Origin of the sequence: Propionigenium maris DSM 9537 (assembly GCF_027925155.1) — a bacterium.
Classification (GTDB): Bacteria; Fusobacteriota; Fusobacteriia; order Fusobacteriales; family Fusobacteriaceae; genus Propionigenium; species Propionigenium maris.
Genome location: NZ_BSDY01000005.1, coordinates 57,672 through 267,847, shown reverse-complemented (window position 1 = coordinate 267,847; position 210,176 = coordinate 57,672). Strand labels below are relative to the sequence as shown.

Below are 210,176 nucleotides of genomic sequence, written 5' to 3'. Positions count from 1 at the left end.
CGTATCCCTCAATACGGTATTTTGTAATGCTTAAATATATGCATCAGATCTATTTTATACTATATCTGAAGTTTTTTCCAATCCTAAGCCTAAAAAATCTAGGTTTTTAATTCTATACTTTCCTTAAGAATAAAAAAAGCCCCTCCACCGAGGGACCTTTGCCTACTTTGTAAACTTATCTGTGTGAAGGAAGTCTGCAACCTCTCTTCTCTTTGGTGCTGGAGTTTCCCCTGCAGGCTCTCCCACTGGCATAATAGCAGCGATCTCATAGTCTCCGCCAATCCCTAGGATCTCCTTAGCCTTTCCATTGTCATAAGCTCCTACAACTACACTTCCAAGACCCATCTCGTGAAGCTTCAGCGAAAGAGTCTGACATGCCATTCCCAGGTCAAACATTCCCCAAGTTCCTATATTGTTAAAGGAAAACTCCTTATAGAAACCTGATTTTTTGGTGTTGTAGCAAGCTACCAGGATAAGAGATGCATCTAGAGAACAGCTAGTTGCCGGATTCTTAGGATATGACTCCTCTACTAACCTCTTTATAACTTCCTTGTCTCTTAGGGCGATAAACTCCCAGCACTGGGTATTAGCCCAAGAAGGGGTCATCCTTACTGCTTCCATAGCCTCACTTAGCTGCTCATCTGTCACATAGTGATCTGTAAACTTTCTTACACTTCTTCTCTCTGCCACTACTTTGTTAAAATCCATCTCTGCCTCCATCTATAAAAGTTTAATTTTAAGTACGAAATCGTACTTAATTATATCAAAACAATCAAAGATTTTCAATATTAAAAAGTACTAGAAGATTCCAACTTTCTAACCTTTAATATCCAGAAGTCGATCTTCAACTGTCTCCCCATACAAGGTCTCTGCACTATTCTTTTTAAGCTTATTTCAACACCTGAACACTTACATCTATTGTTCCAAGCTTTTTATCTGCTATCCTGCCAAAGGCTCTTTCTGTAAGATCTATGATTCTTCCCCCTATATAGGGCCCCCTGTCATTTATCCTGACCTCTATACTCCTTCCATTGGCAAGGTTAGTTACTCTGACTATCGTCCCCATGGGAAGTGTCTTGTGAGCTGCCGTCAGCTTCCTATTGCTGAATATCTCTCCATTAAATGTTATCCTGCCTTCAAAGTCCTTACTGTAGTAGGAAGCCTTTCCCCTTTCAACCTCCCCCATCTCTCTTCCACAAGCCAGGTTTAATAAGGATATCAAAAGTAATATTAGCATAAATGGTCTCTTCATCTCCCACCTCTTTTTTTGAAGTTCTGCATAGGTATCTTCTCATACATACTAAAAATGGAGCCCTGGGGCTCCATTGTATTTTAATGCATAGAATTATTTTTATGTGGTTAAATAGTATTTCATACTCTTTAGTTCTTCATAGTGGATGCTTGTGCTCTTCAACATTCTGATATATTTCAATTCCTGAATACGTTTACCCAATCTTTTTGCCTCTAAGATCTTAAAATCGATCTTACGTATCCTCTTTAAACAGATATCCAATTGTCTCTCTACGGAACATTTTCTCTCTGAAGTTACATCACCACATACCCACATAATAATTCCTCCTTTTTCACATATGAGATATTGAAGTCTACCCTAATTTTGGCAGATTTTCAAGTATGTCTCACTTTTTAAGGAAGTATTTAGAGAACCTGGACACTTACCCTGACCACTCCCAGTTTCCTGTCTGCTATCTCATCAAAGGCCCTTTCAGTTAGGTCTATAATCCTCCCCCTTATAAAGGGACCCCTGTCATTTATCCTGACCACAACACTTCTTCCGTTCTCAAGGTTGGTTACCCTTACCTTAGTTCCCAGGGGAAGTTCCTTGTGGGCTGCTGTAAGTTCACTGTTGCTGAATATCTCTCCATTCGCTGTCTTTCTTCCCTCAAACATCTTGGCGTAGTAGGAAGCCTTTCCAAGCTCCTTATCTCCCCCTTCAACTCCAAACACTAAAACAGACATACATACCAACAATACTACCATCATTAACTTACAGCTTTTCTTCATCTTCTACCTCTTAACTCTTTTCCAACACTTTTACAGTTCTACAATAAAATAATTTCTACCCTTATAGTTATAGTTTAATACCTTCTTTTCCTTGGCCTTCCTGAACTTTATGTGTGTATACCTCTTGGCGTCCTTCTTATTAAAGTCCTCACTTCTTGCAGCAGACATCTTCCAGAGAATATCTATCATCTCAGGTTTTGAATCTGTAATAAGGTAGTCCTCCCTCATATATGTAAAGAGGATCCCCCTGTAGTATGAGTCTGCCTTTATAGTTTTAAAGTTTATCTTCTTTCCGCTCTTATCATTCAGGTAGTTTCCAATTGCTGCTAATCTTTCCTTCATCTTCTCTCCTTTAACTATCTTTATTATTATGTAAAAAGCCGACAGGCTTTTTTAGGTGTCTGTCGGCAATGTAAGTTCAGCTATTTATTCTTAGTCATTTAGCTTCAGTACTGATACGAATGCTTCCTGCGGTATCTCTACGTTACCGATCTGCTTCATTCTCTTCTTACCAGCCTTCTGCTTTTCCAGAAGTTTCTTCTTTCTGGATACGTCTCCACCATAACACTTGGCGATTACGTTCTTTCTGTAGGCTCTTATAGTTTCTCTGGCAATGATCTTTGCTCCCAGAGCTGCCTGGATAGGTATCTCAAACTGCTGTCTTGGAATTAGTTCCTTCAGCTTCTCACAGATCATTCTTCCTCTTGTCTGAGCGTGATCCTTGTGAGCGATGAATGAGAAGGCATCTACAGGGTTACCAGATACAAGTATGTCAACCTTTACAAGGTCAGATTCTCTGTATCCTATCATCTCATACTCAAATGATGCATATCCCTTAGTTCTCGACTTTAGCTTATCATAGAAATCGATTACGATCTCAGCTAGAGGAAGCTCATAGCTTACCATGGCTCTATTCTCATCTATATAGTTCATATCGATGAATGTTCCTCTCTTCTCCTGACAAAGCTCCATTATATTTCCAACAAAGTCCTTAGGTACAATTATATTACCCTTTACATATGGCTCCTCTACAGCCTTTCTTCCCTGACCTGGATCTGGGAACTCACAAGGGTTGTCTATTACATAGTTCTTCCCTGTCTGCATGTGGATTCTGTACTCAACCGATGGTGCAGTTGAGATAAGGTCGATATTGTACTCTCTTCTAAGTCTCTCTACGATAATCTCCATGTGTAGAAGTCCTAGGAATCCACATCTGAATCCAAATCCTAGAGCTACCGATGTTTCTGGTGTAAATGATAGGGAAGCATCGTTAAGCTGTAGCTTTTCAAGAGCTTCTCTTAGATCTACATAGTCATCTGTAGATATAGGATAGATTCCTGCATATACCATTGATTGGGCTGCTCTGTATCCTTCCAGTGGTTCAGCACAAGGGTTCTTTGCATGAGTAATTGTATCTCCTACCTGGGAGTCCTTGATTGACTTTACTCCGGTAATTACGTATCCTACTCCTCCTGCTTCCAGTATATTCGTAGCCTTCATTGTAGGGGAGAAGATTCCGCACTCAAGTACTTCAAACTCCTTACCTGTAGACATGATCTTAATCTTGTCACCCTTCTTCATAGTTCCATCTAGAACTCTCAGGTATGTGATTACCCCTCTGTAGTCATCAAAGTGTGAGTCAAAGATAAGAGCTTTCAGCGGACCATTTTCATCGTAGTCTGGCGCCGGTACCTTCTCTACGATAGCTTCAAGAAGATCCTCAATTCCTATACCTGATTTTGCAGATGTAAGCACTGCATCATCTGCTGGTAGACCTATTACATCCTCTATCTCATTTTTTACTCTCTCTACATCTGCTGCTGGCAGATCGATCTTGTTGATTACAGGTACTACCTCTAGGTCATTCTCTAATGCCAGGTATACGTTAGCCAGAGTCTGAGCCTCTACTCCCTGAGCTGCATCTACTACCAGTAGTGCTCCCTCACATGCTGCAAGGGATCTCGATACCTCATAGATGAAGTCAACGTGTCCCGGTGTATCGATCATATTCAGCTCATATCTGTTTCCGTCCTTGGCATCGTAATACAGTGTTACTGCCTGAGCCTTTATTGTTATTCCTTTTTCCCTTTCCAGATCCATTGAATCCAGAAGTTGAGCCTTCATATCTCTTTCAGATACAGTTCCAGTTACCTGTAGCAGTCTATCTGCAATTGTAGATTTTCCATGATCTATATGGGCAATTATTGAGAAGTTTCTCTTTAATTTCTGCGACAATTTAATTCCTCCCATTTTATTTAATTTTTTACAATATATTATAAAGGAAATGCTAAAAAATTGCAAATAAATTGGGCTTTATACTTTAACTACCTCCACTGCAGTCAGCTTTGTTCTTCTATACATAGCCACTGCTATTCCGGTACCCAGAAAGTTGCTTACCACCATGGCATACCATATACTCTTCTCCCCCCATACAGAAACCATGGTAAAGAGTATTATCATAGGGATCCTCAGTCCCCATAACCTTATCATGTTAAGGGCCATGGCCTTCTTACTCTGGCTGATCCCCTGAAATATACCCACTACAATCTGAAAGGTCCCCATACATATTATTGTAAGGGAGATCAGCTTCAAGTAGTACTCCCCCATCTCCATAATCTGAGTATCCTGTACAAAAAACTTCACAAACCTGTGGGCATTTATCCACATAAAGATAGTACCTGGAATGGAGATGAGAGTCACTATCCTTATACTCTTCTGGAAAGCCTCCCTTATTCTATGTACCCTTCCGCCTCCAAGATTCTGCCCTGCCACAGTGGAAACAGCTCCCCCTATTCCCATTGCAGGCATAAATATTATAGAGGTTATCCTGTTACCTATACCGAAGGCCGCCATAACTCCGTCTCCATACTTCACCACAAAGGCATTGAGCACCATAAATCCAAAGGCAGTGGTGGAGCTCCCTATGGAGAGGGGGATCCCCCTCCTTACTATCTCTTTAAGCATAGGTCTTCTGGGGATGAGATTTCTCAGCCTGAGCCTCATAAAGTCCCTCTTTACAAAGAGGAGGTAGAAGGCTATGACACACAGGATAGCCCTTGAGAGAAGAGTTGCTATAGCTGCTCCCCTTACCCCCATTCCCAGCACAAAGATGAAGATGGGATCTAAGATAATGTTTATTCCCACCGAGATCACACTGAGGATCATGGGAGTTGTAGTATCTCCCTGCCCCTGCCTAATAGAGGTAAAGGCAAGGGAGAAGCTGGTAAGGGGGGTTCCCAGGGAGATCAGCTTAAAGTAAGCCACCGCTTCCTCAAGGAGTCTCCCCCTCCCTCCCATGGCATATACCAGGGGCTCTGCACTGAGGTAACCTGCAAGACCTATAAGGACCGAAAAGGTCAGGGCAAACCAAACCAGCTGCCCCCCTAGCATCCTACTCTTCCTATACTTTCCCCCTCCAAAGTACTGGGAGATTATTGCTCCCCCCGCCATATTTATTCCTGTGTTTAGGGAGATAAGGAGAAATATAGCAGGCCACACAAGACTTATGGCAGCTACTTCAGTCCCCCCAAGCTTACTCACAAAGTAGGTATCTGTAACATTGTACACCGTCTGTATAAAGTTATTAAACATAATGGGGAGAGCCAGGGTGAGTATAACCCTGTAGATCCCCCCCTCCAAGATAAATGTTCGCCTGTCGTTCTTCATATTTTTTCACCTAAAAATCCTCTCTTTTTTAATACTATGCCACTAATCCCTCTACAATACAAGGAGATATTAAAGTACTCTATAATAAAGTGAACGCCACATACAGGAAACCATTGTTATTCCATTAATAGGTCTGAAATATAAAACTCTCTTTTCAAACTGAAAATTTACCACACTAAAAAAGGAGGTGTTACCCACCTCCCTTTAGTCTCTATATCTCCTTCTTAGTCACTCCGATTATACCACCTGCTACTACAGATCCTACAACTATAGCTGCCATATACATAGCTGCATTCTTTACCAGGGGAATTACAAAGATTCCACCATGAGGTGCTGGCAGTTCACAACCAAACATCATCGCCAGTCCTCCAGCTATTGCAGATCCTATTATACAAGCTGGAATAACTCTTCCAGGGTCTGCTGCTGCAAATGGAATTGCTCCCTCTGTGATAAAGGATGCTCCCATAATGTAGTTAGTTAACCCAGATTCCTTCTCCTCTAAAGTAAACTTTTTCTTAAACACAGTTGTAGCAAGGGCTATTGCAAGGGGAGGTACCATCCCTCCAGCCATTACAGCTGCATGGGGAGCCAGGTTTCCAGACTCTATAGCTGCAATACCAAAGGTAAAGGCAGCCTTATTTACAGGTCCTCCCATATCCACAGCCATCATTCCCCCAAGGATAATTCCAAGTACCACAAGGTTTCCAGTTCCCATATTGTTCAGGAAGTTAGCCATTGCAGTATTTATAGATACCACCGGGATCAGTATGAAGTGCATAGCTACTCCAGTTAACAGAAGCCCGAATAACGGGAAGATAAGCACAGGCTTGATCCCTTCAAGGGACTGGGGCATACCCTTAGTTGCGTTCTTTACAGCTACTACAGCATATCCACCTACAAAACCAGCAATCAGACCTCCCAGGAATCCTCCCCCCTGGTTAGCTGCCATAAATCCTCCAACCATAGCCGGCATAAATCCAGGTCTATCAGCTATGGACATCCCTATAAATCCTGCCAGTATAGGGATCATAAGAGCAAAGGCTCCCCCTCCACCTATATCCATTAGGAACTTAGCTACAGGATTAAAGCTTGGATCCGCCGGATCAAAGGCCTTTATTCCAAACATAAATGAGATAGCTATAAGGATTCCTCCCCCTACAACAAAGGGAAGCATATTGGATACACCATTCATCAGGTGCTTATAGAACCCCTTTCTCTCTCCTGTGGTAGAACCCTTCTTCTCACCACTTGATCTGTAGATCTCTCCATTGCCAGACATCGCTTTCTCTATAAGTCCCTGTGGGTTCTTGATCCCCTCCTTTACAGGTACGGAGATAACCGGTTTTCCGTCAAATCTGTCCATCTCCACGGCTTTATCTGCAGCTACTATAACTCCAGCAGCTCCATCTATCTCACCCTGGGCAAGCATATTCTTTACCCCTGTGGAACCATTGGTCTCTACCTTTATCTCCACTCCCAGCTCCTTAGCCTTCTTCTTCAGAGCATCTGCTGCCATATAAGTATGAGCTATTCCCGTAGGGCAAGCTGTTACAGCAACAACATAGTTTTTAGCCTCTATCTTCTCCTCTATTACCTCTTCCTCTGTATCGTTAGCCTCTTTTCTTTCAATAATATTAACTACTTCATCCTTGGACTCTGCCTTAAGAAGAGCTTCCCTGAAGTCATCATCCAGTAGGTATGTAGTCAGCTTTGATAGAGTCTCTATGTGGGAATCACTTGCTCCTTCAGATGCTGCTATCATAAAGAAGAGGTTTGAAGGTTCCTCATCCAAGGACTGATAGTCCACTCCACTTCTGTGAAGACCAAAAGCAAGAGCCGGTGTTCGTACAGCTTTTGTTTTGGCGTGGGGAATAGCTATTCCCTCCTCAAGCCCTGTAGATGACTGAGCCTCCCTTGCTAAGATCGCTGCTCTATATTCATCTTTATCGTTAAGTTTCCCTGCACCATCAAGTAGGTCTACAAGTTCATCTATTACAGCTTTCTTTGTACCTCCCGTCAGGTTCATAACCATTGTTTCTCTGCTAAGTAAATCTAATATCTTCATCTTGCCCCCTTTTCATCTCTCATCTTTAAACATCTCTCTCTACCTGTCCTATAACTTCTCTACTCTTACCTGTTCCATCAGCTCCTCTACTTCCATCTTTGTACAAAGGTTTTCAGAGAAGGCCGACGCACTTCCAGAGGCTATTCCCCTTCTGAAGCATTCAGTTATGGAAAGTCCCTCTGCCATTCCCGAGGCGAATCCTCCCACAAGGGAATCTCCAGCTCCTACGGAGTTTACTACCTCTCCCTTTGGAACACTTCCAAAGTATGTCCCCTGGTGATTTATAAGAAGGGCTCCGTCTCCAGCCATGGAAACTACCACATTTTCAGCTCCCATCTCCAGAAGCTTTCTTCCGTATCTCACTATCTCCTCCTGGGTTTCTATCCTTACACCAAAGATATCTTCCAGCTCATGGTTGTTGGGCTTTACAAGGTATGGCTTACCCTTGAGGGCTTCCTCAAGAGCCGCTCCCTTGGTGTCTATTACTACCCTTATATCATTATCTATTCCCTCTAATATCTGTCTGTAGATATCAGCTGGAAGAGTTTTTGGCACGCTTCCTGACATAATAAGAAGATCATCTTTCTTCAACTCCCTTAACTTTCTGAGAAGCTCCTCTAACCTCTCCTGGGGTATAGCTGGAGAGTTTCCGTTTACCTCAGACTCAAACCTCTGGTCCTTCATCTTGATGTTGATCCTTGTATCTCCCTCTACCTCTACAAAATCTGTCTCTACCTCTCTCCTATCCAGTTCATCGGTGATAAACCTTCCGGTAAATCCTCCTACAAACCCCAGAGCTCTTGACTCATGTCCCAGGTTTTTCAGCACCTGGCTTACATTTATCCCCTTTCCTCCAGGAAGCTTATACTCGCTCTCACTCAGGTTAACCCTTCCCTCTACAAACCTCTCTAGACTAACTATAAGATCCACCGAGGGATTCAATGTCAGTGTATATATCATCTGTCACACTCCTTTACAACTGTGAGCTCTCTAAATCTCTCATCCTTTAGCTGCTCTGTAATTATCACGCATTCCTCTATATCTCCAAATCCAACAAAGCTCACCCTTCCAAACTTCTTTGAATCTGCAAGGATATAAGCTCTTCTGGAGTTTTTTATTGCTCTCCTCTTTATATCCGCTTCCTCTGCATCTGGAGTGGTATATCCCCTCTCAGAGTGGACACCATTGGCCCCTATAAAGCACCTGTCAAAGTTGTACTTGAGAAGGGACTGGATGGCTTCACTTCCCACAATGGCTCCAGTTTTATGCTTTATCCGCCCCTCTAGAATATAGGTCTTTATACCGGCCCTTCCAAGGACAGGTATGTGGGTAGTTCCATTGGTTACCACAGTTATATCCCTTCCCTTGAGGTATGGGATAATAGCTTCAGTGGTTGTACCTGCATCTAAGAAGATGCACTCCCCCTCCTCTACCAGCTTTCCTGCCAGCTCTCCTATCCTTCTCTTTTCTGACTGGTTTTGAACGTTTTTACTTTCAAAATCCTCCTCAAACCTTCCGTCTGGAAGCCTTGCTCCTCCGTGAACCCTCTCTAACCTACCCTTCTTTTCTAGGTAGTTGAGGTCTCTTCTGGCTGTGGATTCAGATATTCCCAGCTCATCTACTATATTTTGCAATTTAACAACATCTTTTCTTTTCAATAAGTTCAATATTAGTTCATATCTTTCGTGACTCAACATCATACCACCTCGCTTAAAGTAATTCTACAACACCCTTCACCAAAAAGCAATCATTTTCTTCCAAAAACATTTATTTTCTTCCATTATATCATTCAGAATCCTTCAGATACTAAATTTTTATCACTATATAAAGTTTTTTCTAGATTTATTTCTCAAAAGTGTTGATTTTTAGATCAATTCGTACTATACTTCTACTGTAGTAAACAGCTATCTTATTTAAACGACTTGGACTATTCACTCTTTACCATTTCCCTGTGTTTTTGTTTGTAGCCAAGTCTAAAGAAAGCTTTACCCCAAAAAGAGTCTTGCCAGGACTCTTTTTTTGTTTTCCTTGCACTCTCCCATACTCTATGCTAATATCCTAAAAATATTTTTGTGTTTTTTAATGAAATATCAGGAGGTTGCCTATGAACAACATTATCAGCTACTACAATAGATACACCGAGGAGGCCCCCCTATGAAGAGAAGCCAAGAGGAGTGGGATGCCCTCTTTAAAAAGCGTATAGAACTCCTTCCACCAGAGGATTTTTTAGTGGAGTATCAGAGTCTATTGAAGAGGCCTAGGGTGTTAGATCTAGCCTGCGGCGATGGAAGAAATGCATTTTATCTGGCTGAACTGGGATTCCAGATATCTGCAGTTGATTTTTCAGAGGTCGCCCTAAATAAGATCAATGCTAGGAGTAACTCCAATATCAGAACTATACTGGGAGATCTGTCAAAACCAGAAATCATAGAGACCTTGGATAGCTTCGATTCCATCATTATCAACCACTTTATTCCACCAAGGGAGATCTTCCTACATCTTCTCACTAAGCTCAATAGGGGAGGGCACCTCCTTTTTACAGCTTTTAGGGAAGATTTAGAGATGAGCGACCTTCTATCCTCCTGTAAAGGTAACATATCTTTTTTGGAAGCAGAGGCAGTTGTAGATAAGCTCTACTCCAACAGCTGGGGAGAGTTTAGGGGATTAATCTTTAAAAAGAGGTAGTTCTACTACTTTTTTTACAAAATTTATTGATAAACTTTTAAAGGATAGGTATGATATTCCTATATCATTTTAAGAGAGGTTAGAGATGCTTGAGGAAAAGTTATTGTCTGTATTGACCAAGATAGAAAGAGATATATTTAAGGAAAGAACCCTGAGAAGGGAGGTCCTTCCCAAAGAGGATATTGATATCTCATCCTGCCCGGGGCTGGTTGTAGTAAGGGAGGGGAGGCTTAGGGTATACCTGACCACTGAATCTGGAAGGGAAATCACCCTCTTTAATATTCCTCCAGGGGAGATATGTATCATGTCCTCTCCGTGTATTCTGTGGGATTCCCCCTTTAATATATTTATAGAGGCTTCCACCCAGTCCATTGTGGAGATCATTCCCAAGGACCTTGTGGAGACTACAAAACATAAAAATTCCCTCTTCTCTGCTGCTCTCCTGAGCTTAGTTGGAGAGAAGATGGGACTAATCCTGAAGATAGTTGATGATCTCCTTGTTAAGAGGGTGGATGCCAGGATCGCTGACCTTCTCATGGAGAGCGGGGATATACACAATATGTCCCACGAGGATATAGCCAATCACATTGGCAGTTCCCGGGAGGTGGTATCCAGGACCCTAAAGCATATGCAGGCAGATGGTGTAGTGGACCTCAGGAGAAAAACCGTTCTCATAATGGATAGAGAACAGCTCCAGGAATTAATTTTATCCAGTTAATGTGACATAGTTACAGAACTTTCCCTTCCTACGGTGTATAATATAAAAAAAGAAGGGGAGGAATTTTATGAATATCTGGCAGAAGATCAAAAGTGGAAACTGACCCCTGCTAAAGGCCTTAAGGGTAAGGTTTGGAAAGCAGGTAACAAAGTATGACGTGGAGAAGGAAAAAGCCATGGAACTCATTGGAGAGACCGATATAGTTGTATTGGATGTAAGAACTCCCGACGAGATTGCCAAGGTAGAATCCCTTGTGGAGGATGCAGTTAATATCAACTTCTATGAGAATTTCGAGGAAGAAGTTGATAAACTTAACAGAGAGGATGATTATTTAGTTGTCTGCAGCGGTGGAATCAGAAGCCGTAAAGCCTGCTCCATAATGGAGGAGAAGGGATTTAAAACTTTGTACAGTTTAAAGGGAGGTATGGATTCCTTCAAGGAGTGCAATACCTGAGGATAGTAGAGGAGTCTTAGATTAAGACCGTAAAAAGCAACGTGACGTTGCATCCTGATAATCAGTCGAAATACTGATTGGTTTCAAGTAAATTTTTTATAAATTCTATACTTTTCTCAACAATAAAAAAACTCCAGAGAGTGTTCTGGAGTTTTTTTTTATTGTTCTTTTATCTTTCTTTATTTCTCTACTGCTTACTTCTTTTTATTCTGACCGTGGTTGTCCCTTGCATTTTTAGAGTTCCCAGGGCCGTCCTTATGCTTATCGTTATCATCATCATCTGCCAGTATATCCAGGATATCCGAAGCCTTTTTTAAATTATCACTTGTATCGTCTGCATAGACCTCTGCGCTAAATAAAGTCGCCGAAAATACCACTCCTGCCATCAACATAAACATTCTCTTCATACTTCATCTCCTTTTAATTAACGATACCTCTCCATTCCTCTTATGCATCTATTATATCCTGATTTCCTCAAAGAAGCTGTTGTATCTGCAACACTTTTAATCTATTGTTTTTTTAACAATAAATCTCTTTTTAGACTTTTAATACTTGTACTACTAGCTCAAAGTTTAACTTTATGCATTAAAACTTTGGTGTAGAAGACTCTCCATTCAATCGTATTTCTCTAAATTATATAAAGCATAAATTTATTTCTTGTCTCGTGAAAAGTAAGTAATTATAATTGCTATACTTTTCCGCAACGTTAAATTTTTTAACGTTGTTTAATTCCTAAAAACGTCCGAAGTAGTCGATTTTACTTTATAGCCCAAATTTCTACTAAGCCGTTCAACGGCTTAAGTTTATCATAACGTTTTCCACAATTCTTTTCTTACAGAGTTATGATTGTAGCTCTCAAAGGTCGTATATTAATATCTTACTTATAAGACATTACGCAGGACTAGATCTTCTTTGGGAACTTTCTTGCATCATGGTAAGAAAGTTCCTCGCTCTCTGTCGAGAGTGAAACAAAAACTTTTTTAATTGTTCCAAGGTTTTTAAAACCTGTATTTCACCTAATAATAAAAAAAGAGAACCCCAAAGGGCTCTCCAATCTATTAATTATTTTCCAAAGTGAATAGCATTGAATCTGTTGATCTCTGCCTTAACTTCCTCAGCAGTATCCATATCCATTACTCTCTCAACAAGAGCTTCACATTCCTTCTTATCTAGAGACATGATGTTCTTCTTGATTCTAGGTACTGATATTGCTGACATTGAGAAGTTGTCCAGTCCCATACCAAATAGTATAGCTGTCGCCATCTCGTCTCCTGCAAACTCTCCACACATAGAGATAGGGATTCCTCCCTCGTGAGCACCATCTATTGAAAGCTTTATAGCTGCAAGTACTCCAGGGTTGTATGTATCATAAAGGTTCGAAATATTTTCATTTCCTCTGTCTACTGCTAGAGTATACTGAGTAAGGTCGTTAGTTCCTATTGAGAAGAAGTCAACTTCCTTAGCAAATGATCTTGCTCTCATAGCTACAGCTGGAGTCTCTACCATGATTCCAAACTGTATGTCCTCATCAAAAGCAACTCCTGCTGCTCTTAGCTCTGCCTTACACTCCTCAAGGATCTCTCTAGCCTTTCTAACTTCCTCAACTGAAATTATCATAGGAAGCATGATCTTGATCTGTCCATAGTTAGAAGCTCTAAGTAGTGCTCTAAACTGTGTCTTAAGGATCTCAGGTCTGTCAAGACAAACTCTAAGGGCTCTCCATCCTAGGAATGGATTCTCCTCCTCTGGAAGCTCCATGTATGATAGTGCCTTATCTCCACCGATATCCATAGTTCTTATTGTTACTGGCTTCCCTTCAAGGGATTCAGCAACTGACTTATAAGCTTCAAACTGCTCATCCTCAGTTGGGAATCTGTCGTTGTTCATGAATAGAAATTCAGTTCTGTATAGTCCTATTCCCTGAGCTCCATTTCTAAGAAGTCCTGGTACATCGTTAGGACTACCAATGTTAGCCCATGCTCCTACCTGTACTCCATCCTTAGAGATAGCGTCCATATCCTTAAGCTTTCTCAGCTCATCCTTCTCAGCAAGGTAAGCGTCTCTCTTAGCTTTATACTCCTCTAGCTCCTTATCTGTAGGGTTTACAATTACATCTCCAGTAAGAGCGTCTACGATTACAGTTTCTCCCCCCTCTACCTGGCTACATACATCTCCAGTTCCAACAACTGCTGGAAGCTCTAACGATCTCGCCATGATAGATGAGTGTGCTGTCTTTCCACCGATCTCAGTTACAAATGCAAGTACATTATCTACATTTACCTGAGCTGTATCCGATGGAGTCAGATCCTTTGCCACGATTACAGTGTTTGCCTCTAGGCTTCCAAGGTCTGCCACCTCTATACCAGCTATATTATAAAGCCATCTCTTAGCGATATCTCTAAGATCTGTAGCCCTCTCTCTCAGATACTCGTCCTCTAAGTTTGCAAGCATCTCGCAGTACTCCTCTATTCCCTGCTCTAGAGCGTTTTCAGCTGTGATCTGATCGTCCTCGATAAGCTCCTCTACCTCTTCAAATAGATCCTCATCCTCTAGAAGAGTTATGTGACCGTCAAAGATTGCAGCCTTGTCCTCTCCAAGCTTCTTAGCAGTAGTTTCTCTTATTACAAGTAACTGCTCCTTAGTTTTTTCTCTACCCTCAAGTAGTCTCTTCTTCTGAGCATCTGTATCCTCGACATTGCCCTTGTCGATTACAAGCTCCTTCTCCTCATATAGGAATATCTTTCCTATAGCTACTCCTGGAGAAGCATCTATACCTTTAATGAATTTTCTCATGACCTAATCTCCTTTGCTTCCTTCATCTTTTAATCAGAATTTTTCTAAAAAAATTAGAAGGCACCGCTGTACCTTCTAACTATTGTGCAACTGCTTTAAAAAATTAGTCTCTTAAGTTAGCTAAAAGGTCTGCTAGTTTCTCAACTGCGTCATCAGCATCTGAACCATCTGCGTGTACAGTTACTTTAGCTCCCTTTTTGATCCCTAGAGAAAGAAGCTTTAATAGAGATGTTCCCTTTACTTTCTTTCCAGATTCATTTTCAACTTCAACCTTTGCTTCGAAAGTTTTTGCCATAGTTACAAACTCGTTTCCTGGTCTTGTGTGAAGTCCTGTTTCATTTGTGATTTCTACTGTTCTGCTTGCCATATTATAATTCACTCCCTACTATTATAATTAGATTAGATTGTCTAAAAACATATAATAATTAATACCAACTGTGACTTCAGATTACTAGATTTATCATAATTTGTCAATAACTTTTTCCCCCTCTCTTTTACAGTTTCCGAACATATCATCTAGTATATTTCAACTATATTAAACGTTAGAACACTCCTATTTAATGTGTATTTTACTACTATTCATTATTTGCACTTTTTTTGAGCTTTTTTGTTCTATATAAGTTTATTTTTTCATCTTAATAACATCTTAGTTGACTTTAGGAGTAGTTTACTATAATATTTTTTTTGAACACTTTTTTTACAATAAATTTTGATTTTTTATTGATATCTATATTAATTTTACGGAGGTTGTCGTTTTGGATTTAAAGGATGTTAAAAAAGTCGCTAGAGAAAAGATGAAGGGATTTTGTAATGTTTGCAGGGAGTGTAACGGGGTATGGTGTGCAGGAATGGTCCCGGGAATGGGAGGTGCCGGTAGTGCCCACTCATTTAAACATGCCTATGAGGAGCTCAAAAGGGTAAAGCTTGTAATGAAAACTATCCACTCAGCTACAGATCCCAATACAGAGTTCCCTATATTTGGTGAATCTTTATCCATGCCTGTAATCACCGCTCCAATTACCGGTACAAAGTTCAATATGGGAGGGGGAGTTAGCGAGGAGGAGTATGCTTCAGATGTGGTACACGGATCTATAGAAGCAGGAACTATAGCCATGATTGGTGATACTGGAGACGCCACGTGTTTCGAATACGGCCTTAAGGCTGTAAGGGAGGCCAAGGGCCGTGGTATAGCCATTATTAAGCCTAGGGAGAACTCCGAGGTAATCAAGAGAATAAGGATGGCAGAAGAAGCTGGATGTATAGCTGTGGGGATGGATATCGACGGTGCAGGTCTTGTTACCATGAAGTTATTTGGTCAGCCAGTAGGTCCTAAGTCCATAGAGGATATAAAAGAACTGGTAGCCTCTACAGAGCTTCCCTTTATAGTTAAGGGGATCCTTTCGGTAGATGAAGCCAGAGCCTGTGTAGAGGCAGGTGTCAGTGCCATTGTAGTGTCCAACCACGGGGGAAGGGTACTGAACAACACCTTAGCTCCTGTAGAGGTCTTAGAGGAGATCGTAGAGGCTGTGGGAGACAAGATTACAGTCCTTTCTGACGGATGTATCAGAGAGGGTGGAGATGTCCTTAAATACCTCGCTCTTGGGGCAAGGGGAGTTCTTGTGGGAAGACCTGTTATCTGGGGATCTATAGGTGGAAGACAGGAGGGGGTGAAGCTTACCCTGGAAACCCTTAAAAACCAGCTGTATCAAAATATGATCCTTACAGGGTGCTCAGATGCTTCAAGCATTTCCAGAGATAGAGTAAAGTATTAAATATCATAGAACACTAAAAAAGTAGAGGCTTCCAACAGGCGGCCTCTACTTACTTTTTCTTTACCACTATATCTCTAATCTTCCCAGCTCCTCATCCTCAGGAAATATCTTCTTCAGTGCCTCCAATATCTCCATATTTTTTTCATTTCTCTCTAGATATATACTATACTCCTCTTCATACACATAATCATCAAACTTCTCCTTGTACTCCTTGAGATCCTCCTGCTCCCTCTTGAGCTCCCTCTTAAACTTATCCTTGAGAACTTCCAGCTTTCTCTTAGGTAACTTCTCACACAGGTACATCTCTATATGATGTACTGTAACATGACCCTTCTTAGACATAGGTATCACCTCTTTCAAGTTATTCTACTACTATCTAATTTATACTTTTTTTCATTCCCTATCCTTTATTCAACAAAAAGAAAAAGCAGTGAACTCTATTCACTACTTTCCTCTTATTAATTAATAGTGGGGCTTGATCTCCTCTTCCTCATCGTATCTCAGGTCGATAAGGTCGTTGTCCTCTGCCGCCACGCTTCCCTCCTGGAAGTAATCCTTCCCAGATGGAACTGTACAGAATACTGCATCCCCCGGCTGTATCAGTCTGGCATCCTGGATATAGGCTGCTCCGCTGACAAAGTCAAGAGTTCTCTGTCTGTCCTTGGTATCCATCTTGGATATGTTTATGTGTACTATCCTGTCCTTTTTTATGTGCTCTACTATCTTTCTTGTATCTTCAAATTTTTCAGGTTTTAGAAAAACAATGTCAAAGTCCATTCTTCAGCTCCTTTTGCATTTTATTTTGTAGCCCCTTAAAAAAGGATAATTCCTCCCTCGGTCACTTCCTCCTCTACTCTCTCCCTCTCCTCTATCTTCTCTGGAGCTATCTTGTCTCCATCTTCTACCCTTTCACGAAGCTCTGTCAGTTCGCCCTCTACCTTGTTTACATACCCCTCATCCTCACAGGCTCCCCTTGGAAGGGATTTTAAGAGGTCGTTGGCTGCCATATACATCTCTGGTTTCAGCTCGTGATCAGCTATTCCCGCCGTCACAAATCTCACTCCCTGACCAATAGCCATCCCTGCAAGGGCCCTGTTCATCCCCTCACCGGGGTCATCCAGGGTTTTCAGTATTCCGTGTATATCCACAAAACGATTAACAACGACAACAGGCTTTTCCTGAAGAAGTTTTCCCATGTTATAGAGGCTGTAGGTCAGATCCACCCTCCTCACATGATAGAAGGGGAGGGTAAGGAGTTCCAGTTCCGACAACTTGAGGTAGAGGATTCCATCCACTCCAAGAATCTCATTTAGTTCCAGGGGGTGGAATACATTCAGCTGTCCTCCGTCGGTTATCCCTACATTTCGCAGAAGCTCATCGGTTTCCTCTAAGCTCTGAACCTCATAACCTTTATAGTTTTCTGCCAGAGTGGACTGGATCACCTGACGAAGAATCTGGGATCCAGCCACATCATTGGTTAAATTATCTACAGGAAGAACGGCCAGTTTAGCCGGTACTTCATTGGTTTCGCTCTTTAAAAGGGTTCTTGTGCTACTGCATCCTGTAAAAAGAAGAATGAGAAGAAGCCAGAGAATCCAGCTCCTTTTCATGACCCTACTTTCTTAGTTTTACTACAGCTGGAGTAGTAAATGATTCACCGTCATATTCAGCAATAGCAGCGTCCTCTCCCAAGTAGTCCACTACCCTTGCTTCTCCTACCTTGTTTTCAACAAATCCAAGGAACTTTCCTTCAAACTCGATCTTCTCTCCCTGCTTATATACATCAAGCTTCGTTCCTACCTTTAGGTTACTCTGATTTCCAGCATTGATATAGATTCTATTTGTGTCTGCTCTTACAACCTTAGCAGTCCAAGGAGTAGAGTCTATTCTCTTTATGATATTCTCCATAGCATTGATAGTTGCTGCTCTGAAGGCTTCTTGCTCAAGACTCTCATCATATCCTCCAGTTGTACCTACACCTAGAGTAGTTCCATACTTAACTGTAGAATATCCCTCTCCAAGCTCAGCCCATACATCTCCAGTAAGTACATTGATGATCTTTACATCAAGAGCTACTTCCGCTCTCTGCTCCTTAGATTTAGAGATAAGCTTGCTCTTACCAGTTGTATTTACAGCATACTTAGTTATGGCTCCCACAATTACATATTCAGCATCTAGGAACTGCTGCTGACCAGCTATCTTTCCCTGTCCCAGTGTGTTGGAAAATTCAGTTTCCTCTATAATAGTATCCAGATCTGCTCTCTCAAGAACAACGAATCTGTTTGACTTGGAAAACTCAGACTGCATTACATCTGTAGCTATATTTCCCAGTCTTTCATTTCCGAATCTTGTCTCATTCTTTACCTTGCTTACAACGATTCTTCTCTTAGGTCCTACAGTTACATCCTGCTCATATCTTCTAAGATCCTGGATCTTATCGTCCTTTCTTACCTTGCTTGTAGTTCCTCCACATCCCACAAGAACTAACCCAAGCATTAAACAAGTTAATAGTTTCTTCATGCTACACCACTCCTTATAATTTATTCAAAACTTTTTCCACTACCTCTTCAGGTGTCATATCCCACGCTGTAAATCCAGCTGCCTTCACATGGCCGCCACCGCCAAACATACCGGCGATCTTATTTACATCTACATTGTGTTTGCTTCTCATACTTCCCTTGATGCTTCCGTCCTTCTCCTCCCTCATAAAGAGAGATACCTCAGATTCATTGTAGGAGTTGATGAGGTTTACGATCCCCTCTGCATCCTCCTTGAGGCCCTGAATTCCCTCTAGGGCTTCACTGCTCAGGTAAAAGTATGTAAACTTCTTTTCAGAATTATATACCATCTCCTGAAGAGCCATCCCCATAAGCTTTAAACTTGGAAGGTTTTTATTATGGAAGAACTCCCTCACTATCTTGGAGTTATCCACTCCCCTCTCCATAAGGTCTGCTGCCATGGCAAAGGTCTTAGGGGTTACATTGGAGTGGGCAAAGTTTCCAGTGTCATTTACAAGACCAGTATAGAGGGCTTCCCCTATCTCCCTTGTAATCTCGATCCCCATCTCATTTATAAGCTTATAGATTATCTCTGAGGATGAGGATATATCCTCCACATGGTTTATATCTCCAAACATGGTATTACTCGTGTGGTGATCTATGTTTATAACAAACTTACTTCTCTCCAGGTGTCTGTGAGTAGTTCCTAGCCTCTCATCGGTAGCTGCATCCACACAGATAGCCAGATCAAAGTCATACTTAGACTCCACATACTGATCCCTTTCTATCATCTCGCTTCCCTCTAGGAACCTTAGATTTCTCGGGATATTGTCCTCTAGGACAAACCTTACTACCTTTTCCATATAGTCTTCATCTGCTGCTTTAAGCTCCTCATTGAGCTTATTTAGGGTTAAGAATAGTCCAAGACCTGCTCCCACTGCATCTCCGTCTGGATTCACATGGGAGAGTATAACTATCCTGTTGGATTCCCTTATTCTATCAATTATTTTTTCAAAAGACAAAATAACCTCCTTATAGTGCTATTACCTTTATATTGTTTTTCTCAAGAAGTTCTACCGTCACTCCCTGGCCCTCTACAAGCTTTCTGCTGAAGGTCCCGTCATAGATGAGGTCCTTTCCGCAGGAGGGACTCTTGGCCTTCATTATAGCCACGCTGCAATTGTTGGCTTGAGCTCTTTCAAGGGCTATCTGGGCACCTCTTACAAACTGAGCTGTTACATCCTCCCCATTTGCTGTCACCACTCTCCCTCCCTGCCTTTCAGCTGGAGTTCTGGGAGTGGTAAGTCCACCATCTACCTCTGGACATACCTTTATATATTCTACCTTACCTATTACATCCAGTATATCCTTTTTGTTGCTTCCTCCCCTGTAGGTACACATCTCCCCTAGAAGGCATGAGCTAACAAGGATCCTCGGAGTTATCTTTTTTATCTCGCTTTTATCCCTTCTCAGATACTTCAGAAGTTCAGCCTTATTATTGTATACCTCATAGAGGGGGGCTAACACAAATTTTCTCTCCTGATATCTTGGATGGGGAAGGGTAAGTTCCTCTATATGGAGGGTGAGGTTATCATAAAATATAATGTCTATATCTATGGTTCTAGGCCCCCATCTCAACTCTCTCCTTCTGTGAAGTTTTGTCTCTACCTCCTGAAGTTTCCTCAGGAGCTCAAAGGGAAGAAGGGTTGTCTTTACCTCTACAGCTATATTGTAGAAGCTGTCCTGCTCCGTGTATCCCCATGGTTCCGTTTCATAGAAGGAGGACACCTGGGTTAACTTTACTCCCTCAAGGGCATCTATCATAAGAAGCCCCTCCATAAGGTAGTAGAGTTTATTTCCTATATTGGAACCCATACTCAGATAGGCCCTTACCTCTCTACTCATAGTCCCCTCTGGACCTCTCTATCTCCACAGCTACATAGTCAAACTGCCCAGGAATAGGTGCCTGAGGTTTTCTTACTGTTACCTTAACACTCTCTACTGGAAACTCCTCCACTACAAGTTTTGCTGTTCTCTCAGCAAGGGTCTCTATTAACTTAAAGGTATTTTCCTTAGCTAGCTTCTCCACCCTTTCATATACTTCTGCATAGCTTACACCCTTTGTAAGGTCGTCTGTCATCCCTGCTTCCTTTAGAGGCAACATCATCTCAAGACTTATAAAGAAGTTCTGCCCAAGGACATTTTCCTCGGGAAGAGCCCCGTGATAGGCATATACCTGCATATCCTTTATTATAACTTTATCCATCTCTTCACCTGCTTTGTCTGCTTATTTTTACTTCCCTGTCATTGGGGAGAATCCCTCTCCCAATACCTCATATACTTCCGATATGATGACAAAGGCTTTCTTATCCACTTCCTTGATAAGTTCAGTCAGTACGTGGATATCCTTGTTTCCGACTACAGTCATTACCATCTTTCTTTCCTGGTTGGTGTATAGGCCGTCTACCTTAAGGCCGTTACCTCCCCTTCCGATATCGTGGATAACTATATTCCTTATCTCCTCATACTGATCACTTATTATATATACCATCTTACTGTGGCTGACCCCTTCAAGGATCTTATTGATCACCACTCCCAGGGCATACAGTGCCACCAGGGCATACAGTGCTTTTTCGAAACCAAAGATCATGGCCGCTGATGAAAGAACCATAAAGTCCACTCCCATCATTGCGTGCCCCACTGGAATCTTGGTATATTTATGAACTACCTGAGCCACAATATCTGTTCCCCCAGTACTTCCTCCAAACTTCATAATAAGACCTATCCCGCCTCCTACAAGGAGACCTCCGTAGATAGGTGCAAGGAGGTAGTTGGCTCCCTTATGAAAGTCAATAAGGGTGTTGACATCTGGTATCAGCCACCCAATTAAATCTACATACACGGAAAGCATCACAGTTCCAAAAAAAGTTTTAAAACCATAGGCCTTTCCAAACACCTTTAGTCCCAGTAGAAATATAGGTATATTTATAGCAAGCATTATCATCCCTATTGGAAACCCAGTCAAATAGTTGATGATAATAGATATACCAGATACCCCTCCAGAAGCTATCTTGGCAGGTGCCAGAAATAGTGCTATCCCCGCTGCAGTGATAATTGTTCCCAGATTGACCATAAAATAGTCCATTAATATATTCTTTAAACGTCTTTTCATTTTTCCCCCAATTATTTATCTAACCCAAGTATTCTCTTTTCCTCCTGTGAAAATCTAGTCACTCCCTCTCTGTAAGCCTTTTCAGGGTCGTGACCCAGCTTTTTAGCCATGAGGTTCATAGTTGCTATCTCTACCATGGCTGCTGCATTTCTTCCAGAGGAGATGTAAAGTTCTGCCTTATATATGGAGTCGCCCAATATCTCCATAGTTCCTCCTGAGAACTTTGCAGAGGACAGATAGTCCTCACTCTTCTGCTCCCTCAGCTCAAGGATAGCATCCAGCCTTTTATTCAGCCTTACTGCTCCCAGTCCATAGAGGGTTTTTATATCTATAATTCCCAGTCCCCTTATCTCCATAAAGTGAGGAAGTCTTGCTGCCCTTCCTACTATATCGCCGCTGGGATGTTTTATAAACTTTACCATGTCGTCTGCTACCAGTCTGTGTCCCCTGTGGATCAGCTCAAGAGCAGTTTCACTCTTACCTATTCCACTCTTACCAGTAAGAAGGACTCCAAAACCATACATCTCCACAAATACCCCGTGAAGAGTTATTGCTGGAGCAAAGTAAGCCTCCAGGAAGCTGTTGAAGTCAGCAATTATCTGGCTGGTCTTCCTCTTATTGGACATAAGAAGAACTAGTCCTGCCTCCTCCACTGCCTCTATAAAGTATTCCGGTACATTCTTTACCCCTGCAAGAACTATTGCCGGGAAGTTATACTCCAGGTACTTCTTTAGATTATCCACCTTTACATCCTCTGATAGGCTTTCAAGGTATCCAAACTCACCCTCTGAAAAAACCTGTATCCTGTCTGGTCCATCCTCTTCCAGGGTATCGTAGTAACCTGAAAGGGCCAGTGCCGGCCTGTGAATACTAGTTTTATATATATAGGTATTTTCCAGTTTCTCCTCTCCGCATATTACTTCAAGGTCAAACCTTTCCTTTAACTCCCTTACAGATAGAGACACATGATTTTTCATAGCATTTTCTCCCTGGTTTCTTTTCTTGTTTTCCATTATGAGTTTTTTAGTTTCATTTAAAAAGTACTCAGCTGAGTTGGTACCACTCACCTTAAGCCTCTCATTTATAGCTGCTGTTTCTATTATTACTGCCAGATTTCTTCCCTTCCTTACTGGGAGATCTATAGTGGGAATATTAACCCCTAAAAGGTTTTCATATACCCTGTCTACCCCAAGCCTGTCATAGAACTTCTTTTCATCCCACTTCTCCAGGTTTATTATAAGGTTTACCTGCTTCTCCTTACGGGTAGCCCCCACTCCAAAACTGTCTGTAATATCTATCTTACTTCCATCCTTGTTTACCAGGAAGAAGTGCTTATCTGGATCGGACTTATCGAAGCCATTTACCCCTAATAACTGGTTGTCTCCTGTTCTCTGGAGGACTAGGTACTCATCTGTGATATACTTGTGTCCCCTTTCGATAAGCTCAATGGTAGCACCTATCTTAGCTTCGTGATATCCAGTAATCATTATCCCCATACCGAAGATCTCCAGAAGTATGTGATCCTCTATGACCATCTCTGGAGCCAGTCTCCTCTGAAGGTAGTACTTCATATCCCTGATTAAGTTGCTTGTACTCATCATAGAGGCTAGAACAGCTTTTCCCCTTCCTACAATTACTTCCAGGGAATCATCATCCAGCTCCGCTCCGTAGGTAAGGATAATACCTGGGAACCCATAGCTGAAGTACCTTTCCAGTATATCCCTTCTTTTTTTTCTGCAGAGGCTCTCAAGATAAGCTACCTCTTCCTTTCCAAATATATGTATGTGATCCTCCAATACCTGGGAGTCCTCATCAAAGTAACCTGTGAGCTCCGGGCCGCTTCTGTATATGTTAGGCCCGCTCAGTTTATAATCCAGGTTTTCCCCCGGACTTATAACCTCAAGGTTAAACTCCTTTATCATCTCCCTTATACTGAAGGATTTTTCCGTTACTTCCTTTTTAGTCGCCACCTGAACTTCCCCCTTGAAAAAGACTATTTTTTCTCCTGAAGTTTTTTAAATTCCTTCTGATAACTTCTATCCTTGTAGAAGTCCTCCCTTCTCACAAGAAAGCTATCCCTGAACTCCTCTGTAAGTTTATCCCGCCTTTCAATATCAACTCTTCTTGTATCCCTGTACTGGTTTATCAGTATATGAAGCTGATATATGGGAAAGGCAAGCATAAATATTATCATGATTAGCCTTATTAAGATTCTTCCCTTTTTCAAAGGTTACCTCCCCTTAAACTTACTCAAGAGATAGAAGGATCCGCATACAACTACAGCCCCCTTACCTAAGCTTAGAGCTTCTTTGTATGCCTCATCTATATCCTCTCTGACAACTGCCCTCTGAAAGCTGTCTGTATACTTTAGGAGATCCTCTCCCTTGAGGCCCCTCTTAAAATCAGCTAGAGATGTGAGGATGATAGTATCTGTAAACCCTCTGATCTCCTCCATCACTCCCTGGATATCCTTGTCCTCTAACACAGAGACTATGGCAACTACCTCATCCTCCCTGTAGGAGAGGTTTATATTTTCCCTGAGCCTTTTGGCAGCATCCACATTGTGTGCTCCATCCAGGATGAGAAGGGGTGCCCTTCCTGCAACCTCAAACCTTCCCGGCCAGGAAACTTTGGTAGCTGCTCTCTCAATAACATCCTCGGATATATTTAGAGTTTTAAGGACCTCATAGGCACAGAGGAAGTTGTTTACCTGATAGTTCCCAAAGAGGGAGAAGCTGTATTTTCTTCCCTGAAGCTCTATCTCTGTAGTATAGTTTTTGGTGTCCAGTCTGTAGCTAACATCCCTATACTTCTTCAGTACATCTGTATAATCATCCTTTTCATCCTCTATGGCCCTTGCAACATCCTCCTGGCTGTCCCCAACCACTACCTTGGATCCGGCTTTTATTATCCCTGCCTTCTCCTTGGCTATGGTGTAGATATCATCTCCCAGGAAGCCTGTGTGATCCAGACTTATATTGGTTATGACAGCGATCTCGGAATCCACGATATTGGTGGCATCGAAACGCCCTCCCATTCCGGTCTCCAGAACCAGAAAGTCTATATTTTCATCCTTAAAGTAGAGAAACATCATGGCTGTGGTTACCTCAAAGAAGGTCCCCCTTATCTCTCTCTCCTCAAGAACTTCCTTTACCCTGAGGAAGTATTCACAGATCTTCTCATCGGATATCTCCACACCGTTTAACTGGATCCTTTCATTGAATCTCACTATGTGGGGAGAGGTAAACTTTCCTACCTTATACCCCGCCTCTATAAGGCCTCTTTCAATTGTTGTAGCTGTAGATCCCTTTCCATTGGTTCCGGCAATATGGATCACTCTGTAGGACCTCTGAGGCTCTCCCAGAGCCTCACAGATATTTTTTATATTTTCAAGTCCCAGCTTTATTCCAAACATAGAGTAGTTATAGAGTTCCTCTAAAACCTTCTCTACTCCAACCTTCTCATCTATCACACAACTCACCTCTATATTCTGTCTAGCATTCCCTCTACTATTTCCTTTGAGTTCTTAGCTGCAAGTACTGTAAATTCCGCAAAGTCCATATCTGCATCGTGGTTCGCATTGTCCGAGATAGCTCTAAGCACCACAAATGGTGTATTAAATAGATAGCATACGTGGGCTACTGCTGCTCCCTCCATCTCTGTACACTGTGCATTAAATGTGTCGTTTAGCCACTTTACCTTCTCCACTGAAGCTATAAACTGATCTCCACTCAGGATCCTTCCTACCCATACCTTCTCAGCTTCAAACTTCTCAAGAGCCACTTCCTTAGCTATCTCCACAAGTCTCTCATCTGCCTTAAATGTCGATGTTTCCATTCTTGGGATCTCTCCGTGGGCACTTCCAAAGGCTGTACAGTCGAAGTCGTGCTCTATAAGGTCTGTTGAAACTACAATATCCCCTACCTTGATCTCTGGATTTACTCCCCCTGCTACTCCTGTAAAGATAACCTGGTCAACCTTAAAGTGATCTATAAGAAGTGTTGTACACACGCTGGCATTTACCTTTCCTATTCCTCCCTCTACAAGAACTACATCCTTTCCTCTCAGCTGTCCCTTATAGAAAGTAAGGTTTATTATCTTCTCCTCTGTAAGGTTCTCCATTACAGATTTTAACTCTACTATCTCCTCGTGCATTGCTCCAATTATTCCTATTAACATTTTTACCTCCGTCTATATCTCTAACATTGTTATTTTTTGGCATAATTCCACTGAAAATTATAACATAAAGAAACTCTCTTAGGCAATTATTATGGGGATTTTATTGACTTTACTTCGAGAATTTAAGTATAATTCAAAATAAAAAGAAAGGGGTTTAAGTGGATATGAAAAAAATAATACTTATGTTTATCACCCTGATATTAGTCACAGCTTGTTCCAAGGTGGACTACACTCAGACTGAAAAGTACCCTGACTGGGTTACCTCTCCTACCTATGAAGGAGGAATTGCAGGTGTTGGATCTGCCAAGATAACGGAGCTTGGCTTTGACTTTGCCAGAAAGGAAGCCATGGCCAATGCCAGAGCCGACCTTGCAAGACAGATCGGAATAAAGGTTAACTCTACTATTAAATCCTATGTGGCAAAGAGCGGAATAGATCAAAATGCCGCTGTGGATAAAGTGGTAGAAGAGGTCTACCAGGATGTTGTCTCCGAGGATATTACAGGTTCCAGGCTTGAAAAGACCTGGGAGAGTCCAGAGGGAGAGCTCTTCGTTCTCATGGTAGTTGATAATGAAAACATTATTAACGGTACTGTGGAAGCTATGGAGGAGATGGACGATGAGGACCTTGAGGAACTCAAGTCTGAGAAGTCCCAGGATGAGCTACGTCAGGAGCTGGAAAACTTTTTTAACTAGAATCTTTTTACTAAGGAGTTGAGTAATATGAAGAAAATATTGACACTTTTACTATTAGTTGCAGTTACAGTGGTTTCCATGGCCAAGGGGCTTGAGGGAACAGGCTATGGAAAAACCTCTGAAGAGGCCAGAAACAGTGCCTTAAACGACCTATCCCAGCAGATAAGGGTTCGTGTAGAGAGTACATATACAAGTGAAAAGGCCCTTACCAATGGAGAGACCAAGGAGGATATCATAAGCAGTATCAACCTTGTTTCCAAAACCGACCTTCTGGGAGTGGAGTATAAGACAAAGAAGTACTTCCTCAGAAAGAAGTACAGAGTTATCGCCCAGATCGACGAGGATAAGCTAGGTCTATATGAAGACAGAGCTGAGAAGCATAAAAACTACGTTAATCTTAACGTAAGGAAGTCGGAGTCCACTGAAACCCTTCAGGGTAAGAAGGAGCTTCTCCAGAAGAGTCTAAACGATCTGGATTACTTTGAGGGATACAGCAGCATCGCTATGATCCTAGGAAGTGAGAAGAACTTCTCAGTTAACTACACAAGGGGAGATATAGAGGGAAGGATAGCAAGGATCGACAATATCCTCAATGCACCTAAGGTTATGCTGGTTACCCTTACTGGTGACTATCCTAGCGAAGCCTATGACTACATTAAAAACAAGGTGGATAACCTTATAAGCACCCTTTCCAAGAACTCCTCAACAAGGCTGGTTATAGCTAAGGAGATGAACGAGGATGTAAATACCCTCTTCAATGTAAATGTAAACTCCTACTATATCGACCTTACAGATCCGGTAACCTACAACAACAAGGAGATTATCGGAGAGAAGTATGAGGCTTCCATCAATGTTACAATAACTGCCAAAGACAAGAATATAGAGGGGTACCTCATAAACAAGACTTCAGATGCCAAGGCATATGACTTTAATTCAAGAAAGAGCGCTATGTATAAGGCTGTAAATAACCTTTTCACAAGAGAGGAAGAGGAGCTTAAGGACAGCTTTTCATTTTAAATAAAGGAGCAACGTTACGTTGCATCCTGATAATCAGTTGTAACACTGATTTGTTCAGGTAAATATTTTATAAATTCTATACTTTCTTTAACAATAAAAAAGGGGCACACCAACTAGGTGTGCTCCTTTTAATTTAAAGTTGTGTAAGGATCTGTGGTCCGTCCTCTGTTATGGCAATGGTATGCTCATACTGTACGCATATACTTCCGTCTGTAGTTCTAGCTGTCCATCCGTCAGCCTCTATCTTAGACTTCCACGTCCCCAGGGTTATCATAGGTTCGATGGCTATGGTCATTCCATTTTTCAGCTTAGGCCCTGTACCAGGTCTTCCCTTGTGAACTATCTCTGGCGCTTCCCATAGGTTTCTTCCTACCCCGTGTCCTGCAAATTCAACAACAATTCCATATCCCTTAGGCTTGATATACTCCTCTATGGCATGTCCCAGATCTCCAACTGTATTTCCCTCTACAGCTACAGATATTGCCCTCATAAGGGATTCCAGGGTATCCTCCATAAGGGTCTTTATCTCCTGAGACACCTCTCCCACAGCATAGGTCCATGCTGAATCTCCGTGGTATCCTCCCTTGTAGGCTCCTATATCTATTGTAATTACATCCCCATCTTTAAGGGGCTTGTCGTCTGGCATCCCGTGGCATATAACGTCGTTTGGCGAAGAACATATAGATGACGGGAACCCGTGGTACCCCTTAAAGCTTGGAGTTGCTCCCCTGCTTCTTATGTGCTTCTCCACCAGCATATCCAGCTCCATAGTTGTTACCCCGGGCTTCACTGCATCCTTCAGGAGGTCATGGCACTCTGCCACTATCCTTCCTGCTTCTCTCATTACCTCTATCTCTTTTTTACTCTTAGTTATAATCAACTTTATCCTCCTATTTCTTTCTTTACTTTACAAGTATACAATTATTTGGATTTTATTTCAACTATGATAAAGGATATATTGTCCCTTGCCTCTATATTTGCCCTCTCCAGAAGCCTTCTGGCTCCCTTTAAACCCTCCATTTCCAGACACTCCTCTATGAAGGAGTACTCCATCTCCTCCCACAGTCCGTCGGAACAAATGAGGAATCTGTCCCCTACCTCTGCCTCCATCCTCTTCTCTGCAAGGTTATACCTTCCCCGCTCACCAGTAAGAGCTGAGGTCACGATATTCTTTTTATAGTGGTGTCTTATCTCCTCGTGAAGCTCCCCTGGAGACAGTCCCTTCCCTGCAAGAAGCTCCCATACATAGGAGTCATCCTCGGTCATCTGCTTCAGGGAATCCCTGTAGAGGTAGGTCCTGCTGTCTCCCACATTGAATATCTTCACCGTCTTATCCTCTAGGAATATTCCAGACACTACGCTGCCCATATGAGAGAGAACCTTATTTTCAAGGCCTATCTCCCTCATCCTCATCCTGGCTCTTTCCAGGGCTCTTCCTATAGAGTCCTTCTCCCTTCTCAGCTCATTAACTATTACTCCGCTGGCAACCTCTCCTCCGGGGTAGCCTCCCATACCGTCGGCCACTGCAAAGATGAGTCCCTCTCCCTCCAGAATCCTGCTCCTTACCTCTTCTAGCTCGCCCCTGTTGAAGATTATATCCCCCACAACAAGGCTGTCCTCATTTTTCTCCCTTATCCTTCCCCTTCCTGTATAGTAAAGTGCCTCTACCATCATAATATCACCCCTTAAAAACACTTACTCTAAAAGTTGGGGGCTTCCTTTTATATAGAAAAACTGCCCCTAAAGGCAGTTTTCATTTGGTTTAGATATTTTTTCCTTTACTGTACCATTTCTATAGGCAGCCAGAAGAGATCTGAGGTCCTGTATCTGATCCTTGAGCTCCCTTCCAATATCTGTATCTGCTACAGTTTTTCTGTTGGTCTTCTCCAATACTCTCATACTGGATTTTATCTCTACCCCTTCCCTAACTGCTTTTTCAATTGAGGTGAAGGGCTTGTGGGATACAAGTCTCAGTCCCCACGAGTTGTAGATAAGGGTGTAACCTGCAATTCCGGTCTTTGGCTGGTATGCTCTGGAGAATCCTCCGTCGATTACTAGAAGTCTTCCCCCTGCCTTTATAGGACTTTCCCCGTTTTTTTCCTCTACAGGGGTGTGACCGTTGATTATATGACCTGTTTCTGGGTCAAGGTCGAAGTCCTTGAGGATCTTCTGGCATATATCCTCCCTGTCTCTCAGGTAGAAGTAAGGGTTCAGTGCCTCCTTGTGAAGTGCCTTCTCCTTGAGGAAGTATCTTTCAAAGGTAGCCATCTTACTCTTTGCAAACATAGGAGACTTCTTTCCAGCCCACAGATACCATAACCAGTCTACTGAGTAGATATCCTTTGTAAAGTAAGCCTTTCTCACAAGCTGCTCAAATTTATCCAGAAGCTCCCTTCCCATATACTTCTTCCCGTCTATCTCAAAGGGCTTGTACTCCCCCATCTCATCTAGCACAAGGCAACCATGGTAGAGAAGGTTTCCGTTGTAGTTCAGATAGAGGGAACCATTTGTGTAGAAGAAGTGCATATGCTTTTGAAGCTTCTCGCTGTTTTTAAAGTAGAAGGTCAGCTTTTTAACTACCTCCTCCTCCTCCTTGGTCAGCTTATATGGATCCTTGGGATCTACTGTAGGAAAGCTGTTGCTGGTAAGCTTATAGTCCTTCCCCTCTATATTGATAGTTCCCTTCTCATAGTCGATCTTGTGAAGGAGCATCCTGTCATCCATCCCAAACTCTTTTCTCTTGGGAATAGCTCCCCCTTCAAGCTTAAACTGTATGATGGCTATGGCCTTATGCATCTTTGCAATAAGCTCCTTGTCCTTCTCGCTGTAGAACTGCTCCTGACTCAGCTTAGGTATAAACTCCTTGCAGGAATCGCTCCCATACTCTCTCATGGCAAGGGATCCAAGGGGAAGCATGTTTATTCCATACCCCTCCTCCAGACTCTCCAGGTTACCATATCTCAGGGAGATTCTGATAGCTGTAGCTACCATTATAGGATGCCCAAGGGCAGCTCCCATCCACAGGATATCGTGGTTCCCCCACTGAATATCCACATTGTGATGCTTCATGAGTTCATCCATTACCAGGTGAGCTCCATAACCTCTATCGTAGACATCCCCTATGATGTGTAGCTTGTCCACAGCCAGTCTCTGAATAACCTTGGATATAGCCACTATAAACTCATCGGATCTTTCAAGTTCAATTATCGTGTTTATTATCTGGTGGTAGTAGTCTTCCTTATTTAACTGTGTAGATTCCAGGTTTAGAAGCTCCTCAAGGATGTAGGAAAAATCCTTAGGCAGAGCCTTTCTTACCTTAGATCTCGTATACTTTGAGGAAACAACCTTACATATAGAGATAAGCCTGTACATATTTACCCTGTACCAGTCCTTCATATTCTCCTCTATTTCCTTTACCTGCTTTATCTTTTCCTCTGGATAGAAGATAAGTGTTGTAAAGTTTATCTTGTCCTCCTGTGACATGGAGAATCCAAAAATATCATCCACTTTAAACTTCAATACCCCTGAGGCTGTCCTCAGGTGATGGGTGAAAGCTTCATACTCCCCGTGTATATCCGTCAAAAAGTGTTCAGTCCCCTTTGGAAGGTTAAGTATCGCCTTAAGATTTATTATCTCTGTAGTGACATCTCCAATAGTCTGATACTGCTTTCCCAGGAGCCTTAAGTAATCCAAATCTCTCATTAACTATCCCGCCCTTTCCTCTGTTTTCTATTTAATATACGTTTATTACCAAACCTTGTCAAATTATTTTTAATTTGTTTAAGTACAAGTGTACACAATATCATTTTCTTGTAGATGGTAGGTTATTGTGTTAAAATATACTCTGATGATTTTTTATTTTATTCCATAATATAATGGTACGGAGGATCTTTTCATATGAAACATAAATTTGAATTTTTTATCACCATGGTTTTACTTAAAATATTGATGTTGTTCCCTGAAAGGTCTCGTTTTAAGTTTGCTGAATTTTTAGCTGTAGTAGGTTATAAGCTTATTAAAAAGAGAAGGCTCATAGCCCTTGCCAACTTAAAGCTAGCTTTTCCTGAAAAAACAGATAAACAGAGGGAAAAAATCGCTCTTAACTCATATAAGATTATGTCAAAGGCTTTTCTTTCCTCCATGTGGTTCAGGGAGTATTTAAAGAAAGAGGGGAATGTTAAATTAGTAGGAATGGAAGAAGTTGAAAAACTCTATACCGAAGGAAAGGGAATTATGGTTGCTACCATGCACATGGGAAATATGGAAGCCTCCCTTAAAGCTGCTGAAAAGTTTCACTTCACAACTGTAGCCAAGGCTCAGAGAAACCCCTACCTGGATGAATATATTACAAAGAACAGAGAGGAAGCAAACGTTACTCTCCTAAAAAAATCTAAAACCACCTCTAGAGAGCTTATGAAGCATATTCAAGAGGGAGATATAATTGCTCTGTTTTCAGACCACAGGGATAAGGGAGCCGTTGTTGACTTCTTTGGTGAGGAGACTGTTGCCCCTACAGGTGCTGTATCCCTCGCTCTCAAGTATGACATGCCCTTTGCCTGGTGCTACAATGTGATGCACAAGGATAATACCTGTACCACAAAAATCATGGTAATGGAGCTTGAAAAAACCGGTAACTTCAAGGCAGATGTGCTTCACAACACTCAGAAACTCATCAATGCCATGGAAAAAGCTATAAGAGAAAACCCAAGCCAGTGGATGTGGTTCCACGACAGATGGAAACTATATAAAAAACTATATAAAAGTTAAAGAGACCCTAGGGTCTCTTATTTTTTTGTATCCTGTAGATAATGCCTCTCTGGATCTTTCTGGGTATAAACCTTCCCACAAAGCTGGCTAGCCTGTTTATCCTCCCTGGAATAACTATCTCTCTTCCCTCTAAATATCCCCTGTAGCACTCTGAGGCCACCTCCTCTGGAGTTGTTATGGCAATGGATTTCTTTCCTCCCTCCATTCCTACAAATTCAGTGGAGGTAGGTCCCGGGCAGAGGGTCATGATCCTCACCTTGTTCCCTGAAATCTTGGAAAGCTCTCCCCTTATACCCTCATCTAGGGTAAGGGTATAGGACTTAGTTCCATAGTAAGCTGCCATGAGAGGCCCCCCCTCTGAAAAGCTGCAGTGGAGGCCACATTTATTATACCACCACTATTTCTCTCCCTCATCCTCTTCAGATAAACCTTGGTAAGGTAGGTGGCAGCTGTAATATTTATATCTATCATCTGAAGGTCCTTCTCTATCTCTTCCTCTACAAATTCTCCATAGTTCCCCATACCTGCATTGTTTATAAGGAGATCTATCTCCACTCCCTCATCCTCTATCCTCTCTACCAGGCCCCCGAGCTTATCTACCTGCCCGAGATCCCACCTTATATAGGAGAAGTTCTCCCCATGCTCCTCCCTTAGCGCCCTTAACCTCTCCTCCCTTCTTGCCACTCCGATTACTCTGTGTCCCTCCTCTATATACCTTATAGTGAGGGCTCTTCCTATCCCGCTGGTTACCCCTGTTATCAATATATTCACAGATCTTCTCCCTATAAAAGAAGACCCGGGATCTTCTCCCAGGTCTCATCCTACTTGTAATTATTTCTTTAAGATAACTTCGATTCTTCTGTTCTTGTCTCTTCCCTCTTGAGTTGCATTGGATGCCACTGGCTTGGAGAAGCTGAATCCTTCAGTTTCCACTCTCTTAGTGTCTACACCCTTAGACACAAGATAGTTCTTTGCACTTTCCGCTCTCTTCTTGGAAAGGCTCATATTGTAGTTATACTCCCCTACATTATCTGTATGTCCGTCGATCTTTACTTGAAGTGCAGTATAGATGTTTAATGCTTCTGCTACAGTGTCAAGCATTGGCTTAAACTCATTTTTGATAGTTGCCTTATTGAAGTCAAATACTACATCTGTAGGCATGATAAGAGTCAGTGTGTCTCTCTCCTGCTTGATTATTACTCCGTCCTTGTCGAAGACAGTCTCTGGATTTACAAATGCATCTATAGCATTTATGTCGCTCTCTAGAGAAGAGATTGTCGCCTTAGCTGACTGGATATCCGACTTGTATCCCTCTAGCATCTCCTGAACATCTGCGTTCTCTTGCTCTACCCTTGCAAGGGATGTTTCCATATTATTTAATGTATCCGCCTTTTTTGCAGAACTACACCCTACTAGTAGAGTTACTGCAGCTAAAGATATTAATATTTTTTTCATCTACAACTCCCTCCTACTCAGATAGTGCTTCTTTTATTGCGTCTACTTTAGAGTTTAACATATCTACTTTTTTGTTTAGAGACATAGCCTCATTCTTAAGGCTTACTGCTTCATCTCTTAATTCAGCTGTATTTGCCTCTACTGTTGTCACCTGTGATTGGAGATCTGTAATCTGTGAATCCATTGATTTTTCATCTGCAGATGAGCATCCCACTAAAAGTAACATTGTTGCACTTACTATCAATAATTTCTTCATAACTTAATTCCTCCTTATTTATTGGTACCTACCCTGGTATTTTACCCTATATCAAATAGAGAAATCAACACTTTTTCCACAACTTCTTCTAAAACTCTCCAAAAGGATTTTTTAATTTAATGGGTATATTTCTAGTAAATAAAGTAAAGAAAGGAGTGTTTCTATGTCTATCTTTGATATATTCTCAGGAAATGACACCACCATAAATTGTTGTCACTGTGATCACAGATATACAACCAAGAGACCCAAGCCCCTTAAGAAGAAGGTTCATGAGAAGGCCCAGTGGCACCTTGAAAACCTGGATGAGGAGTTAAACAATGTCTATATCTATGAGTTTTCAGAGGTGGCCAGCTCTACATGTCCCAACTGCAAGAATATCAACTACCTCTTCCTAGACAGCAACCACAAGCTAATCGTCTCTAAGGAGAGACCATCGGATACATACCTTACAAAGATCCTTTTAGAGCACTGGATTGAAAAAAGCTGAGATTAACTCAGCTTTTTTATTTACCTGCCTATATTCAGTTGCTTCCTGTCCTAGATGACGATTACCACTACATTCTCCTCTATCCCCTGAAAGTTCCCCTCTCTCCTCTCCTCTCCAACTACCCAGTCAAAGAGAAACTCGGCATGTTCCAGGGTATTTCTTACACACTTCCTTGTTCCGGGGTAGCTTCCGAGGAGGGATTCCTTTATCCTTCTATACTTCTCCAACTCCTCCTCCTCTGTGAGGTTAAATGGTGTCCCATGAATATAGCCTCCCCCTGAAAATCTTATTGCATACTGGGCGTATCCCTCCTTCTCACCGTAGGCGTCGTTATATATCATAAAGTTTTTAGCCGTGGGAACTATGAAGGCCCCCCTTGGAGTCTTGAATCCCAGCCTGCTCTCTATCCCCGTCTTGCTGTAGGTATAGGAGATGAGCTTCCACGTGTCCTCCTCCCTTTCATATACTCCTAAGTTCTGATTTTTTATATCTATTACTATGGCCTTTCTGGGCATACTGTCTATAACAAGTCTTTTGTCGATCCTTCTCATGGATATATCCAGATAGGGCTCCTCTCCCCCCTGCTTAATTATTCGATACCTTTTTCCTACCTCACCCTCTATGGCAACTATGGTCCTGTCTGCTACAAATACTTTGGTTCCCTTATAGTATCCCACAGCACTCTGATCCTCTACATTGCCATACTTATCTGTGTCCCTCATAAGACCTTCATTGTTCGGGTTGGGTATATAGGCATTCACTGAAGCTACCTCCATGCCGCTGGCAATGCTTCCCTCTATAAAACCTTCCAGCTCCCCTATCTTCTCCTCCATCTTGGCAAAACGGAACTCTCTGAAGAGCACTATCTTTTTATAGACAAAGACCTCCCCCTCAGGGGTATCTATCCTATACCACTCCTCTCCCATGTCATTTTCCACAAGCTCCAGCACCTTATATCTTTTTCCCTCGTAGGCTTTGGCCACTATCTCACTCTCTGTGGTAGGCTTCTCTCGAAGGTTTATCCTGGGTCTTGCTATTATTATATAGCTTAGATTTTCCGGAAGGGTTCCCTGGTACTTTAAATCCACTGGATACTCTCCCTCTATCTCATTACTAAATTTTCGTACTACCTGCCACTCCTGTAGCTCCTCATTCACTGCTCCTTCCTCTATCTTTTCATCTTCTTCAGCTGAAGTTCCCAGGGCAATGACCTTCTCAATATTTAAACCCCTCTTTGCATCTATATGTGGCCTCTCTATATTCTCTGCTACTACACCTACAGACATTATTAGTAGTGCAAGGAATAAAATTACTTTTTTCATAATTTTCCCCCTCTCTGTAAATATACTTAGATACCTTATATATCCCACATTTAAAGTTCTCTTCCTTCTTAATTATTAAATTTTAATCTTCCCCAGCTAAAAAGGAGCGTAACGCTCCACCCCTGATAACCTTATGGAATTGTTTTTTACAATGGAATTAATCTATGACCCTATACTTTTCTTAAATAATAAAAAAGGAGCAGCCTCAGCCACTCCCCCTCTACTTTTAATTTAGCTGCTTCTCCTCCATGAAAAGATTAGTTTTCAAACAAAAGCTCCAGCTTCCCCAAGACAATAAAAGGCAATAGTAATACTAATTCTAGACTCTTCAAAACTCTCATCTTTCTCCCCCTAAAAAATTGTTACAACTTTTTGACTACACCAATACACTAAAAGTTTATTTTTTTTAAAATTTTTTATTATTTTCTTAATCTTCCTCTAATATTGGGGCTCCCCACACCAAAGTTTGATGGCTGTAGCTACAGACCTGTTCATCTCAGCCATGAAATCAGAGGTCACCTTCCTCTTATAGTAGTGCTGGCCTATATTGTTGCACCCCTCGAGGTACTTCCCCTTAAATACTCTCTCATCCATCTCACTGTACATCCTGTGGAACTCCTTCCTGTCGAGCCTCCTGTACCTATCCTTAAAGACAACACTTTCCCTGGGAAACCTTGTAGTCAGAGGCCTTCTCAGCTGACTTTCAGTAGGATATCCAAAGCACAGCAGCCCCACTGGGAAGGTGTAGTCTGGAAGATCAAAGAGTTCCCTGTGGATCTCATAGTTCTCCATTATATCCCCGATATAGCAGGAGCCAACTCCCATGGATTCTGCAGCTACCACTGCATTTTGAGCAGCAATAAGGGCATCGCTGACACAGAGCATAAAATCCCCTGCTCCAGGCTTGTAGCCCTCTATCCCCTTCATCTCATTTATAACCCTCACATCACAAACTTCAAAGTAGTCCATCCACTTTCTAAAATCTGCTAAAAATATAAGGACAAGGGGTGCCCTGGCTATCATTGGCTGATTATCACATGTTTCTACCAGTCTATCCTTTATTCCCTGATCCTCTACCTCCAGTATGGAGTAGAGAACCATATTTCCTGCAGTGGGAGCTCTTATGGCTGACTCCAGTATCCTTTCCCTTATCTCCTGAGGTATCTCTCTTTCCTCATAGGCTCTTATACTTTTCCTTTCCATAAGCAGTTCAATCACTTCATTCATTCTACTCCCTCCATGTCACTAATATACTTTATTTAATAGGATTACTCCACTTAGATATTACTTCACTTTTCATTAAATAAGTCTAAATTATTTTGAAGATCTTGCCTCACCTTCCCCAGGACTTCCCCTCCTATTATTAAAAATAATTATATTACTTTTTAAAATAAATTTATTTTGAAGGACCATTATATAGTGTATCAGTTAGTTTAGACCTTAATCTAATTAAACAATAGAGTAGGAAGGGAGGTATACCATGAAGAAACTATTAATATTAACCATATTGATCAGTGGTTTAACCTATGCCCAAGGTGGCGGAGGTTCAGGAGGAATGCAGGGCTTCAACCAGTATATCACCTCTGAGTTTGAAGATGTCAGGCAGGAGATTAAAGAGGTAGACGAGAGAGAGATGGAATACACTGAAAGAATGAGTAGGGGATTAGCTGAGGATGCAGCCCTAGGTGCAGATCAGGAAGCTATAGAGAAGGAGAACCAGGAACTTAAGGAAGAAAAAGCTAAGATTATGATACTAAAGAGCATAGAGTAATAAAAGCAACGTGACGTTGCACCCCAATAATCAAAAGGAGCACCGGCTACTTCAAGAAACTTTTTATAAATTCTATGCTTTCCTTAACAATAAAAAAAAGATGGATTTCTCCATCTTTTTTATTTTATCTATTCGTAGTCCTTTGTCTTCTCTCCGGGATTTACAAAGTAAAATCCTGCAGTATACTTTCTTGGAGCTGCCTCTTGTAGTTCCTTCAGCCACTCCTCCTTATACTCATAGTTACCAGAGTAGTAGCTCTCTAAAGCTTCCCTGTAAACTCTCACTGAGGTTTCCAGATAATCTTCCTCCATCATCCTTCCCTCTATATTTAAAGAATCTACTTCTAGTTCTAATATTCTATCTAGGTACTCTATAGTACATAAATCTCTAGAATGGAAGATATGAGTACCATGCTCATCCTCATATACAGGCATATACTCTCCAGGTCTTGTCTGTTCCTCTATAGAAAACTTCCAGTTTTCATCCGCTGATTTTGTTACTTCCTTTGTAGACATGTAGCTGCTCAACAGGCTTCTACCTGAACTAGCCATACACATTGCTCCGTGGGTATGGATCTCTATCTCCATTTCAGGCACTCTTTCTCTTATCTCAGCTACATTCTTTATTGAGATCTCTCTGGCTAAGACTACTCTTCTTGCTCCTAGTCCATACCACATCTTTACTGATCTCCAGTTGGTATTACTAGACTGGGTTGACACACTGATCTTTAGGTCCGAGTAATCTCTTACTACCTGAAATACTCCTAGATCAGATATGAGTACTCCATCTATTCCTATCTCATCTAAGAACTTCACATAGGTATCCAACCCTTCTAGCTCTTTATTTGTAGGAATCATATCCAGGGTTACCCATAGTTCCTTACCTAAAGAGTGAGTGTAGTCCACTGCTTCCTTTAGTTCATCCCTTGTAAAACTATGTGAAGTAGTCTTTATATTATACCCTTCTCCACCTACTAGGACACTGTCTGCTCCAGCTTTTAACGCTATCTTCAATTTATTCATATCCCCAGCTGGGGCATTTATTCTTGCTCTTTTCATTTTGCATCTCCTTAAAAGTTACACAAATTACTTGCACCTTTATGCTACACATTTTTTCATTCAAATTATAAAGTCTAAATACTTTTACAACAGATTAACTACTCTTTCTCTTCAGGAAGTACTCTTCTTACCATATCTAACTCACTTATATCGGTATTTAGAGTTATTCTTACAGTAGTATTTGGATGAGATACCTCTACCTCTTCTTCGAAGTTACCCTTTATCTGAGTCATTGTAGGTAGAGTTATTATCTTAGGTTCCCCTGTATTACTAATTACCTCCAGTTCCTCCCCAGAGAATATTCTGTTTCTTACAGCTAGGATATATGTGTTTTCATCTACTTTTTCTACAACCTTAGCCACTAGCTGATGACTCTGACTATATGAGTTTCTGTTATTATAGTTTTGAGCATCTGAATCTGGCTGACCAAAATAAAATCCTGTAGTATATTTTCTATGTGAGATAGTTTCTAGCTCTCTTAGCCACTTCTCATCATACTTATAGCTACCACTATAGTAGCTGTCCAATGCTTCTCTATAAGACCTTACTACATTGGATACATAGTAGATCCCCTTCATCCTTCCCTCTATCTTAAGTGAGTCAACTCCAAGATCTAGTATCTTATCTATTATTTCTATTGTACAAAGGTCCTTTGAGCTAAAAATATGAGTAGGTTCATCACCATCTAATACCTCTTTATAGTCACCTTCATTGTCCTTACCACCCTCTACTATAGAGTACTTCCATCTACATGACTGGGCACAGTCTCCTCTGTTGGCATCTCTGGCTGTCATATAGTTACTTAGCAGACACCTTCCAGATACCGACATACACATTGCCCCGTGGATAAATACCTCTATCTCAATACCAGGTACCTTTTCTCTAATTAGAGCTATATTTTCCAGAGTATTTTCTCTGGCAAGTACCACTCTCTTTGCTCCCATCTCATGCCACATCTTTACTGATCTCCAGTTGGTGTTACTGGACTGAGTAGACACACTAATAGCCAGGTTTGAGTTTTCCTGTACTATCTGAAATACTCCTAGGTCTGCTACAATTACACCGTCTACACCTATCTCATCTAAGAATTTTACATATTCAGCCAGACCTGCTGTTTCGTGATCATGTGGGATTATATTTAATGTTACCCATACAGTTTTATCTCTATCATGGGCATACCTTACTGCTTCCCTTAGCTCTTCCTCTGTAAAGTTATGTGAACCGGCTCTTAGGTTAAACACCTTGCCCCCCAGATACACAGCGTCAGCACCGTAGTGGAATGCCATCTTCATCTTTTCCATGTTACCAGCTGGAGCTAGTAGTTCTGCTCTCTTCATTGATTAAATCATCTCCTTAAAAAATCCTATGAATTACTTGCACCTTCATAATTTCATCGTTTTTACAGACTAGTTTAAAGTCTAATTATAGGGTTTCTTAATGTCAAATTAGGATAAAGACTTTTGATTAAAATCTTTCTACCTTCAATTTGCTTTATCCTTATAAGTGATAAAGGCTTAAGTTAATCATCCTTTTATCACTTAAAGGAAGTATTAAACTTGAATACTTCCCTTAAGCAATAAAAAGGGAGCTGTTAGCTCCAATTTTATTATTGATTAAATTTTAAACTCCACAATGGATACAACATCACGTTGCTTTATTAATCTATTTGTCCTGTATAATTTGTAAACTTAGTCTGCTCGTGAAGGAAGTTAAGTTTAACTGTTCCCACGGGACCATTTCTCTGCTTACCTATAATAACCTCGGATATTCCTTTAAATTCACTATCTTCATTGTAGTAATCATCTCTATATAGGAATACTACCATATCCGCATCCTGCTCGATGGCACCTGAGTCTCTCAGGTCGGATAGCATTGGTCTTCTGTCTGCTCTTTGTTCAGTAGCACGGGACAGCTGTGAAAGGGCAATTACAGGAACATTCAGCTCCCTTGCTATCCCCTTAAGAGCTCTTGAGATATCAGATATCTCCTGCTGTCTACTCTCATTTTTACCTGCACCACTGATAAGCTGCAGATAGTCGATAAGTATCATATCCAGCTTTCCAGCTGCCTTCAGTCTACGAGCCATGGCTCTTATCTCCAGTACCGTTACATTGGGAACATCTGCTATATTTATCTCTGAGTTGGACAGCTTTCCACTTGCTATACCTATCCTTCCCCACTCATCCTCAGCTAGGAATCCGTTTCTTAGCTTCTGCAGACCTATACCTGCCTGTATAGCAAGAAGTCTCTGCAGCAGCTGTGCACTGGACATCTCCAGACTGAACACAAGAACTCCCTGGTTTTCGTTCATAGCAGCATTCAGGGCCAGGTTCAGCGCAAAGGCTGTCTTACCCATAGATGGTCTTGCAGCCAGTATTACAAGGTCTGAAGGGTGGAATCCACTGGTCATATCATCAAAGTGAGTAAACCCAGAAGATATTCCTGTGGCCACTCCCTTGTTCTGATAAACCGTCTCCAGTCTCTCAAACTCCTCACTCATAATGTCCTTCAGATTAACTACATCCTTGCTCTCCTTGCTTTCAGAGATCTTGAATATCATTCCCTCTGCCTTGTCCAGGATACTGTCTACTTCCTCATATCCCTCATAGGACATCTCAACTATCTTTGTACCTATATCCCCTAACCTTCTTAGGGTAGCTTTTTCCTTTACTATCTTTGCATAGCTGATCAGGTTGGCTGCTGTTGGGACTGCTTCAGCAATCTCATAGATTACCTGCTCCCTTCCGCTTTCCTCGTACTTCTCCATCTTTTTTAGCTTCTCAATTAAAACAATGGGGTCGATAACTTCCCCATTGTTGTAACACTCTATCATGGCCTCATATATATTTCTATGGGCTGCTTTATAGAATTCAGAAGGAGTAAGTACCTCAACCACATCACCAAGTGCATCGGGCTTTAGAAGGATTCCTCCCAATACGGATTTTTCTGCTTCCAAACTGCTTGGTACCTTCTTTAAATTTTCTAAATTCTGCATATTTTTCTCCTTAACCTTTGGCAATAAGCTTTAACTCAGCTTTTACATCTGTGTGAAGCTTTAAAGTAACCTTGTGCTCCCCAGTTGTCTTGATGTTTGCCTCTATCTTCTTCTTATCAATCTTATATCCAAATTCCTTCTCAAGAGCTGCTGAGATCTCCTTAGTTGTTACAGATCCAAATATCTTCCCATTTGCTCCTGCCTTTACGTCCATAGTAAGAGTCTTCTTCTCTATCTCTTCCTTAAGAGCTACAGCCTTTACTCTCTCCTCTTCCTTCTTAGCCTCAGCTTTCTGCTTCTTCTTATCAAGTTTTTTTAATTCTTCATCGGTAGCGATGATTCCCTTGTTTAATTTTAGGATGAAGTTCTTTGCATAACCCTCAGAAACGTTTACGATCTCTCCTTTTCTTCCTTGTCCTGCTACATCTTGTGTCAGTATTACTTTTACTTTTGCCATATCATCATCCCCCAAATCTATTTTTTTTGTATACTTAGTTTTATATTAAAACTCTTTAATGCTCCCAGAAGGAATACCACTGTTGGAAAGGTTGCCGCTGTAAGTACTGCTGTCATCTTAGCAAGCCCTCTGAATCTGTTAGCTCTTCCCCTCAGGATAGTATAGATTACCTTAACTCCAAATACTACATATATAAGTTTACTTATATTGAAGATATTATCCACATAGAAGTTATCTATCTTACCTACAGTTGTGGCAAAGAATGTAACTATGTATAGGAGTATCCATTTATAGGACATATCCCAACCTCTGTAAGTTTTAGACTCCAGTGTAAAGTATGTAAGATAGTTACATATAAAGGAGTAGATAAATACTATAAAGATAGAGTTTTCCTTCAGTAACTGAAATATCTCATTGGCTTCTCTGGTATCTAGATCCATAACCTTCATATACATAGCCTTATTTACTTCAAGCATCTCCGTTACATTGCCTACTAAAAGTAGGGTCAGACCTATGGTAAATACCGTTACAATACTTGTGGATATCATAATCCTGTCAAATATAGCAACCTCTGGTTTAACCTTTTTAAAGTAGTAGTAGAGAGTCTCGATTACTAAGAATATTCCTATATAAAATGGAAGTAACCTCAGATCCACAATAGATATTATTCCCATGGCAGCTAAGTTTGCAATGAGCTTCCTTCTTCCGTCCAGCCTCTCCATCTTTTTTATCTTATATACTGGTAGTAAAAAGGACAGGAATGGTACCATAAAAGCCAAGATAAACAAACTTATTATACCTGCTATTGCTAATATCATATATTTCTCCTTTCATATAACTGTGCTTATACTTGTGATATTATATCATATTTCTCACATTTTGTTAACACAGCTTCCCCCTAATAAAATAGAGGTGTCCGCTAACTACACCTCTATCCCTCAAAGGAACTAGATAAGCTCCCCGTCAAAGAACTCCACTACCTTGTCGGCAAAACTTACATTTTCCTCTCTCTTCTCTACCCTTCTCTCTCCGATGATCTCATACTTCACTTCTATAGACGGATGTACAAGTCCTCTCAGGGCATTTTGAAGGTATTTGTTGTTCTCTGCTTCCTCCATCTTATCCTTGTGGAAGGCGTTTTCTGGAGAAAATCCTACAAAGATAATATTCTTTTCAACCCTCACTGGTCTGGCCTCAGCTAGGAAAGCTGCCATAGTTATCTTTCCCCTTCTGGCCATGGTCACAGCCTCAGGCCATACCCTCTTTATCTCCTCGATGGTTACCCCTATCTCCACTGGAGCTGCTGCCTCCTTAGGTGCTTCCCCTGGGGCACCTTCTGTTTCCACAGGTTTACTTACCTCCCTATAGACAACCTCGGTAGTTACTACAGGTCTTCCCTCGATAAGGTTTTTATTGAGGATTACATATCCAAGAAGCCTCTTATCCTCTTCAAACTTAAACTTAGTAAGGGTGTCGAATATGTCCCCTATTAATTTTAGCCCCTTCTCTCCCTCTATCTCCTGGGCAATAAGCTTTGTCTTTACATAGCCTGCCAGGTCCTTAAAGAAGGTCTCCACGTTGAGAGATTCCTCCCAAAGGGTATCCAAGAACTCCATTCCCCTCTGCAGATCCCTCTCATCCAGTATCTTCATAAAGTCTATCATAAGATCCTCTGGTATTACTCCCAGAGCCTCCTGGGCTTTCTCAAGGCTTATATCCTCCCCGTAGCAGCTGGAGATAAGCTTCTCCAGGATAGAGATGGCGTCTCTCATACTTCCCCCGGATTTTTCATAGACAAGCTTCAGGCTGGCCTCATCTATCATTACCTCCTCAGCCTTGGCTATCTTCTTCAGGTGATCCACTGAATCCTTATAAGAAAGCGGCTTAAAGTCGTATCTTTGACACCTGGAAATAATTGTAGGAAGGATCTTCTCTGGCTCAGTTGTTGCTAGGATAAAGATTACATGTGATGGCGGCTCCTCTAGGGTTTTCAGTATAGCATTGAAGGCCTCCCTTGTAAGCATGTGTACCTCATCTATTATATATACCTTTTTTCTTCCCTTGGCAGGTCTGTAGTTTATCTTATCCTTCAGTCCTCTGATCTCATCGATACCTCTGTTGGAAGCTGCATCGATCTCTATCATATCTATAAATGTTCCCTCGCTTATCGCCACACAGTTTTCACAGGTATTGCATGGTTCATCTGTAATACCATTTGTAAGACAGTTCAGCCCCTTGGCTATAAGTCTTGCTGTTGTAGTCTTACCCACTCCTCTTGGACCAGTAAAGAGGTAGGCATGGGACATCTTATTGTCCTTCAGGGAGTTTTTTATTGTTTTAATTATACTTTGCTCTCCTGCCACTTCACTAAAGTCAGCAGGTCTGTATTTTCTATATAAAGTCTGATGCATCTTATCCTCCTAGTTGATGGGGTCTATGACATAATTAAAGGATCAATCATTGATCTCTTAATTATGCCTAGAACATTATTTTACCACGAAATGCTACAAAATATAAGACTGTAACACTCCGTGGTAATTAAATTTTCTATCTTATTTTGATGGATTACTCCAGGTTGTAGTTGTTCATCTTAGTTCTCAGGGTGTTTCTTGTGATCCCCAGGATCTCAGCTGCCTCTACCTTCTTTCCATTGGTAATCTCAAGAACCTGTCTTATTAGCTCCCTCTCTACCCTTGCCACTATATTTCCATAGTAGTCCTTCTGGCTGTTCCCCTTGAGGATAGCTATCTCTCCCTCGATCCAGTCGGCCAGGATCCAGTCCTGGATATCTCCCCTTCTCTTGGTGATCTTAGCTCCTATTACATTGCTTGGAAGGTCCTCTATAAGGATTGAACTTCCCCTGCAAAGGGCTATGGCTGACCTTATGGCATTCTTTAGTTCCCTTACATTTCCGGGCCAGTCATATCTCATGATCTTCTTCATAGCCGGCTTGGATACTCCCCTTACCGACTTACTGAACTCCTCATTATACTTACTTATATTGTGGTCTATAATAAATGGGATATCCGCTTTTCTCTCTCTTATTGGCGGAATCTCTATCTCAAGAATCTTAAGTCTGTCGTATAGCTCCTCTATGAACTTATCGTTGGCTATGAGTTCATCCAGATTCTCACTTGTAGTAACAATAAGACGAACATCTATCTTTATAAGCTTAGATCCTCCCAGTCTTACAAGCTCCCCCTCCTGTAAAAACCCAAGAAGCTTTGCCTGCATATCAAGACTCAGAGACTCTATATTTCCTAGGTGAAGGGTTCCCCCGTCTGCCTTTTCAAACTCCCCCACATGGTCGTAGAGGGCACCGGGAAAGGCTCCCTTCTCATAACCAAAAAGCTTTCTCTCAAGAAGTTCATCCTGGAAGGCTGTACAGTTTACACTTACAAAGGGCTTATCGCTGAAGTCACTGAACCTGTGGATAGCATTGGCCACACTGTTTTTTCCAGTTCCCTTCTCTCCCTTAACAAGAACTGGTACCCTGCTGCTGGCCACCTTACCGATCCTCTTATATACCTCTACGATTTCCCTGGTGTGACCAATAAGTCTCGATCCCATACTTCTGTTCTTGTCCACCTTTTCAGCCTTAAGCTTCTGGTCCCTTATGGCCTTCTCTATGGTTTTAACCACTGTTTCAGGTTCCACAGGCTTTAGCATATAGTCATAGGCTCCTGCCTTGATACTCTTTGCCACTACGCTGAGGTTGGAGTTCTCACTTATCACAAGAAGGATTACCCTCTTTTGGATATCCACTACCTTTTTAACTATATCCACGATAGTTTCATCCTGAAGACTGTCTCCCTCTATAATAACAGCATCAAACTTGCTCTCCTTCATCTCCTCAAAGGACTTTGCTATACTCTGAAGAAACTTTATCTCACCGTCAAAGGTCTCATTTATCTTTTCCTGGAGTTTTTCATCCAACATTATTCCCAATACATTTAAAAACATCCTATTCACCCCTTAAAAGTCTGAATGGTATCTCCAGGGTCACATCACCGTAAACTCTCTGACCATTTCTGCTCAGGTATATCTTCCATGATCTGGCTACCTGTTCGATGGCGCTGTTTAGTTCCGGTACTCCGCTTCCCTGCATCTCTACCCTTTCAACTTTTCCTTCCTCTGTAACATACACTTTTAGTACTACGGTTCCGCTCTTACCCCTGAGCTCAGCAGATTCTGGGTATCTAGGCAGGTTATTATTAGCATCCCACTTTCCAGTAAGGCTGCCGTCTGGAGAACCTATATCCTTATACCCCTTGGGAAGTCCCTCTAGCTTATCAGTACCGTTAGCTAGAGCCATAAACTCCTTCCCCTCTTCCTTGCTTTCAGGACCCTCTCCAGCTATCTTACCCATATCTGTCTGGCTTATAATCGGAGTCGCTTCTACTTTGGAAACCTCTCTTCTTTCAAGTTCAGCTCCTACTATCTCTCTCTTTTCCTCTGTCTTTGTATCTTCAAAGACCCTCTCCTGCCTCGGTGTCTGGCTTTTTTCAGCTGGCTTTCTCCTGTCTGTAACAGGCGCCTTGGATACCAACACCTCTATATCCGGCATGGGAGCTATCTCTGGAAGTGGCTTTTTCACAGCTTTCTTTTCCTCTGCTGCCACCTCCTTCTTAGATTCTTCAGCAGGTTTCTCCTCCACTGTCTCCGTTGGAGTCTTGGCAGGTTCTGCAGGTTTTTCCACCTTCTTCTCCTGCTTTTTAGGAGTAACCTTCCTGTTCTCGTCCCTCAGTTCTATAAGCCCCACACTTATCTTCCCCTCATCCCTTACAGGAACCTTCATTCCCGGGAGGAGAAGTATAACCAATATATTGATGACAAGGGAGAGGCCCAGGCTTCGCAGATCATTTTTTTCCATAAGCTTGTCCCTCCTAGTCGGCACTTGCTGTATCTATATCCAGGGAGCTTGCCCCTGCTTCCTTAGCCAGAGTCATTACCTTAACAATAAAACCATAGTCCAGATTTTTATCTGCAGTTATGATTACGTTTCTCTCCTTGCTGTTCAGTATCTTACCTGCCAGCTCCTCCTTGAGCTGCTCGATATTGACCTGACTCTTCTCGGCATCGCCGCTTCCTTCCTTTACACTTAGGTATATTCTGCTGTCAGCATCTATTACTACCTGTATCTCCTTTACCTCACTGACCTCCTGAATAGTCGATTCCGGGAGCTCTATCTTTATCCCGCTACTTACATCTTCAAAGGTTGTAGCTACCATGAAGAATATCAGAAGAAGGAACACCACATCTATAAGAGGGGTAAGCTCTAATATCAGGTTAGTTCTATTTCTACGCTTTATCTTTTGCACTCTCATCTACATCCCCTACCTTCTGAAGAAGTTGATAAGCTCTACACTTGCTTTTTCCATCTCATTTACCACTACATCTATCTTTTTATTAAAGAAGTTGTAGAAGATAAGTGCTGGTATAGCCACTGTAAGTCCTCCGGCTGTTGTTACCAGTGCCTTAGAGATACCCTCTGCAAGTACTGCAGGGTCCCCTGTACCATATACTGAGATCGCCTTAAAGGCCTGGATCATTCCAGTTACCGTACCAAGAAGTCCGATTAAAGGCGTAGTATGAGCAACGATTCCTAGAAGCCACATTCCCTTTTCCAGCTTAGGTAGCTTTGCAAGTCCTGCTTCCCTTGCCTTCTCCTCAAGAAGTATGATGTCCACTTCCTTGCTCTCATCCCACTCCATTACAAGCTCCTTCAATACTGAGAAGGTAGACCCCTGATATCTGTCAAGATATGAGATTGCTCCCTTGGCATCCTTAGCTACAATATAGTCCTTTAAACCTAACTTTATATCCTCGAAGTTCCCCTTTTCCTGGGTAACAAAGTATATTCCTCTTTCAATTATTACAGCAACTCCCAGTACCGACATCGCCATAATAAAGTACATTAACAGTCCACCACTTGCCATCCATTCCATCTGTAAATTCCTCCTGTTTTATTAAAATGCTGCTATTCCTGCTACTAGTAATACCGCTCCTAATATATATCTTAACCATGATTTATCCGATGACATTCCTCTAGAAAGCTCCTTCTCCAGATCATCGCTCGACTTCTCCTGCTCCACAACTAGGGTTTCCTTCTCCCCTCTAAGGTCGTTGCTTCTAAGGTTCACATCTACGTCCTTTAGTTCCAGCTGCTGCATAGACTCTACACTTTCAACACCTTCAGACTCCTCCAGGATCTGTCTGTCCACTCCCGTTACCTCTTTTTGTATCTCGATACTCTCATCTCCAAAGGCCATCATGGATATTAGAAATAAAAATATTACTGCTATCTTCTTCTGCATCTTACCTACTCTCCTTTATTGAAATACTCATCATATTTTTTTGACTTTTCAGGAGATCTCTCCCCTAGCTTTACATAGTAAACCTTTGCCTCATTAGCATCTTCGTTTTTAAGGTTTAGTGATATGAGCTTCTCATAGGCAAAGTCTGTATATTGCGATGAGTTAAACTCCCCTACAAACTCCCTATATGTATTCATAGCCTCAGCTTCATCTCCTAGCTTCTCATAGGTTGAAGCGGTTTTAATGATTGCTCCCTCTCTCAGAGGACTGTCCTTATAGAGAAGAGATACCTTTGTATAGTTTCTAAGGGCTGCGTTGTTATCTCCATTCTTTTCAGCAATTACTCCCAGTTGGAAAACTGCTGTATCCTTGTAGAAGCTGTCTCCGCTTGCCTCTACCATCCTGTAATACTTCTGAGCTTCCTCCAGGTTCTCCTGTCCATAGTAGTAGGTTGCCAGGTTGTAGGCTGCTCTGTCTCCATACCCCTCCGATTCCAGAAGTTTTTCATACTCCTGGTGGGCCAGGTTCACCTCTCCGTTCTTTTCATGGATGAGAGCGCTCCAGTATACCTTAGCCTCATCATCAGCAAGCTTTTCACTCCACCCTCTAGAATCCTCTAGAAGTCCCTCATCATAGCTTAGCTTTACAAGGTTTTCAAGGGCTCTCTCCTTCACCTGAGCATCCTCACTCTCCTCATAGAGCTTCTTATATGAATCCAGAGCTTCCCTGCTGCTTCCAGACTGGGCATAGATCTCAGCATTAAAGAGCAGGAGGTTGTTTCTGTATCCACTCTTAGGATACTCTGTAAGGAATCCTCCTATCTTTTCCAGTGTTTCTTCATCCTTACCCTGGGCTTTTAGGGCGTTTATCTCCCAGTACCTTGAGTCCTCTGCGTATTCTCCCTTAGGATTTGCCATGTAGGCTGCTCCGTAGGCAGTCACAGCTTCATCGTAGGACCTCTCATTGAAGTATGTCTCTCCCACCTGGAAGAGAGCATATTCCTTAAAGGATTCTATAGCTGACAGTTCCTCATAGATCTTTCTGCTCTTCTCATACTCACCCATTCTGAAGTATGCAAGGGCTTTTCTGTCTACCACATTCCCTTTATTGGCTGTGTATCCTGCTGCTATATACTCGTCTGCTGCCTCTACAGTCTTATCATTTTCCTCTATCCTGCTGTAGGTTCTTACAAGATTGTATGCACCTTTTTCCGCTATCTCCTTGTCGCTGCTTGCTGCTGCACTCTTAAAGTACCCCTCTGCTGCAGAGTAATCCTGCTTTCCAAAGGCTGCTATTCCCAGAAGGTAGGTATTTTCAGGGGATCTGTCCTGCATCTTAAGGTACCTTTCCATTCCCTCGTAGTCCCTCTCATTTAAGAGAATTCCCACCATATTTTCCGATATCTCCGTATCTCTGTTGCTCTTCAGGTACTCAGCATAGGCTGCTTTAGCCTTCTCCACCTGACCGCCATTGTAGTATGCTGCTCCTGCTGCCAGATAGATATCCCTTCTATACTGCTGATCCTTAACAAAGGTCTTCTTATACTCTGTAAAACGTATATCCAGATCCTCTAAGTCTCCCAGCTTACTGTCTGCAATGATTACCCTGTAGAGCTCATCCTTCTGATATGTCTTCTTATATACCTTGAGGTAGTACTCCCTTGCAGTGGTATAGTCCTCTATCTCATAGGCTGAGTTGGCTATGATGGAATTAATATTCTCCCTGTAGGAGGATTTAAGCTCCGCCTTCTCAACTTCAGGCTTCAGTGTCAGTACATCCCCGTATCTCTTCGCCTCATAGTTTATAAGGGCTGTGTAGTAGAGGTACTCACTTTCAAACTCCGTCCCTTTTAGCTCACCAAAGGATTTAAGAGCTCCCTCCTTGTCTCCCTTTCTATAGAGGGAGAAAGAGTATCCGTACTTGGAGTGATCATCCCTGCTTTCAGCTGGTATCTTACTGTAGTACTCAGCTGCCCCAGCATAATCACCCTTATTGGCGCTGTATTCCGCCATTATCTTATACCCTGCTGCTGCTCCGCTGGTTCCCTCAAGGGCTGTAAGGGTCTCTACCATAGCTGCCTCATTTCTCTGCTCCCTGTAGATAGAGAGAAGGCTCAGCTGGCTTCGGGTAGCATATATATTATCTGGATACTTCTCCACAACTTCCTTAAAGTATCCTTCGGCCTTACTCATATCATCCATCTTAAAGTAGCATGAACCATAGATATAGTTCATTAGGGGATAGTTCTTATCCTTCTCATTCCCGTTGTAGTACTCATCCAGGTACACTATACTCCTTACATACTGGCTGTTGTTGTAGCTTGAAAGTGCCAGATACAGAATAGCCTGGGAATACTTGTCCCCCTTACTTGTAAGAAGCTTGGTAAACTCCCCCTGGGCTTTATTATACTCCGCTGCATTATAGTAAGCCAGTCCTAGAGCAAATACAGCCTCATCATACTCCCTACCCCTTGGAATATTCTGAAGGTACTTCCCTGCTTCCTCAAACTTCTTGAGGTGAGCTGTGTTCTTTACCTGATAGAGGTTTATCTCCTCCAGCTCAGATCTCCTTGGTTTATGGTTGATAAGGACTATATCAAAGTACTTCTTTGATTTTTCATAATCCTTCTCCAGAAAATATGTTTTTGCAAGCCTCAGTTGTATATCCTTAATCCTTCTGGATGTGGGATACTTTTCTAAAAAGCTTTCAAGCTCCATGACAGCTACCTTATAGTTACGATTTTTATAGAGCTCATCTATATATCTTATATCGTCCCTTTCATTGGCAAAAGCTGCCGACGACAGCACCGCTAGCAAAGCTATAAGAGTTATCTTTCTTTTCACTAGACCTCTCCCCTTTTTCTCAAGTTTATTGGTATTTTCTCACACCACTATGTTGATTGTGTGATGATTTTTGGAATAACGGTAAATTTTTGTTCCTTTTATTTGACTTAAAAACAGACTATTTTTTCCAAATAATCGATAAAACTTTTTTAATTTCCTCTATGGACACATCTGTATCTATACACGGACCATTGGGTCTCCTGTTAAAGACACCATATACCCTTACTGGAAGAGCGTCGTAGATTCCAGATATGAGATCCCTTTCACATGCCACTGCTATTACAAGGGAGGGTTTCTCCTCTGAGATAAACTTCCTTGCCAGAGTTCCCCCAGTTGCCACCTTTACCACTATATTGTATCTCTCCTTAAGCTCTAGGAGATCTCCTATCTTGCATATCCCGCACTTCTTGCAGTTCTCTATCTCAGAGGTTACCTTGTGGGGGCAGTTGTAGTTTTGAATACAGTGGGGAAGGAGGATAGCGACCTTCTCAACCCTTTTATCTTTAATCCCTCTCAGCACAAACTCATTATTGTAGTGAACAAGTTTATGGGAAATATTCATATTATCCTTACTTTTAGAGATTCTTCTTCCTATGAGGTATGAAAAATAGCCCAAAGAATACACTGTTTTTACAAGTAAATTTTTAACCACTCTTTCCATCCCTTCTGTCTTTTCTTAGATTCAGTATATCATATTTAATACCTATTTTCAAAAAAAGAAAAGAGTAAGTATTAAACTTACTCTTAATCTCTAAGGGCTAAAGGCATAGCTATATATGAATATCTGTCGTTATCTTCATTTCTCAGGTTGATTGCACTGCTAGAACTTAAAAGGTCAATTATTAACCTTTTTTCCCTATCCAGGTATTGGATGAAGTCTAGAAGGAATCTTACATTAAGGGATATCTTTATATCCTCCCCTGTGTGTTCCACCTCTATCTGCTCGTTGATCTTAGCGATCTCTGAAACACCGTTTATATTAAGCTTCCCCTCAGATAAACTGAATACTGCACTGTACTTGGATTCAGCATTGTTCTTTACAAATATCTGCACCCTCTTAAGCACCTTTATAAACTCATTTACATCTACACTTATCTGCTTGTTATATGATACAGCCTTCATTATACCCTTGTAGTCTGGGAATGCAAGGCCGATAACTCTACTTAGGATAACTGTATTACCTATTCTGAAGGAGATCTGATTCTCCTTAAATGAGAACTTCAGCTCCTCGTCGTTTAGGGTTCTAAGAGTTTTTATCACTGCATCTACAGTATTTAGAGGGATACTCACCTTCATCTCCTCATCGCACTGAATATCCTCTTCCAGATATACAAGACGATAGGTATCTGAAGCTGCCATCTTTATCTTGTTCTCCTCTATCTCCAGCCTCACGCAGTTAATTGCCAGGTTGTCGGTAGATACACTGGCTGCAAACTTTGTCTTCTCCAGCATCTCTGCAAACTTCTCCCTGGAGAACCTATGTGCCTCTCCCTGGATCTCACTGCTTACCTTTGGATACTCCTCTGAATCCATCACAGTAAACTCAGAAGCTGAATCTGAGGTCTCTATTATAAGAAGGTTATCTGTTACAACCAGGTTTATCTCCTTATCTGAGATCTCCTTTAAGTACTCCTCTACCAGCTGGTAGGAGAATACTGCTCTTCCTCCCTCAGATACCTGACACGGCATCTCACTTGTGATTGTGAGCTCAAGGTTAGTTCCCTTAAGAACCAGTTTATCCTCACCTACAGTTTCCAGATACATACATGAAATTATAGGTCTTATCTTATTTTCAGAGATTGCCTTTTCTGCAATTTTCAGAGTCTTTAAAAACTCTCCTCTATCAACTCTTATATTCAACTTGTTCCTCCTGTTTTACTTAAAGAGATATGGCTTTAGCTCCTCACTAAAACGAGTTCTCAGTTTCTGAAGTGTCTTCTTCTCGATCTGTCTAACTCTTTCTCTGGTAATATCAAAGTTCTTACCTATTTCCTCAAGGGTGTGGATCTCATATCCCCCGATTCCGTATCTGAGCTTCAATATCTCCTTTTCTCTCGGTTTTAGTACCTCTAGTATCTCATTTATCTCATTACGCCCAATCTCTCCCAAAACTTCATCTTCAAGGGACTTTTCGTCAGCCTGACTTACAGTGTCCTCTAGGAAGATGTCATCCCCGATGGAAGCATTCAGGGAAAGAAGGTCCTGGAACTCCAGCATAACCTTTTGTACCTTTTTTATGCTCAGATCCAGCCCGGCAGCGATATCCTCTATTGAAGGATACCCTCCCTTTTCCATTACATGACTCATAATGTACTTATTTACTTTATTAAGAAGGTCGTGTTTATATGAAGGTATTCTGATCTCTCTTCCCTTACTTATAATAGCCTTGCTGATAGACTGTTTTATCCACCACACAGCATAGGTTGAAAATCTAAATCCCTTTTCCACATCGAACTTATCTATAGCGTGCATAAGCCCAAAGTTTCCCTCACTTATAAGATCTATAAATCCAAGTCCCTTGTTTACATAGCTCTTGGCCATATTTACAACAAGCCTCAGGTTACAGAGTATAAGCTTATTTTTAGCTTCTTCACATCCCTCTTTAGCTTTTATAAGCAGTTCTAGCTCCTCTTCCTTTGTTAGGATCTCGTAGTTACGAATGTCCTGAAGATAAAGGGATACTAAATCTCTTTCTTTTTCCATATTCACTTTTCCCCCGGTTTTCATGTTTTAATCTTTATAAATCTATTAAATCTATATTAATAAAATTCTTCCTTTAGATTTCTAACCATTAACTCCTCTACCATCTTACGTGCATCTGCATCCTCATAGATGGTCTTATACACAGCCTCCAGTATCGGCATAGTCACCTCTAGCTCCTGTGCCTTTTCATATACTGCCTTTACTGTAGGTACACCCTCTGCTACCATTACCATCTCACTTAGGATCTGCTCCAGGTTCATCCCCTGACCTAGCTTTTCACCTACGTGTCTATTTCTACTGTGCTTGCTGGCACAGGTTACTATAAGATCCCCTATACCACTTAATCCTGTAAAAGTTCTCTCATCTGCCCCTAAACTTCTACCAAATCTTACTATCTCTGCCAGTCCTCTTGTAATAAGAGCTGCCTTGGTGTTATCCCCATAACCCAGACCATCACACACTCCTGCTGCTATAGCCAGACAGTTCTTTACAGCTCCTCCTACCTCAACTCCTATTATATCCTTCCCTAGATACACTCTGAAGTTGTTTGTAGTAAATAGCTCCTGTACACTCTTAGCCTTCTCCTCTTCCCCTGCAGCCAGTATCGTTGTAGGAAGCTTATTAGCTACCTCCTCTGCGTGGGTAGGACCAGATAGGGCCACTATATTTTTGTGGTACTTTCCTAGGATCTCCTCCTTCATTACCTCAGACATTCTAAGACCTGTAGACATCTCCAGTCCCTTAGCTGTGTTTACAAGGATCATATCCTGGGTAAGCTGAGTTGTTATGCTTCCGATTACCTTTCTCAGCACCTGTGAAGGCACTGAAAACACCACATACTTAGCCCCTTCTAATAATCCCTCCAGCTCGCTGGTTACATGAAGGGTCTCAGGAAACTTTGCTCCTGGAAGAAATACCTTATTTTCTCTTTCCCTTTCCACAGTAACTGCTTTTTCGTTTTCATACTCCCAAAGAGTTACTTCATTTCCCTTTTCAGCCAGGAGTATTGCAAGGGCAGTACCCCAGCTTCCTGCTCCCATTACTATTATTTTTTCCATACTATCCCCTACTTTACTTTAAATTTATTTTCAGTTCCATTTAATAGTCTTGTGATATTGGTTCTATGTCTGTATATTACAAATAATCCCATCAAGAGACTGATTATAAAGATACTAGGTCTATCTATTCCCTCTCTGATAGGCATAAACAGTGTCAGTATCGGAAGTAGTGCCGCTCCTACTATAGAGGCCAGTGAGATATACCTTGTTGTATACACCACCAGTATAAAAGCCGCCACAACAACAAGCATTACATAAGGTATAAGATAGAGGAATACTCCAAGACTTGTAGCTACTCCCTTTCCACCTTTAAAGTTAAGGAAAAGTGAAAGTGAGTGTCCCACTATAGCCACTATTCCTATTAATATAAGGGTTATTCCCCTGATACCAGCCATATCTGCAAGCATTACAGGGATAAATCCCTTGAGTACATCAGCTACAAGCACCATTATTCCATACTTTGGTCCCAATACCCTGTATGCATTGGTAGCTCCAGAGTTACCGCTTCCAAAATCTCTTATATCAATTCCCTTTACCCTCTTTCCTATCACTACTCCATTGGGAAGTGACCCCATAAAGTAAGCCAGGACTGCAAATAGCAAAACCTTTATCATTCTTTCCTCCTACGCTTCCTTGATAAATTTACCTATTACTTCAATGTGGCTTGTCTGCGGGAACATATCCACAGGCTGCACCTTAGTAAGCTTATATCCCAGCTGATCCAGTATTCCAGCGTCCCTTGCAAAGGTCGATGGATTACATGAGATATATACGATCTCATCTATACTTGTTTCATTTACCTTATGAAGTATATTTTCAGCTATCCCCTTACGCGGAGGGTCAAAAATTATCGAGTCGATCTTGTGTCCGCCATCGATGAGCTCTATGAGCTTCTCCTCTGCCCTGCCATTTATGAACTCTATATTATCTATCTTATTTTCCCTGCTTGTAGCTATGGCATCTCTGGTTGCTGATTCCACAAGCTCTATTGCATACACCTTCTTAGCTGCCTTGGACATGATCATAGCTATTGTTCCTGCTCCAGAGTAGGCGTCCACTATGTGTTTATTGTCCACATCGTCAAAGTAGGATATTGCCTTGCTGTAAAGCTTCTCTGTCTGCTCCAGGTTTATCTGGAAGAAGGAGGTAGGTGATATGTTGAAGTCTATATCGAATAGTCTCTCCTTTATGGTTTCCTTCCCGTAGATAAGTATATTTTTATCTCCAAGAGCCACATTGGTTCTCCTGTTGTTTATGGATATATAGGCCGACTTGATCTCACTGCACCTGTCTCTCAGTTCATAGAGTGCCTGCTTTACCTTTTTATCTACCTCACCCCTTACAATAAGAACTACCATAGCCTCATTGTAGGAAGTGGTTCTCACCATCACATGACGGAGTACTCCCCTGTGGGATTTTTCATTGTATACACTTATCCTCTTCTTGTTGAGGATATCCTTTAACTCCCTCACTATCTTATTAGCTAGGGGGGATTGAAGCAGGTTCTCCTCTACCTCAAATACCTCGTGGGACTTCCTCTTAAAGAATCCCGAGACAATCCTTCCTCCCTTGAAAGCAAAGGGTTCGATTATCTTATTTCTGTAGTTGGTAGGATTATCGGCTCCTATGGTATCAGCAATTTCATACCCCTCTAGCCTTCCTACTCCCTTTAATACCTCGTCTACCATGAGTTTCTTATACTTCAGCTGACTCTCATAGTTGAGCATGGCGAAGTCGCACCCGTGAAAGTCTTCAAAGGTGAGTCTTCCTCCCTCTACTCTGTCAGCTCCTGCTTCTACTACCTCGGTAATAAGTCCTCTGGCATAGGTCTTCTTCACAGAGATAAGTTCTACCCTCACTCTGTCCCCTGGCACCGACATGGGAACAAAGATAGCTATATCTTTGTATCTACCCAGTCCCTCACCGCCAAAAACTATTTTATCTATCTGGACCTCTATCTCCTGGCCCTTTTTTAAGAGTGTTCTATCCAACTCTTTCCTCCTAGCATGCTTTTTTTCTCTCTCAAAGCCTAATCCACTCTAAGATACTCTATATGATCGGATATTTCCATCCCAAAGTCATCTTCAGCTTTCTTTCTGATCTTCTTAAAGTCGATCCTCTTCTCAAACTCGCTGTTTTTTGCCTGAAGCTCCTTCTTTGTCTCTACTACCCTCAACTCTATCTTCTTAATATCTCTTTGAATCTTAGATATCTTTATGAGTAGCGATAGGTGTATCCCCAGCATCGCTACTACAAGAGTTATGGACATTGCTATAAAAAATACCCTCTTATTCATAGGAATCTACCCCAACTTTTCAATTACTCTTAACTTAGAAGATCTGGCCCTTATATTGAACTTCAGTTCCTCCTCTGTGGGAGCAATTGGTTTTCTTGTAACAAGCTTTACCTTAGCCTTATTATTACACATACATATAGGAAGTTCCGGCGGACATATACAGTTTGTTGCCAGCTCTCTGAACTTATTTTTTACAATTCTGTCCTCTAGGGAGTGGAAGGTTATTATCCCTAGTCTTCCCCCTGGCTTTAAGCACTCCACAGCTTTATCGATGGCTGTCTTTAGTACCTCTAGCTCTCTGTTTACCTCTATTCTTATAGCCTGGAAGGTCTGGGTAGCAGGGTGTTTCTGCTTCTTCCCCTTAGCGCCCCTTCTGAAAGGTACTGCCATTTTGATTATATCCACAAGCTCTCCTGTGGTTTCAATTGGCTTTTCCTCTCTTGCTTCCACAATAAGTCTCGCTATCTTTCTGGATGCCTTCTCCTCACCATACTCATAGATGATCTTGGCAAGCTCCCCCTCCTCATACTCATTTACCACTTCATAGGCTGAGATCTTAGCTGTTTTATTCATCCTCATATCAAGCTTGGTGTCATATCTGAAGGAGAATCCTCTCTCAGGATCGTCCAGCTGTGTTGAAGATACTCCGATATCCATAAGGATCCCGTCTATCTTATCATAACCTGCTAAATAGAGAACTGTATCAAGGTTTTCAAAGTTATCCTTATACACTTCCCACTTACTTCCGTATTTTTCCAGTCTCTTCTTTGCAAAATCTATTGCCTGCTGGTCCTGGTCGATGGAGATAAGCTTTCCTCCATCTCCTAAGGTTTTTAGTATACCCTCTGAGTGACCTCCCCCTCCAAGGGTACAGTCAAGGTATACTCCCTCCTTGTTTGTTACAAGTTTTTCCAGTGTTGCCTCATACAATACTGGTATGTGGTACTCACATTCTATCTCTTTAAACATATAAACTCCTATTCTATACAAAAATACATCTTATTTTACTACAATTAGATCTAAAAATCAACTTCAGTGAACTTTAGTACGGTTCCTCACGAAAAAAAGAGAAGCCTTTGACTTCTCTTAAAAATAAAGCAATCTAAAGGCCAGGCTCCTCACCAAATTGAGAACAACTAATGCAATGATTGGAGATAGATCCATCCTTACACTCCCCATAGGAATAAGCATTCTAAATGGTCTCAGTACTGGCTCTGTGATATGGTAAACCAGCTCTGTAAACTCATTTCTGCTGTAGGGTGCTACCCAAGATAATACTATTCTAATTAATATTAATATTCTTAATGCTCTTATTACAAGGTCGATTAATGTAAATATCATTAGTATCCTCCTATTTCATATTTAAGAAGTAGTGTTTCGCCTTTACTGTATACTCCCATCCCGACCATACTGTGAGGATCACCGGGATAAGCATCATATAGAAGTTATATGGGTTGTCTCCCAGTATCATCATAAGTATAATTACGATCATCTGTGAAGTGGTTTTATATTTTCCAAGGTTTCCTGCTGGAATAACCTCTCCCTTGGCTGCTGCCAGGGTTCTTATTCCGCTTATTAGAAACTCCCTTGCAATAACAACTATAGACATCCATGCTGGAATATACTTGATATCCACAAAGATGACCAGAGCTGAGATAACCAGGATCTTATCAGCTAAGGGATCCATCAGCTTTCCAAAATCTGTAATAAGATTGTGCTTTCTTGCAAGGTATCCATCAAAAAAGTCTGTGATAGAAGCCACTGCAAAGATTATAAGTGCTGTTATCCTAAAGGCAATCCCGTGAGTTTCTGCCTCTCCCAGGAAATAAATAAAGGGAATTGCTAGTATCATTCTCAATAGTGTTAAACGATTTGGTAGATTCATCTGTACTTTCCTCCAAGTCTTTAAAATTCGTTTTTAGTTATAGGTCCTAACAGGTCGTATTCAAAGTTCTGCTCTATCTTAACCTTGACTATCTCTCCCTGCTTAGCCATTCCGTCGTTGGTAAGAACCTTACCATCGATCTCTAAGGCCTGTCCCCTTGTTCTTCCCTCTAACATATATTCGGATTCAGAAGATACACCGTCTATTATAACCTCTACTTCCTTACCTATAAACTCTCTGTTTTTAGCTTCAGCTACCTCTGCCTGTATATTTGTAAGCTCTGCTGCTCTTCTTCTCTTTGTTTCCTCATCTACCTGGTTTGGAAGATCGTGTGCTACTGTATCCTCCTCTCTCGAGTAAGGGAACACTCCAACGTAGTCAAACTTAAACTCTCTTATGAACTCTTTAAGCTGCTCGAAGTCCTCCTCAGTTTCTCCAGGGAATCCTACGATTACAGTAGTTCTGATCGTCGCATCAGGTATAGCCTTTCTTATCTTAGCCAGTACCTCTCTTATCTGGTTCCCATCCTTTGCTCTGGCCATTGCTCTCAGTACATTGTCTGCTATATGCTGGATAGGTACATCAAAGTAGTTACATACCTTCTCCTCATTCTTCATAGTCTCAAGCATCTCATCTGTTATAGAGTTAGGATACATATAGTATGTTCTTATCCAGTCGATGCCATCTATCTTAGCTAGTGCCTTCATTACATCTGGAAGGGCTTTTCTTCCGTATAGGTCCAGTCCGTACTCAGTTGTCTCCTGAGCCAGAAGGTTTATCTCCCTTACACCAGCGGCTGCAAGAGCCTTCCCCTCTTCAACTATATCCTCTACACTTCTACTTCTAAGGTCTCCTCTCAGCTGCGGGATAATACAGTAGGTACATCTTCTGTTACATCCCTCTGCTATCTTCAGGTAAGCTGTGTGCGGGTGAGTAGTAAGGATTCTTTCAGTTGTTGCATCTGCCAGGAAGTCCAGCGAGTCGCTTCTCACTATCTTCTCATCCTCTAGAACTGCATCTACAACTTCCTCTATCTTATCCAGGTCTCCCGTTCCGATTACTGCGTCGATCTCAGGCATCTCTGAGATTAGCTCCTCTGCATATCTCTGAGCCAGGCATCCTGCTACAATTATCTTCTTTAACTTTCCAGTTTCTTTATACTGACCTATCTCCAGGATAGTCTGAATAGACTCCTCCTTGGCATCTCCGATAAATCCACAGGTATTTATAAGGGCTACATCTGCTTCCTCTATATTGTTGGTTATTTCAAAACCTTTTCTATTAACCATCATTCCAATAAGATGCTCACTGTCTACCAGGTTTTTACTGCATCCTAGACTTATTAATCCTAATTTCATGCTACACTCCTTCAAAAAAATCATATCAAATTATAACATATTTGACCCTTATATTAAAGGTATAAAACCTTTTATTTAATCCTAATTCTTCCAGCAAATAAAAGGGATACAGAAATTCTGTATCCCCCTATATTATCCAAGTTGTTTCTTACTTAAGCTGATCTTTCCCTTTTCAGTAGAGATTACTTTAACATCGAAGACATCTCCCTCTTTTAGTACATCTTCAACATTTGCTACTCTCTCCTTAGAGATCTCAGATACATGCAGTAGTCCTTCCTTACCAGGTAGGATCTCCATGAATGCTCCGAACTTAGCGATCTTAACTACTCTACCAGAGTATACCTCACCAACCTCTACGTCCTTAACGTATCCGTTTACTAGGGTAATTGTCTGATCAAGAGCCTCAAGGTCTGCTGAGTAGATAGATACCTTTCCGTCGTCATCGATATCTACAGTTGCTCCTGTAGTCTCGATAATTCCCTTGATGTTCTTTCCACCTGGTCCGATTAGGGCTGCGATCTTATCCTTAGCGATAACCATCTGGTGGATTCTTGGTACGTGCGGCTTCATCTCAGCTGGTTCAGAGATAGCTGCGTTCATCACAGCAAGGATCTCGTTTCTTGCATCTAGCGCCTGCTTAAGGGCGATAGTCATGATCTCCTCATCGATTCCTGTGATCTTTATATCCATCTGAAGAGCTGTGATACCCTTCTTAGTTCCTGCTACTTTAAAGTCCATATCTCCAAGGTGATCCTCTAGTCCCTGAATATCAGTAAGAACTACATACTCGTCTCCCTCTTTGATTAGTCCCATAGCGATTCCAGCTACGTGCTCTCTGATAGGTACACCTGCTGACATTAGAGCTAGCGATCCACCACAGATAGATGCCTGAGATGATGATCCGTTTGATTCAGTGATCTCAGATACAACTCTTACAGTGTATGGGAATACTTCCTCAGTTGGCATTACATAGCTAAGAGCTCTCTCAGCTAGTGATCCGTGTCCTAGTTCTCTTCTTCCTGGACCTCTCATAAATCCAGCCTCTCCTACAGAGTATGGAGGGAAGTTATAGTGAAGGTAGAACTTCTTGTAGTACTCTTCATCCAGCCCGTCTACAAGCTGCTCATCAGACTTTGTTCCAAGAGTAGCTGCTACGATAGCCTGAGTCTCTCCTCTTGTGAACATTGCAGATCCGTGAGTTAAAGGAAGTGTATCTACCTCAGACCATAGAGCTCTAAGCTCAGTAGTCTTTCTTCCGTCTGCTCTGTGCTTATCGTATAGGATAGCGCTTCTTACCAGTTCCTTCTCTACGTCGTGAACATAGTTCTTGAATTCAGCTACTATCTCAGCTGGCATCTCCTCTAGTCCCTTAGCTGCAAGGTACTCCTCAGTAAATACCTCAAGCTTAGCTGCCTCTAGGGCATCTATAGCATCCTGTCTAGCATGCTTACCCATTACTACTACAGCTTCCTTTAGCTCTGCTGTTACATTGGCATCTACGAATGCCTTTACGTCAGCATCTACCTCTGGCTTTGCGAACTCAAGCTTCTCCTTACCAGCAAGCTTTACAAACTCCTCCTGGAAGTCACATATCTTCTTGATGTTCTCGTGGGCAAACATGATAGCCTTAAGCATTACTTCCTCAGAAACCTCTGCTGCTCCTGCCTCTACCATGTTGATAGCTTCCTTAGTTCCTGCTACTGCAAGATCTAGTTCACTTTCCTTAAGCTCCTCTGGAGTAGGGTTGATGATGAACTCTCCGTCCTTCATTCCTACTACTACACCTGCTACAGGTCCTAGGAATGGAAGGTCAGATATAGCCAGTGCCATAGACGATCCGGTGATTCCCATAGCGTCTGCTCTGTTCTTTCCATCGTAAGACATTACTGTGTTTACAATGTGTACGTCGTAGTTGAACCCGTCTGGGAACATAGGTCTTATAGGTCTGTCTATAAGTCTTGCTGTTAGTGTTGCATCTGTTGATGGTCTTGCCTCTCTTTTATTGAAGCCTCCAGGGAACTTCCCTGCAGCGTAGTACTTTTCTACAAAATCAACTGTAAGTGGGAAGAAGTTTGCTCCCTCTCTTGGTCCCTTGCTTCTTGCTGCTGTACAAAGTAACATAGTTTCTCCATACTGAAGCATTACTGCACCTGCTGCCTGTCTTGCAAACTTACCAGTAGAAGCCTTAAGGGTTCTTCCGCCAAGTTGCATCTCTAATGTTTTTTCCTCAAACATTAACATTACCTCCTGATATTATTATAAAATAGAGGTTATAGAGCAGCAAATAATAAGGAACAATGCTACCTTTAATAATAGCATCACCTCTTACTACTTACCAACTACACACAACCTCTATTCCCAGTTATTATAGCACCTTTACCCCTAAAAATCAAAATTATTTTCCCCCCTCCAGGTAAAAAAATCGTTGTATTGTTTCCTTTTACAGTGTATAATTTTCATAAAAAATAGCAAGAGGTGTTTATGAATAAAGTATTAAGATTTAGTAAGTTCGATACAAGGAAAAGGCTTATACAGTACAGCCTTACCATTTTGATTCTGCTCCTCCTCTCATTTTATATATTTAACAAAGCCAACGCCATAATCAGAGAGAGAAGGGTAGAGCGTATCCAGAAGTATACTGCTGAGCTCTCTACACTGAAAGAGGACAAGGAGGAGAACCTGAGACAGATCGAGAGGGAGTACGATGAAAAGATTCAGAAGCTTCAGATCAAGATCGACACACTAAGGGAAAAGGTAGATATGAACTAACCCGCCACTGAGGCGGGTTTTTTATTTTCCTGTTTCAAAAAATTAAAAATGCAGAGAACTATGTTCTCTGCATAATGAATTACTTTCTGATTCCAAGCTTTGCGATTAGAGCTCTATATCCATCAAGATCCTTCTTAGTTAGGTAGTTAAGAAGTCTTCTTCTCTGTCCTACCATCTTAAGTAGTCCTAGTCTTGAGTGGTGGTCCTTGTGGTGCTCCTTAAGGTGAGCAGTAAGGTGGTTAATTCTCTCAGTAAGGATTGCGATCTGAACTTCAGTAGATCCAGTATCTCCTTCGAATTTTCCGAACTCTTTAACGATTTCAGCTTTTGTTCTCATTGCCATGTTTGTTTCCTCCTAATATCTTATTATCTGGGCAAAGTAAAGCGTCGGCTAACGCCTAACCTAGCTCAAATTATTACTTATTCTAACACAGTTGCTGGATTTTGTAAAGACTATTATTACTTCTGTCTTGATACAAAAACAACCAAGAAATCAAAAGGGTTTCGTACCTTTCTCTTGAAAGAAAGGTACCCAAAGTTCAAGACTACGATAATTGCCTTTATTAAGCAGAGCAAGGTTACCGTTCCTTTTAAGGACTCAAGATTGAACCTATCCTGTTTAACGGAACGAAGCAACCTATCTCTCGTGAAGTTCAACGGCTATCTTTAGTCAAAATTTTCTTATGGTATAGTTTTATTCGCTAATATATAAAGCTTCTAAAAAAGAATATTTTTTCTCGCACCACTCTATTAATGGTTCATTTCCACCTTTATATGAAGGACTTATATTTAAAGGAATACCTATGTTAGCCCGCTCATCTATGTAATAATCAAAATTCATTAAGCTCATCTCCCCTATTTTCACGCTCTCTTTATAAGCTATATTTTGATCATTTAATGAAATTAACTTTATTCTACCCTCATAAGCCCTTCCATAGTCATCTCTAGTATTAAAATTAAAATTTTCTATACATCTGAAAAAAACCTGATAATACCATTTATCTACTCGTAAATTTATTATACCTTTAAATAATTCAATCTGTTTCCCATAATAAACAGGTGAATCCCAGCCTAGGCTACTATTTTCTTCAAAACACTCTCTAACTTTTTTTATAAACTCCACAAACCTCTCTTTACTAAATTCCTTGTTAATATAATATAAAACCAACGTAAGTAACATAGTTAAATCTTCTCTTTCTCTACTATTTAAAGTCTTTATTAACATTTTAAATTTTGAAAATTTCTTTTTAAACTCCCTTACTGAACTATCCAAGAGATGTTCTAAGTTTTTATAAAAATGTAAAAATAACGCTTCCGAAAAAACATTTATATCTACCTCATATTCATTCTCTACTATCAACAGATATTTAGACTTATCAATGTGCCCCTTGTATTCTATTTCTAAATATTCATTAAACTCTAGCTTGGGAAGTTCAAACTCTAAATCAAAGAACTTTTGAAAATAACTCTCTTTGCTCCCAAAACTTCCAAAAAGATTTTCTGCACTTTTGGTCAACTGCTCTTTATTAATGAGAAATACAAAAAACAGTCCTCTTATATTGAAAAAGTGCTTCACACACTCCAATACTTCAATAGAAAAATCAGGTCTGCACCTGTCTAATTCATCTATAATAATAACTTTAGGAGTATATTTATTATCAAATAAAATCGAATTGTCCTCTAAAACTTTTTTAGTTTTTTCAATCAACTCTAAATAATCAGTATATTCTTCCATTGAGTCTATTTTATCTGAATTTTTTAGGATCTTTAAAATTTTAAACAAAGGAATTTGAGCAATATCACCTACTGTTTCTCCACAAGTATTTAAAATTTTTTCCAATGATTCTGTAAGCTCTATTTCAGTCTTAGCCCCATTGCTTACACCAGACAATATTCTATACAAAATAGTTTTCATAGGTTCTTGAAAAAAATCATTTTCCCAAGCATTATAATCTATTACTTGGATGTTCTCTAAGTAACTATTTTTTAAAGCTTCATTTTCTATATAATGCTTCAACCCTTTAGCAAAAAAGCTTTTCCCCATGCCAAACGTCGAGTTTATAGCTAGCGTGTTTATCGTTTCATCTACATCATACTCTTCAAAATCTCTTGCATCTGTTAGTTGATTGATTATTAAATAGCTTATCTGCTCGACAAAATTCTTTCTATTTTGTGTTAAACCCTCATAGTATTTTTTCTCCATTTTCATTCTCCATCCAAACCATTTCTTTGAATATATTGATATCAAATTAAAACCTATTATCATTATACAATATTTCACCACTTATATGAAAGCATCATACATGAATATAAAAAATACCCTCGGTTGAGGGTATTTTTAAATATTTTATAGTGCTATCTTTTCAAGGATGAATCTTTCCACTACGTGGGCCATGGCGTCATCGTTGTTGGATGGGGCTATGTGGTCACACATCTCCTTGATTGGTTCCTTGGCGTTTTCCACAGCTACAGATAGTCCTGCTACCTCTAGCATGCTCTGGTCGTTGTAGGAGTCCCCGCAGGCGATTATCTCAGATGCCTCTATTCCCAGCTTCTTGGCAAGCTTTAGAAGGCTTGCCCCCTTGTCGATCCCACTCTTCATAATCTCAAGGAAGAATGGTTTTGAGATAGCCACGCTGTACTCTTTCCCCAGTCCCTCCTTCAGCTTCTTCTCCACCTCAGCCAGGTATTCAGGGTTTTCCAGCATGATGCACTTAACTACCGGCCCCTCTACTTCCGACTTAAAGCAGTCCACCTTTCTGTATGGCATACCAGTTAGCTCTACCTCTACCTGGGCATACTCACACCTCTCCTCACTGATTATCTCGTCCTCTACATAGGTGATTATATTTACATTGTGCTCCCTGCTGAAATCATGCAGCTTATGGGCGTCCTCACTGGCAAGACTCTCCTCCAGCCATATTCTTCCAGTAGCACACTCGGTAATGATAGCACCGTTGTATGAAAGAATATAGCTCCCATACTTAGCCAGCTCCAGCTCATGGGCAAGGTCTGTCATGGCAAAGGTCGGTCTTCCAGAAGCCAGTACAAACTTAACTCCCATCTCTTGAGCCCTCTTTATGTACTCCTTATTTTTATCGGAAACCTTTCCCTCTGAGTTCAGAAGGGTGTCGTCTAGGTCCGTTACAATCATCTTATACTTCATCTTAACACCTCACACTTTTAATTGGAATTCTCTCCCTCTAGAAGGGGAACAGCTCTGTGGCTCACAGCCATCACCGTTTCATTTAGGTGGAGGAGACCTATACTGAAGTACAGAGCTACACTGAGGTCCTCCCCCTGTCTTGCTACTCCGATCTTTCCTCCAACACTGAGGCCATTCATATTGTTTTGGATCTGGTTCAGTGCCTCCCTTATGGCACCGGCTATGGCTCCGTTATATGTCCTGGTATCCTCTATTATTCCCTTTCTAACAGAGGCCACAAGAGCATTCTCTATTATCTTGGGAACGATGTTTGGCATCTTCCCCCCTACATTCACCGCCACACACTTAAATCCATCCTTGGCAAACTCCTCTATAAGTCCCCTCTCCTCATCCCTTGTGGATATAGCCATCCTTATAGCTCTTTTGGTTGCTTCATTGCCTGCTCTCTCTCCCACTGTTACTTCCTCCTAAAGACAGTAAAAATAGGAGCTAAGGCTCCTATTCTCACAATATCTATTCTATACTTCCTTTTCTTCTCTTTCCTCTTCCACTGCTGTTTCTTCAGCAACCTTTTCCTCGGTCTGAACCTCTTCAACAACTTCCTTTTCTGCAACCTCTTCCTCAACTGCTTTTACAGTTTTAGATCTTAGTGGTTCCAGCTCTCCACCCTCTATAAGGATGTTCAGCTCATCTCCGGTAATCGTCTCTCTCTCAAGAAGAGTTTTAGATATACTGTCAAGAAGAGCATAGTTATCTCTCAGAAGCTGCTTTACCTCTGTATAAGCTTCATTTATCAGTCCGCTTATCTCAGCATCGATCTCCTTACCAGTAGCCTCACTGTAGTACTTCTGCATAAACATGTCCCCTTCCTTGGTGTTATCCAGAAGGATTGGTCCAAATTTCTCAGTCATACCAAACTTAGTTACCATAGCGTGGGCTATAGCTGTTGCTCTTTCTATATCATTGCTTGCTCCAGTTGTAATATCTCCAAAGACTACCTCTTCTGCTGCTCTTCCTCCAAGAAGGGTTCTAAGTTCAGCAAGGTATTCATTTTTAGACTTAAGGTATCTGTCCTCTGTAGGAAGGGTCATTGTATATCCAAGAGCTGCCATCCCTCTAGGTACCACTGTTACCTTGTGAACCGGCTCAGTATGAGGAATAATACACTGAATAAGTGCGTGTCCTACCTCGTGGTAGGCAACTATATTCTTTTCCTTCTCTACAGTTACTCTGGATTTTCTTTCTGGACCTATAGATACCTTTTCAGATGCTTCTTCCAGGTCATCCATAGTTATCTCTTCCCTTCCAGCTCTCGCTGCAAGGATAGCTGCCTCGTTAAGCATGTTAGCAAGGTCTGCTCCTACAAATCCAGGAGTCTTTCTAGCTATTACATGAAGGTCTACATCCTCAGCCAGCTTTTTACCCTTTATGTGTACTGCAAGGATCTCCTCTCTTCCCTTAAGGTCCGGTCTGTCAACTACAACCTGTCTGTCGAATCTTCCAGGTCTCATAAGGGCTTTATCCAAAATCTCAGGTCTGTTTGTAGCAGCCAGTACGATGATAGTTTCCTCGGTACTGAACCCGTCCATCTCTACAAGAAGCTGGTTTAGAGTCTGCTCTCTCTCGTCGTTTCCTCCACCTTGGCCTGCTCCTCTTTTTCTACCTACAGCGTCGATCTCATCTATAAATACGATACACGGTGCATTTTTTCTAGCTTTGTTAAATAGATCTCTTACTCTGGAAGCTCCCACACCTACGAACATCTCTACGAACTCTGAACCAGAGATACTAAAGAACGGTACTCCAGCTTCTCCGGCTACAGCCTTCGCAAGAAATGTCTTACCTGTTCCCGGCTGTCCAAGAAGAAGTACTCCCTTAGGGATCTTAGCACCTATTCTTCTAAACTTTTCAGGCTCCTTCAGGAAGTGCACTACCTCCTCTAGTTCCTGCTTTGCTTCCTCGATACCTGCTACGTCCTCAAAGTTAACGTTGGATATCTCCTCACCGTTCTCCTTGGCTCTTGATTTACCCATATTGAAGATTTGCGGACCTCCGCTTCCCCCTCTGTTCATCTTATTAAGCATGAATATCCAGATACCAATAAGAAGCAGCATCGGGAACCACGATACAAAGATACTCACAAGGAATGGAACCTTTTCAGGATCTAGTGATCCCACCTGAATATTTTCACTCTCTCCAATGGCATTCATAAGGTTAACATCCTGAGAGATTCTGTCGGAGATCATTCTTGCATTTATCTCCTGATCATCCTGCTTTATACCATATACGTATCCCTCTTTTTCATCGATACTCTTGATGTTTCCGGATCTTACTTCACTTAGGAACTCACTGTACTTTACCTGTGTTCCCATATTCTTTGTCTTATTGGACATTAGGGAAGGTATAGACATGAAGATAGTTACCACAAATAAAAGCATTACTATATTTTTAAAGTTAAACTTATTTTCCTTCTGTGGCTTCTTGTCTCCCTGATTGTTGCCTCTGTTGTCCCCCTGAGGCTCTCTCCCCTTTGGAGCTCCCTTCTTCATTCCATATTTCAGCTTGGCTTTAAGCTCCTTCTTTCTCTCCTCTAACTCATTATAACCTTTATTGTCCTTATTCTTGTTTTGCTCTTCAGTATTTTTATTGTTTTCCTGGTTGTTGTTATTCTTCTCCTCGCTCACTGAAGTTCCCCTCCTCTACTATTAGTTTGATTGAATTTTCATCTGGCTTTCTAACCCTGTATCTTTCATTTCCTCGTACCCCTGCTATCCAGACGATCTCTTCTTCTAGGGTTACTATAGGGATCTCCTCTCTTGCCTCTTTAGGAATCTTATTGTTTATAAAGATATCCTTCAACTTCTTAGTTGCTCCCTTATCGGATATGGTTATTCTGTCCCCTGGCTGTCTCCTTCTTATCTTCAGTACACTGCCTGGGGGAATGTCAGCTGCAAAACTCTCTCTTCCAGATACACTACAGGATCCGGCAACAGCCCTCACCCTGTACCTTCCAAATCTTGCCTCTCCAGGTACTTTTAGCTCTACCTGTAGGTTGTCATCAATACAGTTTTCACTATCTACACTTACGTAAAGTTTATTATATTCCTTTTTAAGTTTCATTTTTTTTCCAAGGCTTAGCTCCTTGCTTCCACCGCTTTTCATAACAGCTAGAATAGAGTCTAATTTCTTTCGGCTGACCTCTACACCATAGTGGGTGAGGTAGCTGTTTAAAATTTTACGCTTCTCATAGTCGGTAAGAACTTCTATCTCCTGCCACTCCAGGGCATCTTCCCTCAAGAATCTTTTGTAGTCCACCTTGAGGATGGAGTTTACCTCTCCTATCTCCTCCATGAGGTTTGCTATCTTCTCCTTGAAGTTTCTGTTGTACTTTTCCTCGATCTCAGGTATAAGGTCCAGTCTTATACTGTTTCTGGTATAGTCAGCTTTCAAGTTGGATGAATCTATCCTGTACTCTATATTGTTTTTATGCATATACTCCATTATCTCACCCTTGTAAAGGTTCAATATAGGTCTTACATACCTCTCTCTTCTTACAGGTATTCCCTCCAAGCCCTTTAGCGAGGTTCCCCTCATAAGCCTGAACATAAAGGTTTCTATCTCATCATCTAAGTTGTGAGCCAGAGCGACCTTGTCAGCTCCTGTTTCCTCAGCCACCTCATTAAAGAAGGTGTATCTTATCTCTCTTCCTGCTTCCTCTTCTCCTATCCTGTGTGCCTTGGCATACTCCTGCATACTCTGCCTCCTTACAAAGCAGGGTATATTCAGCCTTTTAGCCACACACCTTACAAAGGTCTCATCTCCATCGGACTCCTCACCCCTTAACAGGTGATTTATATGAGCTAGAGACAGCTCCAGGGAAAACTCCTCCCTCAGCTTCAGAAGTACTTCCAGGAGAAATACTGAATCTGGTCCTCCAGAAAAGCCAATGACCACCCTCTCTCCCTCTTCAATCAAGCGATTCTTTAAAATAAACGCTCTTATTTTTTTTATCAATTCCATTCTCTACCCCATTTTATCTAGCTTTAAGCTAATTATAGCACATTTTAATCATTTTTCAACTTTTTTATTTGTACTCCTTTATAGTAGTGTTTCACTATTCTATCATAGGATTTTCCGGCATTTGCAAGGCCATAAGCCCCATACTGACTCATCCCCACACCGTGTCCGGAACCCTTACCTTTAAAGGCGAAGGTGCTCCCTTTGTCCGTCACTCTAAACTGGGTACTGTGGAGTTTGTTATAGCCAACTATCCTCCTCAGCTCATTCCCGCTGATCCTCTTCCTCTGGCTTCCTATGAGTTCTAAAGTGTGCACCCTGTTGCTGGCAACCTTTATGACCCTTATACGGTCCACCCTGAACCCCGCCTTTTGGGAGAGCTCCTTCTTGGAGATGCTTACGTTCCAGTTGAGTCTGGGGGACTTTGCCTCACTTGCGCTATCCTTTTTTCCACGAAGATAGGGAACTGCTGACCCTCCCCATACATCCTCATTGTTAGCTGTCCTCCCCCCGTTTGTGGAGTAGTAGAGAGCATTTATAGGTTTTCCCTCATGGACTATTATCTCTCCCACCGTTTCATTAACAAGGGTATTTATCTTCTCATTCTCCCTCTCCCTTCCCAGATACATCTGGGAGTTCACATTGTCCAAGAGATCAAACTTCTCATACTTGTAGTTAGCCAGGTTATAGTAAAGATAGGTTCTTGCAGCCAGCACCTGAGCCTTTATGGCTTCTGTGGGAAAGTAGTGTCCTATCTCAGAAGGAACCACCGAGTAGATATACTCCTCAGACTGTATACTGTTTATAGGAAGCACACGCCCCTTATAGGGTATAAACTCCATATCTCCCCTGTAGGGACTGTAGGTCTTCCCATCGCTGCTCAGCATAACCACAGCATTGAATTCACCCTTAAACACCCTTATCTCCTTGGCATAGATCCCCTTAAATCTCAGACCCTCTCCATCTACGGATATCTCCTCTGGATGGTCCTCAGGTATTTTGTACACCTTCTTACCCGTTCCCTCACCTATCTCAAGGTAGAGGTCCCCCTTAGCTCCCATAAACTTAACCTTGGAACCGCTAAACCTGTTTATGGCAACCTTGAGGTCCTCCTGAATAAACTCCTCCCAGGAGAAGGCAACCGACTGTACAACTAACATTAAAATTAATATTAACTTCCCACTCATCCTCTATTAACACTCCTGAACTTTGACTTCTCTTCCCTCATAGATAAACAGCAGATCCACCTGATCTTCCTTCCCTGTGATCACATTGTAGGAAAATCTCTCTATCTCAGTTTTCTTGTGTGCCTCTCTGGCACTTTTAAACTGAAGGTTTTCAATGGTATTGTTGTATTTTTCCTTGTCCTTGTGGCTTACAAACCAGTAAGGGTAGCTTCCCGGTTTTCCAAGCATGAGGTAGTCATACTTCAGATGCTCTGTAAAGATCTCTAACTTATCAAAATCCTTGCTTCTGTAAAACTCATAGAAGTGGTTGAATATCGCTACCAGCTTATGTCCCATCTGGAAGTACCCATTTTCCCTGAAGTAGAGCGCCATCTCCTCATAGAAATCAAAGGAGCTACCATAGTGCTTCTCCAGAATAAACTTGAGACTCCTTCCAAACTTCTCGGAGTTGTAGTAGTGATCCAGCACTCCCTCTATATCCTTTAGCATAGTTATCTCCCTGTAGGAGATAAACTTATTGGCCAGCACCTCATAGGGAGGAAACTCCATATATTTATAGTCGAACTCCTCTACCTCTGTGGATATCTGTGTCCCCTTGAGTATCTTCAGGAACCCCAGCTGAACCATCTCTGGGTACATATCATGGACATAGTTAAAGGATCTTTTGAAGGTAGTATAGTCCTCATAGGGAAGTCCTGCAATAAGGTCCAGGTGCAGATGGATATTATCCTTTATCCTCTCCACATTGTGCTCCAGCTTCTCCAGGTCATTCCTTCTCTTTATGGCTTCCATGGTCCTTTCATTGCTTGTCTGAACCCCTATCTCAAACTGGAAGTAATCCTTGGGTACTCCCTCTAGAAACTCGATAACCTCGTCATCAAAGAGGTCTGCACTTATCTCAAAGTGAAAGGTTGTATCCTCACTGTATACACTTAGAAGATACCTCCATATATCCATATACCTTTCCTTCTTCAGGTTAAAGGTTCTGTCTACAAACTTAACAAGCTTTATACCGCTGTCCAAAAACTTCTTTAGGTCCTCCTTGGTTCTCTCACTGGAAAAATACCTCACACTTCTCTCAATAGAGGACATACAGTAGGAGCATGCAAAGGGACACCCTCTGCTGGATTCATAGTAAAGAATTTTTGTACCGTTACCTCTCAGCTCCTCCATGGTATATGGAAATGGGATCTCATCCAGATTCTCTATAGGTTCCTGATTTCCATTGTACCTGATCTCATCCCTGTTCTCTGGGTCCCTGTAGTAAACCCCAGATACCTCGTTTATATCCTTAGTCAGGAAGTTCAGAGTGCTTCTCTCCCCCTCGCCACTGATTATATAGTCGATCTCAGCTCTTTCCTTCATCACAGAAACTGAGTCATAGGATACCTCTGGTCCTCCTAGGACTATCTCAGTCTCTGGAAGGATCTTTCTTACCTCTTTTATGAGTTTAAATACATACTCCTTGTTCCAGATATATGTAGAAAATATCACTACATCTGGAGCTCTGTCATATATATCTCTTATAACCTCTGAGATGGAGTTGTTTATACTGGTTTCATATATACCTATTTTTTGTTCGCTGTACTCCTCTACATATCTCTTTATATATCTCACAGCCAGATTGGTGTGGATGTACTTACTGTTTATAGCTGCAAGCAAAACCTTCTTCATATCAATACCTCATCCTTACTTTTTTCATGGGACCTCTGGGGTCCTCCCTCTAATTTGAGTTTTTCTTTCTGTTTTTATTCCTCACATCCCTTATATAGTTAAGGTGTTCCCTGTAACTCCTTGTGAAGTGGTGTCTTCCACTCCCGTCCTCTGTAGCTACAAAGAAGAGGTAATCTGTATCTGCAGGCTTAAAAGCCGCTCTTATAGATGCTGCATCTGGGTTGGCTATAGGTGCTGGTGGCAGCCCGGTGTTTCTATAGGTGTTGTAAGGCGAATCTACCTCCAGGTGCTTATAGTACATCCTTCTCTTTTCATAGCCGTATATATAGTTTACTGTAGCATCGGATTCCAGCCTCATCCCTCTTTTAAGCCTGTTGTGGAATACAGAGGAGATAGTTTCCTTCTCATCCCACACCTGGGCTTCCCTCTCTATAACTGAAGCCAGGATCAGCATCCTATAGAACTCCTTCTTATCCTCATACTCTGCTGCAGGGAAGTTCTTTAAGAATTCATTTAAAAATATCTCCACTACCCTCTTTTCCGGTGCTCCCTCTGGGATGAAGTATGTCTCAGGATAGAGATATCCCTCGAAGTTACCACCAGGAGTTGGGTATGGAAACTCCACCTCTTCAAGTGCCCTCTCAAACTCCTTCTTTTTTCCCAAACCATTCATTTCCAGCTGGTTCAGCACCTCATCCAGGTGGGTCCCCTCTGGGATGGTGAACCTGGCTACCTTGTCCCTTCCCTCCTCTAGGAGCTGAACTAGTTCCTTTATAGAGTAATTTCCCTGGAGCTTGTAGTAACCTGCCTTTATTCCCTTACCGCCATTTCTCAGCTTAAGGTAGATCTTAAAGAAGAGATCATCTGCCACCTGAAGTTCAGAAAGAGATCTCCCAAGGGGTACCCCTCTCTCTATCTCTAAAACCTGATCATAGTGAACCTTCTTTACCTGTGTTTCCCTGTAGTACCAGTATAGACTCCCGAGGCCTACTAAGCCCAGAAAAACCATACCTTTCAAAACTTTCTTCATCTTACCATCCATCCCCTGTTAATTATAGTCTATCGTAGTTATATTCTATAATTTTATAGTTTTATTGGCAATTATTTATTTTTGCAATAAAAGGGAGTATCTCTACTCCCTTTTACACTACAATCTATTATTATTTTCTTCTAACCTTTGCCTTTTCAATAAGAGGCTTTCTTCCTCTCTTCTCCTGCTTGAATGTAGCAATGATCTCCTCTGCCTCAGCAAATGGTACAGTCATAAATGAGAAGTTCTCATAGATCTCCACTCTCTTTATGCTCTTATCCTTTACTGTAGTCTTTTTCTTTATCATATCAACAAGCTTCTTAGCTGTCATCTTATCTTTCTTTCCAAGGGCGATGAATAGTCTGGCTTTACCAGTCTTATCAACCTTTACATCCTCTATCTCTCTGTAGTTCCCCTCATCTAGAAGCTCATCATATGAGTGCTTTAGAAGAGCTGCAATTAGAGACTCTGGATTTGGACTAGCTTCTAACATCTCCTCTGCCATCTTCTGGAATGACTCGTAGCTGCTTCCCTCTAGAATAGTATTTACTTCCTCGAATACTCTGTTTCTCTTAGCTTCGATTACATCCCTTACACCAGGAACTTTTTCCTTCTTGATCTCAGTCTTTGTGATTCTCTGGATGTTTAGAAGTCTTCTGTACTCAGATGGAGTGATGAAAGTTATAGCTGTTCCTTCCTTACCTGCTCTACCAGTTCTTCCGATTCTGTGTACATATGACTCTGGATCCTGTGGAATTGCATAGTTGATTACGTGAGTAAGGTCATTTACATCTATTCCTCTAGCTGCTACGTCTGTAGCTACAAGAAGGTTTATTCTCTTGCTCTTAAATCTTCTTAGAGTAAGCTCTCTGTGGTTCTGAGTGATGTCTCCGTGAAGACCTTCAGCATCGTAACCTCTGTCGTTAAGCTTTCCAACTAGTACGTTACAGTCATTCTTTGTTCTACAGAATACGATTCCGTAAAACTCAGACTCGATATCGATGATTCTACAAAGAGCCTCGAACTTGTCTCTTTCCTTTACTTCAAAGTAGATCTGCTCTGTAAGGTCTGTTGTTAACTCTCTCTTCTTTACTGCAAGAACTTCGTGCTCTCCCATGTGCTCCTGAGCTACTCTCAGGATCTCTCTTGGCATTGTAGCCGAGAAGAAAAGCATTCTCTTGTTGTCGTTTGTTGCTCTTAGGATCTCCTCGATATCATCTACGAATCCCATGTTTAGCATCTCATCAGCTTCATCTAGAATGAAATAATCAATAGCGTCTAGCTTTAGGATCCTTCTGTTAATAAGGTCGATAACTCTTCCTGGTGTTCCTACAACTATATCAGTTCCTCTCTTGATCTGCTTTCTTTGGAATTCAAGAGACTGACCTCCATATACTGGAGTTATTCTTAGTCCTCTACCGTGAGATAGAGAGTTCATCTCCTCTGCTACCTGTACAGCCAGCTCTCTTGTTGGAGCTAGTACGATTGCCTGTATATTTCCAGTTACCTTCTCTATCTTCTCTAGAATAGGTAGAGAGAACGCTGCAGTTTTACCTGTTCCAGTCTGTGCCTGACCTATTATATCCTTATCTCCATTTAATAGTGCTGGTATTGTTAAAGCCTGAATCGGACTTGGCTTTTCAAATCCCTTCTCTATTAGTGGCTTAAGTGTTTTGTCTGTTAATCCTAGTGCTCTAAACTCTTTTAATCTTTCCATTCTTCACTTCCTTTTTTTAATTTTCTGGGGCTATCCCTGGGATACCCCTACATCTAATGACGATGCATCTTCTATACAAAGGAACGGTTATAATATCTTCATAAAATTTCCCATAAAACAAAATATATAAAATGCATAATCATATTTAACATTAGCAGTTTATTATATCACATTTTCGAAAAAAATACACTAAGAAATTAAAAAGAGGAGCTAAACTCCTCTTTTTATACATTCTACATATAATCTCTATACAGACAATGTTTCAACTACGTTCACCATATGGTCCTTAATTCTTCTATAGTGGTTAAGGATATCCATATAAGCTGTACTTAGCATCGCCGGCATCTTGTGCTCAGCTACTCTTTCCATGTGCTCTTTTCTCGCCTTCTTATACAGGTCCTTTATGTCAGCTGACTTCTGCATAGCTTCCACAAGGATCTCCTTGTTCCCGTTTTCGTATGCTGTATTTACATAGTCAAAGAACTCTACTACCTTTGTGTGGATCTGCTCTAGAGACTCCTTCTTCTTATTGTTTAGAAGGATATCATTCTCATTTAGCTTCTTGATCGACTTGGATATTCTTGTTAGGTAGTCACTTACAGTTTCATACTCATCTGCTACCTCAAGGTTTCCTCTAGTTTCCTCTATATACTTCTCATCTAGGTCCTTGTGCATGATCTCAAAGTTTACATCTGAGATCTCCTTCTGTACAAGATCTAACTTCTCCTCTAGCTCAACGATCTGTTCTACATTTTTATTTATCTCTGTACCAGACACGATTATATCTTTAAGACTATTCATCATTGTAGAGATATCTCCAGCCATACCAAGAATCTCCTTCTTAGTCTGCGAGATTATTACTGTTGGTGTATCAGCCATTCTGATATCCAGGTGAGTTACGCTCTCCACTACCTCTTCATCGTCCTTAACTATCTTCATAAGGAAGTTAGCAATTAAAGTTATGAATGGAGTAAAGATTATTACGTTAGTTACGTTAAACATAGTGTGTGCAGTTGCAATAAATCTAGTTACATTTGCTGCTGGGTCTGCAAAGTTGTGAAGGAACTTGATATAAAGTCCAAATATCGACGTTACCCAGATAACTCCTACAATGTTGATAATTGTGTGAGCGTATGCCGCTCTCTTAGCATTTGATCTAGCTCCTATAGAAGCAAGACAAGCTGTAATTGTTGTACCTACGTTCTCTCCCAGGACAAGGGCTACTGCTGTTTGATAATCTATTAATCCCTGTACTGCAAGGGTAATTGTAATACCCAGTGTTGCTGATGACGATTGTACTATAGCTGTCATTAGGGCACCAACTGCTGCTGCTGCGATTACTCCCGACAGCGAATCTGCCTGGAACTTGTGGAAAAGCTCTATAAACTCAGGCATAGTTCTTAACGGCTTAAATCCATCACTCATAAGCTGAAGTCCGAAGAAGATCATTCCAAGTCCCATTGTTGTAAGAGCTCTTGTTTTAGCTCTGTCCGACTTACCAAATAGATATAGAAGTGCTGCTATTCCAGCTATTGGAAGACCATACTTACCTATCTTAAGTACAAGGATCCAACCTGTGATCGTTGTACCGATGTTAGCTCCCAGGATTACTCCCAGAGACTGCTTTAGGTTAAGAAGTCCTGCATTTACGAATCCAATAGTCATTACCGTACTTACCGATGAAGACTGAACCATTCCAGTTACAAATATACCCATTATTATTGCCATAAATCTATTAGTAGTTAATACCGCTAAGATCTTCTTTAACCTGTCTCCTGCTAACTTCTGCATTCCACCAGACATGTTATGCATTCCATACATGAATATTCCAAGACCACCAATTACCTTAAAAAAGATATCTAATCCCATTTTTCCTCCCGTTTTTGTTAACTCTCTCTTCTTAATTTTTACTTAAGCTGTTAACGTCTTTTTAATTTACTGTTAAAATATATCATCCCCGTGTTAAACAAATATATATTTAATGTAAAAATTGTGTAAAAAAAATTGGATTTACCCTACTTATATACTTCCACTAGAGGATATTTCCTCCTTCCTTATTTCCAACTCCTTCATACCTCCCTCTAACCCCCTTATATTTCATCGATTCCCAGGAAAAATTAATCAACCTACCCTTTGTCTCTTTTTTTACAAAAGAAAAAAGGCTGTAAAAACAGCCTTTTCAATATTACTATATAGCTTTCTCTCCTGAGATAACCTCTGCTATATGGTAGATATGGTTTTTTAACTTTCTGTAGTTTGTAAGGATGTCCATGTAGATACTGCTTACCATTGGATCTACATCTCCGCTGACTATTCTTGCAAGGTGCTCATCTCTAAGTTTCTTAAACTTAGCTGTAATTCTGTTGCTCTTATTCACAGCATCTATCATTATATCCTTCTGGTTGCTCTTATACGCCACAGCAACAAACTCTAGAAACTCCTCTATCTCCTCCTGAAGTTCATATATACCAGACTTCTTCTCTGTATTTAGAGTCAGCTGATTTCCCTTGAGCTTCAGGTGCAGCTTCATGATGTCCGTTATATAGTCTGAAAGAGATTCATACTCATCCACTAGAGCCAGCTGGTTTCTGGCCTTATCCACATTGCTGTCTAGCATATCCTTCTTCAGTAGTTCCTTCAGATATCCAAACATCTCTTTCTGTATAAGATCTATTCTGTCCTCAGTTTCAAAGACCATCCTTACCTTCTTGTCCTCTGAATCAAGGTTGGCTCCAATCGCTTCCTTCAGGTACTCAAACATCCCCTTTATTACATTGTCCAGAGAAATTATCTCCTTCTTACCTACATCCAGAGCAAGGGATGGTGTTTCCAGGATTCTGCTGTCCAGGTGGGTAAACTTTCTTTCCACCTTCTCCTCTCCCTTAACAAACTTTTCCAGCATTCTGGATAGAAGCGGTAGGAATGGTACAAATAAAAGTGCATTCACAATATTAAAAACAGTGTGAGCTGTTGCCAGGTATCTCGTTGTCTCCACTGCTGAATCTGTAAACTTGTCCAGGAACATCAGATACTGATTGTATATAGGAAGTATCCACATAATTCCCACAACATTGATTATCGTGTGGGCATAGGCTGCTCTCTTGGCATTTGGCTTAGCACCAATAGACGCAAGAAGGGCAGTAATAGTAGTTCCTACATTTAGACCCAGTACCAATGCTACTCCAGTTCTTACATCGATAAGCCCCTGAGCTGCAAGAGTTATTGTAATTCCCAGTGTGGCAGATGAAGACTGAACCAGTGCTGTAAGAAGGGCTCCCACTGTAGCTACCATGATCAGAGTTCCAAAGTTAGTTACATGGAACTTCTGGAAAAGCTCTATGAATTCAGGCATAGATCTCAGAGGTCTGAATCCGTCACTCATAAGCTCCAGTCCAAAGAAGATCATTCCAAGACCCATGATAAGCATAGACTTATACTTACCCTTGCTGTCCTTGGAGAAGATTCCCATAAGGGCTCCCAGACCAGCCATAGGAAGTCCATACTTACCTATCTTCAGTACCAGTACCCATCCAGTTACAGTAGTACCTATATTCGCTCCCAGGATTACTCCAAGAGCCTGTGAAAGGTTCATAAGTAAAGCATTTACAAACCCTATTACCATTACCGTAGTTACAGAAGATGACTGAACTATTACAGTGGCCACGACTCCTACTAGAAGAGCCATAAATCTGTTTGTTGTAAGAGCTGAGATTATCTTCTTCAGCCTCTCGCCGGCAAGTTTTTGCATCCCCTCCGACATACTTTCCATTCCGTAGAGAAATATTCCCAATCCCCCTACAACTTTTAATAAAATATCCATTATTCCAGGCATAACTTCCTCCTAATTGTGTAAAAAAAATCCAGTATATGTTAACATACTTTTTACACATTTCAAACATTTTTCTGTTTTTTATTTTGACCGGAGGTTCCCTTAATAAAGAACTACTTTACTTCACTATCACAGATTTACAGCTCCTTTTTTTAACCATATAGAGTGCGTTCCACTACCCCTCTAAGAGATGCAGCAGTGCTTTGACTACCTCTACACTCTTTCCCTCTCTGTCGGCCAGAGGATTCAGCTCCACTATATCAACTGACGTAACTTCATAGGCAGCTTCCAGGGTAGAGAAGATCTCCAGAACCTCTTCACGCTTAAATCCTCCCTTAACTGGTACACTTACTCCTGGGGCTTCCTCTGGATCCACTGAATCCAGATCAAAACTTATGTGCAGATTCTCTACCTTTAAAAGCTCCTTAACCCTTTCAAGGGCAGCCTCTAGCCCCAGGTTAGACACCTCATCCCAGGTTATTACATTGACTCCTGTTTCAGCTATAAACTTTAGCTCCCCTGGATCGAGGTCCCTTGCTCCAAAGACAACTACATCCTTGGGATCCAGGAAGTTACCCTCATTTAAGGTGGTAAGTCTGGAATCTCCATATCCCATTAGAGCTGATAGTACCATACCGTGGGTATTTCCAGATGGGCTTGTTTCCGGAGTATTCATATCTCCATGGGCATCTATCCAGATTACCCCTGTTCTCTTGCTGCTGAGCACTCCCGAGATGCTTCCAAGAGCTATCGAGTGATCTCCCCCAACAACTATTGGTCTGTACCCATCTTCCACAACTTCCCTTACTCTCTCTGCCACAGCCTGGGTGGTTGCAGCCACTGAGTTTATAAACTTGGTCCTTGTATTTAGAAGGTCCTCCTCCTCGTGGATAGGAGATATTACCTCCATCTGATTCTTCAGCTCTGGATACTCCCCAAAGAGGTAGTCCACCGCATATTCCGTTCCTGTATATGCAGCTCCCAGATTGAAGGGAACTCCCATGAGGAAGTTTGGAACCCTCTCTACATTTATGTAGAGGGCGTCATCTCTTTTGATTATATTTATCTCCTCAAGGTTTTCGTCCTCCAGCCCCTGTACACTGAGGCCTGCTCTCTTGAGGTCCTCCACATACTCAATTATCTCTTGGGTAATCATCTCTCCTGGGCAGAGGATTGGGATACCAGGAGGATATGCCATAATGAATTCCCCGCTGATTGCCCCCGCTGATTCCTTTAATGGCTTTTTAGTTTTTTCACTAAAGAATGCTTCCCTTGGAATTTGATCCATCCCAGGAATCTCAGGAATCTCCTTAAACTTAGGTACTGCTCCCTGGAATTTATTTTGACTAGATATGCTTTTTACAGCGGCTATTACTTTTTCTATGTCCTCATCCCTGTCTCCAAATGTTGTAACAAGAAGCACATTGTAGAAGTCGGACAGTTCAGGCTGAATATTGTACTCATCCACCAGGATCCTCTCCAGCTGATACCCTGTAAACCCTAGTTCCCTTGCACTCACCGATACCTTAGTTGGGTCGAAGGAATATCTTCCCTTTCCGTCCAGCACCTCTCTTCCGATGGATTTAAAACCAGGTACTCTGTTTATTTCATTTCTCAGATATTCAGCTCTCTCAAGGGATTCTTCCACTAACCTTTCTCCATCGATAGCCATTTGCTTTCTTGCACAGTCAAGGGAAGCCAGAAGGATGTATGATGGCGACGTTGTCTGAAGAAGGCTAAGCACTTGTCTCACCTTGCCACCTGCTATCCTTCCCCCCTGAATATGAAGGATGGACCCTTGGGTCATTGCTCCTACTATCTTATGGGTGCTCTGGGCACATGCATCTGCCCCGGCCTCCATTGCAGACATTGGCAGTTTCTTATTAAATTTTAAGTGAGGCCCATGAGCCTCATCTACAAGAAGGGGAATGTTGTACTCATGCACTATCTCCACTACCTCTTTAAGATTTGTAGACACCCCGTAGTATGTAGGGTTTATTATTAAAACTGCTGCCGCATCTGGATTCTCCATAAGCATCCTTCTTACTGTTTCCGGAGCTACCCCATGGGCGATTCCGTTCTCCTCATCTATCTCAGGCTCCATATATATAGGCTGAGCACCACTTAATATTATCCCGGCATTTACCGACTTATGGGTATTTCTTGGAACCAGTATCTTATCCCCTGCCTTTACCGCCGAAAGGATCATCGCCTGAATAGCTCCTGAAGTCCCGTTGACACAGAAGAAACTTTCCTGGGCTCCATAAGCATCAGCTGTAAGCTCCAAAGCTTTTTTTATGTGTGACTTTGGATTGTGGAGACCGTCCACCATCTCAAAGATTGTGACATCTATTTTAAATGGGTTCTCCCCCATAAACTTATAAAATTCTTCCTCTACTCCCCTACCATTCTTATGGCCTGGAACATGAAAGGGAACTACCCCTCTCCCTACATATACATCCTTTAACACACTGAATATTGGTGTTTTTCTTTGATCTAACTTATACACATTTTATCCCTTCCTTTTTTTTAAAAATTTAAATTGACAGCGAATTATAGTCCCTTTTTTTCAAAAAGAATATCTCTTTTTTATATATGATTACCATCTTTTTTTTATATTATCTTTTCCTGATATTTAGGAGTAAAATATTTCCTTTTTTTTTACTCTCCTCACAACAGCCCCTCCCCGGCAAAGACTTTTTTCTTCCCTTCCTCCTTATGCCGTAGATAATAACACCTTTTTTTCTACCAACCATTGACATAATCAACATACTTTTTTCCTTTTTAAATTGAAAGGTTTTAAAAAAAATTTACTTTCTGGAGTCCTATCATAAATTTTCCCAATAAAAAGCAACGTAACGTTGCATCCTGATAATCAGTAAGAAGCCTCATTACTTCATATAACTTTTTTATAAATTCTATGCTTTCCTTAAAAATAAAAAGATCAGCTTAAAAAGCTGATCATTTTAACATTGTAAAGGTAAAGGTACTTCCCTTCCCCTCTTCAGATTTTAATTTTAACTTTCCTCCCAGTATGTCGATCATCTCCGCCACTATGGACAGTCCCAGTCCCGTTCCGGCCACATTACTGGTTCTGGCTTTATCTACCCGGTAAAACCTGTCAAAGATATTGTCTATCTCGGTCTCAGGTATTCCCATTCCATTATCTGTTACAGTGATCTTGTAGTGATCGTAGAGCTCCATAATATCAACCTTTACAACTGGTTCCTCCTTGTCGTTATAGATAACTCCATTCTCCATGAGGTTTTTAAGGATAGTTGTAAACTTATCAAAATCTACCTTCATATAGCCATTCTCATCCAAGAGATTCACAGAGTATACTGCCCTTCCATTCTTCTTGGTAAGGATGCCATCTATACTCCTTTCCACATCCCCCTTGAGCTTCTCAAAGGAAACTGGGGTAAGGTTGACTACCCTGGAGTTCTCCAGCTTAGATATATTCAGGAAATCCATGGTGATGTTTTCCAGTTTATCCACATTATTTTTAGCCACGTTTAGGAAGTAGTCCTTCATCTCCCCGGGAGCATCCTCTAAGGCTATGAGGTAACCCTTTATATTGGTAAGGGGAGTCTTGAGCTCATGGCTGATATTGCTGATGAAGTTTTTCTGCACCTCAAGCATCTCCTTGTTTCTGGTTATATCCTTCACTGTGAGAATATACTGCTTGTTCAGTTTCAGGTACTTTACCGCCACAAGAAGGTATTTTTTCAGTTCCGATATATATACCTCCTCCTTGAGGGCTACCTTCTTATCCACACACTTTTTAATTATATCTATAATCTCAATGTGCTTAACCTCTCTGTAATAGGGAAGTTGATTCCCCCCTCTGTAGAGAAAGTTCAGGGCATCGTTTTTCATCACCGTATTGAGGTTTTCATCTATGAGGAGGATAGACATATCCACACTGGAGATAATCCTCTTGAGCCTCTCCTTATCCAGCTCCAGCTGTTTCATATTCTCAAGGTTTGTCTTCTGCCACTCACTGACTATCTTCCAGAACTCGGAGATCCATAGATCCCCCTTGGAATAGATATCTGTAACCTCAGCTCCCTCCTCCAAAGTTTTTCTGATCTCCTCTATCTTCAGGAAGAGGTGCCCCTTAAGATAGTTCTTATAACAAAAATATATAAATATATTCAGAGTCAGGAAGAAGAGCAGTTCATAGAGGAGTATCCTCTTTATCTCACTGTACTCCCTCTCATAGTTAAGGGAGGTTCTCACTATATAATCCTCTCCATCTGAATCCCTTGTTACCACACTGTAGTAGGCCCTCATATTTTTCAGGGTATTGCTGTACCTGATATCAAAACCAGTGCCCTTTTCAAGGGCTTCCAGAACCTCTGGTCTCTTACTGTGGTAGTCCATGCTCTCCTCTAACTCATACATCATGGAATCATATATCACCTTTCCATCAAGCTGTATGATGGTCACCCTCTTATCCACATCCTTAAGGTAGGAGTGAAACTGCTCCTCTGTATCACTTATCTTTAAAAGGTTCTCAATAAGGCTGCTGTCCTCCTTGAGGGTCCTCTTGGCCAGTTCCCCATGCAGATCCGATAGCCTCATTATATTGCTTTTGATAAAAATTGCCTCTAAGAACAATATCAGTAATAGAGTTATTATCTCCTTTCTTCTAATTTGTACCCCACTCCCTTCACCGTACGTATATTTTTGGAGATACTCTTAAGCTTTTCCCTTAGTTTTGAGATATAGATATCCACAGACCTGTCCCCTGCATAGTAGCTTGTGTTCCACACCTTATCCAGGATCTTTTCCCTGGATAGTACTATCCCCTGGTTTTTAAAGAGCAGATATAGCAGGTCATACTCCTTTTTAGAGAGCTCTATCTCTACACCATCTTCAGTTACCTGGTGCCTGTCATCATCTATAACTACCCCTGCAAAGGTAAATTTCTTGCTCTCCCTCTTCTCTCCAGAGATGAGCTTCCTCGCCCTCAGAAGTAGTTCCCTTGGGTCGAAGGGCTTCTTCATATAGTCGTTGGCCCCTATCTCAAGGCCCTCTAGCACATCCTCGATCTCCGTCTTAGCTGTAAGCATTATTATTACAGGAGCTCCATACTCCTCGGGAAGATCCCTTACGATCTTAGTAAAGTTCTTTCCATCAAGGCTAGGGAGCATTATGTCAAGGATCACCAGCTCTGGCTTAAAGGTTTTGATCTTCTTTAACCCCTCTAAACCATCTCCCACTGTTTCAACCTCATACCCCTCCTTCTTAAAGAAGTAACCTACCAGTTGTTGTATCTCTATGTCGTCCTCTACTATTAGTACCTTCATATTTCCTCCCAGATCTCGAACCCTTTCTCTAGTTCTTCTTTATTAACTCCTGTTTTCTAAGGTTATCTCCACTAACATTATATACCAAACTCCTGCCCAGTTGCATAATTTTATCTGAAATTCTTTCATATTTTTTTGTAGAAAGCAGGAGAAGGTTTCCAAACTCCACATTGTCCGGGGACTCCTTCATAAGCTCTATTACCTTTTTTACAACGCTGTCCCTGATATCATTTATCTCCTCATCCAGGGCAAGGATGGAGTAGATCTTCTTATCGTCCTTCTCCACAAGGGCTGTTGTATAAGCTGTAAATATCTCCTCTACCTTTCCTACCATCTCCCCTACAAGGTCCAGGTGGGGTTTATGAAGGTCCCCCTTCTTCTCCATCTCCCTCAGGAGTTTCAGATCAGCCAGGAGAAGGTCTCCCATCCTCTCAAGCATCTTAGAACCCTCTATGGTACTCAGAAGGGATCTCAGGTCTCCAGCTGCAGGCTGAAACATCGCTATGGCAACTATGGAGTCCTCTTTTATCTTTACCTCATAGGCATTTATCCTGTCCTCCACTACCTTTGCCTCTCCATAGAGGGATCTCTCAAAGGACCTCTTCTTGAGCATCTCCATATTTATTCTCAGGAGCCTCTCTACATTTTTAGTCATCTCAATAAAGTGCTCATTTATTGCATCTATTCTCTCATGTAAGTTTCTCATCTTCCTACCTCCGCAGTTATTTGATAGTGGGATATCCCTTCCAGTCTATCCTATCCGAATTTACCAGTTATATAGTCTTCCGTCTTCTTGTTGTCTGGATTTGTAAATATCTTTTCAGTCGCTCCAAACTCCTCCATTATCCCCTGGTAGAAGAATCCCGTGTAATCGGATATTCTCGCTGCCTGCTGCATGTTGTGGGTAACTATTATTATAGTATAGTCCTTCTGGAGCTCCCTTATAAGCTCCTCTACCTTCAGGGTAGATATAGGGTCCAGAGCCGAGGTAGGCTCATCCATAAGAAGGATCTCAGGTTTTACAGCTATGGCCCTTGCTATACAAAGTCTCTGCTGCTGTCCCCCTGAAAGACCCAGGGCCGACTGGTGAAGCTTATCCTTTACCTCGTCCCAGAGGGCTACTGCCTTGAGGCTCTCCTCCACTATCTCATCCAGCTTCTTCTTCTCCCTTTCTCCGTGAAGCTTGGGACCATAGACGATATTTTCATAGATACTCTTTGGGAAGGGGTTTGGCTTCTGGAATACCATCCCTACCTTTTTTCTCAGTTCCACAATATCGTGCTTCTTAGAGAAGATATCCTCTCCATCGAGAGCTATAACCCCCTCATACTTGGATATTTCAATGAGGTCATTCATCCTGTTTATAGATCTCAGAAATGTAGACTTTCCACACCCCGACGGCCCGATAAGAGCCGTCACCTTATTTTTTTCCACATCCATATTTATATTATTCAGTGCCTGAAACTTTCCATAGTAAAAGTTGAAATCCTTAACACTTAATCTTATATTGTTCTCCATCTTTCCTCCTAAAATCTATCTGAATTTTCTGAATTTATTTCTGACATAGGCTCCCAACAGGTTGAATCCCACTGTTATGAACACCAGTACAAAGAGTGTTCCCATCATATTGGACTCTGGCATATTGGGTACCTGAGTTGATATTACATAGAGGTGGTATGGCAGGGCCATCACCTGGTCGCTTAGGGACTCCGGCAGGAAGGGCAGGTAGAAAGCTGCCGCTGTAAACATTATGGGTGCTGTTTCACCCGCTGCTCTTGATACTGAAAGGATTATTCCAGTAAGGATTCCAGGTAAAGCTGCAGGAAGTACTATCTTCCAGGTTGTCTCCCACTGAGTAGCTCCCAGGGCCAGGGAGGCTTCCCTCAGGCTCTTAGGTATTGCCAGAAGGGCTTCCCTTGTAGCTGTTATAATTACCGGCAAGCTCATAATTCCCAGGGTAAGGGAACCCGCCAGAAGGGATCTCCCCATGCCCATGGCTATTACAAAGAAAGCCATTCCGAAAAGCCCGTAGACTATACTTGGTATTCCTGCAAGGTTTACTATGGTCAGGTTGATTATCCTTCTCAGCCAGTTATCCTTGGAGTACTCCACCAGGTATACCCCTGTAAGGATCCCAAAGGGCACCGAAGCTACTATAGTTCCCACAGTAAGCATTATACTTCCCACAATTACAGGAAATATCCCCCCCTCTCTCATACCTGCTCTGGGAGTCTCTGAGAGGAAAGTCCATGTAATTGCCGGCACCCCCTTGAAGATGATATATGCAAATATCCCCAGTACCGGGAGGACGGATAGTATCCCTACGCCCTTGATTATCGTCTCTATTATATCTTTACTTCTACCCTTTAATACGCTCATCATTCTCTCCTTTGGTTAACTCATCTTTCTGGATCTATGGATAAAGTAGTCTGCTATGGTATTTGTAAGGAAGCTTATTGCAAACAGTACTATTCCTATTGTAAAGAGTGAGTAGTAGTGCTTATCCCCTATAGTTACCTCTCCCATCTCAGCAGCTATTGTAGCTGTAAGGGTTCTCACTGCTGTAAGGGGGCCCGAATCCAGTATTGGTGCATTTCCGGTTACCATGAGTACCGTCATAGTCTCCCCTATGATCCTTCCAAATCCAAGCATTATTCCTGCAAATATCCCCGGGAAGGCCGCAGGAAGAAGCACCTTTACAATCGTCTCCAGTTTATTGGCTCCCATGGCAAGGGAAGCTTCCTTGTAGGACTTGTCCAGTGCTACAAGGGCATCATCTGCTATACTTACCATTGTAGGAATAGCCATAAGTGCCAGAAGTATTCCACCATTTAGAGCTGTAAGACCTGAGTTCAGCCCGAAGAAGTCTCTTATGGATCCTGAAAACACATAGAGTCCTATGTATCCCAGTACAACTGATGGAAGAGCAGCCATTGTTTCTATGAGAATCTTGAAGATCTCCCTGGTTCTCCTTCCAGCATACTCAGATATATAAACTGCTGCAAAAAGACTCAGAGGAACTGATATTCCAAGGGCTATTACACTCACCCAGAAGCTCCCTGCCAGAAGAGGCAGGAAACCATAGAGGTCCGACAGAGGTATCCATGTTCTTCCCAGAAAAAAGTCTACCACACTCCCCTCATAGAAAAACTTCAACCCATTTGTAAAAACAAAGAAAAATATCGAAAATACAATTATAATATTAAATGCAGCGATACCGAAGATCGTCTGTTTCATCAGGGTATCCTTAATTTTTCTTAAACTCATTTTTTTCTCCTTTAACTTCTGTTCTTGTTTTATGAACCTATTCTAACTCCTCTGTGTTGCTTCGTTATAAATTTTCTGTAAAAGAAGTGTAAATTTTTTTACACCCCCTTATACCTTCTTTTACACAAATTTCTTCAAGAAGAAGAGTATATGTCCATCTAAGTATTGTTATATCATTCACAAGTTTGATTTTTTATTATATAATGGACATTATCTACAATATTTAGGGGGAGTTTAATGAAGAAAGCGTTTACACTTATAGAGTTAATGGTAGTTATATCCATAATAAGCATCCTGGCAGCAATTTCCCTGCCAAGATTTACAGATATCACAGATGATGCCAGGGTAGCCCAGGTCCAGGGAAATCTGTTAAACCTCAGAACCTCCATAGAGATGTTCCATGTCAAAAACGAGGAATACCCTGTCTATGGTGAGGTTCAGCCGGCTTCATCTAACAGTAGTGGTGATATTTCTTCAGACGGTAGCCTTTCAGAGGCTTTTACAGCCTTCTACTCTAAGAACTCCATGCCTGAAACACCAGCATCTGAGGAGGCCTCTGCTACAAATCAGGTAGTTAAGGAGAGGGACGATAGCGGAGGATGGCTATATATAGAGGAAAGCGGCCTGATCTATGCTAACCTTAAAAATGGAAACTATACTGGGAATGAAGGGAACGAGATCTGGAATGAGGCTAAATTCTCTGAAGAGGATGAAGATGGCAGTGGAGGAGATAATGGAGGAGGAAGCACTCCTGCGCCGGCTCCCGGTCCTGATGAGAAGATACATTCAGTTACAGGAGTCGACTTAGAGTCCTTTATAAAGTCCGGCAGCTGGTTTGAGGATTTCCTTAGCGCCTTTGAGTACAACGAGGATACAGAGGCTCTTGAGTTAACAGGGGCTCTTACCATTGGAAGGATTAAACTGGATAGTAGCAATACCGAGCTTGAGAAGGTAGCCAAGATCTCCCTTAAGACAAATTCAGAGCTTGAAAACTGGGAGCTGACTGGCGGTCCCGATACCGATGGTCACTATACCTATACTCAGGCCTACGAACCTCCCAAGTCTACAGCCGGTGGTGGTTTCGAGGTAGAGGTTGACTTTGATGGCTTTTTAGGATTGTTTGATGATCACGCCATCTATGAGATCTCCTATGAATAAAAGAGTAAAAGATTAGAGAGCTGCCTTAATCTAGGCAGCTCTCCTTCTTTAAATTTTTAGTTAACATTCGATACTTTTTATACTATAATATTCCTGTTTACCTATAGATAAGTTATACTTGAAAAATAATACTTAAATAAAGGAGATATTATGAAAAAAGGATTTACTTTAATAGAGTTGATGGTAGTCATATCCATAATTGGGATTTTGACAGCAATTGCCCTTCCTAGGTTTACAGATGTTACAGCTGATGCCAAGGTAGCCAATGTACAGGGAAACCTGGCCAGTCTGAGAACCTCCATAGAGATGTTCAATGTTAAAAATGAGGGATACCCTGTCTATGGGGAAGTTCTGTCGGCTTCATCCAATAATAACGAGGGGGTGGATATCTCATCTAAGGGAGAACTTTCTGAGAGATTTACAAACTTCTATTCCAAGAGCATCATGCCTGAAACACCAGGAGCTAAAAAGGTGCCTGCCACTAATAAGGTGGTAGAGGAGAGGGATAATACCGGGGGATGGCTCTATAGAGAAGAGGATGGAAAGATTTATGCCAACCTCAAGAATGGTAACTACACTGGAGATGAGGACAATGAGATATGGAATGAAAAGTATAGCGATCCCGGGGATGGCGGTAATCCTGGAGATGGTGGACCTGTAGATGACTTAGGCTCTTTAATTCCCGACGGAAACGACTCCTGGATCATCAATAAAGATGGAGATTTAGAGTGGATAAAGGGAACTGACAATGGAAATGGAAATGGGAACAACCATGGTCCTCTAGAATTTACCGAGGAAAATACAGGACTCAAAAAAATCAGCGAAATAACCTTCAGTAGCGAAGGAAAAATTAATGATATCACTGTTGAAAATGGAGAGTTTATTGATAATGGAGATGGGACCTATACTATTAAGTTTAATGAACCTCAGCCTACCCCTATAGACTCAACTGTAGTTTGGCACCCACAAGAAGGAGATAGAATAATAACAGATGTTGAAGTAAAACCTTAATAATATCTATTCCTAGTCATCTTAAAAATTAAATAACAATAAAGACCTCCTACATGGGAGGTCTTTTATTTATTACTTTTGTTTACAGGATTAGTCTACAGGATGGGTATAAAAGGAATTTTTAGGTTAGGTAGAGTAGGTGTAAAAACCTTTATCTCCCTACATCCTTTTAACCCTTAATCTCCATTATCTCCTCTAAAATTCTTTCATACTCTCCCTCATCAAGTTTTTTCACTATCTCCTCTATTGAAGAGGTCTTCCCTATGAACTCCCCCTGGAAGGAGGTACAACCTAACTCCAGAAGTTTCCTTACCTGCACTCTTCCCTCCACTCCTACAACAGAGATTGGAGTTCCCAGTCCCCTTCCTATGCCTATCATAGCCCTCAGGGTATTGATCTTCTCCTCTGAGTGTTCCATCCCTTCTATGAAGGTCTTGTCGGTCTTTATCCTCTTAAAATTAAAGTCCTTGATCCTTAGCAGTGAACTTCCTCCGCTTCCAAAGTGATCCAGGTTAAAGGACACACCCATATCCGTTAGTTCCCTTACCCTCTGCCACCCCTTTGGAATATCCTCTAGGAGGACTACTTCTGGTATTTCCAGTTCAAGTTTCTTGAGTTTTCCTCTGTCTCTAAATATCTTTTTTATAGCCCCAAGAAACTCTCCACTCATAAACTCAGTGGCAGATATATTAACCGATATGGGAACCTTTACCATATCCATGGCCCTATGAACCTCCTCTAACACATACCTTGTTATCTCTGGAAGAAGGCCGCTCTCCTCAGCAAGGGGAAGAAACTCATCGGGATATATTGTTCCAGTAGAGGTATTTTTCCACCTTAAAAGCGCCTCAAGGGAAACCCTTTTACTCTCCAGATCCAGGAGGGGTTCAAAGTAGACCTTTATCTCCTCATTTTGAAGAGCTTTTATTATCTTATCCTCCACTATCTCCCTATTTTCATACCTCCTTCCCTTCATCTCCTCTACCAGTTCCTGCACAAAGTCATCCTTTGATCTTATTCCGCTATACTCCAGGAAGACATATCTTAGCCTTTCAGCCAGTTCACTGTCCCTTTCTTCAAGCTTTTCCCTTATTCTTTCAAATATTATATCTGCGCCCCTTGCTTTAACCATAGGCATAAGAAGCATAAAATTATTTCTCTCATACTTACAGATGAGATCCGTTCCTCTCAGACACTCCTTTATCTTATCTGCTAAGATCCTCAGAAGTCCAACCTGAGAGCTTCCCCTATAACCACTTCCCGCTTCTGAAAAATTATCCAGCCATACAAGAGCTGTTATGAACCTGAAGTTGGAGGTCTTAAAGAGGCTTATATATCTTTCAAGGTAGTTACTACCATACTCCCTTGTATATACCTTGGTGTATTTATCATACTTCTCCTTCTTTACTCCTCTCTCCATCTCTAAAAGATCAAAGTAAACCATATCCATAGCAGACATGAGGAAAACATCCTCCTCCCCATCTAGCTTGACCTTTCTCATGGTCAGTAAAACATCCCTGGGATTAAACCCATCATCCAGTATATAAAACTTTTCATTTATAACTGATCTTCCCTCCTCCAGTTTTCTATAGAGAGAGGTAAACAAATTTATCTTATCATCTGGAATATAGTTTAAGAAACTCTCTGTTCCTGAGGCCTCTGGTTTTTTCAGGTGGGTATCGAAGTAACTATTGGTCTCTATTATATTGAGATCTATATCTAGTATTGCTGTAAAGTTTGGAATCTCCTCATAGAGGAGCTCATACTTCCTCCTTCTCCTCTGTACTTCCTCCAATATTCTATTGATTCCATCCTCTACCCCCTTTAACTCCCTGAAATTCCCAAGGCTTATGCTTTCCCCTGGGCTCTCCTCTATATTAAAGGAGTTGATCCTTCTTACGGCTTTATCTATTGGTTTTGACATAGTTCTTTCAAAGTATCTCGTTCCTAAGAGGCTCAGAAGGAGTATGACAAACACTCCCTTGAGGTATATCTCCTGTCCTTTTTTATGAACCGAATGAAAGAGAAGACCATCCCTTTTGAGTTTTAAATATATCTGTCCATTTTCAACGGGAATATAGTATTTTTTTTCAGCTGTCTCTCCCTCTACCTTTATCCTCTCATTCTTTTTTCTGCTATCCTTTATACCCTCCATATATATCTTGTAGTAAGCCCACTTGGAATCTCCCAGGAAGTTTTCCTTCTCAAGCCTGAAGATAAAAGCCTTTCCCTCTCTATCCATTTTATATCCAAGAATATTACCCTCTGGAGAGATGATATACCCCTGGCTTCCTCTTACTAGTTGCAGCTCTGCCAGCTCCTCCTTTCTCCAGGCTCCCTTTCTACCAGAGACATAGATAAATAAATCTTGTTTTCTCAATTCAGCTACCTGAGGGACCCCATCTATCAAATACTTATCCAGAAGAAGCTCCTCCTTCAGGAAAAACTCTCCCTCAAGTTTTTCCTCGTAGTAGTGAAAAACATTGTCCATTCTCACACTTTCTTTATTGGTATATATTTTTTCCACATAAAAGTATTCACAGATCATCACAGAGGCTATTACTCCACCTACTAAGATAAAAAATATAATCCATATCTTATCACGAAATTTCATAAACTTTCCCCCACCGATTTATATTTTAAACACCACCTGATTCTTTCCCTTCTTCTTTGCTTCATAGAGAAGTTCGTCCACTTCTTTTATGATCTTATCCACATCATACTCCTCATCATCCTTCAAGATAATGGCCCCGGTACTCATTCCCAGCTTTACCTGGATATAGTTTCTGATAATCTCCTCCCTCTCCTCCTCAAAGTAGGAGGCCAATTCCAGAAAATCTTCATACCTTATCTGCTTGAATACAATGAAGAATTCATCTCCCCCATACCTGAAAGCCAGTCCCTTTTCCCCACAGGTCTTCTTAAGAAAATCTCCTATCTCCCTGAGGAGCCTGTCCCCTGCAAGGTGTCCATAGGTATCATTTAACCTCTTAAAGTTATCCAAATCTACCATCATGACTATACTGTAGTATGGTCTAGAAGCCCTGTTCTTCTTCAGGTCGTTCAAGACCTCATAGAGAAAGAGCTTATTGTAGAGGCCTGTCAGTCTGTCGATTATGGCCACCTCCCTTAGCTGTAGGTTTGTGTGTGTTAGCCTCCTTCTGAGCATATTAAGATCCCCTGTTTTTTTTAGGTATCTCTCCCCGAGGTCCTTTATAGCCATATTAATATTAAAAAAGATACTATCTGTTTCCACTGGGGAGCTATTTATTTTGTTGCTCTTTATTAGCTTTACTTCCTCAACTACCCTCTCCTCCTCCTCCTCTATCTTACCCCTCACCGTCTTTAAATGGAGAAGGGAGATTGCAATTACAAGGAAGAAGTATCCTCCTATAACTACAGCTTCTACTATAGAACTTCTTTCATCGTTAAAGTAAAGCTTCAGCCCCTGAGGGCTGTTTACCACTGGAATCAGATAGTGGATCCCTACCTCTGAAGATATCCCTACCTCTATACCTATCTTCTCTTCCAAGGCTTCAAGAAACTTCTGATCTATCTCCCACATGGAGTAGACTTCTCTGTCCTCTCTTACACTTTTCCCATAGATATAATATCTCCCATCCATCAGGATGATCCCCTCTGACCTTTTCTCCAGAAAGTACCTTTCCCCCTGGAGTTCTATGTCTCTCCACCTTCCATCCCAGTTGCTATAGATCTTCCACCTTCCCTCTACCACTCTCAGGAGGTAGTTAAACTCTCCCATATCGATGATTCCATGATCCAGGTACCTTGCACTGGTTCCCCTCAGCTCCTCCCCTACCTCTCCCATGTACTCTTCTACTCTCTCTCTAAGGAAGTCTTCCCTCCCCTTCCTTTCCTCCATCCCCTTATACACCAAGTATGTTAAGTTGGTTAAGGTAACTAAAACAATAAGAAGATAGAATAGAAAATTATATTTAAAGTATTTTTTCACCTTTATCCCTTCCATCCCTCTCCTCCTTGGATAACCCATAAGTTTCAGATAGTTGTTAAGCTTATGCACCTAGTAAGATTTTACAAGATATTTGGTAAATTCCTACTTTTTAACTAAACTTATCTCCTGTAATTCTTTTGAAAATATTGAGTATACGGCGACACTTTGTTTATTTTTAAAAACCATAAAAAAAGACGACAGCTCTGCTGTCGCCTTTAACCTTCTCTAAATCTTGTGCTTAGGGAAGTACTTAGTATGTAACAAGTGGTGTGCCTCGTGACTCATTGGCTTACCTAGGTGCTTTTCATATAGCTCCTGTATATACTTATTCTCGTGAGATTTTCTAATCTCCTTGTTGTTATCTATGTTCTGAAGACCTTCAAATCTCTTTCTGATGATTCCAAAATCTCCGTGGTGGTAAGGCTGTCCTCCTCCACCGATACATCCACCCTTACATGCCATGATCTCTATTGCATGTAGAGTTTCCTCTCCAGCTCTTAGCTTATCCATAAGCTCTCTAGCTGCTCCCAGTCCGTGAGCGATTCCGATTCTAAACTTAGATCCAAGCTTCTCATCTAGTCCTGGAATAGAAACCTCTGCTACTCTGATTCCCTCCATTCCTCTAAGATCCTCAAAGTCTACAGACTCAAGAGATTCCTTTGTGATCCACTCATAAGCTGTTCTTGTAGCTGCCTCGATAACTCCTCCAGTTCTTCCGAAGATATCAGCTGCTCCTGTAGATGCTCCCAGCGGATTGTCAAACTTATCCTCATCAAGTCTCTTAAGGTCTATATTAGCCTGCTTAAGAAGAGCTGCAAGTTCTCTAGTTGAAACAGAGTAGTCTACATCTGGTGTCCCGTCTACCTTAAACTCATCTCTAGATGCCTCATATTTCTTAGCAAGACAAGGCATGATAGATACACATACTAGGTCCTCTCTTGCGATACCTTCCTCTTTAGCCCAGATTCCTTTAGCTACTGCACCAAACATCTGCTGTGGTGACTTAGCTGAAGATGGTACATCTAGGAAGTCAGGGTAGTTGTGCTCAAAAAACTTAACCCATGCAGGACAACAAGATGTAAGGATAGGAAGTTTTACATCCTCATCTCCACCTAGCTTTCTTGTTACTCTGTCGATAAGCTCAGATGCTTCCTCCATGATAGTAAGGTCAGCTGCCCAGTTTGTGTCGAATACCTGGTCAAATCCAAGCTTCTTAAGAGCTGTTACCATCTTACCAGTTACATCTGTTCCTGGCTCAAGTCCAAACTCCTCTCCAAGAGCTACTCTTACTGCAGGGGCAACCTGTACGATTACCTTCTTCTTAGGGTTAGCTATATCTTTTACGAGTTTCCAAGTGTGGTCTGCCTCGTGTAGTGCTCCCACTGGACATACTGCTACACACTGTCCACAGTATGTACATACAGAGTCCTCTAGGTCCTGCTCAAATGCAGGGGCAACTACTGCCTCAAATCCTCTGTTTACTCCAGAAAGTACTCCACAAGTCTGGATCTCATTACACATAGTCTCACATCTTCTACACATGATACACTTGTCTACGTCTCTTATGATTGAAGGTGAGTAGTCCTTTCTATACTCAGATTCCTTACCAGCAAATCTTACCTCTCTTACTCCAAACTGAGTTGCAAGGTCCTGAAGCTCACACTCTCCGTTCTTTGAACAAGACAGACAGTCCTTAGGGTGGTCTGAAAGAAGCAGCTCAAGAACTGTCTTTCTCTTTTGCATTACCTTCATAGAGTTAGTTGTTACTACCATTCCATCATATACTGGTGTAGCACATGCAGGAGCCAGGTTTCTTCTTCCCTCTACCTCTACTACACATATTCTACATGATGCACAATCATTCTTATAGTCTGCTCCACCCATTTGAAGGTAACAAAGGGTAGGAATTGTGATTCCAGCAGATTTTGCTGCTGATACTATAGTCGCACTCTTAGGCACTTCTATTGATATTCCATCTATCGTAACTTTTACAGTTTCCATTAGGCCAATTCACTCCTTTTTTCTTTAATTTTTTCCAATAATGTGATCTATCCTCTATCGATTGCCTTAAACTTACAAGTAGTATAACAAGCTCCACACTTAATACACTTCTCCTGGTCGATAACGTGCTTCTCCTTTACCTTACCAGAGATACAGTTAACTGGACATACTCTTGCACATGCTGTACAACCGATACATTTGTCATTTATAGTGAACTGAAGAAGGTCTGTACAAGCTCCTGCTGGACATCTCTTGTCAGTTACGTGTGCTACATACTCATCCCAGAATTGGTCTAGAGTTGAAAGAATTGGGTTAGGTGCTGTCTGCCCCAGTCCACATAGAGATGTGTCCTTGATAGTCTCAGATAGCTCTCTCATTAACTCAAGGTCCTCCATAGTTCCGTTACCCTTTGTTATCTTGTCTAACATCTCATATAGTCTAGTGTTTCCTATTCTACATGGAGTACACTTACCACAAGACTCCTCTACAGTAAAGTCTAGGTAGAACTTAGATACTGCAACCATACAGTCATCCTCATCCATTACGATCATTCCACCAGATCCCATCATAGATCCCTTAGCAGTCAGTGAATCGAAGTCGATCTTAGTATCCAGGTCGTTTTCAGTCAGACATCCTCCAGATGGTCCTCCAGTCTGTACAGCCTTAAACTTCTTACCGTCCTTGATTCCTCCACCGATCTCAAAGATTACCTCTCTAAGAGTAGTTCCCATAGGTACCTCTACAAGACCTACGTTATTGATCTTTCCAGCTAGAGCGAATACCTTAGTTCCAGAAGACTTCTCTGTACCGATACCCTTAAACCACTCTCCACCGTTTAGGATGATCTCAGGAATGTTAGCAAATGTCTCTACGTTGTTAACGTTAGTTGGTTTACCCCAGTAACCAGCTTCTGCTGGGTATGGAGGCTTTGAAGTAGGCTCTCCTCTCTCTCCCTCCATTGAGTGGATAAGAGCTGTTTCCTCTCCACATACGAATGCTCCTGCTCCGTACTTGATCTCTATATCGAAGTCGAATCCAGATCCAAGGATGTCCTTTCCAAGAAGTCCGTACTCTCTTGCATCCTGCATTGCTTTTCTAAGTCTGTTGATAGCTAGCGGGTACTCAGCTCTGATATATACCAGACCTTTAGTAGCCTTCGTTGCGTATCCACAGATAGCCATTGCCTCGATTATCGAGTGAGCGTCTCCCTCTAGGATCGATCTGTCCATGAATGCTCCCGGATCTCCCTCGTCTGCGTTACATACTACATACTTTTGGTCAGCTTCATTGTTTAGAGCAAATTGCCACTTAAGACCAGTAGGGAATCCCCCACCTCCTCTTCCTCTAATTCCAGAAAGTTTGATCTCATCTACTACGTCTTGAGGCTCCATGCTAGTCAGAACCTTTCCTAGCGCCTGGTATCCTCTGTTTCCTAAATACTCATCTATACTTTCAGGGTCTATAAGTCCACAGTTTCTAAGAGCAACTCTCATCTGCTTCTTATAGAACTCCATATTTTCTCCCTCATGGATTCTCTCACCAGATTTAGGGTCTCTGAATAATAGAGTCTCTATCTTCTCTCCCTTTATCAGGTCTTCCTCTATGATTCTTCCTGCATCCTCTGGTTTTACCTCTACATAGAATGTATTGTCTGGCATTATCTTTACGATAGGTCCCTTCTCACAGAAACCAAAACATCCAGTTAATACTACCTTAACATCGTCCTCCATCCCCTTTTCCTTAAGGATAGCGTTCATGTTATCAGCTATTTTATTACTCTTTGAAGAAAGACATCCTGTTCCACCACAGATTAGGACGTGCTTTTTATCTGCCATTTATACTTACCCCCTTAATGTTTTTTCTTTCTGTCTCCATGGTTGTCCACCAAAAAGTGTGCTATCTCCTGGGTGTTTACCATGTATTTTTCCACAAGCTTTACAGCTTCCCCTGGCTCCATGTTGCCGAATACAACCTGCCCCATCTTAGGGATTGCCAGTTCAATTATAGGTTTGTCTCCTGAGTATCCGTAGAACTCACTCTGGACTACCGCTACATCCTCAATACCTTTTTCCTTAATATATCTTATTACTGCAAGAGATACCTCATCGGCTAATCTCTTAGCCTCCTGTGTATTCTGACCTATCCCTACCCTCACTACCTTGGTATTTTCCAGGTCAATATCCTCTCACTTCTTTCTTAGCTCGATAAGTGCTTCGCACTCCTTACCCTTTTTTAATAGTTCCTCATAAGAAGTAATCTTTTTAGACATCTTAAATCCTCCTATTGACCTCTGTACTTTGCGATTAATCCCGCAACATCCTTAGCTTCATCCTTACCAAATACATCCTCACCGATAAGTACCACTGGTGCCAGTCCGCATGCTCCAACACATCTAAGAGCGTCGATTGAGAACTCTCCATCTACAGTAGTTTCTCCAGCGCTGATTCCTAGCTGCTTTTCAAAGTCCTCTAGTACCTTTCCTGCTCCTCTAACGTAGCAAGCTGTTCCCATACAGACAGAAACTGGGTGTTTCCCCTTTGGAGTCATAGTAAAGAAGGAATAGAAACTAACTACTCCATATACCTTTGCTAACGATAGATCCAGTCTTTCTGCTACAAACTCCTGAATCTCCTTTGGCAGGTATCCAAAAATTTCCTGCGCCTTATGCAGTACAGATATTAGTGCTCCTTGCTTATCTTCAATTGAAAGTATAAACTCATCTAGTTCTTTAAAACATGATTCTTTAAGTTCGTTCTTACAAGCCATCTTATCCTCCCCTTTTATGTTTATTTTATGTTAATAAAATAACTATATCCACATCAAATATAACACTATTTTTATTTCAAAAGCAATGTTTTTTTAGACATACGAAGCATATATTTTGTATGTCAAAACTTCTTCAAACTCATTTTGTTAAAAAATGCACTTTTTGAGATCACTTCTTAACCATGTAGACCCTTGGATTTAGGTATCTTTTTTTGTTTTGCGTTCTGTTTTTGTAATTAATAGAATTTTTAGGACATATATGTACACATCTTAAGCACAGCTCACACCTGACCCCAAAAACAATTTTTTTTCCTGCCAGGACTATATTTTTAGTAGGACACTCCCTCTCACATAGACCGCAGGAGATACAGCTGTCATCTGCCTTGAGATTTTTTCCCATCTTTCTGAATCTTTTAGCTGAGTACTCATAGATCATATTGGGAATATACCTCATAGGGATCTTGTCCCTCTCAAGTAGCTTTTTATTTCCAGCGAGATCCTTCAATATCCTCCCTAGCTTCCTATCACCATCTCCTATGAGTTTCATCTGCTTCTCTAGGCTGGGAACCTTAAAAGCTATTATATAGTTGTCTGGATACCTCACTGCTGCCCCGTAGCTCAGGTCTACTCCCTCCTTCTTAAGAAGATCCCTTGTATACTCCAAAGCCCTACCATAGGCTCCCCCATAGGTAAGAACTACAAAGACATAGGAAGCTTCCAATCCCTCAAGCTTCCTTATAAAATCTCTCACTATATTAGGAGGTCCCAGGGCATAGACTGGGAACACCAGACCAAGGTACTCCATCTCCCCTGCTGCCTCTGTTTCCCTTCGGATCCCCTCCACCTTTAGGTGCAGTTTCTCCCCTATTTTTTTTGCGCAGTAGTAACTATTTCCAGTTCCTGAAAAATAATAAATTCTTCCTCTCTCCACAGTTCACCTCCTAGTACAAGTTTACCCCACAAAACCAGCAAAATGAAATTTTTAATACTAAAAATAAAGAGCTTTTTGTTTAAAACTCCCAATAATTTAATTAGTTTTTTAGTCAACAATAGAGTTTTATTACAACCATATATCAGTGAGTTCAGTCGCTTCAAGTTTTATCTCCTCCCCTTAAGCTGCAGATCCTTCCAAAAAATAAAAAAAGAGCAGGAAAATTCCTGCTCTTAAAATTACTTTTCAGTTCTCTCTAGGATAGCCTTTACAAGACCTGTAAATAGAGGGTGAGGTCTATTTGGTCTAGTTTTAAACTCTGGGTGGAACTGCCCTGCGATAAAGTATGGGTGCTCGCTTGTTGGAAGCTCTACTATCTCCGCAAGTCTTCCGTCTGGAGATGATCCTGAAATTACAAGACCTGCATTCTGGATTACTTCCTTATATGCGTTGTTGAACTCAAATCTATGTCTATGTCTCTCATAGATAAGCTCCTCTCCGTAAAGTTCTCTAGCAAGAGTTCCCTCCTCTAGCTTACAAGGGTAGATTCCCAGTCTCATAGTACCACCCATCTCTACTCCCTTCTGATCTGGAAGGATGTCGATTACTGGGTGCTCACAGTTTTCATCAAACTCTGCAGAGTTTGCATTTGTGTATCCAAGTACCTCTCTTGCATACTCAATTACAGTACACTGCATTCCAAGACAAATTCCTAGGAATGGTATCTTGTTTCTTCTTGCAAAGTTGATAGCCTCTATCTTACCCTCTACTGCTCTTGCTCCAAATCCTCCTGGTACAAGAATTCCGTCATACTTCTTAAGTACCTTTACGTCAAGAGTCTCAGCCTGGATATAGTCGATATCAGCATCTGCATCCAGGTGGTAACCAGCGTGCTTAATAGACTCATCTATAGAGATGTATGCGTCCTTAAGCTCTACATACTTACCTACAACTGCCATCTTGAACTTCTTGCTTGGATTCTTGATTCTGTCTACCATCTTAGCCCACTCTTCAAGGTTTGGCTTCTTGTTCTCTATTCCAAGCTGCTTACACACTACATCTGCAAGTCCGTTCTCCTCCATGATCATAGGAACTTCGTAGATAGTAGATGCATCTGGTGCCTCGATTACTGCTTCCTCATCGATATCACAGAATAGAGACAGCTTTCTTGTAAGGTCATCTGTGATAGGGTGCTCAGTTCTGCAAACAAGTACGTTTGGTCTTATTCCCATCATCATAAGCTGCTTTACCGAGTGCTGTGCAGGCTTAGTCTTAAGCTCCCCTGCTGCTCTCAGGTATGGAAGAAGTGCACAGTGAACATATAGTACATTTTCTCTTCCTACGTCGTATCTGAACTGTCTGATAGCCTCTAGGAATGGAGTAGATTCGATATCTCCAACTGTTCCACCGATCTCAGTGATTACGATGTCTGAGTTGTTCTCCTTACCTACGATCTCTATCTTTGACTTTATTTCATTTGTAATGTGAGGAACTACCTGTACAGTTTTACCTAGGTACTCTCCTCTTCTCTCTTTATTTATTACAGACTGATATATCTTTCCTGTAGTTATGTTGTTATACTTTGTTAGGTTCTGATCGATGAATCTCTCATAGTGCCCAAGGTCTAAATCTGTTTCTGCTCCATCATTAGTAACAAATACTTCTCCGTGCTCATATGGGTTCATTGTTCCCGGATCTACGTTGATGTACGGGTCAAACTTCTGGATAGTTACGTTATACCCTCTCTCCTCTAAAAGTCTTCCCAGTGATGCTGCAGTTATTCCCTTTCCTAGAGATGATACTACTCCACCTGTTACAAAAATATACTTTGTCTGTTTCATTAAAAATAAACCTCCTGTTGAAATACTTAGCCGATTACCGGCAATAAAAAAAGACGAAAAAAAAAAATCGCCTCAGTGGTTTTTTTTTTGAAGAGAGAAATCCACTGCACTCTCTTCAAAACTATCTTTAATTTTCAAGTAATTTGTAATTGCTTTTCTCAATTCACTCAGAAGAGTATACCATAAGAACGAGGGCATTTCAAGGATAAAATTAAGTATTTTCAAATTCTTTTTCAGAATACAATTTTAATAAAGGTTTTTACCCTTATTTTCAGTAGATATTTTCTAAAATCAATTAAGGAGGGATAAGTATGAAGGAAATGAAAAAGAACTTAGAGGAACTGAAGAAGGATATGGCTGAATTTGAAAAAAAACTAGAAAAGGCTTGGGCAGAGGAAAATGATATTAAGATAAAGGAGTACAGAGAGAAGCTTGAAGCTATTACCGACCTTGTATTCAAGCTGAAGTCCGACAATTAATCTCCACCTCCCTTTACAGCTTGGATCAGATAGGGACAGGTATTGGAGTGCTGTTTCCTGGCAGGGGGTTAAACTATAAAATAATAAAAGATGTAAAAAAAGGAGCTCTGGGCTCCTTTTTTCTTTATCTATACTTTACTTTATGAAGATCTAATTACATAGTTCCTTTCTTGTAAGCTCCCTCTGAACCGAATACGTTAGCGATCTTAGTCTTGTAGTAGTTCTTCATCTTAGATTTTCCGTTTCCAAGATATTTTCTAGGGTCAAACTCTCCTGGCTTAGTTCCAAATACTTCTCTTACTCCTGCAGTGAATGCAAGTCTTCCGTCAGTATCTACGTTGATCTTAGCAACTGCTGATTTAGTAGCTCCTCTAAGCTCAGAATCAGGGATACCAATAGCGTCCTTAAGCTCTCCTCCGAACTCCTTGATAGTTGCTACGAACTCCTGAGGTACAGCTGATGATCCGTGAAGTACGATAGGGAATCCAGGGATCTTAGTCTCGATCTCAGATAGGATTTCGTGCTTAAGCTTAGGGTCAGTTCCTGGCTTAAACTTGTGAGCTCCGTGAGATGTACCGATAGCGATAGCTAGTGAATCAACACCAGTTCTTGATACAAACTCCTCTACTTCCTCTGGCTGAGTGAAAACGTGTTCGTCTGCTACTACGTCATCCTCTACTCCAGCTAGTACTCCAAGCTCAGCTTCTACAGTTACGTCAAACTTGTGAGCGTACTCTGCAGCTTCCTTTGAGATTGCGATGTTCTTTTCGAAGTCATAGTGAGAACCGTCGATCATTACAGATGAGAATCCGTAGTCGATACAGTCCTTGATTGCCTCTAGTGATGGTCCGTGATCTAGGTGAAGTGCGATAGGAATGTCCGATCCCATTGATCTAGCGATCTTTACTGCTGCCATAGCAAGCATTGGTACAGTTTCCTTACCCATGTAAGTTCTAGCACCTGTTGAACATTGTAGGATTACAGGTGATCCCATCTCAGCACATCCTTCAACGATAGCCTGCATCATTTCCATGTTGTTAAAGTTAAAAGCTGGTACAGCATACCCATTTTCGTTAGCGTGCTTGAACATTTCCTTTGTGTTTGAAAGACCTAAGTCCTTATAATTGTATTTCATAGTCAAAATCATCCTCCATCAAATGTTTTCTACATACCCATTCTAACAAATTTCTTTTCTAAAATCAAACATACCTTAGGCTATATTTTAACCTTTATTTGTTTCAAAATATGCCGAAAGAACCATTTTGGTTTCATTCTTTTCTTAAACAGACTAAAAGCTTCTGGCACCATCTCCATGACACACTCCCCAACAAGCTGGTATTTCTTAAGGGGTCCCCTAAGAAGGTTACCAGAATTGGCAAGCCAGGATATCATAATAAGGTTTATTATCCTCAAAAAGTTCACAGTGACTGTAATGATTCCGGTCTTTGTGATATAAAAATTATATAACCTATAGACCACTTCCCCCTCCTGAAGGTAGAGAAGCTGAAAGAAACAGGTACCCATATAGAAGAGAAAGAGAAACTTCATCTTCTTCAGACCCTTCTTCAGCTCCTTATTCTTAAAGAGGTTTATAGTAAGAACTATAAGAAAGATCACCCCCATATCCAGGGGGTGAGATAGATAGACATTACCTATAAAAAGAAGAAGTAAACTACTTTTTAATAACATCTGCTCCACCCATGTAAGGTCTTAGTGCCTCAGGAACGATGATAGATCCATCCTCCTGCTGGTAGTTTTCAAGGATTGCGAGAAGTGCTCTACCTACAGCTACACCAGATCCGTTTAGTGTGTGCACGAACTCGCTCTTCTTCTCTCCCTCTGGTCTGTACTTAAGACCCATTCTTCTAGCCTGAAAGTCTCCACAGTTTGAACAAGATGAGATCTCTCTGTATTTACCTTGAGCTGGTACCCATACCTCTAGGTCATAAGTTTTAGTCGCTCCGAATCCGATATCTCCAGTACACAGCTGAACTATTCTGTATGGAAGTCCCAGTCTCTGAAGTACAGTTTCTGCGTTAACTACCATCTTTTCAAGCTCATCATATGAAGTCTGAGGAGTAGCAAGCTTTACCATCTCAACCTTGTTGAACTGGTGCTGTCTGATTAGTCCCTTCATGTCTCTTCCATATGATCCAGCTTCTCTTCTGAAGCAAGGTGAGTGAGCTGTGTAGTACTTAGGAAGGTCCTTCTCCTCTAGGATCTCCTTTCTGTGGATACTTGTAAGAGTGATCTCTGAAGTTGAGATTAGGAACATATCATCTGTAGTCTTGTACATGTCCTCCTCAAACTTAGGAAGCTGACCAGTTCCCTCGCAGATCTCTCTGTTTACGATATATGGAGTGATGTGCTCAGTATATCCGTGCTCAGTAGTGTGAAGGTCTAGCATGAAGTTGATAAGAGCTCTCTCAAGTCTTGCTCCAGCTCCTCTGTATATAGTAAATCTTGATCCTCCAAGCTTAGCTCCTCTTTCAAAGTCAAGGATCTCAAGGTCCTCTCCAAGCTCATAGTGTGCCTTTGGTTCGAAGTCAAACTTTCTAGGCTCTCCCCATGATCTTACAAGAAGGTTGTCCTCTTCGTCGTTTCCAACTGGAGTTGACTCGTGGTATACGTTAGGAATAGTCATCTGGAAGTATCTAAGCTTCTCATCTAGCTCGCCAAGTCTTGCATCTAGAGTTTTTATCTCTCCAGACACTCCTCCCATCTCAGCTTTGATTGCCTCAGCCTCTTCCTTCTTACCCTCTCTCATTAACTTACCGATCTCTTGAGATACAGTGTTTCTCTTGTGCTTAAGAGCCTCTACCTTTGTAAGGATCTCTCTTCTCTCTGCGTCGTACTGTTCAAACTCATTCAGGTTTACCTCAGTACCTCTGTTTTTTAGCATCTCCTCTAAAAATTCAATATTGTCTCTGATGTATCTTAAGTCTAGCATCTCAATACCCTCCCTTTACTTTTATCTATAAAAATTTTTATTTTTAAGCTTTTTTACTTCTTGTATCCCATCTTCTTTATCTCTACCTGAGCTAGTTCCACTCCTGCAACACCTAGGAAGGCGTTTGGAGATGTGTTTCTAACCTCTAGATAGAGGAGGTTCCCCTCTACCCTGTAGTCCACAAGCTTCTCCTTAAGATCTCTCTTCTGAAGTTTTCTCTTCTTTATTCTTTCCTCTATAATTTCATCCTGAGCCAGCACAGCTGCTATCCTGTCGATAACCTCCTGCTCTCCCCTGATCTCATATATCATTACCTCAAAATCATTTACGATACTGGCTTTTCTAGGAACCTCTTCCACAGCCTTGAACCTGATCCCTTCCGGGCAGAACTCATTCATCTTAGCCAGCAGCTCATCGTTATCCATATCCTCAGCAAGCTCCAGGTCCATTACCTCGTTATATGCCTCTACTCCAAGTGATACTGGGTTCCCAAAGGACATCTTTGGTCTTGGGTGGAACCCCTCTGAAAATTTAACCTTTATATTTGCCTTCTTAAATAGCCTTTCCAGAAACCTTATGGTATCTAGGTGGGAAATATACTTCATATCTCCCTCTTTATCAAAATATATTCTCTTCTTCAATCTCTATTCTCCTTTTTTGAAACAATTTACATTCATTCTTTGCTCCCCCAAAGAACGAACCAAGAAAGGGGGCCCCCTTCTGATCCTTCCCGGGTAGGATTCTGCATCTATGCCCTTTACAAGCTACAGTCCTCGTTCCTGAGGTTAAGTATCTATAGTTTATCACTGCGGAACTTATTCTGTTTTACGGCCTAGCTCATTACTCAGCTCCTGCCAAATCAGGCAGAAGGAGGTCTCCAAATCTTTACGACCTTTCAGGTCGATTAAACCTTTACCAAGTCATCTGCTAGGGCGTCGGACCGCTTAAGTTTTTCTTACGTTTTACATTATTCTTTCCCTTCAGAGTAAGAGATGTAGCTCATAAAGCCCGTATATAATTATCTATCTCCTGAGACATCTGAAAGGTCTTGATCTTTTGGATACTTTTTGCATCAAGGCAAAAGTATCGCTTATTAATATAAGCTTTTTCCAAATACATCCATATAAGTAAGATATAACCTCATATCAAACTCCAGCTGGAAGTAGTTGGGTTCCATGTGCTGGCAGAGCTTGTAGAAGGGCTTGTCGTGGTTCTTCTCCCTCAGGTGTGCAAGCTCGTGCACAACTATTACCCTGAGAAACTCTACAGGCATCCTCTTAAATACAGAGGCTATCCTTATCTCATTCTTACTCTTGAGCTTCTTTCCCTGTACCCTGCTCACATAGGTGTGAAGGCCCAGAGCCTGATTTTCCAAACTTATCTTTGGATCGTAGAGGACCTTGCTTATGGGGTCTCCCTTCTTCAGATACTCATTCTTCAGCTCCATCACGTAGTTGTAGAGCATCTTGTCGTTGGCCACCTTGTGTGGCTTTGGGTAATTGTTTAAGATGTATTGGTGTAGCTTATTCTTTTTTATCATGGTTTCCACACCCTCTAGGAGGTGTTTCTGATATCCATTTAAATATTTTAATTCCTTCATCTATCTTCCTTTTCTAAAATAAATCCTGTACCAGTATTATTCCCATCCCACCGAATATATAGAAGTCTGCCAGGTTAAACACCGGAAACCCCTTGATGGCAAAGTATAAAAAATCTATTACATATCCCCTTATAAGTCTGTTGAGGGTATTCCCCAGTCCCCCTGCAAGAACAAGAGCCAGTCCCGTTTTGTTCATAGGGGAGAAGAGAAGCAGGTAGCCTATGTAAAAGAGCAGTACAAAGTTACATATCAATATAAAATTTTTCTTGTGGTTCAGCCTGTTAAAGGCTATCCCAAAGTTTCTCACATAGTAAAACTGAAGCTTTCCGCCAAAGTAGGATCTGGGCTGATACTTTAGCTTTTTTTCTGCAATGATCTTAGTGTAGATATCCACTATAAAGAGTACAAGTATCAATATCCAGTGCATAGGCTTCCTCCAGTAAAAAAAAATCCTGCAGTTATCTGCAGGATAGTAATCTTTGCTATTTGACACCAAGTCATCACCCTGCTCATATTCATTGAAATGAAACAAAATAGACTCGAAACATTGAACTTTTCTTAAAGTAACAACATAACAACTCTACTTCTTTACTGAGTATGAGGATGAGGATGTAACTTTCTTTAACTTAAAAAACATAACGGTGTCCTCCTAATATCTATTACTAGTGTAGTATAGCATAAGAATGTATAATTTTCAAACTACTTTGTCTTTCTTTTTTAACAAAATCAATAAAGTGAAGTTTAGATCATTTTTTAATTTCTTATAGGGAAAAAAGCGACCAAATTTTTTATAGGTTACTCTTAAATTTTTACAACCACTTACTTATCTTAAGGTGAACCTTGAATGTAAACTTTTAAAAATTTATATGGCTTTTTTCCTTGAAATTCCTAAAAATTTTCTTTCTTGATTATCCAAACCTAAATAAGCAAAACTTTAAATCATTTGTACTTTCTTTGTTTTTCCAAAGAAAGTACCCAAGAAAGGACACCTCTCTTGAAAACATCTACTCCATAATCGGAAAACTATTAAAGAATCGTATCGTCTGTCACATCCTTAAGATAGTCGACGAGTATCTTTCTGGAGTTTTCCTTCATACTCCAATTACGCTGTTTTCAAATGAGGGCTTTCAGACATTCTAAATAGAGTTCTCTTATTTCAGGTGATTGAATACTGCTTTCTCCTAGGTTAGAATTAATTAAGGAGAGTGGTATCTATGAAAATTCAGAGGTTTTTAAATGTTTTAGGTGCAATGCTTAAGGACAACAACTTAACCCTGGTTGAAGAGGATATCCCCATAGTAAGGGGAAGGGTAACCTGCTCAGCCAGTGAAAATAAGGAGATCGATCTGAGATCTGTTAATGAGGACTCCAAGGTCCTTAAGCAGCTCCTGGGAGAGTTAAAACTTATCTATGAGGATGAGTTCAGCTTCTACTCCCTGGTTCACGATGAATCTGCACAGCTTATTATTGTTAAATTTCTATAAGCCTTCCCTGGGGAGGCTTTTTTTAATCTCTTGTCATCCCTCTTTCAGGAATCCCTCTACTTCTGAACTATGAAGAACCTGCACTCATTTGAAAACCTTTTAACCCTATCTGTTTCTGTGAAAAGATCGCTCCTGTAGAAATCCTCTATGAGTTTCAGGCCCGCTCCCTCAATCAGTTCGATAACCTCGTTTCTGGTGGGGATGTGGACAAATATCTCCCTGTTTTCATTGCAGCTGCTGGGGGCCAATACATCTCCAAATTCCAGCAGTCTGGGATTCTGCTCTCCTCTACTCCACTTCCCCTTCTCCTCCTCCCAGAACTGATAAAAATCTTTATCCTCATCCCTGTCGTGGGTGGTAAATATAAAGTAGCCTCCCCTCTTCAATACTCTCTTTATCTCCTTGAGCGCCTCCTCCCTGAGTTTCTTAGATGGAATCTGCATAAAGCCGTTAAAGGAGAATACTATATTTGAGAAGCTTTCATCCTCATAGGAAAGGTTGGTGGCATCCCCCACTATAAACTCCAGGTCTGTCTCCCTGCTCTCTGAGATCCCCCTTGCCCACTCTATCATCTTAGGGGACAGGTCCAGACCTATAATATTTCTGTACCCCTCCTCATGGAGTCCAAGGGTGGTCCTTCCGGTGCCGCACCCTATATCCAGGATGGTATCTTCCCTATGAAAGTATTTGTTGAAGACATACCTTTCCGATTCCCATAGGCCTATATTTATAGTTGCCTCAAAGTAGAGGTAAATGTCCTCCTCTATAGAGGATCTTACAAAGTCTTTGGTTATTTTCATGGGGTTCCTCCAATTTAATTTTATACTTTCTTTGCTTGCACCCCAAGGGCATTTCCTCGCTATGCTCACAGCATCCAAAGAAAGTATTCAAAAAATGACATTTCTCTTAAAAACAGCTATTTCGTAATCAAAAAACTTTGAAGGAATCGTATCGATTGGCCATCCCCAGGATAGTCGACGACATCTTCTTAAGTTTCCCCTCATACTCCATCTACACCGTTTTCAAGACAGGTCTTTTTGTTATTTTATGCAGAATAATTATAGTTATTATTTGTAATTTTCTTGATAATTTTTATTTTGAATATTCATTCGAGTAATATGGCATGAAGCTTAAGGAACATGTAATTTTTGTGAATAGTTTTAAAGCACTAAAGAAAACTGAGTTAAGAAAAAATTGTAAAATTACAATGAATATAAGGAGTTGATTATTATGAAACATACAAATTCTTCTATAAAGTATTTCAAGAATCTGGAAGAAGTTATCTCTAATATCATTTCAATGATATTAGCTATAACTTTTACTTTAGTAGTATTTGGTATTCCTGTAATTGTGGTGATTATATTTTTAAAAATTGTATCAACGATTATATAGCACCTGAACATAAGACTGACACCAATATAACAACTTTGTATTAAGAAGAATTTAAAAAAATAAATTCGCATACTTCACTTCATTTTTTATTAGGAACAAATCATCAATTTGTTAGTGATTATTCACCATAACTTTCAAAAGTAACATCATATCCCTCTTTCTTTAACAAATTATATAAGTTATGGCATATCCTATCCAAAGTTATTAGAAACTTTGAATTATCCCTATAGATGAATTTAAAGAGGTCCTCTATAAGGTCCTCGTAGTTTTCTGGGAGCAGGGCAAACTCCCTGGTTATCTCAAGCATCCTCTTCTCTCCCCTGTGCTTCTCACCGTTTAATGCGTAGATGATATCAAAATAGAGAGCCAGGAACTCGGTGAGCCTGTGGTTTATGGCCACGAGATCGTTTCTCTTTATGGACTTCTCTATCTGGTAGTAGAGGGAGGGCATGTAGTCCTTGAGGAGCCTATGGTTCTTCTCTACGATGTTTCTCTTGAGCTCCTCTGGATACTCCACCCTGTATTTCTCAGCCAGCTCTCCGAGTCTTCCCGTCCTGTCGTAGAGGATCTTGGAGTTGACCACATTCTCCCAGAAGCAGGTGGTGTATCCCATGCAGCTCCCACAGCTGTCTACCACATACCGCAAATTCCCCTCTATATCCTCTATCCTCCTGTAGATGAGCTCCATATCTATGCCGTTATTCAGAATGCAGTCGTCCTCCTCCTCCCAGAACTGATTACCTACCTCCATGTAGGTACAGTACCTCTCCAGGATCTCCCTTCTCCTCTCCCTATCTAAATCTCCTGTTAGATAGATATAGATATCATAGTCGGAGTATTCATCCCCCTTGCCGCTCCCCCTTGAACCGCCAAGGGCTATCGCCTCTACCTCGCTGCACCTCTTAAACTCTGAAATCACCTTCTCTATCATCCCTTCCCCCCTTAATTCAATCCTTTTCATAATCTATTCATCCTTCCCTACCATATATACCACACTTCTACACCTCTCAGATACTTCAACCTCCCCCGAATTCTTCATAGATTAAAACCAGTAACCACGAATGACACTAATCTTCACAAATTTTGAAGGTAAAAACCTATGAAGATATCTATATTTCAAATTAAAAGGGCGTCTGCAGGCTGTCGTCTGACTTCACATCAGTGGTCTGCTTCATTGCGTTTAGCTTCTTTAGGCTCTGTAGAGAGCCCAGGAGAGCAATGAAAAACCTGTTATACCTCCAAAGACAATTGCCGGAAGACTTGATTTTTGGATACCTTTGTATCAAGACAAAAGTATCCAATTTTCTTTATAAGAAACTAAAAAAAAGAAGTCCTGGGACTTCTTTTTTTATCTGTCTCCGTTATTACCCCTGTTCTCTCTCTCCATCTGTTTGATGAACTTCTCATCGGGAGCCTTAACTTTCTTCTTCTCCCTCTTGTTACGCTCCATCCTCTCCTTGGCTTCCTTCTCCATGTCTCTCAGCCACTTCTCTCCGCCGTTTCTGCTCATAGCAGCACCTCCCTCTTTTAGGTTAATTCTATTACTTCTCCCGCTACCTCGTCAAGTTTTTGAAAATTTTCGTAAAAAAAGAAAGCCCCCTAAGGGCTTCCCTTCTATCTCTTCTTCCCGAATATTCTGAGAATATAGAGGAACAAATTTATAAAATCCAGATACAGTGCCAGGGCACCTATTATGGATACCTTCTCTATTACACTCTCATCCTCCATGAGGGCTGTGTTCACGATATTATGCTTTATCCTGTTCACGTCATATCCTATAAGACCTATGAATACCAATACTCCAAGGTATGGAATCATCAGGTAGAGGAATGGTATCTTTAAAAATAAGTTGATCAGGGAAAGAACTATGAGAGTTACCAGCCCCATTCTGAGGATACCTCCAAACTTTGTAAGATCCTCATTGGTTGCATATCCGTAGACAGCCATTATCACAAAGATCACCGTTGTTCCCCCGAAGGCATAGAGGATAGACATCCCCGTATAGACTATAGCCAGTACAGAGAGGGTCATCCCTGTGAGCACCGAGTAGAGGAGAAACATCAGCCTGCTCTTATTTACATCCATCTTATACACCCTCATAGACAGAATAAATACCAGGGCAAGCTCCCCTATTACTATAGGCATCATAGCTTTATATACAAAATTCAACACCGCAGGAGTGGTCAGGGTATAGTAGGCTGTCCCCACTGTAAAGAGTATCCCTATTACCATCCATAGAAAGACTCCCTTCATCTTCTGCCCCACTATAAGCTCCAGATCCTCCCTTGTTTTATAACTTCTTCTGTTAACTTCCATCGCTTTACCTCCTTTTATCACTGTAATTCTAATCCCCTTTTTTTTCCCTGTCAATACTTCCCTCTTACACTCATATTATACTATAGAAAAAAAGGACCTCAGGCCCTTTTTAACTTACTTCTTTTCAGCTATCTCTCTCATGCAGTAAACAAGAGAATCCTTCTCTCTGTGGTTGTTTATGCACTTGCAGCAGTTACCGTGATTTTCACAGTCTGTCTTTGGACAGACACAGTTTTCCTTATTACAGGCCATCTCTACCTCCCAGTATCTCATATTTTGCTTCTTCAACACTCCTAAGTAAAGATTAATATATTCACAAAGTTTTTTCAAATTGATCCTATGAATGATTCCATTCCCTATGATCTCTTCTCTAAATCTTCTAGCTCCCCAGCCAGGAAATCCACAAGCTCCCTTATATAATCCTCACTGAAATCAAACTTAAGTCCCGCTGTTTCATAGATCTTCTCTATGGATTTACAGTACCCCAGAGCCAGGAAGTTCTCATAGTCGTTGAGGGCTTTCTCAGGATCCCTCTTGTAGTTCATATACATTCCTATTGCTCCCAGCTGGCTTATTGCATACTCGATATAGTAGAATGGTACCTCAAATATATGCAGCTGGTTGATCCACGCCATCCCCTTCTCTATATCCAGACCGCTCCAGTCGATTCCAGGGTTGAACCTCTCCATAAGCTCTCTGAAGTGCTCCTCCCTCTCCTCCTTGGTGTTCTCCGGATTCAGGTAGATCCAGTGCTGGTAGGCATCCACTATCATCACCCACGGTAGGGTCTCCAGGGATCTCATGATCTGATCCTTTCTGGCCTTTATATAGTCTCCGGTCTCTGGGTAGTAGTTTCTCCATGCATCCATACTCATAAATTCCATGGACATGGAAGCAAGCTCAGCTACCTCACTTGGGCAGTCCTGGTAGGCCAGGAGCCTTTCCCCCCTTGTGGCAAAGGAATGCATAGCGTGTCCCGCCTCGTGCATTAGGGTCACCACATCCTGGTGTACTCCCACGGCGTTCATAAAGATAAATGGTACTCCGCTCTCATAGAGGGGATAGTTGTATCCTCCGGGAGCCTTCCCCTTTCTGTTATCCAGATCCAGGAATTCGTTGTCCCTCATATACTTCAGCTTCTCACCAAACTCTTCCTTTACCTCGCCCAGGGCACCTATTCCCCTGTCTATAAACTCCTCTATCTTCTCAAAGGGTTTCAGCTTCCTTCCGTCTACACTCACATCCACATCCCACGGTCTCAGAGCAGGGATTCCCAGCCTTTCAGCTTTTTCTTTGTTCAGCTTAGCCAGGAAGGGAACCACTGTTTTCTCAACAGCAGTATGGAACTCATAGAGGTCCTCTGGGGTATAGGAAAACCTTCCCTTGGCTTCGTGCATGTAGTCCCTGTAGTTATCAAACTCCTTGTTGGCCGCCATCTCCACCCTTAGCTCTATGAGCTTATCAAAGAGTTCATTTAGCTTGTTGTTCTCCCCTGCAAGGGCTTCATACTTCTTCCTCCAGGCTTCCTCTCTTGTTACCCTGTCAGCTTCATACATATACTTCTTCATTCCAAGGAGAGTATGCTCCTCTCCCCTGAACTCCACACTTACCTGAGACATTATCTCCCCGTACTTATTGGCGAGCTCAGTTTCCTTTACTCCCAGCTCTACATTCCTTTCATCGTAGATCTCTATCTCATTTTTAAGGATCCTCTTATAGTTCTCATACCTCTCCTCTGGAAGCTCCTTAAAGTAATCGTTCTCATAGATCTTCTTATTCAGGTCGAAGGATCCCTTGGTAAGGGCTGCTACAACGCTTCCATAGTACTCATTGAAAGCCCTGCTGTACTCCTCCTTGTCAGCAAACCTCGTCATATTGATATACTTCCAGGCCATGGTCTCCTCCACAATGGCACTGAGCTCGCTGTACTTCTCCATAAACTCCACAAGGCCCTCTACACAAGTTATCTCATGGTTTTTAAGGGTCTCTATCTCCCTCTCCACTATAGCAAGATCCTCAGCTGTAAACTCCATGTTGTAATACTTTCTCTCCATCCTACTTCCTCCTTGCAAATTCCCCTGGACGTGTACTAATCCAGTTCCTTGAGTTTATTACTCTCTATTACACTTACCACTCTTTTTACATATTCCTCTCTCAGCTCAGAGTACATGGTCAGATGCCTGGCCAGCTCCGTAGAGGTCTCTCCCCTTCTCATACCGGCTCTGAGATCTCTGTAGCTCTCTCCCCTTGCCAGTAAGAGTACATAGTCCTCCACAGAACCCTTGAGGCTCTCATACTTTTTCAGGTGGGGAGTATAGCCGTTGCTTCTGGTTGTTGCTGCTATCCTCGGTTCATTGGTATTGTAGGACCAAACTCCAAAGATATTGTTTCCCTCTCTGAAGAACCTCGAGGTCCCCCAGCCGCTCTCCAGGGCTCCCTGGCTTATAATGAGGGATTTTGGAGGCATTACCATTTTCGATAGGAGCTCCTCCATACTTCCGTTTTTTATCCTGTAGCTGGAAAATAACCCCGCCAGGAACTTCTCCTCATCCCTTGTGTGGGTTTCCATCTCAGCTAATCTCTCCACAACATCTCTTCTCCACTGGAGGTCTCTCTCCACTGCATCTATTGCCGGTACCAGAAGTCCTACAAAGGCCCTCTTCTTCTCTCCCACAGAGAGATCAGCCAGCATCACAAGCTCTCCGCTGTACACATAGTTCCCCTTCCTCTCCATGAGGATCTCACTGGCCGTCTTAGGCACTATTACCGTATACCTTGGTCTGTCCTCTAACCTTACATCTCTTGCCACTCTCTTCTCCATGGCTCTCTCCTCCTTGGAGGATATCTTACCGTTTCTCTGTTTCTCCAGTGCTCCCTCCATAAAGAAGATTGCCCCTGAAAACACCAGGTAAACTACAACTAATTCCTTAATAAACTTCTTCATCTGCTTCCCTTCTAAATACTACGATATTTTTATTGTTATTTTTTTCTACCACAAGCCCCAGCTGCTCCCCTATATACTCTAGGGTTTTAATTGTATAGAACACCACGTGGGTAGGGTCGTTTATATACCACCACTTGCCAAACTCCTCCTCGCTTTTCGGGTGAAAGGCTGTCATTATTATTAACCTTCCCCCTGGAAGAAGCCTCCCGGTCAGCTCCCTGAATACCTCCATGGGTCTGTAGATATGCTCCACTACCTCTGTTGAGATTATCACACTGTACCTTTTCTCTGGATCCAGGGATCCCTCTGTAAAGTACTTGTCGTAGATATCCACATTGGTAAACCCCACCTCCTCCATTACAGAGGCCAGCACCGGCTGGGGACCTGAACCATAGTCCAGGATCTGGGCTTCCATAACCACTCCCTCCATGGAATACTCTATAAACCTCTTGAAGTACTCCCTGTACCCCTCATCCTCCACAGAGTTGTTGTGCTCCTCATACCTTGCCAGCTCCTCCGCTCCGCTTAGGAGGTCCTCCTCATCCATAAATATATACTCACACCTGGGACAGCTGTGGTACCTTCTTTTCCACCTCTTCCTTTCCACTGTAAATTCTGTGCACTCTTCACTGCATATATGACACTTCATACTTCCTCCTTGTTCAGACAAACATAAATTATACCCTCCCTGATTTTTTTTGTCAAAGTCTGCTTTCTGTTTCTCCAATGAAGGGGCAGTAGAAGGAGGTGTTGAGCTGTCATCCTCTCTAGATTTCTTCATCTACCTTCTCTCCCTCGGTCTCCAGGAGATCTCTTCCCCACTTCTCCATGGTATCCAGCACCTCTCCCAGGCCTCTCCCCTTCTCGGTTATCATATACTCCACCCTCGGGGGAACCTCTGGATATACCCTTCTCTCTATAAAGCCGTTCCTCTCCAGATCTCTCAGGTGCTCTGAGAGAACCTTCTTGCTTATCCCCGGAACTATCCTCTGAATCTCGCTGAACCTCAGTACCTCTTTATTGAGGTGCCATATTATAAGGGATCTCCACTTTCCCCCTATAACATCTATAGTCACCTCTATGGGACACTTATAATCCCTGCCATTCCATCTATACATAGCTACCTCCCATCCTCTATACATAAAAAGTTATTCTTCTGAATTTATGCCCCCTATTCTATACTTTTTCATAATTTTATGCAATTTTTTCCTTCTCTCCAGGGAAAGATGGCATCCCAAAGGGAACCTCCAGGTTACCTGAGTACCAAAAAGTGCCTTCTTCTAAGGACTTTTAAAAGGTGGTATAGTTATTCCATAAGAAAAGGAGCCAGTTATAGCTCACAATCATAAAAGTTCAGGAGGAATAAGATGAAAAGATATCCAAGAGCATTTTCACACATAGGAATCACAGTGGCAGATTTAGATCAGGCGGTAAAGTTTTATGAGGAGGTAATGGGATGGTATGTGATCATGAACCCTACAGATGTAGTAGAGGAAATCGATACAGCCATCGGTCAGATGTGTATCGACGTATTTGGTAGGGGATGGGAGAAGTTCAGGATAGCTCACCTTTCCACAGTTGACGGCATAGGGATAGAGCTCTTTGAGTTCCCAAACAACAACGATAAACCCCAGGCTGAGTTCAAGCCATTCCAGACTGGTGTCTTCCACTTCTCCGTGAAGGATCCAGATGTAGAGGGGCTTGCTGCAAAGATAGTAGAGGCTGGTGGAAAGCAGAGGATGCCTATCAGGGAGTACTACCCTGGAGAGAAGCCATACAGGATGGTCTATATGGAGGATCCCTTTGGAAACATCATTGAGATCTACTCCCACTCCTATGAGCTTCACTACGGGGCCGGAGCCTACCAGCACGAAATAGAGGGATAAAATTCTTTAACAAAACAAAAGAGACAGCCGAGCTGTCTCTTTTTAATGCGTTTACTTAATTCAATTAAGTGGAATTAGTCGATAAGGAATAACTTGTCTCCCTTAACTACTCCCTCTCCATCAGCCTTTAAGACCTTAACGATCTTACCAGCTCTGTCGGCCTTTACTTCGTTCATAAGCTTCATAGCCTCTACGATACATAGAGTATCTCCTACGTTAACCTGAGTTCCCTCTGTAACGAAAGCCGCTGATCCTGGTGCAGGACTTGCATAGAAAGTTCCAACCATTGGTGAAGTTACTGCATCAAACTTATCCTCATCTGCACTTTCCTTTACAGCTTCAGCCTTCTTAACAGCCTTTGGTACTGCTGCTGGTGCTGCCATCATTTGAGGCATAGCCTGTACAGCCATCTGTGCTACAGCTTCCTTCTTAAGAGTTATCTTAGTTCCCTCTACCTCTAGAGTTACCTCCTCTAGGTTGTACTTCTCAATATTTTCTGCTAGTTGTTTTATAGTTTCTATATCAATCTTCATAACTTCCCCCTAATGTGCTTAGTTACTACCTATTATTCTTAGGTCCTTTACTCCCTTTAGTTCACTGATCCTCTCAAGCATTCCCTCGATCTTTCTTAGCATATCTTCATTTGTCTGAAGGGCTATTGTAGACTTTGAAACACCGTCGATAGCGATATTCTGAGTAATAGTAAGGATGTTCATTCCCGTGTCAGCAATTACATCTAGTATTCTTGCAAGTACTCCAGGCTTATCCTCTAGAGACATGTAGATACTAAATACTGTGTCCTTTCCGCTCTCAAAGAATGGCTTTATGTAGTCCTTATACTTGTAGTAAGTACTTCTGCTGATTCCCACTCTCTTGATAGCTTCATACTTTGAAATCTTTTCCTGCTGAACGATGTCGTTTACCTTAATTACGTTCTGAATTGAATTTGGTAGTATTCTCTTGTCAACGATATAATACTCTCTTTTCTCTTTTCTATCTGTCATTCTTAATCACCCGCTAATTTTATTTAAATTCATCATAATCAAGAATTATTTTATCACTGAATTATTATTTTTTCAAGATTTTTAGTTCTTTTTGTCTAAATTTTGGTACTTTTTAAACGATTTTAGTGTATTTTTCATCAGCATCGCTATAGTCATAGGCCCCACTCCTCCAGGTACAGGAGTTATTGCCTTGGCTTTTTTTGAGACTCCGTCAAACTCTACATCTCCGTAAAGTTTTCCATCCTCTCCCCTGTTGATTCCTACATCTATAACAACAGCACCCTCCTTCACCATATCAGCTGTGACAAATCCCTTGATTCCCACCGCAGCTATGACGATATCAGCCTGCTTTACCTTCTCCGCCAGTTCCTTGGTTCTGCTGTGACATACAGTAACTGTAGCACTTTCATTTATAAGAAGGGCAGCAAGGGGTTTCCCCACTATATTACTTCTTCCTATAACCACAGCATCTGCTCCAGAGAGCTCTACATTGTACCTCTTAAGAAGCTCGATTATTCCATAGGGAGTACATGACTTAAAGCAGTCCTCCTCCCCCATAAGGATCCTTCCAAGGTTTTCTGCCTTGAATCCGTCTACATCCTTTTCACTGGATATAGTTTCAGTAATAAGCTCCTCATCTATATGCTTTGGCAGGGGAAGCTGTACCAGGATACCGTTTATCTTCTCATCCCTGTTTAACTTCTCAATAAGCTCCACCAGTTCATCCTGGCTAACATCTTTAGCCAGAAGATACTTTTCAGAGTGCATTCCCACTGCCTCACAGGTTCTTACCTTGGAGTTTACATACACTCTGGAAGCTGGGTTTTCACCTACCTGTACCACAGCTAGTCCTGGAACTCTTCCAGTTCCTTCCCTTAGGTCATCTATTTCCTTCTTTATCTCGTCTCTGATATCCAGAGAGGTCTGCTTACCGTCTATTATTGTCATCCTTTAAAGCACTTTCTCCTTCCAGTAGTTTAGCTCCTGCAGCTTTGCATAGAGGTCTATATTTGCTACTACTACATTTTCAGGTACCTTGATCTTCAGTGGTGCAAAGTTAAGAAGAGACTTTACTCCAGCTGAAACCAGCTTATCTGCCATCTCCTGTGCCACTGCCTTTGGTACAGTAAGGATTGCTATGTCCACTCTGTCCTTAGTTTCTAGGAAGTAGTCCAGCTCGCTTATGTTTCTTATCTTAAGTCCGCTCATCTCTCTTCCTACCTTGTGCTCTGCACTGTCGAAGATTCCGATTACATTGAAGCTTTCCTTGGTAAACTCAGGCTCCGATAGAAGGGCACTTCCTAGTCTACCTGCTCCTATGATAATGATATTGTTTGTCTTGTGTACTCCCAGAATTCTCTCGATTCCGCTGTAAAGGATCCTTACCTGGTATCCCTTACCCCTTACTCCGAACCCCTCTCCGAATTCAGAGATAAAGTTGGATAGGTCCTTTCTGATCTGAGCTGCTGTAAGCCCCATTCTTTCAGCCATCTCTTCTGAAGAAATATAATCATCTGGAGACATACTCTCTAGACATCTTAAGTACTTTGTCAGTCTCTCAATTACTCTAGGTGATATTTTATCCTTCGTTCCGTTTCCTTGACTCATCTTTTTCCTCCTAAACCTTAGTTAAATTTATCCTGTAACTTAAAGTAATTTCCATTTATAAGGTCTCCTCCGCTTAGCTTCCTCTTATTTTCAGGCTTAGCTTCTGCAAGGATAAGGCTTCCGTTTCCAGCTTTCACCACTGGACCTCTGCCCTTTATAAAGTCTACGATAGTTCCTGTTTCTCCATCATATTCTTTCTCTAGCTTTTCTACCCTATACACCTTGAATATCTTTCCGTTAAGGTATGTATGTGAACATGGGAATGGATTCATTCCTCTTACAAAGTTAAATATATTTTCCTTGGTATCTCCCCAGTTGATCTCACAGTCTTCCTTCTTAAATGGTCTTACAAAGGTAGCCTTCTCGTGATCCTGAGGTATTCTAGGAGCGGTTCCATCTCCTATTTTATTGACTGCTTCAAGAAGGGTTGTTGCCCCTATCTCCATAAGTCTGTCGTGAAGAGTAGCCAGGGTATCCTCCTCTGTGATAGGAGTCTTTCCAGTCATTATCATATCCCCTGCATCCAGCTCCTCGGCGATATACATGATGGTAACTCCAGTCTCCTCCTCTCCGTGGATAAGAGCTGCATGGATAGGCGCTGCTCCTCTGTACTTAGGAAGAAGTGAGGAGTGTACATTGATTACTCCAAGCTTCGGAATATCTATTAGCTCCTGTGGAAGGATCTTCCCGTAAGCTACTACAACTATAAGATCTGGGTTCATCTCCCTTATAAGGTCAAGGGTCTCCTCGGTTCTTACAGACTTAGGCTGATATACAGGGATGTCGTGCTCCAGTGCATACTCCTTTACAGGGGTAAACTTTATCTTCTTTCCCCTCATATTGGGCTTATCTACCTTGGTAAATACCCCTATAACATCGTGATCTTTATTTAATATATCCAGTGACGGTACCGCAAATTCAGGTGTACCCATAAATAATATTCTCATCCTCTACCTCTTTTCATTGCTTTTTTATTCTACTTCTGTCTCTTCAGTGTCTCCTTCTTCAGCATCTGAAGTTTTTTAGATACCATTCTCTTGGCTACTGGAGATATTCTGTCCACAAATAGTGTTGAGTTCAGGTGGTCATTTTCATGCTGGAAAGCTCTGGAAAGAAGCCCCTCTGCTTCCTCTACTACTTCCTCACCCTTCTCATTGGTATACTTGATCTTAACTCTCGCTGGTCTCTTTACCTTTTTGTAGACACCTGGAATGCTCAGACATCCCTCCTCGTGCTCTACTATCTCATCGGAGTACTCTAGAAACTCTGGATTGATAACCTTTCTTGTTATTCCGTCCTCTACGTCTATTACGAAGATCCTTTTGTTTATTCCTACCTGTGGAGCAGCAAGACCTACTCCTCCGGCGTCTCTCATAGTTTCAACCATATTTTCTACTATCTCCACTATCTCCTCGTTAATCTCCTCTACCTTCAGGGCATCCTCTCTCAGCACCTGATCTCCATATGTTCTTATCTCATATATCATTATTTTACACCTCTTTCTACATCAAATTAATCGGGTCTACATCTATTGTTATTCTAAACTTATTTTCTTTCATCTCCTGGGCTGTATCTCTCAGCACAGGCTTTATCGCCCCCACAGCTTTTCGGCTTCCCTTGATAAAGAGCTGGTATCTGTACCTCCCCTTTATCCTGTAGATGGGAGCCTGCATGGGACCATAGATCTCCACTCCCTGGGCACTGCTGCCTATCCTCTTGAAGAACTCTGTAGCATAGCCTTCCAGGTCCTCCTCCGACTGGGATGATATTATTATATTTATTATCCTTGAAAATGGGGGATAGTTCATTAGTCTTCTGTTCTCTATCTCATCTTCATAGAGTCCCTCATAGTTCCCCTCCATTATTCTTCTTATTACATAGCTTTCAGGCTGGTAGGTCTGGATGAGGACCTCCCCCTCCTTCTCTCCCCTTCCTGCTCTTCCTGCCACCTGGCTCACCAGCTGATAGGTTTTCTCCCCAGACCTAAAATCTGGAAAGTTAAGTATGGTATCTGCACTTATTACCCCTACCATGGTTACATCTGGGAAGTGAAGTCCCTTGGATATTATCTGGGTTCCAAGCATTATATTGTACTTCTTTTCCAGGAACTCCCTGTACATCCGCTCATAGAAGTTCTTCTCCCTGCTGGTCTCCGAATCTACCCTTATTATTCCAGTGTCGAAGTATGACCTTATCTCCTCCTCCACCTTCTCAGTTCCCTTGCCAGAGTGCTCTATATTCTTGCTTCCGCAGCTGCTGCACCTGGGTTCATACCTCTTGGTGTATCCGCAGTAGTTGCATTTATATATTCCGCTCTGCATATAGTAGTTCATGGATATGGAGCAGTGGGGACACTCCTCCACATGACCGCAGTCATGGCACTGTATATAGGTGGAGTAACCCTTACGGTTGAGAAGAAGCATTATCTGCTCATCCTTCCTCAGGGTTGTGGAGATATCCTTGAGCATCTCTTTGCTGAAAAACTGATTCTCCTCGGTCTTCATATCCACAAGCTTCAGCTTGGGAAGCTTGGCTCCCTTATACCTGTTATTCATCTCAAGAAGCTGAAAGACCCCCTGCTTAGCCAGGAAGTAGGTCTCGATGGATGGAGTGGCAGATCCTAGAACCACCTTTGCCCCCTCCAGCTCAGCCTTCTTTATCCCCACATACTTGGCACTGTATCTGGGGTTGGTATCCTGCTTATAGGTCCCCTCATGCTCCTCATCTATTATTATATACTTCAAATTTTCCACTGGAGCAAATATTGCTGACCTTACCCCTAGCACAACTTTCTTCTCTCCCCTGTGAAGAGCCAGCCATTCCTTGGCTCTTTCAGCTGGTGTGAGCTTACTGTGAAGGATTGCAATATTGTCTCTGAACTCCCCTTTAAACCTGTTTATCATCTGGGGAGTTATGGATATCTCAGGTACCAGGAAGATTGCACCTCCCCCCTCAGCCAGGGCGTCCTTTATAAGCCTCAGGTAGACCTCTGTCTTCCCCGATCCTGTAACTCCCTTTATGAGGAAGTACCTCTTATCCGATTCCTCTATACTCCTTCTTACCTCTTCCTGTTCCGGGCTGAGGACAGCTCCTCTGGGAGCGTAGGCTTCCTTCTCTGCCTCTCCGTCGCTCTCCCTCACATCTTCCCTCACAGTTTTCTCCAGGACAAGTCTCCCTGCTTTTAGGAGCTTCTCGATAACACCCTTTTCAAAGTGCTTCTCCACTACGCTCTTACCTACCCTCTCCCTCTCCTTAAAGTAGGCAGCGATTCTTCTGTATCTTTCTCCTACATCCTCCTGAGGGATGAGCTTTATTTTACTTTTCCCCTCTAGGATCCCAGCTTCCAGGGCTTCCTTGACAGCTTCCTTACCAAACCTCTTATAGAGGGTGGGTCTTCCCACCTCAAGTTTCTTGGTGAAGTATTCCTGAATCTCCCCCTCCTCAGGGGTTCCCGGAATAAAGCCGCTTCCCAGTCTGTACTCATGGATATACTCCACCTTGAGGTTACCTGGAATAGCGGCCCCAAGAACCTGCCCAAAGGGGCATAGGTAGTAATCCTGTATCCATCTGAGAAGCTTCACCATACTTTCTGTGAGGCTTATGTGGTTCTCCATCTTCCTGGCAATGGGAAGGACCTTAAAGTTAAACTCCTTACTGCTCTCCTCATAGACCACAAGGGCACTCTTCCACCTGCCCCTAAAGGGAACCATGACCCTGTCCCCTACTTTGTAAGAATCTTCAGGGTCCGAGTAGGTATAAAAATCATTTGTATCATCTACATATACTCCAAAATATCTCATAAATCACATCCTACTCCAGGTAGAGTTTTACCTTCCTTATATTATCCAGGGATGTTCCCTTCTTTGGAAGCTGATTCTTTATAACTCCTCTTCCCTCTACCTCTATATCTATGTCCAGGCCAGAGAGTATCCTCATGGCCTCCCTTACACTTTTCCCCTTAAGGTCTGGTATCTCAACCAGGGGCTGGTACTCACTCTCTCTTCCCCTGTAGGTCTGCTCATCCAGGATCTTTACCTCCTCAGGCTTCATCTCCTTGTAGTTTATTATCCTGTTTGCCACCTTGGAGAATACTGGAGCTGCTACTACTCCTCCAAATCTGTTGTAGTAGATCTTAGCCTGGGGTTTCTTGAACATGGTCAGAATTACATACTCTGGATTATCTGCTGGGAGGAATCCCACAAAGGAAGCCAGATACTGACCCCTTAGATATCCACCAGGACCACTTATCTGTGCTGTTCCGGTCTTTCCTCCTACATCATATCCCTCTACTCTGCCGCCCTTTCCGGTACCCTCGGCTACTACCTTTCTAAGGATCTCCCTCAGCTGGGCAGATACCTCTGGGGAGATAACCTGCTCCCTTACCTCTGGAATATTTCTTCTGAGAACCACTCCGTTTTCATCTGTTATCTTCTCTACCACATAGGGCTTATAGAGCTTACCTCCATTCACGACTGCCGAGAAGGCTGTTGCCAGCTGAAGGGGAGTCATCACTATCCCCTGTCCAAAGGACATTGTATTCTTCTTAAGACCATCCCACCTTCTGCTCGGTGGCAGGTAGGGGCTCACCTCTCCTGGAAGATCCACTCCTGTCTGTTCTCCAAGACCATACTTTCTCAGGTACTCCTCAAATTTCTTATCTTCCATCTTATCACTGATATGAACCATACCTATATTACTGGATTTTTCCAGTACCTCACTTAGGGTAAGGACTCCCCTTGTATGTCTGCTGCTCTCCCTTATGGTATGGTTATATTTTTTCAGCCTACCATCCCCTACATCAAAGGTATCCCTTGGAGTTATATCTCCGTCCTCTAGAGCTGCTCCTACGATTATAGGTTTAAATGTAGATCCCGGTTCATACTGGTTCTGTATTATAGGGTTTCTGAGGCTCCCCTTTCTTCTGCTGAAAGCTGTTGTAGCAAGGATCTTCCCGCTGTTGGGGTCCATTATTATCCCTACTGCTTCCTCAGCCTCAGTTTCATCATACTTCCTCTTGACCTCTTCAGTTAGGATATACTGAAGGAAGGAATCTATTGTCAGGTGCAGGTCCCTTCCATTGGCTGAGATCTCCAGGTGGTCAGCCGATGTGGGAAGCTTCATATCCCTTGCATTGGTGAATAAGCTTCTTCTCTTTACATGCCTTCCCTTAAGGTAGTTTTCATACTCCCTCTCCACTCCAAAGATCCCCACTCTCTTTCCCTCGGAGTTCTTTGTCTGAGCTACAAGTCCCAGAATAGATTCTAAAGATCTGTCGTTGTAGTTTCTCTTGGTTTTCTCCTTGAGCTGGATTGCCGATCCCACATAGATCTTATTTTTCCTGAGGTGATCCAGGATCGCATCCCTGGTTTCCTCAGACATATTTCTGGCCACTACCTTGTAGCCGGCTCCTCTTTTAGCCTGGCTCAGCTTCTCTATCTCCCTCTTAGAGGGATTTATGAGAAGCTTCTGGTACCTTTTATCTATTTCCATAAGGGCTTCTACGGCCTTCTCACTTTTAATTATTATCCGTGGATTGATTATGAAATCATATTCATTTTCATCGTAGGCCAGCACCCTGTCCTTGCTGTCAAATATCTTTCCACGCCTTCCCACTACTTCATTTATCCTGTTGGCCTGTTCATTGGCCCTCCTCTCATACCTGGCGCTGTTTACCACCTGTATATTGAAGAGTCTTATTATAAGTAACAAACTGAAAAACACACACACATACCAAAATAACGTTAACCTATTATTAAAACTTAGTCTTGATTGGGGTTTTTTCAGCCTTCTCACTGCCATCATAGTAAATATAAATAAGGGCACTGTGATCGATAGCTTCGAATAATCCCTACTCCAAAATATCAATCCCGTCGATATTAGGAATAAAAATATCGCTCCTATAGCCACAGATGCCCTTAGCTTTGATCTTCTTGTCAAAGGCTTGCACCTCCTGAGTAAAGCATCTAGTTTTCGACAATATAATTATAGTTTATATCCTTCACTTTTACAACCATTTTTTTCACTTCTTTCACAATCTCCAGAATCCGTTCAAACCACTGATTTATCTAGGTTTTAGCGTATGCTAAAGGCTTTGCGAAAGTTTGTATTACACATGTACTTTTTTATCCAAAAATAAAAATTTCTCAATTTCGCGCCCCAAATTAAAAAAACAGCCCTTAGGACTGTTGATCTCAGATGGTGGTGAGGGAAGGATTCGAACCTTCGAAGGCGGAGCCGGCAGATTTACAGTCTGCTCCCTTTGGCCACTCGGGAACCTCACCATCTTAAATTAACAATTCTTCCCACGAGTGAAGCAAGTTCCCTCTTGAAGAAGTTGTTATTTTAATATTCTTTTTTAATTATCAAAAGTTGAGAAGAGATTTACTCTATTCTATAGACTTTTGATAAATTAACTGGTGCGGAGGGGGAGACTTGAACTCCCACGTCAAAGACACTAGATCCTAAGTCTAGCGCGTCTGCCAATTCCGCCACCCCCGCAAAGTAAATTGTAAAGTTTTCTGCGATTGATTTAAAATCATTCTTGAAAAAATTTCAATTTAGGAAATGATAAAAAATCAAATTCCTGTGGCTTGCTATAAGAAGAAAAACCGTTTAGCTCCTCTCCAACGCTCAATAATATTAACATCTTTTGAGATTTAAGTCAACACTTTTTTCTTTTTTTAAATTTCACTCTAAAACCACCTGAATATTTTCTCCTTCAGTGCTATAAAAAACAGCCCCTGAGGGCTGTTGTAATAGGTCTACAGTGATTTTAAAGCCTGAGCCAGCTGATCTGGACATGAAGTAGCTCTTGGACCACAGTTCAATCCCTCAAGTCTTGCTACTACATCCTCTACCTTCATCCCCTGAAGAAGTGCACTTAGCCCCTGAGTGTTTCCGCTGCATCCTCCATTGAAGATTACCTGTTCAACAACTCCGTCCACAACCTTAAATGATATATCTCTTGCGCATACACCTGATGTCTTAAAAGTTTTCATTCTGCTTCCTCCTGTATTTAAAAGTTTTTTACTCAACAACTCTAAAAACCATTATATCATGTTTCTATAATATGTCAATCTGCTCTTTTTATCCAGAACAGTCCTGATTTTTAATACTTTATCCCCTGAACCTTTGAAGGAATTTACTCAACTCTCCCATAGAATTAATTTATAAGGTTTATCTCACTGAAAGGAGGATGTTCATGAAAAAATTTTTTTTAATTCTCATTATATTTCTTACTGCCTGCTCAAACTCTCCCAAGGATCCTATGGAGCCTCCCAAGATAAGTGTTGCAGGAGAAAGAGTAGAATACCTAGACGGTGAGGAGGTATTCAGTGGATACCTTGTTTACGAAAGGTCCAAGAAGGGAAAGAGGCCGGGTATCCTACTGATCCACCACTGGCTGGGATTGGATGATTTTACCATGAGGGAGGCCGACAGGTTTGCTGAGGCTGGGTATCTTGTCATGGCTATGGATATGTATGGAAGGGATGTCAAAGTAACTTCCCACGAGGACGCAGCTAAGTTCTCAGGCTACTATAGGGAGAACAGAGACCTTATGAGAGGAAGGATAGAGAGTGCTATAGGGGAGCTAAAGAAGAATCCCCATGTAGATACAGATAACTTAGCTGTCGTCGGGTATTGCTTCGGAGGGGATGCCCTTATCGACTACATGCTATATAGTGAGGAATTTAAAGCCGGGATCTCATTCCACGGTTTCTACACCTCCCCCCTTGTGGAAAGCGACTTAAAGGGAAGACTCCAGATCCACCACGGAATCTTAGATACCATATCCACTGTGGACCAGCTTAATAAGTTTATGGTGGTCCACCCGGAAATAGAGGCATACCTCTATAAGGAGGCCGGTCATGGTTTCACAGTACCTGAGGGAAGCAGTTATAACAGGGAAGCTGCCAGGGAAGCCTTTGAGAGAGCTAAGTCATTTCTGAAGCGGAACCTCTATACCAAGGGAGAGGATGAGTTTTTAAACTACTCCACAGTTATCGAGGCTCCCATAGAGGAGGTCTTCTCATACTTCAATGAGGTAGGGAAAAATATCCATTGGATAAAGGGTTTCTCTGGGGAGGAGACCCTTTACAAGGAGGAAGGAACTTACTTAAACTCAAGGTTTATTCAGAAAATAAGGTCCATGGGAATGGATATGAAATTTTTAGGAGTTATCACCTCCTATGCTGAACCAACATATCTGGAGATGTACTACAGCGATCCGAGGTTTATAATAAGGCTGGAGTATATCCTGGAAGAGGTAGAAGAAGGAACCAAAGTTACCCACAGGGCTTACTCGGTAGACAGCAACAGCTTTATAAACTTCTTCAACAAAAGAATCCTTAAGAAGCAGATGAAGAGATTAAAAAAGGCAGTGGAAGAAAATAAACAATAGTAAATAAAAAATAAAATCCTGCCCATAGGGGCAGGATTTTATTTTACTTCTCCTCTATAAGCATTAGGTTGGCTACCTTGTTAAATAGGCCGTCTAATCCTCTCAGTAGAGATAGTCTGTTGTTTTTAATTGCTTCATCCTTATCCATTACCATTACGCTGTCAAAGAATGAGTTGATTACATCCTTCCCCTCTAGGATATCTGAGAAGAACTTGTCGTATGATTTCGTCTGAAGGTTTAGCTCAGACTTTGAGTCAAACTCTCTGTAGAAACCGAATAGAGCCTTCTCTGCATCCTCCACAAGAAGGTCAGCATTTACGCTTACCTCTCTGTGATCCTTAGAGATGTTAGCTACTCTCTTAAGTAGAAGCACAAGGTCGTTAAATCCTTCAGCTTCAGTTGCTCTAGAAAGAGTTTCTATCTTCTCTACAGTCTCTAACAGGTTGTCGTAATCTACATCTACTACAGCTGCGATTACATCCCTTCTGTATCCCTTGTCTCCAAGGACATTGATTACTCTCTGCTTGAAGAACTCGCTGATATCTGAAAGAACCTCAGCTCTGTCTCTCTTCAGTACTCCAGCTGCATCAAGGATATCTATCATTCTTACAGTAAGCTTGTTAAGAGAGATATCCAGCTTAGAGTCCAGGATAATGTTAACTATTGCAAGAGCTGCTCTTCTAAGAGCAAATGGATCCTTAGATCCGCTTGGAATCAGACCTATTCCAAAGCATCCTACCAGTGTATCCATTCTGTCTGCTATACCAGCTGTGATCCCCTCTATTCCCTTAGGAAGGGTATCTCCCTGGTATCTAGGGTAGTAGTGCTCCTCTATCCCCTTGGAAACTTCCTCAGTCTCTCCAGACTTAAGGGCATACTCTGCTCCCATGAATCCCTGCAGCTTAGTAAACTCCTTCTCTCCTATCATGTGGGAAACAAGGTCAGCCTTAGAAAGATGTATCGTTCTGAGAACACTCTCTAAAGAAGATGTCTTGTTTACCTCTTCCAGAAGGTACTCAGCCAGCTTCTTACTTCTCTCTAACTTGTTGTAGATAGTTCCCAGGTCCTTCTGGAATACTACTGTCTTAAGCTTCTCTACATTGTCTGCCAGAGGCTTCTTTAGGTCCTCCTGATAGAAGAATCTTGCATCTGAAAGTCTCGCAGAAAGAACCTTCTCATTTCCTATTCTTACGTGATCAGAGTCCTCAATACCATTTCTGATAACTACAAACTTAGGCAGAAGCTTTCCGTTCTTGTCTAGGATAGGGAAGTATCTCTGGTGAACCTGCATTGAGATTATAAGCACATCCTGAGGTACCTCTAGGAACTCAGAGTTAAATGTTCCAACGATTGGATATGGATACTCGATTAGGTTAGTTACCTCATCTAGAAGATTCTCATCCACTCTTACAACCTCATCTGCTGTTGTGCACTTCTCATCTATCATATCCAGGATAAGCTGCCTTCTCTCAGCTATATCGATAATTACATTGTTTTCCCTTACCTTTGTAAAGTACTCATCTATTGTAGCTACTGTAAAGTCCTCTCCAAAGAATCTGTGTCCTCTAGATGAAAGTCCGCTCTTGATTCCCTCGATCTCAAACTCCACAAGGTCGCTGTCTGCCATAGCAAGGAACCACTTTATTGGTCTGGCAAACCTCATCTGCTTATCAGACCACTTCATAGACTTAGGGAAGCTTAGCCCCTCTACAAGTCCTTTAAGTGTATCTGCAATAAGAGATTTAGTCTCCTGCCCCTCTACAAACTTTCTTACTCCGATATACTCTCCCTTAGGAGTCTCTATTATCTCAAGATCTGTAGGCTCTACCCCCTGAGACTTGGCAAATCCCATTCCAGCTCTTGTAAGCTCTCCGTTTTCAGAGTAAGCCACAGACTTCGCAGGACCTGTGTTTACTACATTCAGGTCCTCCTGTTTTTCAGCTACTCCCTCTACACACATTACAAGTCTTCTAGGAGTTCCGTAGGTCTTTACCTCATCAAAGGAAATTCTGTTTTCCTTAAAGTTCTTGCTGATAGCCTTCTTCATATCATTTAATGCTGGTTTTAAAAATCCAGCAGGTATTTCTTCCATTCCGATTTCTAATAGGATTCTCACTATTTTTCTCCTCCTCTAGGCTGCTTTTTTAAGCTCTTCTCTCTACTTATTTAAAAGCGGGTGCCCTAGATCCTTTCTGTTTTTAACATATATTTCAGCACATCTCTTTGCAAGGTTTCTTACTCTTAGTATGTAAGACATCCTTTCAGTAGTAGAGATAGCACCTCTCGAATCTAGTACATTAAAGGTGTGTGAACACTTTAACACATAGTCATATGCAGGAAGTACTAATCCCTCATCTAAAGCTCTTACAGCTTCTGCTTCATAGTCGTCAAACCACTTAAAGTGAAGGTCAAGGTCTGCAACCTCAAAGGCATATTTAGAGTTTTCATACTCATACTGGAATCTGATGTCCCCGTACTTTACACCCTTTGTCCACTCAAGGTCATAGATGCTTTCCTTTCCCTGGATATATAGAGCGATTCTTTCTAGTCCGTATGTAAGCTCTGATGGTACCACATCTAGCTCAAGTCCTCCTACCTGCTGGAAGTACGTAAACTGAGTGATCTCCATTCCATCAAGCCATACTTCCCATCCAAGACCCCAGGCTCCAAGAGTCGGCGACTCCCAGTCATCCTCTACAAATCTGATGTCGTGCTTTTGCGGATCTATTCCAAGCACCTTCAGACTCTCTAGGTATAGCTCCTGGATATTCTGCGGCGATGGCTTCATGATTACCTGGAACTGGTGGTGCTGGTAAACTCTGTTAGGGTTCTCACCATATCTACCATCCTTAGGTCTTCTTGAAGGCTCCACATAAGCCACATTCCAAGGCTCAGGTCCCAGTGACATAAGGAATGTACTTGGGTTGAATGTTCCTGCTCCTGTCTCTATATCGTAAGGGTTTCCTAGTACGCACCCCTTTGAACTCCAATATTCTTGAAGTTTAAATATCATCTCTTGAAAAGTCATCTGCTTTCCTCCTCTAACGATTTTACTTCTCTTGCTCCCTCTTTTTTCTTGAACTCATAAACTCAGATAGTATGATGAAGGCTACCCCTATATTTATCCATACATCTGCCAAGTTAAATACATAGCTCCATATCCCTCTGAAGTCCATCATATCCACAACAAAGCCTCTTGTGAGTCTGTCGATCATGTTTCCAATGGCCCCTGAAAGGATGAAGGCGTATGCAATGTTTTCAAGTTTATTCTTCTTATTCTTTACACTCTTTACAAGGTACCAGCTTATCCCTATTATTGCTAAAACTGTCACAACAGAAATAACAGGTATCTTCCCCTGAAACATACCAAAGGCTACCCCTCTGTTTTTTACATATGTCAGGTGAAAGAAATCAAATATCAGGGGGAAGCTCTGTCCCTCTACAAGGTTAGCTACAGTTAAATGTTTTGTCCACTGATCTACGATTATTAGAGCAGTAATAAGTATAATATAGTACATTATTTCATCCCCTGGTAACTTTTATTTTTTAAGAAGAATGTGACGGGAGATCCCGCCACAAATCCTTTATAGATTATTTAGTAAGTACACCTGAACATCTTGGACAAAGAGTTGGGTGCTCAGCATCTGCCTTTCCAAGCTCAGTAGAGTACTTCCAGCATCTCTCACACTTATCTCCGCTTGCGTGCTCTACCTTGATAGATAGTCCCTCTACCTCTTCAGCTGCAGTGAATGTTTCATCTGCTGCATCTGCAAGAACTAGCTCAGATACGATTAGGATATCCTCTACAAGCTTCATGTTCTTCTGGATTACTTCCTTCATCTCAGCATTGTCCACAACTAGTGCTACCTTTGCATCTAGAGAGTTTCCGATTATCTTGTTCTCTCCCTGTCTAGCTCTTTCAAGAACCTTGTTAGCTTCCTTTCTAAGCTTTATCAGGTTGTCCCACTTAGCTTCTACAGCTTCATTCAGGTACTCATCCTTATTTTCATACCAGTCTGTAAGAAGGATAGATTCTGCTTCCTTTCCTTCCTCTCCTAGCTTAGACCAGATCTCCTCAGCTGTGAATGAAAGGATTGGAGCGATCATCTTGTTCATAGTAACAAGGATCTCATACATTACTGTCTGAGCTGCTCTTCTCTCTACTGAGTCTGTCTTTTCAGTGTATAATCTGTCCTTGATGATATCTAGGTAGAATGCAGACATGTCGATACCTGCAAAGTAGTGGATATCCTGGAACAGGTTGTAGAACTCATACTTGTCGTAGTTTTCAGTTGTTCTTCTCTTCAGTGTCTCTAGTTTGTGTAGTGCCCACTTATCTGTTTCAGTAAGGTTCTCATAAGCTACCTTATCCGTTGCAGGGTTGAAGTCACTTGTGTTTCCAAGGATGTATCTAGCTGTATTTCTTACTCTTCTGTATGCCTCTGCCATCTGCTTAAGCATATTTTCCGAGATCTTTACGTCATCTCTGTAGTCTACAGATGCACACCACAGTCTAAGGATGTCCGCCCCATACTTCTTGATTACTTCCTCTGGAGATACTACGTTACCTACAGATTTAGACATCTTTCTTCCCTCTCCGTCGTTAACGAATCCGTGAGTAAGAAGTGTTTTAAATGGAGCATCCCCTGTAGAACCGATTGAAGTCAGAAGGGATGTCTGGAACCATCCTCTGTGCTGATCGGACCCCTCTAAGTAAAGGTCTGCAGGTCTTCTAAGGTTATCTCTCTCCTCGCATACTGCTCTGTGGGATACCCCTGAATCAAACCATACGTCCATGATGTTAGTTTCTTTTCTAAGCTCTACACCCTCTAGGTTATACTTAGCAAGAAGCTCCTCTCCGATTAGCTCCTCAGCTGAGTACTTAAGCCATGCGATAGAACCTTCCTTCTTCACAAGCTCAATAACTCTTTCGTGGATATCTGCTTCAAATATCTCTGCTCCAGTAGCCTCATTGTAGAATACAGGAATTGGTACTCCCCAGACTCTCTGTCTTGAGATGCACCAGTCCGGTCTGTTCTCTAGCATGCTTCCGATTCTGTTTCTTCCCCATGCAGGAATGAACTCTACATTATCAAGAGCCTCTAGCGCCTTCTCTCTAAGGTCAGACCCCTCTGCCTTAACAAACCACTGCTCAGTAGCTCTGAAGATTACAGGAGTTTTTGATCTCCAGTCATGTGGATATGAGTGCTCTATCTCCTTAAGGGCTAACAGGTGTCCTGTCTCCTCCATGTGAGCTGCGATCTCCTTGTTTGCTTTCTTATAGAATAGTCCGGCAAACTGTCCAGCCTCCTCTGTAAGGTGTCCCTTGTTGTTGATTGGTGAAACTACATCTATTCCATATCTAGTTGCCACTACGTAGTCATCCTGACCGTGTCCAGGGGCAGTGTGTACACACCCTGTACCAGCTTCAAGAGTAACGTGATCTCCTAGGATAACCATGCCTGTTCTCTCTAGGAACGGGTGCTTATATGTAGTCCTCTCTAGGTCTGCTCCTACAAACTCCTTTATAAGTTCAGCATCTTCGATTCCCATCTCAGCTAGAGCTTTTTCAGCAAGTTCCTTTGCAAGAACTAGGTTTCCTTTAACTGTCTTATATACTCCGTACTCAAACTCTGCATGTAGCGAAATTGCCATATTTGCAGGCATAGTCCATGGAGTAGTTGTCCAGATTACCATAGATGCTTCATCTAGACCTAGCTTCTCTAGAAGGTCTGCGTTACCTTCCATCTTTACATAGATAGATGGTGATACGTGGTCTCTATACTCGATCTCTGCTTCAGCTAGCGCTGTCTCTGTAGCTGGCGACCAGTAGATAGGCTTTAATCCCTTAAAGATATATCCATTCTTGTACAGCTCTCCGAATACCTCCAGCTGCTTTGCTTCATACTCTGGGTTAAGAGTAAGGTATGGTCTCTCCCACTCTCCCATGATTCCCAGTCTCTTAAACTGCTCCATCTGAGTATTTACCCACTTTTTAGCGTACTTTGTACACTTCTCTCTTATCTTCATTGGAGACATAGTTTTAGCTTTCTCTCCAAGCTCCTCAGTTACCTTTAGCTCGATAGGAAGACCGTGAGTATCCCATCCAGGTACATATGGTGCGTTGTATCCCTGTAGCCTCTTATATTTTAAGATAATATCCTTTAGTATCTTGTTTAGTGCGTGCCCTATATGAATGTTTCCATTTGCATATGGAGGTCCGTCATGTAGAATGAAATGCTCCCCTCTGTTTTCTAAACTTTTTTTGTAGATATCGTCCTTATTCCACTGCTTAATGATTAGTGGCTCCTTGTTAGGCAAGTTTGCTCTCATTTGGAAACTTGTCTTGGGAAGGTTTAGGGTTTTTCCATAATCTCTCTCTTCAGACATTATTTATTTTCCTCCTTATAGTCATTTAAAGTTATTTTTACTTCTGTACCTTCATTTGGTGTGGATATAAACTTCATTATACCCCTGTGGTGCTTTATTATTCTAAAGGCTATTGAAAGTCCTAGTCCAGCTGAATCCTTTTTATAACTAACAAAAGGTTCACCTATATTTTGTAGCTCTGTTTCGTCCATTCCAATACCATTATCAACTACTCTTACTCTTATCTTCTCTGTGTTTCTTCCCTTGGAAAGAATTATATTTATCTTCTTATTGGCCTTTCCATTCATGGCCACTGCATCTATGGCATTATCCAGCACTTCCAGGAATACCTTCTTCAGTTCCCTTCTGTCTCCATATACCATACCATTATACTTAACAAATAGGGAGATACTTATTCCCTTGCTGCTGATCTCCTCCTTGTTTTCAAGGTAGATCTCGTTAAGGAGTTCATTCAGAGGAAATACCTCCAGCTGATACTCCTTCATATCGGAGTATTCCGTAAGGATACTGTCCTCTCTCTTGATATTTATAAGCTCACCTTCGAGGGCTATAAGCTTCTGGGCTATATCCTCGCCCCCTGCCTTAGCTTCCTCCATAAGGTGATAGATCTTGCTGAGTACCATCTCTCTTCCATCCAGGAACTTTTCAGACAGTTTACCTATAGTAAGGGCTCTTTCATTTTCAAGCTTTTCCTCCTCCAGGCTCTTATTCTTAAAGTGAGTTCCCAGGTTTAGGATCAGAAGGTTCAGAAGCTCCACCTCTTCAGGTGTTATCTCCCTCTTCTTCATGAAGTTATCCAGGATAATACAGCCGTAGTCCCTGTCATTGCTGTAGATAGGAATTATTATAAAGTTATTGAATCCCATACTCTGAAGGAGTTCGTTCCCCAGGTTGTACTTATAACTCTTATCATTATAGTATATAATTTTCTTTTCTAAAAGGGATTCTGCCAATAAACTTTTCTCCCTGATAGAAATTTTTATATAGGATATAATTTCGTCCAAGGACTCCCTCTGGAACCTGAAGGTCCCTATGGCCTGGTCATCGCTTTCACCGTTTTTAAGGCTGTTGTTAACCATGGAGTACTCTCCCACAAGGGACTCTATCTCCCTGCTGTATCTGAGGAATACCCCTCTGCTGTAGCCAAGGCCCACCTCTGAGGTAAGGGCTCTGAGGATTATCCTTATTACATCAAATATATCCTCCTCCCCGTATATTCCCAGAAGAAGTTTTTCTATGACATCTATCCTGTTTATATTCTCCTTGAGCTTAAGGTTCTTTTCCTTGAGGTCTTTCTCATTCTCCTCTATGGTCTCCACCATCTTCTTAAAGGACTTTACCATGGACCTGATCTCTCCAGACCCCTGTACCTTCAGGCTTATCCCCGACTCTCCCCTGGCTATCCTGTTGGAAGCTTCTGCTACCTCCACAAGGGGATTCAGCATCTTATAGAAGATCTTACCAAAGATAGCTGAGTTAAAGAGGATTAGAGCTATGGTGATACTTGCAATCATAAGAAGTACCAGAGCCTTCATCTGGGTTACGTCTGTCTTGGATATGGCTATCCCCAGGCTTCCGATTATCTTACCCTCGGCATCCTCCAGTGGGTATATCCCCAGATAGTAGATCTCCTTCTCGATGTTTACCTCCCTGTAGAGGTAATCTTGCTCCCTATTAAAGGTATCGTAGTTGAGAGTAAGGGTGTCAAAGTGTTCCGTACGCTCCTCCTCTTCACCTACAATCTCAGAAGCCTGGATATAGAAGATCCTGTGCTTCTCATCCAGTCCCAGAATCTCCCTGGCTCTCTTTAGGAAGGTGTCCTCGATGGTGAAACTCATCACCACCTCCCTGATATTTTTATCCAGGTAGTTGGGTACAGATATCCTTACAACTGTGGAGTTCCCCACAGCCTCTTGATATACAGACTTTATCTGATACTTTCTATCCGATAAAAACTCCAGGTACTTGTGGGAGTTTGTTACTGTGAGGGTTTCCAGGGCATCCTTTCTCCCGCTCTCTCCCAGGATCTCACCCTTATACCCGATAAGGGTTATCACAGTATTTCTGTACATCTTAAAGTTCTGTTTATCCATCTGGGACTTTATCCTTGCCGCCAGCAGGCTGTAGTTCATCTCCCCGGTCTGCTTAGCAGTAGTGCTGCTGAGGTGCCCCCCATTGGACATCTGATAGATATCGTCCTCCAAGCTATTTACATAGAAATCATAAAACCTGTCCAGGGTCTTTATCTTCTCCCGGGTCATCCTCTTGGTTTCCGAGTCCATGTCCTTAAAGGTGATGAAGGTCAGTATCCCTGCTATCATGAGAGATGTAAGGATTATAGCTATATCATTATAGAAGATTATTTTTATCAATAATGAATCTCTTCTAAGCCTCATAATCTACTTCTCCTTTTTCGTAAGTCCTACCCTTGATCTCTTTACATCTATATCCTTTACCCTTACCTTGATTATATCTCCCACGGATAACACCTCTGTAGGGTCTGTGATCCTTCTCTTGGACATCTCGGATATATGAAGGAGGGCATCATTTTTAAGGCCTATATCTATAAAAGCCCCGAAGTTCACTACATTTCTAACAGTCCCTTCAAGCTCCATTCCAGGCTTCAGGTCAGATAGCTTCAGGATATCCGATTTCAGCATAGGCTTATCCAGCTCATCTCTCGGGTCTCTTCTGTCCCTTATAAGAGCTTCATAGATATCCTTGGTAGTTGCCTCTCCGTAGTTATTTTCATTTGCAAACTTCTTGTAGTCAAAGGATGCCAAAGCCTTTCTTATCTCGTCCAGCTTAACCTCATACTCCTTAAGGGAGTATCCCTTGCTTTCCAGGATCTCACTTGCAATTCCATAGGACTCAGGGTGGATTGTAGTGTTTTCCAGGGGATGTGCTCCTCCTGGTATAACTATAAATCCTGCCATCTGCTCATATGCCTTAGCTCCCAGTCCCTTAACCTTAAGAAGTTCCTTTCTTGTCTTAAAGTTACCATTTTCCTTCCTGTACTCCACTATATTCTTAGCAATATTTTTCTTTATCCCCGATACATGTGATAGAAGAACATAGGATGCTGTATTGGCGTTTATTCCAACAGAGTTTACCACATCCTCTATTACCTCATCTAAAGAGGTATCCAGCTTCTTCTGGTTTACATCGTGCTGATACATCCCTACTCCTATGGATTTAGGATCTATCTTAACAAGTTCTGCAAGAGGATCCTGTATTCTTCTGGCAATGGAGATAGCCCCTCTAGCTGTTACGTCTAGAGAAGGGAACTCCTCCTTAGCAAGGGGAGATGCCGAGTACACCGATGCTCCCGCTTCATTTACAATAAGGTAGTGAACCTTTCTGTTAAGGTTAGGTATTATCTTAGCTACAAAGCTCTCAGTCTCCCTGGAAGCTGTCCCATTTCCAATGGCTATAAGATCGATCTCATACTTATCTACAAGTTCCTTTATCTTTTTTTCCGCTGCTTTCAGCTGCCCCTCCTTGTGCATTCCCTCTACAAGGAATAGCACATCATCTGTCTGGAAGAATCCGTCTCCGTCTACTACCACTGTCTTACACCCTGTTCTGTAGGCAGGGTCCAATCCCAGTACGCTCTTTCCCTCTAGAGGCGGCTGAAGAAGGAGGTTCTTCAGGTTCTTCTTAAATGCAAGAATAGCCTCTACCTCTGCCTTCTCAGTCAAAAGATTTCTAACCTCCCTTTCAATTGAAGGAAGGATCAGCCTGTCTAAAGCATCTCCTATTACCTCTAGATATATCTCCTTTAACTTTGCATTTGGGTAGTCCTTCAGGATGATATTCTGTATCATTATTCTTGTTATATTATCTAGCTTTACAGAAACATTGAGGACCTTTTCCTTCTCTCCCCTGTTTACAGCAAGAACTCTGTGGGAAGGCATCTTGGAAACTTCCTCCGTATGCTCATAGTAGTCGCTGTAAACCTGCTTTTCATCTAGCTCCTTGGCTTTCTTTGTGGCCTTGACCTCCAGCACTCCCCTCTTGGTCATATTCTCACGTATCTTCTCTCTGTAGAGAGCTACTTCAGAGATCTCCTGAGCCAGGATAAGGTAAGCTCCCTCTATGGCAGCTTCTACATCTGCCACCTCCTCAGTTACATATCTTTCAGCCTCTGTTTTAATTCCCTCAGGGGTACTCTTCTCCCCCTTGATATATTCAGCGAGAGGCTCTAAGCCCTGCTCCTTGGCGATATCCGCCTTGGTCTTCCTCTTCTTCTTATACGGAAGATAGATATCCTCCACCTCCTGAAGCTTTACTGCCTTGGCTATACCAGCCTTCAGTTCAGGTGTCAGCTTCCCCTGCTCATCTATTAACTTCAATACCTCTTCCTTCCTCTTCTCGAGGTTTCTAAGGTAGTTTATTCTATCTGTGACATCTCTTATCTGAGTCTCATCCAGGTTTCCTGTCTGTTCCTTTCTGTATCTTGCTACAAAGGGTACTGTGGCCCCCTCATCTAAAAGTTTCATGGTATTCTCTACCTGGTTCTTTTTAAGATTAAGTTCCTTGGCTACTATGTCAAAAAAAGTATTCATACTCCCTCCCTAAACCTGGCATCTTTAAGATATAAATATAGTTGGCCTCAAATGAGCCCAACTGGTTAAAATTTACTCTTATCATACAGTGTACATTCTATGCAAATCACACTGCATTATAGCACAATCCCGGGGCTTTGTCTAACGCATCCCCTTATTTTACTGGTGTAATTTATTTTATTTTCATCCTTGACACATACCTATGAATTGACTATACTTTTAGTATATTTATGATTCATTGTAATGCCTCAGCGAGCTGAAAGTGGTGAGAGTCAGCCTTTACTTTGAAGTTGTAGTAGCTGTACAGTTTATTTATATCTTTAAAAAAGATATATGCAGATAAAATTTTTGGTGTAGATACATCATCTAAAGTAATCTCCATGTGTTGATTTCAGGTATTTAAATGATTGGATCAGCTTATCCTGAACCGGGGTAGGTGTCTAATTTTTTAAGTATCTGATTTTTTTATTTTCAGGACACTGTCTCCCATATCATAATTAATTATTTTATCGGAGGGTATCAATATGACTATTAAAAACATTCAAACAACTTTAAATTCTTCTGTATCTCTATTAAGCAGCCACTTTAATCTTCCAGCAGACTATGCGTTCCTTAAGAAGGTTCCCCTAATAAAGGACTTCGCCCAGCCTACACTGCAGTTTTCCAAGAAAAGAAAAAGATTTATCCAGGTAAAGGAATCTCCTCTTTCAGGGGTATCTATTAATGAAAAACAGTGGCTTTGCTACCCTGCCTACTGGAATAGTAAGCTGACATATATCTATATCCACGAAAATCAGCTGAGCCAGGGACTTGCGTTCTGTAACCTCTTTGAAAGAGCTCACATCGATGTTTCTGCAGTTGTTCCTGAAGTCATCTACCTCTTCGGAATGAGGGATTTCAACTCGGAGCTGCCAACTCTCTTCCACAGAGATATCCAGAATGACATCACTCTCATCTACTAACCAGGACAGAAGTATATCCAATAAACTTCTCCATCTGTAGAGTTTATGTGGTACAATTATTTTATACACAAGAACCATTTAATAAGGTTTTCAAACTTAAACCCCATTGTAATAAAGGAGATTTCACATGAAAGCAGAATTTTTAATGAGCAGGCAGAGTGCCATAATAAACTTCACAGAAAAGTACTGTGACACAGCTGAAAAGCTTTTGGACAGCAATGCCTTTAGAAAGGTGCTCACCTCATACCTTGAAAAACTGAGAAAGAAGGACAACGCCCTCTACAACCACTTCATCGTTAAGACCGAGGGAGATTTTGAGCTTCTTGTGGAGGAATTGATAAACGTCTTTAAACTTCTCCTTGTTCTTAGGGTAGAGGATTTTGAAAAGATCCAGTCGAAATATATTTCCTACTTTGAGGGAAGGGATTTTTTCGTAGAGTTAATCGAGGGAATCTACTCCTTCTGGAGAAGAATGGAGAGGTATGCCGTTGTATCCAACAGCCGTCGTGGGCAGGGACTTGAAAATGTAGGATTTATAGAAGCTAACAATGACTTCAACAACCTTATCCTATCTGTCTACAGAAGAATAGAGGAAACTGTTATGGGATATCAGCACAGGGTATACCGGCAGCTTACTGCTGGAGCCAATGCCGGCCTTATCATCAACAAGGTGGACTGGCTCTGTCCCCCTGAGTACTCCTTCCTAGAGAGGATACCATTTATAGAAACAGTTATCCTGCAGCCTCCATTTATTACATATCCCAAGGTCAATAAGAGAAGCGGATACTTTGAGGAGGTTTTTAAGAACCCCCTTGAGGATTCATCTATAAATGAGCACCATTGGTTCTGCTACCCGGCAAAGATCGGTGACCTCTATGCCTACGTTTACTTTCACAAAGACTTCATCTGCCAGGGGATCACTCTTTCAAACCTATTTGAACTTGCCACTGAAGAGGAGTGCAGGAACAGAAAGCCGGATATCATCTATATCTATGGAATGAAGGATTTCAATAGGGAGATGTCTACAGTTTTCTACAAGGATAAGGAAAACGACATCGTTATAGGATATGCCAACTATAATGAAGGAATAGACTACTTTGGATATATGAAGAAGATGCTCCTTACCCTTCACAACATAAAGATGCTCGAAAGGGGATCCCTTCCCCTTCACGGTGCCATGGTAAATATCACCACCAAGACCAATAAGGAGTACAACATTGTAATAGTGGGGGACAGTGGTGCCGGTAAATCGGAGAGTCTGGAAGCATTTAGAGTACTCAGTGAGGAATATATCAAGGATATGAAGGTTATCTTCGACGATATGGGAGTTCTTTCCTTAGATAAGAAAAATCAGATTGTTGCCTCTGGTACCGAGATCGGAGCCTTTGTGAGGTTAGATGACTTAGATGCAGGTTACGCCTACAAGTCCATGGACAGAAGTATCTTCATGAACCCAGACAAGGAAAATGCCAGACTGGTTCTTCCCATTGCAACCTATGAAGAAGTTACAAAAAGATACCCAGTGGACTACTTCTTCTATGCAAACAACTACGCCGATGGGGAGGAACTCACCTTCTTCAATACACCTAAGGAGGCCTTAAAGGTGTTCAAAGAAGGAGCTCGTATGGCTAAGGGAACCACAGCTGAATCTGGGCTAGTCAAATCCTACTTTGCCAACCCCTTTGGCCCATACCAGAAGAAGGCCAGGTGTGACGCTCTTTTAAATAAATACTTCAGTATCCTCTTCGAGAGAAATATCCAGGTAGGAGAGATCAAGACCAAGCTGGGAATCCAGGGAATGGAGAAGGAAGGCCCTAAGAGAGCTGCTAAAAAACTATTGGAGCTTCTGGAAGGAGTTCAGAACTCCACTACCGAAGCTAAACCTAAGGCTTCACCTAAAAAATAAATAAAGACACTAAAATGGAGGAGCTTATAAGCTCCTCCATTTTATAAATTTACTTTAAAAGTTCCATCTTCATCTTTACTATAGCTTTCTTAGCTTTTCCAGGCTTTCCACCTACTGTACACCTTGGTCTGTGAATATCCTCTGGAAAAAATACTGCAAAATCTCCAGGGAAGAGGTCTACCATATTTTCCCTCTTCACATCCTGATAAAAGATTATATCCCTCTCCTGGGAATACTCTTCTAGTACCCCATCTATATTTTCTTCCCTGCTGTCCACTGCTACCCCAATGGATTCCTCGCCGTCTAGCACCAGTTGAATATCCAGATACCTCCTGTGTGCTTCAGGTCTTCTTTCCTCCCTTGGAGCCATATCATTTTCCTCTATATTTATAAAGAGGCTATCCCCCTCAATTTCAATTCTTCCTAACTCTCTGTTCTTCAGATCCGTATCCCTCAGATAGATCAGCATCTCCTTTAGCCTTGGAGCAAGGTAATCCATCTCTCCAAGCTTACTTAAGTTTCCAAGTATCATAGTCTCCTCCTAATCTCTAGCTTCTATTATCCACCGGAAGAAAAAGAGCTTCCATACCAGATGAAAACTCTTCTCTCCTCTTATATACTCTTATTTAATTCCTTAAGGTATTCTGAAAGCCCCTCGGCTGTCTCTGAGTTTCTCAGTCCAAACTCAATGTTTGCCTTAAGAAGCCCAAGCTTATTTCCTATATCATATCTCTTCCCCTCAAAATCATAGGCAAGAACCTTATTTCCGTCATTTAACATCTCTAAAATAGAATCCGTAAGCTGGATCTCTCCTCCCTTACCTGGCTTTCCATTTTCAAGGTAGTCAAAAACTTTACCGTCCAGTACATATCTTCCCAGGCAAGCTAACCTTGACGGCGCTTCCTCTATACTTGGCTTCTCCACAAAATCTGTCATCTCCACAGTTCTTTCATCTAGGGTAGCCACTGGCTTTACTACACCGTACTTGGATACGTCCTCCACAGCTACCTCCTGCACTCCTATTACACTTGCTCCATACTTCTCATAGGTATCTATCATCTGCTTGGATACAGGGTTTTCAGGGTTGTGCATGATGTCATCTCCAAGGGCTATTACAAATGGCTCATCTCCTATAAATGGTTTTGCCTTAAGAATAGCATGCCCCAGTCCCAGAGGTTTATTCTGCCTTACATAGAATATGTTGGCCATAGATGACAGGTGTTGTATCTTACCTAGTAGTTCCATCTTCCCGTCATTTTCAAGGGTAGTTTCCAGCTCATACGAGTAATCGAAGTGATCCTCTATGGAGTTCTTATTTCTTCCAGTTACGATTACAATATCTGTAATTCCAGATTCCACAAGTTCCTCCACTATATATTGAAGAGAGGGCTTATCAACGATTGTAAGCATCTCCTTTGGCTGTGCTTTTGTTGCAGGGAGTACTCTTGTACCTAGTCCCGCTGCTGGTATTACTGCTTTAGTTATCTTCTTCATATCCTTCCTCTCCTTAATTGCTCTATTCTGTTCTTATATTCATTTTATAACAATTTATCCCTTTTTTAAACCCTTATTTTTATTAGTTCCCTATTCCTTCTGAGTTCTATTGTTTTTTAATTCTGAAACTTAAAATTTTTTCTTAAATTATTCAAAGGAATCATATTCAGTAAGGAGGAAAAATAGCCTCTAATGTAGTATATAAATTTAAAGGAATATAACAAAACATTATGAATTTTATAGGTGGAATTTCAAAGGAGTTGGGGGTAAATGGCTGATAACAAAACTGGAGTAAAAGAGAAATTCCAAAATGTAGAAAGCATTCAAGATGATATAACCTTGATGGAGATTTTATTTATAATTGGTAGAAAGTGGAAGTTAATCGCAATAACTATGATAGCAACTACCCTGCTTGGATTAACAGTAACCCTTTTAAGACCCCACTTATACGAAGCCGAGGTTACATTGATGGTCTCAAATGGACAAACATATTCATTGGAAAAGCTTGGAAATGACGAAATTTCAAGAAACCAAAGACTGGTGTCTACCTACGCTGAGATAGCCAGAAGTAAAAGCATTATGTTAAATGTTATAAGAAATTTAGATCTGGAAATGAGCCCTGAAGAAATATCTAAATTGCTAAGAATGAGCCCTGTGGAGGAAACAGAGTTGATCAAAATAACCTACAGAGATAAAAACCCTCAAAAAGCAGCTATGTTAGCCAATGAAATCTCTGAAGAGTTCATCCAGAAGATCAGTGATGTTATGACCTTTGAGAATTTAAAGATCGTAGAAAGAGCAACAATACCTGAGAAATCACTCTCAGATATGAAAATTGTCGTTGGAATTGTTTCAATTATACTAGGAACACTTTTGGGAGTATTCTTAGCTATTGTCAGTGAATTCTTATATGGTAAGTTAAGAAAGCCTGAAGATATTGAGCGGATAATGGGGTGCCAGATCTTAGCAAATCTCCCGAAGTACAATGACAGTGAAGAAGGTGATCATAATGGGACATAGGAGGATTTTTTTAAAAGAAGGTAAGGAAACTCATATGGCTGAAGCTCTCAGGTTACTACGTACAAATATACATTTTATGGAGCCAAAAAAAAAGAGAGTTATATTGTGTACCAGTACTGTTCCTGGAGAGGGTAAAAGCTTTGTAACAGCTAACTATGCTATGTCAGTGGCTATAAGCGGTGAAAAAGTTCTTTTGATAGATTGTGACATCAGAAGACCTAGGGCCCATAGCATATTCAACCTCAAAGTAGAAACTGGAATTGCCGACATACTTTTAGGTAAAAAGAGGACAGAAGAAGTTATCTTTAAAGAGGTTGAGAAAAACTTAGATCTGCTGCCTTCAAAACATTTAAATAATAATGTTACAGAACTCTTTTTAGGAGGGCGTATGAAGAACCTCATCGAGAATCTAAAAAAAGATTATGATCTAATCCTCCTAGATACTCCTCCTCTCCTGGCGACTTCAGATGCAGCTATTTTATCTAAATATTCCGATGGGGTAATATTCGTATGCGGCTATGGAATGATAACAAAAAAAGAACTTATTCAGGCTAAAAAAATGCTTTCAAAAGCTGAAGCAAACCTCTATGGTATTGTCATCAATAAAATTGAGGAATCAGGATACGCTGCCGGTAATTACGGCTATTACAGTTATACACATAAATACTATGACGAATATATGAGTGAAGAGAACTAAGGGTGGAAAATTCTATATCTTAAATCCATGTAAATAGGCGGGTGAAAGAGGATGAACTTTTTGATAAAAAAAGAAAACATTAAAATTAATGGGCAAACTGTAACCAAGGTAATCGCATTTTCTCTTATCTTTTCAAGGAGTTTTTCCGTGGAAACGACATTAGAAGATGTCCTAAAGAAGGTTAAGGAGAACAACAGAGAGATCAAGGTTCAAAACCTTATAGTAAAAGAAAGAGAATATGAGGTTAAAAAAAGCTTCAAAGAATTTCTTCCAACTGTTGAGCTGGAAGCAAACCAGGAGTTTATAAAAGATGAGGATGGCTCTGAAAAGAACGAATGGACCAATGACGGAGATAAATATGAAAGACTTAATGTTAATATTCCTATCTTTACAGGATGGCGAAACACAAATAACTATAAAAAATCTGTCTTAGCAAAGGATATCTCAGAACAGGAAAATAATCTTGTAGGGTATGACGTAGAGGAGAGAGCAATATTCTACTACTTTGAAATCTTAAACAACCGGACACAGGCAGAGATCTCCCAGCGAGTTATAGAAAACTTAAAAGACCAAGAAAAAAGACTTAAGGAACTCTATGAAAATGGCCAGATGGTTCCTAAGTCTGAGCTGTTGAAGGTAGATGCTGACATCGTAGCAGAAGAAGCTGTTAAGGAAAGAAGAGTTCAGGAACAACGTTCTGCTGAAGAAGCCCTTTATCTTTTAATGGGAATCAACCTGGATTCAAACTATACATTTGCAGACTATAACCTTGTAAAGAATGGCCTTGAGAGCTATGACCTTCAAAGAGATACAGAGGTGGCTCTTACTGAAGGAAGTCAGGCTAAGATTGAAGAACTCAGGCTTAAAGATGCAGACTTAGATGTAAAGTTAGCTAGAGCCGACCTCCTTCCTGAAGTCTTTGGTACATATGAATATAGAATCAGCGATGATGATGACGACACATTTTCAGACTATCAGGTTGCTTTAACTGCAAGGTGGGAAATCTTCTCTTGGGGAAGCACTCTTGACGACATCAATCAGAAAAAAGTAGTTAAGGAGCAGGCAGAGCTAAATTACAGCAACCGGATGGATGAAATTTCCTTAGAGTTACGGAATAACTATAGAGAACTTTTAACACTTTATAAGGAGGTACACTCTCAACAAGTGAGATTGGAACTTCTAAAGGAGAACCTAGAAATTGACAGTTTAAGATATCTTAACGGGCTTATAGAAGCCATCGATTACCTTAGTTCTGTAAGCGACCTCAGTGAAACTGCAGCAACGTATTTTTCACTTCAAAGAGAATTTCTTCTGAGAAAAAGAGAGTATGAGAATCTGTTAAAGTAGGTGAGAGGAATGAAAAAAATCTTTTTAATCGGAATATTTTTACTCTTCATTCTCGGAAGCTATTGGGTGTTTAAGGGGAAAGCCGAGGAGAAGGAGGTTCAGGTAAGAGTAGAAACTATAGAAAAAGGAGACATCAGCAAAAGCTATTACTTTCAGGGTGTCGTTGTTCCAGAGGAAAGTATTCCAATGTATATCGATGTTCCCACCGTTGTTAAAAAAATAATGGTAAAGGAGGGGGAGGAAGTAGAAGAGGGAGATCCTCTCATTGAATTTAGCGACACCATAAGAGGTGATTTAGAAAGAGATTTAGAAGTGATCATACTAGATATAAAAAGTAGAGAACTTCAGTTAAACGATTTAAGATCTGGTTCAATGAAACTTGAATTAGAGGAAAGAAAGGTAGACCGTGAGACCCTTGAAGAAGAGATTAACAGCCTTAACCGAAACATATCAGTAACTGCTTTTGAAGCAAAAAACCTTAAAAAAAGAGCTGAAGTAATGGAGGAACTTCTTAAAAAAGGCGGGGTTTCATCTGTACAGGTGGATGAAGCAAAAGCTGAAGCAGAAAAAATGAACTCCACCTTAGAGGACATGAAAACAACTCTTGAACTTACCAAACAAAGGTATGAACTCAGTGCTCTGAGTTACGAGAGGTTAAAGAGAGACCTTATCCTCAACGAAAGTAATATCAGAGGGGAGTATAAAAAATTAATTCTACAAAAAAACAACTTAGAGAAAAAACTTTCTAAGTTAAAAGCTCCGCTAAAAGCTCCTATAACCGGTGTTATCACTGAACTCCTGGTGAGCGAAGGAACGGCTGTCCCCCAAGGAGGAAAGCTCCTTTCTATATCTCCTGGAAATAACTATCTGATAAATATTGAGGTTCCTATTCACCTCTCTCAGTGGTTAGACGTAGGGCAAACTACACTCATTACGACTAGAGGGGATGAGGAAAAAAGGAAATACTCTGGTTCCGTTAAAAAAGTAGCTAAAGTAGCCAAGTTATCTGATGAGGAGGAGTACGACGAAAGAGTTATAGAAGTAGAAGTGGCTATTGATAACCCTGAAGGAATGAAGCCTGGTTATATCACAGAAGTCGAGATAATAGGAAGCAGAAAAAGTGACGTAATACTTATAAATGCATTTTCTGTATTGGAGGAAGCTGGAGAAAACTATGTTTATATTGTTAAAGACGATATTGTAAATAAAGTCAAAGTTAATATTGGAGAAAGAACTTCTTCAAAGTATGAAGTATTAAATCTTCCTGTAGGAATCGAAGTAGTTGTAAACCCATTTAAAGTTAAAGAAGGTCAGAAAGTTTCTGTGGTAAGGTAAATTTTAATTTCAAAATCATGCTTGGAGCCGCTCCATTCAAGGCGATGCACAGAAATATTTTTATTAGTATTACAACACATATCACCTATTTCATAAAGGAGAGGGTCATGAAGGAAGCTGTTAAAGGTAGAGGAATAAAAATTTTTATAGACATGAGTGCAATATCTTTAGCTTATATTTTTACTCTCATGTTGAAATTTGAAGAAAACTGGCTATACCACATAGATAATAAAACGCTTTTCTTTTATCTTGGATTTATATGGGTCATGTTTTCCTTTCTTGAAATCCCCAAAAGAAGCTGGACCTATACAAGTCTTGATGGAATTATAAAAATAGTACAAGGAGTTTTTATCTCTACTTTTATGCTTTATATTTTTTCTGTTGCCAGTGGAGAAGCTAGATCTATCTACACATATGCCGCCTTATTTTTCTTCAGTTCAGGTTTTTGTATAGCAGTAAGATACAGCTTCATGTTAGAAAAGTCTTTACATTTTCATAGAGGAGGTAAAGAAAATCTTAAAACTCTAATCGTAGGAGCTGGTGAAGCTGGAGGAAACCTCTTAAGAGAAAGCCTGCACAACGAAAACTTCAGGTATCAAATAGTAGGACTTATTGATGATAACCCTAGAAAAGAAAATATGCTACTCTTAGGACATAAGGTCTTAGGAACTACTAAGGACCTTAATAAAATTATAAAGAGTAAAAAGATTGGAAGTGTTATCATTGCAATCCCCTCTGGAAAAAGTAGCGATATCAGAAGGATATACAAGATAGCTGCCACTTCAGGGGCTCAGGTGAAGATCCTTCCTGCTTTTGGAGAAACTCTCAAGGATGAACCCTATATAAAACAAATTCGTGAAGTCAGAGTGGAAGACCTCCTAGGACGAGAGCAGCATAATATAAACAAGGAAGAAGTAGAACAGACCATAAAAAATAAGACTATTTTTATCACTGGAGGAGGAGGAAGTATAGGAAGTGAACTTTCAAGACAGATTTGTAGTTGTCACCCTCAAAAGGTAGTTAATATTGATATTAATGAGAATTCCCTTTATTTTTTAGAGTTGGAGCTAAAAAATAAATTTCCCGATATAGAAATTTTTAGTGAGATATGCTCCATAAAGGATAAGACAAAGCTTTTATGGCTTTTTGACAGATATAACCCTGAAATAGTTTTCCATACTGCTGCTCACAAACATGTCCCTCTCATGGAACACAATCCAGAGGAAGCTATTAAAAATAATATCTTTGGTACTAAGAACTTAGTTGAATGTGCTGATCACTATGCTGTGGAAAGATTTGTTCTTATCTCTACAGATAAAGCAGTGAACCCCACTAGTGTAATGGGGGCTACAAAGAGAGTCTGTGAGATGATAGTCCAAAATGCAGCTAAAAAAAGTAGTACAAAGTTTATGGCTGTAAGGTTTGGAAATGTTTTGGGAAGCAAGGGGAGTGTTGTTCCTATATTTAAAAATTTAATAGCTACTGGAAAAAATATTACACTCACCCATAAAGAGATCACAAGATATTTCATGACAATTCCAGAGGCAGTTCAGCTTGTAATGGAAGCAAGCTCCTTCGGTAATGGTGGTGAAGTCTTTATTCTGGATATGGGTAAACCTGTCAGAATAATGGATCTTGCTAAAAACATGATAGAACTCTCTGGTCTTAAGATAGGAGAGGATATAGATATAGATGTCATTGGATTGAGACCAGGTGAGAAACTGTTTGAAGAGCTTCTTTATGACGAGGATACCACTATTAAAACTCAAAACAAAAAAATCTTCATCTCAAAATTGAGGGAGATCGATATCCCTGTGGAACACCACTTGGAAAATTTAAAAATCCTTGTAGATCAAAAAGATAGAGAGGGAATTAAAGGAGAACTTAAGAGGTGTGTTAAGACCTATGAAGAACCTGAATTCCACTTCTCAAAAGAACTCAATAAGCATAAAGAAGATTCAACACTCCCATCTCAGAACCTGTCTATGAATATGGATTAATTTTTTAGAATGTAAACTTAAAGGGAGGTAAGTATGAAAGACAAAAGAATCAGCCTATCTACACCTAACCTCTCTATTAATGTAATGAGAAATCTTAAGGAATGCATTGAAACAGGCAACTTATCCACAGCTGGAGAATTCATTAGTAAGTTTGAGAAAAAAACAGCTCAATATGTAGGAACAAGTGGTGCTGTCTCTACTCAAAGTGGAACTGCCGGACTTCATCTTGCATTAAAAGTTTTAGGAGTAGAGGCTGATGATGAAGTCATCGTTCCCACTGTAACTTTTATAGCTACAGTAAACCCAGTTACTTATCTAGGAGCTAAGCCTGTTTTCATGGATTGTGATGACAGCTTAAATATGGATCTGGACAAGCTAGAGGAATTTTGCAGAAAAGAGTGTGAAGTGAAAAATGGAAACCTTTTCAACAAAACCACTGGTAAAAGAATAAAGGTTTTGATTGTTGTTCATATCTTTGGAAATATCATAGACATGGAAAGAGTCATATCTATAGCAAAAAGGTATAAATTAAGAGTTCTAGAAGATTCCGCTGAAGCTTTTGGAAGCTTTATTACCTCTGGAAAGTATTCAGGAAGATATGCCGGAACCATAGGAGATATAGGAGTCTACTCCTTTAATGCCAATAAGATTATTACTACAGGAGGAGGGGGAATGATTGTTTCAGATAACTGTGAATTACTTGATAAAGCTAAACTTCTGTCCCTTCAGGCTAAAACAGATCTCCTCTACTTCTTACATGATGAAGTTGGCTATAACTATGGAATGACAAACCTTCAGGCAGCCCTTGGAATTGATCAGATCGACCGAATAGAGGAGTTTATCGAAAAAAAGATTGAGAACTACAAGCACTACAAAGAAAAGATAGAGAAGATCGAAGGTCTTCATCTTATTCCATTTAAAAAGGATCAAAGATCAAATCACTGGTTTTACTCTATAGTTATTGATGAAAAGATCTATGGTATGAGTAGGTGTGAATTACTTCAAAAGCTTAAGACACTAGGTATTCAGACACGGCCTCTTTGGGGATTGATCCATACACAAAAACCCTATTTATCAGAACAAACCTACAAAATAGAAAAAGCTTATCATTACTCTAAAAACCTTTTAAATTTACCGTGTAGCACCCACCTTACTAAAGAAGATATTTTCGTTGTTATAGAAAGTCTTAAGGAATTAAAAGAATAGCATTATTATCTTAACCTGTGAAGTACAAGAAGAATCTCACTTTAAAGGACTTTATAATACCATTCCATAAATCTTTGAGAATATTTTAAGAAGCGTTTAGTGCTTTTGAAGGAGTTGTGATAAATGGATATTTATTTCAAAGAGGAGTATGCCAAAATATATGAATTAAATGGTGATGGAAAAGTAGAAAAGTTTAACTTTGAGAGTGATGATGGAAGGGCTGAGTATATTTTTCTAAAGAGGCACGTAGAGGGTGAAACAGAAACATACTATGATATTACCACTCCTTATGGTTATGGAGGTCCTGTCTTTTACCCTCAGAGTCCTGAAAACCTCTCTAAACTGATATCAGATTTCAGAAGAGAGTTTGAAGTCTACTGTAAAAAAAATAAAATCATCTCTGAATTCATTAGATTTCATCCACTGTTAGATAACCACAAGCATTTAGAGGATTATTTAGAAGTTACTTTTTGTCATAATACTATCTCTATAAATCTAAATAATGAAGAACAGATCTTTTCTGAAATGTCTGGAAAAGCTAGAAATAAAGTAAGAAAGGCCCTTAAAAACAACGTCACTGTAAAAAAGGAATATTCAAAGGAAAAAATAAAAAAATTCATTGAAATGTACTATGAAACAATGGACAAGAACAATGCTTCAAACTATTACTACTTTGACAAAGAATACTTTAAAAACTTATTCGAACTAGGAAAAGACAAAGTAGTACTTTTCAATGCCTATCATGAAGAGGATATAGTAGCTGCTACCACTATTTTAAAGGGAAGAAAATATATACACTATCACTTATCAGCAAATACTAAAAAAGGTTATCAATTAGCTGCCAACAACCTTTTATTGTTTGAAGTAGCAAAATGGGGAGGTCAAAACGGTTATAAAAACTTCCATTTAGGTGGAGGACATGACGGAGCAGAGGACGCTCTCTTTAAATTTAAAAGCTCATTTAATAAAGCTGGAGCTCTTAAATTTTATATCGGAAAGAAGGTACACAACCCTGAAGCATATAGTAGTGTTAATGAATTTCATGAGAGAAAAAGACCAGAAATAAAGGAAAAGGATCTTGATTTCTTTCCTTTATATAGAAGATAGAAAAAATAGAGTTAACGAGAGGGAGGTAAACATGAAGGAAGTTAAAGGTTTCTGGGATGGGAAGAAATCACAGATTTCTCTATCTGTTCCTAATTTATCGGAAGACACGCTTGATTATGTGAAGGAGTGCATAGAGACTGGATGGATAGTTAAGGGAAGGTTTGTAACGGAATTTGAAGAGTTACTTGCGAAATATACTAATTTAGAGAAGGTGGTATCTGTTCAAAGCGGAACTGCTGGCTTACACGAAGCTTATAGGTTATTGGGGGTAGAATATGGAGATGAAGTAATCGTTCCAAATGTTACCTTCATAGCTACTATTAATCCTGCATTATATTTAAAAGCTCATCCAGTATTTATGGATTGTGACGATAGCCTAAATATGGATTTGGATAAACTGGAAGATTTTTTAGAGAATGAGTGTGAAAAAAAAGATGACGGTGCTTACAATAAAAAAAGTGGCCGAAGAATAAAAGTACTTACTATAGTTCATCTTTTTGGTAATCTCATCAATATGGAAAGAGTTATGACAATTGCTGAAAAGTATGGTCTCAAAGTTCTTGAAGACGCTGCACAAGCCATGGGAAGTTTTTATACAGCTGGTAAATATAAGGGAAGGCATGCTGGAACAGTGGGGCATGTGGGAGTTATTTCATTTAATGCCAATAAAATAATAACCGCTGCTGGAGGAGGGGCTATCCTCTCAAATAATTTAGATCTTTTAGAAAGAGCAAGATTTCTTACTATGGTGGCAAAAACACCGTCCCCTTACATTTATCATGACAGCGTAGGATATAACTACAACCTTACAAATGTTCAGGGAGCCTTTGGAGTAAGCCAGATGAAAAAATTAGAGAAATTCGTAGAAGTTAAGATTAAAAATTACAATCTCTATAAAGATCTACTTAAGGATATAGAAGGTATAAAGCTTCTTCCCTTTAATGAAGGAACCCGTTCTAACCATTGGTACTATACAATTGTGGTAGATGAAGAAAAATATGGTCTAAGCAGAAATGAACTTTTTGAAAAGTTTACTGACGCTGGTATACAAACTGGTCCTCTTTGGGGAATCATGTCTGAACAAAAACCTTTCAAAACTTTTCAGAGATACAAGATAGAAAAATCAAAGTATTATGTAAAAAATACTCTTCACCTTCCTTGCAGTACCAACCTTAAAAAGGAAGAAGTTCTCAAAGTAGTAGAGAAGTTAATAGAATTTTCCAGCTAACCCTGCCAAGTTAAGAAAGGAGGGGAAAGATGTATAAAAAAGTATTTAAGAGGCTGATAGATATTTTATTGGCTTTAACTATCCTTATAGGGTTTTGGTGGGTCTACTTAATAGTCGGGATATTAGTAAAGCTTAAACTAGGTTCTCCCATTCTCTTTAAACAACAGAGACCTGGAAAAAACGGAAAAATATTTACCATTTATAAATTCCGTTCCATGAAAAATATCCAAGATGTCGAAGAAGAAAACCTAATTCGGCAGGGGAAGGAAAGAAGATCTACATATGATGAGAAGAGGCTTACTGAGTTTGGAAAATTATTAAGACTTCTGAGCCTCGATGAGATTCCAGAGGTCTGGAATGTCCTCAAGGGGGATATGAGTCTTGTAGGACCAAGGCCCCTTCTTATAGACTACCTCGCTCATTATTCTCCCGAACAAGCTAGAAGACATGACGTAAAACCAGGGATCACAGGATGGGCACAAGTTAACGGAAGAGATTCAATTCCTTGGGAAGAAAAATTTAGGTTGGATGTAGAGTATGTGGACAACTACAGCTTTACTATGGACATGAAAATACTTCTTCTTACTATAAAAAAGGTTTTCCTTAGGGAAGATACTTCTCCAGAGGGAGAGGCAACAGTAGATGATTTCAGAGGAAATAATCTAGAATAATTAGACAAAACATAACTTTAACCTAAGATGTCAGATTTGAAAGGGTTTAATATGGATATATATTTTAGAGAGGAGTATGCCAAGATCTATGAATTAAATGGAGAGGGAAAAACCACAATATTTACATGGGAAGGTGAGTTAGGAAAAGTCAGATATATTTTTTTAAAAAGAGAGATAAATCTATTGAAAGAAAAATACTATGATATTATTACACCTTACGGATATGGTGGTCCTCAATTTTTTCCTAAAGAACATAAAAACCTAAGAGATCTTATCTTTAAATTTAAGGAGCATTTCGAAGATTACTGTAGTAAAAATAGAATCATTTCAGAATTTATAAGATTTCACCCACTTCTAAAAAATCACAGCCTCATGGAAATTTATATGAATATAATAAACATAGGAGATACTATTAATTTATTTCTGAGTTCTGAAGATGACATTATGCTTAACATGAAAAAGTCTAGCAGATATAGCATAAGAAAGGCAGTTGAAAAAGGAATGAAAGTAGAAAGGGATAATAGTGACAAATCCTGGAATAATTTTATTGACCTTTACTACCAAACAATGAATAGAAACCAGGCAAAAGAATATTATTACTTTTCTAAAACATACTTTGGCAATATCAGATCCTTATTAAAGGAAAGAGCTCAGATCTTCAATGTAGTTTATGAGAATAAGGTTATTTCCAGTATGTTAGTTTTAGTAGGAGAACAATTCATTCACTCCCACCTCCTGGGAATAGCCTCTGAGTATCGAAAGGAGAGGTTTGGAAGATTTTTTGACTATAGTATCGCACTCTGGGGACTTAGGAGAGGCTGTAAACATTATCATCTAGGTGGAGGTTATGGAGGCAGGGAAGATTCGATATTTAAGTATAAGAAGTCCCTCGCGAAGAATGGCAGGCTATCCTTTTATGTGGGAAATAAAGTACACAATAAAAAGGTCTACGATGAACTCTCTAAAATCCACGAGAAAAATAACCCAGAAGTAACAGGGAAAAATTTAGATTATTTCCCTCTATACAGAAGATGAATAAAAAGGAGCGTGACGCTCCACCCTTTCTAACCTCATGTAACTGTTTTTTATCAAGGTCAATAACTTATAATTCTATACTTCCCTTAATAATAAAAAGGAATCCCTTCATTTTTTAGAATCATTAGATTTAAAGCAATGAGCAGGCATTCCTCTTAGCCTGCTCTAAAGGCATTATTTATAGAAAACTCCTAAAACTTATCAGCAAGTTTTACTGACTAAGGAGGAGAGAGATGTACCGAAACTTTTTTAAAAGAATTATGGATATCGCACTAGCATTAACATTAATAATAGTATTTTGGTGGATCTATATCCTCATCGCTGTACTTGTTAAAATAAATTTAGGATCTCCAATAATTTTTAAGCAGGACAGACCAGGTAGGAACAGTAAAATATTTACTATGTATAAATTTAGAACTATGCTGAATACAACAGATAACTTTGCTAATCTCCTTGCAGAAAAAGAGAGATTAATCAGCTTTGGTATTCATTTAAGGTCTAGCAGCCTTGATGAACTGCCACAAATATGGAATGTCCTCAGAGGAGAGATGAGCTTTATAGGACCAAGGCCACTTCTTGTAGAATATCTTAACCGGTATTCCCCTGAACAGGCTAGAAGACACGAAGTCAAGCCTGGAATAACGGGATGGGCTCAAGTTAAGGGAAGGAACAGTATTTCATGGAATGAAAAATTTAAACTAGATGTAGAATATGTTGATAACTATAGCTTTCTCATGGATTTAAAGATTATCCTTCTCACACTAAAATGGGTCAGCTCCAGAGAGGGAATCTCCCCAGAAGGGGAGAGCATCGGAGAAGATTTTTGGGGAGATGAAAACCCAAAAAACAGAAATTAAAATAGCATTAGGTTATTCCAAGATCAAAATCCCCACTGGAAAAATGTGTTTTATCTAATATAGGAATATCTAAGGAGCTTAATATGAAGAAAGTCTTGATAGTAACTACCTTAAAAAGAACTATTGAAGGATTTCTCATACCTCACATAAAGCTTTTAGAAGAACTCGGATACCAAGTTGATTTAGCTTGTAATATGGAGGGTGAATCCCCCATAAAGGAGCTTCATAAAAATAGATGGTATCACTTTAACTTTACAAGAAATCCTTTTTCTATAAGTAATTTAAAGAGCACCTCAAAACTAAGAGGACTCATAAAGAAACAAAATTATCACATGATGCACCTCCATACACCTATAGCTTCATTTTTAGGCAGATTAGCAGCATCTACCCTAAAAATGAAAAATATAATCTATACTGCCCATGGTTTTCATTTTTATAAAGGGGCTCCTCTTGTAAATTGGATGGTGTATTACCCGGCTGAATGGCTGGCTATGAGGTGGACAGATAAAATAATAACTATAAATCAAGAAGATTATGAAAGGGCCCATAGAATGGCCGGCAAAAGAACCAAAGTATACAAAATAGATGGTGTAGGATTAGACCTCACAAGATACTCACAAGGGAAAAGGGAAAAGGTAAGAGAGGAACTTAAATTATCCAAAGAAGATTTTCTTGTCACTATAATAGGAGAACTCAATAAAAATAAAAATCAAATACAATTAATAAAAGCTATTGAAATTTTAGATAATCGATTCAAAGCTTTAATCGTAGGAAAAGGTGGTAAAGAAAGAGAGCTTAAAGAGTATGTAAAAACAAATAAATTAGAGAATAGAGTAATTTTTCTGGGGCATAGGGATGATATCGGCGATATTATCGCAGCAAGCGATCTCTTAACATCTATGTCACACAGAGAAGGACTTCCTAGAAGCATTATGGAAGGAATGGCTCAAGGTAAACCCTTTATTGTGACTAATATCAGAGGAAACAGAGACATTATAAAAGATGGTATAAACGGTTTTCTCACTGATGTCAATAGACATGATTTAACTGCCCAAAGTATCAAAAAACTGGAAGACCAAAAGGTGTTGAATACCATAAAAATTATTAACTTACGAGCTGTTGAGAAATACTCTATTGATAGAATACTTCAAAAAATAAAATTTTTATACCTAGGGAGGTGAAGTCATTAGAAGATGAATTGGATAAAGATACCATTTTGTATGTATTTACTGCTAAAACCATATTATGTTATAGCCTCAGGAGGAATTCAGCCAGCGGATCTTTTCTTAGTAATCACTTTGCCACTTTTTTTTATTTTTAGGCCTAAAGAGTGGATATTAACAAATTCTGAAAGTAATAACCTGCTTATTTTTATCTCATTTATCTTCTATACTGTAATCGTGAATTTGTCCTACATCATAATACATCCTGCAGGAGACTTCCACAATACAATCTTATACTATATGTTCAACCTCTCAGGTATTGTTGTTTTTACATTTTTAATTAAGGACATAGGATTTTTGAGGGCTTTTTATAATATCCAAAGTATCAATTTAATTATTCAGTCTTTAATTTTAATAAGTGGAAAGGGTAGATATTTAGGTGGGGTCAGGTATATGGGAACATTCAATGATCCTAACCAACTATCATTTTATATTTTTTTAGCAATTATCTCCATCTATGCTCTAGAGGATATACTACTTATTAAAAGAAGAAGATGGATTATATATTTGATCGGTGCTTACTTAATAATCTCATCTGCATCAACAGGAATACTTTTAGGATTAGTGGTATTTTTCATATCTATCTTTCTTTCACAGCTTAAAATCTCCGGTGAGCAACTTAAAAAATTTTTAAAACTATCATTGTTACTACTAGTACTAGGGGGAGGCCTTTATTCCACCAACAAAGAATCTATATCTAAAAAGGTGGACTACTTGATCTCAAGAGTAGAAGATAAAATTAATAGTGCTAGCGATGATTCAGAGGTTGGATTATTAGAGGATAGGGGATATGATAAGATCTATAAAAATGCCCATTACTTGTTTCTTGGCTCGGGAGAGGGTGAGATGTCTCGTCTAAAAGGTTATCATGAGCAAGAAATTCACGCAACTTTTCCTGCTCTGTTTCTCTACTACGGTGTCCCTGGATTATTCTTAATTCTCCTTTGGCTCTATAGAAGTTTGTCTAAAGCTCCACTAAACCAACAATTAGTTTTTATGGCTCTCTTTTTAGAAAGTTGTACCCTCGCTAATCAAAGGCAGCTTTTATTCTGGGGAGTAATTATTTTGATGAGCAAGGTCAGAAAAAGAGAGGAATTAACAGAAGAAAACAATTAATAAAGCATCTAGTTAGGAGTGCTTATGGGAAAAATAACTGTAATGTTAATCGCTGCTGAATTAGTATCAAAAATTTTTGGATTTTTAAGGGATATTACACTGTCATATTTTTACGGCACCTCTAGTATAAGCGACGCATATTTGATCTGCCTTACAATACCTATGGTAATTTTTACCTTTATAGGAACAGGTTTATCTACAAGTTACATACCTGTTTACAATGAGCTCTGCCAAGATAAGAGCAGTGATACAGCTGAAAAGTTTACTAGTAATCTGATTAACCTTATGATGGTGGTATGCTCCGTTATTATTTTAGTATGCATTGCTTTTACTCCACCGATAATTAAAGTTTTTGCATCTGGTTTTTCTGAAGAATTATTAAAAATTACAGTAAAATTTACTCGACTAAGTGTCTGGGGAATCTACTTTGCTACAATTATTTTTATAGGTACTTCATATCTACAAATGAAAAATAAGTTTTTACTGCCTCCTCTAACTGGAATAGTTTTTAACTCCTTAATTATTTTTTCTATCTTTCTTGGAGCAAGGTTCAACTCTATAATATTAGCTTTAGGGAGTGTTGTAGGTATCGCTATGCAATCATTTATTATCTTAATTGCTATGAAAAAAAACGGTTTTAAACATTCTCTTATATTCGATCACAAAGATAGCAGTATCCGACGAATGATGGATTTAATTATACCTGTTATTTTAGGAGTTTCTGCTAGCCAAATAAATGTCCTTATAGATAGAACTATTAGCTCTAGAATAGTAGTAGGAGGAGTATCAACATTAATATATGCAGGAAGGTTGAGCTTATTTATACAAACTTTATTTGTAGCAACTATAGCTGCTGTCATGTATCCTAAAATTACAAAGCTGGCAGCAGAAAATAAAATGGATCTCCACAGTGAATTGTTTAAAAGATCGCTACTATATATATCGCTTCTATTATTACCAATAACCATAGGGTCTATGGTTTTTTCAGAATCGATTATAAGACTTCTTTATGGAAGAGGTGCTTTCACAAGTAGCTCTCTCAAGACTACCTCTAGTGTATTATTCTATTATTCTATAGGTATGGTTGGAACAGGATTCAGAGAAATTTTATTAAAGGTTTTTTATTCCCTAGAAGATACTAAAACCTCAACTAAAAATGCAACTATATCTGTTTGCTTAAATATTGTTTTAAATATAATTTTGGCAAAGTATATGGGAATACCTGGACTCGCTTTAGCAACGAGTATTTCAGCTACATTTTGTGCAGTTTTACTCTTTATTAGTTTAAGAAAAAAAATAGGTCCCCTTGGACTAAAGGGTTTGTCTATTTCATTTATAAAGATACTATTCGCCTCATTAATTACAGGAATCTTAGCAAAAATGATATTTAACCAACTATTAGTTACAATGAGCCAAAACCTTTCATTTATAATCTCAACAATGATAAGTATCGTAAACTATTTTATAATAATATACTTCATGAAGATCAAAGGTATCCATGATATACTCAAGGAAATAAGCTTACTACCTAAACAAATAAACCGCCTTAAATAAAAAACTATGCAAAAATATAGTTTTTATCAAAGGGAACCTTTTGTGAATCAATAAAGTTATCAGCAAAGAATGATTATCCTAAAAATAGCTTTTGTGTATAGTTCCATTAAATTATTAATAGAAATAGGGAGGAAGTTATGAAGTCATTAAAAACTATCATCCTTTCATCTATAATCTTATTTGCTCTATATACCCACCAGGTTTATACTACACCGTATGTCTGGGTAGCTGATGTCATGCAAATGGTGAAAAGTGATGAAAAGCCCGGGACAAATAGAGAGGCTAGAATTTGGGCTGCAAAAGGGGAATATGAACCCTTCCAGGTCATAGTTTCTGCCCCTAAAGAATCGGTCACCGATGTTGTGCTTTCTGTTTCAGCTTTAAGTGGACCAAATGGCTCCATCAGCAGAGAGCATATAAAAATCTATCGTCAGCACTATGTGAAGGCGGAAAAAGGTTCTCCAGTTTGGCAAGGTCCTCCAAACCTCCCTCTTGGGAAAGGAATGTACCCCGATGCACTTATCCCCCTTACCTCTTCAGGAGAAGCCCTAACAAAGTTATCATCTGATTTTAAATCTGTTAAAGTAGGAAAAAATCAGCCATATCTAATAGACATCTATGTTCCGCGAAACACCCCCGCTGGTGAATACAAGGGGATATGTAAAATCCAATCCTCTCAAGGGGTAGATCAAGTAGAGATTCATCTCACAGTATGGAATTTCGAACTTCCCCACAGACCTTCTCTCCGTAGTATGTTTGGAGTATGGGATCCACACTCTAATAGTACAGAGGTAATGTTAGAGCATAAACTAATGCCATTTCATATTCCCAAGGATAAAATAAGATATTATGATCAGAAGTATGGAATCAATACACTAGAAACAGGCCAGTGGAGCGGAGCAGATGTATGGAACCCTCGTATGAGCTCCTCTCCTTCCACAGAAGATTGGAAAAGGATCGAAAGATCATTCCCAGAGGAATATAGAAAAATGCTCTGTAACTATACTGCTGATGAAATCACCGGTGTCAATGAGCTCACCGACTCTGTCAAGGAATGGGGAAGAAACATGCATACTGCTTCTTCAGTTAAAAATTTAATTACCATGGTTCCTGTTCCTGAGCTATATGATGATGGAACCGGGCGACCTGCAGTTGACATCTGGGCACTGCTTCCAAAGCAATTTCAAAATAAAAAAAATAAAAAAAGTATTCAGCATGTCATGGACTTAGGATGCGAGGTATGGTCCTATACTGCACTTCTACAAGATAGCTATTCACCTAAATGGATGGTTGACTTCCCTCCTATAAATTACCGCATCTATACCTGGATAAATCAAATTTATGGTTATACTGGTCTTCTTTACTGGAGAGTGGATCAATGGTCCAAGGATCCGTGGGTATCCTTTGGAAGGGAAAATGAATACCCTGGTGATGGTATGCTTGTCTACCCAGGAGATCCGGTTGGAATCACCAATGGAATTGTTCCATCTATGAGGCTAAAAATTCTCAGGGAAAGCATTGAAGACTATGAGTATATCGAAATTTTAAAGTCCTTAGGGGAAGGGGAATTTGCCTTAAACACTGTCAAGCAAGTGGCCAGAGACTGGAAAAAATGGACAAGAGATCATAAAAAACTTATTAAATCCCGAAAGGTCTTAGGAGAAAAAATCCACAGTCTAAATTCACAGGAAGCAACTACTACCAAGTAAGAAGCTTCCATTTCACTAACTCTGTTTAAAGCATATTTAACCTCTATAATAATAGACACCTTTCACTTTGAAGATAAATTATTATTTTTTATGAACCTACTTCCATATAGATTTTCTGTTATTTTATTAACTTAATTTTGAGGAGACCTCTTATGAAAAAAAAACTGATTTACCTATTCCTAATGATCGTATTATGCATTGGAAGTTTAGGTTACGGAATGTTAATCTATAGAAATAATTTTTTCCCCCATAGCCATATCGAAAAAGAATACTCTGCTCTAACCAGCCTGATAAGCCCATGGGCAGTAGGAATATATGAGGGTCCTACCCCTTTCCAATTAAAGGATCCTGAAAAAATTTCTAATCCTGTTTTAACAAGAGAGGACATCACAGACATAGATGCACTTTTTATTGCAGATCCATTTATAGCTATTAAAAACAAAAAATATTCTATGTTTTTTGAAGTATTCAACAGGACTACTCATCAAGGAGACATTGGTTTAGCTGAGAGTCTCAATGGTATCGATTGGGAGTATAAAAAGATCATAATTGATGAGCCCTTCCATCTGTCATACCCCTATGTCTTCCAATGGGAAAACAACTACTACTTAATCCCAGAGAGTGGTGAAGACCTATCAGTAAGACTATACAAAGCTACTTCCTTTCCCGATAAATGGGAATATATTGGAAATCTATTATCCGGATATAAGTATATCGATCCTTCAATATTCCGATACAAAGATAAGTGGTGGCTGCTTGTGTCTTCGGATACTGGTGTTCTTAACCTTTACTATTCAGATGACCTATTGAAAGGGTGGAGACACCACCCTAAAAATCCAATAGTTAAATTTAATAAAAGTATTGCAAGATCTGCTGGAAGAGTTTTTACATATGAGGATCGCCTCTATAGGTTAGCTCAAGATGGTATTCCTCGTTATGGTAGCCGGGTTTTTGCTTTTGAAATCACCGAACTAACTGAAGAAACCTATGAGGAAAGATTTGCTTCGGAAAAACCCATTGTTACCTTTACAGGTAAGGGATGGAATGCTGGAAGAATGCATCACGTTGACCTGCATGAGATAGATGGAAAGTGGATTGGAGCAGTAGATGGACGAGTCAAATAACTTAAATCAATAAAATCTTTATTTAAACTTAGTATAGGTCTTGCAATGGAGGTGATCTCAATTAGAAAAAATACTTTTAAAATAATTGGTGTCGCTCTGGTTATCCTAACTATTCTTTTAGCCTTTTGGTTTTCTTCACAGACGGGAGATGTATCCATTGGACAGTCTGACAGAGTCCTTTTAGAACTTAATTTAGTTAGCCAGTATGACATCACTGCTGAAACTCCTAAATATTTTCGTCGAAGATTTCTTTTAAGAAAGGGAGCTCACTTAGTAATATATATGATAATTGGTATGGGAGTTACTCTTACAGTAACCGATAAACCTAAAAGAGTCCTTACTATAGTTATATTATTAGCTGCTTTCGATGAATTTATTCAAATTTTTACAGGTCGCGGGGCTAGTCTAAGTGATATACTTATCGATCTCGTAGGAGGAGCTATTGGATGGTTTGTAGCCAAATTTTCAAAAGATAATATAAAAATATTTAAACCTTAAAAAGAGAGTCGGGGTTTTAACCCTAACTCTCTTTTTATAGTTATATAGTTATACAAAATCCTCTACCAGATTCCTTATCCACTTCTTTGAGATCACCCTTCTAACTCCCACAAAAAACTTCAATAGCTCCTCTGAAAGGGCCAGGGCAAATACTAGATATACGGGAAATCCAAACTTCAAACCTCCAAAGTAGGCAAGAGGCACCCCTATGGCCCAGAGAGCTGCCACATCCATAATAAGACAGTATTTAGTGTCTCCACCGGCCCTCAATATCCCCACTACATTGGTAGCATTGAAGGATTTGAAGGGCAGAAAAAGACAGAGGACATACATCGTTGAAAGACTCAGTTTAAATACATCATTTGAAAGGTCATATATCTGAAGTATCGGTCTGGCAGCAAGGAAAAGGATAAGAGAACCTCCTAACCCCAGAAGAAAGGAGATGGATCCAAGCTTATTGGCATACTCTATGGCTATATCTTCCCTTTTCTCCCCTATCTTCTTTCCTACCATTACAGCTGTGGCATTGGCCACTCCTATAAATCCTGTAAAGGTTATCCTTTCAATACTTCCCACAATATTTACAACAGCTATTGCTGTAGTGCTCATCCTTGCATAGACCATACTATAGGTTGTTATCCCCACGGCCCACAGCATCTCATTTAATATCACAGGGATGGTGGTCTTCCTGTACTTCCTTAAAAACTCCCTGTCAAAGGAGAGCATCTCCCCTATAGTGGACTTTAAGGGACTTTCATTGTAGTTTATATATCCCAGAACAAAGATACACTCCATGGTTCTGGCAATAAGTGTTGCTGTTGCAGCACCTCTTACCCCCATAGCGGGAAAGCCAAGCTTACCAAGGATAAGAATATAGTTGAGACTCACATTGACAAGAAGAGCTATTATACTGGAATAGAGACCTATCTTGGCCCTCTCAACATTCCTTGACTGTATACTGTAAACAAAGGTCAGTGATGTGGCTATATAAGACCACCCTACGATCTTAAGATACTCTCCCCCATAACCTATTACTTCCCTGTCTGGAGAGTAGACCCTTATCAAGAGCTCCGGCATCGTCTGGGTCAGAATAAAAAACACCGTGGATGTCAGAAGAGCTGAAATAAGAGCCACTCCCAGTACCTTATGTATAGCCCTTATATTTTTCTCCCCCCAAAACTGTGCCACAAATACCCCTGCTCCACTGTTTATTCCAAAAAGGAGAAGGATCATTAAAAACATAATCTGATTGGAAAGCCCTAAAGCCGCCAGGGGAGCTTCCCCCAGCCTTCCTATCATAAATACGTCAGCTAAGTTTATAGAGGATAGTATAAGGTTTTGGAGAGCTACTGGAACTGCTATATTCATTAAATTTTTGTAAAAGTTATCTTTTTCCATCTGCCCCCACCTCTTTTTCATAAAAAAATATTTTATTATAAACTAATGGGGAGAACAATTCTCCCCACTACAAGTTATTGTATTAGTTGGCTATAGACCACCTTAAAATAATGATTTCTGGTTGGTATCACTGAGGCCGTCTATGGCATTTACTTCTTTTAACTTTTCTATTACCGTCTGAGAAGCCTTGGTTCTTCTCTTAAGGTCTTCATAGGAAAGGAACTTCCCTACTTCTCTTTCGTTTATTACATTCTCTACCACAGCTCCTCCTAATCCATTTAGAGCTACTAGTGGTACTCTTATCTTTCCGTCTTCTAAAGTAAATTTATACCCTGCTGACTTATAGACGTCTATTCCCAGGAACTCAAATCCTCTGGCATGCATCTCAAGTATAATCTCACTTACTGCCATTTGGGATTTTTGCCTTACATCTAGCTTTACTTCTTTCCCTAGTTCCTCTATCTTTCCTTTTACTCCATCTAGTGTAAGCATGAAGTCCGAGTCAAAATCATCGGCCTTTCTTGAAAGATAGGCTGCATAGAAGGCCAGTGGGTAGTGAACCTTAAAGTATGCTATTCTCATAGCCATCATTACATAGGCCACGGCGTGTCCCTTAGGAAACATATACTTTATCCTCTTACACGACTCTATATACCAGTCGGCTACATTGTGCTCCTTCATAAGGTTGGAATACTCCTCCCATGCATCGGGCTCCTTACTTGGTCTTCCCTTTCTTACAAACTCCATTATCTTAAAGGCTGTTCCCTTTTCAATTCCTGAGTCGATAAGATAGTTCATAATGTCGTCTCTTACTGAAATTACTTCTGAAAGAGTTGCTTTACCTGCCCTTACAAACTCTTGGGCGTTATTCAGCCACACATCTGTACCGTGGGAAAGCCCTGATATACGTACAAGCTCTGCAAAGGTTGTAGGCATTGTATCCTCTAGCATCTGTCTTACAAAGGAGGTTCCAAATTCCGGAACTCCATAGGTTCCCATCTTAGATTTTATCTGCTGAGGGGTTACTCCCAGTGCCTCTGTACCTGAAAATATCTCCAGTGTCTTAGGGTCAGCCAATGGTACATCATATATATCTATCCCTGTGTACTCCTGAAGCAACTTTATTGTAGTTGGGTCATCGTGCCCTAGTATATCCAGTTTTACCAGCTGTTCATCCATTACGTGGTAATCAAAGTGTGTAGTGGTTGAAGGGTTCTTTACATCGTTTGCCGGTCTCTGCACTGGAGAAAACTCAGATATGGAGTGCCCCTCTGGTACTACTATCATTCCTCCCGGATGCTGACCAGTTGTCTTTTTAGCTCCCTCTACCTTCTTGGCAAGTCTGCTCATCTCAGCACTTCTAGCACTCATCTCATGCTCTTCAAAGTATTTCTTCACATAACCAAAGGCATTTTTTTCTGCAAGAGTTGATATAGTTCCTGCCTTAAATACGTTTTCCTTACCAAATAATTCCTCACAATATCTGTGGATTTCAGACTGATATTCTCCTGAGAAGTTTAGGTCGATATCCGGTACCTTGTCTCCGTTGAATCCCATGAATACCTCAAATGGTATTGCGTGTCCCTCTCTCTTCATAGGTGCTCCGCACTTAGGACAGTCCTTAGGAGGAAGGTCTACTCCCGCTCCCTCTCTGTCCAGAAACTCCGAGTAGTAACATCCCTCGGCTTCACATATATAGTGAGGATAGAGGGCATTTACCTCTGTAATATCCATCATATAAGCTACCAGAGAGGAACCTACCGATCCTCTTGAACCTACCAGATACCCATTATCTAAGGACTTTTTTACCAGCTTCTGAGCAGATAGATACAGTACCGAGAATCCATTACCTATGATAGCCTTCAGTTCCCTCTCTATCCTTGATTCTACTATCTCAGGAAGAGGGTTTCCATATATCCTGTGTGCTTTTTCATAGGTCATATCCCTTACTATATTTTCTGCATTGTCTATCTTTGGAGGATAGAATCCACTAGGGACTGGCTGCACCTTTTCTATCTCTTCATTTATTTCGTTTGGAGCATCTATTACTATCTCTCTGGCGATATCATCTCCCAGATACATAAACTCTCTCAACATCTCATTTGTTGTTCTGAAGTACATCTTATTATCTGTCTTATACTGATTCTCCCTGAATACACCCCCACTTCCATAGAGAAGGATACTACGCACTATTGCGTCTTCCTCATCCAGGTAGTGTACATTGGAAGTTGCTACTACTCTCTTGCCCTTTTCCTTGGCCAATTTATAGAAGAATCTGTTTGCTGTTTCAATACTTTCATAGGAGGATATAGTTCCTATATTTCCCTCCTCCATCTGATCGTTATAGGTAGATCTTGGCTGAAGTTCCAGATAATCATAGAATTCCATCTTTTGATCCAGGTCATCCATGTTATACCTCATGTAGTTTCCGATTATCTCTCCCTCATTACCAAAGTGCATACTTGAAGGGGCTCCTACAATCAGTCCCTCTCTATGCTCCTCTATGGCACTCCTGGTTAGCCTTGGCTTCTTCATACCATAATAGTCCAAGTGAGCGATAGATACCAGTTTATAAAGGTTCTGAAGCCCCTGAAGGTTCTTTACCAGAAGCATTACATTGTTTGTTGCCTGCTTCTGCACATTTATAGGGAATACCCCGTCCAGTTTGTCCAGCCTTGTGGCTCCAGCTTCAATAAACTTTTCCAGGAAGACAGCAAACATATGAGCTGTGGCCTGGGAGTCATCTACCGCCCTGTGATGGTTTTCAAGGGATACTCCCAACTTCTTAGTCACAGTCTTCAGACCATGTCCTCTAAGATCTGGCATAAGGTCTCTTGCCCACTGAAGGGTATCTATAAGAGCTGGTTTATACTTTATTCCCATTATTCTCTCTATGTCCCTCTTCAGGAATCCGATGTCGAACTTGGCGTTGTGTGCTACAAGGGTACCCTCTCCCACAAACTCCATAAATCCAGGAAGAACGTCTTCAATGGAAGCTTCTGATTTTACCATCTCATCTGTGATCCCTGTAAGATCCTGAATCTTTTTAGGAATAGGTTTTCCGGGATTTACCAGTTTAGAGTAGGTCCCCACTATTCTCTTTCCAACCATCTTTACAGCACCGATCTCTATTATCTCCCCTTCATGGGAGTTAAGCCCCATAGTCTCCAGGTCATATACAATATAGGTTTCTTCTTCCAGAGCTACATCCTTGGCATTTTCTACCATTGGTCTGGCATCATCTACCATATAGGCATCGCATCCAAAGATCACCTTAATATCGCTTCCTTTGGCTGCCTTATAGGCAAAGGGGAAGGAGTGAGCTACTCCATAATCTGTGATAGCTACTGCTTTATGACCATACTCGATGGCTCTTTTTACAAGATCCTTGGCATCTATAGCTCCCACCATCTCACTCATCTTGGTGTGGGCATGAAGCTCTATTCTTTTTTCCTCTGCATTGTCCTTTCTCTCTACACTCTTGGATTCTATCCTGTTGATAGACCCTGCCATGAGAGTCTCCTCATCGTTGGCAAACTTATCCCTCTGCTTCTTTCCATTTACCTTTATCCAGGTACCAGGCTTTAATACAAGGGCATCCATCTTCTTCTTTTCAAGGAACATCTTGCATGAAACAGAATCTGTATAATCTGTAATACTGAAGGTAAATAATATCTTACCACTTCTCAGTTCCCTCTCCTCAGTGGCGAAGACCTGTCCCTCCAATACACACTGTTCCCCGTCATAGATCTCAGTGAACTCATCAAAGTTAATGGTTTTACCCTTGATCTCTCTTCCGTAGATAACATCCTTACTCTCGCTCGTCTTGGCCTTGCTTTCCTTCTTAGGGTTTTGCTGAGGCACTACCTTAGCCCTCTCCTCCTCTACCTTCATCTCCAGTTCCTTGGTGATCTTGATGAGGCCGGCATCTATCTCCTCCAGCTCCTTAGTAAAATCTCCCGTCACAAGCTTTATCTGAAAATTATCTATCCCATACTTCTGAAGGGCTGTATTCAGCTTATAGTCCACATTGGAACCTATAAGGGTCTCCACAGCCACCTGATTCTTTAACTCTATATTTATAAAACCTGGCTGGATATTGATTCTGTAGAGGTAGAGGAAGGATCTGGAGATGGCATTGGTTTTCTTTATCTCCCTTATAATCCTCTCTATTATCTCCCTGAGTTCATCCTTACTGATCTCCTTGTTTAAGAACTCTATATCAAAATCAAACTCGGAGCCATCTCCAAACTTATTGTGAAGGGCTTCCTCTATCCTGTCCAGTTCACGAAGGTTCCCTGGAGCTGTTATTACACAGGTTATCTCTATTCTCTTTTCTCTTTCATGTATGGCTATCTCTGTTATATCTATATTTTTTACCCCAAGGGGTTCAAATATATTTTTACGAGGCTTTATCCTCACAACATTTCTGACCGACATAATTCCTCCATTTCCCAGGGAAAGGCCTCCTTCAGAGAACCTACCCTATCTATCAGAAAAAAAGAAGCCAAAGGGCTTCTTTTTTAGTTTTCTCCTAGTAGTCTGTCTAATATAATAGATACTGCCGACCTTACTGAAAGGTGGTTGTACCTTGCTTTTCCTCTTATAGGTTCGAGGATGTGAGTAGACTGCTCCATTATCTCCTCAGTCAGTCCCCAACCAGTTCCAAATAGAAGAAGATAAACATCATCATCTTCAAAGATCTCCTTGGAAAGATTCTCATATGAGATGGAGTTAGGGTAGATCTTAGCTGAAGTAGTTATGATCTTAGGTCTCTTTCCCTCTACCTTCTCTATCTCCTCCATAGCCTTTTCTATAGATTCAGTAGCATAGGTTGTAGTAAATGCTTCTTCTCTGTCCTTGTTGTGGTCTGCTCCAAAACCTTCCTTCCAGTATCCAAGGATTCTTTCTGTCAGTTGTTTTTGTGCATCTAGAGGCACTATGATGTGATATCCCTTTACATCATATGTCTTACATGTTCTTGATATGTCGTGTATATCGAAGTTAGTCACCGATGTACATACTACTTCGCTTTTTTTATTGTAAACTGGATAGTGTACCAGTCCAAGGTATACTTTATCTCTCATGGATTCTCCTTACTTTATCTTTTCTAGTCCCTCTGAATATATATCTATATCCTCAATGTATACATTTTTTGCATACTTCAGGTAATCAAGGTTCTTATCTGAAAGCTTCTTTATTGCCTTGGCAGGATTTCCTACCACAAGCATTCCTTCCTCTATCTCTGTCTTAGCTCCTACCACTGCTCCAGCTCCTACCAGACAGTTGTCGGGAATGACAGCTCCGTTTAGAAGGATAGCTCCCATACCTATTACACAGTTATCTCCAATGGTACATCCGTGAACGATGGCATTGTGTCCTATGGTTACTCCCTTTCCTATAGTTACTGGAAATGGCGCGTCTCCGTGTACAGTACAGTTATCCTGAATGTTGGAACCCTCTCCCACAGTAATGGCAGACATGTCTCCTCTGACAACAGCTCCAAACCAGATACTTACATCCTTAGCTAAGTTTACGTTACCTATTACAGTAGCATTCTCTGCTATATAGTTATTTTCACCTATTACAGGAGTTTTATCCCTTAATCTATAGATCATAGTCATGCTCCTTTACTTTTTTTCTTCCTCTATTTCCTTCATTAGCTTCTTCTCAAGCTTAGTGAACTCCCTTCCCTCTAGTAGGTCTGGTCTTCTCTCCTGAGTTCTCTTAAGGCTCTGCTTCAGCCTCCACTCATCTATCTTGGCGTGGTGACCAGAGAGAAGTACCTCAGGTACATCCAGCCCCTCATAGCTTGCTGGTCTGGTATAGTGGGGATGATCCAAAAGGCCATTGTAGAATGAATCATTCTCATAGGATTCCTTCTTAATCACTCCAGGTACAAGACGGGCTATGGCGTCTGCTATAACCATGGCAGGGAGCTCTCCTCCAGTAAGTACAAAGTCCCCTATGGAGATCTCCATATCCACCTTCTGCTCAACTACCCTCTCATCTATTCCCTCATAGTGTCCGGCAATTATTGTAATCTCTCCCTCAAGAGCCAGAGAGTTAGCCAGTTCCTGATTCAGCCTTTCTCCCTGAGGTGAGGTATAGATTACCTTACCAGGCTTACTTCCCTCTTCATGTTTACTCTCTATATCAGCCAGGGCTTTAAGAAGGGGTTCGGGTTTTAATACCATTCCTGCCCCTCCCCCAAAGGGAACGTCATCTGCCTGGTTGTGTCTTCCCACTGTGTAGTCTCTTATATTTATCACATTAATCTCAAGAGCCCCCTTTTCTATGGCTCTTCTTATTATACTTTCACTTTTGAATCCAACAAACATCTCTGGAAACAGGGTTAATATATTTATCTTCAAAATCCTCTACCCCTTTTCTGGTAACATCCCATCGATAATCTCAGTTACTATCTTCTTCCCTGCAAAGTCTATCTCCTTAACAAACTCATCTACCACAGGGATCATTATCTCTGCTGCACCTTCATTTACCACATAGACATCGTGGGCTCCAGTTTCAAATACATCTGTGATCTTCCCCAGAACTCCATACTTATTGTCTACAACTTCCATCCCTATAATGTCACTTACAAGGTACTCGTCCTCCTCTATATTGATAAGCTCTCTCTTTATATAGACAAGGGCGTTGGCAAGAAGTGCCGCCTCGCTCTTAGTGTTTACCTCTTCAAACTCAAGGGTAATCTTATTTCCAGGAAGAGATTTAACCTCTGTTACAGTAACTACTCTCTTCTGTCCTGCTGGAGTCTCTATAATTACCTTATTCCCCTCTAAAAGCTTAGGGTCTTCTAGATATGATACTCCCTTCACTCCACCCTTCAGGTGATAAGTTCCAGATATTTTTACTACATTTAATAAATTTGACATTCTTTTTCCAGCCTTTCCTAATCTAAAAACTCAACGTTTACGTTTAGTTTATCCTTAACTCCTGCAGCCTGCATAACTCCTCTTATGGCATTTGCTGTAAGTCCGTTCTTTCCGATTACCTTTCCAAGCTCTCCCTCTGCTACACTTACCTTGAAGGTAACTGTTTCATCGATAAGCTCATAGGTGATTCTGATCTCCTCTTCAGTCTTTACCATCTGTGACACCACAAAGTGTAGTAGCTTTTCTAATCTTTCCATTTTACGTCGCTCCTCCCAAAAAGTTCTATATTTTTATCTTTAGGTCATCTACTCTGTCTTCCAGGAACTACAGCACGCCCTCCCAAGGACCTTCCTTGGTTATCTTTGCTGTTACACCTCTTGCATCTAGATCCTCTACAATGCCCCTTACAAGGTCTGCATAATCAGATGTGGAAATTATCTTAAGAAGGCCGTTTTTAGCGTCAAGGGTTCTTACAACTCCAACACCCTCATAGGCCTCTATTATCTTATTTATAAAATCAATGTGTTTTTTTTCGCTCTCAATAAAAAATTCATAACTGTGCATAAAGGCTTCTCCTCTTATGAGTTTTTAAAAATCAACAAGTGACCCGGAGGTCACTTGTCTTTTTATCCCTATAAAATAACCTTAGAAGTATTATCCTTCAAATACTTCTATAAGATCCATAAATTCGTCTATAGACAGTGTCTCAGCTCTTCTGGTAGGAGCTATTCCAGCTTCCTCCAGCTTACTCTTGGCAATATCCTTTGCTATTCCAAGGCTTGTCATGTTGTTGGCCAGGTTCTTTCTCTTGTTGAAGAAAGCCGCCTTTACATACTTAAAGAATACATCCTCGGATACCTTATCGATATAAGGGTTATCCTTTCTTATCTTTATAGACATAAATGCCGAATCGACCTTAGGTACTGGAGTAAAGGCCTCCTTAGGTATGGTAAAGAGATATTCCGCCTCTCCGAAATACTCCACAGCTAGGGTAAGGGTACTTCTCTCCCTACCGCTCTTGGCACAGACTCTCTCTGCCACCTCTTTTTGTACCATTATATAGATCTCATCTACATATTTTCTGTTTTCAATAAGCTTATTTATGATGGGAGATGTTATATAGTAAGGGATGTTTGCAACTACCTTTACCTTCTCTCCTATCTTTTCATCAAAATCCACCTCAAGTACATCGGACATCACAAGGTTAAACTTTGGATGACTCTCATACTTTCTTCTGAGGATCTTCTCAAGGTCTGTATCTATCTCGATACAAGTCACCTTTCTAGAAGCTTCCAGAAGAAGCTCTGTAAGGGCTCCCTCTCCAGGTCCTATCTCAAGTATTGCATCATCTGCTTCCACTCCAGATACTTCCATTATCTTTGCCAATACCTCTCCCTGGTCGGTAAGAAAGTTTTGACCAAACTTTTTTTTATGTTTAAAAGACATCTTCCCTCCTGTTACAGAAGAGTAACTCTACCGATATATGGTAGGTTTCTATAAAGTTCTGCATAATCTATTCCATATCCCACTACAAATTCATTTGGGATTTCAAATCCAACATAATCAACAGGTACATCTGCTTTTCTTCTGTATGGTTTATCTAAAAGGGTACATATCTTTACACTTGCTGCTCCCTTGTTCAACAGGAACTTTGTTACATACTCCAGTGTAAGTCCTGAATCGATGATATCCTCTACAATAAGAAGGTCCTTCCCCTCTACATCCTCATCTACATCCTTTAATATCTTAACTACTCCAGATGTTTCCATGCTGCTTCCGTAGCTCGATACACTCATGAAATCCATCTTCATAGGGTGGTTTATCTCACGGATCAGATCTCCCATAAATATAGCAGACCCCTTCAACAGTCCTATACAGATTACCTCATTGTCGCTCTTCTTAAGATCCTTTTCGATCTCATTAGCAAGCTCTACTACCTTGTTGTTGATTTCCTCCTTAGAGATCATCACATCAACTTTATGTTTTTTCATTACTCAACTCCTATTTCTGTTACTTCTTAGTTTTCTTCGTCTAATGGTCCCATGATAGCTACATAAGGGATATTTCTATACTCCTGCTTGTAGTCAAGACCATACCCTAGAACAAACTCGTCCTCTATATTAAATCCAATGTACTGAACCTTAACGTCAGCTTCTCTTCTAGCGTCCTTGTTAAGTAGTGTACATAGTGAGATGGATTTAGGGTCTCTGTTACCTAATATCTTCATTACCTTTTTAAGAGTAAGACCAGAATCGATGATATCCTCTACTACGATTACGTGTTTCCCCATGATGTTCTCATCAAGGTCCTTTACAATTTTAACCTCTCTAGAGCTTATGAAGTCGTCTCCATAACTAGACACACTCATAAAGTCCATCTTTAGTGGCAGCTCTATACTTCTACAAAGATCCGCCATGAAAAGGATAGAACCCTTCAGAAGACATATAACGATGATATCTTCCTCTTTATCCTTAAAATCTGCAGTAATCTGAGCACCTAACTCCTTTACTCTTACTGCAATCTGCTCCTCAGTATACATCTTTCTTGCAATACCTTTTTCCCAAGACTGTTTTGCCACGCTTAAATCCCTCCTAATTTAGGTAAAAAATGATTGCTTCCATTCTAACACTTACCTTACTAATTAGCAAGTATTTATTGCTATTTTAGCTCCTATATGCTATGATTTTCCTAAAGATTTTACACCTATGGAGGAGTTAATGAAGGGAATAAAATTTTATCTTTTTTCGGCCCTGATGGTCGTAGCTGTTATTTTTTTCTCAGCCAATATTTTTTTGAAATTTTACTTTAATCAGTTCCTATATGAGACCCCAAACCTTACGGGAAAGGGAGTAAGGGAAGCTGAGGTTCTTATAGATGAGGGCAGATTTAAGGTAGTGGAGATGGGTGAGGATTTTTCAGCTCTTCCCAAGGGAAAGATATACGCACAGCTGCCTAAGGCAGGGAGTGTTATAAAGAGGGGAAGAATTATAAAGGTTTGGACCAGTAAAGGTGAGGACAGGATAACCCTTCCCGACCTATCTAAGTTCACACTAGATGAAGCCAGAGCAGAGGTGGAAAAGCTTGGCCTGACAATTAAGAATATCTCATATACCAGCAAGAGCAATGTTCCCTTCCACCAGGTTATTGCAACTACACCCCAAAGGGGAAGTATGGTATATAGAAACCAGCAGGTATCCCTTCTTGTAAATACCAAGACTACAGGGGCAATGGTTAGGGTACCGGATATAATCGGAATGGATCTTGGAAGTGTTGAGAGAAGATTAAAGAGTCAAAAACTGTTACTTGGAAATGTCTCCTATATAGAGAACTACGACCTTCAGGGGGGAGTAGTTGTGGATATGAGTGTCCAGCCTGGGGAGAGTGTCCCTGAGGGTACCGTTATTGATGTTACTATTAATAGATAGAGGTGAGTTATATTAAAGGCGTTGTTACAACTAAAATTAAAGGGTTTTACTATGTGGCTTCAGAGGGAAAGACATATGAGTGCAGACTTCGTGGAGTATTAAAGAGAAGGGACAGAAAGGACAACTGTATCGTTGGGGATATCGTCGAATTTGGAGAGGACGGAGCTATTACAGCTGTACATGAACGTAGCAATATGATCAACAGACCTCTTGTTGCTAATATCGACTATCTTGTTATACAGTTTGCTGCTGTTGATCCTAAGCTTGACTATGAGAGACTAAACATACTTATGCTAAATGCTTACTACTACAACATAAAACCAGTTGTGGTTATAAATAAGGTAGACCTTATAAGCCCAGAGGAGTTAGAGGAGATCAAGGAGAAGCTTGAGTATCTCAAGGCCTTGGATATTGATTTATTCTTTATCTCCACCTATAATAATATAGGTATAGACAGAATTAAAGATTACATTAAGGATAAAATTACTGCCTTTGGTGGTCCTAGTGGAGTGGGGAAGTCCAGTATCTTAAACCTTCTTCAGGATAACATGGAGCTAGAGGTGGGAGAAACAAGTAAGAAACTCAAGAGGGGTAAACACACTACAAAGGGAACTACACTTCTGCCGCTAGATAACGGCGGATTTGTAATCGACACTCCGGGATTCTCTTCCATAGAGCATCCTCCAGTGGAAGATGTAAGAAGATTAATCTCGCTCTTCCCTGAATTTGAAGTGGAAGGTTCCTGTAAATTTGCAGACTGTATTCACATCAATGAACCAGCGTGCAGAGTAAAGGAAGCTGTGGAAAGAAATGAGATTTCAAGAGACAGGTATGAATTTTTCCTTAGATGTTACGAAAAATATAAACTAGAGAGGTGGAATTAATTATGATCAAGGTAGCTCCGTCTATCCTATCGGCAGATTTTAGTAAACTAGGAGAGGAAGTTGCAGCTATAACCAAAGCTGGAGCGGACATGGTACACATCGATGTAATGGATGGAATCTTTGTACCTAATATTACCTTTGGACCTGCTGTCATTAAATCAATCAGAGATAAAACAGATCTTTGTTTCGACGTTCACTTAATGATAGACAGTCCAGAAAGATATATCCAAAACTTTGTAGATGCAGGAGCAGACCTTATCACTGTGCATGCAGAGGCGACTACTCACCTGCACAGAACTATCCAGGCTATAAAAGCAGCAGGAGTTAAAGCAGCAGTATCTCTAAATCCTGCAACTCCAGTGGAAGCTCTAAAGTACGTTATCGATGAGCTGGACATGGTGCTTCTTATGTCTGTAAACCCTGGATTCGGGGGACAGAAGTTTATACCATCTACCCTTAAGAAGATCAGGGAAGTAAAGGAACTTAGATCTGATATCGACATTCAGATCGACGGTGGTATCACTCATGAAACTATTGGAGAGTGTATCGAAGCTGGAGCAAATATCTTTGTTGCAGGATCATACGTATTCTCTGGAGATTATGAGGAAAGAATTAAAAATCTTAAAAAGTAGGTGAAACTATGGTTCTAAACAGAATGAATGAGGTTATAGAGGATTTCTATAAGCTTTTTTATGAGACTGAAGACCTTGCACTTAAGCAGGGGATTAAATGCCTTACTCATACAGAACTTCACGTAATTGAAGCAATAGATACAGACTCTCTTACTATGAATGAGTTGTCTGAAAGGCTGGGAATTACTATGGGAACTGCTACAGTGGCAGTGACTAAGCTGGCTGAAAAGGGATTTATCCTGAGAGAGAGATCGGATCTTGACAGAAGAAAGGTATTTGTTTCCCTTTCAAAGAAGGGGAATGAAGCTCTTGGGTACCACAACAACTATCACAACATGATAATCTCAAGTATTACCAAGAGTATCGATCCCAAGGATATGGAAACCTTCCTAAATGTGTTTGAGGCTATCCTAAAAAACCTTAGAAATAAGATCGAGTACTTCAAGCCGGATTCTATTACAGAGTTTCCTAAAAACTCCATCGTTAACATCGTGGAGATCAAGGGTACTCCTATTATCAAGGATTTCTTCAAGGGGAAGGGAATCGATGTATACTCTACCCTCAAGATCACTAAGAACAACCTGAGAGTTGTTACAGTTGAGTTAGAGGACGGTTCAACATTTGAAATAAACAGCTTAGATGCAAAAAATTTAATAGCTGTTAAAAAAGAAGTTTAATCTAGATAACTTACCTAATCAGGTAAGTTATTTTTTTACAAGAAAGGAGAGCGCCATGCTATACTTAGACGGAATATCCATAGGAAAACTCAAGGAGGAGCTCAAGGCTGAGGTAGAGGGAAAGAAGGTTGGGAGGGTCTATCAATACAGTAAGCTGTCCCTTGCAATCTTCTTTGGCAGGAAAAATCTTTATTTTTCAGCAAATGCAAACCTCCCTGTATGCTATATAAAAACTGAGAAGGAGGAGTCATTAGACACTCCCATGAACTTCTCGTTAAATTTAAGAAAGAACTTAATCGGGGCTACCCTTATAGATATAGATCAACTGGGATTTGACAGGATCCTGGTATTCAAATTCAGAAAGCTAAATGAACTTGGGGAGCTAAAGATCTTTAAGCTTTACTTTGAGATTATGGGGAAGCACAGCAACATCATCCTTACAGATGAAGGGGATCAGATCTTGGACCTCATGAAGAAGTTTTCCATAGAGGAAAATAAACTGAGACCCCTACTTCCAGGGGTAAAGTATGAACAGCCAATCCTAGATAAAAAGATAAATCCCCTTGAGGTAGGACCGGAGCAGGTGAAAGAGTTTCTCTCTCTTCCCAAAGGAGTAATGAAAAATATTGAAGGGGTAGGTAGATACACGGCTAACACCATTAAATCCCACGAGGACCTGATCTCCATATTAAGGAGTAAACCTAAGCCCAGAGTGTATTTTGATGGAAGAAAGGTTGTTCTTGGAAGTGTCTTCAACCTTGAGGGTATCAAATCAGACAGGGTAGTAGAGTATCCTAATATCAATGAGATGATAAACTCCTATATAGCTCTTACTAGATCCTCTGAAAAGTTTTCAAACCTCCTCTCCAGGTTGACCTCCGAGGTAGACAAGGGGATAAAGAGAAACAAGAAGACTCTTAAGGTCCTAGAGAGGGATATAGCTAAAAATGAAAAGTATGATAGCGCCAAGGAAGCTGGTGATATCCTGGCTGCCAATCTCTTTGCTATAAAGAAGGGGATGGATAGGGCGGTTCTCTTTGATTTTTACAACAACTGTGAAAGAACAATCAACCTGGACAGCGAAAGATCTCCCAAAGAGAATCTGGACAGATACTACAATAAGTATGCCAAGCTCAAGAGGGGATATGAGTTCAACCTCAAGAGGTGGGATGAGGTAGAGGAGGAGATAAAGTACCTGGAAGGTGTTAAGGGATTCCTTGAAGGAAGCAGCCAGTTGGATGAGCTGGAGTCCATAGAGGAGGAGCTAATCCAGGGGAAGTACATCAAGGAAGCTGTAAGTAAGAAGAAAAAGAAGAAGGTTAAGCCCAACAAGTATGGGACTCTTAACTACAATGGTTATGAGATCCTCTATGGGAGAACCAACCTTGAAAATGACAACCTTACCAATAAGATTGCTGCAAGGGATGACATGTGGCTTCACGCCAAAGATGTTCCTGGGGGACATGTTATCATCAGAAACCTGGGAGACTTCTCAGAGGACCTTATCTTAAAGGGAGCTGAGATAGCTGCCTACCTATCTAAAGCTACACCGGGAGAGAAGCTTACCATCGACTATACTCTGAAAAAGAACCTGAAGAAACCCAAGGGATCTAAACCTGGATTTGTTATCTATCACGTTTTCCAGAGTATTGTTGTAGCTAAACCTGAAAGTATATAAAAGATCCGGCTGATAAACAGCCGGATCTTTCCTTTTAATATTCCTTAGAATATATATCCCATATTAAACTGTGTTAGTAGTTCACTGTTATCGGTATCCTGCATCAGGGTTAGCTCCAGAGGCCCCAGGGGACTGTCGACTCCTATTGTCATACCATAGCCCTGCTCCTTGTCATCCCACATCTCATTTGTGTTGGTTGTCTGTATAGGAGCACCTGAGTAGGTGGCCATATTCCACTTAAATATCAGGTAGAGGTTGGAATATACCCTGTACTGAACTCCCAGCTGCCCCATGAGAAACTCATCAGCCAGCTTCCTCTGAGAGTTATACCCATAGAAGGAAAACTCCTTGTTCCTTACATCATTTCTTACTCCACCAATCTTAAAGTATTCATTTGGAAGGATATCCTCTCCCTTTACACTTCCTCCGCCAATGGCAGACATAAGGGTCAGCCTCTCTGTAAGAGGATAGTAGCCCTCAAGTACATAGGATGGTCCGTAGAAATCTACATTTTCAGTTCCCATGGTTCCACCCCACAGGTATTCGAAATCACTCTTTACCCCCTTGGTAGGATAATCTGTTTTATTCAGGCTATCCAGGGTAAGAGAGAAGAAGAGGCTTCCATAGGTCTCATCGTACTCCAGCTTTCTATAGATATCCCTTCCTACATCCTGAGTAAGTTCACTAAACTTCTGGGAGTATCCATAGGCTATAAATATTCGATCGTTGATTTGAGTAGCAACTGAAGCTCTAGCTTCTATGCTCTGGGTTGTAAGCTCACTCTTCTTCTTGTTGTTTTCATAGATGAAGAGGGGTCTCTCATCGTAGGAAAGATTAAAGAGAAGGCCTATCTTATTATCCAGACCATAGTACATAAAGTGGTTGGCATTCAGGTTGAGGTAGTCTCCAAAACTTACTCCAAAGGTGCTCCTGCTTCCTGCAAATCCTATATTCTGAATATCTGTGTTAAGGGCAATTGTTGTACCATACTCACTGTCATAGTTAAATCCAAGTCTGAGGTAGTTACTAGGCCTCTCCACAACCTCTATATAGAGAGCTCCATCCCTCACCTCATAGTAGACCTTATCGATATAGCTGAGGGCATAGAGGTCCAGTATAAGACTTTCAAGGTCATCGGTAGTTACTGTAGCCGGCAGCTCCTTTCCTAGCTTGGCCTCCACTATCCTTTCATCTATATTCCTGTTCCCCTTGAGGAAGATATCTGTCACATACATCTCATTCTGCACGACCTTTTCCCTTCTCTCGATTGGATGCTGTCTTATCCTTTCACCTGACTTCAACTCTATTTCATCCAGGATCTTACCTGCTTCCCTTTCTCCCTGAGCGATTATATCCTTAGCCTTATCAAAATCCGTAGTTTTATAACTGGATATATCCGGCTCTATGAGGATATCTGCCATCTTCCTCTGAGCAGGGGTGGAGGTACTGCTCTGGATGGCCATAAGCTGATCCAGTACAGTAAGGATATTATACTCATCTCTTCCACTGAGCTCTACCCCTACATCCACTGCTATTACTATATCCGCTCCCATCTTTACTATATCCTCCACTGGAAGGTTTCTGGCAACCATCCCGTCCACATAGTAACGTTCACGAATCTGTACCGGCTCCAACAGTGTGGGAATAGCTATACTTGCATTTACAACCTTGGCCAGATCTCCCTCTGTAAAGGTTGTGGCAGCACCGCTGTCAAGATCGGTAGCCACTATCCTAAGGGGAATGGGAAGGCTGCTAAAATCAACGGTCTCAGACCCGCTTCCCAGGATCTCCTTGAGTTTCAAATACATCCTCTGTCCCTGCTTTACCCCCTTGGGAAAGTAGAGATTGAACTCATTGTCATATGCCACTGAAGCTGAGTATCTCTCACTGGCTATCCTCTCCTCCAGAGGGATATCCCTTCTGTCTGGAATATCCTTAAGAAGTTCATCCCAGTTTATAGATCCTATTACATCCTCTATCTCATCTGGAGTGTATCCCACTGAATACATAGCTCCCACTATGGCTCCCATACTAGTTCCCGTTATATAGTCCACAGGGATTCCACGCTTTTCCAGCTCCTTTAATACTCCTATGTGGGCAAAGCCCTTGGCTCCACCACCACTAAGTACCAGACCTATCTTAGGTCTCTCCCCCATTCTTTCCCTCTCTATTCTTCTCTTCTTGGAAAGCTCCAGTCTCTTTATCCTGTGCTCTATCCTCTCTATCTCATTTTGGAGTCTCTCTATCTCCGTATCCTCATAGTAAGTTTTTTCCACAGAGTAACCCACTCCGCCTATCACCACCAAAAGGATGAGTATCACCAGTTTCTTCAGCATCATCTACTCCTCTAATTTTTTCTAAACTTTTCCTCCAATATCTCCAGTAGTTCCTCCCTCCCACTTCCGGGATTATCAAGTTGAAAGTAGAATACATCCTTCAAGATATCCTTAAAGTGATCTCCAGGCGCTTCCCCCATCTCTATGAGGTCCCTTCCTCCTACCATACACTCTGCATCTCTTAGGGTATATACATATTTTTCAATATTCTCTTTCAGCTCCCTATTTCCCTCCAGGTAAAGAAGAACTATTATTTCATTGGTTACCTCTTTTAATATATCATAAATTCTGGAATTTTTCCTGGCAATACTCAGTTCCTCCAGAATTTTTTTTCTCTTGGTGCTTCCCAGGTGATACTTCTTCCTGAAGCTTCCAGAAAAACCAAACTTATTGAAGACCAAGTCCAGCTCATCACTGTTAAGGTTTTCCAATACTACCAGGAAGTTTACCATCCACTTCTCCAGCCCAAGGGTATCCAGAAGCTTCTTTGAGTCTGCTGTTTTCTCTATCTGGCTTTTCATCCTGCTACTGTAACTTATTTTGGGATGTATAGTTTTCAGGATGCCATACTTTTCCAGGTACTCCAGTGCTCTGTGGGGTCTCCTGTCTCCCAGTATTATCTTAAGCTCCGTTTTTACCCTCGGCCAGGAAACCCTCTTTAAAAACCCATTTTCTATGGAGTCCTGAAGAAGCCTCTCAGTCTCCTCAGCTATATCAAAGCCATACCTGCTGGCAAACCTAAAGGCCCTGATTATCCTGGTGGGATCCTCTATAAAGCTCAGGTTGTGAAGGATTCTTATCTTCTTATCCCTTATATCCCTGTAGCCATTGAAGTAGTCCACAAGGTCTCCAAACCTGTTGTTGTCCACCTCTAGGGCCAAGGAGTTTATTGTAAAATCCCTCCTGAACATGTCCTCCCTCAGGCTTCCATATTCCACAGTGGGAAGGGAGGTGGGATACTCATAGTACTCAACCCTTGATGTGGCCACATCAATCTTCAGCTCATCGTCCACTACAACAACTGCTGTCTTAAACTTCTCATGGCTTACTACCTTCCTTCCACCCAGGGTCTCGCAGAGACTCTTGGCAAACTCTATTCCATTTCCCTCTACAACTATATCGATATCCTCATTTTTTATTCCGAGGATGATATCTCTAACTATGCCTCCTACAAGGTAAGCCTTCACTCCCTCTCTGGCTGCAGTTTCCCTTATGCTCTCCAGAATTTTCCTCAGTCCGGCCCCGATTCCATCGATTATCCCCTCCCTTAGAATCCTAGCTTCTTCCTTTAGACCCCTGTCCACTCTTTTTCTCTGGGCAAAGAGGTGTCTCAGAACATCTGCCCTTGTAACTATCCCCATAAGATTTCCATTCTTAAGTATAGGAACCCTTCCAATTTCATTTTCCACAAGCTTTCTCTTTATCTCCTCCAGGGATTCCTCCTCAGATGCCCATACAATATTGGTGGCCATATAAACCCTTACTGGGGCATTGGCAAATCCGTGACCTATGGCCCTGTCCACATCCCTTCTGGAGATGATGCCGCACAGTCTTCCCCCATCCACTATGGGAAGTCCCGTATAACCAAACTTCTCCATAAGTTTATGAGCATCCTTTAGCTTAGTATCCCTTTCAATAGTCTTTACAGGAGTGGACATTATATCCCTAGCAAGCTTCCCCCTCTTTATATTCTTAAGGATGAGCCCCCTTACATCCTCATAGAGTTTGTCAAAGGGAGTGTTCCTTGCTATAACCGAGGAAGCATTCCAGTGTCCTCCCCCCTGGAAACCTTCAAGGATCTCATCCAGTCGCACTCCCATACTTGAACTTCTCCCAATTATATTGGCCTTCTCGTCGTTTCCACAGATTATAAAGCAGGCACTGCACTCCTCCAGCTCCTTAATCTTATTTATCAGTTCATCTACTCCCCCTATAAACTCCTCGGAGTAGTATCTTGTAAGGAATATCCTCTCCACTGAAAACTCCAGGATCTCCCCTGCCTCTATGAGCTTTAGGAAGGTCTCCTTCTGATCCTCTCGAATACCCTTAGTGGTATACTCATGAACCACCTTAATATCCCCACCAAGACTCAGGAGATAACCAGCTGTCTCTAGGTCTATAGGCTTGGTATTGGAGTAGGTAAAGTTCCCTGTATCCTCATATATCCCCATAAGTCCTGCATTTAGCTCATAGGTCTCAAAGGTCAGCTTATCTCCATATACCTCCTTCAGTATCTCCACCATGTGGCTTGTATTGGATCCATACTCCTTTCTTATAATAGGGGCATCTATATCCTCAGGCGCCTCTGGATGGTGGTCGTAGACCTTTACACTGCCAATCCTGTCCACCACCTCTCCGAACCTGCCAATCCTGTTTTTCTTGGAGGTATCCACCACTATAAGCTCCTCTATCTGATCAAAATCAATATCCTTTACCTTCTCTATATTTAAAAAGTCCTGATACAGGGTTATAAATTTTTTCACATTGATGCTGATATTTCCCGGAAAAACCATAACTGCATCTGGATAGAGCTTCTTGGCCATTACCATGGAGGATAGAGCATCTAAATCTGCGTATATATGAGTTGTTATTATCTTCATCCTTACCTCCCAGTTTTTTCCATATCATATCTTTTTTAAGGTTAAAAGTCCACTATAGTAGTATACCTGCCCTGTAAACTTTATCTTTTTTTAATATAAAAATAATTAACCAACTGTATCCTTAGAGTAAATGTGGTTGGGTTTCTATTTTTTAAGTAACAAAATATCAAAAAAAGTGTATAATATACATAATATCTTTACAGGGAGGTGTCTGCCTTGAAGAAATCAATCTCGCTACTGGTCATGGCTGCCGTTCTTACAGCTTGCTCCAGTGCTCAAAAAAATAAAAATGTAAATAAAAATCTTAAGAACAGTTCCTCTAGAATAAGTATGAACTACAGTCAGGAGGACTACAGTGGATTCAGCAGCGACCTTAAGGACAACAGGGTCTTTTTAGCGGGGGAACTCCACGGAATACAGGAAAACTATACCCTTAGACTTAATCTGCTAATGTACCTCAATGAAAATGCGGGAGTTAACTACTACCTTGCTGAGATGGGATACAGCAGCAGCTACTTTATAAATAAATACCTTGAAACTGGAGAGGAAAAGTATCTCTATGTTGTGGCCAATTCAATTATAGGTTCCTACGATTACTCCCAGGATGACGTAAACTTTTGGAAGGACCTCTACAAGTACAACCAGGGTCTTCCTAAGGAGAAAAGGATAAAGGTTGTAGGCCTAGATATCGAGCACCAGTTCTGGCTAGCCGTTATGCAATTAAACGATATCGTTGAGGATGTAAACCTCGGCGGAGAGATGGAGACTATTTTAGGTAAGCTTGAATACTACTCTGCTGCCATGTGTCCATCTATAGCTGACAGTAGGGATATCCTTCAAAATGTTAAAAATATTCAAACTAAAAATGTACTGGAAGTGGTTGCAGACCTAAGAGAGGACTACAACGCCAACCCAGAAAAGTACAGAGAGGTCCTCCCAGAGGAGGATTTTCAGGACTTTGTATTCGTTTTAAATAATATTACCGATACTGAAAGAATCTATACCAACAGAAGAAACAAGGAGTACTTCAACAAGGAGAGGGAGAAGGCTATCTATAAAAACTTCCTCAGAACCCACGAGATGTACTCCGATGGAAAGTTCTTCGGACAGTGGGGAAGCTTCCATGTACTTCAGAAGAGCGACAACCACGAGGAGAGGTTTGCCCAATACCTCAATGGAGATGACTCACCAGTTAAGGATGAAGTTATCAGTATTAAGTATATCTACGACAACAAGTATCACAGAAGAACAAACAGAAAGATCCTCAGTGCATTTAAGCAGTATGGTGACTCTAAGTTCACCCTCTACAGACTGGATACACAGGAACATGGAGCAGATATATGTCCTCTCAACGACCACGGTATAGAGGATGTCAGCGAGTTTTTCCAATATGGAATTCTTATTAGAGACCCGCAAAAGGTCACTCCTATGTCCAGTTAGTATAAAAGAGCCGCTTCCTAAGAGGAAGCGGCTCCTTTTTATATTATTTTTTATTTAACCATTTTAAATACAGCTGATACGCTGGCATCTACATTTACTTCCAGAGGGGCATACACTGGAGTATTCTTACTTCTGGCCATATCTGCAGCCATATAGACCTCTGGTCTCGGCATATATCCTCCCTCGCTTACTGAGAGAAGTTCAACTTTTTTTCCCTCTAGCTTAGCCAGGTGTTCAGCCTTCCCCCTGGCATCTAGGTAGGCCTTCTCCAGTGCTTCAAGCTTCATCTCTCTGGCTTTGGAGGTTGTATAGTTTACTCCCTGAATGGTATTTACCCCATTTCTTTCTAATATAGTGATTACCTCTCCTACCTTTTCCACATCGTTCAGGGTAAGTCTAAACTGGTTTCTCACAGTATAAACCTTCTCCCTCTTCTCTGCTTTTTGTCTATAGTCGTAGTTGTGGGAGATATTGTAGTTGGATGTATATATATCCTTTCTGGCTACTCCGCTTCTCAGAAGAGCATCCACAGCTTTCCTTGCTGCCTGGTCGTTGGCTTTCTTAAGGGGAGCCAGCTCCTTTCCGGTATTCTCTACTCCAAAGGAGATTACAGCCCTGTCGGGAGCAACCTCTACCCTTCCCATACCATTTACCGTTATCCTTGTTACTTGTTCCTCTGCCATCGCTGTAAAACATACCAGTGTAAATAACACTGCCAATATAACTTTCTTCATTTCTTCCTCCTCTTTTTATAGTTTATCTTTTTATAAATGGTAGAATGAATGAACTTGTCGTGATATGAATTTTCTACGGAAAATTACTAATAATTCATTCAATAACTATAATTTCTTCCCTTCCCCACTCTTCCAATTTTACAGGTCTTTTATGAGGGTATTCCACTCCTTACCTCTGTAGCTTTGGTTAAACCTTTCCATGGTTCCCTCCAGTTCCTCTCCCCCTATCTTTCTACTATGTCCATAGGTCTCTATTATCTCTATAAACTTCCCCAGTGTAAAGGTGTTTATATTTTTATTTATCTTAAAGAGCCTCTCCTCGGAAGGTGTTGACACCTCTAGTATTATATCTACATCCAGCAAAGCTTCCACAAGCTGTCCTACCTCACCCATGGAAATAGAGAGCCTGTGGCCCAGCTCCTCTATGTTAAGGGGTGGCTTCTCCATCCTGTAGTTCTGTGTGAGAATATAGACTATGGCAAATAGTGCCTCCCTCTTAGACCTTATACACATCCTTGCTTCCCCTATGGTATATCCAAACTTATATGAGTTCTGAATGATGAAGGAGAGGTGGGCTCCAAGGATTATGATAAACCATATGGCCTTCTGCCATATTATAAATATAGGAACTACTGAGAAACTACCATATATCTTGTTGTAGTTCAAGAGAAAAACCTGGGATCTCAGAAGGATAAGCTGGATAAGGTTATACAGTACTGCTGTAAATACTCCCGCTATAAATGCATTGATCAGTTTCACCTTGGTGTTGGGAATTATGAGGTAGATCAGGGTGAAAAAGAATACCATAAGGATGTAGGGAGTAAGCTTTATAACAAGAGAAACTACCCCCTCCCTCTCTAAAAAATATATCTGCATAGTGGCTATGAGACCATTTGACAGGAGCATTACCATGGGAAAGAGAAAAACTATTGAAAAGTAATCTGTAAACTTTCTTACAAAGACCCTTCCCCTCTTTACTCCCCATATCTCATTGAAGGACCTCTCCACAAGGGAAAATATTTTTATTACAGACCATCCTAAAAACAGCAGACCTGCACCGGCCATGATCCCACCCTTGGCACTGTCCAAAAGCTTATCTGAAAAGGTCAGCAGCTTCTCCAGAGCAGCTGGCTGAAGGGGAGAGTTCTTGAGGATCTCCTCCTTTATTATGGCATCTGCCCCAAGGCCCTTTGCTATACTGAAGGCTATTGCCAGTAGGGGAACTATAGACAATAGGGAATAGAAACTCAGGGAGGATGCCCAGAGGTTGGATTTGGTTTTCCTGTAATTTTCAAGGGCAAAGAACCCCATCCTCACTATCCTTACTATCTTTGTTTTATTGGTATTATACTCATAAAAACTCTTATCTATAAGCTGGTTATAAAGGGTTCTCCCCTTTTCTCTGATACCCATACTATCACCTCAACTACATATACTGAAAATTAAATTTAAAACCTTTTGTTATTTTAAAGGAGAAGGTCAACTTTTCAGTAGATACTTTAGTAGGAGATAAGGAGGACATATGGAATGGAAAAAAATTGAACTAGAAGATCTTAAAAAGATTAAAAGGACCATAGGAAGGAAGTTCCAGACTGGAGACCTTAGCAGCATCAACCTCTATATGTGGAGAAAGGCTAAAAAGTTGGAGTACTTTATGGATGAGGAGGTTCTCCTTATCAGAGGTATAGAGGGAGATACCCCCTTTATCTATCCCCCAATCTCAGATAACTGTAGGAGGTTAAGGGAGGAGGTCCTCAAGCATATAGAAAGGGGATATATTATAAGAGCTGTTCCAGAGGAGATCTATGAGATCCTTCGGGATATCGTTCCCCTAAGAGAGGAGAGGGAGCGCTTCGACTACATCTATGAAGTGGATAAACTCATATCTCTCAAGGGAAGAAAGTACCATAAGAAGAGAAATCACCTGAATAAGTTTATAAGATCCTATGACTTTACCTATGAAAAGATAGATGAGACCAATATCCACGAGGTCATTGATTTTCAGAAAAACTGGTGTGAGGATAAGGAGTGCCACCTGGATAAGGGACTTTCCTGGGAGATGGATGGGATTATAGAATTACTTAAAAACTATCATGAACTGGATGCTGTAGGAGGCCTCCTGAGGATTGACGGAAGAGTTGCTGCCTTTACCATAGGGGAGGAACTCTCACCTGACACAGTCCTTATCCATATTGAAAAGGGAGATATCCTCTATGACGGAATCTACCAGGGGATGAATAAATTCTTCCTGGAAAATGAATTCAGTTCATACTCCTATGTCAACCGTGAGGAGGATCTTGGACAGGATAACTTAAGGAGGGCCAAGGAATCATATCACCCCTGCACCCTCCTTACCAAGTACAGGTCCGCCCCATAAAGATTGAAAAGTTAAAGATATAGTGATAAAATAGTAGGGAATAACTAAAATGGAGGAAATAAGATGGTAATAAAACCTAGAATAAAAGGAAGCCTTGCACTAAATGCTCATCCAGTTGGATGTAAGAAAGCTGTGGAAGATCAGATAGAATACGTTAAGTCAAGTACAAGCTATAATGGCGCTAAAAAGGTACTTATCCTAGGGGCTTCCTCTGGATATGGTTTAGCTTCAAGAATCTCCCTTGCTTTTGGAGGAAGCAAAGCTGATACCATAGGAGTATCCTTTGAGAAGGAGGGAAATGGCAGAAAACCTGGAAGTGCCGGATGGTACAACAATATCTGGTTCAAGGAAGCTGCGGAAAAGGAAGGGTTAGTTGCCAAGAACTTTATAGGAGATGCCTTCTCCCACGAGATGAGAGATGAGGTTATTAAATATATTAAGGAGGAGTTTGGAGGAGAGATCGACCTTCTGGTATACTCCCTTGCATCTGGTGTAAGAAAGGATCCAGACACTGGTGAGGTATACAGATCACAGCTGAGACCTAAGGGGGTATCTATTACAGGACCTACCTTCAATGTTGAAAAGGAAAGCATCGAGGAGCTTACCCTTGATCCAGCAACCCCTGAAGATGAAGCCAATACAATAAAGGTAATGGGAGGAGAGGACTGGAACCTTTGGGTTGACGCCCTTACTGAAGCCAATGTAGTTTCTAAGGGATTTCAGACTCTTGCATACTCATATATTGGTGCAGAGATAACAAGAAGGATCTACAGAGAGGGGACAATAGGTGGAGCCAAGGAACACCTTGAGAACACAGCTTTAGATCTCAACAAAAAACTTAAGGATAGTATTGGTGGAAGTGCCCATGTGGCAGTAAAGAGAGCCATTGTTACAAAGGCCAGTGCATTCATCCCTATCTTCCCACTCTATGCCACAGTACTATTCAAGGTAATGGAGGAAAAGGGAATCGAGGAAAATGCCATTGCTCATACCCACAGGCTATTTACAGATATGATCTTCGGAGATAAGATGGAGATGGATGATAAGGGAAGGATCAGACCAGATTCATGGGAGATGAGAGAGGACGTTCAGAGAGAGGTTATGGAGATCTATAAGGATATAACTGTAGATAACTTTAAGGAGTTAACGGACTTTGCCAGATATAAGAGAGACTTCATGCAGCTCAACGGATTTGAGATAGATGGAGTGGACTATGAAGCTGATGTAGATTTAGAGGCTATGGCTAAGCTTAGACCGTAGATAGTAATAGATATCAAAAGAGGGCGACCCTAGGTTGCCCTCTTTTATTGTTCCCTTACTTTTATAGTATCTCAAGCCTAATACTCTTAGTAATTATCTAAAAAACTGGCAACTCTTTCTCCCTCATAGTAGGAGATTACCTTCTCCAGATTTACATTGGTTGAGGACTTGTATATCCTCCACTTAAATTCACTGTCTAGGGTACTTAAGTTTTTCAAGATCTCCTTCACCTCAGCTCTCTTGGATGGACTTATCTTTCCAGAGGTCACTGCACATCCACAGTTCATAGCCTCTATCCCGCTCTCCTGAGTATAGGTTATAATATCCCTCTCCTCGATAAAGTACATAGGTCTTATTACCTCCACCCCCTGGAAGTTCTGAGCCTTTAATTTAGGCATCATCGTCTGATACTTCCCCGTATAGAGGATACTCATCATAATAGTTTCAACTACATCATCGAAGTGGTGCCCAAGGGCCATCTTGTTGCAGCCCAGTTCCACAGCCTTGCTGTAGAGAGCTCCCCTTCTCATACGGGCACAGATATAGCAGGGAGAATCCTCTGCTATTAGATTTGATACCTCAAATACATCTGTATCAAAGATATGCGCCTCTATCCCCAAGCCCTCCAGGTTCTCCATCATATTTTCAAGGTTTACACTGCTAAATCCTGGATTCATAGAGATAAACTCTACCTCAAAATCATAGCTCCTGTTTCTCTGAAGCATCTGAAGAAGCTTTGCCATTAGGAGACTGTCCTTTCCTCCAGAGATTGCCACAGCTATCCTATCCCCAGGCTCTATTAACTTAAACTCCTTTATACCCCTTATAAACTTATTCCATAGCTCCTTTTTATAGGTCTTTTTAATACTTTTTTCTATTTCCTTTACACTCTTCTTCACACTTCATTCCTTTCAAAGAGGCACTACTTAGCCTCTAATTTTCCCCGATAAAACTTATATATCTCATCCCTCTCATCTTTATCGAGAGCATATAGTTCACAGACCATCTCGTCCAGCCTGTCCTCTAAACCTCTGCTTTCCACACCCTGAGATCTCCTCTCTATAATCTCATCCACTATATCTATAAATGCTTTTTGAGCATTGAAGTCTATTACCTTTACAGGAAGTTCTTCAAGGGGAGTGGCATAGAGCTCAAGAAGCTCTCCCTTTCTCTTTCCCCTCTTATAGAGCCAGATATAGTAGAGCTTGGAGTTTAGCAATGCCAGTATATACTTCAGACTGAGTCTGCCCTCGGTTTTTTTTGTAATGTAGTATACATCAGCACTTGCAAACCACTCCCTATCGGTGTAGGCAAATACATTTTCCCTACTTCTCTGGGGAGCAACTATCTTTTCTCCGGTAAATATCTCCCTCTCCCTTGGCCAGTGAAGGGAGTACCAGGGAAGTCTTCCCTGTCTGGCTTCCCTCTTGTTCTCCAGTATTTTCTTATACCTCAGAAGGTGCTTTGAGATATTGGGAAGATCCTCCAACTTATCGTCCTTGGTTATATATAGGAGCTCTCTGTCTGAAGTCTCTTCACACCTATACCTCTTAATGTGGGAGTTCTTATAGAACATAGTTAGATGCTTCCTCTCCTTTTCGTTGAGGGAGAGTCTCTCTGTCTCAATTTTGTCCAGGGAGTATATTCCCTCACCCTTTTCACCATCTATGCCAAATTTTTCAATGTGTCTTCTTGTTAGCCTATCCGCTCCAGATACAAGTCCCTGATTGATATTTACTTCCTCCTTGAGAGGAATTCCCTGGGCCAACACCTTTTCAAGGATCTCGGAGATCTTATTCTTCTCCAGTCTTATATAGCTCTTTTCTCCCCTGTAAAACTCGTTCTGTTTCAGGCTTGAATAGCTTCCCTCATTATATTTTCTGGCAAGGTAGCTACTCATCTCCATAGCTGTGAGTTCACCCTTGGTGTTGCAGAGGGAAGTTTTTCCTACCCTGTTATTATCTTTGGATTTTTCCAGGATACTTATTATATTATGCTGCCCCTTGGCTCTGCTGAAGATACTGACTTCATTGAAGTCTATCATCTGAAGGATGGTACTTCTGCACCTTATATCCTCCCTAAGCTTCACAGCTCCGTCAGCAGTAATATAGTAGTTGGTTGTTATATAGGCAAGGGTTCCCCTCTCCTTTAGTATATCCAGACCCAGGTGAAAGAAGAAGTAGAATAGATCTCCCTTCCCCCTGTAGAACTTCTCTCCCAGGGGAGTTTTTATAATCTCTCTGAAGATCTCCTTGTTTCCCTTTTCCCCTACATAGGGAGGGTTACCGATTACAATATCAAAGCCCTTATTCTTCATGAAGATCTCTGAAAATTGATCCTCCCACCTCATGGTAATGGAGTTACCAGCTACCAGGTTTTTTTCTGCTCTCAGCAGTTTTTTGTAGTCATACTCGGGGGCATCGGACATGAGAGACATCCAAAACCTAAGTTTAGATGACTCAACTGCAAGCTCCTCTATATCAACTCCATAGAGGTTATTCTCCACTATCTCCCCCTTAAGAAGAAAGTTTTCATCCATGGGAGGAGCCACCCTTTGGTGACCCATTTCCAGCTGATCATATACACTTACATATCTTCCCACTACCTCTCTTATCTTAAGCAGCTCCCCTAACATTCCCAGGAGGAAGGCTCCGGAACCAGTTGACGGCTCTACTACCTTGATATCCTTAAGGGCTGCTTCTATATGGTGGATCCTTCTATATATCCCCTCTGGAATATGAAGGTTCTCGCTCCTTCCCCCTCTTTTCACTATCCCCTTGTCCTCATCCCAGTAGAATTCAGAGAGGAAGATAAAGTTTTTTATATCCTCCTCCTTTAACTTTTCTATCTTTTTGTAGAGGTAGTTTACAAGGGTGGCCTTGCACATAAAGTGAACTATCTTTCTTGGAGTATAGTAGGTTCCCTTGGACCTCCTATAATCTGTGTCCAGAAGGTTTTCAAAGACCTTCCCGATCATCTCTGGATCCACTACCATATCTCCCAAGTGGGGCTCATTTTCCATAAGGCTGAAGTAGTACCTTTCAAAGAGCTCCAGCATCCCCCTTCCATCGTTGTAAAATACCCTATCCTCTACCTTGATTGAGTGCTTCTCCCAGTCTACCCCTAGATAGGGTTTAAAGATGTCTATGTTAAAGTAGGGAACCCTGCACTCAAACTCCTCCATGTAGTTTTCTTCTCCACGCCAGGTATTAAAACCTTTATGAAATAGAGGCTCCAGATAATCACCATAGAAGTTCTTCCCATCCCTGCTACATGTAGAGTAGAGCTTCTCTATAAAGTAATGATCCCCATCCTCTATAGATTTCTCCTTAGGTGCCCCCAGCCATCCCTTCTTTTCTATGAAGTAGAGAACTATCATCTGAGTGGCAACCCTCTTAGCCACCACATCTGCAAGCTCACCTACATCTCTCTTCTTATCCAGGGCTATCCTGAGAATCTCCTCACTTTCCTTGAGATCCTCCCTCAAACTATAGAATACCTCACTGAAACACTTGAAGAACTCATCTAGCATCTTCTCCTGGTCAAAGACCAGGGATATTCCCCTGAGGCCCTTCTTTTTAGGCTTTTCCAGAAAAAGACCTATCATATCTATAGCTGCTCTATTTCTCTTACCGCAACCCATTATATGGGAGGTCATCCTTATTGGAATTGTTTCCCCGCTGCTAAAAGCTTCATCCAACTTCACAAGAGACAGCCTCCATATCTCTTCATCGGGAGCGTAGAAAGCTGCAAGAACCCTCCTATACCTTTTCCGGTACTTCCTCTTCAGGAGGCTCCCCAAATAATTTCTCTGTACCCTACTTCTCCTAAAGAAATCCTTTAAACCCCTGCACTCTATCTGAAACAAACCTATTACTTCATCATCTTGAACCAGTTCACCAACCAGCTCATTCTGTCCTGCGTTTTCAAATAACTCTCCGCCTAAAACCTTCTCTAAAAATTCACGGTAGCTCTCCTCTTCAAAGGGCATCTCTACCAGTTGAGCTATCAATTCCAACTTCTGCTTCTTTCTCATATCTACCACCCTCAAAAAATACAGTTAATACTGTACTATTTGACTTATTTTTCTGCCTTCCTCTAAAACTATCCTCTCACTATAAGATCTTTAAGAGATAATCCCCTTCAAGCTCTTCATAGTTGGAAGTGCTAAAGGTATCCCAAATTTTTTCATCTCCGTCCTTCAGAGCTTTCTCTCCTGATAAAAGGAGAAGCCTCTCTTCCTCTGTAAAGTAGTACTCCCCTGTATTAACCTGTACCCTGCTGCTCCTACCAAGAAGCTTGGTGGGCATCCTTCCAAGGGCACTCTCCCTGAGCTTATCCTCATCCATAAGGCCACTCTTTAGGAGCTGCCACCCCTGGGTATCATCCTCGGTAATTTGAATTATCTCATTCTCTCTTAGAATATATGCCCTAGAGACCCCAATATGAACTAGAGCTATATATTTTTCCAGTTGATGAAATGCTATCAGAGAAACTTCCTCTCCCTGGGAGTGGAGCTCGGTATTTACTTCCTCCAATATCCTTCTTATCTCTCCCTTGGCATCCTCTTCTCCTATACTCAAAAGCCTTTCAGCCAGGAGTGCTTTTATCCTATCCCTTATCTTTTCGGTGCTTCCCTCCAAAAATATCCCTGTTTTCAAGTCCTGGGAGATATAGCTTCCCCCATCCTTCCCAATATAGACACTTGCTTTCCTAGACCTTTCTCTCTTAAAGATCCCACTTAAAAATCCCATGGTCCAACCTCCTAAACCTCTGTCGTTGCCGACTCTCTCCTGTAAAAGATAGTCAAAAAGCTTCCCTCATATGAAGGAAGCCCTCTATCTACTTTACTAGTTTTTCCAGTTGCTTTACTCTCTTTAACAACTCAGGAAGCTTCTTTAAAGATGCTCTTATCTTCATATCTTCCTTTACTGGTACCAGTGGAAGTCCTGAAAGGATCTGGTTATCAGCTACATTACCCTGAATTCCAGACTTGGCTCCAACAATTACGTTGCTTCCTATCTTTATGTGACCAGCTACTCCTACCTGTCCTGCAAGAGTGGTATTATCTCCCACCTCAGTACTTCCAGCTATTCCTACCTGAGAGATTATAATACAGTTTTCACCAATGATATCATTGTGAGCTATCTGTACTAAGTTATCTACCTTAGTATAGCTCTTGATAACTGTATCCCCTATTGCTCCCCTGTCTATGGTAGTATTTGCTCCTATCTCTACCTCATCCCCAAGGACTACTCTTCCTATCTGGTCTATCTTGGTATTCTTACCCCCTACCTTAGTATAACCAAATCCATCGGAACCTATTACCGCTCCAGGCTGAACCATACACCTCTTTCCAAATACACAGAACTCTCTTATAACTGCATTGGAGTAGATTACAGATCCCTCTCCAATCTTTACTCCCTCGTGAATGGTAACATTTGGATGGATCACTACATTATCTCCAAGTTCTACATCGTGACCTATATAAGCATTTGGTGCAATGGAAACATTGGCACCTATCTTAGCGCTATCCTCTCTCATCTTTTCCATAGGTTTAACAGGTCTTTTAAAGAAGGCCAGAAGCTTTGGCATAAGCTCCCTAGGATTGCTCTCTACTACTATATATGTCTTTCCCTCTGGAAGGTTTGGAAGAGGTGGTACTACCACTGTTTCAGCTGCAGTCTCTCCCAGCTTCTTTAAAAATTTCTCATCTGCTGCAAATGTTAACTCATCCCTCTTAGCTTGAAAAAAGGGAGCCAGGCCAGCAACTTCTGACCTTGAATCTCCCTTTATTTCTCCACCAAGAAGGTTAGCTAATTCCTTTAAGTTATAATTCATTAGTCTGACCCTCCTGTTCTATTTAATTATAGATCTATTTTTTTTGTGCTTTCCATCATCTTGATTACATCTTGAGTGATGTCTGTTCCACCGAACTTAACTGCTCCAGCTTCTAATACATAGTCATACTTGTTCTTCTTAGCAATAGACTGTACAGATGCATCGATAGTAGTTCTTATAGACTCAAAGCTCTGATACTCCTTCTGGCTTAACTGCTTCTGAGCACCCTTTACAAACTGGTCAAGAGCCTGTGCCTGTTTGTTGTAAGATGTCTTTTCAGCCTCGGTAACCTTAGCTCCCTTTCCTTGAAGCTCTATTCCAAGCTTCTGAAGCTCAACTTCCTTACTTCTTATGTCGTTTTCCAGCTTCTCTTTTTCCTTTACAAGTTCCTGCTGAACCTTTTTAGTTCCTGAGTACTTTGCAAACACCTCCTGAGTGTTTACTACTCCTATCTTTACAGCGAATGCCGATACAGACATAGTCGCTGCTAAAGCTAATACTGCTAATTTCTTCATTCTTGTTCCCCCTATCTTCTATTAGAATGTATGTCCCATATTAAAGTAGAACTCCATTCCAGAACTATCTGAATCTCCTACAGGCCATCCAAAGTCAAATCTAAGTGGACCTAGAGGTGTATTCAGTCTGAATCCGAATCCAGCTCCTACTCCCATATCATCTGGGAAGCTCTCTTCATCTCTTCCTGTATCTTTATACTTAGGATCTCTACCATTTTGGTTCCAAGCTCTTCCTGCATCTACAAATAGAGTAATACCAAATATATCATTTAGCTGAGTTCTATTCTCAATAGTTGCAGTAAACTTCTCTGTACCTCTATAGTAACTTCCGTCATATCCTCTTAGGGTGCTTCCTCCACCAACTCTGAATCTCTGGGATTCCTTTGTACTGTCGGACATTATTCCTCCAACAGCTCTGTAGGCAAAGGTATTGTCCTTCCATAAACCTCTGTGGTACTTTCTTGCTTCCAGGGTGATGTTTCCAAATACATCTGAATCATATCCTCCAGCATATCCACCCTCTACCTGGAACTTCACGTACTCTCCTTCAGTTGGATTCCAGAAGTGGTTTCTGTTGTCATATGTCAGTGATGGATAGATACTGAATATTCCGTAGTCATCGGTCTTGTTTCCATCTTCATCTTCCTCTTCCACATACTCTACCTTAGTACCAATACTGAAACGCAGGTTTCTTGTAAGTCCCTTACCTACATTAAACTTAGCACCATAGGTATTTACATCATAGAAAAGGAAACTGTCATCATCTTCATACTGGGATTTATAGATACTCCATCCCCATGAGATTCTGTCTGTATCCTTGATCCAAGGATCTTGGAAGTCTATGGAGAATCTACTGTAATCTGAATCAGATCTTTCATAGGTTACTCCCAGTTCCTGTCCTCTTCCCTTCCAGTTAGTATCCTTTATTGAGATACTTCCCAGTAGACCTACCTCTGAACCATATGAGATAGCTCCCTGAAGGGATGCTGTTCTCTCCTCATCAAAGAGAAGAACTACTATCTTACCATCGGGATCTCCAGGTATATCCTTATACTCTGGCTTTACACTCTTAAAGTGTCCCAGTCTCATAAGAGCTCTCGATGAACTCTGGAAGTCGTTGAGGTTGTACACCTCACCCTCCTTGATGTCCAGCTCTCTTCTTACTACATACTCCTTAGTTTTTAGGATATTGTCAGTAGGTCTTCTTCTGGCACCCTTTTGCTTGGTTACCATCTTCCTAAGCTGAATATCCCTTACTACACCCTCACTTAGAGAAAATTCCAACTCATAGTTATCATTCATCCCGATATCTGTAAACTCAGTCAGAATATAACCATTCTCATGGTACTTGGCAAGGATTCTATCCTTGTCCTCTCTTAAGGTGTTGATGTTATAGATCTCACCTGGCACTGTCTTTATCTCTTCCATGAGTTCCTCATTGGAATAAACAGTATTCCCGTGGATCTTTACACCTGTAATTACAGGGTTTTCCATAAGAGTATATCTTACAAGTACTCCGTCTCCATACCTGTAAACCTCTGGATTTACATCTCTAAAGAATCCGGTATTAAGGATATTTTTCTGTCCCTCCAATACCTTAGTTCTAGAGAAGTAAGCTCCTACTTGTACAGGGATCTCCTTCATAATATCTTCCCTTGAGACGTAACGGTTTCCGAATATCTCAATGGCGCTAACTATAAGGGACTTATCCACTGTCTCTCTTTCAGAAAGAGGGATTATGCCTTTAGCTTCTAAGAGCTCCTTGACATTCTTTGCTTCCTTCACTTCAACATTCAGCTTTATCCCACCGCTGTAAAGCCTCGGATAGATGACAACATCATCTATATACTCAAGGTTCTTTACACGCTTGTAGTCCTCTACCATTGTTTCAGTGGAGTAGCCCTCTCCTACCTTGGACTCTAACACAGATTTGATGACTTCCACAGGAACTTCCCTGTTTTTAGTCACCTCGATTTCCTTTACTTCATACACCGCTTCCGATCCAAAAGCGACTAATGACAGTAGGAATGCAAGTACTACTAACAACTGCTTTCTCATTTTTCCCCCTACTTCTTATTTTCTTCTGAAAATTTCCGTAATGCTATTATACCTTTTTCTGAATTTAAAATCAATATGGTAGTTCAAATTGCCCGATTCGTCTTCACGCCTGTTAATTCTACCCTCAGGAAGCTTACCTACTCCCACTCCCCAGGCGAAGTTAGGGGCAAACCTATGCTCTACAATGAAATCATACTCATCTATAGAGTCCCCCTCCTTGTTATCGGCGATACGTGCTGTGGCATTCCAGAAAACCTTGTCCTTATAGATGGGATTTTCTGCCTCTACCGAGGCTCCCAGTCCCAGGGAGGATTCCTCATACTGACCATCCTGATACTCATAGGCTGTGATATCCGAGGATATCTTAAACTTAGAAATCCTCAGGATTCTCTGTATCTCGCCCGATACAGGGTTGAATACCTGTCTGGATATCTGGCTGTCTAGGATATTTTTTACTACCACATTGGACGAGGATGAATCCATGGTGTTGTGGAAAGCCAGAAGGGAAGCTATATCCGCCTGGGATAGTCCCGAACTGGAGCTCAGTATGATCTCCAGGTCATCGAGTTTCCCTGTGGCTAATATATATACCTCTTCATTGGCTATTACAGATCTGGCATTAAGCATAACCGTTGGATTAACATTGGGAAGATACTCATCCTCTTCGTCAAAGAGGAGAACAGCCCTGTCCACCTCAAAGAGGTTGTTGTTTATCGTTACAGCTCCGCTTTCAGAGTTCAGCTCTCCCATAAACCTCGCTCTGGAATCCTTCACTGTAAGACGTCCCCTTCCCTTTATTACTGCTTCCAGGTCCTCCACAAGGGGAGCTACCTTTTCAAGGTTTATGAATATCCCCTCCTCTATGAGAAGGTTTATATCCACCTCTATCCCCTTGGTTCCTCTGGTTCTTATGGCAAAGTCCTCTCCCAAATCTGTACTGGCAGCTATTGCGCTCCCCTGGGCTTCAGCAGCTATCCCCTTTATCTCAGCCACATTCTCCTCTGAGACCTCTGGAATCCCCTTTACATCTCCCCTGTTTATAATGAAATTACCTGTAATCTTATTGTTTTCAAGGGTTGCATTGCTGCTCACAACAACTTCAATTACATCTTCATATACATACCTAAGCCTCTCCATCTCCAGTTTCAGGGAGTAGTTTAGAAGGGATAGGGGATCTAGCTCCCTCTCCATCCTCTTGAAGTCCGGAATATCCAGGAATCCCTTCAGGGATAACCTCCCCTCATTTACACCTCCTCTAAATTCATCTATAAATATCTTTTCATTGTCGAGTTTTATATCTGAATCTACACTTTCGATATTGATACCATACTCTGGAAGTTTACCCTTAAGGCCCTTCACCACAAAACTTCCCTCATTTTTATTGTTTTTCAGATTGAGGTCAATAGTAGAAATTCCTTCTATATCTTCAACTCCAAAGGGATACAGAAATACATTAAGAAACTTTAGGTCTATTTCAGAGGAGTTTACATTTAAATAGTAATCCAGGCTCTTTAAATCAACCTCTCCCTCAGCTTTAAGACTGTTCCCCTCATACTCTACAATGAACTCATCCAGTTTGGCTCCATCTAGGTCTCCTCCCAGGGAAACCTCCAATCCGTTGAGTTCAATATCCCCTATCTTAAACTGGTCACTTGAAATATCTCCGTAGTACTCCAGGTTTTCAAGATCTCCCTCTATCTTAAACTCCACATCTATTAAACCCTCCAAGGGAAGGTTGTTTGTAAGGTATGAAAGTTTCGATATATCAAGGGTAGTGGTCTTGGTCTTGGCAGAGATGGACCTCTCTCCCAAATCTGCCTTTACCTCTACAGCAAGTAACTCATCCCTATTTTCATCCAAGAGGGCCACCTGCTTAAGGTCTATCCTTCCCTCCTTGGCGATATTTTTCAGGGCTCCTCCTGTAAAACTCCCCTCCAGATAAAGATTAGGCAGGTGCTGACCTCTCAGGTAAACCTTGTCTACAGATGTTCTGAGGTATGACTTGGTAGACTCCCTGTCTCCCCAGAGATATACCTCTCCCAAAACTCTGTACTTAAGGTTAATATCTCCATAGTAGGAGGGGATATTTTCCTCCAAAAGGTTGGCCTTAAAACTATAGAGTCCACTGCTCAAATCATAGTTTCCTGAGACCATATTTCTATTTACCTTAAGCCGGTTAAGGGATACGCTGCCACCTTCATACACAAGGTTTCCCGAGATATTCAGGGGAGCTCCCTGAGAAAGTTTTAACCTTACCTCCTCCAGATTGGAATCTACCCTTATATCAGCGCTGCTTCCTGTTATAGATCCATCGATGGAGGAAATATCCAGTGTGAGGTCCAGGGTTTCCAGCTCCCTGTCGCTTATCTCCGATATATGATATTTAAAGTCCAGCAGATCAGAGGTGAAGTTATAACTTCCATAGATATTGGAGATGTTATTTCCAAAGTTTCTTATCCTCAGGATATCATCCTCTAGACTGGCGCTTATCTGGAAATCATAGAGATATACTCCTTCATACTCTACCCTTCCAAGGTACCCGTTAAAATAGGAGTTGAAGACTCCATCATTTTTGACGTAGATATCCCCTTCAAGGTTATTAAATTTTAAAAAATATTCTCCGCTTATATCTTTTATGTTTATATTTCCCTCAAACTCTTCCCTTTTCCCCTCAAATTTACCTGCCATAGTTCCAATGGCTTTAAGGTCTTGCACCTCTGTAAATTGTGCAAGGTCCAGGTTCTGAGCATCAAAGTCAAGCTTATAGGAGAGATCCTTTAAGTTAACCTCTCCACTTCCGCTAACGCTTCCTGTATCGTCGTAGTACTTAAATCTTTCAAATTTAATATTATCCTTCAGGGTGGATATATTACCTATAAGGTTCCTCTCCCCGTAGTTTATATCTATCTCTCCCTTACCTAGGAGAAAGCTCTTCTCCTTGAGGTCATAGACAAAGTTCAGCTCACTTCTGTTGGATACTTTTTTTCCCCCTATCTCCACCTCTATATCTTTCTTGGTAGACTGCTTCAGACTGAAGAGCTCTCTCTCCAGGTCAAGGTCTGCAGTGAGGGAAAGTATCTTAGAATCCAGCTCTACGCTGAACTTCTTTCCTACAAAGTCCAGGTCAGCTCTCCCTGAAACCCTCTCTATATTGGTTTCACTCTCAATATCAGAGATCTTATAGGTGAGCTCTCCCTCATCCTCTGTAAGCCTGGCATCTATTCCCACCAAAAAGTCTATGGGCATATAGGGATTGGGATATTCTCCCTTAAACTTTACATCTTTGAGGTAGAAGTTATCTCCCCCCTCATAGTAGAAGAGGCCCGAGAGATCCATTATCTGAAAGTCTCCTGCCGTATACTCTGGGGCGGAAAAATCTATATTGACCTTTAAATCGTAGTCTGCATCAAAGGCAAGGTTCACGTGGACCCTGTCCAGGAGCATATCTCCCACTGGAAGCTCTAGTTCTCCCAGCATCTCATATGCTTCCAGCTTTTCAAAGAGTATATCTTCCAGGTAGAAGTCGATATCTACTCCCTCATCTCCCTTATACTCTATAAAGAGAGTTCCGGGGTCATCCCCCAGCATATACTCACCCTTTACATAGATCTTTTCTCCTGCAAAGTTCACCTCTCCCTCACCATCTGTAACCTCTGTTTTCAGTCCCTTATAGTTAGCTCTTACCTGGGAGAAGCTTCCCCTTCCCCCAAAGGCATCTGGGTTGATGGTCATATCCAAATCCACTAATCCGTCTATATAGGTAAGTTCATCGTCGTCATAGGCATACTGCATCAGGTCTTCATTGATGGAAACACCCTTTAACACAACACCTATATCATAGGGATACTCCCTGTCATTGTAGCTGAAGGACAGATCCTCCCTGCCCCTTATTCCCTGGCTGATCCCGGTGAAGGTCAGGCTTATACCGTACTTCCTGTCAAAGGCTACATAACCAGCTACATTGGTTGCATCCTTTTCAATAGGTCTTTCATAGGCTGTATCCCTGTAGTGAAGATACCCTCCAGACATACTTATTCTGTCGATGGGAACACTGCTTCCCTCATTTACATAGGGGACATCCTCATCCTCTGAAGATTTTTCCTCATCATCATCATTCCCTAGGAAGGCATCCACTATATTTATATTGTTGTCTGCATCTCTTGTAATCCATACCTCTGGATCTGTTACTCTTATCTCATCTATCCTTCCCCTCAGAAGCCGGGATATCCTGTAGGATATCTCTACCAGGGGGGCTTCCAATATAAGTTCATCTCCATCCTTAAGAGTGACATCCCTTACTTCAATGAGGCCTCCCTTCTTAAAGGTAATAGAGCTACTCTCTATATCAGCCCCTACAAGTTCAAGGATTATTACTCTCACTGTCTGTGGAAGGTTGTATCTCACTGTCATATAGAGACTCCCAAATATCATAAAGAGAAGAGCTATTCCAAAGGTGACTATATATTTATGATATCTTCTGAGTAAGTCCTTCATAGGGTTTCCTCCAATTTTAGTTAAAGGGGTCTCTTTAGTGGAATTCCTGTTCTTCTTGGATATTTGCTATCTGTTTTCTCTCTCTTTTTCATTCTTATTATATGCCTTACATCCTTGCAGTATGGAAGGTGGAACACTTCCGTTCCCAGTATCTCTGTGGAGAGTACTTTAAGAGCATTTTCTGCTTCCAGTTCCTCCCCTGTTCCCTCCATCTTCAGGGCATAGAAATCCCCATCCACCTTAAGGAAGGGAACCATATATTCAAGGATTACATTTAGTTTAGATACTCCCCTGCACAATCCAAGGTCGTAGCTCTCCCTTCTGCCATCCTTCTTTATATACTCCTCTGCTCTTTCATTTACAACCTCGACATTGGTAAGGCCTAGATCATCCCTTACCATCTCCAGGAACTTGGTTTTCTTTCCTACTGAATCCATAAGGGTAAACCTTATCTGTGGATTACAAATAGCAAGAACCATCCCTGGGAATCCTGCTCCCGTCCCAATATCCATGGCACTTGTCATATCCTCTCTTATAAGCTTTTGAACAAGCATGGAGTCTAAAAAGTGCTTCTCTATAAGGTCCTTCTCATCCCTTATTGCTGTAAGGTTGGTATGCTTGTTGGTTTCCATAAGGAGCTCTGCATACTTCATTAATCTATCTATTATTTCCTCGGTTAATTCTACGCCTATTATATTTAGGCCCTCTACAAAATACTCTCTTAATTCCATTCTACAGTCCCCTTGCCTTTAATATCATCATCAGTATCTGGATATCCGCTGGAGATACTCCCGATATTCTCGATGCCTGACCTATATTCATAGGTCTCACTTCCTTAAGCTTCTCTCTGGCCTCTCCAGTGATATTTTCAATCTCATCATAGTTGAAGTCTGCTGGTATCACCTTATTTTCAAGAGACTTGTGCTTCTCTATCATCCTCAGGGATTTCTGAATATAACCAGCATACTTTACCTGTACCTCTACCTGATACTCTGTATCTAGTGGGTAGTTTCCAATCTCAAAATCCTCTACAAGCTCCGAGATATACTTAATGTCCTCATACTTTATCCTAGGTCTTCTCAGAAGCTCCTTCAGAGTAGTTCCAGACTTAAGGGCACCCTCTCCTGCTCTTTCCAGTACCTCGTTTACCCTCGGGTTAGATGATCCCACATGTTGCTTTTCTAACTTTTCTATTATTTCCTTTATATCCACTTCTTTTTGAAGTACCTTCTCATAGTGTTCCTTAGATAGAAGCCCTGCCTCATAACCCTTCTTGCTCAGTCTAAGATCTGCGTTGTCCTCTCTTAAAAGGAGTCTGTACTCACTTCTTGCAGTAAACATTCTGTATGGTTCATTGGTCCCCTTCGTTACCAGGTCATCGATAAGGGTTCCTATATATGAGTCTGCTCTGTCTAATACCAGAGGATCCTTCCCCTGAAGCTTTAGGGATGCATTGATTCCTGCCATAAGTCCCTGAACTCCTGCTTCCTCATATCCACTTGTTCCGTTGATCTGACCTGCAAGATACAGTCCCTCTACCTTCTTGGACTCAAGGGTGAAGTTTATCTCAGATGGCACCACATAGTCATACTCTATGGCATATCCATATCTCATAATCTTAGCCTTCTCCAGACCAGATATCTTTTGGAGCATCTCATACTGTACATCTGTAGGAAGAGATGTTGAGAATCCACTTATATATACCTCATTGGTATCATATCCCTCTACTTCAAGGAAGAGGTGGTGTCTCTCCTTCTCCTGATACCTGAATACCTTATCCTCTATAGATGGACAGTATCTTGGACCTGTACCTGCAATAGTCCCGTTAAAGAGCGGTGACTTTGCCTTATTGGAGATGATCGTGTCGTGAACATCTGTATTGGTAAAGGTTATATAACAAGGTATCTGCTTTCTTCCCTCTATCTCAGCGTCCTCAGTTCTGTCTGAAAATCTCAGCAGCTGTGTCTCGTCTCCAGGCTGCTCCTCGATCTTAGTGTAGTCCATTGTTCTTGCATCTATTCTTGCTGGAGTTCCCGTCTTAAACCTTCCAAGCTCTATTCCCAGCTTTTCCAGGGATAGAGGTAGCTCCTCCGATGGAAGCTCTCCCAGTCTTCCTCCCTTAAACTGCTTATCGCCAATGTGGATAAGTCCTCTCATAAAGGTACCAGAAGCCACGATAACCGATTTAGCTCTGAACTCCTCTCCCTCCTTGATCTTTACTCCAACTGCCTTGCCGTCCTCCACAAGGATGTCTGTTACCATCCCCTGGATAGGGTCAAGGTTCTCTGTGTTCTCAATGGTCTTCTTCATCTCCATGTGGTAGAGCTTCTTATCTGCCTGGGCTCTCAGGGATCTAACTGCAGGTCCCTTCTTGGTATTCAGAACCCTTATCTGGATATACGTCTTATCTATATTTCTTCCCATCTCTCCACCTAGGGCATCTAGCTCCCTTACTAGGTGAGATTTGGCAGGTCCTCCGATGGAAGGGTTACAAGACATTACCCCTATATTATCAAGGGTTATTGTAAACATAGCTGTCTTCATTCCCATTCTGGCTGCTGCAAGGGCTGCTTCGCACCCTGCATGACCTGCTCCAATTACTATTACATCAAAGTTATGCATCTGTTTCCTCCTAATTCTTTTAAAAGAAGGTACCACTAGGTAGCGGTACCCCTTTCCACCCATATCTTCATATGGACCATATTCTAACAATTTAAATACTACTTTAAACTCTCCAGCTGGTTGGCTGTCTTGGAGTCTGTAATTACAAGAAGAACATCCTCCTTCTCTATTATGGTATCTGCCTGTGGACTGGCATTTAATATACCGTTCTTCTTCTTTATCCCCACAACATTCACCTTATACTTATTTCTAACTCCCAGCTCCATAAGAGACTTCCCCCAGAATACACTAGGTGACTTTACTTCCAATAGAAGGAAGTCCTGAGAGAATCTTAGGTGCTCAATCATATTAGGCTCCATTGCAAGAAGAGCCACCCTCTTACCCATATACTCCTCTGGATAGATTACCTTATTGGCTCCTATCTTCTCAAGAACCTTTCCATGGGTTTTGGTTACAGCTTTTGCTATTATATTCTTTATCCCCATCTCCTTCAGTATAAGGGTTATAATGATGCTCGCCTGCTGGTTTGATCCTATACAGACAAAGGCCACATCAAAGTCCGATCCTATAGAGTTGAGCGACTTTTCATCTGTAGCATCTAGTGCCACTGCATTATCTACTATATTATTGTTTATAGCTTCCTGTACAAGGTCCTCATCTGCATCTATAGCCACAACATCTGCATCTGCTTCATACAGTGTCTTGGCCACACTTGTTCCGAACCTTCCCAGTCCTACTACAAGATATTGTTTTCCCATCTTCTTTCTCCCTTTCAAGCTTTATCATCTAAATTTTTATGTCTATCTTTAACTTCTATCCGATCAGGATATTTTCCTTAGGATATCTTCTTGCATGCCTCTGCTTCTGCTCTCCCAGAGCCAGGGCGAATGTCAGAGGTCCCAGTCTTCCTATGAGCATTGTTATAGTTATAAGCACCTTTGAAAACTGATTCATCTCTGGGGTAACCCCCATAGAAAGACCCACTGTTCCAAAGGCAGAGACCACCTCAAATATCGTCTCTGCAAATCCCAGGTCATCAAATACGAGCATCAGAAGTATTATAGTACTCACATAGGCCACTGATATTACAAGGATAGCCAGAGCTCTGTTCAGTATCTCCCATGAAAGTCTCCTGTTAGATACCTCTATATCCTCTCTTCCCCTTACTATTCCCACTACATAGAAGGCTATTACTCCAAAGGTAGTGGTCTTTATTCCTCCACCTGTAGATCCAGGTGATGCTCCTATAAACATAAGGATACAGAAGAGAAATATAGTTCCCGGGGTAAGATCACCCATGGGTACCGAGTTAAATCCTGCAGTACGGGTAGTAACACTCTGAAAGAATGAAGCTATTATCTTATAGAAGAGGTTCATCTCTCCTATGGTCTTGGGGTTCCTGTACTCCAACAGAAGAAAGAGCCCCATCCCTACCAGGGTAAGGATTATAGATATAAACAGTGCCATCTTAGACGTGAGGTTAAACCTCTTCTTGCTGGTAGTGATATACATGATGCTTGAGTTTATAACTGCAAAACCTATTCCTCCCAATATAATAAGGAAGGCCACCGACATATTTATAATGACATTTTGAGAATATCCCTCAAGGCTGTCTGAAAAGAGTGAAAACCCTGCATTACAGAAAGCTGATACCGAGTGAAACACCCCGTAGATAACAGCTCTTTTAAGGGGCATCCTTCTTAAAAATCCAAGGGTTAAAAAAATTGCCCCTATGAATTCAATTGTAAATACCATCATTATAATTCTTTTTATAAGGTCCGTTACCTCTCCAGTACTTTCTGCGTTGAGGTCCTCCTTCAGTATCTTTCTCTCGTGGTAGGTAATCCTCTTACCTATAAGAAGAAACACAAGGGATGAAAATGACATTATCCCCAGCCCTCCAAGCTGTATAAATATAAGGATAATGCTCTTCCCCATAGGAGTAAAGACCTTGCTTACATCCACCACAGTAAGTCCTGTTACAGCTATAGCCGATGTTATTGTAAAGAGTGAGGTCAGATAACTGATCTCATTTCCTGCTGTAGTTGCCCCTGGCAGCATAAGAAGAAAACTACCTATGAATATTGCTACCAGGAAAAATAGTAACAGTATCCTTGACGGAGGCATCTTTTTTATATTGAGTATTTCCATATTGCTACATCCCACCTTTTTTTGTCTCTAAAAACAATTTACAGCTAATGCCTAATTTATCTTAAACACCAGCTGCACTTCAAAATAAATATCTTTTTATCCTCTCCATAAAACAGGAGATAATACTGACTTATTATACATTATTTACCCCTACCTTGCAAGGGTTCCCTGGCTTGTAAAACTCTTAGACTTATGATACAATGTGAGGTAATTTTAGATAAAAGGGAGCGATTTTTTTGGTAAGAAAACTTAAAAGAAGAAATCTGTTCGTAACTCCAAATCTAGAAAAAGTTGCGGACAAGGAATATCTTATTGTTTTCCCAGAAAGTGCCGATAAATTTATACAAAAGCACTATGAAGCTGTGGAAAACCTAGAAAACGATTATCCTGTAGTAGCTGAGAAGGGCTTAAATGATGTAATTAAATCTCTTAAGGGACACTTTGCTTCATATAACCTTCTTATAGATATTGCTCAGGGAAACAACGACCACTCAAAGGTGGCAAAGCTCTTCACAAATGGAGAGAGAGAAGCTAAGACCATCTTAAATGCAGTATCCAAGGAGGACTCTATCCCATGGAAGTATGGATCAAATAGAGACTTCCTAAGATTCCTCTATAACCTTGGAGTAAGAGCTCTTGCTACCTCTTCTCTTAAAAAGGCTGAGGAGATCTTTAAGACGATCATCAGATTAAATCCTAGCGACGACCAGGATGTTAAGGAGATCCTTGTGGATACTCTTTTTGATCTGAAGAAGTACGATGAGATCATCGAGATCTCTAAAGACTACGATCACAGCAAGAACTCTGCTATGATCTTCAATGAGATTCTTTGCCAATACATCAAGGGAGACCTTGAGAGAGCTGCAGAACTTACTGGTAGTTTAAACGAGGAAAGTATCTCTGTATTCAGAAACCTTCTTGACGGAGAGGGAAATATCCTAGATGACAGTTCTGCTCATAACTATATTCCTATCAGTGTTATTCAGAACAAGTCACTCTTCTACTGGGAAAACTTTAAGGAGTACTGGGATTCATATCCAGGTTCCATCGATTTCCTAAAGGAAAATATCACCCTTGGAGAGGCTCCAACAGCTACTTCAGCTGTTGAGAAGGAAGGAGTAGCTGACCTTGATACCTGTCCACTTGATGCCTTCAAGGGACACCTTGAGGAGAAGAAACTAAAGGAAACTACTGTAAGGGAGCACATAGACAACATCAAGCTCTTTGAAGGTGTCCTTTCATCCAAGGAAGGAGTTTTAGAAGAAGTCCTTAACATCTATAAGGGAGGAGTTACAAAGTCTAAGCTTAATAAGCTTGTTACTACTCTTAACCAGTACTTTAGATTTGTTATAGAGGACAAGGAAGCTCTTAAGGAGATCCTGGGAGACCTTAAAACTCTTAAAGAGGGACTTTTAAACTCTATGTAAAACTTTAAATGACCGAAGATTACTTCGGTCATTTTTTATTGTTGAGAAATGTATAAAATTTATAGAAAATTATATGAAATAATAATGGTTCTCATTGTTTAGCAAAGTGCAGCATCACACTACTTTTTATTTCCAATAAAAGAAATGATGGGAGTAGGGGTATATATAAAATAAAAGTTCCGAGGTGATTACTATGAAAAATATCTATGGGAAATTCACTTCCCCCTCTGCTATGTGCTACCTCTATATAATCCTTACATTTACATCTATTATCCTCCCCAGAGACAATACCTATCTCTTAAAGTTATTTACTGTTACCACAACCCTTGTGGCTGTAACTATCCTCTGGGAACTCAAGGAAGCTCTTGCTACCAAGCTTGATCTTAGTTCTTTAAACTGGCTTTTCTACACCCTTATTGCCATTAAGTTTTTTATCTCCATAGTATATCTTATCTACCCGGATACCTCCCTTCTACTCACCAATGATCTTTTCAGAAGGGGAATGGCTCTTATACAGCTCCTCTATGCCTATAAGCTCATAACAATTAGAAGCTCCAAGGTAAAGGGCTTGTCCATCTATGGTTTTGCCATGGGAGTGAGCTCCATCTTCCTCTTCCTCCCAGGGGGATATGAGGTATCCTTTGCCCTTTCCCTTATAAACACCTATCTCCTCAGCGAGATCTTCTATGAGTTTCAGGAACTTTGCCCCAGAAATTTAAAAAGAAACGTGACCTTGCATCATGATAATCAGTTGAAGTACTAATAGCTTCACATAAGTGTTTTATGATTTTTAAACTTTCCTTTATAATAAAAAAGAGGGCATCTAAGCCCTCTCTTTTTATTACATGAATAGTGATACTCCTGGTCCGATTGGTAGTCCTGCAAATACCCATACTACGAATAGTACAGTCCAAGATAGTAGGAAGATGATAGAGTATGGAAGCATCATTGCGATGATTGTTCCTATACCCATGTCCTCACCCTTCTTAGAGTACTTTGCTGCGAAAGCTACTACGATTGGGAAGTATGACATTAGTGGTGAAATAATGTTTGTTGTTGAGTCACCGATTCTATATGCCAGCTGAGTTAGCTCTGGGCTAAGTCCTAGCTGTACAAACATTGGTACGAATACTGGTGAAAGCATTAGCCACTTAGATGATGCTCCTCCGATAAACAGGTTTACAAAAGCTGTCAGGAAGATAAG

The 210,176-nt window shown here is 41.0% G+C and carries 190 protein-coding genes and 2 tRNA genes (1 of these 192 only partly in view); 45 read left to right on the top strand and 147 right to left on the bottom strand.

Annotated features, from left to right (window positions below; all coding sequences use genetic code 11):
- Positions 1 to 162: 162 nt before the first annotated feature.
- From QMG11_RS07255 to QMG11_RS07210, 10 genes are all read right to left on the bottom strand, one after another.
- A complete protein-coding gene (locus QMG11_RS07255) occupies positions 163 to 708 on the bottom strand; it encodes a nitroreductase family protein (protein ID WP_281834749.1) in 546 nt (181 codons plus the stop codon).
- A gap of 181 nt (positions 709 to 889) precedes the next feature.
- Positions 890 to 1,252 carry a septal ring lytic transglycosylase RlpA family protein gene (locus tag QMG11_RS07250; protein ID WP_281834748.1) on the bottom strand — a complete coding sequence of 121 codons (363 nt, stop codon included), beginning with the start codon at positions 1,250 to 1,252 and terminating at the stop codon, positions 890 to 892.
- A gap of 99 nt (positions 1,253 to 1,351) precedes the next feature.
- Entirely contained in the window at positions 1,352 to 1,567 is a 216-nt protein-coding gene (locus QMG11_RS07245) for a hypothetical protein (RefSeq protein WP_281834746.1), read from the bottom strand.
- A gap of 89 nt (positions 1,568 to 1,656) precedes the next feature.
- Positions 1,657 to 2,022: a septal ring lytic transglycosylase RlpA family protein gene (locus tag QMG11_RS07240; protein WP_281834745.1), complete on the bottom strand. Its 366-nt coding sequence runs from the start codon at positions 2,020 to 2,022 to the stop codon at positions 1,657 to 1,659.
- A 30-nt stretch (positions 2,023 to 2,052) separates the two neighbouring features.
- Positions 2,053 to 2,364, bottom strand: coding sequence for a hypothetical protein (locus tag QMG11_RS07235; protein ID WP_281834744.1), 312 nt, complete (start codon positions 2,362 to 2,364; stop codon positions 2,053 to 2,055).
- Between the two features lie 90 nt (positions 2,365 to 2,454).
- Positions 2,455 to 4,272, bottom strand: a complete 1,818-nt coding sequence (gene lepA / locus QMG11_RS07230) for a translation elongation factor 4 (RefSeq protein ID WP_281834741.1) — start codon at positions 4,270 to 4,272, stop codon at positions 2,455 to 2,457.
- 63 nt (positions 4,273 to 4,335) lie between these two features.
- Entirely contained in the window at positions 4,336 to 5,688 is a 1,353-nt protein-coding gene (locus tag QMG11_RS07225; protein ID WP_281834739.1) for an MATE family efflux transporter, read from the bottom strand.
- 211 nt (positions 5,689 to 5,899) lie between these two features.
- Positions 5,900 to 7,753: a PTS fructose transporter subunit IIABC gene (locus QMG11_RS07220; protein WP_281834738.1), complete on the bottom strand. Its 1,854-nt coding sequence runs from the start codon at positions 7,751 to 7,753 to the stop codon at positions 5,900 to 5,902.
- Positions 7,754 to 7,801: 48 nt separating this feature from the next.
- The gene (gene pfkB / locus QMG11_RS07215) at positions 7,802 to 8,713 is read right to left on the bottom strand and encodes a 1-phosphofructokinase (protein ID WP_281834736.1); all 912 of its coding nucleotides are present in this window, start codon (positions 8,711 to 8,713) and stop codon (positions 7,802 to 7,804) included.
- Positions 8,710 to 9,450, bottom strand: coding sequence for a DeoR/GlpR family DNA-binding transcription regulator (locus QMG11_RS07210; RefSeq protein ID WP_281834734.1), 741 nt, complete (start codon positions 9,448 to 9,450; stop codon positions 8,710 to 8,712). The genes pfkB and QMG11_RS07210 overlap by 4 nt, the downstream gene beginning before the upstream one ends.
- 457 nt (positions 9,451 to 9,907) lie before the next feature.
- Here QMG11_RS07210 and QMG11_RS07205 point away from each other — a divergent pair, with 457 nt between their 5' ends.
- The 3 genes from QMG11_RS07205 to QMG11_RS07195 all read left to right on the top strand — a co-directional run bounded on the left by QMG11_RS07205 (position 9,908) and on the right by QMG11_RS07195 (position 11,610).
- Positions 9,908 to 10,438: a class I SAM-dependent methyltransferase gene (locus QMG11_RS07205; RefSeq protein WP_281834733.1), complete on the top strand. Its 531-nt coding sequence runs from the start codon at positions 9,908 to 9,910 to the stop codon at positions 10,436 to 10,438.
- Between the two features lie 85 nt (positions 10,439 to 10,523).
- Complete coding sequence (locus tag QMG11_RS07200; RefSeq protein ID WP_281834731.1) at positions 10,524 to 11,156, top strand: Crp/Fnr family transcriptional regulator; 633 nt, start codon at positions 10,524 to 10,526, stop codon at positions 11,154 to 11,156.
- 157 nt (positions 11,157 to 11,313) lie between these two features.
- Positions 11,314 to 11,610, top strand: a complete 297-nt coding sequence (locus QMG11_RS07195; protein WP_281834728.1) for a rhodanese-like domain-containing protein — start codon at positions 11,314 to 11,316, stop codon at positions 11,608 to 11,610.
- Positions 11,611 to 11,804: 194 nt separating this feature from the next.
- On the opposite strand, the gene QMG11_RS07190 is transcribed toward QMG11_RS07195, so the two are convergent.
- The 3 genes from QMG11_RS07190 to QMG11_RS07180 all read right to left on the bottom strand — a co-directional run bounded on the left by QMG11_RS07190 (position 11,805) and on the right by QMG11_RS07180 (position 14,770).
- Positions 11,805 to 12,017, bottom strand: a complete 213-nt coding sequence (locus QMG11_RS07190; RefSeq protein WP_281834726.1) for a hypothetical protein — start codon at positions 12,015 to 12,017, stop codon at positions 11,805 to 11,807.
- 655 nt (positions 12,018 to 12,672) lie between these two features.
- Positions 12,673 to 14,403 carry a phosphoenolpyruvate--protein phosphotransferase gene (ptsP, locus tag QMG11_RS07185; RefSeq protein WP_281834724.1) on the bottom strand — a complete coding sequence of 577 codons (1,731 nt, stop codon included), beginning with the start codon at positions 14,401 to 14,403 and terminating at the stop codon, positions 12,673 to 12,675.
- Between the two features lie 103 nt (positions 14,404 to 14,506).
- Entirely contained in the window at positions 14,507 to 14,770 is a 264-nt protein-coding gene (locus QMG11_RS07180; protein ID WP_281834721.1) for an HPr family phosphocarrier protein, read from the bottom strand.
- Between the two features lie 388 nt (positions 14,771 to 15,158).
- On the opposite strand from QMG11_RS07180, the gene QMG11_RS07175 reads away from it, so the two are divergent.
- Positions 15,159 to 16,175 carry an alpha-hydroxy-acid oxidizing protein gene (locus QMG11_RS07175; protein WP_281834719.1) on the top strand — a complete coding sequence of 339 codons (1,017 nt, stop codon included), beginning with the start codon at positions 15,159 to 15,161 and terminating at the stop codon, positions 16,173 to 16,175.
- Between the two features lie 66 nt (positions 16,176 to 16,241).
- Here QMG11_RS07175 and QMG11_RS07170 read toward each other — a convergent pair whose 3' ends face one another.
- The 12 genes from QMG11_RS07170 to QMG11_RS07115 form a co-directional block, all read right to left on the bottom strand.
- On the bottom strand, positions 16,242 to 16,517 hold the full coding sequence (locus QMG11_RS07170; protein WP_281834718.1) for a hypothetical protein: 276 nt from the start codon (positions 16,515 to 16,517) through the stop codon (positions 16,242 to 16,244).
- A gap of 120 nt (positions 16,518 to 16,637) precedes the next feature.
- Positions 16,638 to 16,952 carry a cell division protein SepF gene (locus tag QMG11_RS07165; protein ID WP_281834717.1) on the bottom strand — a complete coding sequence of 105 codons (315 nt, stop codon included), beginning with the start codon at positions 16,950 to 16,952 and terminating at the stop codon, positions 16,638 to 16,640.
- 35 nt (positions 16,953 to 16,987) lie between these two features.
- On the bottom strand, positions 16,988 to 17,785 hold the full coding sequence (locus QMG11_RS07160) for a GNA1162 family protein (protein ID WP_281834715.1): 798 nt from the start codon (positions 17,783 to 17,785) through the stop codon (positions 16,988 to 16,990).
- A gap of 4 nt (positions 17,786 to 17,789) precedes the next feature.
- Positions 17,790 to 18,695 (bottom strand): CsgG/HfaB family protein, encoded by a 906-nt coding sequence (locus tag QMG11_RS07155; protein ID WP_281834712.1) that lies wholly within the window; start codon positions 18,693 to 18,695, stop codon positions 17,790 to 17,792.
- A 13-nt stretch (positions 18,696 to 18,708) separates the two neighbouring features.
- Positions 18,709 to 19,698: a DHH family phosphoesterase gene (locus tag QMG11_RS07150; RefSeq protein WP_281834758.1), complete on the bottom strand. Its 990-nt coding sequence runs from the start codon at positions 19,696 to 19,698 to the stop codon at positions 18,709 to 18,711.
- Positions 19,699 to 19,705: 7 nt separating this feature from the next.
- Positions 19,706 to 20,578 (bottom strand): 2-amino-4-hydroxy-6-hydroxymethyldihydropteridine diphosphokinase, encoded by an 873-nt coding sequence (folK, locus tag QMG11_RS07145; RefSeq protein ID WP_281834710.1) that lies wholly within the window; start codon positions 20,576 to 20,578, stop codon positions 19,706 to 19,708.
- Positions 20,571 to 20,939 (bottom strand): dihydroneopterin aldolase, encoded by a 369-nt coding sequence (folB, locus tag QMG11_RS07140; RefSeq protein ID WP_281834707.1) that lies wholly within the window; start codon positions 20,937 to 20,939, stop codon positions 20,571 to 20,573. Before folB ends, folK begins: the two co-directional genes overlap by 8 nt.
- 27 nt (positions 20,940 to 20,966) lie before the next feature.
- Positions 20,967 to 21,845 (bottom strand): YitT family protein, encoded by an 879-nt coding sequence (locus QMG11_RS07135; protein ID WP_281834705.1) that lies wholly within the window; start codon positions 21,843 to 21,845, stop codon positions 20,967 to 20,969.
- An 11-nt stretch (positions 21,846 to 21,856) separates the two neighbouring features.
- A complete protein-coding gene (gene hprK / locus QMG11_RS07130) occupies positions 21,857 to 23,815 on the bottom strand; it encodes an HPr(Ser) kinase/phosphatase (protein WP_281834703.1) in 1,959 nt (652 codons plus the stop codon).
- A gap of 23 nt (positions 23,816 to 23,838) precedes the next feature.
- Positions 23,839 to 24,072, bottom strand: coding sequence for a hypothetical protein (locus tag QMG11_RS07125; protein WP_281834701.1), 234 nt, complete (start codon positions 24,070 to 24,072; stop codon positions 23,839 to 23,841).
- A gap of 3 nt (positions 24,073 to 24,075) precedes the next feature.
- Complete coding sequence (locus tag QMG11_RS07120; RefSeq protein ID WP_281834757.1) at positions 24,076 to 25,314, bottom strand: bifunctional folylpolyglutamate synthase/dihydrofolate synthase; 1,239 nt, start codon at positions 25,312 to 25,314, stop codon at positions 24,076 to 24,078.
- A gap of 14 nt (positions 25,315 to 25,328) precedes the next feature.
- Positions 25,329 to 26,024 carry a 5'-methylthioadenosine/adenosylhomocysteine nucleosidase gene (locus QMG11_RS07115; RefSeq protein ID WP_281834699.1) on the bottom strand — a complete coding sequence of 232 codons (696 nt, stop codon included), beginning with the start codon at positions 26,022 to 26,024 and terminating at the stop codon, positions 25,329 to 25,331.
- A gap of 164 nt (positions 26,025 to 26,188) precedes the next feature.
- On the opposite strand from QMG11_RS07115, the gene QMG11_RS07110 reads away from it, so the two are divergent.
- On the top strand, positions 26,189 to 26,719 hold the full coding sequence (locus QMG11_RS07110) for an LPP20 family lipoprotein (protein WP_281834697.1): 531 nt from the start codon (positions 26,189 to 26,191) through the stop codon (positions 26,717 to 26,719).
- A gap of 27 nt (positions 26,720 to 26,746) precedes the next feature.
- Positions 26,747 to 27,736, top strand: a complete 990-nt coding sequence (locus QMG11_RS07105; protein WP_281834696.1) for an LPP20 family lipoprotein — start codon at positions 26,747 to 26,749, stop codon at positions 27,734 to 27,736.
- A gap of 133 nt (positions 27,737 to 27,869) precedes the next feature.
- On the opposite strand, the gene map is transcribed toward QMG11_RS07105, so the two are convergent.
- The 3 genes from map to QMG11_RS07090 form a co-directional block, all read right to left on the bottom strand.
- Complete coding sequence (gene map / locus QMG11_RS07100) at positions 27,870 to 28,616, bottom strand: type I methionyl aminopeptidase (RefSeq protein WP_281834694.1); 747 nt, start codon at positions 28,614 to 28,616, stop codon at positions 27,870 to 27,872.
- 41 nt (positions 28,617 to 28,657) lie between these two features.
- Positions 28,658 to 29,410: a PP2C family protein-serine/threonine phosphatase gene (locus QMG11_RS07095; RefSeq protein ID WP_281834693.1), complete on the bottom strand. Its 753-nt coding sequence runs from the start codon at positions 29,408 to 29,410 to the stop codon at positions 28,658 to 28,660.
- A gap of 66 nt (positions 29,411 to 29,476) precedes the next feature.
- Positions 29,477 to 31,438: a fructose-1,6-bisphosphatase gene (locus QMG11_RS07090; protein WP_281834692.1), complete on the bottom strand. Its 1,962-nt coding sequence runs from the start codon at positions 31,436 to 31,438 to the stop codon at positions 29,477 to 29,479.
- Positions 31,439 to 31,633: 195 nt separating this feature from the next.
- Between QMG11_RS07090 and QMG11_RS07085 the strand changes: the two genes are divergently transcribed.
- Positions 31,634 to 32,503, top strand: a complete 870-nt coding sequence (locus QMG11_RS07085) for a lysophospholipid acyltransferase family protein (RefSeq protein WP_281834691.1) — start codon at positions 31,634 to 31,636, stop codon at positions 32,501 to 32,503.
- Between the two features lie 7 nt (positions 32,504 to 32,510).
- Here the strand turns inward: QMG11_RS07085 and QMG11_RS07080 are convergent, their stop codons facing one another.
- From QMG11_RS07080 to QMG11_RS07065, 4 genes are read right to left on the bottom strand one after another with little or no spacing between them, the layout of a single operon-like run.
- Positions 32,511 to 32,846, bottom strand: a complete 336-nt coding sequence (locus QMG11_RS07080) for an SDR family oxidoreductase (protein ID WP_281834690.1) — start codon at positions 32,844 to 32,846, stop codon at positions 32,511 to 32,513.
- Positions 32,804 to 33,274: an SDR family NAD(P)-dependent oxidoreductase gene (locus QMG11_RS07075; protein ID WP_281834689.1), complete on the bottom strand. Its 471-nt coding sequence runs from the start codon at positions 33,272 to 33,274 to the stop codon at positions 32,804 to 32,806. The genes QMG11_RS07080 and QMG11_RS07075 overlap by 43 nt, the downstream gene beginning before the upstream one ends.
- A 60-nt stretch (positions 33,275 to 33,334) precedes the next feature.
- Positions 33,335 to 33,958, bottom strand: coding sequence for an OmpA family protein (locus QMG11_RS07070; protein WP_281834687.1), 624 nt, complete (start codon positions 33,956 to 33,958; stop codon positions 33,335 to 33,337).
- 13 nt (positions 33,959 to 33,971) lie between these two features.
- A complete protein-coding gene (locus tag QMG11_RS07065) occupies positions 33,972 to 34,214 on the bottom strand; it encodes a hypothetical protein (protein ID WP_281834686.1) in 243 nt (80 codons plus the stop codon).
- A gap of 163 nt (positions 34,215 to 34,377) precedes the next feature.
- Here QMG11_RS07065 and QMG11_RS07060 point away from each other — a divergent pair, with 163 nt between their 5' ends.
- Positions 34,378 to 34,701 carry a hypothetical protein gene (locus tag QMG11_RS07060; protein ID WP_281834685.1) on the top strand — a complete coding sequence of 108 codons (324 nt, stop codon included), beginning with the start codon at positions 34,378 to 34,380 and terminating at the stop codon, positions 34,699 to 34,701.
- 50 nt (positions 34,702 to 34,751) lie between these two features.
- Here the strand turns inward: QMG11_RS07060 and QMG11_RS07055 are convergent, their stop codons facing one another.
- Positions 34,752 to 36,023: a L,D-transpeptidase family protein gene (locus QMG11_RS07055; protein ID WP_281834683.1), complete on the bottom strand. Its 1,272-nt coding sequence runs from the start codon at positions 36,021 to 36,023 to the stop codon at positions 34,752 to 34,754.
- A gap of 438 nt (positions 36,024 to 36,461) precedes the next feature.
- Positions 36,462 to 37,250, bottom strand: coding sequence for a nitroreductase family protein (locus QMG11_RS07050; protein WP_281834681.1), 789 nt, complete (start codon positions 37,248 to 37,250; stop codon positions 36,462 to 36,464).
- A gap of 253 nt (positions 37,251 to 37,503) precedes the next feature.
- Here QMG11_RS07050 and QMG11_RS07045 point away from each other — a divergent pair, with 253 nt between their 5' ends.
- Entirely contained in the window at positions 37,504 to 37,794 is a 291-nt protein-coding gene (locus tag QMG11_RS07045) for a hypothetical protein (RefSeq protein WP_281834679.1), read from the top strand.
- A gap of 128 nt (positions 37,795 to 37,922) precedes the next feature.
- On the opposite strand, the gene QMG11_RS07040 is transcribed toward QMG11_RS07045, so the two are convergent.
- The 24 genes from QMG11_RS07040 to pnp form a co-directional block, all read right to left on the bottom strand.
- The gene (locus QMG11_RS07040; protein WP_281834677.1) at positions 37,923 to 38,852 is read right to left on the bottom strand and encodes a peptidase U32 family protein; all 930 of its coding nucleotides are present in this window, start codon (positions 38,850 to 38,852) and stop codon (positions 37,923 to 37,925) included.
- Positions 38,853 to 38,950: 98 nt separating this feature from the next.
- On the bottom strand, positions 38,951 to 40,189 hold the full coding sequence (locus QMG11_RS07035) for a peptidase U32 family protein (RefSeq protein WP_281834675.1): 1,239 nt from the start codon (positions 40,187 to 40,189) through the stop codon (positions 38,951 to 38,953).
- A 320-nt stretch (positions 40,190 to 40,509) separates the two neighbouring features.
- Positions 40,510 to 41,847 carry a replicative DNA helicase gene (gene dnaB / locus QMG11_RS07030; RefSeq protein ID WP_281834673.1) on the bottom strand — a complete coding sequence of 446 codons (1,338 nt, stop codon included), beginning with the start codon at positions 41,845 to 41,847 and terminating at the stop codon, positions 40,510 to 40,512.
- Positions 41,848 to 41,857: 10 nt separating this feature from the next.
- Complete coding sequence (rplI, locus tag QMG11_RS07025; protein WP_281834671.1) at positions 41,858 to 42,304, bottom strand: 50S ribosomal protein L9; 447 nt, start codon at positions 42,302 to 42,304, stop codon at positions 41,858 to 41,860.
- Between the two features lie 17 nt (positions 42,305 to 42,321).
- Positions 42,322 to 43,122, bottom strand: coding sequence for a hypothetical protein (locus QMG11_RS07020; RefSeq protein WP_281834669.1), 801 nt, complete (start codon positions 43,120 to 43,122; stop codon positions 42,322 to 42,324).
- A 129-nt stretch (positions 43,123 to 43,251) separates the two neighbouring features.
- The gene (gene dnaX, locus QMG11_RS07015) at positions 43,252 to 44,715 is read right to left on the bottom strand and encodes a DNA polymerase III subunit gamma/tau (protein ID WP_281834667.1); all 1,464 of its coding nucleotides are present in this window, start codon (positions 44,713 to 44,715) and stop codon (positions 43,252 to 43,254) included.
- 154 nt (positions 44,716 to 44,869) lie between these two features.
- A complete protein-coding gene (locus QMG11_RS07010; RefSeq protein ID WP_281834665.1) occupies positions 44,870 to 46,267 on the bottom strand; it encodes a sigma-54-dependent transcriptional regulator in 1,398 nt (465 codons plus the stop codon).
- 1 nt (position 46,268) lies between these two features.
- Positions 46,269 to 47,177, bottom strand: a complete 909-nt coding sequence (locus QMG11_RS07005) for an energy transducer TonB (RefSeq protein ID WP_281834663.1) — start codon at positions 47,175 to 47,177, stop codon at positions 46,269 to 46,271.
- A gap of 13 nt (positions 47,178 to 47,190) precedes the next feature.
- Positions 47,191 to 47,631, bottom strand: coding sequence for an ExbD/TolR family protein (locus tag QMG11_RS07000; protein ID WP_281834661.1), 441 nt, complete (start codon positions 47,629 to 47,631; stop codon positions 47,191 to 47,193).
- A gap of 9 nt (positions 47,632 to 47,640) precedes the next feature.
- The gene (locus QMG11_RS06995) at positions 47,641 to 48,252 is read right to left on the bottom strand and encodes a MotA/TolQ/ExbB proton channel family protein (protein WP_281834660.1); all 612 of its coding nucleotides are present in this window, start codon (positions 48,250 to 48,252) and stop codon (positions 47,641 to 47,643) included.
- A gap of 21 nt (positions 48,253 to 48,273) precedes the next feature.
- Positions 48,274 to 48,621, bottom strand: coding sequence for a hypothetical protein (locus QMG11_RS06990; RefSeq protein ID WP_281834659.1), 348 nt, complete (start codon positions 48,619 to 48,621; stop codon positions 48,274 to 48,276).
- A gap of 5 nt (positions 48,622 to 48,626) precedes the next feature.
- Positions 48,627 to 51,464 carry a tetratricopeptide repeat protein gene (locus tag QMG11_RS06985; RefSeq protein WP_281834657.1) on the bottom strand — a complete coding sequence of 946 codons (2,838 nt, stop codon included), beginning with the start codon at positions 51,462 to 51,464 and terminating at the stop codon, positions 48,627 to 48,629.
- A 118-nt stretch (positions 51,465 to 51,582) separates the two neighbouring features.
- Positions 51,583 to 52,125, bottom strand: a complete 543-nt coding sequence (locus QMG11_RS06980; protein ID WP_281834656.1) for a DUF116 domain-containing protein — start codon at positions 52,123 to 52,125, stop codon at positions 51,583 to 51,585.
- An 83-nt stretch (positions 52,126 to 52,208) separates the two neighbouring features.
- Positions 52,209 to 53,324, bottom strand: a complete 1,116-nt coding sequence (dnaN, locus tag QMG11_RS06975) for a DNA polymerase III subunit beta (RefSeq protein ID WP_281834654.1) — start codon at positions 53,322 to 53,324, stop codon at positions 52,209 to 52,211.
- A gap of 15 nt (positions 53,325 to 53,339) precedes the next feature.
- Complete coding sequence (locus QMG11_RS06970; RefSeq protein ID WP_281834651.1) at positions 53,340 to 54,167, bottom strand: sigma-70 family RNA polymerase sigma factor; 828 nt, start codon at positions 54,165 to 54,167, stop codon at positions 53,340 to 53,342.
- Positions 54,168 to 54,223: 56 nt separating this feature from the next.
- Positions 54,224 to 55,225, bottom strand: a complete 1,002-nt coding sequence (locus tag QMG11_RS06965; protein ID WP_281834649.1) for an NAD(P)H-dependent glycerol-3-phosphate dehydrogenase — start codon at positions 55,223 to 55,225, stop codon at positions 54,224 to 54,226.
- Positions 55,226 to 55,233: 8 nt separating this feature from the next.
- Entirely contained in the window at positions 55,234 to 55,839 is a 606-nt protein-coding gene (plsY, locus tag QMG11_RS06960; RefSeq protein WP_281834648.1) for a glycerol-3-phosphate 1-O-acyltransferase PlsY, read from the bottom strand.
- A 9-nt stretch (positions 55,840 to 55,848) separates the two neighbouring features.
- Positions 55,849 to 57,216, bottom strand: coding sequence for a 23S rRNA (uracil(1939)-C(5))-methyltransferase RlmD (rlmD, locus tag QMG11_RS06955; RefSeq protein WP_281834647.1), 1,368 nt, complete (start codon positions 57,214 to 57,216; stop codon positions 55,849 to 55,851).
- Positions 57,217 to 57,254: 38 nt separating this feature from the next.
- The gene (locus QMG11_RS06950; protein WP_281834645.1) at positions 57,255 to 57,521 is read right to left on the bottom strand and encodes a hypothetical protein; all 267 of its coding nucleotides are present in this window, start codon (positions 57,519 to 57,521) and stop codon (positions 57,255 to 57,257) included.
- A gap of 6 nt (positions 57,522 to 57,527) precedes the next feature.
- On the bottom strand, positions 57,528 to 58,490 hold the full coding sequence (gene rsmH, locus QMG11_RS06945; protein ID WP_281834642.1) for a 16S rRNA (cytosine(1402)-N(4))-methyltransferase RsmH: 963 nt from the start codon (positions 58,488 to 58,490) through the stop codon (positions 57,528 to 57,530).
- A gap of 117 nt (positions 58,491 to 58,607) precedes the next feature.
- Positions 58,608 to 58,862: a YggT family protein gene (locus QMG11_RS06940; RefSeq protein ID WP_281834640.1), complete on the bottom strand. Its 255-nt coding sequence runs from the start codon at positions 58,860 to 58,862 to the stop codon at positions 58,608 to 58,610.
- Between the two features lie 10 nt (positions 58,863 to 58,872).
- Positions 58,873 to 59,406: a CDP-diacylglycerol--glycerol-3-phosphate 3-phosphatidyltransferase gene (gene pgsA / locus QMG11_RS06935; RefSeq protein WP_281834638.1), complete on the bottom strand. Its 534-nt coding sequence runs from the start codon at positions 59,404 to 59,406 to the stop codon at positions 58,873 to 58,875.
- Between the two features lie 20 nt (positions 59,407 to 59,426).
- Positions 59,427 to 60,764, bottom strand: a complete 1,338-nt coding sequence (gene rimO, locus QMG11_RS06930) for a 30S ribosomal protein S12 methylthiotransferase RimO (RefSeq protein ID WP_281834636.1) — start codon at positions 60,762 to 60,764, stop codon at positions 59,427 to 59,429.
- 132 nt (positions 60,765 to 60,896) lie between these two features.
- Positions 60,897 to 62,999 (bottom strand): polyribonucleotide nucleotidyltransferase, encoded by a 2,103-nt coding sequence (gene pnp, locus QMG11_RS06925; protein ID WP_281834634.1) that lies wholly within the window; start codon positions 62,997 to 62,999, stop codon positions 60,897 to 60,899.
- A gap of 246 nt (positions 63,000 to 63,245) precedes the next feature.
- On the opposite strand from pnp, the gene QMG11_RS06920 reads away from it, so the two are divergent.
- Complete coding sequence (locus tag QMG11_RS06920; protein ID WP_281834632.1) at positions 63,246 to 63,533, top strand: hypothetical protein; 288 nt, start codon at positions 63,246 to 63,248, stop codon at positions 63,531 to 63,533.
- Positions 63,534 to 63,612: 79 nt separating this feature from the next.
- Here the strand turns inward: QMG11_RS06920 and rpsO are convergent, their stop codons facing one another.
- The 20 genes from rpsO to pstC all read right to left on the bottom strand — a co-directional run bounded on the left by rpsO (position 63,613) and on the right by pstC (position 88,735).
- Positions 63,613 to 63,870, bottom strand: a complete 258-nt coding sequence (gene rpsO, locus QMG11_RS06915; RefSeq protein WP_281834756.1) for a 30S ribosomal protein S15 — start codon at positions 63,868 to 63,870, stop codon at positions 63,613 to 63,615.
- A gap of 357 nt (positions 63,871 to 64,227) precedes the next feature.
- On the bottom strand, positions 64,228 to 65,736 hold the full coding sequence (locus QMG11_RS06910; protein ID WP_281834631.1) for a KAP family P-loop NTPase fold protein: 1,509 nt from the start codon (positions 65,734 to 65,736) through the stop codon (positions 64,228 to 64,230).
- Between the two features lie 144 nt (positions 65,737 to 65,880).
- Entirely contained in the window at positions 65,881 to 66,699 is an 819-nt protein-coding gene (locus QMG11_RS06905) for a Cof-type HAD-IIB family hydrolase (RefSeq protein ID WP_281834630.1), read from the bottom strand.
- Between the two features lie 17 nt (positions 66,700 to 66,716).
- On the bottom strand, positions 66,717 to 67,154 hold the full coding sequence (locus QMG11_RS06900; protein ID WP_281834628.1) for a HutP family protein: 438 nt from the start codon (positions 67,152 to 67,154) through the stop codon (positions 66,717 to 66,719).
- Positions 67,155 to 67,217: 63 nt separating this feature from the next.
- Positions 67,218 to 69,383 (bottom strand): ATP-dependent zinc metalloprotease FtsH, encoded by a 2,166-nt coding sequence (ftsH, locus tag QMG11_RS06895; protein WP_281834626.1) that lies wholly within the window; start codon positions 69,381 to 69,383, stop codon positions 67,218 to 67,220.
- Positions 69,364 to 70,719 carry a tRNA lysidine(34) synthetase TilS gene (gene tilS / locus QMG11_RS06890; RefSeq protein WP_281834623.1) on the bottom strand — a complete coding sequence of 452 codons (1,356 nt, stop codon included), beginning with the start codon at positions 70,717 to 70,719 and terminating at the stop codon, positions 69,364 to 69,366. The genes ftsH and tilS overlap by 20 nt, the downstream gene beginning before the upstream one ends.
- Positions 70,720 to 70,763: 44 nt before the next feature.
- Positions 70,764 to 71,903, bottom strand: coding sequence for a SpoIID/LytB domain-containing protein (locus tag QMG11_RS06885; RefSeq protein WP_281834622.1), 1,140 nt, complete (start codon positions 71,901 to 71,903; stop codon positions 70,764 to 70,766).
- Positions 71,904 to 71,909: 6 nt separating this feature from the next.
- Positions 71,910 to 73,577, bottom strand: coding sequence for a B12-binding domain-containing radical SAM protein (locus tag QMG11_RS06880; protein WP_281834620.1), 1,668 nt, complete (start codon positions 73,575 to 73,577; stop codon positions 71,910 to 71,912).
- 49 nt (positions 73,578 to 73,626) lie between these two features.
- Entirely contained in the window at positions 73,627 to 74,607 is a 981-nt protein-coding gene (gene mltG / locus QMG11_RS06875) for an endolytic transglycosylase MltG (protein ID WP_281834618.1), read from the bottom strand.
- A 130-nt stretch (positions 74,608 to 74,737) separates the two neighbouring features.
- Positions 74,738 to 76,324, bottom strand: coding sequence for a DEAD/DEAH box helicase (locus tag QMG11_RS06870; protein ID WP_281834616.1), 1,587 nt, complete (start codon positions 76,322 to 76,324; stop codon positions 74,738 to 74,740).
- A 246-nt stretch (positions 76,325 to 76,570) separates the two neighbouring features.
- Positions 76,571 to 78,193 (bottom strand): Na/Pi cotransporter family protein, encoded by a 1,623-nt coding sequence (locus QMG11_RS06865; protein ID WP_281834615.1) that lies wholly within the window; start codon positions 78,191 to 78,193, stop codon positions 76,571 to 76,573.
- A gap of 319 nt (positions 78,194 to 78,512) precedes the next feature.
- The gene (locus QMG11_RS06860; protein WP_281834613.1) at positions 78,513 to 80,156 is read right to left on the bottom strand and encodes a Na/Pi cotransporter family protein; all 1,644 of its coding nucleotides are present in this window, start codon (positions 80,154 to 80,156) and stop codon (positions 78,513 to 78,515) included.
- Positions 80,157 to 80,328: 172 nt separating this feature from the next.
- The gene (locus tag QMG11_RS06855; RefSeq protein ID WP_281834612.1) at positions 80,329 to 82,662 is read right to left on the bottom strand and encodes an aminotransferase class I/II-fold pyridoxal phosphate-dependent enzyme; all 2,334 of its coding nucleotides are present in this window, start codon (positions 82,660 to 82,662) and stop codon (positions 80,329 to 80,331) included.
- A gap of 109 nt (positions 82,663 to 82,771) precedes the next feature.
- Complete coding sequence (locus QMG11_RS06850) at positions 82,772 to 82,924, bottom strand: hypothetical protein (RefSeq protein WP_281834610.1); 153 nt, start codon at positions 82,922 to 82,924, stop codon at positions 82,772 to 82,774.
- Between the two features lie 190 nt (positions 82,925 to 83,114).
- Positions 83,115 to 84,740, bottom strand: coding sequence for a sensor histidine kinase (locus QMG11_RS06845; protein ID WP_281834608.1), 1,626 nt, complete (start codon positions 84,738 to 84,740; stop codon positions 83,115 to 83,117).
- A 53-nt stretch (positions 84,741 to 84,793) separates the two neighbouring features.
- Positions 84,794 to 85,468, bottom strand: coding sequence for a response regulator transcription factor (locus tag QMG11_RS06840; RefSeq protein WP_281834607.1), 675 nt, complete (start codon positions 85,466 to 85,468; stop codon positions 84,794 to 84,796).
- Between the two features lie 28 nt (positions 85,469 to 85,496).
- Entirely contained in the window at positions 85,497 to 86,174 is a 678-nt protein-coding gene (locus QMG11_RS06835) for a phosphate signaling complex PhoU family protein (RefSeq protein WP_281834605.1), read from the bottom strand.
- A gap of 50 nt (positions 86,175 to 86,224) precedes the next feature.
- Positions 86,225 to 86,986 carry a phosphate ABC transporter ATP-binding protein PstB gene (gene pstB, locus QMG11_RS06830; RefSeq protein WP_281834600.1) on the bottom strand — a complete coding sequence of 254 codons (762 nt, stop codon included), beginning with the start codon at positions 86,984 to 86,986 and terminating at the stop codon, positions 86,225 to 86,227.
- 15 nt (positions 86,987 to 87,001) lie between these two features.
- Positions 87,002 to 87,847, bottom strand: a complete 846-nt coding sequence (gene pstA / locus QMG11_RS06825; protein WP_281834598.1) for a phosphate ABC transporter permease PstA — start codon at positions 87,845 to 87,847, stop codon at positions 87,002 to 87,004.
- Between the two features lie 15 nt (positions 87,848 to 87,862).
- A complete protein-coding gene (gene pstC, locus QMG11_RS06820) occupies positions 87,863 to 88,735 on the bottom strand; it encodes a phosphate ABC transporter permease subunit PstC (RefSeq protein ID WP_281834596.1) in 873 nt (290 codons plus the stop codon).
- A 237-nt stretch (positions 88,736 to 88,972) separates the two neighbouring features.
- Between pstC and QMG11_RS06815 the strand changes: the two genes are divergently transcribed.
- Positions 88,973 to 89,893, top strand: a complete 921-nt coding sequence (locus tag QMG11_RS06815) for a type II secretion system protein (protein ID WP_281834594.1) — start codon at positions 88,973 to 88,975, stop codon at positions 89,891 to 89,893.
- 150 nt (positions 89,894 to 90,043) lie between these two features.
- Positions 90,044 to 90,904 carry a type IV pilin protein gene (locus tag QMG11_RS06810; protein ID WP_281834593.1) on the top strand — a complete coding sequence of 287 codons (861 nt, stop codon included), beginning with the start codon at positions 90,044 to 90,046 and terminating at the stop codon, positions 90,902 to 90,904.
- 169 nt (positions 90,905 to 91,073) lie between these two features.
- Here QMG11_RS06810 and QMG11_RS06805 read toward each other — a convergent pair whose 3' ends face one another.
- From QMG11_RS06805 to pyrG, 8 genes are all read right to left on the bottom strand, one after another.
- Positions 91,074 to 93,518, bottom strand: a complete 2,445-nt coding sequence (locus QMG11_RS06805) for a bifunctional diguanylate cyclase/phosphodiesterase (protein WP_281834591.1) — start codon at positions 93,516 to 93,518, stop codon at positions 91,074 to 91,076.
- A gap of 18 nt (positions 93,519 to 93,536) precedes the next feature.
- Complete coding sequence (locus QMG11_RS06800; RefSeq protein ID WP_281834589.1) at positions 93,537 to 94,892, bottom strand: GGDEF domain-containing protein; 1,356 nt, start codon at positions 94,890 to 94,892, stop codon at positions 93,537 to 93,539.
- A gap of 210 nt (positions 94,893 to 95,102) precedes the next feature.
- Positions 95,103 to 96,878, bottom strand: a complete 1,776-nt coding sequence (locus QMG11_RS06795; RefSeq protein ID WP_281834587.1) for an NADH-dependent [FeFe] hydrogenase, group A6 — start codon at positions 96,876 to 96,878, stop codon at positions 95,103 to 95,105.
- 47 nt (positions 96,879 to 96,925) lie between these two features.
- The gene (locus tag QMG11_RS06790; RefSeq protein WP_281834586.1) at positions 96,926 to 98,713 is read right to left on the bottom strand and encodes an NADH-quinone oxidoreductase subunit NuoF; all 1,788 of its coding nucleotides are present in this window, start codon (positions 98,711 to 98,713) and stop codon (positions 96,926 to 96,928) included.
- 14 nt (positions 98,714 to 98,727) lie between these two features.
- The gene (locus QMG11_RS06785; RefSeq protein WP_281834585.1) at positions 98,728 to 99,033 is read right to left on the bottom strand and encodes a hypothetical protein; all 306 of its coding nucleotides are present in this window, start codon (positions 99,031 to 99,033) and stop codon (positions 98,728 to 98,730) included.
- Positions 99,034 to 99,158: 125 nt separating this feature from the next.
- Positions 99,159 to 99,644, bottom strand: coding sequence for an NADH-quinone oxidoreductase subunit NuoE family protein (locus QMG11_RS06780; RefSeq protein WP_281834584.1), 486 nt, complete (start codon positions 99,642 to 99,644; stop codon positions 99,159 to 99,161).
- A 169-nt stretch (positions 99,645 to 99,813) separates the two neighbouring features.
- Positions 99,814 to 100,575, bottom strand: a complete 762-nt coding sequence (locus QMG11_RS06775) for an EFR1 family ferrodoxin (protein WP_281834583.1) — start codon at positions 100,573 to 100,575, stop codon at positions 99,814 to 99,816.
- A gap of 239 nt (positions 100,576 to 100,814) precedes the next feature.
- Positions 100,815 to 102,416 carry a CTP synthase gene (gene pyrG / locus QMG11_RS06770; RefSeq protein ID WP_281834579.1) on the bottom strand — a complete coding sequence of 534 codons (1,602 nt, stop codon included), beginning with the start codon at positions 102,414 to 102,416 and terminating at the stop codon, positions 100,815 to 100,817.
- Positions 102,417 to 102,727: 311 nt separating this feature from the next.
- Here pyrG and QMG11_RS06765 point away from each other — a divergent pair, with 311 nt between their 5' ends.
- Positions 102,728 to 102,895, top strand: coding sequence for a hypothetical protein (locus QMG11_RS06765; RefSeq protein WP_281834578.1), 168 nt, complete (start codon positions 102,728 to 102,730; stop codon positions 102,893 to 102,895).
- 154 nt (positions 102,896 to 103,049) lie between these two features.
- Here the strand turns inward: QMG11_RS06765 and QMG11_RS06760 are convergent, their stop codons facing one another.
- From QMG11_RS06760 to lspA (QMG11_RS06735), 6 genes are all read right to left on the bottom strand, one after another.
- The gene (locus QMG11_RS06760) at positions 103,050 to 104,030 is read right to left on the bottom strand and encodes a ketose-bisphosphate aldolase (protein WP_281834577.1); all 981 of its coding nucleotides are present in this window, start codon (positions 104,028 to 104,030) and stop codon (positions 103,050 to 103,052) included.
- A gap of 80 nt (positions 104,031 to 104,110) precedes the next feature.
- Complete coding sequence (locus QMG11_RS06755) at positions 104,111 to 104,584, bottom strand: hypothetical protein (RefSeq protein ID WP_281834576.1); 474 nt, start codon at positions 104,582 to 104,584, stop codon at positions 104,111 to 104,113.
- On the bottom strand, positions 104,568 to 105,845 hold the full coding sequence (serS, locus tag QMG11_RS06750; RefSeq protein ID WP_281834575.1) for a serine--tRNA ligase: 1,278 nt from the start codon (positions 105,843 to 105,845) through the stop codon (positions 104,568 to 104,570). Before serS ends, QMG11_RS06755 begins: the two co-directional genes overlap by 17 nt.
- Before the next feature lie 53 nt (positions 105,846 to 105,898).
- Entirely contained in the window at positions 105,899 to 106,486 is a 588-nt protein-coding gene (locus tag QMG11_RS06745; protein WP_281834574.1) for a TIGR03936 family radical SAM-associated protein, read from the bottom strand.
- A gap of 452 nt (positions 106,487 to 106,938) precedes the next feature.
- Complete coding sequence (locus tag QMG11_RS06740; RefSeq protein WP_281834572.1) at positions 106,939 to 107,445, bottom strand: YgjP-like metallopeptidase domain-containing protein; 507 nt, start codon at positions 107,443 to 107,445, stop codon at positions 106,939 to 106,941.
- 13 nt (positions 107,446 to 107,458) lie between these two features.
- Positions 107,459 to 107,872 (bottom strand): signal peptidase II, encoded by a 414-nt coding sequence (gene lspA, locus QMG11_RS06735; RefSeq protein ID WP_281834570.1) that lies wholly within the window; start codon positions 107,870 to 107,872, stop codon positions 107,459 to 107,461.
- Positions 107,873 to 108,659: 787 nt separating this feature from the next.
- On the opposite strand from lspA (QMG11_RS06735), the gene QMG11_RS06730 reads away from it, so the two are divergent.
- The gene (locus tag QMG11_RS06730) at positions 108,660 to 108,929 is read left to right on the top strand and encodes a hypothetical protein (RefSeq protein ID WP_281834568.1); all 270 of its coding nucleotides are present in this window, start codon (positions 108,660 to 108,662) and stop codon (positions 108,927 to 108,929) included.
- Positions 108,930 to 108,985: 56 nt separating this feature from the next.
- On the opposite strand, the gene QMG11_RS06725 is transcribed toward QMG11_RS06730, so the two are convergent.
- The 9 genes from QMG11_RS06725 to QMG11_RS06685 all read right to left on the bottom strand — a co-directional run bounded on the left by QMG11_RS06725 (position 108,986) and on the right by QMG11_RS06685 (position 116,699).
- Entirely contained in the window at positions 108,986 to 109,729 is a 744-nt protein-coding gene (locus QMG11_RS06725; RefSeq protein WP_281834566.1) for a class I SAM-dependent methyltransferase, read from the bottom strand.
- Between the two features lie 710 nt (positions 109,730 to 110,439).
- Positions 110,440 to 111,282: a nucleotidyltransferase domain-containing protein gene (locus QMG11_RS06720; RefSeq protein WP_281834564.1), complete on the bottom strand. Its 843-nt coding sequence runs from the start codon at positions 111,280 to 111,282 to the stop codon at positions 110,440 to 110,442.
- 387 nt (positions 111,283 to 111,669) lie between these two features.
- On the bottom strand, positions 111,670 to 111,831 hold the full coding sequence (locus QMG11_RS06715; RefSeq protein WP_281834562.1) for a hypothetical protein: 162 nt from the start codon (positions 111,829 to 111,831) through the stop codon (positions 111,670 to 111,672).
- Between the two features lie 104 nt (positions 111,832 to 111,935).
- Positions 111,936 to 112,637 (bottom strand): Bax inhibitor-1/YccA family protein, encoded by a 702-nt coding sequence (locus QMG11_RS06710; RefSeq protein ID WP_281834560.1) that lies wholly within the window; start codon positions 112,635 to 112,637, stop codon positions 111,936 to 111,938.
- A gap of 114 nt (positions 112,638 to 112,751) precedes the next feature.
- Positions 112,752 to 112,889, bottom strand: coding sequence for a hypothetical protein (locus tag QMG11_RS06705; RefSeq protein WP_281834558.1), 138 nt, complete (start codon positions 112,887 to 112,889; stop codon positions 112,752 to 112,754).
- Positions 112,890 to 112,993: 104 nt separating this feature from the next.
- Positions 112,994 to 114,691, bottom strand: coding sequence for a M3 family oligoendopeptidase (locus tag QMG11_RS06700; RefSeq protein ID WP_281834556.1), 1,698 nt, complete (start codon positions 114,689 to 114,691; stop codon positions 112,994 to 112,996).
- A gap of 35 nt (positions 114,692 to 114,726) precedes the next feature.
- Complete coding sequence (locus QMG11_RS06695; protein WP_281834554.1) at positions 114,727 to 115,581, bottom strand: glucosaminidase domain-containing protein; 855 nt, start codon at positions 115,579 to 115,581, stop codon at positions 114,727 to 114,729.
- Positions 115,565 to 116,230 (bottom strand): class I SAM-dependent methyltransferase, encoded by a 666-nt coding sequence (locus tag QMG11_RS06690; protein WP_281834549.1) that lies wholly within the window; start codon positions 116,228 to 116,230, stop codon positions 115,565 to 115,567. The genes QMG11_RS06695 and QMG11_RS06690 overlap by 17 nt, the downstream gene beginning before the upstream one ends.
- Positions 116,231 to 116,348: 118 nt before the next feature.
- Entirely contained in the window at positions 116,349 to 116,699 is a 351-nt protein-coding gene (locus QMG11_RS06685; RefSeq protein ID WP_281834547.1) for a winged helix-turn-helix transcriptional regulator, read from the bottom strand.
- 249 nt (positions 116,700 to 116,948) lie between these two features.
- Here QMG11_RS06685 and QMG11_RS06680 point away from each other — a divergent pair, with 249 nt between their 5' ends.
- The gene (locus tag QMG11_RS06680; protein ID WP_281834546.1) at positions 116,949 to 117,467 is read left to right on the top strand and encodes a lactoylglutathione lyase family protein; all 519 of its coding nucleotides are present in this window, start codon (positions 116,949 to 116,951) and stop codon (positions 117,465 to 117,467) included.
- A gap of 74 nt (positions 117,468 to 117,541) precedes the next feature.
- On the opposite strand, the gene accB is transcribed toward QMG11_RS06680, so the two are convergent.
- The 11 genes from accB to QMG11_RS06625 all read right to left on the bottom strand — a co-directional run bounded on the left by accB (position 117,542) and on the right by QMG11_RS06625 (position 127,077).
- A complete protein-coding gene (gene accB, locus QMG11_RS06675) occupies positions 117,542 to 118,000 on the bottom strand; it encodes an acetyl-CoA carboxylase biotin carboxyl carrier protein (protein ID WP_281834544.1) in 459 nt (152 codons plus the stop codon).
- An 18-nt stretch (positions 118,001 to 118,018) separates the two neighbouring features.
- The gene (locus QMG11_RS06670) at positions 118,019 to 118,471 is read right to left on the bottom strand and encodes an ACT domain-containing protein (RefSeq protein ID WP_281834542.1); all 453 of its coding nucleotides are present in this window, start codon (positions 118,469 to 118,471) and stop codon (positions 118,019 to 118,021) included.
- Positions 118,472 to 118,552: 81 nt separating this feature from the next.
- Positions 118,553 to 119,419, bottom strand: coding sequence for a bifunctional methylenetetrahydrofolate dehydrogenase/methenyltetrahydrofolate cyclohydrolase FolD (gene folD, locus QMG11_RS06665; protein ID WP_281834540.1), 867 nt, complete (start codon positions 119,417 to 119,419; stop codon positions 118,553 to 118,555).
- Positions 119,420 to 119,422: 3 nt separating this feature from the next.
- Positions 119,423 to 120,079, bottom strand: a complete 657-nt coding sequence (locus QMG11_RS06660) for a redox-sensing transcriptional repressor Rex (RefSeq protein WP_281834538.1) — start codon at positions 120,077 to 120,079, stop codon at positions 119,423 to 119,425.
- A gap of 17 nt (positions 120,080 to 120,096) precedes the next feature.
- On the bottom strand, positions 120,097 to 121,026 hold the full coding sequence (fmt, locus tag QMG11_RS06655) for a methionyl-tRNA formyltransferase (protein ID WP_281834536.1): 930 nt from the start codon (positions 121,024 to 121,026) through the stop codon (positions 120,097 to 120,099).
- A gap of 29 nt (positions 121,027 to 121,055) precedes the next feature.
- Entirely contained in the window at positions 121,056 to 121,565 is a 510-nt protein-coding gene (gene def / locus QMG11_RS06650; RefSeq protein WP_281834534.1) for a peptide deformylase, read from the bottom strand.
- A 16-nt stretch (positions 121,566 to 121,581) separates the two neighbouring features.
- Complete coding sequence (gene priA / locus QMG11_RS06645; RefSeq protein WP_281834532.1) at positions 121,582 to 123,879, bottom strand: replication restart helicase PriA; 2,298 nt, start codon at positions 123,877 to 123,879, stop codon at positions 121,582 to 121,584.
- 10 nt (positions 123,880 to 123,889) lie between these two features.
- Positions 123,890 to 126,016, bottom strand: coding sequence for a PASTA domain-containing penicillin-binding protein (locus QMG11_RS06640; protein WP_281834530.1), 2,127 nt, complete (start codon positions 126,014 to 126,016; stop codon positions 123,890 to 123,892).
- A 259-nt stretch (positions 126,017 to 126,275) separates the two neighbouring features.
- Positions 126,276 to 126,360 (bottom strand) — tRNA-Tyr (locus QMG11_RS06635).
- A 133-nt stretch (positions 126,361 to 126,493) separates the two neighbouring features.
- Positions 126,494 to 126,577: transfer RNA gene (locus tag QMG11_RS06630), tRNA-Leu, on the bottom strand.
- A gap of 263 nt (positions 126,578 to 126,840) precedes the next feature.
- Positions 126,841 to 127,077, bottom strand: a complete 237-nt coding sequence (locus tag QMG11_RS06625; protein ID WP_281834528.1) for a TIGR03905 family TSCPD domain-containing protein — start codon at positions 127,075 to 127,077, stop codon at positions 126,841 to 126,843.
- A gap of 203 nt (positions 127,078 to 127,280) precedes the next feature.
- Here QMG11_RS06625 and QMG11_RS06620 point away from each other — a divergent pair, with 203 nt between their 5' ends.
- On the top strand, positions 127,281 to 128,480 hold the full coding sequence (locus tag QMG11_RS06620) for a dienelactone hydrolase family protein (protein WP_281834526.1): 1,200 nt from the start codon (positions 127,281 to 127,283) through the stop codon (positions 128,478 to 128,480).
- A 43-nt stretch (positions 128,481 to 128,523) separates the two neighbouring features.
- On the opposite strand, the gene glyS is transcribed toward QMG11_RS06620, so the two are convergent.
- The 6 genes from glyS to QMG11_RS06590 form a co-directional block, all read right to left on the bottom strand.
- Complete coding sequence (glyS, locus tag QMG11_RS06615) at positions 128,524 to 130,596, bottom strand: glycine--tRNA ligase subunit beta (protein WP_281834524.1); 2,073 nt, start codon at positions 130,594 to 130,596, stop codon at positions 128,524 to 128,526.
- A 42-nt stretch (positions 130,597 to 130,638) separates the two neighbouring features.
- Positions 130,639 to 131,508, bottom strand: coding sequence for a glycine--tRNA ligase subunit alpha (gene glyQ / locus QMG11_RS06610; RefSeq protein WP_281834522.1), 870 nt, complete (start codon positions 131,506 to 131,508; stop codon positions 130,639 to 130,641).
- 22 nt (positions 131,509 to 131,530) lie between these two features.
- Entirely contained in the window at positions 131,531 to 131,998 is a 468-nt protein-coding gene (lspA, locus tag QMG11_RS06605) for a signal peptidase II (RefSeq protein ID WP_281834521.1), read from the bottom strand.
- 73 nt (positions 131,999 to 132,071) lie between these two features.
- Entirely contained in the window at positions 132,072 to 134,870 is a 2,799-nt protein-coding gene (gene ileS / locus QMG11_RS06600; protein WP_281834518.1) for an isoleucine--tRNA ligase, read from the bottom strand.
- The gene (locus QMG11_RS06595; protein WP_281834517.1) at positions 134,870 to 137,266 is read right to left on the bottom strand and encodes an ATP-binding protein; all 2,397 of its coding nucleotides are present in this window, start codon (positions 137,264 to 137,266) and stop codon (positions 134,870 to 134,872) included. Before QMG11_RS06595 ends, ileS begins: the two co-directional genes overlap by 1 nt.
- Before the next feature lie 3 nt (positions 137,267 to 137,269).
- Positions 137,270 to 139,438: a Tex family protein gene (locus QMG11_RS06590; RefSeq protein ID WP_281834512.1), complete on the bottom strand. Its 2,169-nt coding sequence runs from the start codon at positions 139,436 to 139,438 to the stop codon at positions 137,270 to 137,272.
- Between the two features lie 524 nt (positions 139,439 to 139,962).
- Between QMG11_RS06590 and QMG11_RS06585 the strand changes: the two genes are divergently transcribed.
- Together QMG11_RS06585 and QMG11_RS06580 are read left to right on the top strand one after the other, a co-directional pair.
- Positions 139,963 to 140,400, top strand: a complete 438-nt coding sequence (locus QMG11_RS06585) for a hypothetical protein (protein WP_281834510.1) — start codon at positions 139,963 to 139,965, stop codon at positions 140,398 to 140,400.
- Positions 140,401 to 140,527: 127 nt separating this feature from the next.
- Positions 140,528 to 142,306: a phosphoenolpyruvate carboxykinase gene (locus tag QMG11_RS06580; protein WP_281834508.1), complete on the top strand. Its 1,779-nt coding sequence runs from the start codon at positions 140,528 to 140,530 to the stop codon at positions 142,304 to 142,306.
- A gap of 49 nt (positions 142,307 to 142,355) precedes the next feature.
- Here the strand turns inward: QMG11_RS06580 and QMG11_RS06575 are convergent, their stop codons facing one another.
- Together QMG11_RS06575 and galU are read right to left on the bottom strand one after the other, a co-directional pair.
- Entirely contained in the window at positions 142,356 to 142,838 is a 483-nt protein-coding gene (locus tag QMG11_RS06575; protein ID WP_281834506.1) for a NanQ anomerase/TabA/YiaL family protein, read from the bottom strand.
- Between the two features lie 80 nt (positions 142,839 to 142,918).
- Positions 142,919 to 143,800, bottom strand: coding sequence for a UTP--glucose-1-phosphate uridylyltransferase GalU (gene galU / locus QMG11_RS06570; RefSeq protein WP_281834504.1), 882 nt, complete (start codon positions 143,798 to 143,800; stop codon positions 142,919 to 142,921).
- Positions 143,801 to 144,070: 270 nt separating this feature from the next.
- On the opposite strand from galU, the gene QMG11_RS06565 reads away from it, so the two are divergent.
- The 17 genes from QMG11_RS06565 (at position 144,071) to QMG11_RS06485 (ending at position 163,527) form a co-directional block, all read left to right on the top strand.
- Positions 144,071 to 144,820: a YveK family protein gene (locus QMG11_RS06565; protein ID WP_281834502.1), complete on the top strand. Its 750-nt coding sequence runs from the start codon at positions 144,071 to 144,073 to the stop codon at positions 144,818 to 144,820.
- Entirely contained in the window at positions 144,810 to 145,517 is a 708-nt protein-coding gene (locus QMG11_RS06560; RefSeq protein ID WP_281834500.1) for a CpsD/CapB family tyrosine-protein kinase, read from the top strand. The genes QMG11_RS06565 and QMG11_RS06560 overlap by 11 nt, the downstream gene beginning before the upstream one ends.
- A gap of 147 nt (positions 145,518 to 145,664) precedes the next feature.
- On the top strand, positions 145,665 to 146,864 hold the full coding sequence (locus QMG11_RS06555) for a TolC family protein (protein WP_281834498.1): 1,200 nt from the start codon (positions 145,665 to 145,667) through the stop codon (positions 146,862 to 146,864).
- 9 nt (positions 146,865 to 146,873) lie between these two features.
- The gene (locus QMG11_RS06550; RefSeq protein WP_281834496.1) at positions 146,874 to 148,199 is read left to right on the top strand and encodes an efflux RND transporter periplasmic adaptor subunit; all 1,326 of its coding nucleotides are present in this window, start codon (positions 146,874 to 146,876) and stop codon (positions 148,197 to 148,199) included.
- A gap of 107 nt (positions 148,200 to 148,306) precedes the next feature.
- Positions 148,307 to 150,199 (top strand): polysaccharide biosynthesis protein, encoded by a 1,893-nt coding sequence (locus QMG11_RS06545; protein WP_281834494.1) that lies wholly within the window; start codon positions 148,307 to 148,309, stop codon positions 150,197 to 150,199.
- A gap of 33 nt (positions 150,200 to 150,232) precedes the next feature.
- Positions 150,233 to 151,405 carry a LegC family aminotransferase gene (locus QMG11_RS06540; protein WP_281834492.1) on the top strand — a complete coding sequence of 391 codons (1,173 nt, stop codon included), beginning with the start codon at positions 150,233 to 150,235 and terminating at the stop codon, positions 151,403 to 151,405.
- Positions 151,406 to 151,528: 123 nt separating this feature from the next.
- Positions 151,529 to 152,512: a lipid II:glycine glycyltransferase FemX gene (locus QMG11_RS06535; protein WP_281834490.1), complete on the top strand. Its 984-nt coding sequence runs from the start codon at positions 151,529 to 151,531 to the stop codon at positions 152,510 to 152,512.
- A 31-nt stretch (positions 152,513 to 152,543) separates the two neighbouring features.
- Positions 152,544 to 153,740 (top strand): aminotransferase class I/II-fold pyridoxal phosphate-dependent enzyme, encoded by a 1,197-nt coding sequence (locus QMG11_RS06530; RefSeq protein WP_281834488.1) that lies wholly within the window; start codon positions 152,544 to 152,546, stop codon positions 153,738 to 153,740.
- Between the two features lie 29 nt (positions 153,741 to 153,769).
- Complete coding sequence (locus QMG11_RS06525) at positions 153,770 to 154,411, top strand: sugar transferase (protein WP_281834486.1); 642 nt, start codon at positions 153,770 to 153,772, stop codon at positions 154,409 to 154,411.
- A 51-nt stretch (positions 154,412 to 154,462) separates the two neighbouring features.
- Positions 154,463 to 155,446: a GNAT family N-acetyltransferase gene (locus QMG11_RS06520; RefSeq protein WP_281834484.1), complete on the top strand. Its 984-nt coding sequence runs from the start codon at positions 154,463 to 154,465 to the stop codon at positions 155,444 to 155,446.
- A 233-nt stretch (positions 155,447 to 155,679) separates the two neighbouring features.
- Positions 155,680 to 156,303, top strand: a complete 624-nt coding sequence (locus tag QMG11_RS06515; RefSeq protein WP_281834482.1) for a sugar transferase — start codon at positions 155,680 to 155,682, stop codon at positions 156,301 to 156,303.
- A gap of 83 nt (positions 156,304 to 156,386) precedes the next feature.
- Positions 156,387 to 157,484 (top strand): glycosyltransferase family 4 protein, encoded by a 1,098-nt coding sequence (locus QMG11_RS06510; protein ID WP_281834480.1) that lies wholly within the window; start codon positions 156,387 to 156,389, stop codon positions 157,482 to 157,484.
- Positions 157,485 to 157,496: 12 nt separating this feature from the next.
- Positions 157,497 to 158,642: a hypothetical protein gene (locus QMG11_RS06505; RefSeq protein WP_281834478.1), complete on the top strand. Its 1,146-nt coding sequence runs from the start codon at positions 157,497 to 157,499 to the stop codon at positions 158,640 to 158,642.
- Positions 158,643 to 158,666: 24 nt separating this feature from the next.
- The gene (gene murJ, locus QMG11_RS06500) at positions 158,667 to 160,196 is read left to right on the top strand and encodes a murein biosynthesis integral membrane protein MurJ (RefSeq protein ID WP_281834476.1); all 1,530 of its coding nucleotides are present in this window, start codon (positions 158,667 to 158,669) and stop codon (positions 160,194 to 160,196) included.
- A 137-nt stretch (positions 160,197 to 160,333) separates the two neighbouring features.
- Positions 160,334 to 161,905 (top strand): DUF4091 domain-containing protein, encoded by a 1,572-nt coding sequence (locus QMG11_RS06495; protein WP_281834474.1) that lies wholly within the window; start codon positions 160,334 to 160,336, stop codon positions 161,903 to 161,905.
- Between the two features lie 152 nt (positions 161,906 to 162,057).
- Positions 162,058 to 163,029 carry a glucosamine inositolphosphorylceramide transferase family protein gene (locus QMG11_RS06490; protein ID WP_281834472.1) on the top strand — a complete coding sequence of 324 codons (972 nt, stop codon included), beginning with the start codon at positions 162,058 to 162,060 and terminating at the stop codon, positions 163,027 to 163,029.
- Between the two features lie 45 nt (positions 163,030 to 163,074).
- A complete protein-coding gene (locus QMG11_RS06485) occupies positions 163,075 to 163,527 on the top strand; it encodes a VanZ family protein (RefSeq protein WP_281834466.1) in 453 nt (150 codons plus the stop codon).
- A 48-nt stretch (positions 163,528 to 163,575) separates the two neighbouring features.
- Here the strand turns inward: QMG11_RS06485 and QMG11_RS06480 are convergent, their stop codons facing one another.
- The 11 genes from QMG11_RS06480 to hpt (QMG11_RS06430) all read right to left on the bottom strand — a co-directional run bounded on the left by QMG11_RS06480 (position 163,576) and on the right by hpt (QMG11_RS06430) (position 174,360).
- The gene (locus QMG11_RS06480; RefSeq protein ID WP_281834464.1) at positions 163,576 to 164,925 is read right to left on the bottom strand and encodes an MATE family efflux transporter; all 1,350 of its coding nucleotides are present in this window, start codon (positions 164,923 to 164,925) and stop codon (positions 163,576 to 163,578) included.
- 102 nt (positions 164,926 to 165,027) lie between these two features.
- Complete coding sequence (locus QMG11_RS06475) at positions 165,028 to 169,365, bottom strand: PolC-type DNA polymerase III (RefSeq protein ID WP_281834462.1); 4,338 nt, start codon at positions 169,363 to 169,365, stop codon at positions 165,028 to 165,030.
- A gap of 83 nt (positions 169,366 to 169,448) precedes the next feature.
- On the bottom strand, positions 169,449 to 170,012 hold the full coding sequence (locus QMG11_RS06470; protein WP_281834460.1) for an RNA methyltransferase: 564 nt from the start codon (positions 170,010 to 170,012) through the stop codon (positions 169,449 to 169,451).
- 9 nt (positions 170,013 to 170,021) lie between these two features.
- Positions 170,022 to 170,543, bottom strand: a complete 522-nt coding sequence (locus tag QMG11_RS06465; RefSeq protein WP_281834458.1) for a gamma carbonic anhydrase family protein — start codon at positions 170,541 to 170,543, stop codon at positions 170,022 to 170,024.
- Between the two features lie 12 nt (positions 170,544 to 170,555).
- Positions 170,556 to 171,299: a tRNA (guanosine(37)-N1)-methyltransferase TrmD gene (gene trmD / locus QMG11_RS06460; protein WP_281834456.1), complete on the bottom strand. Its 744-nt coding sequence runs from the start codon at positions 171,297 to 171,299 to the stop codon at positions 170,556 to 170,558.
- Positions 171,300 to 171,305: 6 nt separating this feature from the next.
- Positions 171,306 to 171,821 carry a ribosome maturation factor RimM gene (rimM, locus tag QMG11_RS06455; RefSeq protein ID WP_281834455.1) on the bottom strand — a complete coding sequence of 172 codons (516 nt, stop codon included), beginning with the start codon at positions 171,819 to 171,821 and terminating at the stop codon, positions 171,306 to 171,308.
- 17 nt (positions 171,822 to 171,838) lie between these two features.
- Positions 171,839 to 172,078, bottom strand: coding sequence for a KH domain-containing protein (locus QMG11_RS06450; protein ID WP_281834454.1), 240 nt, complete (start codon positions 172,076 to 172,078; stop codon positions 171,839 to 171,841).
- A 67-nt stretch (positions 172,079 to 172,145) separates the two neighbouring features.
- Positions 172,146 to 172,385 carry a DUF4911 domain-containing protein gene (locus tag QMG11_RS06445; RefSeq protein ID WP_281834452.1) on the bottom strand — a complete coding sequence of 80 codons (240 nt, stop codon included), beginning with the start codon at positions 172,383 to 172,385 and terminating at the stop codon, positions 172,146 to 172,148.
- Between the two features lie 90 nt (positions 172,386 to 172,475).
- Positions 172,476 to 173,267 (bottom strand): 16S rRNA (adenine(1518)-N(6)/adenine(1519)-N(6))-dimethyltransferase RsmA, encoded by a 792-nt coding sequence (rsmA, locus tag QMG11_RS06440; RefSeq protein ID WP_281834450.1) that lies wholly within the window; start codon positions 173,265 to 173,267, stop codon positions 172,476 to 172,478.
- 11 nt (positions 173,268 to 173,278) lie between these two features.
- Positions 173,279 to 173,812, bottom strand: a complete 534-nt coding sequence (gene hpt, locus QMG11_RS06435) for a hypoxanthine phosphoribosyltransferase (RefSeq protein WP_281834449.1) — start codon at positions 173,810 to 173,812, stop codon at positions 173,279 to 173,281.
- 26 nt (positions 173,813 to 173,838) lie between these two features.
- Positions 173,839 to 174,360: a hypoxanthine phosphoribosyltransferase gene (gene hpt / locus QMG11_RS06430; protein WP_373877219.1), complete on the bottom strand. Its 522-nt coding sequence runs from the start codon at positions 174,358 to 174,360 to the stop codon at positions 173,839 to 173,841.
- Positions 174,361 to 174,538: 178 nt separating this feature from the next.
- Here hpt (QMG11_RS06430) and QMG11_RS06425 point away from each other — a divergent pair, with 178 nt between their 5' ends.
- The 5 genes from QMG11_RS06425 to QMG11_RS06405 are packed head-to-tail and all read left to right on the top strand — an operon-like array spanning position 174,539 to position 179,117.
- Positions 174,539 to 175,246 carry a PASTA domain-containing protein gene (locus QMG11_RS06425; protein WP_281834445.1) on the top strand — a complete coding sequence of 236 codons (708 nt, stop codon included), beginning with the start codon at positions 174,539 to 174,541 and terminating at the stop codon, positions 175,244 to 175,246.
- Positions 175,247 to 175,248: 2 nt separating this feature from the next.
- Positions 175,249 to 176,130, top strand: coding sequence for a ribosome small subunit-dependent GTPase A (rsgA, locus tag QMG11_RS06420; RefSeq protein WP_281834443.1), 882 nt, complete (start codon positions 175,249 to 175,251; stop codon positions 176,128 to 176,130).
- A 2-nt stretch (positions 176,131 to 176,132) separates the two neighbouring features.
- Positions 176,133 to 176,762, top strand: coding sequence for a ribulose-phosphate 3-epimerase (gene rpe / locus QMG11_RS06415; RefSeq protein WP_281834441.1), 630 nt, complete (start codon positions 176,133 to 176,135; stop codon positions 176,760 to 176,762).
- An 8-nt stretch (positions 176,763 to 176,770) separates the two neighbouring features.
- Positions 176,771 to 177,439 carry a MarR family winged helix-turn-helix transcriptional regulator gene (locus QMG11_RS06410; protein ID WP_281834440.1) on the top strand — a complete coding sequence of 223 codons (669 nt, stop codon included), beginning with the start codon at positions 176,771 to 176,773 and terminating at the stop codon, positions 177,437 to 177,439.
- Positions 177,440 to 177,494: 55 nt separating this feature from the next.
- Entirely contained in the window at positions 177,495 to 179,117 is a 1,623-nt protein-coding gene (locus QMG11_RS06405) for an Rqc2 family fibronectin-binding protein (RefSeq protein WP_281834438.1), read from the top strand.
- 44 nt (positions 179,118 to 179,161) lie between these two features.
- Here QMG11_RS06405 and QMG11_RS06400 read toward each other — a convergent pair whose 3' ends face one another.
- Together QMG11_RS06400 and QMG11_RS06395 are read right to left on the bottom strand one after the other, a co-directional pair.
- Positions 179,162 to 181,453, bottom strand: coding sequence for a patatin-like phospholipase family protein (locus QMG11_RS06400; RefSeq protein WP_281834437.1), 2,292 nt, complete (start codon positions 181,451 to 181,453; stop codon positions 179,162 to 179,164).
- Positions 181,454 to 181,464: 11 nt separating this feature from the next.
- The gene (locus QMG11_RS06395) at positions 181,465 to 184,053 is read right to left on the bottom strand and encodes a CBS domain-containing protein (protein ID WP_281834436.1); all 2,589 of its coding nucleotides are present in this window, start codon (positions 184,051 to 184,053) and stop codon (positions 181,465 to 181,467) included.
- Positions 184,054 to 184,269: 216 nt separating this feature from the next.
- Here QMG11_RS06395 and QMG11_RS06390 point away from each other — a divergent pair, with 216 nt between their 5' ends.
- A complete protein-coding gene (locus QMG11_RS06390; RefSeq protein ID WP_281834434.1) occupies positions 184,270 to 185,493 on the top strand; it encodes a TraB/GumN family protein in 1,224 nt (407 codons plus the stop codon).
- A gap of 50 nt (positions 185,494 to 185,543) precedes the next feature.
- Here QMG11_RS06390 and QMG11_RS06385 read toward each other — a convergent pair whose 3' ends face one another.
- Together QMG11_RS06385 and QMG11_RS06380 are read right to left on the bottom strand one after the other, a co-directional pair.
- Positions 185,544 to 186,227 carry an SIMPL domain-containing protein gene (locus tag QMG11_RS06385; protein ID WP_281834432.1) on the bottom strand — a complete coding sequence of 228 codons (684 nt, stop codon included), beginning with the start codon at positions 186,225 to 186,227 and terminating at the stop codon, positions 185,544 to 185,546.
- Positions 186,228 to 186,365: 138 nt separating this feature from the next.
- A complete protein-coding gene (locus tag QMG11_RS06380) occupies positions 186,366 to 187,640 on the bottom strand; it encodes a YihY/virulence factor BrkB family protein (protein WP_281834430.1) in 1,275 nt (424 codons plus the stop codon).
- A gap of 109 nt (positions 187,641 to 187,749) precedes the next feature.
- On the opposite strand from QMG11_RS06380, the gene QMG11_RS06375 reads away from it, so the two are divergent.
- Together QMG11_RS06375 and fabV are read left to right on the top strand one after the other, a co-directional pair.
- Positions 187,750 to 188,604 (top strand): DUF2156 domain-containing protein, encoded by an 855-nt coding sequence (locus QMG11_RS06375; RefSeq protein ID WP_281834428.1) that lies wholly within the window; start codon positions 187,750 to 187,752, stop codon positions 188,602 to 188,604.
- Between the two features lie 63 nt (positions 188,605 to 188,667).
- On the top strand, positions 188,668 to 189,864 hold the full coding sequence (gene fabV / locus QMG11_RS06370) for an enoyl-ACP reductase FabV (RefSeq protein ID WP_281834426.1): 1,197 nt from the start codon (positions 188,668 to 188,670) through the stop codon (positions 189,862 to 189,864).
- A gap of 86 nt (positions 189,865 to 189,950) precedes the next feature.
- On the opposite strand, the gene QMG11_RS06365 is transcribed toward fabV, so the two are convergent.
- From QMG11_RS06365 to QMG11_RS06315, 11 genes are all read right to left on the bottom strand, one after another.
- Positions 189,951 to 190,763: a tRNA 2-thiocytidine biosynthesis TtcA family protein gene (locus tag QMG11_RS06365; RefSeq protein ID WP_281834425.1), complete on the bottom strand. Its 813-nt coding sequence runs from the start codon at positions 190,761 to 190,763 to the stop codon at positions 189,951 to 189,953.
- A gap of 23 nt (positions 190,764 to 190,786) precedes the next feature.
- Positions 190,787 to 193,900 (bottom strand): Eco57I restriction-modification methylase domain-containing protein, encoded by a 3,114-nt coding sequence (locus QMG11_RS06360; protein ID WP_281834424.1) that lies wholly within the window; start codon positions 193,898 to 193,900, stop codon positions 190,787 to 190,789.
- A gap of 79 nt (positions 193,901 to 193,979) precedes the next feature.
- Complete coding sequence (locus tag QMG11_RS06355) at positions 193,980 to 194,618, bottom strand: PP2C family protein-serine/threonine phosphatase (RefSeq protein WP_281834422.1); 639 nt, start codon at positions 194,616 to 194,618, stop codon at positions 193,980 to 193,982.
- Positions 194,619 to 194,706: 88 nt separating this feature from the next.
- Entirely contained in the window at positions 194,707 to 195,705 is a 999-nt protein-coding gene (lpxD, locus tag QMG11_RS06350) for a UDP-3-O-(3-hydroxymyristoyl)glucosamine N-acyltransferase (RefSeq protein ID WP_281834420.1), read from the bottom strand.
- 26 nt (positions 195,706 to 195,731) lie between these two features.
- Positions 195,732 to 196,220 (bottom strand): OmpH/Skp family outer membrane protein, encoded by a 489-nt coding sequence (locus QMG11_RS06345; protein WP_281834419.1) that lies wholly within the window; start codon positions 196,218 to 196,220, stop codon positions 195,732 to 195,734.
- Between the two features lie 21 nt (positions 196,221 to 196,241).
- Positions 196,242 to 198,278, bottom strand: coding sequence for a BamA/OMP85 family outer membrane protein (locus tag QMG11_RS06340; RefSeq protein WP_281834418.1), 2,037 nt, complete (start codon positions 198,276 to 198,278; stop codon positions 196,242 to 196,244).
- 15 nt (positions 198,279 to 198,293) lie between these two features.
- On the bottom strand, positions 198,294 to 202,772 hold the full coding sequence (locus QMG11_RS06335) for a translocation/assembly module TamB domain-containing protein (protein ID WP_281834417.1): 4,479 nt from the start codon (positions 202,770 to 202,772) through the stop codon (positions 198,294 to 198,296).
- A 20-nt stretch (positions 202,773 to 202,792) separates the two neighbouring features.
- Positions 202,793 to 203,503, bottom strand: coding sequence for a 16S rRNA (guanine(527)-N(7))-methyltransferase RsmG (gene rsmG, locus QMG11_RS06330; RefSeq protein ID WP_281834416.1), 711 nt, complete (start codon positions 203,501 to 203,503; stop codon positions 202,793 to 202,795).
- A gap of 1 nt (position 203,504) precedes the next feature.
- On the bottom strand, positions 203,505 to 205,394 hold the full coding sequence (gene mnmG, locus QMG11_RS06325) for a tRNA uridine-5-carboxymethylaminomethyl(34) synthesis enzyme MnmG (protein WP_281834415.1): 1,890 nt from the start codon (positions 205,392 to 205,394) through the stop codon (positions 203,505 to 203,507).
- Positions 205,395 to 205,492: 98 nt separating this feature from the next.
- Positions 205,493 to 206,152, bottom strand: a complete 660-nt coding sequence (locus QMG11_RS06320; protein WP_281834414.1) for a potassium channel family protein — start codon at positions 206,150 to 206,152, stop codon at positions 205,493 to 205,495.
- A 55-nt stretch (positions 206,153 to 206,207) separates the two neighbouring features.
- Entirely contained in the window at positions 206,208 to 207,545 is a 1,338-nt protein-coding gene (locus tag QMG11_RS06315) for a TrkH family potassium uptake protein (protein WP_281834413.1), read from the bottom strand.
- Between the two features lie 236 nt (positions 207,546 to 207,781).
- Here QMG11_RS06315 and QMG11_RS06310 point away from each other — a divergent pair, with 236 nt between their 5' ends.
- Together QMG11_RS06310 and QMG11_RS06305 are read left to right on the top strand one after the other, a co-directional pair.
- Complete coding sequence (locus tag QMG11_RS06310) at positions 207,782 to 208,972, top strand: tetratricopeptide repeat protein (RefSeq protein WP_281834412.1); 1,191 nt, start codon at positions 207,782 to 207,784, stop codon at positions 208,970 to 208,972.
- Between the two features lie 193 nt (positions 208,973 to 209,165).
- The gene (locus QMG11_RS06305) at positions 209,166 to 209,735 is read left to right on the top strand and encodes a hypothetical protein (protein ID WP_281834411.1); all 570 of its coding nucleotides are present in this window, start codon (positions 209,166 to 209,168) and stop codon (positions 209,733 to 209,735) included.
- A gap of 78 nt (positions 209,736 to 209,813) precedes the next feature.
- Here the strand turns inward: QMG11_RS06305 and QMG11_RS06300 are convergent, their stop codons facing one another.
- Positions 209,814 to 210,176, bottom strand: partial view of an AbgT family transporter gene (locus QMG11_RS06300; protein WP_281834410.1) — the final stretch only. It continues 1,251 nt past the right edge of the window; the window shows 363 of its 1,614 coding nt (coding positions 1,252-1,614); its start codon lies beyond the right edge, outside the window; the stop codon is at positions 209,814 to 209,816.

What these genes read in the sequence shown, in the direction of transcription:
- ptsP (WP_281834724.1), bottom strand. Translation starts at nt 14,403, where the DNA reads ATGAGAAAATTCATTAAAGGTATAGATGCTTCTCCAGGAGTAGCTATA.
- QMG11_RS06480 (WP_281834464.1), bottom strand. Translation starts at nt 164,925, where the DNA reads ATGGAAAAAGATAACTTTTACAAAAATTTAATGAATATAGCAGTTCCA.
- QMG11_RS06850 (WP_281834610.1), bottom strand. Translation starts at nt 82,924, where the DNA reads ATGTTGATTATGTCAATGGTTGGTAGAAAAAAAGGTGTTATTATCTAC.
- QMG11_RS06805 (WP_281834591.1), bottom strand. Translation starts at nt 93,518, where the DNA reads ATGAAATTTCGTGATAAGATATGGATTATATTTTTTATCTTAGTAGGT.
- folK (WP_281834710.1), bottom strand. Translation starts at nt 20,578, where the DNA reads ATGAGTAGAGAGGTAAGGGCCTATCTGAGTATGGGTTCCAATATAGGA.
- QMG11_RS06595 (WP_281834517.1), bottom strand. Translation starts at nt 137,266, where the DNA reads ATGAGGCTTAGAAGAGATTCATTATTGATAAAAATAATCTTCTATAAT.
- ileS (WP_281834518.1), bottom strand. Translation starts at nt 134,870, where the DNA reads ATGTCTGAAGAGAGAGATTATGGAAAAACCCTAAACCTTCCCAAGACA.
- QMG11_RS06885 (WP_281834622.1), bottom strand. Translation starts at nt 71,903, where the DNA reads ATGAGTGGGAAGTTAATATTAATTTTAATGTTAGTTGTACAGTCGGTT.
- QMG11_RS06980 (WP_281834656.1), bottom strand. Translation starts at nt 52,125, where the DNA reads ATGGAAAGAGTGGTTAAAAATTTACTTGTAAAAACAGTGTATTCTTTG.
- def (WP_281834534.1), bottom strand. Translation starts at nt 121,565, where the DNA reads ATGATATATGAGATAAGAACATATGGAGATCAGGTGCTGAGAGAGGAT.
- QMG11_RS07155 (WP_281834712.1), bottom strand. Translation starts at nt 18,695, where the DNA reads ATGAAGAAACTATTAACTTGTTTAATGCTTGGGTTAGTTCTTGTGGGA.
- QMG11_RS06860 (WP_281834613.1), bottom strand. Translation starts at nt 80,156, where the DNA reads ATGCCTGGAATAATGGATATTTTATTAAAAGTTGTAGGGGGATTGGGA.
- hpt (WP_281834449.1), bottom strand. Translation starts at nt 173,812, where the DNA reads ATGAAAAAACATAAAGTTGATGTGATGATCTCTAAGGAGGAAATCAAC.
- rsmH (WP_281834642.1), bottom strand. Translation starts at nt 58,490, where the DNA reads ATGTTTAAAGAGATAGAATGTGAGTACCACATACCAGTATTGTATGAG.
- QMG11_RS07135 (WP_281834705.1), bottom strand. Translation starts at nt 21,845, where the DNA reads ATGAAAAGACGTTTAAAGAATATATTAATGGACTATTTTATGGTCAAT.
- rsmG (WP_281834416.1), bottom strand. Translation starts at nt 203,503, where the DNA reads ATGGAATTAAGAGAGTATTTTGTAGAGGGCCTAAATATAATAGGCGTA.
- QMG11_RS06725 (WP_281834566.1), bottom strand. Translation starts at nt 109,729, where the DNA reads ATGAAAATAACCAAAGACTTTGTAAGATCCTCTATAGAGGAGGACATT.
- mnmG (WP_281834415.1), bottom strand. Translation starts at nt 205,394, where the DNA reads ATGCATAACTTTGATGTAATAGTAATTGGAGCAGGTCATGCAGGGTGC.
- QMG11_RS06410 (WP_281834440.1), top strand. Translation starts at nt 176,771, where the DNA reads ATGGTTCTAAACAGAATGAATGAGGTTATAGAGGATTTCTATAAGCTT.
- QMG11_RS06380 (WP_281834430.1), bottom strand. Translation starts at nt 187,640, where the DNA reads ATGGGTATCAGAGAAAAGGGGAGAACCCTTTATAACCAGCTTATAGAT.
- QMG11_RS06395 (WP_281834436.1), bottom strand. Translation starts at nt 184,053, where the DNA reads ATGAAGATAATAACAACTCATATATACGCAGATTTAGATGCTCTATCC.
- pfkB (WP_281834736.1), bottom strand. Translation starts at nt 8,713, where the DNA reads ATGATATATACACTGACATTGAATCCCTCGGTGGATCTTATAGTTAGT.
- QMG11_RS06730 (WP_281834568.1), top strand. Translation starts at nt 108,660, where the DNA reads ATGAAAATTCAGAGGTTTTTAAATGTTTTAGGTGCAATGCTTAAGGAC.
- QMG11_RS06450 (WP_281834454.1), bottom strand. Translation starts at nt 172,078, where the DNA reads ATGGAAAGATTAGAAAAGCTACTACACTTTGTGGTGTCACAGATGGTA.
- QMG11_RS07220 (WP_281834738.1), bottom strand. Translation starts at nt 7,753, where the DNA reads ATGAAGATATTAGATTTACTTAGCAGAGAAACAATGGTTATGAACCTG.
- QMG11_RS06685 (WP_281834547.1), bottom strand. Translation starts at nt 116,699, where the DNA reads ATGTATAGATGGAATGGCAGGGATTATAAGTGTCCCATAGAGGTGACT.
- QMG11_RS07250 (WP_281834748.1), bottom strand. Translation starts at nt 1,252, where the DNA reads ATGAAGAGACCATTTATGCTAATATTACTTTTGATATCCTTATTAAAC.
- accB (WP_281834544.1), bottom strand. Translation starts at nt 118,000, where the DNA reads ATGAAGATTGATATAGAAACTATAAAACAACTAGCAGAAAATATTGAG.
- QMG11_RS07160 (WP_281834715.1), bottom strand. Translation starts at nt 17,785, where the DNA reads ATGAAAAGGAGCTGGATTCTCTGGCTTCTTCTCATTCTTCTTTTTACA.
- QMG11_RS06375 (WP_281834428.1), top strand. Translation starts at nt 187,750, where the DNA reads ATGGAATGGAAAAAAATTGAACTAGAAGATCTTAAAAAGATTAAAAGG.
- QMG11_RS07065 (WP_281834686.1), bottom strand. Translation starts at nt 34,214, where the DNA reads ATGAAGAAATTATTGATAGTAAGTGCAACAATGTTACTTTTAGTGGGA.
- hpt (WP_373877219.1), bottom strand. Translation starts at nt 174,360, where the DNA reads ATGTATACTGAGGAGCAGATTGCAGTAAGAGTAAAGGAGTTAGGTGCT.
- priA (WP_281834532.1), bottom strand. Translation starts at nt 123,879, where the DNA reads ATGAGATATTTTGGAGTATATGTAGATGATACAAATGATTTTTATACC.
- QMG11_RS06920 (WP_281834632.1), top strand. Translation starts at nt 63,246, where the DNA reads ATGAATAAAGTATTAAGATTTAGTAAGTTCGATACAAGGAAAAGGCTT.
- QMG11_RS07055 (WP_281834683.1), bottom strand. Translation starts at nt 36,023, where the DNA reads ATGAAAAAAGTAATTTTATTCCTTGCACTACTAATAATGTCTGTAGGT.
- QMG11_RS06530 (WP_281834488.1), top strand. Translation starts at nt 152,544, where the DNA reads ATGAAGGAAGTTAAAGGTTTCTGGGATGGGAAGAAATCACAGATTTCT.
- rsmA (WP_281834450.1), bottom strand. Translation starts at nt 173,267, where the DNA reads ATGTCTTTTAAACATAAAAAAAAGTTTGGTCAAAACTTTCTTACCGAC.
- QMG11_RS06940 (WP_281834640.1), bottom strand. Translation starts at nt 58,862, where the DNA reads ATGATATTTACATTAATCGACCTTGTAATAAGAGCATTAAGAATATTA.
- QMG11_RS06995 (WP_281834660.1), bottom strand. Translation starts at nt 48,252, where the DNA reads ATGGAATGGATGGCAAGTGGTGGACTGTTAATGTACTTTATTATGGCG.
- QMG11_RS06565 (WP_281834502.1), top strand. Translation starts at nt 144,071, where the DNA reads ATGGCTGATAACAAAACTGGAGTAAAAGAGAAATTCCAAAATGTAGAA.
- QMG11_RS07000 (WP_281834661.1), bottom strand. Translation starts at nt 47,631, where the DNA reads ATGAGAGTGCAAAAGATAAAGCGTAGAAATAGAACTAACCTGATATTA.
- QMG11_RS06345 (WP_281834419.1), bottom strand. Translation starts at nt 196,220, where the DNA reads ATGAAGAAATTAGCAGTATTAGCTTTAGCAGCGACTATGTCTGTATCG.
- QMG11_RS07010 (WP_281834665.1), bottom strand. Translation starts at nt 46,267, where the DNA reads ATGTTTTTAAATGTATTGGGAATAATGTTGGATGAAAAACTCCAGGAA.
- rplI (WP_281834671.1), bottom strand. Translation starts at nt 42,304, where the DNA reads ATGGCAAAAGTAAAAGTAATACTGACACAAGATGTAGCAGGACAAGGA.
- QMG11_RS06620 (WP_281834526.1), top strand. Translation starts at nt 127,281, where the DNA reads ATGAAAAAATTTTTTTTAATTCTCATTATATTTCTTACTGCCTGCTCA.
- QMG11_RS06585 (WP_281834510.1), top strand. Translation starts at nt 139,963, where the DNA reads ATGACTATTAAAAACATTCAAACAACTTTAAATTCTTCTGTATCTCTA.
- QMG11_RS06340 (WP_281834418.1), bottom strand. Translation starts at nt 198,278, where the DNA reads ATGAGAAAGCAGTTGTTAGTAGTACTTGCATTCCTACTGTCATTAGTC.
- glyQ (WP_281834522.1), bottom strand. Translation starts at nt 131,508, where the DNA reads ATGACTTTTCAAGAGATGATATTTAAACTTCAAGAATATTGGAGTTCA.
- QMG11_RS06505 (WP_281834478.1), top strand. Translation starts at nt 157,497, where the DNA reads ATGAATTGGATAAAGATACCATTTTGTATGTATTTACTGCTAAAACCA.
- QMG11_RS06360 (WP_281834424.1), bottom strand. Translation starts at nt 193,900, where the DNA reads ATGAGAAAGAAGCAGAAGTTGGAATTGATAGCTCAACTGGTAGAGATG.
- QMG11_RS06535 (WP_281834490.1), top strand. Translation starts at nt 151,529, where the DNA reads ATGGATATTTATTTCAAAGAGGAGTATGCCAAAATATATGAATTAAAT.
- QMG11_RS06515 (WP_281834482.1), top strand. Translation starts at nt 155,680, where the DNA reads ATGTACCGAAACTTTTTTAAAAGAATTATGGATATCGCACTAGCATTA.
- QMG11_RS06760 (WP_281834577.1), bottom strand. Translation starts at nt 104,030, where the DNA reads ATGAAATACAATTATAAGGACTTAGGTCTTTCAAACACAAAGGAAATG.
- fabV (WP_281834426.1), top strand. Translation starts at nt 188,668, where the DNA reads ATGGTAATAAAACCTAGAATAAAAGGAAGCCTTGCACTAAATGCTCAT.
- QMG11_RS07090 (WP_281834692.1), bottom strand. Translation starts at nt 31,438, where the DNA reads ATGAGAGATTTGGATTACTTAAGGCTCCTGGGAAAGCAGTATCAGACT.
- QMG11_RS06320 (WP_281834414.1), bottom strand. Translation starts at nt 206,152, where the DNA reads ATGGGAAAACAATATCTTGTAGTAGGACTGGGAAGGTTCGGAACAAGT.
- QMG11_RS06465 (WP_281834458.1), bottom strand. Translation starts at nt 170,543, where the DNA reads ATGATCTATAGATTAAGGGATAAAACTCCTGTAATAGGTGAAAATAAC.
- QMG11_RS07225 (WP_281834739.1), bottom strand. Translation starts at nt 5,688, where the DNA reads ATGAAGAACGACAGGCGAACATTTATCTTGGAGGGGGGGATCTACAGG.
- QMG11_RS07035 (WP_281834675.1), bottom strand. Translation starts at nt 40,189, where the DNA reads ATGAAGAGAGCAGAACTACTAGCTCCAGCTGGTAACATGGAAAAGATG.
- QMG11_RS06790 (WP_281834586.1), bottom strand. Translation starts at nt 98,713, where the DNA reads ATGGCAGATAAAAAGCACGTCCTAATCTGTGGTGGAACAGGATGTCTT.
- folB (WP_281834707.1), bottom strand. Translation starts at nt 20,939, where the DNA reads ATGGATAAAGTTATAATAAAGGATATGCAGGTATATGCCTATCACGGG.
- QMG11_RS06355 (WP_281834422.1), bottom strand. Translation starts at nt 194,618, where the DNA reads ATGGGATTTTTAAGTGGGATCTTTAAGAGAGAAAGGTCTAGGAAAGCA.
- QMG11_RS07060 (WP_281834685.1), top strand. Translation starts at nt 34,378, where the DNA reads ATGTCTATCTTTGATATATTCTCAGGAAATGACACCACCATAAATTGT.
- QMG11_RS06660 (WP_281834538.1), bottom strand. Translation starts at nt 120,079, where the DNA reads ATGAGTCAAGGAAACGGAACGAAGGATAAAATATCACCTAGAGTAATT.
- QMG11_RS06625 (WP_281834528.1), bottom strand. Translation starts at nt 127,077, where the DNA reads ATGAAAACTTTTAAGACATCAGGTGTATGCGCAAGAGATATATCATTT.
- QMG11_RS07085 (WP_281834691.1), top strand. Translation starts at nt 31,634, where the DNA reads ATGAAACATAAATTTGAATTTTTTATCACCATGGTTTTACTTAAAATA.
- pgsA (WP_281834638.1), bottom strand. Translation starts at nt 59,406, where the DNA reads ATGAATCTACCAAATCGTTTAACACTATTGAGAATGATACTAGCAATT.
- lpxD (WP_281834420.1), bottom strand. Translation starts at nt 195,705, where the DNA reads ATGAATTATAACTTAAAGGAATTAGCTAACCTTCTTGGTGGAGAAATA.
- QMG11_RS06720 (WP_281834564.1), bottom strand. Translation starts at nt 111,282, where the DNA reads ATGAAAAGGATTGAATTAAGGGGGGAAGGGATGATAGAGAAGGTGATT.
- QMG11_RS07105 (WP_281834696.1), top strand. Translation starts at nt 26,747, where the DNA reads ATGAAGAAAATATTGACACTTTTACTATTAGTTGCAGTTACAGTGGTT.
- QMG11_RS07190 (WP_281834726.1), bottom strand. Translation starts at nt 12,017, where the DNA reads ATGAAGAGAATGTTTATGTTGATGGCAGGAGTGGTATTTTCGGCGACT.
- QMG11_RS07170 (WP_281834718.1), bottom strand. Translation starts at nt 16,517, where the DNA reads ATGTCTAAGAAGGGTCATGTTACAGTACATCATATAGAGATGTACCTG.
- lspA (WP_281834521.1), bottom strand. Translation starts at nt 131,998, where the DNA reads ATGTACTATATTATACTTATTACTGCTCTAATAATCGTAGATCAGTGG.
- QMG11_RS07020 (WP_281834669.1), bottom strand. Translation starts at nt 43,122, where the DNA reads ATGATATTAGCAATAGCAGGTATAATAAGTTTGTTTATCTTGGCTTTT.
- mltG (WP_281834618.1), bottom strand. Translation starts at nt 74,607, where the DNA reads ATGAAGAAAGTTTTGAAAGGTATGGTTTTTCTGGGCTTAGTAGGCCTC.
- QMG11_RS07045 (WP_281834679.1), top strand. Translation starts at nt 37,504, where the DNA reads ATGAAGAAACTATTAATATTAACCATATTGATCAGTGGTTTAACCTAT.
- QMG11_RS07050 (WP_281834681.1), bottom strand. Translation starts at nt 37,250, where the DNA reads ATGAATGAAGTGATTGAACTGCTTATGGAAAGGAAAAGTATAAGAGCC.
- QMG11_RS06835 (WP_281834605.1), bottom strand. Translation starts at nt 86,174, where the DNA reads ATGAGAAACTTACATGAGAGAATAGATGCAATAAATGAGCACTTTATT.
- QMG11_RS06755 (WP_281834576.1), bottom strand. Translation starts at nt 104,584, where the DNA reads ATGTTATTAAAAAGTAGTTTACTTCTTCTTTTTATAGGTAATGTCTAT.
- QMG11_RS06315 (WP_281834413.1), bottom strand. Translation starts at nt 207,545, where the DNA reads ATGGAAATACTCAATATAAAAAAGATGCCTCCGTCAAGGATACTGTTA.
- QMG11_RS06485 (WP_281834466.1), top strand. Translation starts at nt 163,075, where the DNA reads ATGGAGGTGATCTCAATTAGAAAAAATACTTTTAAAATAATTGGTGTC.
- QMG11_RS06580 (WP_281834508.1), top strand. Translation starts at nt 140,528, where the DNA reads ATGAAAGCAGAATTTTTAATGAGCAGGCAGAGTGCCATAATAAACTTC.
- QMG11_RS06385 (WP_281834432.1), bottom strand. Translation starts at nt 186,227, where the DNA reads ATGAAGAAAGTTATATTGGCAGTGTTATTTACACTGGTATGTTTTACA.
- QMG11_RS06705 (WP_281834558.1), bottom strand. Translation starts at nt 112,889, where the DNA reads ATGGCCTGTAATAAGGAAAACTGTGTCTGTCCAAAGACAGACTGTGAA.
- QMG11_RS06800 (WP_281834589.1), bottom strand. Translation starts at nt 94,892, where the DNA reads ATGGAAGGGATAAAGGTGAAAAAATACTTTAAATATAATTTTCTATTC.
- QMG11_RS07255 (WP_281834749.1), bottom strand. Translation starts at nt 708, where the DNA reads ATGGATTTTAACAAAGTAGTGGCAGAGAGAAGAAGTGTAAGAAAGTTT.
- QMG11_RS06780 (WP_281834584.1), bottom strand. Translation starts at nt 99,644, where the DNA reads ATGGCTTGTAAGAACGAACTTAAAGAATCATGTTTTAAAGAACTAGAT.
- QMG11_RS07110 (WP_281834697.1), top strand. Translation starts at nt 26,189, where the DNA reads ATGAAAAAAATAATACTTATGTTTATCACCCTGATATTAGTCACAGCT.
- QMG11_RS07210 (WP_281834734.1), bottom strand. Translation starts at nt 9,450, where the DNA reads ATGTTGAGTCACGAAAGATATGAACTAATATTGAACTTATTGAAAAGA.
- rpe (WP_281834441.1), top strand. Translation starts at nt 176,133, where the DNA reads ATGATCAAGGTAGCTCCGTCTATCCTATCGGCAGATTTTAGTAAACTA.
- QMG11_RS06490 (WP_281834472.1), top strand. Translation starts at nt 162,058, where the DNA reads ATGAAAAAAAAACTGATTTACCTATTCCTAATGATCGTATTATGCATT.
- rpsO (WP_281834756.1), bottom strand. Translation starts at nt 63,870, where the DNA reads ATGAGAACAAAAGCTGAAATCGTTAAAGAGTTCGGAAAATTCGAAGGA.
- QMG11_RS06810 (WP_281834593.1), top strand. Translation starts at nt 90,044, where the DNA reads ATGAAAAAAGGATTTACTTTAATAGAGTTGATGGTAGTCATATCCATA.
- QMG11_RS06670 (WP_281834542.1), bottom strand. Translation starts at nt 118,471, where the DNA reads ATGACAGATAGAAAAGAGAAAAGAGAGTATTATATCGTTGACAAGAGA.
- QMG11_RS07115 (WP_281834699.1), bottom strand. Translation starts at nt 26,024, where the DNA reads ATGTTAATAGGAATAATTGGAGCAATGCACGAGGAGATAGTAGAGTTA.
- folD (WP_281834540.1), bottom strand. Translation starts at nt 119,419, where the DNA reads ATGACAATAATAGACGGTAAGCAGACCTCTCTGGATATCAGAGACGAG.
- QMG11_RS06550 (WP_281834496.1), top strand. Translation starts at nt 146,874, where the DNA reads ATGAAAAAAATCTTTTTAATCGGAATATTTTTACTCTTCATTCTCGGA.
- tilS (WP_281834623.1), bottom strand. Translation starts at nt 70,719, where the DNA reads ATGGAATTGATAAAAAAAATAAGAGCGTTTATTTTAAAGAATCGCTTG.
- QMG11_RS06525 (WP_281834486.1), top strand. Translation starts at nt 153,770, where the DNA reads ATGTATAAAAAAGTATTTAAGAGGCTGATAGATATTTTATTGGCTTTA.
- QMG11_RS07240 (WP_281834745.1), bottom strand. Translation starts at nt 2,022, where the DNA reads ATGAAGAAAAGCTGTAAGTTAATGATGGTAGTATTGTTGGTATGTATG.
- QMG11_RS07095 (WP_281834693.1), bottom strand. Translation starts at nt 29,410, where the DNA reads ATGATGGTAGAGGCACTTTACTATACAGGAAGGGGAAGGATAAGGGAG.
- QMG11_RS06795 (WP_281834587.1), bottom strand. Translation starts at nt 96,878, where the DNA reads ATGGAAACTGTAAAAGTTACGATAGATGGAATATCAATAGAAGTGCCT.
- QMG11_RS06575 (WP_281834506.1), bottom strand. Translation starts at nt 142,838, where the DNA reads ATGATACTTGGAAACTTAAGTAAGCTTGGAGAGATGGATTACCTTGCT.
- QMG11_RS06950 (WP_281834645.1), bottom strand. Translation starts at nt 57,521, where the DNA reads ATGAATAAGAGGGTATTTTTTATAGCAATGTCCATAACTCTTGTAGTA.
- pnp (WP_281834634.1), bottom strand. Translation starts at nt 62,999, where the DNA reads ATGTTTGAGGAAAAAACATTAGAGATGCAACTTGGCGGAAGAACCCTT.
- QMG11_RS06510 (WP_281834480.1), top strand. Translation starts at nt 156,387, where the DNA reads ATGAAGAAAGTCTTGATAGTAACTACCTTAAAAAGAACTATTGAAGGA.
- QMG11_RS06405 (WP_281834438.1), top strand. Translation starts at nt 177,495, where the DNA reads ATGCTATACTTAGACGGAATATCCATAGGAAAACTCAAGGAGGAGCTC.
- QMG11_RS06970 (WP_281834651.1), bottom strand. Translation starts at nt 54,167, where the DNA reads ATGGAAAAAGAAAGAGATTTAGTATCCCTTTATCTTCAGGACATTCGT.
- fmt (WP_281834536.1), bottom strand. Translation starts at nt 121,026, where the DNA reads ATGAGAATATTATTTATGGGTACACCTGAATTTGCGGTACCGTCACTG.
- pstB (WP_281834600.1), bottom strand. Translation starts at nt 86,986, where the DNA reads ATGGAGAACAATATAAGATTAAGTGTTAAGGATTTCAACTTTTACTAT.
- galU (WP_281834504.1), bottom strand. Translation starts at nt 143,800, where the DNA reads ATGAAGAAGATAACTAAAGCAGTAATACCAGCAGCGGGACTAGGTACA.
- rimO (WP_281834636.1), bottom strand. Translation starts at nt 60,764, where the DNA reads ATGAAATTAGGATTAATAAGTCTAGGATGCAGTAAAAACCTGGTAGAC.
- QMG11_RS07040 (WP_281834677.1), bottom strand. Translation starts at nt 38,852, where the DNA reads ATGAAAAGAGCAAGAATAAATGCCCCAGCTGGGGATATGAATAAATTG.
- QMG11_RS06905 (WP_281834630.1), bottom strand. Translation starts at nt 66,699, where the DNA reads ATGAAGTATAAGATGATTGTAACGGACCTAGACGACACCCTTCTGAAC.
- QMG11_RS06545 (WP_281834494.1), top strand. Translation starts at nt 148,307, where the DNA reads ATGAAGGAAGCTGTTAAAGGTAGAGGAATAAAAATTTTTATAGACATG.
- QMG11_RS06965 (WP_281834649.1), bottom strand. Translation starts at nt 55,225, where the DNA reads ATGGAAAAAATAATAGTAATGGGAGCAGGAAGCTGGGGTACTGCCCTT.
- QMG11_RS07165 (WP_281834717.1), bottom strand. Translation starts at nt 16,952, where the DNA reads ATGGACTTTGACATTGTTTTTCTAAAACCTGAAAAATTTGAAGATACA.
- QMG11_RS07005 (WP_281834663.1), bottom strand. Translation starts at nt 47,177, where the DNA reads ATGGAAAAAAATGATCTGCGAAGCCTGGGCCTCTCCCTTGTCATCAAT.
- QMG11_RS06695 (WP_281834554.1), bottom strand. Translation starts at nt 115,581, where the DNA reads ATGAAGAAGTTTATTAAGGAATTAGTTGTAGTTTACCTGGTGTTTTCA.
- lspA (WP_281834570.1), bottom strand. Translation starts at nt 107,872, where the DNA reads ATGCACTGGATATTGATACTTGTACTCTTTATAGTGGATATCTACACT.
- QMG11_RS06690 (WP_281834549.1), bottom strand. Translation starts at nt 116,230, where the DNA reads ATGAAGTGTCATATATGCAGTGAAGAGTGCACAGAATTTACAGTGGAA.
- QMG11_RS07245 (WP_281834746.1), bottom strand. Translation starts at nt 1,567, where the DNA reads ATGTGGGTATGTGGTGATGTAACTTCAGAGAGAAAATGTTCCGTAGAG.
- QMG11_RS06335 (WP_281834417.1), bottom strand. Translation starts at nt 202,772, where the DNA reads ATGAAGGACTTACTCAGAAGATATCATAAATATATAGTCACCTTTGGA.
- QMG11_RS07180 (WP_281834721.1), bottom strand. Translation starts at nt 14,770, where the DNA reads ATGGCAAGCAGAACAGTAGAAATCACAAATGAAACAGGACTTCACACA.
- QMG11_RS06700 (WP_281834556.1), bottom strand. Translation starts at nt 114,691, where the DNA reads ATGGAGAGAAAGTATTACAACATGGAGTTTACAGCTGAGGATCTTGCT.
- rimM (WP_281834455.1), bottom strand. Translation starts at nt 171,821, where the DNA reads ATGTCAAATTTATTAAATGTAGTAAAAATATCTGGAACTTATCACCTG.
- QMG11_RS06475 (WP_281834462.1), bottom strand. Translation starts at nt 169,365, where the DNA reads ATGTCGGTCAGAAATGTTGTGAGGATAAAGCCTCGTAAAAATATATTT.
- plsY (WP_281834648.1), bottom strand. Translation starts at nt 55,839, where the DNA reads ATGATAAAGGTTTTGCTATTTGCAGTCCTGGCTTACTTTATGGGGTCA.
- QMG11_RS06740 (WP_281834572.1), bottom strand. Translation starts at nt 107,445, where the DNA reads ATGAAGGAATTAAAATATTTAAATGGATATCAGAAACACCTCCTAGAG.
- QMG11_RS06590 (WP_281834512.1), bottom strand. Translation starts at nt 139,438, where the DNA reads ATGAATACTTTTTTTGACATAGTAGCCAAGGAACTTAATCTTAAAAAG.
- pstC (WP_281834596.1), bottom strand. Translation starts at nt 88,735, where the DNA reads ATGAGTTTAAGAAAAATTAAGGATACCCTGATGAAACAGACGATCTTC.
- QMG11_RS06840 (WP_281834607.1), bottom strand. Translation starts at nt 85,468, where the DNA reads ATGAAGGTACTAATAGTAGAGGACGACATAGAGATACAACAACTGGTA.
- QMG11_RS06990 (WP_281834659.1), bottom strand. Translation starts at nt 48,621, where the DNA reads ATGCAGAAGAAGATAGCAGTAATATTTTTATTTCTAATATCCATGATG.
- QMG11_RS06305 (WP_281834411.1), top strand. Translation starts at nt 209,166, where the DNA reads ATGAAAAATATCTATGGGAAATTCACTTCCCCCTCTGCTATGTGCTAC.
- QMG11_RS06870 (WP_281834616.1), bottom strand. Translation starts at nt 76,324, where the DNA reads ATGGAAAGATTAAAAGAGTTTAGAGCACTAGGATTAACAGACAAAACA.
- QMG11_RS06520 (WP_281834484.1), top strand. Translation starts at nt 154,463, where the DNA reads ATGGATATATATTTTAGAGAGGAGTATGCCAAGATCTATGAATTAAAT.
- QMG11_RS06880 (WP_281834620.1), bottom strand. Translation starts at nt 73,577, where the DNA reads ATGAAGAAGGTTTTGCTTGCAGCTATAAACAGTAAGTACATCCACACC.
- QMG11_RS06470 (WP_281834460.1), bottom strand. Translation starts at nt 170,012, where the DNA reads ATGAGAGATAAAGTATACCTTGGACTGGTACACTATCCAGTTTACAAT.
- QMG11_RS06815 (WP_281834594.1), top strand. Translation starts at nt 88,973, where the DNA reads ATGAAGAAAGCGTTTACACTTATAGAGTTAATGGTAGTTATATCCATA.
- QMG11_RS06400 (WP_281834437.1), bottom strand. Translation starts at nt 181,453, where the DNA reads ATGCTGAAGAAACTGGTGATACTCATCCTTTTGGTGGTGATAGGCGGA.
- dnaX (WP_281834667.1), bottom strand. Translation starts at nt 44,715, where the DNA reads ATGCATCAGACTTTATATAGAAAATACAGACCTGCTGACTTTAGTGAA.
- QMG11_RS07205 (WP_281834733.1), top strand. Translation starts at nt 9,908, where the DNA reads ATGAAGAGAAGCCAAGAGGAGTGGGATGCCCTCTTTAAAAAGCGTATA.
- QMG11_RS06845 (WP_281834608.1), bottom strand. Translation starts at nt 84,740, where the DNA reads ATGAGGCTATCGGATCTGCATGGGGAACTGGCCAAGAGGACCCTCAAG.
- pstA (WP_281834598.1), bottom strand. Translation starts at nt 87,847, where the DNA reads ATGAGCGTATTAAAGGGTAGAAGTAAAGATATAATAGAGACGATAATC.
- lepA (WP_281834741.1), bottom strand. Translation starts at nt 4,272, where the DNA reads ATGGGAGGAATTAAATTGTCGCAGAAATTAAAGAGAAACTTCTCAATA.
- dnaB (WP_281834673.1), bottom strand. Translation starts at nt 41,847, where the DNA reads ATGCAGAATTTAGAAAATTTAAAGAAGGTACCAAGCAGTTTGGAAGCA.
- QMG11_RS06715 (WP_281834562.1), bottom strand. Translation starts at nt 111,831, where the DNA reads ATGAGCAGAAACGGCGGAGAGAAGTGGCTGAGAGACATGGAGAAGGAA.
- QMG11_RS06560 (WP_281834500.1), top strand. Translation starts at nt 144,810, where the DNA reads ATGGGACATAGGAGGATTTTTTTAAAAGAAGGTAAGGAAACTCATATG.
- murJ (WP_281834476.1), top strand. Translation starts at nt 158,667, where the DNA reads ATGGGAAAAATAACTGTAATGTTAATCGCTGCTGAATTAGTATCAAAA.
- QMG11_RS06495 (WP_281834474.1), top strand. Translation starts at nt 160,334, where the DNA reads ATGAAGTCATTAAAAACTATCATCCTTTCATCTATAATCTTATTTGCT.
- QMG11_RS06540 (WP_281834492.1), top strand. Translation starts at nt 150,233, where the DNA reads ATGAAAGACAAAAGAATCAGCCTATCTACACCTAACCTCTCTATTAAT.
- QMG11_RS06445 (WP_281834452.1), bottom strand. Translation starts at nt 172,385, where the DNA reads ATGCACAGTTATGAATTTTTTATTGAGAGCGAAAAAAAACACATTGAT.
- QMG11_RS06765 (WP_281834578.1), top strand. Translation starts at nt 102,728, where the DNA reads ATGAAGGAAATGAAAAAGAACTTAGAGGAACTGAAGAAGGATATGGCT.
- QMG11_RS06680 (WP_281834546.1), top strand. Translation starts at nt 116,949, where the DNA reads ATGAAAAGATATCCAAGAGCATTTTCACACATAGGAATCACAGTGGCA.
- QMG11_RS07070 (WP_281834687.1), bottom strand. Translation starts at nt 33,958, where the DNA reads ATGAAAAAAATATTAATATCTTTAGCTGCAGTAACTCTACTAGTAGGG.
- QMG11_RS07080 (WP_281834690.1), bottom strand. Translation starts at nt 32,846, where the DNA reads ATGGCAGCTTACTATGGAACTAAGTCCTATACCCTTACCCTAGATGAG.
- QMG11_RS07200 (WP_281834731.1), top strand. Translation starts at nt 10,524, where the DNA reads ATGCTTGAGGAAAAGTTATTGTCTGTATTGACCAAGATAGAAAGAGAT.
- QMG11_RS06710 (WP_281834560.1), bottom strand. Translation starts at nt 112,637, where the DNA reads ATGGAAGTTAACAGAAGAAGTTATAAAACAAGGGAGGATCTGGAGCTT.
- serS (WP_281834575.1), bottom strand. Translation starts at nt 105,845, where the DNA reads ATGCTAGACTTAAGATACATCAGAGACAATATTGAATTTTTAGAGGAG.
- QMG11_RS06865 (WP_281834615.1), bottom strand. Translation starts at nt 78,193, where the DNA reads ATGGGATTAGATATCTTTTTTAAGGTAATTGGTGGTCTTGGAATATTC.
- QMG11_RS06425 (WP_281834445.1), top strand. Translation starts at nt 174,539, where the DNA reads ATGAAGGGAATAAAATTTTATCTTTTTTCGGCCCTGATGGTCGTAGCT.
- QMG11_RS07235 (WP_281834744.1), bottom strand. Translation starts at nt 2,364, where the DNA reads ATGAAGGAAAGATTAGCAGCAATTGGAAACTACCTGAATGATAAGAGC.
- pyrG (WP_281834579.1), bottom strand. Translation starts at nt 102,416, where the DNA reads ATGAAACAGACAAAGTATATTTTTGTAACAGGTGGAGTAGTATCATCT.
- QMG11_RS06910 (WP_281834631.1), bottom strand. Translation starts at nt 65,736, where the DNA reads ATGGAGAAAAAATACTATGAGGGTTTAACACAAAATAGAAAGAATTTT.